Genomic DNA, 230686 nt, shown 5'->3' on the forward strand with positions numbered 1-230686 from the left:
GGAACCACCTGATCCCATCCCGAACTCAGTAGTGAAACGATGCATCGCCGATGGTAGTGTGGGGTTTCCCCATGTGAGAGTAGGTCATCGTCAAGCGCCTATACCAAAACCCCAGATCATGAAAATGATCTGGGGTTTTACTTTGTGCCAAAGAAAAGTTTAGACCGCCAAGGTGTTGAGCGTTCGCAGATAGTGGTGGGGGCTGATGGTGGCCGAAAAGAGCGTCGACCAACCTACCAGAGCGTCAGGCAGAGTGTGCTAAGGCCGGGTGTTATCGGTTGCAACGCTGGATGGGTGGAGCGGTTGCCACTCCACCGGATAGTTAGTCGCCGCGATATTCGCAGCCACTGGTGCAGGTCTCATGAATGCGAATGCGCGAGAGTTCGGGCAGTAAGGGTTTCAATTCCTGCCAGATCCACTTCGCCAGCACTTCACTGGTTGGATTTTCAAGCCCCGCAATATCATTGAGGTAGTTGTGGTCGAGTTGCTCATAGAGCGGCTTGAAAATAGCTTTAATCTCAGAGAAGTCGCGAATCCAACCGGTATGGGGATCAACGTCGCCCTCGATGTAAACCGCAACCTTGAAGGAGTGTCCATGCAGGCGTCCGCACTTATGGCCGTCAGGTACGTGAGGAAGGCGGTGCGCCGCTTCAAACATGAACTCTTTAAACAATTCCACTGATCTACTCTCTACAGGACTTCTTCTGCGGCGCATGTCTGCATACCGCGTAACTGCAGTTATCTTAACAGTTTGCTGTGGTTCAGGGGCTGTCGCTGGATCGATGACAGGGTCATGCATTGCCTTGCATGACCCTGCGGTGCCCGTTATACGCGGAACTGCCCCAGTAAAGTGCCAAGCTGTTTGGCTAATTGACCGACATGCTCACTGGCTTTATTTGATTGTTGCGCGGCCAATGCATTGTCATGGGCAAGGCCCGCAGCCTGTGTGACATTCTGGTTGATGTCTTCCACCACATGAGACTGTTGCAGCGTTGCACTGGCGATTGATGCGTTGAGCCCCGTTATGTTTTTCAAGGCGTGGGCGATCTGGTCAAGGCTGCCACCGGCCAGACTCGCTTGCTCAATCGTCAGTTGCGATGCCTGACTGCTTTCATTGATAACTTTCACGGCTGCTTGTGAGTTGGTTTGCAGGCGTTCGGTCATGGTCTGGATTTCAGCGGTTGATTTCTGTGTACGCTGAGCCAATAGCCGGACTTCGTCTGCAACCACGGCAAAGCCTCGACCCTGTTCGCCAGCGCGGGCCGCCTCAATTGCGGCGTTAAGCGCCAGCAGGTTGGTTTGCTCGGCAATGGAGCGGATCACTTCCAGTACGCTGCCAATCTGAGTGCTTTCTTCGGCAAGTGTGTTCATTACGGTGACTGCATTGTCGATCATGGCTGACAGCTGTTCGATCTGCTGAAGGCTTGATTGAATGTTGCTCTGGCCTTGCGCGGCTTGCTGTTCGGCCGCTAGCACCTCAGAAGAGGCGTGTTCAGCATTCTTGGCTACGTCCTGTACAGCGTAGGTTACCTGGTTAATTGCCGTCGCCACCAACTCCATTTGTTGTGATTGTTGCTGGCTATGGTTATGGGCATCTGTGGCAACGCCGTCCAAGGATTGTGCTGCCTGCGTCAGCTCTGAGGCCGAGCCAAGTGACTGGCTGATAACCTGACGTAGCTTACCGGTAAACGCATTGAAGTGGCTGGCCAAGGCGGTCAGTTCATCATTGCCCTGAGTGTCCAGGCTACGCGTCAGGTCACTTTCACCACTGGCAATATTGGCCATGGCACTGACTGCCTGATTAAGCGGTTTTGAGATGCTGCGGGCAATAAGTACGACCACAAGGGTCATCAGCAACATCAAGGTCAGGCTGATGATCACCACGCGGGTAGCTTGTGTCGCAAACTCTTTTTGCAGGTCATCAACATAGACGCCTGAACCGATAATCCAGCCCCACGGCTGGAAAAGCTGCACGTAGGAAATCTTGGGTACTGGGTCGCTTGCCCCCGGCTTAGGCCACCGGTAGTCGACCTGTCCAGCGCCCTTGGCTTTGGCAATTGTGACCATTTCATTGAACAAAGCCTTGCCGTCAGGGTCTTTGAAGGTCGATAGATTCTGGCCTTCAAGTTTTGGATTGGTCGGGTGCATGATCATGGTTGGGGTCAGATCATTAACCCAGAAGTATTCGCTGGTGTCGTAGCGCAGACCTCGAATTATTGCCAGCGCCTGCTGTTGCGCCTCTTCGCGGTTAAGCGTGCCGGCGGTTTCAAGGTTATGGAAGTAGCTCAGGACGCCAGTGGCACTTTGTACAACGTGCTCGGTTTTCTCTGCCTTGCCCGCATACAAGTCACTGTGGATTTGCTTGAGCAATACGCCGCCCAGGGTCAGTAGCATGACGATTGCGACAATAAGGATCAGCCACAGACGGCGGCTGATGGGTAGGCTACGCAAGCTGCTCATAGGGAAACTCCTGATTGTTATTATGGGAGCTGGACTCTGTGGTCTTGGGCATTTCCCTATGCCAAGCATTGATGTACATCTAACAGCCTGATTAAACCTCAAGTAAGCAGCTGTAAAATGCTAATTCTCTGTTAGCATTTCGGCCCGAAACGCAGAAACCTGAGGGCTAACGGATAATTTGTTCGCCTTGACGGGGCCTTACTGGTCATGTCCAGGCAATAGCGGCAAAAATGGTTCAATAATTTAGTTTTGTGCGGCTACTAAACCCGTGCACATTGGGAGATCGGATGGACGTGTGGTTGGCCGTACAGGCTTTGATTTTAGGTGTGGTTGAAGGGATTACCGAGTTCTTGCCTGTGTCCAGTACGGGGCACCAGATTATCGTTGCAGACCTGATTGGTTTCGGCGGTGAGCGAGCCATGGCGTTTAATATCATCATCCAGCTTGGTGCCATCCTCGCGGTAGTTTGGGAGTACCGCCAGAAAATTCTGGATGTGGTGGTCGGGTTGCCTAAGGAGCAGGAAGCCCAGTTGTTTACCCGCAACCTGTTGATTGCATTTTTTCCGGCTGTGATTCTTGGGGTGTGCTTTGCCGACCTGATCCATGAATACCTGTTTAACCCGATCACCGTCGCTGCGGCGCTGGTAATCGGCGGTGTGATCATGCTCTGGGCTGAGCGTCGTAAGCATACCGTGCATGCTGAAACCGTTGATGACATGACGTGGAAGGACGCGCTGAAAATTGGGTTTGCTCAGTGTTTGGCAATGATTCCCGGCACTTCACGCTCAGGTGCAACCATTATCGGTGGCTTGCTATTTGGTCTGTCACGCAAAGCAGCCACCGAATTTTCATTCTTTCTGGCGATGCCAACCATGGTCGGAGCTGCGGTGTACTCAGGCTATAAATACCGAGATTTGTTTCAACCGGCTGACCTGCCAGTGTTTGCCATCGGCTTCGTCACCTCGTTTATATTCGCGATGATTGCAGTCCGAGCCTTACTCAAATTCATTGGTAATCACAGCTATGCAGTATTTGCATGGTATCGAATTGGGTTTGGCTTGTTGATTTTGGCAACCTGGCAGCTGCATTTGATTGATTGGAGCACCGCCCAAGGCTAAGTGGCGGGCGCTGACGCTTTACCATCAGTGGTGAGTCGTTTGATGAGTTCTAAAGACGTGACCCACTCGGTAACCTGCATCACCAAAGCGGTGGTGCAGCATTATCATCAGGCTTGGAAGGACTGCGACCTTGATGCGGTCATGGCGTTGTATCACCCGCAAATCGAGTACAACGACTTTTTCCAGAACAAGGCCTTTGACTTCAAACAACTGCGAGACTATGTTCGCGGCTCGATGCCGCTTGAGCCTCAAGAAGTACTCGAACACACCGATCGAATTCGCTTTGACGGGGATACCGCGTTTATTCAATACCGAATTACGTTACGTGGGGGGCCCGGGTTGGTTTCGTTTCGTTCAAGCGAGGCAATTACCGTTCGGGATGGATTGATCTGGCGGATCAATGAATATGCATCGTTGATCCATGAGCAACGTAGCGATCAGGCTAAGGCGGATAGTCGTCCAGCCACCAGTCGGCTTGGTTTGTCGGCGCGTCAACTCGGTATGCTGGCCTCGGACCTGCAAGAGTATTTCGCCAATACGCAACCCTACCTTGATCCTGGACTCAGCCTGCAGCAGGTTGCGCTCGCCACAGGTTACAGCCGCAACCAGATTTCTTATCTGCTAAATCAGGTGTTAGGCCAGAGTTTCTACCGCTATGTGAATCATCAGCGGCTGAAACACTTACTGCTCGCCATCGAGCAGTTTGAGCAGACCGCTAAAGTTGATGACCTGGTCTTCGCTGCAGGATTCAACTCCCTGTCAGCCTTTTACACCTGCTTTCGCCTGCATCTCGGCATGACCCCCAAAGCGTATCTGAAGCTGCCGGTTGAGGCGCAGAATGCGCTGCGCACTCTTGGCTAAGCGCCACTGCACAGAGTGCCTGCATTCTTGTAGGCTTTGGGTTTACTCAGGATGGCTGGCTAATCATGGAAGTCCGCGGCTCGATCAAAAGCTGGAATGATGACAAGGGTTTCGGTTTTATTCGCCCCGATCAGGGCGGACCTGAGGTCTTCGCTCATATTTCCGCCATGCGCGGTGATCGCAGGCCTGTTGCGGGAGATCAGGTGATGTACATCGCCAGCAAAGATGGCCAAGGCCGCTTACGCGCGGAGCACCTGCGTCTTGCGGGTGAGTTGTCAATCGATCAGCCGAAAATCCGCCGTAAGCCCCCTGTGTTAATCACCAGTTCTGCCAAGCGCAGACCATCGGCCAAACCACCACGGCGTAAGCTCTCAGCCCCTATACAACACTTGGTTGTTAAAGCCCTGATCTTCGCCGGCTTATGCATTCTGCCGTTGGTTGGCGGCGTGCAGTTGCTGTTGAAGGCCGGAATTATCTGGGTGCTGCTGGTTTACACGGTAATGAGCGTCGCCAGCTTTATGCAGTACTGGAGCGATAAAGCCAAAGCGATGACGGGCGCTTGGCGGATACCGGAAACGACCTTGCACCTGTTTGAATTATTCGGCGGGTGGCCAGGTGCATTGATCGCTCAGCAATGTTTTCGGCACAAGACCCGCAAAGGCTCATACCAGTTTGTATTTTGGTTGATCATCCTTGCCCATCAGTTGTTTTGGCTGGATTGGTTCGTCTTGGAGGGGCAGTACTTTGGCCATTTTATTCGTGCCTATTCACCCGGCTCATGGGGCCTGTCAGTCGATTAACAGGCCCAGCTGTTTACGTTTTGAAAGTTTGCCTGCCACTAACTGATGCGAGCGAGTGATGAGTTCGCGCAATTCGCTGTCGCTGACAGGTAGCTTTGTGCAGCTCATGCTGATCCAGCCAGCGCGTGCAAGGTAGGGAGCAGGGCGGATTCCGGGGCGGTCGACAAAGCCGAGAAACAGGTCTTTATCGACCTTGAATGCGAGGTTTTCGCCGAGAAAATTGAGGATCGCAAACATCTTGTTTTCAGCGATGGAGAACACCTGATTTTCGCCCCATTTATAGTCTTCACGGGCACCGGGCAATTGCAGGCAAAAGGCCGCGACTTGTTCGCGAGTCATTCAATCTTCCCCTGTGATGGCCACGCGCTAAGCGGTTGAACGTTTTTCAATACGCTTCAGCAGCAACGTTAGCAGCATACCTGAGAAGGCCATTACTGCGGCAACCATAAAGATCGCGCCGAAGCCAAAGTGCCCGGCAATTGCGCCCATAAGCGGGCCGGCGATGCCCAGCGATAAATCAAAGAACACGGCGTAAGCCCCCAACGCCGAGCTGCGACTGGCAGGCGGGATACGCGAGATGATCTCAACCCCAAGTGCTGGGTAAACCAGGGATAAACCAAAGCCGGTGAGGGCCGCGCCACACAAGGTGATCCAAGGCGTTGCTGCCAGCCAGACGAGCAGCAAGCCAATGGTCTCAATGATTAAACACACGGTTGCAACGCGATAACCGCCACGCTTTTTGATCGTACTGGAAAATAACAAGCGGGCAACAATAAAGGCGCCGCCAAAGGCACTCAGGCAATACGCAGCGTTATCCCAGCCGCGGCTGTCGTAATAAAGAGTGATAAAGGTGGCAAGGGTACCGAAGCCGATTGAGCCCAGTGCTAACGCCACACCGTTTGGCGCAACCTTCATGAACACCCGGCGAAAAGCCAGGCGCGTGCCGTGAATAATCGGCGCAGGCGTTTTAATGCGCGCCAGAAAGAACGCCGCGCCAGCTAATACCAGGGTTGTGCCGCCAATGCTCCAGAGACCGATGCTGGATGCCATCAGCACGCCCATGGGGGCGCCTAACGCAACTGCACCGTAGGAGGCAATGCCATTCCATGAAATCACCCGTGCGGTGTTGTCCGGACCGACCCTGCCGATGCCCCAACTGATTGAACCCGTGCCCACCAAACCTTGAGATACGCCAAGTATCACCCGGCCGATCAACAGCAAAATCAAGCTGGCCAGCGGATAGGCAACCAGGTAGGTGGCGAGGAGGGTCACGGCACCGCTTACCGAACAGCCTATAAGGCCATAAAGCACGCCCTGTTTGGCGCCCAAGCGGTCGGCAATGGAGCCGGACATGGGCCGGGTGAGCAGGGTCGAGAAGTATTGGGTACCAATCACTACCCCGGCCAGTATCGAACTATAGCCGAGATCATAGAGCACGTAACCGGGTAGTACCGCAAGCGGCAGGCCAATGCACAGAAAGCTGATAAAGGTAAAAAATACAATGGTCAGTATCTGCAGGGTAGAGGTATCTGCAGATGTTGGCGCGGTCGGCATTAGGCGGCCCAATATTGAAAAATGGCGGCTGAATAATGACTCATCATACAACTGAAAACAAAGCGTGCTAACGAATATTTTAGGTCCAGTGCTAAAGGCGATGCGTTCATCATCCTTTGCGCGGATGCGATCGACATCGCACAACCTATGCCGCCAGTGTAATGTGCTCGATGTGTAGACCAATCTGCTTTTATTTATGGAGCAATATCCATGTCGTTGTCCATGTACCAAGCAAGTGTTCCGGTTTTTGTGCGTATGTTGAGCAATCTCGATGCGATTCTCGATAAGGCCATAACCCACGCAGAGGCTTCAGGTTTCGATTCGGTCATATTGGTCAATGCCCGCCTTGCGCCGGACATGTATGCGCTGTCTCGACAAATTCAAATTGCCACAGATGCCGCTAAAGGCTGCGTAGCGCGATTGGCCGGTGTTGATGTGCCCAGCTATGCCGACACCGAGGCCAGTATTGCCGAACTGAAAGAGCGCATTGCCAAGACTTCCGCTTTTGTTCAGTCATTCAAGGCGGAGCAGATTGATGGCAGCGAAGAGAAAACCATCAACATCAAGTTACCGTCGAGGGAGTTGAGCTTCAGCGGGCAGATGTTTTTGCTGCATTTTGCGTTGCCTAATTTCTACTTTCACATCAGCACCTGCTACGCAATCTTACGCCACAATGGGGTGAAAATCGGAAAAATGGACTACCTCGGCGCGGTCTGACGCTCACCGATAGGCTGCAGGCTGGCCAGGGTCTTGGCTAGCTTGCTAAGGAGGGCGAGGGTCCAATGAACCTGTTAAAAGCTCAACTGCTGGAGGCCATAGCTGCACTGCCGGGCATGGAAGTGGTGGTCTGGCAGGAGCGATCCGATGGTTTCACTACGCTGAACTATCGCAGCAAGGAAATCGCCCATTTTCATGGGGAAAATGAACTTGATCTGGCGCTGGGTAAATCGCGCATCAAAGAGCAGGGCTTGAAGCATTTTGCCGACTCAGTCAGGCACCCGAAACGAGGTCCTTCGTCGGCTCATATCGAGTTGCGTTTCAATAGCCCCGAGGATGTTGATGAGGTGGTGCGTCTGATCAAGGTGGCAATCAGCGACCGCAAGAAGTAACCGCTGCACAGGAGTGACTGAGCAGCGGTTGGAATGCCCGGTTAATCGCGACGATGAACTGACTGGCCCGCCGCGAAGGTTTCTTTGACGGCGCGGTCATCACCGAGAATGGTCAAGGCGAACAGCTTTTCTTCCAAAGATTTGGCTTGCTGCATGCGGTAATCAATCAGTGGCGTTGCCTTGTAGTCGAGCACGATGAAGTCGGCGTCTTTGCCGCTCTCAAAGTTACCGATCTTGTCGTCCAGATACAGTGCATTGGCGCTGCCCAGCGTTGCCAGATAAAGCGATTTGAATGGGTCCAGTTTTTTGCCTTGCAACTGCATGATCTTGTAAGCCTCATTCAGCGATTGCAGTTGCGAGAAGCTAGTGCCACCACCGACGTCTGTACCCAAGCCAACGCGAACGCCGTGTTGCTCAAGCTTTTTCAGGTCAAACAAACCGCTGCCGAGGAACAGGTTGGACGTGGGGCAGAAGGCAATTGCCGAGCCGGTTTCGCTTAGACGTTTGCACTCCTCGTCGCACAGGTGCACACCATGGGCAAAGACCGAACGTGCACCGATCAATTTGTAGTGATCGTAAACGTCCAGATAACCCTTGCGCTCAGGGAACAGGGCTTTGACCCATTCGATTTCCTTGAGGTTTTCCGACAGGTGCGTGTGCATATAGAGATCGGGAAACTCGTGGTAAAGCTTGCCTGCAAGCTCAAGCTGCTCTGGCGTGCTGGTCGGGGCAAAACGTGGGGTCACTGCATAATGCAGGCGGCCTTTACCGTGCCAGCGCTCAATCAGCTCTTTGCTGTCTGCGTAGCCTGATTCTGCGGTATCCGTGAGGTAGTCTGGCGCGTTGCGGTCCATCAGCACCTTGCCAGCGATCATGCGCAGGTTCAGCGCTTCACTGGCTTCAAACAAGGCATCAACCGATTGCTTGTGCACACTGGCGAACACCAGGGCTGTGGTCGTGCCGTTGCGTAGCAGTTCCTTGAGGAAGATACCGGCAACGTCCGCCGCGTGGGCTTTGTCTGCAAACTGCTTTTCAGTGGGGAAGGTGTAAGTGTTGAGCCAATCGAGCAACTGCTCGCCGTAGGAGGCGATCATGCCGGTTTGTGGGTAGTGAATATGAGTGTCGATAAAACCGGGAGTGATCAAGGCGTCGCGGTATTCTGTGACCTCGATCCCGTTAAGCGTGCCAAGCAAATCATCGGCATGGCCGACCTTAACGATGCGTCCGTCGTCAACGATTAGGATACCGTCCTCGAAATACTCATAAGATTGCTCGATACCCACCACTGCGGGGTCGGCAAGGCTGTGCAGTATGGAGGCGCGGTAAGCTTTTGCAGGGCTGGACATAATATTCTCGGCAGTCTGTTTGTCAGCCGCTATCCGCCGGCGTTGCGGGCAGATAGCGTTAGGATTAAGGGTGTTTCAAGCTTGGTTACGGCGTGAAGCCGGCAATAACTGGGCGATAGGCTCGGCTGATTTACGCTGTTTTTGCTCGCCAAAATGGGCGTTGTAAGTGGCGATGATTTCGCCCGCAATCGACACCGCGATTTCGATGGGTAATTTGCCTTTGACCTCGCCCAATCCCATAGGACAGCGCATGCGCTGAACCACTTCGGGCGTAAAGCCACGGTCGCGCAAGCGGTGTTCGAACTTGGCCCGCTTGGTTTTAGAGCCGATGAGACCGTAATAGGCAAAATCATCGCGCTTCAGAATCGCGGCGGTCAGCTCAAGGTCGAGCTGATGGTTGTGGGTCATGACGATGTAGTAACTGCCGGCGGGCATGTTATCAACTTCATCGACCACTTCATCATTGACGATTTTTTCAGCGCCAACTGGAATCTGTTCTGGAAATTCGGCTTCTCGCGAATCGACCCACCGCACCTTGCATGGCAAGCTGGCAAGCAAAGGCACCAGAGCACGGCCAACATGACCGGCCCCGAAGACTACTATTTGCGCCTGTGGGCGGCCCATTGGTTCAAATAACAGCACCGTTGCTCCGCCGCAACATTGGCCCAGGCTTGCGCCTAGATTGAACCGTTCCAAGCGGGTGGATTGGGTGCCGCTTTCGAGCATCTCGCGGGCCATTTCCATGGCTTTGTATTCAAGATGGCCGCCACCGATGGTCTGGTAGATTCGCTCAGCCGTGACCACCATTTTCGAACCCGAGTTGCGCGGTGTTGAACCACGCTCATCGATGATGGTGACCAACACGCAAGGCAAGCCTTGTTCTTGAAGTTCGGCGAGGGTGCTGATCCAGCTCATTTTCGCAGCCTCCAGCTGTGTAAAGGTTTGGCTGGGCGCGACAAGCACCAGTCAGCAACTTTAGGTTGCTCGACAACAGTGCTCAATGACTCCAGCACAAACAGCGGTGGCACCTGATGAGCAGGGGCCTTGGCTGTTTCAGTTAAATTGTCGGTGTTATTTGTCATTGTTGTTCACCATTGAGAAAACTGAACGGCGCAGCATCGCGCCGTTCATTGCGCCCGTTTAGACAGGCTCTACAGCCTCACGCACAAGGGACTCGGCCGGTTGCAGGTGTTTTTTCATCTGTTCAACCCCCCAGAGCACACGCTCCGGGGTAGCTGGCGCATCGATATCAGGCTGCATGCGATAGTCGGCCAGGCTGGCGACCGCATCTTTAATCGCGCACCACACCGCAATACCCAGCATAAACGGTGGCTCACCGACAGCTTTGGAGTGGAACACCGTGTCTTCCGGGTTCTTGCGGTTCTCGACCAGTTTTACCCGTAGGTCAAGCGGCATGTCGGCAATGGCTGGAATCTTGTAGCTCGCTGGACCATTGGTCATCAGCTTGCCTTTGCCATTCCAGACCAACTCTTCCATGGTGAGCCAGCCCAAGCCCTGAACGAATGCACCTTCAACCTGACCAATGTCGATTGCCGGGTTGAGTGATGCACCTACATCGTGAAGGATGTCGCTGCGCAGCATTTTGTATTCGCCGGTGAGGGTATCGACTATCACTTCCGAGCATGCAGCGCCGTAAGCGAAGTAGTAGAACGGACGGCCAGCGGCTTTGTCGCGATCGTAGAAAATCTTCGGTGTGCGATAAAAACCCGTGCTAGACAGTGAAACCTGGGCGAAGTAGGCCTGTTGGATCAGCTGGTCGAAGCCAATGAACTGATCGCGCACGCGCACCTGGCCGCTGCGGAATTCGATGTCTTCAGCGCTGACTTTATGCTCGCGAACCAGAAACTCGATCAAGCGTTGCTTGATGGTTTCAGCAGCATTCTGCGCGGCTTTACCGTTTAGGTCGGTGCCGCTGGAAGCCGCAGTAGGTGAAGTGTTGGGCACTTTGTCGGTATTGGTCGCGGTAATCTGGATACGCGAAATATCGACTTGGAACACCTCAGCCACAATCTGCGCGACTTTGGTGTTGAGGCCTTGGCCCATCTCGGTGCCGCCATGATTGAGATGGATACTGCCGTCGGTATAAATGTGGACCAGCGCGCCGGCCTGGTTGAGGAAGGTGGCGGTGAAGCTGATGCCAAACTTAACGGGCGTAAGTGCCAGGCCTTTTTTCAGCACAGGGCTCTTGGCATTGAACTGACGAATTTCTTCGCGACGTTTGCTGTAATCACTGCTGGCTTCAAGGTCGCTGGTCATCTCGGCCAGCATGTTGTGCTCGACCGTTTGGTAGTAATGGGTGATGTTGCGATCTTCTTTGCCGTAGTAATTAACCTTGCGCACTTCAAGCGGGTCTTTACCCAGTGCGCGGGCAATGTGATCCATCACCTGCTCGATCGCGACCATGCCTTGCGGGCCGCCAAAGCCCCGGTAAGCGGTGTTCGATGCGGTGTTGGTTTTGCAGCGGTGACCATTGATGGTCGCATTACCCAAGAAGTAGGCGTTGTCGGAGTGGAACATCGCGCGGTCGACAATAGAGCCCGACAAGTCGGGTGAATACCCACAGTTGCCAGCGAGTTCAAGCTGGATGCCGTGAAGCAAGCCGTTGTCGTCGTAACCGACATCATATTCAACATAGAACGGGTGGCGCTTGCCGGTCATCTGCATGTCTTCAACACGCGGTAAACGCATCTTGGTTGGACGGCCCGTGAGGTGTGCAACCACGGCGCACAAGCAGGCAGGGCCTGCGGCCTGGGTTTCCTTACCGCCGAAACCACCGCCCATGCGGCGCATATCGATAACGATTTTATGCATCGCAACCCCAAGCACTTCAGCCACCAGCTTTTGCACTTCAGTGGCGTTCTGCGTTGAGGTGTAGACAATCATCCCGCCGTCTTCAGTGGGCATCACTGAAGAGATCTGCGTTTCCAGGTAGAAGTGTTCCTGGCCGCCGATGTGCAGGCTGCCTTGCAAGCGATTAGGGGCGGTGGCCAATGCGCCCGCTGAGTCACCGATTTTGTGCTGATGGCTGTCGAGCACGAAATGCTTTTTACGTAGCGCCTCCACCACATCCAGCACCGGCTCAAGGTCTTCGTATTCGATAATCGCCGCCATTGCTGCTTTGCGTGCGGTTTCCAGGCTGTTGGCGGCAACAGCCAACACCACTTGACCGACGAACTCGACTTTTCCGTCGGCGAGCAATGGATCTCCCGCCACGACCGGGCCTATGTCCAGTTGACCGGGTACATCTTTGCTGGTGATAGCAATGGCTACACCGGGGATTTCATAGCAAGGCGCGGTATCGATCTTGATGATGCGTGCGTGGGCACGATCGCTCATACGCGCATAAATATGCAGCTGGTTGGGGAATTCCAAACGGTCATCGACGTAAGTGGCTTCGCCGGAAACGTGTTTGTCAGCGCTTTCGTGTTTAACGCTGCGGCCCACCCCGGTGGTGAGGTCGGCGCGGAATAGCTCAGCCAGTTCGGCCTGTGTTTTTGCAACGATGTGATTAGACATATGCAGTCACCCGCGTCTCAACTTCTGGAGCTTGCATTTCAAGGAAGAACTTACGCAACAGGTTCTGTGCAATAAGCAGTCGGTATTCCTTGCTGGCGCGGAAGTCGCTCAGTGGCGTGAAATCCTCAGCCAAAGCCGTGCAGGCTTGTTCGATAACGCCTGGGTACCAAGCAGCGCCGTTGAGTGCGGCTTCACAGGCTGCGGCACGCTTGGGAATCGCGGCCATGCCTCCGAAGGCAATACGCGCATTTTGCACCACACCGTCCGCCACTTCGATATTGAAGGCGGCGCAAACGGCTGAAATGTCATCGTCTAGTCGTTTAGACACTTTATAGGCGCGAAATGCTCGGTTGGCTTGGGCACGAGGCACGATTATCTTCTCGATAAACTCGGCTTCCTGGCGTGCAGTGACCTTGTAATCAATAAAATAGTCTTCGATCGGCAGCGTGCGCGACTCGTTGCCTTTGCGCAGGACAATCTGCGCACCCAGCGCAATAAGCAGCGGCGGGGCGTCGCCAATCGGCGAGGCGTTACCAATGTTGCCGCCCAAGGTGCCCTGGTTGCGAATTTGCAACGAGGCAAAGCGGTGCAGCAGTTCACCAAAGTCCGGGTAGTCCTTGGCCAGCGCTGAGTAGCAATCGCTCAGGGCTGTAGCTGCGCCAATCTCGATAGTGTCGTCGGTGACTTCAACGCGCTTCATTGACTCAATGTGGCCGACATAGATCATCACTGGCAGTTCACGGTGGAACTGGGTGACTTCCAGAGCCAAGTCAGTGCCACCGGCGAGCAAGCGGGCTTCCGGGTTGGCGGCATAGATATCAGCCAGGTCCGCTACGGTCAGCGGCAGCAGGCAGCGTTTATCGCCACTGTTGAGTTCAGCGGTATCGATCGGGGCGATGGTTTTCAGTTGGGCAATGGTTTGCGCTTCAGCCATGTCGAACTGGTCCGGCTGTTTCTGGCAGCAGGCTTGTTCAGCAGCATCAATAATCGGGCGGTAGCCGGTGCAGCGGCACAGATTGCCCGCCAGGGCTTCGAGGGTTTCGGCCTTGTTGTAGCCGCTGCTGTTTTTCTGCAGGGCAAATAACGACATGACAAAGCCTGGGGTGCAAAACCCACATTGCGAGCCGTGGCAATCAACCATGGCCTGTTGCACGCTGTGCAGTTGGCCTTGGTGCTTGAGGTCTTCAACGCTGATCAATTGTTTGCCATGCAGCGAGGAGACAAACGTCAGGCAGGAATTAAGGGTGCGATAGCGAACCCGCTCGCGCCCATCACGAATCTCCAGTTCGCCGACTACAACGGTGCATGCGCCACAGTCACCAGAGGCACAACCTTCTTTAGTACCGGGTTTGCCAAGGTGCTCACGCAAGTAATTAAGCACGGTGACGTTGGGGTCGAGTTGCTGCTCAGTACGCAGCTCCCGGTTGAGTAAAAACTGGATCAAGGAAGACCTCCAGGCATTTTATTGTTGTCTATGAGCGGCTGTTCACTGGATTCACGCTGGCTGATGAGAGGCAGGTGTATTCCAGACGTCGCGCTTTGTACTAAATCTAGAGATTTCTGACTTTTGGGTCAACTAATATTTGACCACTTAGTCAATCAATTTTCATGCCGTTCGGTTATTAGGGTTCGATGCAGCAGGCGGCGAACACCTGAGGCTCGAAGCACAGAGGATTAAGTGCTTTGAATTGGTGCATGTATAGTCCGATTTGAGCCGCAGCGGGTCGCGACTGGGCGCACAGTGCCTGTGTTACACTTTCACGACTTGCGGATTGATCTTGGTGACCCTCTCTGGTGGTTTCTATAGCGCCTTGTGAAGGCGTTGAGCGCGCTTGAGTCCGCATGACGATCGTCATCGAAAAATCGTTGCAAAGCACCCTTAGGTTTTAAGGAAAAACATGACCTTCAAGGCCCCGGATAGCCTCGCCGAACAGATTGCGCTGCATTTATCAGAACGTATTATTCGCGGCGAGTTGCGGGCGGGCGAGCGCATTCAAGAGCAAAAAGTTACTCAGCTTCTGAATGTCAGTCGGGGTTCAGTGCGTGAAGCCTTGCTCATACTGGAACGGCGCCACCTGATTATTATCCAGCCACGACGTGGCGCGCAGGTGACCGAACTCACGGCGCATAATGTTAAAAGTCTGTACGCTTTAGTGGTTGAGCTCTACGGCCTGCTGGCCTGCACGGTTGCACGGGGCTGGCGTACACAAGCTGAGTTAGCGCCTTTTTTGGCTATTCAGAAGCGCCTTGCCAGCAACTTCGAGCAGGATGACATTAATGCTTTTGTCGATAACAGCTTCGACATCATGCGCGCGGCCTATGGATTTTCGAATAACCCTTACCTACAAGACACGGTAGAAAACCTGTTGCCAGCCATTAGTCGCACCTATTATCTGGCATTTGAGCGGCGCCGTAGTGAAATGGGGCAGTTCATCAATACCTTCACACTGCTGTTGCAAGCGATCATAGAGCGCGATGAGAATCAGGCACGCGAAGTGCTTAAAGGCTACTGCGCACATAATTCTAAACTGGTGCTGGCAGCATTAGCTGAACGCTAAGGAACGCTTTGCATGCGTCTGAAGTCGATAAAACTCGCAGGTTTCAAATCATTCGTTGACCCTACCACCGTATCCTTTCCGAGCAATATGGCGGCGGTTGTTGGTCCGAATGGCTGTGGCAAATCGAATATTATCGATGCCGTTCGCTGGGTAATGGGCGAGAGTTCGGCGAAAAACCTTCGTGGCGAGTCGATGACCGATGTCATTTTCAACGGCTCCAATACGCGCAAGCCTGTGACACAGGCTTCTATTGAACTGATTTTCGATAATTCCGACTCGACCTTAGTGGGTGAATACGCGGGCTATGCGGAAATTTCGATTCGTCGCCGGGTGACTCGCGACAGCCAAAATACCTACTTCCTCAATGGCACCAAGTGCCGGCGTCGCGACATTACCGATATCTTTCTGGGCACAGGGTTGGGGCCGCGCAGCTACTCGATTATCGAGCAGGGCATGATCTCAAAGTTGATCGAGGCCAAGCCCGAAGACTTGCGCAACTTCATTGAAGAAGCAGCCGGTATTTCCAAGTACAAGGAGCGCCGCCGTGAGACTGAGAATCGGATCCGTCGCACCCATGAAAACCTTGCGCGCCTGACGGACCTGCGCGAAGAGCTTGAACGTCAACTTGAACGCCTGCACCGTCAGGCTCAAGCGGCCGAGAAGTATCAAGAATACAAGGCCGAAGAGCGTCAGCTTAAAGCCCAGCTAACGGCCTTGCGCTGGCAAGCCCTGAACGAGCAGGTGGGTCAGCGCGAATCCATTATCCGTGATCAGGAAGTGGGCTTTGAGGCGCTGGTTGCTGAGCAGCGCAATGCCGATGCCAGTATCGAGCGCTTCCGTGATGGTCACCATGAATTGTCTGAGCAGTTCAATCTGGTGCAAGGGCGTTTTTACTCAGTAGGCGGCGATATTGCCCGAGTCGAACAAAGTATCCAGCATGGCCAACAGCGTGTGCGGCAATTGCAGGATGACCTCAACGAGGCCGAGCGTTCACGTCTGGAAACTGAATCCCATTTAGGCCACGACAGCACCTTGGCTGCCACCCTCGGCGAGGAGTTGGCACAGCTTGAACCTGAGCAGGCGTTGACTGCCGCTGCGGCTGAAGAGTCGGCTGCTACGCTCGATCTGGCTGAAACCGCGATGCAGGGCTGGCAGGAGCAATGGGATGGATTTAACCAAAGCTCTGCCGAGCCACGTCGCCAAGCCGAAGTGCAACAGTCGCGAATACAACAGTTGGAGCAGAGCCTTGAGCGGTTGGGTGAGCGTCAGCGACGTCTTACTGATGAGTTGCAGCAGTTGGCCGCTGACCCTGAAGACGCGGCGATTCTGGATCTGGGCGAGCAGGTTGCGGTTAGCGAATTAAGCATTGATGAGTTGCAAGTCGCAGAGGCCGAGCAAGGTGAGCGTTTGCAACAGTTGCGCGGCGAGCTGGATCAAGCGGGGCAGGCGCAACAGCAGTCTCAAGGTGAGTTGCAACGGCTGCAGGGTCGACTGGCTTCATTGGAGGCATTGCAGCAGGCGGCGTTAGAGCCAGGGCAGGGCGCAGCCGAATGGCTGAGTCAGCAGCAACTGCTCAATCGCCCTCGCTTGGCTGAAGAACTGCGGGTTGAAAGTGGTTGGGAGCTGGCAGTCGAAACCGTGCTCGGGGCCGATCTCCAGGCGGTGCTGCTTGATGACGCCGTCAGCCTCGATCAGCTGGACTTTTCCGGGTTTGAACAAGGTAATCTGCACCTGCTGAGTCCTGGGGTCAATGGTCAGCGCGTTGCCGGTAGTTTGCTGGATAAAGTTGAGTCAGCCCTTGATTTATCGCCCTGGTTGGGCAGTGTTCGTCCGGTTGCAAGCCTTGATCAGGCGCTGGCCTTGCGCAGCAGTCTGGGCAGTGGTGAAAGCCTGATTAGTCGGGATGGTTATTGGGTCGGCAAACATTTTTTGCGTGTGCGTCGCGCCAGTGAGGCAGAAGGCAGCGTATTGGAGCGCGGGCAGGAGCTTGAACAACTTCGCCTCGAATGTGAAGAGCGTGAGGCGGCTTCAGGGGTGCTCGAAGAGCGCCTGCTGAGCTTGCGCGAGCAGCAGCGTGAATATGAAGACCACCGCGAGCAACAGCGGCGCCAGTTGCACGACCAGTCGCGGCGTTTGGGTGAGCTCAAGGCGCAGTTGTCCGCGAGCCAAGCCAAGGCTGAGCAACTGCTGCTGCGTCGCCAGCGGCTCGATACCGAATTGGCCGAGTTATCGGGCCAGCGCCAGTTGGAGCAAGAACAGCTCGGTGAGTCGCGACTGCAATTGCAGGAGGCGCTTGATGCTATGGAGCAGGACAACGAACAGCGCGAAACCTTGCTCGCCAGCCGTGATCAGTTGCGCGAACAGCTTGACAGAGTCCGCCATGATGCCCGTCAGCACAAGGATCATGCTCATCAGTTGGCCGTGCGCCTGGGCTCATTGCGCGCCCAACATGACTCCACGCGCCAGGCCCTTGAGCGCTTGCAGCAGCAGTCTGAACGTCTGCATGAGCGGCGCGAGCAGCTCAACCTCAATCTTGAAGAGGGGGCGGCGCCGCTCGAAGAGTTGCGCATAAAGCTCGAAGAATTACTCGACAGGCGAATGGGCGTCGAAGATGAGTTAAAGCTGGCGCGCTTGACCCTTGAAGACGCTGACCGGCAGTTGCGCGATGCTGAGAAGCGCCGAACTCAAGCCGAGCAGCAGTCCCAGCTGTTGCGTGGCCAGCTAGAGCAGCAGCGTATGGAATGGCAGTCGCTGACTGTTCGGCGCAAGGCCTTGCACGATCAACTCGTCGAAGACAATTACGATCTGCACGGCGTGCTGGCGACGTTGCCGAACGAATCCAGTGAAAAATCGTGGGAAGAAGAGTTGGAGCGCATGGCGGCGCGAATTCAGCGCCTCGGGCCGATCAACCTCGCCGCGATTGATGAGTATCAACAACAATCTGAGCGTAAGCGTTATCTAGATGCTCAGGATGCCGATTTGGTCGAAGCCTTGGATACCCTGGAAAACGTGATTCGCAAGATTGACCGCGAAACGCGCAATCGCTTCAAGGAAACCTTCGATCAAATAAATGGCGGTTTACAGGCGTTATTTCCAAAGGTTTTTGGTGGCGGCACAGCTTATTTGGAACTCACAGGCGAAGATCTACTCGATACTGGTGTAACAATCATGGCGAGGCCGCCTGGCAAGAAGAACAGCACCATCCATTTGCTCTCCGGTGGAGAGAAGGCATTGACTGCGTTAGCGCTGGTTTTTGCCATCTTTCAGCTCAATCCAGCACCTTTTTGTATGCTCGATGAAGTGGATGCGCCCTTGGATGATGCCAACGTTGGACGCTATGCACGCCTGGTTAAAGAAATGTCCGAGAAAGTGCAGTTTATTTACATCACCCACAACAAGATTGCCATGGAAATGGCCGATCAGTTGATGGGGGTGACGATGCATGAGCCGGGCTGCTCAAGATTGGTAACGGTGGATGTGGAAGAGGCTTTGGCGATGGTGGATGCTTAGTCGATGGGTCGGGTTTTAAGCGAAATGTTGCAGTTAAGTTGATTAATAGGTGTTTTTTTCACCTTTTCATCGTTTTAGCCTACTGTTGTAGTGACTCGTCAGCAGTGTAAAGTAACCATTCGTCGTGTTAACTTAATACCCACTTTTTTTACGCGTGGAAAATGCCAGTGAGAACAGGGAGTTGGCATCACGTTTTTGAGTTAACGGGCGCGTCTGAAGGCGTCCGCTGTGTATATTAATTGTCATTAGGGGTTAAGGTATTTCATGGAATTCGGTCTACGTGAGTGGCTGATTGTTATCGGCATTATTGTGATTACTGGCATCTTGTTCGATGGCTGGCGCCGAATGCGTGGCGGTAAAGGTAAGTTAAAGTTCAAACTTGATCGAAACCTGTCTAACTTGCCCGATGATGACGGCGATCCTGAGTTATTGAGCCCTGCACGTGTAATTGATAAACAGCATCAGGAGCCCTCTCTTGATGAGCATGACCTACCGTCCATGAGCGCCCGTGAGCCGAGCCGCCGGCGTAACAATGAGCCGCAGCAAGGTGACCTCAATCTGGACACAGACGAGCCCGTACCCACGCTGCTCAACCCAGTGGACGACGCGCCTAGGTCAGCCAAGTCGACGACGGCCACTGCCAGCGAGCAAGGCCCCGTTGATGAGGTGTTGGTCATTAACGTGATTTCCCGCGACGACAACGGCTTCAAAGGCCCTGCGTTGCTACAGAATATTCTTGAAAGCGGTTTGCGCTTCGGTGAGATGGATATCTTCCATCGGCACGAAAGCATGGCCGGTAATGGTGAAGTGTTGTTCTCGATGGCCAATGCCCTCAAGCCTGGCACCTTCGACCTGGATGATATTGAAGGCTTCAGCACTCGCGCTGTTAGCTTCTTCCTTGGCCTGCCGGGGCCGCGTCATCCTAAGCAAGCATTTGATGTAATGGTGGCCGCTGCACGCAAACTCGCCCATGAACTGAACGGTGAACTCAAAGATGATCAGCGCAGTGTAATGACCGCGCAGACTATCGAGCATTATCGTCAGCGTATTGTCGAGTTTGAGCGTCGTCAGCTGACCACCAAGCGTTAAGCCCACGATTATCAGAAAGCAGCTTACAGACTGCGTGAAAACGTCACGAGCGAAAGCAAGACAAGGCAAAAAAAGGCGAAAAAGCGGAGTTTAGTGGTCCTAAATGAGCATTTTTCGCTTTTTTTAACGCCGTATTGCCGAGCGCAGTAGTTTTCCCTCGGTCTGTTTGGCTGCTTTCTGCGTTTCAGAGAGACCTCCATGACAGACGCCGCCCAACGTATCCTGCAGCTCCGTGCCGAGCTGGATCAGCACAATTACCGTTATCACGTGCTCGATGAACCGAGCATCCCGGATGCTGAGTACGATCGCCTGTTTCATGAGCTTAAAGCCCTTGAGGCGCAGAATCCCCATTTAGTCACCCCGGACTCGCCCACTCAGCGAGTTGGTAGCTTGGCGCTGTCCGCCTTTGGCGAGGTTAAACATGAAGTGCCCATGCTCAGCTTGGGTAACGCCTTCGAAGCCACTGACCTCGAGGACTTTGATCGCAGGGTTCGTGAGGGGTTAGATCTGCCCGCCGATGATCTATTCGGTGCAGCACAAGACGTCGAATACAGCTGTGAGCCCAAACTCGACGGCCTCGCAGTGAGTCTTCTTTATCAAAACGGCATGCTGGTGCGCGGCGCTACCCGCGGTGATGGCAGTACCGGTGAAGACATCAGTATCAACGTGCGCACCATCCGCAATGTGCCGCTGAAGCTGCAAGGTAAAGGCTGGCCGCAGGTGCTTGAAGTGCGTGGCGAAGTGTTTATGTCCAAAGCTGGATTTGAGGCGCTTAACGCAAGGCAATTGGAGCAAGGCGCTAAGATTTTTGCCAACCCGCGCAATGCCGCTGCTGGCAGCCTGCGCCAACTGGACTCGAAAATTACTGCCAGTCGCCCGTTGGAGTTTTGCTGCTACGGTATTGGTCAGGTACAGGGCGATTTGCCGGAAACCCATATTGGCATTTTGCAGGCGCTGAAAGGCTGGGGGATGCCCATCAGTCGCGAGCTGAAGCTGGCCAAAGGCGTGCAAGCCTGTCTCGACTACTATCGCGACATTGGTGAGCGTCGCGCCGACTTGGCCTATGAAATTGACGGCGTCGTGTTCAAGGTCAATAGCCTCGCCCAGCAGCGCGAGCTGGGTTTCAGGGCGCGTGAGCCGCGGTGGGCAATCGCCCATAAGTTTCCTGCGTTGGAAGAACTTACCGAGCTGCTCGCAGTGGAGTTTCAGGTGGGGCGTACCGGTGCTGTCACACCTGTTGCCCGGTTGAAACCGGTGAAGGTAGCCGGGGTAACCGTGTCGAATGCGACGCTGCACAATATGGATGAAGTCGCCAGGCTTGGCTTGGTAATTGGCGACAGCGTGATCATCCGCCGCGCAGGCGATGTGATTCCGCAAGTGGTGCAAGTGGTGAGTGAACGACGACCCGATTGGAGCAGCGACGAGCTGGAGCAGCGCCGGGTCAAAGTGCCCGAACAGTGCCCGGTGTGCGGTTCTGCAGTCGAGCGTACGCAACTGGTCAAGCGCAGCAAAGGTAAGGAGTCCTTCGTTGATGGCTCCATCTACCGCTGCGTCGGTCGCCTGGCCTGTGGTGCTCAACTGAAGCAGGCGATCATCCACTTTGTCTCGCGCCGAGCGATGGATATTGAAGGCTTGGGTGAGAAGAGCGTTGAGCAACTGGTCGACGAGGGGCTGGTCAACTCCCCAGCAGACCTTTACACCCTGACCTTTGAGCAGGTGGTTGGGCTCGAGGGCTTTGCTGAGCTTTCGAGTAATAACCTGATTGAATCGATTAAGCAAAGCTGCAAGCCGACGCTAGCGCGCTTTATCTACGCGTTGGGTATTCCTGATGTGGGTGAGGAGACTGCCAAGCTGCTAGCGCGTGCTCTGGGCTCACTGACTCGCATCATGCAGGCATTGCCTGAGGTGCTGACCTACTTGCCTGATGTCGGGCTTGAAGTTGCCCATGAGATCCACAGCTTCTTTGCCGATGCGCACAATAAGACGGTCATCAGCCAACTGCTTGATCGGGGTATCGAGCTACAAGAGCAAGGTGATCTGCATCCAGAGTTTGCGGCCAGCACCACGTTGGCCGGTTTTATCGCCAAGTTGAATATCGCCTTTATTGCCGCCACAGGTTCTGAGCGGCTCGCCAGTAAATTTGGCTCTGTGCGGGGCATTATCGACGCGGACTGGCTGGATGTGCGCCAGGTTGAACGGCTCAACGAAAAGGCGGCGAAGTCCTTGCGCGAGTTCTTTGATAATCCGGAAAACGCACGACGTGCCCTGGATATCGAGGCCCAGTTGCGTGAGTTTGGCATGCACTGGGAGAGCGAGAGAAAACAGCTGGAAGGCTTGCCGCTAGCAGGTCAAACCTGGGTGCTAACCGGTAGTCTTGAGTTGATGAGTCGTGATGTCGCCAAAGATAAGCTTGAGGCGTTGGGCGCCAAAGTCGCCGGTTCTGTTTCAGCCAAAACCAGCTGTGTGGTTGCCGGGCCCGGTGCGGGCTCGAAGTTGGCAAAGGCTAACGACTTGGGTTTGAAAGTGCTGGATGAGGATGCTTTTGTGGCGGTGCTGGCCGGCTACGGCGTAGCGGGTCAGGCAGAGTAACCGCTCAAGTATTCAGGCGAATCGACTTGAGCGGTGCATCGCGCGGGCCAACTGCTTGGTGGGGCCTCGCCGACTCTCTGTGATGCCTAGTTGATAGCGTCTGTCAGTGCCTTGGCTGGCACATATTTGACGACTTTCTTGGCAGCAATTTCGATGGCCTTACCCGTTTGAGGGTTGCGCCCGGTACGTGCTGGACGTGCAGTCACTTTCAGCTTGCCAATGCCAGGAAGAGTGATTTCGTCACCATTTTCCAGGGCGTCGCTAACGATTTCGCTTAACTGGTCAAGCGCGGCGCGTACGGTGGTCTTAGGGGTGTCGATGGCTTCGGCGATATCACTGATCAATTGGTCTTTGGTCATAGCCATGTTGTAGCTCCTTGGTTAATTGAGGGCGCTTGTCGTGCCCACGCAGGTGAGTGCGTTTTGAGTCGCAGGTAGTATATATAGGCTGTTGCCTAAAGAGAGCGACCTGTTTCTGACTCGCGCTTCGACAAGAAATTCCGTTGAATATGCATTTGCATGATTAATAGTTGCAACGAAGGTGCGATGTGCCGGTTTGGCGTACGGCGGCTAGTCAGCGCCAACATTTCTGGTTAATGCACAATAGCTCGCTGACCCTTGGGGCCGGAGGCACGTGACTTAAATGCATTGTGCTGAGCATGCCGGGGCTAGCATCTGCTGTTTGCACCCTCCAGACCGTGATGTATATCAATTGATCAGCAATGGGGCCTGTGGCGCCTGTGGCGCCTGTGCAATTGCGAGGCGGTATATCTTGGTCTTAGGTTTTAAATGCCAGCTGATCCGGCTTGCCCTTGGTCAGGGGCTATTTTCATCGCTAAGTGCTTGAACCGGTTGTAACTTTAATTCATCCCGGTACAATGGCGCGGCTCGCTTCTGGCGAGCAGCGTGATGGTGGTCCTGCCGGTCCCCCCGCAACGATTACCCGTGAACCTGGTCAGATCCGGAAGGAAGCAGCCACAGCGGGAACATTGTGTGCCGGGGTGTGGCTGGTGGGACCGCCTCCAATCTCTAAGCCCTTAAATTCTCGGGGTTTTAGCCAGTCATACGCGCTCCCAGCGCTGCAGTGCTCCGCTGCAATCGATACTGTCCCACCCACCCAGCAAATACCCCAGATTGTGTTCTCTGTTCTCTGTTCTCTGTTCTCTGTTCTCTGTTCTCTGTTCTCTGTTCTCTGTTCTCGCATCCTCGCACTTCACGCTGTTTGTCTGCGCGTCGCGTATGCGGGCCGTACGTAAGTCAGGTGTCGGCATGACGCTATTCTGAGAGCCTCGACGCTACTTGGGGGAGGGCGAGGTTGCAGGGTTGCCTAAAGGAATAGCTGTGTAGCAAAGGGGTGTATGAACGACAAAACCATCAACTGGTTGGCGGGTCTATTTATTGGCCTAGGAAGCGGCTTTATGGTCACGGGCTTGGCAGCGCTAATACTAGGTGATCAAAGCAAGCCTTTGACATATACGACAGGCGCTGCAGTGTTAGCAGTGAGCTTCTTCTTAATAGTTGCTTCTTACGTTGCAGCAATGCAGGGGATAAACAGATGATTGTGCTAAGCATTGGACTCTGGGCAGCAGGCGTCATCGGGCTTGTGTGTATCGCTATTTACAGGGGGCGCAGCCGGGAAGCTGGCAGAGCTACTGATGGCGCCGTCGGCGTAAGCAGCCGGTTTACTGCTTCTACAGGCAGTCTGGTAACGAAGTTCAAGGGGGTCGACTCGATGGGCGTGCCTTACCGCGATCAAACAGGGCGCTTCAAAGTGATCAGGGCTCGCAAGCGCTCGCCACTCTCAGGCGCTGTTGCCACTCAATTCGGTGTATTGAAGCCGTTTGCAAGGGCGGAGAAAAACGCCTAGACCACGATATTTCTCTGGGGCATCGAGCATTACTGAGCGCCCAGTCACGAAACTCTTGTCATAAAAAAAGCCCCGCAATGAACGATTGCGGGGCTTTTCTATATCAGCGGGCACTAGGCAATGCGGTAGCTGAGGACGCTGTCCTGTTCTTTCAGGGCTTTGCGCATTTCCGCTGGGATCGAGCCGGAGCGCACGGCCAGTTCCAAGCGGATTTCTTCCAGACTTTGCGCAAAACTCTCGGTATCGTTGAGTTGATCTGCACTGAGCACGCGGCTGTAAACGGTGGTTTCAGTTTCATCAAGCAGTGCAAGAACAATGCTACCGTCAGGGCGGGGCGAGCTAAAAGTCGTGCGCAATGGGGCAAACAGGTTCTCGACGTTCGACTGAATAGTGTTATCCATTACTATATTCCATCCTAAGTGGTGATTCAGTTGGACGCGAGTTTACCGGCAAAGTTCGCACTTTGCCGGTTGAATTCCAGTAATTTTGCCGCAAGCATGCTTAAAAACGCTGCTCAAGCGTCGGGCTAGACGCTTTTTGTCTGTCCATCTGATTAGCGGTGCTAACGCCTTGTACGGTGCCTATGAGCTATGCGGCGAGTGACTCGCGGGCGCGTTCAATTACTTGCTGTAAACGCTCGCCATTGTATTGGCCTGGATACAGACGCTGGCTGTGCTTGGCAATGCCAGCCTGATTGACAATGGTAAAGCTGAAGCTGCCTTTGCGGGCTGCGAGAATGCGGCAATCAAACGGCGCAAATGCGCTTGATAGGGTGCGAATGGCATCCTGAATTTGAGTATGTGTATTCATTTTTCTGGGTGTTTCCTAAAACTACATGCGCATCATTGCGCGGATAAAGCTCCAACATCCGGCCCAGTTTAGGCTGGCGGTCTTAATGTAATCGGAGCGAAGTTGCGCGATTAAGTTCCACGCGCCAAAGGGCACGCGGTGGTTCAATCGGGTCTGTACTTCGGAGGCAGGCGAGCATCATCGCTTAAGCGTGGCAGCCTGATCAGTCAGCAGGGTGGGTCTTGGTTGAGAGCTTTATGGCACCGTTGATACGCGTGCGCTCTGAACCTGAATTCCAACGAGGGAGCCTTGGCGTCTTATTGACGTAGGGCCTATTTGACTTACAGCGTGGTACGAACAGTGTCAATCATATCTGTTTGATTAAAATTTAGCCAGCGGTTTTATGGGCTGGTGAGTGAGCGCACATTTATAGCACCGCAGAGCGGATGCAATTTGCCCGGTGCTCCGTTAGGATTAGCTCACTTTTGCTTCCTCACGCGACGGGTTTCGATGAGTTATCAGGTTCTTGCACGTAAATGGCGTCCGCGCACATTCAGCGAAATGGTGGGGCAAACTCACGTACTCAAAGCGCTGATCAATGCTCTGGACAGCCAGCGTTTGCACCATGCGTATCTGTTTACCGGCACACGTGGTGTGGGTAAAACCACGATCGCGCGGATTATTGCCAAGTGCCTGAACTGCGAAACCGGCATCAGCTCAACGCCTTGTGGCACCTGCTCAATCTGCAAAGAGATTGATGAGGGGCGCTTTGTTGATCTGATCGAGGTCGATGCCGCGAGCCGGACCAAGGTTGAAGACACCCGTGAGCTGCTTGACAATGTGCAGTATTCGCCCAGCCGTGGCCGCTTTAAGGTTTACCTGATCGACGAAGTGCACATGCTGTCTTCGCACTCGTTCAATGCCTTGCTGAAAACGCTGGAAGAGCCACCGCCGCACGTCAAATTTTTGCTGGCGACCACTGATCCACAAAAGCTGCCGGTCACTATTCTTTCGCGCTGCTTGCAGTTTTCCCTGAAAAACATGCCGCCTGAGCGGGTCGTAGAGCATTTGACCCACGTGCTCGGGGTTGAGCAGATTCCGTTTGAGGAGGATGCGCTGTGGCTCCTCGGTCGTGCGGCTGATGGCTCAATGCGTGATGCCATGAGCCTGACCGACCAAGCGATCTCATTCGGCGAAGGCAAGGTGTTGGCCGCTGATGTGCGTGCCATGCTCGGGACACTTGATCACGGCCAGGTCTACGGTGTGCTGCATGCTTTGCTGGAAGGCGATGCCCGCGGCGTAATTGATGCCGTGCGTCATCTTGCCGAGCAAGGCCCCGACTGGGCCGGCGTGCTGGCTGAGATATTGAATGTGTTGCACCGCGTCGCCATTGCTCAAGCGCTGCCAGATGCAGTGGATAATGGCCAAGGCGACCGCGACCGGGTCATGGCGCTGGCGCAAGCGCTGCCGGCTGAAGACATTCAGTTTTACTACCAGATGGGCTTGATCGGTCGCCGTGATCTACCGCTGGCGCCAGACCCCCGGAGCGGCTTTGAGATGGTGCTGTTGCGGATGCTGGCATTCAGGCCCGCCGATACTGACGATGCGCCGAGGGTGGCGCTAAAGCCGGTAGGGATTAGCCAAGCCACTGCTAATCCCCAACCCGATTCAGTGGCTGGTGCTGCACATGCGGCTCCGGCCGCTATTTCAACAGCGGTTGATGCCCCTGCTGCACCTCTTGAGACGCAGCCGGCAACGTCGCCTGAGCCTGAGCCTGAAACAGTTGCGGCAGCGGTGGCTAGCGAGCCGGTTAGAGATGCTGTGCCCGTGCCTGAACCGGTAAAACCAGTGCAGCCTGAGGCGCAACCTACGGCTTCAGCTGTAGTCGCGGAGCCGCCTGCGTCAGCCGAACAAACCGCTCCAGCGCGAGAGGCTGTTGCAGCGCCTGAGTCTGCCCCGGTCGCGGTGTCTGATCTTCCGTGGGAAGAACAGGCTGCAGAGCCGCTCGTTGGCGCAGAGGCTGCCGCTGAGTTGGTTAATCCGCCCGCTGAAATCATTGAAGCAATCGAGCAGGGCGCTCAGGTCATTGCCGTAGCGGAACCAGAAGCCGATGAAGCGGATGATGACGAACCGCCACTGGATTATGATTACGTAGAGATGGATGCTGACGCCATTGATTACGATTTCGACGCGGTCGAGCCTGCGGTGCCTGCCGAAGCTGAGCCACAGCCGGCCATGCAGCCTGCTACAGGATTAGCCGCTGATTGGCTGGCCTTGTTCCCCGAACTTGGTCTGTCAGGCATGACAGGGAGCATTGGCGCCAACTGCACACTGATATCGGTCGAGGGCGACAGCTGGTTGCTGCACCTTGATCCGGGCCATAGCGCATTGTTCAATGCCACTCAACAGCGTCGGCTGAATGATGCCCTGAATGCTCAGCAAGGTCGTAACATCGAGCTACGCATCGAGTTGATTACCCCTGAGCAGGAAACCCCTGCGCAGGCTGGCGCACGCAAGCGGGCGAATCGCCAGCGTGAAGCGGAAGAGTCAATTAACAGCGATCCTTATGTGCAGCAAATGATTGAGCAGTTCACCGCGGTAATCCGCGCTGAAAGCATTGAACCCATCGACACCCCAGTTAACCCCTGAATACCGAGGACAACACCATGATGAAAGGTGGCGGCATGGCCGGCTTGATGAAGCAGGCGCAGCAGATGCAAGAAAAAATGCAGAAAATGCAGGAAGAATTGGCCAACGCAGAAGTTACAGGTCAATCCGGTGCCGGTTTGGTCAGCGTAGTGATGACTGGTCGCCATGATGTCAAGCGTATCAGCCTGGATGACAGTCTGATGCAGGAAGATAAGGAAATTCTTGAAGACCTTATCGCTGCTGCAGTCAATGATGCTGTGCGTAAAATTGAGCAGAACAGCCAAAGCAAAATGTCGGGTATGACCGATGGCATGCAATTGCCGCCAGGCTTCAAAATGCCGTTCTAAGCCTTTTTGCAGTCAGATGGTATGACTGCCTCTACGTCTGGTCAGGCGATAATACTTGGCCAGATGTATTTCATCCTGCCCTGGGGATGAGCCATAACACCTTCGCCTTATCGCCCACACGAGTATCGCCATGAGCTTTAGCCCATTGATTCGCCAGTTAATCGACTCGCTGAGAGTTTTGCCGGGAGTCGGGCAGAAGACCGCTCAGCGCATGGCGCTGCAGATGCTTGAGCGTGATCGCAGTGGCGCTCTGCGTTTAGCCCAGAGCCTGACGCAGGCGATGGAAGGTGTGGGTCATTGTCAGCAGTGCCGGACGCTCAGCGAAGAAGACATTTGCCACATTTGCCAAGACCCGCGGCGCGACGACACCCTGTTGTGTGTAGTTGAAGGGCCGATGGATGTTTACGCCGTAGAGCAAACGGGTTTTCGTGGCCGCTATTTTGTTCTCAAGGGGCATTTGTCGCCACTTGACGGGCTGGGACCTGAAGCAATTGGCATCCCGCAGTTGCTCAGCCGCATCGAACAGCAAGGCACCTTTACCGAGGTGATTCTAGCAACCAACCCGACGGTGGAGGGCGAGGCAACTGCTCACTACATTGCCCAGCTACTGGACAACAAAGGCCTGATTGCATCGCGTATCGCCCACGGCATGCCACTGGGTGGCGAGCTGGAGTTGGTCGATGGCGGCACCTTGGCCCACGCCTTGGCTGGTCGCCGACCGATCACTGTCTGACTCCGTCGCGCCCGGCAAATGCACGGCTTCACGGCTGTTGCTTGCCACGTTTAAGCCACTGTGTGTGGCAAGTCACTGGATATTTGCTGTTGAGAAGCATTACCATTAGCGTCTTCCGATTCAAGATGCCAGTGAGTGCCCGCAATGTCGGTGGTGGAGTTGTCTTCCCAGCAGTATGTGCAACGTCTTTACAGCGACCACAATGGTTGGCTGAATCGCTGGCTGCACCAGCGTCTCGGCTGCGCCCATAACGCCGCGGATCTGGCACAAGACACCTTTGTCCGGCTGCTCAACACCCCAGACAACTTGGCGACGCTACGCCAGCCGCGCGCCTATCTGTCGACAATCGCCCATGGCCTGATGGTCAATTTCTGGCGACGTCAGTCTGTCGAGCGGGCCTATGTCGATGCCTTGGCAGCGCAGCCGGAAGCGCTGGCGCCTTCGCCCGAAGCGCGCGAAATGATTGTTGAAACCCTACTGGCTATTGACGCCATGCTCTTGCGCTTGCCGAGCAATGTGCGCCGTGCGTTTCTGCTGTCACAACTCGACGGTTTGACCTATGCCGTAATCGCTCAGCGCCTAGGCGTGTCCGAGCGCATGGTTAAAAAGTACATGGCCCAAGCGATGCTGCATTGCTTGATGCTGGCGCAAGAATAGGGTGGCGGAGCAACCCGACTTTCAAGTGCTGGAGCAAGCCGCCGAGTGGTTTGCGCTCTTGGCCAGCGAGCAGGTCAGCGATAACCAACGCAAAGCCTGGCAGCGCTGGCTGGTCAGCAGTCCGTTGCATCAGGCTGCCTGGCAGCGCGTCGAGCAGATCAGCGGTCAGTTTTTGGCGCTGCCCGTGGCTCAACGCGGGGCAGCACACACGGCTTTGCGAGCGGGTAGCCGCACTCGGCGTCAAGTCCTCGCCAGTTTGCTGGTGCTGGGTGGTGGCGCGGTCTTGGGCTTGGCTGTATCGCGTAAGCCGGCACAGGCTTGGCTGGCTGATCAGACCACCACGACGGGGCAGGTCAGGCAGATCCACTTGGCGGATGGCGGTCAATTATGGCTCAACAGCAACAGTTCTGTAGACATCGCCTACGACCGTCAACAACGCTTGGTGCGCCTGTGGCAGGGCGAACTTCTGCTCGAAAGCGCGCCTGATACTCAGCATCCACCTCGGCCGTTATGTGTTGAAACCAGTGATGGCAGCCTGCAAGCACTGGGCACCCGTTTCAGTGTGCGCAAGCAGCAGAACGGCACCTTGCTGAGCGTTTTTGCGGGCGCGGTGCGCGTTACTTGCGCAAGTGGTGCGAGCGAGGTTGTCGATGCGGGTCAGCAGGCGCTGTTTGATCCGCAGCGGATAGGTCAGCTGACTCGCGCTTCACCGGCGCGCAATGCCTGGCAGCGCGGCATGCTGCTGGCGGATGACCGCGCCCTGGGCGATTTCATACATGAACTGGCCCAGCATGTGCCCGGGCATTTGGCGGTGGATCCACGGATAGCGAATCTGCGCATCGTTGGCGCTTTTCCATTGCGCGATCCTGAGCGCATTTACGCTGCCCTTGAAGCCAGCTTGCCGATCCGGGTAAACCGGCGCTGGCCGTGGTGGGTGACTGTCGAGCCGCGGCCAACTTGAGTCGAAAAATACCGCTCAATGTTAGCGAATGAGAATTAATTTGCTTTTCAGGTTCCCTTTTTCCTGACTCGTTTGGCCTAGTCAATATAACCATCTGCCAAAGGGTCTTCCGATGCGCTTTACTGAATTTCATCCAACCCGTCTGCGACAGGCTGTTCGCTACGCCACACTGATGCTGCCGCTGGCTTTAGCGCCGCAGCTTTCGATTGCCGCCGGAGGCGAGGCCACAAGTCAGCAAGCCCGCCAATACACCATTGCGCCGGGTAGCTTGTCTTCTGCCTTGAGCCGTTTTGCGGGTGAGGCGGGGGTGATGCTGTCAGTCGATGCGCGTCTGACCGAAGGCAAGCACACCAAAGGGTTGAACGGTGAGTACGGGGTTAGCGAGGGGTTTAGCCGTCTACTTGAAGGCAGCGGCCTGCAGATCAATCAGGATGTTCAGGGCGGCTACACCCTGCAGAACCAGAGCAAAGACGGCGTCACCCAGTTGCCAGCCACAACGGTGAAAGGTTTTGCTTTGGGCAACGCGCTGGGCAATATCGACGGTTACAACGCGACCCATAGCAGCGTCGCCACCAAGACCAGCTTGCCGCTGCTGGAAACTTCGCAGTCAGTGTCGGTCGTTACCCGTGAGCAAATGGATGACCAAGGCTCGCAAACGGTCGCCGAAGCGATGCGTTATACCCCCGGTGTGATGACCAACCCATACGGCGCAACGCACCGTTATGACTACGTGGCAATGCGCGGTTTTAATGACGGCTCGGTGGACAACCTGTTCCTTGACGGGTTGAAGATGATGGGCGACAGCGGCACCTACAGCAGCTTGCAGATTGATCCGTATTTCCTTGAGCGTATCGATATTCTTAAAGGCCCATCCTCGGTGTTATACGGCCGTAGTCTGCCAGGTGGTTTGGCCGCGATGACCACCAAGAAGCCTGAGTTTCAATCTTCAGGGCAGATTCAGGCGACAGTGGGGAGCAACAACAAAAAGGGCATTGGCTTTGACTTCACCGGCCCACTGGATAACGAGCAGCGCATAGCCTATCGCCTGACCGGGTTGGTCGACAGCGCTGACACCCAGTTCGACTATGCCGATGAAGAGCGTTATGCATTGGCGCCAAGCGTGTCTATCGATTTCAGCGAAGATACAAACCTGACCCTGCAGGCTTACCTGCAGAAAGACCCGAACAGCGGCTACCACGGTGGTTTGCCGGCAGATGGCACGATCAATCGTCACGCCGGACGCTATATCTCTGAGCATTTTTTTGAAGGCGAGCCGGATCAAGACAGCTTCGAGCGTGAGCAGCAGATGGTTGGCTACCAGTTTGAGCACCGCTTCAATGATACGTGGTCGGCGCGGCAGAATTTCCGCTATCAAACTTCGGATGTTAGTGCTGAACAGGTGTATGCCGCTGGCTGGGCCAATGACTCTGAGCTCTATCGTGCCTATACCGGCGCCGACGAAAAACTGCATGCGTGGATCATCGACACTATGCTGCAGGCTGAATTTAACACCGGTGCGGCGCAGCACACGGTGGTCGGCGGTTTTGACTATCAGCGCCGCAAAACCCGGGTGGACTACACTGCCGGCAGCGCTAGCAATATTGATGCATTCAACCCGGTTTATGGAGGCACTGTGACAATCAACCCTGCTTGGGCGAGTAGCGCTACGCGTCGCCTTGAGCAAACCGGTGTGTATCTGCAGGATTTGATTGCGCTGGATAACTGGCGCTTCTCGCTGGGCGTACGTCAGGACTGGGTAAAAGTTGAGTCTGAAGACGAAATCTACGGCGGCACCAGTAAAGATGAGCCGAGCAAGTTCACCGGACGCGCGGGTGTACTCTACCTGTTCGATAACGGCATAGCGCCGTACATGAGCTATTCCGAGTCATTCAACCCCAATGCGTTTGCTGACCAGGACGGCAATCCGCTGGCCCCGACAGAAGGCAAGCAATGGGAGTTGGGTTTGAAGTTTCAGCCTAATGGCACCGATGACCTGTACACCGCTTCGCTGTTCCATATTGATCAGGACAATCTGGCCACCAAACAAGCGGATGAAGACTTCTATCGCCCAGTGGGCGCCGTGCGCTCGCAGGGCCTTGAACTTGAAGCACGTTTGCAACTGACCAATGCGGTGCGTTTGCTCAGCAGCTACACCTACACCGATATTGAATACTCCAAATCGATTATCAGCACCGTCGATCCAACGCTGGATAACAAGGGTAATTCGCCGACTCAAGCCGCTGAGCACATGGCATCAATGTGGCTCGATTACAGCTTCCTTGGCGGACGTCTGGATGGTTTGAAGGTCGGGACGGGCGTGCGTTATGTCGGTGACAGCTGGGCAGATGCCGAGAACACGCTTGAGGTGCCGTCGTACACCCTGGTTGATGCCTCCATTGGCTATGACCTCGGTAAAGTGGGCCTCAAGGGCGTGGATGTACGCTTGAACGCGAATAACCTGACCAACGAGAAGTATGTGGCCTCCTGCGGCAGCCTCGACTATTGCTACTTCGGTGAAGAGCGCAATGTCAGCGCGACGGTGAGTTATAACTTCTGATCTGGTTTAGCTCGCATCAGGGCAGCCTGTGAAGGTTGCAGCTGCCTGACAATAGCCCGGGGCTGAGCGCAGTTTTATTGTTGCTTTTGCTCCGGCAATTGCCAGGCTGTGCGCTGATTCATCGGCGAAAAACAGCCTGAGGCGGGCGATGAGCTCAGGCGCTACTGAGTCGGCGTTATGGCGGATATCTCACCTTGTATACCTAGCAAGCGCTTGGTATGGTCGGAAAAAACAGTGAGCGCCTTCAATGTCCACTATGCCCGACTACTTTGACGACTCCCATCGCCTGGTTCGAGACGCCGTACGCCGTTTTGTCGAGCGCGAAATCCTGCCCCATATCGATGAATGGGAGGAGGCCGGTGAGTTTCCCCGTGAGCTCTATCAAAAGGCAGGTGCTGCCGGTGTCCTTGGCATCGGCTATCCGGAACAATATGGCGGCAGTCATGAGGGGGATATATTTGCCAAGGTCGCTGCGAGCGAGGAGCTGATGCGTTCAGGCTCCGGTGGCTTGGTCGCCGGGTTAGGCTCGTTGGATATCGGCTTGCCGCCCCTGGTTAAGTGGGCCAAGCCGGCGGTGCGCGATCGCGTGGTGCCGCAAGTGCTGGCGGGGGAAAAAATCATGGCGTTGGCAATCACCGAACCTTCCGGTGGTTCTGATGTGGCCAATCTGCAGACTCGCGCCGTTCGCGAAGGTGATTTTTACCGCGTGACAGGAAGCAAGACCTTTATCACCAGCGGTGTTCGGGCTGATTACTATACGGTTGCGGTACGCACTGGCGGCGACGGCTTTGGCGGGGTCAGCTTGCTGCTAATTGAGAAGGGCGCACCCGGATTCAGCGTCGGCCGTAAATTGAAAAAAATGGGCTGGTGGGCTTCGGACACCGCCGAACTGTTTTTTGATGAGTGCAAGGTGCCGGTCGAGAACCTGATTGGTTCAGAAAACATGGGCTTCGCCTGCATCATGGCCAACTTTCAGAGTGAGCGTCTATCTCTAGCGATCATGGCCAATATGACTGCTCAGTTGGCGCTCGAAGAGTCGTTGCAATGGGCCCGCGAACGGCAAGCCTTTGGTAAGCCAATCGGTAAATTCCAGGTGCTTAAACACCGCTTGGCCGAGATGGCCACGCAGCTCGAAGTGTCCCGCGAGTTTACCTACCGCCAAGCGGCGCAGATGGCGGCAGGCAGGAGTGTGATCAAGGAGATATCCATGGCCAAGAACTTCGCCACCGATATTGCAGACAAGATCACCTACGACGCCGTGCAGATACTCGGCGGCATGGGTTATATGCGTGAAAGCCTGGTGGAGCGCCTGTACCGCGACAACCGAATTCTTTCGATTGGCGGCGGCTCACGTGAAATCATGAATGAAATCATCAGCAAGCAGATGGGCTTGTAATTGTTCAAGGCCATTCGCGTCTTAGGTTGCGACAACGCGAAGCGTGTCCATTAAGGCGCTGCATAAAACTGAGTCGTCGCAACCGTGAAAGGGCGCAAAAAACGTCCCGATTATTGCTTAGCTGGCGCTGCGTAAACGGGCAAGATCACGCAGAGGCGGCGCCCCAAACAACCGGCTGTATTCGCGACTGAACTGTGAAGGGCTCTCGTAACCCACTTTGTAACTCGCCGCTGCAGCTTCGATGCCCTCGCATAGCATCAGGCGTCTGGCTTCTTGCAGGCGCAGTTGCTTCTGATATTGCAGCGGGCTGAGAGCCGTCACAGCCTTGAAGCGGTGGTGCAGAGTCGATTGGCTGAGATTGACTTCTCGGGCCAGGTCTTCTATTCGCAGGGGTTCAGCGTAATTGCAATTGAGCCATTCAATGGCCCGGGCAATGCGCTGGCTTTGGCTGTCGTTAATCACAATCGCGTGTAGCTGATGGCCTTGCTCACTGTGCAGCAAGCGGTAGAAAATTTCGCGCAGTATCAGGGGTGCCAGAATATTGATGTCCCGTGGGGTTTCCAGCAGTTGTACCAAACGAATCACGGCATCAAGCAGCGGCAGGTCAACCCGATCGAGGTACAGGCCTCGCCGCGGCCCGCTGTTCGGTACCCCGATTGGGCCAGCGTCGGCAATCAAACCGCTGACCAACGCAGGGTCGATATCAAGGCGCAGGCACAGGTAGGGTTCTTCCGGCGTGGCTTGAGTGACATGACCGCTGACCGGCAGCGGGACTGAGGCGACCAGATAATTGAGCGGATCATACTGATAGACCTCATCGGCCAGGCGCACTTCTTTACGGCCTTGGGCGATGATGCACAGGCTTGGCTTGTAAAGTACCGGCATAGGTGTCGTTGGCTGGCTGGCCCGGGCCAGGAATACTCCCTTGATCGCTGTTTCAACAACGTCATCGGTCGACACCAATCCGCCGATCAGCGCAGCGAGCTGAGCTTGGCGCTGGGCGAGTATCTGGGGCGTTTGTTCTGGACTGATCATAGGGATATCTCTCAAGCAGTTAGCAGAGCTTAGCTCGGTAGATCAGGCAATTGGCGACTGACATTCAACTCATGCAGGAATAGGCAAAAATTGGCTTTGAACAGGCAACTGAGGCTGGTGTGGCTGCTGTTTAAACTGTCGTGCCTGAGATGGAGCGGGTCAAGAAAGCTTTAATAGTGCAGTTTTAGGCAATAACGCTCCAGTAATTGACTACCGAAAATCGCCATCAGATGAGTATTCTTGGTTACAGGGTAAAGAGCGCAGCGCAACGCTGATGCAACCCTTAAGCAGACCACTTTAATTAATACGCTGCTGACGTGCCATCACCCAAACCACTAAATAGCAGTTGGCGCCCACAAGCACCGCGGGTTTGCCGACAGCTATTGGATTGGCATAGGCCGTTCAGAGTCAGCCTGACTCATCCAGCGGTTATTTACAGTAACGGAGAGCGATATGACGACTTTTCAGCGCGCCCTGATTCGGGCAAACAATGGCTGTTATGAGGTGCTCGGGGCTTATTTGGACGAAGCCTTTGCCCAGGTTTCGGCCATTTCCGGTTGCATAAGCTTTGCGGTCGAAGTCGATCCAGAGTCCAGCGCTACTTGGCTACTCACGGCTAGCTGGGAATCCACAGAGGCCATGCAAGGTTTTATCGGCGGTGAGCAACTGGCTCAGGTTCTGAGTCACGCTCTACAGCAAGGCTGGGTACGGGAAATTAACTGCAACGCGGCGCAGGGCCGCACTGCAGCCTGACTTATGGAGCAACTGTGCCTTAGGCTTGCACTACCAACGCTTCAAGATGGTCGATGATATCGTCCGGTTTAAGCACCAAGACATCACTCTCCAGTGCGTCGAGAACCACCTCGGCCGTGTTGCCAATCAATGCACCCGAAATGCCTGTGCGTGCAACCGTACCAATCACCGTCACTGCAGCACCGAGGTTGTGGGCAGTCAGTGGGATCAGCGAGTCGGCAGGACCCTCCGCAATATGCAGACGATCTTCGCTGATATCGTATTCAGCCTGAAACTCCTTACAGGCTTCGCGGTAGCGCGCTTCAATAGTTTCCTTGAGCTGAAATGTAGGGTCAGGGGCTGACAGCATTGGGGTTGGGTGGGAGCTGATAACATGGAGCTTGGCATTGGCAAGGCCCGCGATGTCGAAGCCATGGCTGATGATCCCTGCGTGCAGGGCCTTATGTTCGTAATCAGCATTGCCAACATCAACTGCGGCCAATACCACGCCATTGGTCCAGGGCCGCTCGGTCTTGACCATCAGCACTGGACTTGGGCAGTAGCGGAGTAGTTTCCAGTCATCCGGGGTAAGCAGCGCGCGCTTGAGTGGGTTATCTGGCAGGTGCTGCTTGATTACCAAGCCACAGCCTTCAGCTTGCTGCTCGGCAATTATGGTGTTGTGCAGGTTATCGCGCCATGCCTGGTTGCTGCTTACGCTGAACCCCTCGTCGACCAACGCATCGCTGAGGCTGCCGAGTAAGTCCGAGTGGTCAGCTTTGTGGCTGCAGACCAGCAAGTGTAGATGGGAGCCGGTGACGCCTGCTATCAATTTGGCGCGCTTGAGAGCCAGACCTTCCGGCCGTTCAGGGTCGACCACAACGAGGATGCTTCGGATTGCTTGCATGGCTATCTCCCAGAGAGTTCGCACATCTTTATCAACTATAGATGCAAGCTGAGTACTCTGTAGTTGATTCACGTCAATCTACCGGGCTGGTTGTTCGCTGGCGCATTCGTATAATGTGCCGCGGTTTCGCCTTTGATTGTTGTGAGCTTATGCATCTGCTAGCCAATAGTGAGTTTTCATCGCGTCTTTGCACGCATTCAGTGCCAGCCAGCGTGCTGGCTTGGTCGTATCTGTCTAACGCTCTGGAGCGTGCCTGTGTTAACTGAAATCAACGCGTTTCTTGGCAGTGAAACGCCTCAGGGTTGGATTGATGCGGCGCTCGATCAGCAAGAGGTCATGCTGCTGGATCACAAAAATTGTGAGTTCAAGGCCGCTTCAACAGCGTTAAGTCTGATAGCCAAATACAACACCCATGCCGACTTGATCGTCTATATGTCGCGTTTGGCGCGCGAAGAGCTGGTGCATCATGAGCAAGTTCTGCGCATTATGAAAAAACGCAAAATAGAATTGAGGCCACTGTCGGCCGGGCGTTATGCATCGGCCTTACGCGCCGGCGTACGCAGCCATGAGCCGGTAAAGCTGGTGGATACCTTGGTGGTGGGGGCTTTTATCGAGGCGCGCAGTTGTGAGCGCTTTGCCAAGATCTACTCGCATCTGGATGAAGAACTCGGGAAGTTCTATTACGGCCTGCTCAAGTCGGAGGCACGGCATTATCAGCATTACCTGAAGTTCGCCTATCAGTTTGGTGAAGCAGCCGATGTGGAGAAGACCATCGTGCGGGTCAGAGCGATTGAGCAAGACCTTATTGCCAGCCCAGACACTGAGTTTCGTTTTCACAGTGGCGTGCCGTCGGGCTTCTAAAGCCCACTAAACCCTTCTAAACCGTATGTTTCAGCTGCAGGCGAATGCTTGCGGCTTGGTCGCACCTGAAAAAATGCTACAAAATGTTTTGAAATATAGCTGCCTAGGCAGTAATATCTCACGCATTCTCTGCCTAGGCAGCTTTTTAGGTGCGCAATGAGCAACCCAAACCAGCCATTATTTCCATTTTCTGTGATGGGCCTGTTGATCGGTCGTACGGCAATGTTGAAAGACCAGATACTGGACCGTCATTTGGAGCCCTATTCAGTCACGGCAGCGCAATTCAAAGTGCTGATCATGATTGCCCATTTTGGCGTCGATACCCCAGCTGAGCTGTGTCGCCAACTGTCCTTAGACAGCGGGGCAATGACCCGCATGCTCGATCGGTTGGAGCAGAAAGCACTGATTGTCCGTAGCCGTTGCGCGACTGACCGTCGCCAAGTGCGCCTGGCGCTGCCGGAGGAGGGTCAGGCGCTGGCCGATCTGCTACCGAAAATGGGTGCTGATGCGATGGATGAGTTGCTCGGCGTACTCACGCCAGAAGAGCATGCCTCGCTCGAGAGAATCCTCAAGAAAGTTCTTTTTAGTGCAGGAGACAGCATCACTATGCAACGTTTAGGTGACCAGCAATGAGTCGCGCAATCAAACAGCAATTTGCCATTGCACTGCTGGCACTCAACATCGCTGGCTGCGCCAGTTACTCGGGGCTTACCACGTCTGCGACGGGCATTGATGCCAATGAATTACAAGCGCAAAAGTCGTTCACGGATGTACAGGTGTCTGCTGTTGCCTGGCCTAAAAGTGACTGGTGGAAAAGTCTCGGTGATGCCCAGCTTAATGGCTTGATCGATGAGGCCCTGAAAGACAGCCCGGACCTGCAACTCGCCGAGGCCCGCGCCCATCAGGCCAGTGCAGCGGCCTATGCGGTTGACGCATCACGGATGCCGGAAATTAACGCCCAGGCCGGCGTAGAACGTGCGCGTTTGGCCCGGGATCAGGATCCATTGGGTGAAGGTGGGCGTTACAGCACCTTGCGCACCGCGGCTATCGACTTCAACTACAACTTCGATTTATGGGGCGGCCAGCGTGCAGCGTGGGAAGCCGCATTAGGTCAGGCACGCGCCGCCGAAGTTGATCAAAAAGCCGCGCAACTCACAGTTGCTGCCGATGTGGCGCGGGCTTACAACAACCTTGGTCAAGCTCATGCGGTACATGATCTGGCAGTTGAAGATCTTAAACGCACCTCGCAGATGGTCGACCTGAGCAAGCGGCGTATGGATGCAGGTATCGACAGTGTGTATCAGTACCAGCAATCCGAGAGTCTTGCCGCCAGCTCCAAAGAGCAACTGCTCGCCTCCGAAAAGGAGTTGCAAAGCGCCAAGATTGCCTTGGCTGTCTTGCTTGGCAAAGGTCCTGACCGCGGGCAGCAAATCGCCCGCCCAGCGATTTTGCAGGCCAGTGCGGTGGCGTTGCCAAGCCAACTGCCAGCTGAGTTATTAGGTCGACGGCCCGATATCGTTGCTGCACGCTGGAGAGTCGAAGCGGCCAGCAAAAACATTGATGCAAGCAAAACACGCTTTTATCCCAACCTTAACCTGAGTGCTTCAGGTGGGGTGCAATCGCTGCTGGGGGACGCCATGTTTGGCAACGCCAGCCGTTTTTTCTCCATAGCGCCAACGGTTTCCTTGCCGCTGTTTGATGGTGGCCGTCTGCGTGCTGACCTGGATGCACGCGATGCTGACTACGACCTTGCGGTCGCTCAGTACAACAAGAGCCTGGTACAGGCGCTGGGGCAGGTGAGTGACACAATCAATCAGCTGCGCTCGATTGATCAGCAGATCAGCGCGCAAACCCAGGCCGCACAGATTGCGCAGAACTCCTATGACACCGTCGCTGACCGTTATGGCTCGGGCATTGGTAATTATCTGGATGTATTGAGTATTGAGCAGCAATTGTTGGGCGCACAGCGCCAACTGGCCACGCTCAATGCCGAACAAATCAATTTGTCGATTCTGCTGATGGAGGCGCTCGGTGGTGGTTATCAGCCAGACACTGCAGCCCTCGACGCCGATTCGTCAAATGCGCACGCCACCGCGCCGCTCACTGAATAATTAAGGGTAATTTGTCATGGCCACAGACATTCATGCTGAATCTGCTGAAAACCAAAAAGTGACTGACGCGGGCAACAAGCGCAAGCGCAAAAAATGGCTGCTTATCGTCTTGCTTGCGGTTGTCCTCGGCGGCTTGGCGTTTTGGGGATGGTACGAGCTTTACGGGCGTTGGAATGAAAGCACTGACGATGCCTATGTAAACGGTAACGTTGTGGAGATTACTCCGCTGGTCACCGGCACTGTCGTTAGCATTGGTGCTGACGATGGCGACCTGGTACACGAAGGCCAAGTGCTGATCAACTTCGACCCAAGCGATACCTTGGTTGGGCTGCAAAGTGCTGAAGCCAACTTGGCCCGCACTGTGCGTCAGGTCCGTGGTTTGTACAGCAATGTTGATGCGATGCAGGCGCAGGTCCAAGCGCAGAAGGTAGCAGTGCAACAAGCCAAGAAAGATTTTCAGCGTCGGCAAAGCCTGGCTTCTGGTGGGGCGATTTCCCGCGAGGAGCTGTCACATTCGAATGATGCGCTGATATCCGCACAAAGTGCGCTGAATAACGCGCAACAACAGCTCAATAGCACCCGCGCGCTGGTCGATGACACCGTGATTGCGACACACCCGGATGTGCTCGCGGCCGCTGCTGATTTGCGTCAAGCCTATCTGAACAATGCACGCAGTGCCTTGATCGCACCCGTGACCGGTTACGTGGCCAAGCGCACGGTGCAACTAGGGCAGCGGGTTCAGCCGGGCACGCCGATGATGGCGGTAGTACCCCTGAATCAATTGTGGATTGACGCCAACTTCAAGGAAACCCAGTTAAACAAGATGCGTATTGGGCAAGCCGTAGAGATCAGCAGCGACCTATACGGTGACGATGTGACTTTTCACGGCACTGTAGACAGCCTCGGCGCCGGTACGGGTAGCGCCTTTGCATTGCTGCCTGCGCAAAATGCTACAGGCAACTGGATCAAGATCGTTCAGCGCGTGCCGGTGCGTATTCATATCAATCCTGATGAGTTGACTAAGCATCCACTGCGCATAGGTTTATCGACGGTAGTTGATGTCAATCTGCATGATCAAAGTGGCCCTGTACTGGCCCAGCAGCCGCCGGTTAAAGCGTCATACACCACCAATGTGTACAAGCAGCAATTGGCTGATGCCGAAGCCTTGATCAGCAAGTTGATTGAGGACAACAGCCCCAAAGACGCCAAGGCTACAGCAGCGCGTTAACTCTTTTGGCCCAGCGCCGTTATTTCGGGTTGGGCCAACCTTTGTCAAACCATCTGCGTATTAAGGAGTGGTGATGAGCTCTCAAGCTTCCTTCACGCCGCCCAGCTTGTTGCTTTGCACCATTGGTTTGTCGTTGGCGACCTTTATGCAGGTACTCGACACCACAATTGCTAACGTGGCGCTGCCGACCATCGCTGGCAACCTCGGGGTCAGTTCGGAGCAGGGCACTTGGGTCATTACCTCATTTGCCGTCAGTAACGCGATTGCCTTGCCGCTCACTGGCTGGTTAAGCCGCCGCTTCGGCGAGGTGAAATTATTTATCTGGGCCACGCTGCTGTTTGTGATTGCTTCATTTCTGTGTGGCATTTCCCGCTCGATGCCGGAGCTTATTGGTTTTCGGGTATTGCAGGGTTTGGTTGCCGGGCCTCTGTATCCAATGGCGCAAACCTTGTTGATTGCGGTGTATCCCCCCGCAAAACGGGGGTTGGCACTGGCATTGCTCGCGATGGTGACGGTGGTGGCGCCCATTGCCGGGCCAATTCTCGGTGGTTGGATCACCGACAGTTACAGTTGGCCATGGATCTTCTTTATCAACGTGCCGATTGGTTTGTTCGCCGCCTTTGTGGTCACTCAGCAAATGCGCAAGCGACCTGTTGTGATTAGCCATCAACCCATCGATTACATTGGTTTACTGACCCTGATTATTGGTGTCGCGGCGCTGCAGATCATTCTCGACAAAGGTAATGATCTGGACTGGTTTGAGTCGAGCTTTATCATCATTGGTGCGATTGTATCGGTGGTAGCGCTGACGGTATTTGTTATTTGGGAGCTAACCGACCGCCATCCGATCGTCAATTTACGCCTGTTTGCTCACCGCAACTTTACCTTCGGCACCATCGTTCTGGTCGGCGGTTATGCAGGGTTTTTCGGCATTAACCTGATTCTGCCGCAGTGGCTACAAACCCAGATGGGCTACACCGCAACCTGGGCTGGGTTGGCGGTAGCACCCATCGGTATTTTGCCGGTGCTGATGTCTCCGTTCGTAGGCACCTATGCGCACAAGTTTGACTTGCGGCTTCTTGCCGGCTTGGCGTTCCTGGCGATTGGTATGAGCTGCTTTATGCGGGCAGGCTTTAACTCTCAGGTTGATTTTCAGCATATCGCCTTGGTCCAGATGTTTATGGGCTTTGGTGTGGCGCTGTTCTTTATGCCAACGCTGAGTATCTTGTTGTCTGATTTGCCACCGGACCAGATCGCTGATGGCTCTGGCCTTGCCACGTTTTTACGGACGTTGGGCGGTAGTTTTGCTGCATCGCTGACGACGTGGATCTGGATACGGCGCTCGGAGGTGCACCACGCATATTTGAGTGAGCACATCAGCACTTATGACCCGATAACGCGTCAGGCGCTTGAACAGCTGGGTGGGGCGAACGTGGAGTCTTATGCTCAACTTGAGCGCACGCTCACCAGTCAAGCCTATATGATATCGACCGTAGACTATTTCACCCTGCTGGGCTGGATCTTTATGGGCTTGATATTACTGGTATGGCTGGCTAAGCCACCGTTTACAGCCAAGGCCGGACCAGAAGCGGCGGGGCACTGATCAAGGTCGCGAAATGACCGGGTGGGGACAAGGCTGGGCATGCGTCGTATTGTCCAGCCTTGTCTATGGGTAAACGCCATCCACTAATTCGTGAACATAAAAAAAGCCCCGAAGGGCTTTTTTATAAACGCGCTGGCTTAATTGCCGTCAATCGCGTCTTTGGTCTCGTCACCGGCTTCTTCTACCGCATCCGAGGCATTATCCATGGCGTTCTCGACTTTCTCGCCAGTTGTTGGCTCATTGCCAATCGCTTCGTTGGTTTTTTGCTTGATGGCAGAGCCAGCCTCTTCGGTGGCATCACCCATCGACTCGGCTGCTTCTGAAACAGACTCCTTGGCGGACTCCATCTTATCTTCCGGGGTTTTTTCGCAAGCAGACAAAGCAAGCATCGAGGCAAGAATCAGGGCATAGGTTAATGGCTTTTGCACAGTGAAGTACTCCTTGTAAGTATCGTTGTTGCCGGGTTTCCCCTAAGCATGACCCTTTGAACACGCAAATAAGACATTAGTTCAGTCCTGAAAAATATGACTGTGTATAAGTGATTGGTAAATGGTGCTTTTGTTGAAAAGCATCGCGCCAGCGTCTTGCGATACAACGTACTTAATGCAGTGCAGGCGTTATCATGCTGGCTTTTGCATTTGGGCTTGAGGCTGAGTAAATGAGTGATGGGGATATCATGCAGAGGGCGCAGCGCTTTTTAAGCGCATTGCGCCATTGCCAAGTGTTGGGCTTGTACGTGTATGAAGCCGCACCCGAAGGTTTGACCCTCTGCTTGCCTTATAGCGAGCAGATTGTCGGCAATCCCGAGACTGGAGTGATCCACGGTGGCGCTATTACTACGCTGATGGACACCACGTGCGGCATCTCTACTGTCTGTGTGCTGCCGGAGTTCGAGATTTGCCCGACCCTCGATCTACGTATCGACTATATGCATCCCGCTGAGCCGCATAAGGATGTATATGGTTATGCGGAGTGCTATCGGGTTACGCCGAATATTATTTTTACCCGCGGCTACGCCTATCAGGATGACCCCAAGGAGCCGATTGCCCATGTCGTTGGCACCTTTATGCGCATGGGTAAAGCGGCGCAGGGCGCTGCAAACCTGAAGAAAGACATTCAGGGTACGGCTATATGAATACGCTCGACCTCAATCAATGTGTGCGCGAGGCGCATCAGAGCAATGACTACGATACCCTGATCGGCTTGTTTCCTTACGCCAAATTGCTCGGCATAGAGTGCCTGCGGATGGGCGACGACCTGGTGTTTAGATTACCTGCGAATAAAGACAACATCGGCAATCCGGTATTACCTGCGATTCATGGTGGCGTGATCGCCGGGTTTATGGAGCATTCGGCGATGTTGCACTTGCTGATGTTCATGGAGATTCCACATTTACCCAAAATCATCGACTTCTCGATAGATTACCTGCGCGCAGGTCATTATCGTGACACCTTTGTTCGCTGCCAGGTTTGGCGTCAGGGGCGTCGCGTCGCCAATGTCGCCATTACTGCGTGGCAAACCAATCAGGCCGAGCCTATTGCGACTGCTCGGGCGCACTTTAAGGTGGACGAGCCGTAACCCTCGGTTCTCAGGCATTCTGTTTAAGGAAGTTGCATGGATTCGCTGTTGATCCTCGGTGGCCTACTGCTGATTTTGGCCGGGCTGGTCTGGTTAGTGATGCGTGCCTTTGGCACCAGTTTGTTGTGGGGTTGGGCCAGTTTGCTGCCGCCATTGACGCTGGGTTATCTGTTCCGTCACTGGAAATCAGCGAGGCAGCCAGTGGGTCTCTGTGCGCTGGGTGTGATCCCCTTGGTTGTGGGTCTTACTATGCTTGCCAGTCATGATGGACAACGCTTGGCAGATATCCTTAGCCTGAAATGGCTGAAACCAGAAATCTCAGCTCCTGCGGCGCTTAACTTTGCATTGAACGGTGAGCTCAACGGCCAGCCATTCAACCCGCAACAGGGTGAATTGATGGATGGCGTACTTACCTTGCGCGAAGGACAAGACTTCTTTGCCCGTCGCGAAGTGGTTATTCGCTTGCCTGAGCGCAGCACTGGCGCGGTCAATCTCGATGTGTTGCCAACCGATACCGGCCCCTTGCCGGAAATTGAAATCAGTTGGTTGCTGCCTGAGCAGGAGTTGCCTGAAGCCCGCCGTGTGCGCCATGGCTATACCTTGCACTTAGCGCTAACGCCCTTGGCGCCGAACAAATTAGTCGGTGACTTCCACTTGGTCCTACCGCCGCAGTTCAAGACAACCTTAAGTGGCAAGGTTGAACTGTTCAGCAATGGCTTAAGGTACGTTGATGGCAAGGTTGATCGGCGTATTGATTCGCGCGATACCCTGGAGTTTGTGATCGAGGATTACTTACAGCGTCGCTTTGCCACGCGTGAGGTGCAGTTAAGCCCCTTGCCAGTTATTGCAGTTTCCTCCAGTACACTTGATTTCAGTGTCGAGGCACTTATCAATGGCTTGCCGCAGCAGGTCCCTTTGCAACTGGTGAAGTCGCCCAGCGGCGGCTGGAGCGTCAAAGGTGATCGCTACGCCAGGCTGGCAAAACACACCCAGGCACCAGTGGTAGCCGCACCTGCCGAGCCGGCTAAAGCGTCGGTGGCAGAGGTCGCCACGCGGCAGGTTGATCGCCGCGCAGGTTTCTCGCTTCAGGCTTTGTTGGGTAACCCGCAGCGCTATCAGGGGTTGACCATGCACGCTGTAACCTTACGTGGCAGCCAGATAGAAGGGCGGTTCCGGCAGATCGATAATACCGGCAGGATTGTGTTGCGTCAGGTCAGAAACGGCGCAGGGGAGGCAAGCTTTACCCTTGATCCCGAACAGGTCAAAACCCTTGAGTTGCTTGAGCCATAAGCTAAAAAATGCCTTTGAATTGTACTAAGCACTTGAAATGTCAGTGTATGGCCCCATTTGATGACTACCGCCTATAAAAGGCTTAGCCAACAAATGTGGAGTTAAACGACCATGAGTGTGGAAACTCAAAAAGAAACCCTGGGCTTCCAGACAGAGGTGAAGCAGCTGCTTCACCTGATGATCCATTCGCTGTATTCGAACAAGGAAATCTTCCTCCGGGAATTGATCTCCAATGCCTCGGATGCTGTCGACAAGCTGCGCTTTGAAGCGCTGGCCAAGCCTGAGTTGCTGGAAGGTGGCGCAGAGCTGAAAATTCAGGTGAGCTTCGACAAGGAAGCTAAAACCGTCACTCTTGAAGATAACGGTATCGGCATGAGCCGCGATGAAGCCATCGCGCACCTCGGTACTATCGCCAAGTCGGGCACCTCAGATTTTCTTAAGAACATGACCGGCGACCAGAAAAAAGACTCGCATCTTATCGGTCAGTTCGGCGTTGGCTTCTACTCGGCATTTATCGTGGCCGACAAAGTCGAAGTATTTACCCGTCGTGCCGGCCTTGCTGCAAGCGAAGGCGTGCATTGGTCATCGAAGGGCGAGGGTGATTTCGAAGTCGCCACTGTCGACAAAGCCGAGCGTGGTACACGTATCGTTCTGCACCTTAAAGACGGTGAAGAAGAATTTGCCGATGGCTGGCGCTTGCGCAACATCATCAAGAAATATTCTGATCACATTGCTTTGCCCATCGAGCTTCCAAAAGAGGCCGCGAATGAGGCCCAAGAGCAGCCAGCTGAGCAAGAGTGGGAAACCGTCAACCGCGCCAGTGCGTTGTGGACCCGTCCACGCAGCGACGTGAAGGACGAGGAATACCAAGAGTTCTATAAACACGTCGGTCACGACTTCGAGAACCCGCTAAGTTGGAGCCACAACAAGGTCGAAGGCAAGCTGGAGTACACCTCGCTGTTGTATGTACCCGGTCGCGCTCCTTTTGATCTGTACCAGCGTGAAGCACCACGAGGCTTGAAGCTCTATGTGCAGCGCGTGTTCATCATGGATCAGGCAGATGAGTTCCTGCCGTTGTACCTGCGTTTCATTAAGGGTGTGGTGGATTCCAACGATCTGTCACTGAATATCTCCCGTGAGATCCTGCAGAAAGACCCGGTTATCGACTCAATGAAGTCGGCGCTGACCAAGCGCGTTCTGGACATGCTGGAGAAGCTGGCGAAGAACGATGCTGAGCAGTACAAAACCTTCTGGAAAAATTTTGGCCAAGTGCTAAAAGAAGGCCCGGCTGAAGATTTCGCCAATAAAGATAAAGTTGCAGGCTTGTTGCGTTTTGCCTCAACCACTGGCACTGAAGGCGAGCAAGAAGTTGGTTTGGCTGACTACATTGCGCGCATGAAGGAAGGTCAGGACAAGATCTACTATCTGTCTGGCGAATCTTATGCGCAGGTTAAGAACAGCCCGCACCTTGAAGTCTTCCGTAAGAAAGGCATTGAAGTGCTGTTGCTCACCGATCGTATCGATGAGTGGCTGATGAGCTACCTGACCGAGTTTGACGGTAAGTCGTTTGTTGACGTTGCCCGTGGCGATCTTGACCTTGGCAAGCTTGATTCTGATGAAGACAAGAAGGCTCAGGAAGAAGTCGCCAAGGCCAAAGAAGGCTTGGCTGAGCGTTTGAAGGCTGCTCTGGGCGAGCAGGTCGCGGAGGTGCGGGTGTCCCATCGCCTGACGGACTCTCCAGCGATTCTGGCGATTGGTGAGCAGGACCTGGGCATGCAAATGCGCCAGATTCTTGAAGCCAGCGGCCAGAAAGTGCCAGAGTCCAAGCCTATCTTTGAATTCAACCCAGCGCATCCGCTGATTGAACGCCTGGATGCAGAACAGGATGAGGACCGTTTCGGCGATCTGACGCACATCCTCTTCGATCAGGCCGCGCTTGCGGCGGGTGACAGCCTGAAGGATCCTGCCGCTTATGTGCAGCGTCTGAACAAGCTGCTGGTTGAGATGTCAGCTTAATACGTGCAACGAAAAAGCCCGCAAATTGCGGGCTTTTTTGTATCTTTCAGTCCTCAACGAGGGAGTGCAGACATGAGCAATATCAAGGTTCAACCTATCGCATACGAGATCGATGGCGTGCAGTTCGAAGGCCAGCTGGTGTTCAACAGCGCAATCAAGGCAGCACGTCCTGCATTGTTGATGGCGCCGAATTGGATGGGTGTGACAGAGGGTGCAGTTGAGATCGCGCGCAAAGTTGCCGGCGATGACTACGTGGTATTTGTGGCTGACCTTTATGGCAAAACCGTGCGCCCGACCAACGCCGATGAAGCAGGCGCTGCAATGATGCCGCTCAAGGATGATCGGGGCTTGCTGCGCAAGCGCATGCAGGGGTCGCTGAAAACCTTGTTGGCTCAGGGTGACAAGGTTGCACTGGATCAGTCCAAACAGGCGACTTTTGGTTTCTGTTTCGGCGGTTGTTGCGCGCTTGAGCTGGCGCGTGACGGTGCGCCGCTGCGCGCAGCAGTGTCATTTCACGGCACGCTGGACACACCAACCCCTGCTGATGCGAAAAACATCAAAGGCTCAGTATTGGTCCTTGATGGCGCCGCTGATCCGCTGGTGCCGCGTGAGCAACTGGCCGAATTTACCAAGGAAATGACCGCGGCCAAGGTCGATTGGCAGTTGGTGACCTACGGCGGCGCTGTGCATTCATTCACCGATCCGCACGCCAATATGCCCGGCACAGCACAGTACGACGAAAAAACTGCAGCCCGTGCATTTACCGCAATGCGCAACCTGCTTGACGAACGCTTTGCTGGCTAAGCGCGCCAACTGAGCACAAAAAAACGCAGCCGAATGGCTGCGTTTTTTGTTGTTCGGCGTTAATTGATTTAGGCGGCCTGTAGCGGCTTCGTTGCTGCTCGGTGAACCTTGGAGCCCCAGCCACCGTAGAAAACGATATACAGGTAGCAGACCATTGGCACCGCGAATGAGGTGAGCAAGCCAATGTTGTCGGCGAAGAAGCCCTGGATCAAGGGTACGATCGCGCCCCCGACTATCGCCATGCACAGCAGGCCGGAGCCTTTACTGGTTTGCTTGCCCAACCCCTCAAGTGCCAGTGAGAAGATGGTCGGGAACATAATGGAATTGAACAGGCCCATCATAATCAAGGCCCACATCGCAATATGACCGCCCATGCTAATGGCGCTGGCTATCAGCAAGGTGTTAACCACTGCATTGAAGGCCAGCATATGACCCGGCTTGATGCGTTGCATCAGCGCGCTGCCGATGAAGCGTCCGATCATTGCACCGCTCCAATAGATGGCCAGGTATTTACCGGCGACATGGCTGGAAAGCCCGGCAATATCAGGTTGCCCCATCAGGCTCACCAAGTAGCTGCCGATAGACACTTCAGCGCCAACGTAGGCGAAAATACCGATCACGCCCAATACCAAATGACGATGGGCAAATATCGAAGCGCTCCCGCCGGAGCCATCGTCTGCGGCTTGGTGAGTAATGGTTGGCAAGCGAAATAAGGCGATAACAACCGCAATGGCACCGAGCAACGCCGCCAAGACCAGATAAGGCACTTTCACCGAGTCAGCGGCTGAATTGCTGTCGCCAATCTGTGAGGCAGCGCCCACGCCGATTGCCAGAATGGTTACCGAGCCAACCAGTGGGCCAACAGTGGTGCCCAGGGCGTTGAACGCCTGGGTCAGATTAAGCCGACTGGCTGCTGTAGCAGGGTCGCCGAGCACGTTGACATAAGGGTTTGCCGCCACCTGCAACAGCGTTATCCCGGATGCCAGAATAAACAGTGCACCAAGGAAAAATGGGTAAGAGTGCGCAGACGCCGCCGGGTAGAACAGTGTGCAGCCGATCCCGGCGATCAATAAGCCAGCAATAATCCCGCTCTTGTAGCCGATGCGCTCAACCAGACGGCCCGCCGGAAATGACATGATGAAGTAAGCAGTAAAGAAGCTGAACTGAATCATCGAAGCTTGCACGTATGTCAGCGTGAACACAGCCTTCAGGTGCGGCACCAGGATATCGTTGAGCGAGGTAATAAGCCCCCACATAAAGAACAACGAGGTCAGGACGATCAGGGCACGGGTGTGCTTAACCGGCTTGTGATGCATAACGACTCCAATTAGAACGCCACATTCACGCGCGGCAGTGGGCGGCGATTCTACCTGTAGTTTCTATGATAGCGCTAACCATCAGCGGCATTTACTCGCGAATGGGGCGTCAGTGGGGCAGTTCTATGCGCTCGGTTTCGCCTGGCACACGCGGCCAGTCTTGCGCCATCCACGCCTGCCTCGCCTGGTCAATCAACTGCGAGTCAGTGGAAACGAAGTTCCAGTTGATGCGTCTTGGGCCAAGTGGCTCACCGCCAATAATCACCAAATGACATTCTGTGCACGCCAGCAATGTCAGTTCTTCGGCTTCCGGCAGTACTGTCAATGCGCGGGCGGTCAGGTCGTGGCAGCCAAGCTGGGCTTCACCTTCAAGCAGATAAATGGCTCGCTCGGGATGTTCACTGGGAATTGCCAGGCTGGCACCTGCGACCAGTCTGATTTCGGCATACAGGGTTGGCGATTTGACCGGAACCGGTGACTCCAGGCAGAAGCCAGTGCCGGCGATCATGCATATCTTCACGCCCATGCTGTCACTGCGCGGCAATGCCTGCGCAGGATGATGACGGTAAGACGGTTCATCGAGCTGATTGATTTCAGGCAGCGCCAGCCAGACTTGCAGGCCATGCAGGTTTGAACCTGACTTGAGCAAGGCCGCCGGGGTTCTTTCAACATGGGCAATTTGTTTGCCCGCGGTCATCCAGCTGACATCACCAGCAAGCACCAGTTGATCAGAGCCTATGCTGTCTTTATGTTGCAACTGACCCTCAAACAAGTACGTGAGTGTCGACAGGCCAATGTGCGGGTGCTGATTGATGTTCATCCCCTTGCCGGCAGGGTAGTTGTGCTCAAGCATGTGGTCGAAGAATACGAAAGGACCTACGCTGCGGCATTTGGCCGAGGGCAGGGGACGCAAGATGGGCTGGCCGGAAATATCTTCTTGGCGCGGCTTAATGATTTTCAGTTCACTCACAAACAGGTTCTCCTGATGTCATGCTCGACATCTGCTCAAGCGGGGCTGAAAAAGACCACAGCCAGACTGTGTTCTTGTAACAATGTAGTGAATCAGTCGGCTGAACTCATTACGGCTAAATCGACTCTATGTAAATCACGTTATCGGGAGTATTTGAGTTTGTCATTATTTCGTCTGGGTTTAGCTCTACTAGTCGCCGCGACCACTGCAAGCGCTGTGGAGGCGCGAGAATACCGCTACAGCGACGCGCACCTGCATTTTGTAGATTTCTTCCAGGAAAGCGCAGGCCTTGATGAACTGGTTGCCAACATGGCCAAAGCGAATATTGATCATGTGATGCTTTCAGGTATCCCGGTAGCGAAGAAATGGCACGAAAACGAACCCAAGCGGCCTCGTTACTATGCCGGTGACGATGCCAATGCCTATTGGTACAGCGCCACAGACACCTTGATCGCCCATGCCTATAACAAGCTACCCGCTGAACAACGCCGGCGTTTTCATCCGTTTCTCTCGGGCTTTAACCCGAATGATAAAAATGCCGATGCGTTAGTGCGCAAAACCCTCGAGCTAGACCCCGGTTTATGGCAAGGCATAGGCGAGATCTTTACCCGCCATGATGACCTCACTGCATTAATTGAAGGTGACACGCCGCGCGCCAATAACGAGGCGCTGGCGCGGATTTATCACTTGGCCGCCGAGTACGATCTACCGGTGATGCTGCACTCCAACATCACTTCCAAGCGTGAGCGTAATCCGCTGTACCTGCAGGAAGTCGAAGACCCATTGCGCAATCATCCAAGCGTGCGCTTTATCTGGGCGCATGCCGGGACCAGCATGGAGATTCACCGGCATCAGACCAAGCTGAAGTTTCTCTTGCCGACCCTTGAACGGATGCTGAAAACCTACCCCAATTTGTATATCGATCTGTCCTGGACGGTGTTACATCCTTATCTACTGGATAAAGATGGAAACCCGGACCCTGAGTGGGTCAAGTTGGTCAGCAGCTATCCCGCGCGTTTTATGTTGGGGTCCGATGTGGTCGGTCGCTTTGACAGCCTTGAAAGCTACATGAGCGACTTTGCGCCGTTTCTGGATGCCTTGCCCGAAGATGTTGCGCAAAAGGTCGCCCGCGACAACTTCCTCTCCGTGTTACCGCGCAAGGTCCAAGCTGAGCTGAAGGAGCAGGAGGCCAGTGCTGAGTAATTGACCGGTTTGAACCTTGTGTCTTTCAAGCCGGATAAAACTGTAGGGCTCGGCTTGTTTTGTCATTGTCCTGTCATGCTGGTGTCATACGCTCGCGCCATCGAAACGAAGGAGCGCGACATGTATTCCACCCGCATTGGTGCTGTTGTAGCACTCACAGTGATGGCAAGTTTGGTCCAGGCAGAGGTACGCGTTGAAGGGCCGGTTGAGTACGGCGTGTTTGCCACTCAATACAAGGACTTCAAGCCGGGCGAGCGCGTGCTGACACGCAGCAATCAGGAAATTGAAATAACTGACAGCGTACCCGCCAAGCTGGGTACCAAATTTGGCATGCGTTATAAGTTGGCGGGCAAAGCAGCAGAGAGCGAACCGTTGACGCTTCTGTATCTGACCCCTGGTGTGCAAAGCCCTGACGGCAAGCGTCACGACAAATTTGTGGTGACGCAAAAGATGGTGCCTGGCGCACCGATGGACACCATGGCCTTTGAGTTCACCGAACCCTATGAAATCGTTCCGGGTCAGTGGCAGTTTCTTGTCTTCCAAGGTGACCGCAAGCTCGCCGAGCAGACGTTCACCGTACGCTAAGTAAATCGCAGTCAGTAAAAAGGGAGCCCTTGGGCTCCCTTTTTATTTTTGCAGGCTATGCAAGCTACTGCTTACTTGCCCGTCCAGCGTTTCATCACCAGGGTTGCATTGGTGCCACCGAAACCGAAGCTGTTGCTCATCACAGTGTTGACCTGAGCGTTTTCTTGGGTCTTCAGCAGAATTGGCATATCTGCAACTTCAGGGTCCAGTTCATCAATATTCGCTGAGCCGGCGATGAAGTTACCCTCCATCATCAGCATGCAGTAGATGGCTTCTTGTACGCCAGCGGCGCCCAAGGAGTGACCCGAGAGGCTTTTGGTCGAGCTGATCGCCGGGGCTTTATCGGCAAAGACTTCACGCACACCACGCATTTCAGCAACGTCGCCAACAGGTGTCGAAGTGCCGTGGGTGTTGAGGTAGTCGATCGGGTCTTCAACCGTCGACAGCGCCAGCTTCATGCAGCGAATGGCACCTTCACCGCTGGGTGCGACCATGTCGTAGCCGTCAGACGTTGCGCCATAACCAATGACTTCAGCGTAGATTTTAGCGCCACGGGCGAGGGCGTGTTCCAGTTCTTCAACCACAACCATGCCACCACCACCTGCGATGACGAAGCCGTCACGTTTGGCGTCGTATGCACGGGAGGCCTTTTCCGGCGAGTCGTTGTATTGCGTCGACAGCGCGCCCATTGCATCAAACAGGCAGCTCTGGCTGTAGTGCTCTTCTTCACCACCGCCGGCAAAAACCACGTCTTGCTTGCCGAGTTGGATCTGCTCCATGGCTTGACCAATGCAGTGAGCACTGGTGGCGCATGCAGAGGAGATCGAGAAGTTAACGCCCTTGATCTTGAATGGGGTCGCCAGGCAAGCCGATACGGTACTGCCCATGGTACGGGTCACACGGTACGGCCCAATACGTTTGACGCCTTTTTCGCGCAGGGTGTCGATGGCTTCCATCTGGTTGACGGTAGAGGCGCCACCAGAGCCGGCGATCAGACCGGTGCGTGGGTTGGAAACCTGATCTTCAGTCAGGCCAGAGTCTTTGATCGCTTCCGCCATGGACAAGTAAGCGTAGGCCGCCGCATCACCCATAAAACGGATGAGTTTGCGGTCGATCAGTTCTTCAAGATTCAGATCAATCGAGCCGGAAACATGGCTGCGCAAGCCCATTTCAGCGTACTGCGGATTGAAGCGAATGCCAGAACGACCCGCGCGCAGGTTGGCGGAGACTGTTTCTTTGTCATTGCCTAGGCAAGAAACGATGCCGAGGCCGGTAATTACGACGCGACGCATGGAAAAATCCTTTAGAAACTGTCGGTGGAGGTGAACAGGCCAACGCGCAAGCCTTCGGCACTGTAAATCTCGCGGCCATCAACGCTAACCGTGCCATCTGCGATAGCCAGAATCAGCGAGCGAGTGATGGTGCGCTTAATATGGATGTTGTAAGTGACCTTTTTTGCAGTGGGTAATACTTGGCCGAAGAACTTAACTTCGCCAGAACCCAGTGCACGGCCGCGGCCAGGATTTCCTTGCCAGCCCAAGTAAAAGCCAACCAATTGCCACATGGCATCCAAGCCCAAGCAGCCAGGCATGACCGGGTCGCCTTCAAAGTGACACGCGAAGAACCACAGGTCCGGGTTGATATCGAGTTCTGCGACAATCTCGCCCTTGCCGTACTTACCGCCTACTTCACTGATATGAACGATGCGGTCCATCATTAGCATGTTAGGGGCGGGCAGTTGCGCATTACCCTCGCCGAACAGTTCGCCGCGGCTGCAGCTCAACAGGTCTTCGTAGGTAAAGGCGTTTTGTTTGGTCATGCGAGCTCCTCAATAATCCCATGCTACATGGCTGGGCAAGTCGTCAAGGCTGGTTGCGCGACAGGTCGCGGTCAGCTTTCATACACAAATAGACTGTTGCGTTGCCATGAAAGTCACAGCTTACAGTGTACAGTTGTACTCTGCATGTCAATTGTAGCGTAAAGCTGTGGCGTAAAGCTGTAACTTAAAAGCACATTTTAGTTGCTTGTGGCGGATTCGCCTCTAGCACTTTAGTCACTTCTAACCGTGCAATTCTGTATCCGTTAAACCCTTACTTGTTGGAAGCCTGTGGTGCTCAATCGTTCACTTGCAATCTGTGCGCCGTGTCGTCTGCAAATTCAAACTAGCAGATTTACCAGCGGTTTTATGCACCGCTTTTTAGTTAAGGTCGACAAACTGTCACGGCATACTGCTATATGTCACGGGTATTGCCCGGTGGGTGGCCCTTTGCAGGTTGAATTATGGGCTTTTGGCCAGCGCTTGCAGTATGACTCTAGCCTGTTTGGGCTAGCCGATGAGCCTTGGGCCCGTATAATGCGTTCAGAATGCCAGTATAAATGGCGCACAACGGATTTTTTATGACAGAGCAACAACCTATCGCCGTCCTGGGTGGCGGCAGCTTCGGCACCGCAATCGCCAACCTTCTGGCTGAAAATGGTCAGCGGGTTTTGCATTGGATGCGTGACGAGACTCAGGTCGAAGCAATAGTAGCGACACGGGAAAACCCGCGTTATCTCAAAGGCATAAAAATTCATCCTGGTGTTGAGCCGATCAGTGATTTGCCCGCCACGCTTGAGCGCTGTGAGTTGATTTTTGTCGCCTTGCCTTCAAGCGCCTTGCGTCAGGTACTGCAGCCGGTGGCTCAGATACTTGCCGGTAAAATGCTGGTCAGCACGACCAAGGGCATTGAAGCCAAGAGCTTCAAGCTGATGAGTCAGATCGTTGAAGAAATTGCCCCAAAAGCGCGCATTGGCGTTATTTCAGGGCCAAACCTGGCTAAAGAAATCGCAGCAGGCGCTTTAACTGCGACCGTGGTTGCCAGTGAAGACGACGCTTTGTGTCAGCGGGTACAAGAGGTGCTGCACGGTAAAACCTTTCGCGTTTATGCCAGTAACGACCGCTTCGGGGTTGAACTGGGTGGTGCTTTGAAGAACGTATACGCGATCATTGCCGGGATGGCGGCAGCAATGGACATGGGTGAAAACACCAAAAGCATGCTGATCACCCGTGCTTTGGCGGAGATGACCCGTTTTGCTGTGCAGCTGGGCGCAAATCCCATGACCTTTCTTGGCTTGGCTGGCGTTGGCGACTTGATCGTTACCTGTTCTTCACCGAAGAGCCGCAACTATCAGGTCGGTTTTGCATTAGGTGAAGGCCTCGGTTTGGAGGATGCCGTGGCACGCTTGGGCGAAGTCGCCGAAGGCGTCAATACGATTAAGGTACTCAAAGCGAAAGCGGATGAGATGGAGGTGTACATGCCTCTGGTTAACGGTTTATACGCGATATTGTTTGGCGGCCGAACCTTGGCTCAAGTGATTGACAAGTTGATGCAAGCCGAACCCAAAACTGACGTCGATTTTATTTCCACCACTGGCTTTTGAGGCAGGCTTTTTGCGCCTGCATTGATACGCTTCAGGGAGAGACACATGGCTGAAAAAGATACCCTCATCGAGCGCGAGTCATTGCTGCTTCGAGTCTTGTGGATGGTGCTGTTCAGTATCATCTGGCAAGCCGCTGTGCTGTTGTTGGGTGTGGCGGTCGTCGTGCAGTTGGTGTACCGCCTGGTTTACGATGCGCCGAACAAAACCTTGCTTTCATTCGGTGACAGCCTGAGCCAGTACCTGGCCCAAATCGGCCGCTTCGGTACGTTCAATACCGACGCCAAGCCTTGGCCATTCTCCGACTGGCCAACGCCACAAGCACCTCAAGGCGAGGCCCCTCATTCGGTACCACCGGCACCACACCCGGTGCGTGACGAAGAACCTAAACTATGAGCCTTGGCTGATGCGACTTTGGTTACTACGCCACGGCGAGGCGCAGCCAAATGCTGCCAGTGATGCTGTGCGGGCATTGACTTCGCGTGGGCAGGATCAGGTTCGCAAGGCCGCTTTGCAGCTTGAAGGGCGGCCAATTCATCAGATCATTGCCAGCCCTTACTTGCGTACGCAGCAGACCGCAGCGCTGGTCGCTGAAGTGCTTGGCTATCGCTCCCCGATCATCACGGCACCCTGGTTAACGCCTGACAGTCAGTCACGCAATGTGATTCGCCAGCTGGATAAGTTCGCAGATGATGAAGTCTTGTTGGTCACTCACCAACCGCTGGTGGGTGATTTGGCGGGGCTGCTGGTGCATGGCCATAGAGAACAGCCGCTGCCGATGATGCCGGCCAGTCTGGCGGAGCTTGAGGGGCTGATGGTGGCGGCCGGATCCATGGATTTACTGGCTGTGGTGCATGCCCATCACTAACTGAAATAACACTACACAACGAAACATTTCTTCTCTTGCGGGATGCCTTTGGGCATGAAATAGTCAAACCAAGCAATTGCTTGGTTTGGCCCCGAAAACAATAACAAGGGAAGAAACTTCATGGCTGATGCGATTCGTTTACCGCTCGACGCGTTCTACCACCGCGAAGCGCTGCACCCCGATAAGCGCTACCTGGTTCAGCCGCTGCCGGATGGCAGCATCGAGTCGTTAAGCTGGGCAGAGGCCGGCGAACAAGCGCGCCGGGCAGCGCATTGGCTACGCGCCCGAGAGTTGCCGCCCGGCAGTCATATCGCAATCATTTCAAAAAACTGTGCGCATTGGATAATCAGTGATCTGGCCATCTGGATGGCGGGTCATGTTTCTGTGCCGCTGTATCCCAATCTGACGGCTGAATCGATTGGCCATGTGCTTGAGCATTCTGAGTCGGTGCTGGCCTTTATTGGCAAGCTGGATAACTGGCCGGGTATGGCGCCGGGTATCCCAGAATCTGTGCCTACCGTGGCAATGCCGCTGCACCCTGAAGGGCGCTTTGATTTTAGCTGGAGTGACTTGCAAGGTTGCTCGCCGATACAGGACAGCCCGAGCCCAGCACCCAATCAGTTGGCCACCATCATTTACACCTCGGGCACCACCGGCTTGCCGAAAGGGGTGATGCATAACTTCAGTAATTTCGGATTTGCGGCGAGCAATGCCCGCGCCTTATTTAGCGTGACTGAGAATGATCGGCTGCTGTCGTATTTGCCGCTGTGCCATGTTGCCGAGCGTATGTTTATTGAGATGTCGTCTTTCTATGGCGGCCCGACGGTATTCTTCGCCGACAGTCTCGACACCTTTCTGGAGGATCTGAAGCGGGCGCGGCCCACGGTTTTCTTTGCCGTGCCACGTATCTGGACCAAGTTCCAGATGGGGGTATACAGCAAGATGCCAGCCGAGAAGCTCGACTTCTTGCTGAAGGTGCCGATTCTCGGTTCGATTGTCGGCAAGAAGGTGCTGGCGGGGCTTGGCCTGGATGCTATTCGTTTTGCCCTGTCGGGTGCGGCACCTGTGCCCGAAGCGCTGCTTAAGTGGTATCAGCGTATGGGCCTGGATGTGCTTGAGGTGTATGGCATGACGGAGAACTGCGGGTATTCCCACGTCTGTCGTCCGGGTAAGTTCAAAAAAGGTTGGATCGGTCAGAACAGCACCGGAGTCGAGGCACGCATTGCCGAAGATGGCGAGTTGCAGGTGCGCAGTGGCGCAACCATGCAAGGCTATTTCAAAGACCCGGCTAAAACCGCTGAAACCATTACGGCCGACGGCTTTTTGCGCACCGGTGATAAAGGTGAGCAGGATGCCGAGGGTAATTTGCGCCTTACGGGGCGGATCAAAGAAATTTTCAAGACCAGCAAAGGCAAGTATGTTGCCCCTTCGCCAATTGAAAACCGTTTGGCTGTGCATTCGCGTATCGAGCAAGTTTGCGTGGTTGGCGATGGCATGACCCAACCGCTGGCGCTCTGTGTATTGTCTGAAATTGGCCGTCAGGAAGCATCTAACAGCAACCGTGGCGAGCTTGAAAGCAGCTTGATAAAGCTGTTGGAGGAGGTCAATGCGCGGCTCGATCACCACGAGCGTCTGCAAGGCCTAGTGTTGGTAAAGGATGCATGGTCAATCGAAAATGGTTTTTTGACCCCGACCCTGAAAATCAAGCGCAACGTGGTCGAGGATGTGTACGCCAGTCGTTTTTCGGCCTGGAGCGACAGTCGCCAGCCATTGGTTTGGCACGATTAAAACCCTGAGAGCCACACTCGCTGAGTGAGGCAACCTGATTAAAAAGGAAGCTGTATGAGCCTGTGGCGCCAAACACCCGACCTCAATGCATTGAACGCATCGTTGAAAAACACCATCGGAGAACAGTTGGATATCCGCTTCGAGTCATTTGACGACGAGTCGATTACCGCGAGCATGGTTGTTGATTCGCGCACCCATCAGCCGTATGGACTGTTGCATGGTGGCGCTTCGGTGGTGCTCGCCGAAACACTGGGCTCAACCGCGAGTTACCAGTGTATCGACCCAGACAAATTTTACTGCGTAGGGCTGGAGGTCAATGCCAACCATCTGCGGGGTGTGCGCAGTGGGCGCGTGACTGCCGTGGCGCGCGCCGTGCACCTCGGCCGCACCACCCATGTCTGGGACATCCGTCTGAGCACTGAAGACGGCAAGACCAGTTGTATCTCACGCCTGACCGTGGCGGTTGTTGCCCATGGTGGAGACATGCCTAAGTTCTAAAACCTGCGGTTAATCGCAGGCTGTAGAGAAAAGTTTGATGCTGGGCGAGCGGGGCGGTCAGGTTCTCAGTTGAGCTATCCTGTGATGCCCGCTGCAATTTTGTCCAAGATTCGGCCGCTGCGAAGCGGTAGAGTAGTGGCCATGGAACAGACCCAGCACATCATCAGTGGCTTACCCGGCGTACGGTTGATCAACGCCGAGTACCACAACTTTGCCTTTCCCCGGCACTTTCATCTCGAATATCACATCGGTTTACTGTTGCGCGGGCAACACCGCTATGTGTGCCAAGGTGAGCGCCAACAGGCAACAGTGGGCGATGTATTGTTGATGGCACCCGAGCAAATTCATGATGGCGCAAGCCTGACTGGAGAAGGCTACCGTATACGGGTGCTGGCCCTTGACCCACAGCGTATTGAACAGACCAGTCGTAGTTTGACTGATGAGCGCCATGGCACGCCGCGTCTGACCAGTTCATCTGTGCGTAATGAGCAACTGCAGCGGCAGCTGGGCAGCCTGCATGCTTCGTTAGTCAATGGTGACTCTATCCTGGCGCAGGAAAGCTACCTGCTGACTATGTTAGCGACGCTGTTGGATGTGGGCTCCAGTTTGCGGATCAACGACACTGACCCAGGGTTCGACCTGCGCACTTGGGCGCATTTGCGGGAGTGGCTCGAATCGCGGCTTGATCAGCCACCGTCACTCGAAGAAGTGGCCGCTTTTTGTGAGCTGAGCCCGTGGCAAACCCTGCGCAGGTTCAGGCGTCAGTGTGGTTTGCCGCCCCACCAATGGCTGACTCAATTGCGTCTCGAGCGCGCCTTACCCCGGGTATTGGGTGGCGAGTCACTTAGTGAAATTGCCCTGCAACTGGGCTTTTACGATCAAGCGCATTTTTCCCGTCTGTTCCGGCGAACCTACGGTTTGCCCCCGGCAAAGCTGCGTTCAAGCCGCTGATTTAAACCCTTTCTAGCCTTTTATCTAATCTTGTGGAGATTGCCATGCAGGAGAGTTCTGTCTTGCTGTCGCTGACGGCTGTGTTTGTGATTGCACTTATCAGTCCTGGGCCCGATGTTGCGCTGGTGGTGCGAACCTCGATTCATCAGGGGCGACGTAACGGTTTGCTCAGCGCCTTGGGCCTTGCCTGCGGGATATTGCTACACGGCATATTGGTATTAACTGGCGTATCACTGCTACTCAGCCGCTCACCTGTGTTGTTTAACCTGATTCAGGTCGCAGGCGCGGGGTATTTGGCATGGTTAGGGGTGGGGGCTTTACGCGCACGCTTCAAGTCTGCCGGCGCCGCGCAAACAGGACAATTCACCCGCGTTTTAGAACCGTCGGTGATGGGCCCATGGTTGCGTGGTTTTGCCACCAACATTCTTAACCCCAAGGCGCTAGTGTTCTTCCTGGCGTTGTTAAGCAGCCTGATTCCTGCGCATATGTCAGTATCGGGCAAGCTGGCAGCCGCGAGTATTTTATTTGGCGTTGGCTTGCTCTGGTTCAGCCTGTTGAGCATTGGCTTGACCCATCGCAGCATGCAGGTGCGCTTGGTACGCATGGTGCCAACCATCGATATACTCTGTGGTGGGGTTTTTCTGCTGGTCGCGGCGGCGATCCTTGGTCGAGTGGCGGTGGCGACTGGGGTTTGGCAATAGACTGGCAGTTACAGTCATTGTGATAAACGCCGGGGTGCCGGACAATTCATTCAGTTTCGATTGATTGAGTTAACCCATGCCGCATCAACAAACTGTATTTTTCGCCCATGCCAACGGTTTTCCGGCAGCGACCTACGCGAAGTTGTTCGGCGCTTTGGCGCCACAATACCGAGTCGAGCACCTTGGTCAACATGGCCATAATCCAGATTTCCCGGTTAACGAAAACTGGGGCAATCTGGTCTGCGAGCTCATTCATCATCTTGAACAGCGTGAACAGCCAGTTTGGGGCGTGGGTCATTCGCTCGGTGGTGTGCTGCATTATCATGCCGCGCAGTTGCGGCCCGAGTTGTACCTAGGCGTAGCCATGCTCGATTCACCTTTGCTGACTCTGGCGGATCAAATGGTCATTCGCGCGGCCAAGCGCTTTGGTTTTATTGATCGCATCACCCCCGCAGGCCGTACCATTGGCCGTCGTGAAGCCTTTGCTGATGCCGCCGAAGCGCACCGTTATTTCGCTGCGAAAAGCTTGTTCCGTCGCTTCGATCCAGACTGCCTGAGCGCTTATATCGAGCATGGTTTGCAACCGGTTGACGCCGGGTTGCGATTGCGCTTCGATCCTGCAACAGAAATCAGTATCTATCGCAATGTTCCGCACACCAGTGCCGGTCGTCCGCAGCAGCTGAAAGTGCCCCTGGCCATGGTTCGGGGCATGGAGAGTCGCGTTGTTTTACCCCATCACACCCGGCACGTGCGCCATGTGCCTAAAGGCGAGTACCTGACCATGCCGGGCGGTCACATGTTTCCGCTGGAGCATCCGCTGCAAACGGCGGACCTGTTAAAGTCATTTTTTAGCCGCTGGAGCAGTGCCGGCAGCGACGACTCAAATAAGGACATTGCATGATTGAAGAGCTGCGTTTACGTCTGCCGCATATCGAACTCGCGGCTCAGGTGTATGGGCCTGCGGAAGGTAAGCCGGTTATTGCTTTGCACGGTTGGCTGGATAACGCTGCAACTTATGCCCGATTGGCGCCCAAGCTGGAAGGGCTGCGGATTGTTGCATTGGATTTGGCTGGACATGGTTTATCCGAACATCGCCCAGCGGGTGTCAGCTATGCGATTTGGGACTATGTCTACGATGTGGTCCAGGCCGCTGAGTTTCTGCAGTGGGAGCAATTCAGTGTTATTGGCCATTCGATGGGAGCCATAGTTGGCTTGCTGCTGGCCGGCGCATTGCCGGATCGTGTCGAACGCCTGGCACTGATTGATGGCGTTACTCCCCATACACTGGAAGCCGAAGGCGCACCTGAGCGCTTTGGCAATGCGCTGATTGCGCAGATGCTTTTGGCAAAAAAGCGCAAAACCGTTCACCCGGAATTCAAGCGTGCCGTTGAAATGCGCATGAATGGCATGACCTCAGTCAGTCTTGAGGCTGCACAGTTCCTGGCCGCGCGTGGTTTGTTTGAAGTGCCTGGCGGCTATTCATGGAGCACGGACAACCGCCTAACATTGCCGTCTAAGCTGTTACTTACCCACGGGCAGGCGATGGCATTTGCCAAGCGGGTGAGCTGTCCAGTCAGCTTGGTTGTGGCCGAACAGGGCATCTTGCTGGGTAAGGCTAAAGCGGGGTACGAAAAGGTCATCAGCGAGCTTGATTTCGCTGTGACGACCTTGCCGGGCGGTCATCACTTGCACTTGGACGATGAGCCCGGCGCACAGCTCGTAGCAGACTGTTTCAATCGCTTTATGCAGTCTTCTTGACTTGGTAAACCGAACTGGGGAATGGTGGGGCCATTGCAATGGAGAAGCACATGATCGATTTCTACACCGCGGCGACACCCAATGGACACAAAGTTGCGATTGCTCTCGAAGAGCTTGAGCTGCCATACCAGGTGCACGCGTTAAGTTTCGATAAGAAACAACAGAAAGCTCCAGCATTCCTCAAGGTCAACCCCAATGGCCGAATTCCCGCGATTGTCGATCGGGATAATGATGACTTTGCCGTATTTGAGTCAGGTGCAGTACTGGTTTACCTGGCAGAGAAAACCGGGCAACTCATGCCTCAAGATGTCAAAGGGCGTTCAGTGGTGATGCAGTGGTTGATGTTTCAAATGGGTGGTATTGGGCCGATGCAAGGGCAGGCCAATGTGTTTTACCGCTATCTGCCTGAGAAAATTCAAGTGGGAATTGACCGTTATCAACACGAAACCCGGCGCTTGTATGAAGTGCTCGACGCACGACTGGCTCAGGTTGAGTATCTGGCTGGGGAATACAGCATCGCAGATATAGCCACCTTTCCCTGGGTACGTTTGCATGAGTGGGCAGGCGTCTCGATTGATGGTCTCAACAACCTTCAGCGCTGGCTTGACGTCATTGCTTTGCGTCCAGCCGTGCAGCGAGGTTTAAGCATTCCACACCGCGAACAGGACGATGCCAAAGTCGTCAAATCCGCCCAGACAATGTTGGCTCGATAATGATTGGTCTACGAGGTTTTTCTATTATTGCGGGTCTGATGCTTAGCTCTGTAGTGTTTGCAGATGTGGCTGGGAGTCAGGACTTATCCGTAATGCCGCGTTTCACCGGCAGTGAAATTATCAGCTACAGCGACGAGCCGGATCAGGAGCGGATTTATCCGCAAGGCTCTATCCGCCGTATTAGTGGCCGTCTACGTTATGAAAATGAGATTCAGCTCAAGGGCCAACTCACGGCGATAACCTACCGCCTGCCAGATACGCACAGTTCCAATGATGTGTTCAACTCGACGCGTGAAGCACTCCTGGCCAACGACGCACAAATGCTTTACTGGTGTCAGAGCCGTGACTGCGGAGGCAGCAGCCTGTGGGCTAACTCAGTGTTTTTCAAGTCGATCCTTTATGGCCCAGATGAGCAGCAGTCCTTTGCTTTATTTCGCCTGGCAGAGCCACAGCAAAATAGCATTCTTGCGCTCTATAGCATTACTCGCGGCAATCGCCGGGCTTACTTGCACGCTGAACTTCTCGCCAGTGACACGGCGCTGCCGGCACTTTTGCCAACCCCAGCCACACTGTTAAAACAATTACGAACCACAGGGGTGCTGACCTTGTCCAACCAACAAGAGCCAACGCCTGAGTGGATTGAAGTACTGTCGCGGGCACTGAATTCGGACAGCACAATGCGTGTTAGCTTGGCGGGTGCCAAGGCTGAAAGCTGGCGCGAAGCGCTAGTGGAACAGCGCGTGCGCAGTGCACGACTCGAGTTGGGTGACGCGAATGTTGCAGGTTTGCAGGTGAATGTATTGCGTTAACCCGCAATGTAGTTGCCGCAACCTTATCCCCCGCTTGTGGTTGCGATATCGACTGAGGCAAGCTCCTTCGCCGTTTTACAAGGCTCTGCGTTAACCCGCAGGGCCTTTGTTGGTTTTATCCTTTTAGGAAGGTAGAAATGCTCAATAACGATCGCCTGCTGGTGCAAATATTGCTCCTGGCATTGCTGGGTGCAAGCTTGTGGGTGCTTGCACCGTTTTGGTCGGCACTCTTCTGGGCGTCTGTGCTGGCCTTTGCCAGCTGGCCAGTAATGCGCTTGTTAACGCGCCTGCTTAAAGGCCGTGCTTCGCTGGCCGCTGCAATATTGACGGTATGCTGGATATTCATAGTGGCGGGGCCGACCGTGCTACTCGGCTTTAACTTGGCGGATCACATTCGTGATGCCACTGGTTTGATCAAGAACCTTCAAGTGTCTGGCTTGCCAGCACCACCCCACTGGCTTGACAACGTACCCTTGATAGGTGACCGCTTAGTAGCGCTGTGGCTCACTATTGATCAGCAAGGCGCGGCCTTCTTTGAATCGCTGCGGCCGTATTTTGGTCAAGTCGGTAATTGGCTGCTCGAGCGCAGTGCGCAGATTGGCGGCAGTGTGCTTGAGCTGGTGTTGAGTCTTGTGCTGGTGTTCTTCTTTTACCGCGATGGTGAACGCCTTGCTGCATTTGCCCGCAGCCTGCTTGAGCGCTTGATCGAAGACCGTGCCGACCATTACGTGAACCTGATTGCAGGCACGGTGCAGCGTGTGGTCAACGGCGTGATTGGCACTGCGGCAGCACAGGCCGTGCTGGCTTACATTGGCTTTTTGATTGCCGGTGTGCCGGGAGCGTTACTTCTGGGACTGCTTACCTTTGGTGCCAGCTTGATCATGTTTCCACCTTTGGTTTGGGTGCCGGCAGTGGCTTGGCTGGTCTGGAATGGCGAGGTCGGCATGTCAATCTTCCTTGGCATATGGGGCGTGCTGATCATCAGCGGTGTGGACAATATTCTTAAGCCTTACTTGATCAGTCGTGGCGGTAATTTACCGCTGATTGTGGTTCTGCTTGGGGTGTTTGGCGGGATTCTGACCTTTGGTTTTATGGGCCTGTTTTTAGGCCCAACCTTGCTGGCGGTCGCCTACAACCTGGTCACCGATTGGGTCGCCCGCGGCCAACCCACGTTTGAGACACAGTCTGGTCAGGTGATACGCAGTACAGACAAGCCTATCGTCTAAAGCAAAACGACCGCCTGAAAGCGGTCGTTTTATTTGGGAAGGCCATTAGTGAGGCTTAATGGTCGCCGCGCTCATATTTGTCCAATGTATCTTTGGCAATCTGCCGGCCGAGCATGATTAGTTCGGGGGCTTTGTAGAATTCGAAGAATCGGCACACCCGCTTGGGCACGTTAATCAAAATGTCGGGCGGATACCCGGCAATTTTGTATTGCGCCAGTGACGCTTGCATCACTTCAAAGCTCTGGTTGACCAGTTCGAGTAAAGAGGCTGGGCCGCCAACGCTGGCGATGCGTGAGCCGGAAGCTGATTTCGGCGCCGCTTCTGCATCAGGTTCAGGCGCAGCTGGAGGCTGCTGGTCAGGCCGTTGATCGGCTTGCTGCTCAGGCTGCAGAATATACTCGTGCTCGATTGCAGCGTGGTCTTCAAGCAACAGGATTTGCTCTTCACCCTCAGCATTCTTGCGGCGCAGGGTGGGCAGGCGTGAACCCAGCGAGGCCATCATGTGATCAAAGCGGCCCTTGATCGCAGCGGGGCGCTCTATGACAGGCAATTGATAGTGCTGCTGGTTGTTGGCGTTGAGGTTGACGGCGATAATCAAATCACAATGGCTCGACACCACCGGCACGATAGGCAATGGGTTGAGCAGGCCGCCATCGACCAGCATGCGTGAGCCTTGAATCACTGGGGTGAACAGGCTTGGGATTGCGGCCGATGCGCGCATCGCCTGGTGCAGATTGCCTTCTTGAAACCAGATTTCCTGCTGATTGGTCAGGTCGGTCGCCACTGCCGTGAATGGAATTCGCAGGTCCTCGATGTTGACCTCGCCGACTATTTCACGAATTTGACCGAAGACCTTTTCTCCTCGAATGGCGCCAAGACGAAAGCTGACATCGAGCAGGCGCAGGACATCCAGATAATCTAAGCTCTGGGTCCATTCACTGTATTCTTTGAGTTTGCCGGCGGCGTAGATGCCGCCAACGACCGCGCCCATGGAACAACCCGCCACACAGGCAATATCGTAGCCGCGTGCTTCTAGTTCTTCGATAACCCCAATGTGCGCATAACCGCGTGCGCCTCCTGAACCCAAGACTAGTGCGACTCGTTTTTTCACCGTAAAACCCTCATAACGCATTGTTTTATCAACATACTCGCGAGAGACGTTAGCGCCAAGGCTGTATTTGCTAGAATGTGCCCGCCTGTCGACCTACCAGTGAGAAATCATGAGTGAGCCAATTCGTTTGACCCAATACAGCCACGGCGCCGGATGTGGCTGCAAAATTTCACCCAAGGTGCTGGAAGTCATTCTGGCAGGCAGCGGTGCGCAGAACCTCGACCCAAAATTATGGGTCGGCAACACCTCGCGCGATGATGCAGCAGTCTACGAGATTGATGCTGAGCGCGGTGTGGTTTCGACTACCGATTTCTTTATGCCGATTGTCGATGATCCCTACGACTTCGGGCGAATTGCCGCAACCAACGCCATCAGTGATATCTACGCAATGGGCGGTGATCCGCTGATGGCGATTGCGATTTTAGGCTGGCCCGTCAATGTGCTGGCCCCCGAAGTCGCTCGCGAAGTGATACGTGGTGGTCGCTCTATCTGTGACGAGGCAGGTATTGCCTTGGCTGGCGGCCACTCGATTGATGCCCCTGAGCCTATATTCGGGCTGGCGGTTACTGGTCTGGTGGAAAAGCGCCACATGAAACGCAATGACACCGCAACGGCAGGTTGCAAACTCTACCTGAGTAAACCCTTGGGGATTGGCATCCTGACTACTGCCGAGAAGAAAGCCAGGTTGCGCGACGAGGACATTGGCCTGGCGCGTGATTGGATGTGTACGCTGAATAAGCCGGGTAGTCGGTTTGCCAAGTTAGCTGGTGTGATGGCCATGACCGATGTAACCGGTTTCGGCCTGCTTGGGCACTTGGTCGAAATGGCTGATGGCAGCGGCCTGACTGCACAGGTTGAGTTTGCCAAAGTGCCGCGCCTACCCAGTGTTGAGTACTACTTGGAGCAAGGCTGCGTGCCTGGTGGCACCTTGCGTAACTTCGACAGCTATGGCGACAAGATTGCGCCATTGCCTGAACTGTGCAAGTTGCTCTTGTGCGACCCGCAAACCAGTGGCGGCCTGTTGGTTGCGGTCACCCCTGAAGGCGAAGCTGAGTTTCTTCAAGTCGCCAGTGAATGCGGTTTAAACCTTGAATCGATAGGCCAGATGTTCGAGCGACAGCGCTATGCGGTTGAGGTGGTGTAATGCGGCACGACACCCAGGATTACCGCCAGATTTTCTTGCAAGACGCACCCATGATGGATGCACGCGCACCGATTGAGTTCGACAAGGGTGCATTTCCAGGGGCGGTAAACCTGCCATTGATGAATGACATAGAACGGCAAAAGGTGGGCACCTGCTACAAGCAGCACGGTCAGCAAGCGGCTATTGAGTTGGGCCATCAATTGGTTAACGGCCAGATTAAAGCTGATCGCCTGGCGGCATGGGCGGCTTTTGCCGAGGCAAATCCTGGGGGTTACCTGTATTGCTTTCGCGGCGGCCTGCGTTCACAACTTGTGCAGCAGTGGATGAAAACCGAGTTGGGCATTGCTTACCCGCGGGTTATCGGTGGCTATAAAGCCATGCGCAGTTTCTTGATTGAGACCACAGAGCAAGCCCTTGAGCAAAGCCAGTTTGTGCTGGTGGGGGGTATGACGGGGACTGGCAAGACTGAAGTGGTCGCCCAACTGGACAATAGCCTGGATCTGGAAGGGCATGCCAATCACCGGGGTTCAAGTTTCGGTAAGCGTGCCACTGGCCAGCCGATGCAGATCGACTTTGAAAATGCCTTGGCCATCGACATCCTGAAAAAGCGCGACCGTGGCATCAATCAATTTGTGCTTGAAGATGAAGGCCGTATTATCGGCCGTTGCTCGCTGCCTTTACCGCTGCACAATGCGATGCAGCACTTACCACTGGTTTGGCTCGAAGACAGTGTGGCCGGGCGGGTTGAGCGAATTCTCAAAGACTACGTGATTGATCTGCGTGCGGAGTTTGTTGCGTTGCTGGGCGAGGAGGAGGGCTTTGTAGTGTTCGCCGAGCGACTGCAACAAAGCTTGGCTAATATTCTAAAACGCCTGGGTGGTGAACGGTATCAACGTCTGGCCGCGATCATGGATCAGGCTTTGATTGAACAGCAGAATAGCAATGATGTAAGTCTGCACCGTGGCTGGATTGAGACCTTGTTAATCGAGTATTACGACCCGATGTATGTGTTCCAGCACGAGAGCAAAGTAGGCCGTATTGAGTTCAGCGGTGAGCAAGCGGCAGTGGTGGAGTATTTACGTCAGCGCGCAAGACGCTGATCTAATTCGATTTAATGTTGTCCTATCTAGCAGCTCTAACCTTCGGGTGGTCGTCAATGCTGATGGTCATCGAATTAATCTGATAACTGAGAGGCACTATGAAAGCTTTAATCTGCTTACCTTTGGTTGTTTTGTTGCTTGCCGGTTGCTCGGGAAAAACCGTTAATCGTGATGCCTGTGGCAACCAATTGGACACGGCTTGGAAAGAACTTGATCTGGCCAAGGCAGAAGGTTTCGCTGGCACAGTAAGTTACTCCAAAGCGCTGTCGCTGCTGACTGCGGCTAAAACTCAGCAACAGTTCGAGGCTTACGAAGGTTGCAGCAGCAAAGCGCAAAAAGCGCGTTTCTATATTGGCGAGTCGCGCGCCGGCCGTTAACCCACCCACACTAGGAAATTGCAGATGCTCATCGATTTTAGTCAGCTTGCAGCACTTGATGCCTACCGTTGGCTGGCCTCGACGGTTACGCCGCGGCCTATTGCCTGGGTCTCAAGCCGTTCTGCAGCAGGGGTGAGTAATCTGGCACCTTTTAGCTTCTTTCAGGTGATTAGCGATGAGCCACCTACCTTGATGGTCAATGTTAATCATCACCCTGACGGCAGTCTTAAAGACACTTTGCGCAATGCTCAGGAAACCGGTGAGTTGGTCATTCAATTGGTTTCGTTTACGCATGCCGAGGCCATGAACGCCAGCTCGGCGATCCTGGCCAATGGCGTCAGTGAGTTTGAGCAGTGCGGTATCGCCAGTGTCGCCAGCGAGCGCGTCTCGGTGCCTCGTGTTGCCGGTGCTGCCGTCGCCTTTGAATGCAAGGTCTCGCAAATCCAGCCTTTCCCGCAACACAAGCCCAATTGCAACCTGATTTTCGCCGAGGTTCTGCTGGCTCACATTGATGATGCGGTGCTCAATGAAAAAGGCCGGGTTGATCCGCACAAACTGGATATTGTCGGGCGCCTGGGTGGTATGTCGTACACCCGTACACGCGATACTTTTGACATGATCCGGCCGAGCTGATCAGCCCGCAGCTCGACACCCATCGCTGGGCTCAGGTTAAGGTTGCTGAAATCGTCGACTAATCTCACAGTTTCGTGAGTAAAGATTACGTGGCCCTTTGCCGCAGCTGTGGCTGCCAGTAGCATCAAGGTAACTTGTCGTAGGAGTTCATGATGCGCACCCAATTAGATGCATGCTTAAGCGCGGTCAACCAAGTACTGCTGGGTAAAGAGCAGCAGGTCAGACTCGCGTTAGCCTGCTTGCTGGCGCGCGGTCACTTATTGATCGAAGATTTACCGGGCATGGGTAAAACTACCCTGAGTCAGGCTTTGGCGAAGGTGCTGGGCTTAAGCTTTCAACGAATTCAATTCACCTCTGATTTATTGCCGGGGGATATTCTCGGCACTTCGGTGTTCGATAAGGACACCGGGCAATTCGTCTTTCATCAGGGCCCGATCTTTGCTGAATTGGTGCTGGCGGATGAAATCAATCGGGCCACACCCAAAAGCCAAAGCGCATTGCTTGAGGCCATGGAGGAGGGCCAAGTCACCATTGAAGGCGCAACCCGCGCATTGCCTGATCCATTCTTTGTGATCGCCACGCAAAACCCAGTTAGCCAGGGCGGCACCTTTGCCTTGCCAGAATCACAACTCGACCGTTTCCTGATGCGCCTATCCTTGGGCTATCCGGCAAAGGCCGCCGAGAAAGCGTTGTTGATGGGCGATGCTCGACGCACACTGTTGCCCAAGTTGGCGCCTGTACTCGACCATGCACAACTGGCCTTGCTGCAAAACGAAGTGCCTAAAATCCGGGTCAGTGATGCGCTAGTTGACTATGTTCTGCGCTTAGTCGAGGCCACTCGTAGCCAGCCACAGTTCGCCTGGGGGCTGTCGCCCCGTGCAAGCCTCGCGCTCTTGGCTGCCTCGCGGGCATGGGCAATGCTGGAAGGGCGAGACTATGTGATTCCCGAAGATGTGCAGGCTGTCTTGCCCTCGGTGGTGGGGCACCGGTTACGCGAACGTGCAGATCCATCGGGTCATAGCGGCGGTACGTTGGTGCAGTGGTTATTGCGCGAGATTGCAGCAATTTGATCCGCAGGTTTAAGCCGCTCTGGAACCACTGGTTGTCTCGGCGCATCCCGCCGGGGAAAAACCTACGCCTGAGTCAGCGGCAAATATTTATCATCCCGTCGCGAGTTGGGGCGATGTTTATTTTGGCGCTGATGCTGATGCTGTTGGCTGCGATCAACTATCAAAACAGCCTGGCGTACGGCCTGACCTTTTTGCTTGGCTCGGTGTTTATCGTCGCCATTTTGCACACCTACCTCAATTTAAGCGGCTTAACCCTTAAATCAGGCTCAGCCGAGCCGGTGTTTGTCGGTGAGCATGGGCGTTTTACTGTCCGGCTTGAGAGTGACAGGCGAGCACATGAAGCGATTGCGCTGGGCTGGCCGCCAGAAGAACTGCTCCAGTTGGACGTTGCACCTCTGGCTGGTACCGATGCTGAGCTTGCCTTGCCGGCAAGCAGTCGAGGTTGGTTGCGACCGGGCAGACTGCGGGTTGAGAGCCGCTTCCCGTTGGGAATTCTGGTGGCGTGGAGCTGGGTTGATCTTGATCTCGAGCTGCTGGTTTACCCGCGCCCGATTGAGGGCGATTTACCCTTGGTCTCGGGTCATAGTGATGACCCGGACGATCAGGGTATGCATGCCCAAGGCACTGGCGCAGATGACTTTCAAGGGCTAAGAGCCTATCAGCCGACTGACTCCAAGCGGCGCCTGCACTGGAAGGCTTACTCAAGGGGGCAGGGCCTCTTGGTCAAAGACTTTAGTGCAGTGAGCGGCCGCGATGTTTGCCTCGATTTCAACACCCTGGGCAGCGATACTGAGGCCCGCTTGTCACTGCTGTGCTATTGGGTGTTACAGCTGAGCGAGCGCCAGCATCCGTTTTCATTGGATTTACCTGGTCGTCATATTGCCGTTAACAGTGGTGAGCAACATCGTCAGCAATGTTTGCGCGCACTAGCGCTACACGGTTTGTCCGCGCCTGCGCCGAGCCCTGTGCATGAATAACCAGCAGACAATACCGCGGGTAAGCCTTACATGGCTGCTGATCGCGCAATTGTTGGTGATTATTCCGCACCTTGGCCACTTGCCTTTGTGGGTGGTGGGCTTATGGCTTGGCTGCGCCGCTTGGCGGGTGCAGATATACCGCATGCGTGCGCGGTTTCCCAATGGCTGGCTTAAAGCTGGGTTGATTCTCGGTGCGGGCGCGGGTGTATTTTTATCGCGGGGCAGTGTGGTTGGGCTGGATGCCGGTGTGGTGTTGTTGATCGCCGCGTTTGTCTTGAAGCTGCTTGAAGTGCGCACACGCCGAGATGCGCTGGTGCTCATCTTCCTCGGCTTCTTTAGCGTGGTTACCGCCTATTTGTTTGATGACAGCATGCTCACCGCCGCGTTTAGTTTGTTACCTGTTTGTGCGCTGCTGGCGGCGATGATTGGCCTGCAACAAAGTGCGCTGGCGACACGCCCAGGGTCAACCGCCAAACTGGCCGCGGCGATGTTGCTGCAAGCGTTGCCCTTGATGTTGCTGCTGTTTATATTCTTCCCGCGTATGGGGCCGTTGTGGTCACTGCCTGGAGCCAATTCGAAAGGGGTCACTGGGCTTTCGGATACCATGGCGCCGGCGGATATTGCTGAGCTGAGTCAGTCCAGCGAGCTGGCGTTTCGCGCCAGTTTCGATGGCGCGGTGCCGGCCCGTAATCAACTGTATTGGCGCGCGCTGACACTTGATCGGTTTGACGGTCGACGCTGGTCGCAATCGGGCTTTGCCCAGTTGCCACTGCAACCGGTATGGCAAAAGCAAGGCGAACCCATCAATTACAGCATCGTCATGCAGCCCAGTGCGCGGCCATGGTTATTTGGCTTGGACGTGGCCGAAACCACTCTCGAAGACACGCGCATGATGAGCGACTTTCGTTTGCAGCGCAGTAGACCTGTGGATCGCTCGTTGCTTTACAACCTGACGTCGTGGCCTCGGGCCGTACGCGAGCCTGCGATCTCGCCACGCGCGCTGCAGCGGTTATTGCAGTTGCCGGATGATGGCGATCCGCGCAGTCGAGCCTGGGCGCAGCAACTCAAGCGCGAATACCCGCAAACCGAGCAACTGGTGCAAGCGGTCCTGCACAGATTCAATCGCCAGCCCTACCATTACACGCTGCGCCCGCAGGCGGTTGGAGTTAATAGCATTGATGACTTTTTGTTTGAAACCCGCAGCGGTTTTTGCGCTCACTATGCGGGTGCTATGACCTTTGTTCTGCGGGCTGCCGGCATTCCCGCACGGGTAGTTGCAGGGTATCAGGGCGGTGAATTCAATCCGTCTGGCAACTACGTGCAGGTCCGCCAGTTTGATGCACATGCCTGGGTTGAATACTGGCAAGCCGGCAAAGGCTGGACCCGTGCTGACCCGACGTTTGAAGTTGCCCCTGAACGTATTGAACAGGGTTTGGAGGAAGCGCTAGCAGGTGAAAATAGCTTCCTCGAAAAATCGCCGTTTTCACCGCTGCGCTACCGTAACCTGGCATGGCTCAATCAAATGAGGCTCGCTTGGGATCAGCTCAACTATGATTGGCAGCGATGGGTGCTTGGGTATCAGGGCACGCAACAACTGCAGCTGTTCCAGCGCTGGTTTGGCAAGGTTGATGGCCGTTGGCTGGCCCTGAGCTTGGTGGGTGGTGGCGCATTGGTGCTTGGGTTGATCGCACTCGTGCTATTCAAGCCTTGGCAGCAGCAACGAGATGCGCAGCAACGAATCTTTTTGCGCTTTGAGCGCTTACTGGCCCGGCACGCCTTGGTTCGGCGACCTGCAGAAGGCCCACGCGACTTTGCCCGGCGTGCGGCGCAAGCACTGCCAAAACAAGCCAGTCAAATCGAACAATTCGCGGTGGCTTTCGAGGCACAGCGATATGCAGGCCAGGCAGCGTCGGAACAGGTGCTTCGCAAACACCTGCGCAATCTGCGTAAAGCCTTGCCGTGGCGGTTAACCCGGGCATAGCCCTGCAGTCTGTTTCAACTTAATCTTTTGTGACTATTGGTTGCTTGTTTTGCAACATGAGCCCGTTACGCTTAAAGGACTTGTGAGGAGATTTAGAATGTCGGCATTTGCCAATCGCATCAGTGCTCAACTACTGCAAAGCCACATCAGTCTATTTGCATGCACAGCACGAATGCAGGCGCAGACTGATACTGAAGCCCTGCATGATTTGCGGATCAATTTGCGCCGTATGCGCAGCCTGCTTAAACCCCTGCGTGGCTTGCCTGCCTGCGATCAACTGCAAGCGCATGCCGCGCAAGTGGGCAAGTTGTCTGGCCCGGTGCGCGATCTCGAAGTCCTGGTCCTCGAATTGGAAGCGAAGCAGCAACCCCCTGAGTTTCGTGCCCGGCGCCAACAAGCAGTACAGCAGGGCTACCAGCAGATAGTGCACAGCGACCAACTGGCTGCGCTCTTGCAGGTGCTTGATCAGTGGCCCGAAGGCTGGAGAGCTGCGCAGCGGGATGGCTCGCTACGCAACGCACAGCGCAAGCTTGAACCACGCCTGCTTAAAGCCCAGCGCAAATTGGTTGATGCATTGGCTGACCCGTTACACGACTGGCATGACCTGCGCTTGCTGGTTAAACGTGTGCGTTATAACGCTCAGGCCTACCCGGATGTTGCCGTGCTCAATGCCACGACACAGAAGGCGCTGAAGCAAGTGCAGTCGGCCCTGGGTAATTGGCATGACTTAGTCCAATGGCTAGTGCTCAGCGAGACTGAAGCCGACCTGACGCAATGCGTAACCCAATGGCAAACTGAGCTGCAACGGGCCGAAGCGAAGTCAGCTGAAGCATTGGCGGGTTTGAGGTTGAAGCTGATTAATAACCCATCCTGATAAGGCTAAGCAGTCAAATTGGCGGATTATCTGGCCAGCCTATCTAGCCAATTGCTCGCTGAATCCATCTAAATTCGGGGCTTCTGGCCGCAAGTAGCAGCGCTGGCGGCTGATGCGGCTACTTTCATGCATAGCCTGTTTTGCCTAAGATCAACGTCATTCTGACTTAATCGAGATGCTTATGACCTTCTCCGCATTACTTAAAGCCGTTCGCAGTAATCCCGCTAATGTGGTGATCCCTGACGTTTGGGGGCAGGGCCGAGCGAGCTTCGGCGGTTTGGTTGCGGCATTGGTTTATGAGGCCATGAAAGCACAAGTCATAGCGGGACGTCCGGTGCGTTCGCTGGCGGTGACGTTTGTGGGGCCTGCTGCACCCGAAGTACCCATTAGTTTTGAGGCCGAGGTGCTGCGCGAAGGTAAGGCGGTCAGCCAGGTGCTGGGGCGTGCTGTGCAAAATGGTCAGGTGGTGACCTTGGTTCAGGGCAGCTTTGGCGCCTCGCGTGATTCAGTCATCAGTGTCGATGCCGAACCCGCCCCGCAGGTGCAACCGGCTGAAGCGTGCCAGGAGCTACCTTATATTCCGAAGGTCACCCCAGAGTTCACCCGTTTTTTAGCCATGCGTTGGGCTATCGGTGCCATGCCTTATTCGGGTAAACCCGAGCGGCAAATGGGCGGCTGGGTACAGCTCCGTGGCGAGGAAGCGCCACAGAACATTACTGAAGCTTACTTGTTGGCCTTGGTTGACGCCTGGCCACCCGCCGTATTGCCGCATCTGAAAACGCCAGCACCTGGCAGCACGCTGACTTGGACCATTGAGTTTGTACAGCCGCTGAAACAGATGAGCTCTGCCGATTGGTACCTGTATCGGGCGGATATTGAATACGCACGTGATGGCTACGGGCATGTAGCCGCTGCGTTATGGGATGCTCAAGGCGACCTCTTGGCCATAAGTCGGCAAACCACTACAGTTTTTGCCTGAAAACTGATTCCTCGGCCGTTTCCACCTGGTTACGGCCATTAGCCTTCGCGCGGTATAAGGCCTCATCCGCGCGAGCCAGCAAGTGGTCGAGACTCTCCTGCATATCGCTTATGGCCAAACCGATGCTGACGGTTGTGTTGAGCGTGGTTTGGTTGGGCAATTGAACCTGCATGGTCTGGACGTTCTCGCGCAAGCGCTCTGCTACCTGCAAGGCTTGATTGAGTGCTGTTTCAGGCAGCAGTATGGCGAATTCTTCGCCGCCTAAACGGCCCAGCACATCGACTTCACGTAAGCCTTTCACCAAGTTGTCAGCTACAGCGCGTAGCGCCATGTCACCAATTTGATGGCCATGTACGTCATTAATTTTTTTGAAGTGATCAATGTCGATCATCAACGCTGCACAGGGGTGCTTGTAGCGGTGATTCAGCTTGAGTAAATCGTCTGCCAACTGCATGAATGCATGGCGGTTGTTAATGCCGGTCAGGCTATCTGTATTCGCAAGAGTTAACAGTTCTTGCTCCATTTGCTTGCGTACACTGATGTCGTAACACCAGATCAGATAGGCGCTGTGACCTTTGTGCTCCAGCACACGGCCCGAAACGACACCCCAGTAGGGCTCCTTGGCCGCTAGAAGTGCTTCCCAGTCGTCGATTCGTCTCCGCGCTTCCAGTGCCTCCTGAAAGCGCTCACCTTCTTCGGGCTGGGCAAACAAGGCATTGATCGAGAAATGTTGCTGATCGTCTATGCCGCTGCGCCTAAGCAAGCGGTGATTAACAAAATGCACTTGAGTGTCACGTGTATTGAGCAGGGCAACATCGCTTGGGCTGGCTTCAAGTATATAACTGAGTAATGCCTGCTCTTCGGACAGCTCCTGAGTTCGTTCTTTAACTCGGGCCTCCAGATTCTGGTTGAGATCGCCCAAGCGCAAAGAGAGTCGCCGAACTGCAAGGTAGCTCGTGATTAATCGGGCGACTAACAGGGCACCGCCCATTAGCAAGCCGAGCAGCGACCAACCCAAATAGAGAAAGCGTGCGTGCAACTGTTGGCGGTCATCATCGAGTTCATTGGACAATGAAATATTCGCTGAAACCATGACCTCTGTCATAGGCTCCAGCAGTGGGGGTAGTTGTCGTAAGGCCTCGCTGGCAATAACCGCGGCGCTGATATTGTCGCCCCAGGCCGCGCGATCATCCCAGTCTTGGCTGAGTCGTGAAACTTCTCTGAGTGCGTCTACAGCTTCGGGTCGTGGTTCGGGTAAAAAACGAAATACATGCTGAGCATCAAAATGCCGGGTAACACTGCGTAAGACTTGCAGCTGAACGGTGAAGTCATCACTGCTGATATTGCCTTCGGAGTAGGCTTCTGCGCGCGCAAGCGTGCGGCGAATTTGTGCGTTAACTTGATAGGACCGCCACAACTCACTGTGCAGCGTGGGGGCCGCCAAGGTTTCAGCCTGCTTGATAACCATCCACAGTGAACTGCTCACGATAACGGCCATCACCAGCACCAACGCTAGCAAAACAGCCATCAGGCGATTTTGGTTGGCTTGGAAGCGTGCGATTTTACGGGTCGGCATCCATTACTACTCAGTCTTGAGACTTATCTTGCTCAATTGCCATATCGAGCGGTTGTAGTAGAGCTGCACGTTAAGCTCTGGGAATTCGTTGAAAGGATAGATCAAGTAAAGCGGTCCATATTCGGACACCGGCATGGATTTGCCATTGCGAAGATAAGCAATTATCGGCCTGAATTGCTGGATGTCCTGACGGGGAATAATCACTGAATAGCTGTTTAATGCCTCGAGGCGTAATGACGTGTAGCTTTCCGGGGAGATATTCAGCTGGGTCAACAGATAATTCAAGTCGACGCCCGTCCACTCTACAGCCTCCTGTTCATTAGGCTCTAAGGTGGTGAGCATTCGCTTGGGCATTGTTTCAAGTTCACTCAGGGTCAAACTCACTGAGTGACCATCGCCTAGCTCAACCGACAGTGCAGGACGGTTGGGTGGGTAGGCGGCAGACGCCACTGCACTGTCGGGCACTGTCAGGCAAAAGAGCATAAAGCTGCAGGTGATCAGCCACGCGGTGCGCACATCAAACTCCTCATGACGCGAAGGCACCTGAGGAATATAGCGCTAATGGCACGCATGCGTGGCTAATTTGCTGAGACTGCGGGCGGCTGGCTAAAAGTCGTAACCCTGCGAATAGTGTTTGCCGCTGCGTAAGGAGCAACAACTTAGGCTGGCGGCGAGGGCGATTGAAGCGCAAGTGCCAAACGCGGTTAGTTGCAAGCCAAATACGGACCAAGGTCGTGTTTGGCTTGGCGTTGTCAGGCGCATAGCACCAACCCCTGTGGTTAAAACTAGTGACGGGCGTCGGTGGCAGTGATCCTTGGCAACCTGAAAAAAGCCTGGGCAGTGGCGGTGGTGTGAGCAGCAACCTGTTCAATAGGCTCCGCGCGATGCTCTGCGACGGTTTTTAAGGTTTCAATCAAGTAGGCAGGCTCATTGCGGCCATTCTTCGGTTTGGGTCTTAGTGTGCGCGGTAGCAAGAAGGGTGCGTCACTTTCGAGCATGAGTCGGCCCTGCGGTATCTCGCGCACCAAGGGTTGCAAATGAGTCCCGCGGCGTTCATCGCAGATCCAGCCTGTGATACCGATGTGCAGATCCATATCCAGGTAGTTGAACAGGGCGCGCTTTTCACCGGTAAAACAATGAACCACTGCCGCCGGAAGCTTATCGCGGTAGTCCCGAAGTATTTCCAGCAGGCGTTGGTCGGCATCACGCTCATGTAAAAATACGGGTAACTGCAAGTCGACAGCCAAGGCCAGGTGCTCTTCGAGGACCTTTTCCTGCTGTGAACGTGGTGAGAAATCACGATTGAAATCCAGACCACATTCACCCACTGCGCGGACTCGCTCGTGACTGAGTATTGCCTTTAATTGCGCGGCGCTGTCAGCGCTCCAACTGCTGGCATCATGTGGATGAATACCTGCGGTACTGAACAGTCGTTGCTGACTTTCATCCTGGGTCTCACAGATCTGCAAGGCCTGTTCGCTTCCCTCCAGGCTGGTGCCGGTTAGCAGCAGTTGCATGACCCCAGCAGCGTATGCGCGATCGAGAACGGCTGCGCATTGTTCAGCCAAGCTGGGGTGGGTGAGATTGACGCCGATGTCAGTGAGTTGCATGGTGCTACCCAGTAAGTGTGATCGCTAAGCATATCAGAGCTTTTATTTTTAAAAACAAATCTATATATAACAGTAAGTTGCGACTAGTTGGTGATGTTGAGTGCTAAGTTTGACTGGCGAAACATCAACGACTGTGAGAGCCTCCGCGGCCGTTTACGCGGGCTATAGGGCTATTGATTTGTTTTTAGCTGACCAATGGCCATCAATTGGATGCGCCGTGGTCCGGAGTATTGATGTCACGACTGTTGCTTGTGCTGTGCATGCTACTGCTGCCCATTGTGGCGGTAGCGCGTGTGGCTGGGCCATTGGAAGTGGCAAAGCCATCAGTATCGAGGGACCTTGCCAGCATTCGTCGCGGGGCAGAGTTGCGGGTACTGGTTAATCAGAGCCGCAACAGTTCGGGTGAAGTCAAAGGGCAAAGTATCGGCGTTGAGTACCATCGTCTGCGTGCATTTGAACAGTACCTCAATCGCAATGCTCATGATGGTCGGGCGATCAAGTTAAAGATCGTTCCCATGGCCAAAGACCAACTACTGGGGGCGTTGCAGCGAGGCGAGGGTGATCTGGTTGCACCGGGCGAGTTACTGACCGTACGCACGGCCTCAGCCGTTACCGCCAGCGGCGCGATACGCACTAAGGTCAAACTGGTTGTGGTCGGGCGTCAGGGTGATCGCCGTTACAAATACCTTGAGCAGTTATCGGGTCGCAGTGTGGCATTGCCGGCTGGCAGTGTGGCCGGTGAAGCGATTGCAGAGGTTAACAAGCGCCTGATCCAGCGTAAAAAATCGCCAATTGTAATCGAGTGGGTTGATCCAACGCTTGCGGTCGAAGATGTGCTTGAAATGGTTCAGGCCGGTATTTTCAGCGTGACAGCGGTTGAATTGCCAATTGCAGAGCGCTGGAGCAAGGTCATGCCCAAGCTGCGGATTGAGCGGCACTTGGTGTTGTCCAATAATGGCGTGATGCGTTGGTACGTGCGACGTGATGCGCCCATGCTTGGCGCGGCTATCGATCGGTTTTTCAAGACCTACCGCCAGCCTGAAGATCAGGATGTTGCATTTCAGCGAATTTATCGACGTCTGTACAAGGTCCATTACCCCTTGGGTCGCGTTGAGCGTAAACGCCTGGAGCAGGTCCGTCCGGTGCTGCAGCGTTATGCCAAACAACTTGATTTCGACTGGTTGGCGCTGGCCGCATTGGCTTTTAAAGAGTCAACCCTGAACCCCAGAGCTCGCGGCGGTGGCGGTGCAACCGGATTGATGCAGATTACTCCCAGTGCCGCACGCGCAGTTGGTGTCGGCAATATCACCGCCTTGGATAACAATGTGCTGGCCAGTGCAAAGTACTTGGCAATGATTCGCAAATCTTATTTCAACAGTCCAAAACTTAACGAGCGTGAGCGCATGGCTTTTGTTTTGGCCGGTTACAACATGGGGCCTGGGCGTGTGCAAAGCATGCGGGCTGAAGCCAAGCGCCGTGGGCTCAATCCCAATCAATGGTTCTTTCAGGTTGAACGCATCGCCATGGAGCAGGTGGGAATGGGGGTTGTCAGCTATGTTAATAGTGTCAATAAGTACTACTTGGCTTATGACCGTGAACGCTATCTGCTCGAACCGCAGGGGCGTAAAGTCAGCACACGAAACTAATCGGTTTATTAGATTGGTTTAATGGCTTTTATCGGCTATTAACATCTAATTAATAGTTTATTATGCGCATCACTTACTTAACGCATGACTAGGACTAACACCATGAGCGCACTGATTAAATCCTTGACCACTACCCACGCAGGCTATGGCTTGACCATCCTGCGGATAATTGTCGGCCTGACATTTGCGGCCCACGGTTCACAAAAATTGTTTGGCTTGTTTGGTGGTCCGGGTCTTGAAGGCATGGGCCAGTGGATGGAAAGTTTAGGAATGACGCCCGGCTACTTGCTGGCGTTGTTGGCTGGCAGCGCTGAGTTCTTCGGCGGCTTGGCATTGGTGATCGGTTTGTTGGTCCGCCCGGCCGCACTGGCGCTCAGCGTGACTATGTTGGTTGCCATATTCAGCGTACACATTGGCAATGGTTTCTTTATCAGTGCCAACGGCTTTGAGTATGCACTGGCGCTGCTGGCCGTGAGCGTGGCGATATTGATTGAAGGGGCAGGCAAGCTGTCAATTGATCAAGCTATTTCTCGCTGAAGGCACTGCTGTGAGAAGCCCGCAAATGCGGGCTTTTTGCTGCTCGATAGTTTTGCTCTACGGGAAAGTCATGAATCATCAGCTTTTTGTATCGTTCGTCTTGACAGCAATAAGTCTGTTTCTCTAGGATGTTGATGCGCCGATTTAAACAGCTACTTGCGGGGCGCCGCGGGACTTGCCCTGTGCAATTCTCCGAGAAGACCTGATGCAGGCTTCGAAATACCGCTAAAGCGCTGGTTCGGTGTCGCCTCTCACCGCTGCCCAGCGGGATTTCTGAGGCGGAGACGCGAGCATGACTTGCCCCCAACCCAATATTCGCTTAGCCCCTATTACGACAGGGTTAATCAAACGCAACCCCAAAATTCTACTCGGTGGCCTGCATCAGCCCAGCTTACTGCGCTATCTGGATGGCTGGCCGCGCCGCAATGGTACGGCCCGTGCTTTTTCGGTCCAGTTTGTGGGGCCCCATGACAGCTTGGCCCGTTTTGCCCGCGACAGTTTTGATTTGGCGGTACTGCCGTCAATTACCGCCGTAAACCTTGAAGAGCGTGTGCGTCAGCTGGTTCGGGTGGCCCGCCAAGGGTTGATAACCCGACGTGTGTAACAGCGCGCTAGGGGTAATCGATGGCGACTACATACCAGGTCTTGTCCCCGGTGGGGGCCTGAACGGTAACCTCGGCTTCGAGGGCTTTGCCGATCAGGGCGCGGGCCAGTGGTGAGTCTATGCTGATCATATTCTGCTTAAGGTCCAGTTCGTCTGGGCCGACAATGCGGTAGCGCGATGCGTTGCCGTCGTCATCTTCAACCGTGACCCAGGCGCCAAAGTAGACTTTGTTCGGGTCGCTTGGCTGGGCGCTGATGACCTTAAGGTTTTCTAGACGCTTGGTCAGAAAGCGCACGCGGCTGTCGATCTCGCGCAGCATCTTTTTGCCATAGGTGTATTCGGCGTTTTCAGAACGATCACCCTGGGCGGCAGCTTCGCTGACTGACTGAGTCACTTGCGGGCGGCGGACGTGCCAAAGCTCGTGCAATTCGGCACGCATTCGGGCCTCGCCTTCAGGGGTGATCAGTGGCGTACCAGCTGAGCGTGGTGGGCGATAGCGGCTCATAAACACCTGTGGATGAGTGACTGCAAAATGCATCAATAGTCGAGCAGTTTATCAACCCTCACGCAGCACTGTCAGCGGGCTGGCGTTTAATGCTCTGCGGGTGCCAAGAACACCAGCGCTCGCAACCAATGCCGCGCCGATCACGGGCAGTATCAGGAGCCAAGGATGCGGATGCCAGGTCAGGTCAAATGCGTAGCGGTACAGGAGAAAGCTAATCAGCTCACAGCCGAGGGCTGCCAGCACCCCACTTGCTGCGCCGAGCAGGCCAAATTCGGTGCGTCGCGCTTTAACCAGCAGCTTGCGCTCAGCGCCCAGGGCTCGAAGCAATGCGCCTTGGCGGATACGTTCATCCAGGGTGGCTTGTAAGCCTGCAAAGAGCACCGCCAGGCCTGCTGCTAAAACAAACAGCAGGACAAACTCGATGGCCACTGTGACCTGAGCAACAATACCGCGTAGTTGGGCCAGCAGCGCATCAACCTGCAGCAGGGTGACGGCAGGGAACTGGCGGGACAATTCAACCAGTTGACGGTCTTGTTGGGGCGGCAGGTAAAAGCTGGTCAGGTAAGTGACGGGCAAATCCTGCAATGTGCCTGGCTCAAAGATCATATAGAAGTTTGGCTGGAAGCTATTCCAGTCGACTTTACGCAGACTTGTCACCCGTACGTCGCGAGTCAGCCCGCCCACAACAAAATTGAGCTGGTCCCCCAGCTTCAGTTGCAGGCTTTCAGCCAGCTCGGATTCGACAGATACGCCGGGCAGATCTTGCGGCTCGCCAGCGTGCCACCAGTTGCCTGCGACTAATTCATTGTCGGCGGGCAGTTTGGCTGTCCACGTCAGGCTTAAGTCGCGATTAACCGCACGGTCGCCGCGGCTGTCTTTGCTGACGATCTGCTTGACCGGTTGACCATTGATTTTGATCAAACGACCGGGGATGACGGGATATAACTGTGCGGGAGCGGGCGATAGCTCGGCAAGGCGTGCCTCGAATGCGGCTTTGTCATCGGGCAATACATTCAGGGCGAAGTGATTGGGTGCATCGTCCGGTAATTGATCTTGCCAGGTGTCGAGCAGTTCTCCGCGCAACAGTGCGATAAGGGCCATGGCCAAGATGATCAAGCCGAATGCCAGAGATTGTCCCGCTGCCGCTAATGGGTAACGCAACAGCTGACCCAAGCCCAGGCGCCACGGGAGGGATGCTTTGGCAAGTACCCGGCGCAAGCTTTTTAAGCCGATCAGCAGCAAGCCACCGAGCACCAGTGTGGTAATCAAGCCACCGCCGAGCAGGGCAAGGGTGAGCTGCAGATCGAGGCTCAACCGCCACATGATTAAACCCAGTGCAAGCAGGGCGGCGCCATACCCCAACCATGAACTCGCCGGGACGGGCAGCAGGTCGCGGCGCAGCACCCGCAATGGCGGCACGCGTCCCAGTGCTGCGAGCGGTGGCAAGGCAAACCCAGCCAAGGCAACCAACCCCGTGGCTAAACCGGCCAGTGCGGGCCCGAAACTGGCGGTTGGCAGATCGGGGGGTAACAATTCTCTGAGTAAATAAAACAGGCCATATTGGCTTAACCAGCCGAGAAGGGCGCCAAGGACGCTGGCACTAATTCCGAGCATGGCTAATTGCAGGCTGAACAGGCTTAACGCCTGGCCGCGTGACAGGCCCAGGCAGCGCATTAGTGCACTGGCATCAAAGCGTCGGGCAGCAAAGCGCGTAGCCGAAAGCGCTACGGCAACACCTGCGAGTAACACAGCGGCCAAGCTGGCGAGGTTTAAGTAACGCTCGGCACGGCCCAGGGCGCCGCCAATCTGTCGGTTGCTATCGCGGCTGCCTTCAATTTTCTGGTTGGCTTCTAACTGCGGCGCTATGTTTTGTTTGTAGGTGGCGAGTTGCTCCGGTGTTCCGCGCCATAGCTCACGGTAGCTGACCCGGCTACCCGGTTGAACCACGCCGGTGGCGGCCAAGTCGTTGAGATTGATCAGCACCCGTGGGGTAAGGCTGTAAAAATTGCCGGCCCGGTCGGGCTCATAGGTCAGCACATGACTGAGGGTCAGACGTTTGTTACCGACATCAATACTGTCGCCAACTTTAAGGTTCAGTGCGGCAAACAACCGTGCCTCCGCCCATGCGTTTCCCGGCGTTGGACCCTTGCTCGGTTGCTCAGGTCCGTAAAGCTGGTCCGCGCGCTTGAGTTGTCCACGCAACGGGTAGGCGTCGTCTACTGCCTTGACGCTGGCCAGTTGAATGCCTGTGTCGGTGGCGATGACGCTCGAGAACTCCACCGTTTGTGCGTGATCCAGCCCAACGCTCTGACCTTGGCTGATTTGTCGAGCTGTTGCCGGTGAGCTGCCGGAAAGCACCATGTCGGCCGCGAGAAACTCACTGGCACGCCTCTGCATGCCATCATTGAGCCGGGCGCTAAAGTAGCCGATCGCGGTACTCGCCGCGACGGCGACAATTAATGCGAAGAACAGGATGCGCAGTTCACCTGAACGTGATTCGCGCAGCAGTTGGCGCCAGGCCAAAGAAATGAGGCGAGCAAAGGGAAGACTGGTCATCACGGTTCTACTGCATCAATCAGGTGGCCGCCTTCGAGCCGAATCAAGCGCTGACAGCGATGAGCCAGGCGTTCGTCGTGGGTGACCAAGACTAACGTGGCCCCACGCTCCTGATTCAACTCGAACAGCAGGTCGCTGATGCGCTGGCTGGTATGGCTGTCGAGATTACCGGTGGGCTCGTCGGCAAATAGCACATCGGGTTCTGCGGCAAATGCCCGGGCAATGGCTACCCGTTGTTGTTCCCCGCCGGACAATTGGCGCGGGTAGTGGCTGAGGCGATGGCCTAAGCCAACTCGCTCAAGCAGGGCTCGCGCACGTTCACGTGCGTCACGATGTCCTTCAAGCTCGAGGGGTAGCATGACATTCTCCAACGCATTGAGGCTGTCGAGTAACTGAAAGGACTGAAACACAAACCCGGCGTGCTCTGCACGGACGCGGGCGCGTTGATCTTCATCCATTTGGCCAAGATTATTGCCGGCCAATTCGACCTCGCCACTGCTCGGCAGGTCGAGCCCTGCGAGTAAACCCAGCAAGGTCGACTTGCCCGAACCTGAGCTGCCGACTATTGCCAGGCTATCACCTGCATTGAGGTCGAGGCTGAGGGCGTGCAATATGCTTAACTCGCCTTCTGCGCTAGGCACTACTTTGCTAAGGTTTCGCGCGGTGAGAATACGTGAGCTCATGGAGAATCCAATGCGTGCAGGGTTTATCGGTGTTGTCCTGATACTGACAATGTGGGTCAGCAGTGCAACAGCAGGAACGATATTGGTAGTCGGGGATAGTATCAGTGCTGCTTTTGGCCTGGATACCCGCCAAGGCTGGGTGAATTTGTTGCAAAAACGCATCCGCGAGCAGGGTTATGACGCTGAAGTGGTCAATGCCTCCATTAGTGGTGACACGAGCTCAGGTGGCGCGGCCCGGTTGCCGGCGTTGCTTAAGGCACACAAACCCGAATGGGTCATTCTTGAGCTGGGCGGCAATGATGGCCTGCGGGGGCAAGCCCCCAGTCAATTGCAACAAAATCTTGCCGGGATGATTGACCAGTCGCGGGAGCAGGGAGCCAAGGTGCTGTTGTTAGGCATGCGCTTGCCGCCAAATTACGGCCAGCGCTATACCACCGCGTTCGCCCAAGTGTTTAGTGATCTGGCTGAGCAGAAACAAGTGCCCTTTGTACCGTTTTTCCTTGAAGGTGTGGGTGGTGTACCGCAGTTGATGCAGGCAGACGGCTTGCATCCAGCAATCGCGGCCCAGCCCAAACTGCTGGAAAACGTTTGGCCAGAACTGCAACCGCTGTTGAATAAGCCTCTATGATCGGATTGAGGCTTTTCTGAATCCTGTGTTTCGGATAATGTGGCGCCCCCTTCTGGAGCCCTAAATGCCGCGTATTGCTTGGTCTTTGCATGCCTATAAACTGATCGAACCAGACGAGCAGCTGGATTTGTTTGCCTGTCGTGAAGTGCGTGTGCATTTGGTTGAACGTCAACTCGAACTGGGCAACTCTGGCGACCGGACCTTATGCGGTGGATTCTTGCCATCGCAACCCCGTTGGCAACCTCTTGAAAAAGCGATGTTGCGCGACAAACGCTTGTGCCCGCTGTGCAGGCAAACCCTGGAGGCTCAGCGCCGAGGTGAGCGGGTTACGTTGCATATCATTTAAGTAGGCAACCCCTGGGTTCTTTTGTTGTCACAGCCAGATAGCCGCGCTCGCTGTACGGCACTCCCTGTGCTCTGCGCTGGGGTGTACAATTGAGCCACGCTACATGAGCAATACACCCTTATCAGCCATTTTCTCCAAGGAATTCTGGATGTTGTCGCGCCTACCTGCGGTTTCCCGCTGTCTTTCTGTTGCCGCATTGTTGGTGACGGGATCTGCCAGTGCCCTTGAGTTTCCACTACCGGCGCCGGGCGATGACATTGTTGGCCAGGTACAGGTGGTCAAGGCCAAGTATGAAGATACATTCGCTGATCTGGCGACCGCGAATGACTTGGGCTATTCAGAAATGGTTGCGGCCAACCCGGGCATTGATGCTTGGTTACCGGGCGAGGGTGCAGAGATTATTCTGCCGACTCGGTTTATTTTGCCGCCAGGCCCACGCGAAGGCATCGTGATCAACCTCGCCGAATACCGCCTCTATTATTTCCCCAAGGGCAAGGATGTGGTTTACACCTACCCATTGGGGATTGGCCGTGAAGGCTGGGGCTCACCTGTGGCTCACGCCCGGATCACGGCCAAGACACCCAATCCGGCTTGGTATCCTCCTCAATCCATTCGTGCCGAACACGCCGCCGATGGTGACCCGCTGCCATCGGTTGTGCCCCCAGGCCCGGATAATCCACTTGGCCCCTATAAAATGGCGCTTTCAGTACCGGGTTACTTGATTCACGGCTCAAACAAGAAGTTCGGCATCGGCATGCGTGTCAGCCACGGCTGCTTCCGGATGTTTAACCAGAATGTACTGGAACTGGCGGCCATGACCTCAGTGGGGACCTCGGTACGGATTATCAACCAACCCTATAAGTTTGGTCGTAGCAATGGTCGAGTTTACTTGGAAGCACACGAGCCATTGGATGATGAAGGTAAGGTGTCGGTAATTGATAAACACACCGCGGTAATCAATACCCTGCTCAAGCAAGATGAGTTTGCCAACTTCCGCTTGGACTGGGAGGTCGTACGTGAAGTTGTTGCGTCGCAGGACGGCTTGCCAATTGAAATTGCTGAAGAGCAGCAGGGGGCCGCCCTCAGCACCAACGATCAGATCAGTAACCCGTTCTGATTCGTAGCGCTAACATCCAACCCGTCGTGTGAAAACCGGCGGGTTTTTTATAGGTTTTTGTTTACACTTATAAAACAACCGGCCATAAAAAAGCCGGCCCATAATGGGCCGGCTTTCCTTAGCCTGAAGGCTATTACTTGCGGCTGGCTTTATCCAGCATACGCAGAGCGCGCTCATTAGCTTCGTCAGCAGTTTGCTGAGCTTTCTGAGCAGCAGCCATAGCTTCGTCAGCCTTACGGTAGGCTTCATCAGCACGGGCTTGCGAACGTGCAGCAGCGTCTTCGGTAGCAGTCAGACGTGCTTCGGTTTCTTTGGACATGCTGCTGCAACCAGTAGCCAGTACTGCGGCCAGAGCCAGAGCAGACAATTTCAGGACGTTGTTCATTGTGTTCCCCTAAATGTGGAGTTTTCCATAATACCAATTCCCCTGTTACGGGGGATTAGCCGGCGTACATACTACTCATAACTTGTAGTAAGTAAACTGAGCGAGTGCAAGTCTAGCCTGTTTTTTTCAGTTTATTTCGGTCCTGCATTCAGCACTTACACGGATTGTACGAAAAACATACACTCCACTGCTGGTGGGACCTCAACAGCACCCGACGTGATTAAACTGCAAGGCAGTCGACGGGCACTCTTTAACCGACCACCGTCGTGCTACTTTGGTTCACTGGGCTGTCATCTAAAATAAAAAAAGGCAGGGCATATGCTGGGTAATCTAGGCTTGTTGGTTGCATTGGGTGGGTTGATGTTCATGGCCTTACGTGGTGTGAATATATTTATTGCGACCCTTTTAAGTTCGTTACTAGTTGCCATCACCAATGGCTTAGTAGTGCCCCAGGCGTTGCTTGAGTATTTTCCCTTTGGGCCCCTAGGTGCGTTTACCTTTGCCGGCAAATTTTTTGTCTTGTTTTTGTGTGGCGCCATTTTCGGCAAGGCCATGGCCGCGAGTCAGGCGGCTAACAGCATCGCCCAAGCAATTACCCGTAGTCTTGGGGTTAAGCGCACCTTGTGGGTGGCAATGTTGGTTTGTGCGCTACTGACTTATGGCGGGGTCGTGGTGTTTGTGGTGATTTTTACCATGTACCCATTGGGCGTCAGCCTGATGCGGGAAGCGAACCTGCCAAAACGACTCTTTTGTGCGGCCACAGCCTTGGGGGCCGGCACGTTCACCATGACGGCGCTGCCGGGTACCCCATCGATTCACAACGTCATCGCTGCCAATGCCTTGGGAACCGATCTATTTGCCGGTGCCTGGATTGGAGTTTTTGCCTCGGTGATTATGGTCGTACTGGGTATGGCCTATGTACAGCGAGAGTGGCGCCTGGCGATCATAAAAGGTGAAGGTTTTGAATCCAATGCGCAGGATATACGCATGGAGCAAATCGCTGGTGCTCCGGGCGCTGGGCCTCATTGGGCTTTGGCGCTGGTGCCGATGGTGGTGGTACTCGGGGTGATCATACTTCCTCGGCTATTGCTGGTTGCAGGTTTTGGTACACGCTCAAACGGAACGCTTGGGAGCATTGTTCAATTTAGTCTGCAACAACCGATTCTCTGGCCCAGTCTGGCCTTGGTCATCGCTACGTTGATGGCTATTTTGCTGTTTCCCGGTTTGCGCCGTAACACCCTAGGCGTATTGGGGCAGGGCGCAGATGACGCAATCATGCCGTTGTTGAACACTGCAGCAGTGATTGGGTTTGGCGGCGTGGTCACTCATACGGCAGGTTTTGTGCAGTTCTCGCAGTGGGTCTTATCCCTCGATTTACCGCCACTGCTATCGGTGTTTGCCTCGGTCAGCGTAGTCTCGGCTATTGTCGGTTCATCGTCTGGCGGCTTGCAGATTTTCATGCAAACCCTGGCGCCAAAGTATCTGGCCATGGGGGTTGAACCTGAGGTGCTTCACCGAATTGCCAATATCGCAGCAGGGGGATTGGATTCGCTGCCGCATTGCGGCGCGGTCATCGCCATGCTGATGATAATGGGGCTTAACCACAAGCAGGCCTACAAGGATATTTTTGTTGTCACTGTCGTGGTTCCGGTGATCGCTGTGTTGGCCTGCATAGCCGTCATAACTGTGCTCTAAGTCCCTGATAGAAGCCGTTTGCCTGATAATATGCGGTGATATTGAATTGATGGCCAAGGGCTGGAATGGTTATGGGAAAACTGATCAAGTGGGGCGTGCTGTCAATATTGCTGGTCGCGGTAATAATCAAGCTATCGCTGTATCTGTCAGTACGTTCGATCATGAACGATGCCAAGGATCGATTGGCCCCGGTGGTTGATATCAGCTATGGCGGGATCACCTCATCGTTCGACGGCCGGGTCGGGCTCGATAATGTCAGCATCCGCATACCGGCCGTTGGCGATAAGGTGCAGATTGCTCACGCCGAACTGAAATTTAATGGTCTTTCTGAGTTGCTGCGTTTTAAGGAGCGCCTGGCCGAGCGCAAGCTTCCAGAGCAAATGGCGGTAAACATCGAGGGGCTATCGGTTGACGTGTTTGGTCCACTGGCCCAGGCATTTTATCAACCGCCCAAGCAGGCCGATATATACAGCGCGTTGAGTGCAGTAGCCTGTGGTGATGTCAAACACATTGGTTCTAATGAACTGCTTGATATGGGTTATAGAACCCTTGAAACCGATGGTGAGTTTTCGTATCTGTTTGAGCCCTCTGCGCAAAGGCTGACCTTTAACTTAGATTCAGACACGCGCGACATGGGCGCTACCAAGGTCAGTCTGGGATTGGTGAACATGTCCGACAACCCGGCTGATTTGCGCAGCAATCCACCGCGGATCAAACGCCTAAGCTTTGAACTCAGCGACAATCAATATCAACGTAAATTGCAAAGCTACTGCGCGGCGAAGATGGGCTTGACCGCCGAGGCCTATCGCAAGGTTGCGCTGGCTAAAATCGATAAGTCATTGCGCCATCAGCGGGTCGCGCTCAACCAGTCGGTGCTTGATGCCTATGCCCGGTATCTGGCCGATCCGCAAACACTGCGCATCGAGCTTGAGCCGACAGAAGGCATGGTCTGGGATGGCCTGCAATTTTTCGAGGCGCAAGACGCCCTGAGCATGATGCGTCCCACACTGATAGTGAACCAGGAGTTGGTTAAAGATATAGGTTTTGCCTGGGTTGACCCGGTCGCGTTGAAAATAGCTGCTGCCGACAAAGCCGCCAAGGCCATTGTGGTATCGTCGGACGCTAATCTAGTATCTTCAGGATTTGTCAATATCGACGCTTTGCCTGATTATGTTGGCAGACGTATGCGTTTCATCACGTATGATGGCATGTATTATCAAGGTGTATTGACCCGAGTCGAGAACGAAAAAGCTTTCCTGAGCGTCCAAGGAGGCAATGGCACAGCGCAAATGTCGCTGCGTCTTGGAAAGATTGATAAGGTTCGGGTTGAGTAGAAGCCCCACTGAGGAGTAGTAATGAGCGAGGCGTTGTCCATTCATCATGACCTGGCAGGTCACCAATTCGAAATCACAGTGGATGGTGATCGTGCTTACTTGGCCTACATGGACTTGGGCAAGCAGACATTGGATATCTACCGCACCTTTGTGCCCAACAACCTGCGGGGGCGCGGCATAGCAGCGCAGCTTACCGAGCATGCACTGCAGTATGCCGATCAAATGGGCTATACGGTGATTCCATCGTGCTCATACGTTGAGCGCTACATGGAACGCCAGCAGCGTTTGAGTAGCAACTGACAGGCGCGCTTAAAACAGCACGCACAAAAAAGCCGGGTTGCCCCGGCTTTTTTGCGTTTTGCCTGAGCGAAATAGTTAACCGCGCTGACGCTTAGGCAGTACATCCTTTAACTTGGCATGCATGCTGCGCAGGGTGTTCTCAGTGCTTTCCCAGTCGATACAGGCATCGGTAACCGATACGCCATATTGAAGCTGTGACAGGTCTTTAGGGATCGACTGGCTGCCCCAACCCAAGTGGCTTTCAACCATCAGGCCGACGATCGACTGGTTGCCTTCGAGAATTTGATTGGCAACGTTTTCCATCACCAGCGGCTGCAGGGCAGGGTCTTTGTTGGAGTTGGCGTGGCTGCAATCGACCATGATGTTTGGCGTGATTCCAGCTTTGCTAAGCGCTTGCTCACACACGGCAACGCTGACCGAGTCATAGTTGGGCTTGCCGTTACCACCGCGCAGCACGACGTGGCCGTATGCATTACCTTTGGTGGTGACAATGGAAACGCCACCTTCCTGGTTGATGCCGAGGAAGCGGTGGGGGCTTGAAACTGACTGCAAGGCGTTGATCGCAACGGTCAGACCGCCATCGGTACCATTTTTAAAGCCCACCGCTGAAGACAGGCCGGAAGCCATTTCCCGGTGTGTTTGCGATTCTGTGGTGCGCGCGCCAATGGCTGACCAGCTGATCAGATCCTGCAGATACTGCGGTGAAATTGGGTCCAGCGCCTCGGTCGCGGTTGGCAAGCCCATCTCGGCCAGATCACGCAACAAGGTACGGCCAATATGCAAGCCATCCTGAATTTTAAAGGAGTCATCCAGGTACGGGTCGTTAATCAGACCTTTCCAGCCAACAGTGGTACGCGGCTTTTCAAAATAAACGCGCATCACTAAATACAGGGTGTCAGAGACTTCAGCTGCCAGCACTTTCAGGCGCTCGGCATACTCATGGGCCGCTTTAATGTCATGGATCGAGCAAGGGCCAACGACGACAAACAAACGATGGTCTTTACCATCAAGAATGTTGCGTACGACTTCACGGCCATTGGCGACAGTGCGTAAGGCAGCGTCGGTCAGCGGAATTTCACGCTTGAGTTGCTCGGGGGTGATGAGGGTTTCGTTGGAAGCAACGTTAAGGTCATCAATCGGTAAATCAGCCATCGTGCTATTCATCAGTCAGATTCGTCAGGTCACGGGTGCCGGCCGCCAGCGTTCCCCGTGTGGCGGAGCACAGCAATAATGAGCACAGCGGGGAAATAGAACCTTATCGCGTAACAGGCGAGCTCGACAATGGTTGAAAGCGATTGTGCGGTGGATTAATCGTCGCGCAGGCCAATTAATCTGCAATTTGCGGGCTTGTCGGGGGAAATCAGCGGTTAGCAACGCCGCCGTGCGCTCTTCGGCTGTGCGCGAGGCTTGCTGGCAAGGCCTTGGTAAAACATGGCAATAGTCAGATACTCTAAGTCGATTGGCGGTGGCTGGACGGGGCTGAAATGGGGCAAGTTGACGCATCTGCAAACGGCGAGGCTGTGATTGAGTATGAACTGACAGATCTCGATGTTGATCGCAGCCTGCTGGATTTGTCTGGCAGAACACTCGTGATTTTTACCAGCGCCGGGTGCGCCAGTTGTCGTTGGGCACGTCATGCGTTACCTGAAATGGGGTTACCGGTTGAGCAGCTCGCCTGGATCGATGCGGCGAATAACCCCGGTGTGGTCCAGCGTTATGAGGTGTTTCACTTGCCCGCATTGTTTGCAGTTAAAGACGGCAGTTTTTATGATCAATTGAATTCTGGTTTAAACGCTCACGATCTATGTCTTGCTTTGGATGCAGCTTTTTCGCGTCCTTCTGAGGAGCTTCCTTGATGTCTGCAACACAACGTCCACGTATTGGCATTATTGGTACCGGCGCCATTGGCGGGTTTTACGGTCTGATGCTCGCAAGAGCAGGCTTTGATGTGCATTTTCTATTGCGCAGCGAGTACCCGGCAGTCGCTGCGAACGGGCTTCAGCTCAATAGCGCTGTACATGGGGCGGTGGCCCTTCACCCTGTTCAGGCGTATAGCAACGCCGCTGATATGCCGCGCTGTGACTGGTTGCTGGTGGGGGCAAAAACCACCAGCAATCCTTCGTTAGTCCCTGCGATTACTCAAGCGGCCGCTGACGGGGCCAAGGTACTGCTGCTGCAAAATGGTCTGGCGGTTGAAGATGAGCTCCGGCCTTTACTGCCCGATAACCTACATTTGCTCGGGGGCTTGTGTTTGATTTGTGTGCATCGCGCGCAGGCAGGTGTCATAGAGCATCAGGCATTGGGCACGGTCAATATTGGCTATCACTCAGGCCCAGCCGCAGCAGATGAGCGCGTTGCAATTACCGCTGCAGGAGCCGCGCTGTTCAATGCGGCAGGCATTGACTCCATGGCTTGTGCTGAGTTGGGGCAGGCTCGTTGGCAAAAGCTGGTATGGAATGTGCCGTATAACGGTTTGTCGGTACTGCTCAATTCGGGCACTACCGGTCTGATGGGCGACACGAACAGCCGGGCCCTGATCGCTGCCATCATGGGTGAAGTGGTTGCAGGCGCAGCGGCTTGTGGCTACCCGATAGCGCCTGACTTTGCCGCTAAAATGCTTAAGGCAACCGAGCGTATGCCCGATTATTTGCCGAGCATGTACCACGATTACGCCCACCAACGGCCGCTTGAGCTGCACGCTATTTACGCTGCACCACTTGCTGCCGCAAGCGCCGCTGGATGCTCAATGCCGCGGATTGAGGCGGTGTATCAGGCGCTGCAATTTTTGGATCAACGCAATAGTCAAGGCTGAGGTCAACATGAGCAAGGTTCTGGGCGACAAATTGGTTCTGGCGATTTCGTCCAGTGCCTTGTTCGATCTGCGTGAGAGTCACAAAATCTATGTCGGCGAAGGCGTTGCGGCTTATCGCCAGTATCAGATTGATCATGAGGATGAGATCCTCATGCCCGGTGATGCCTTTGCCTTGGTCGAAAAACTGCTCGCCCTGAATCTTACCCTGGGCCAACCGCGGGTCGAGGTGATCCTGGTGTCGCGCAACAGCGCCGATACGGGGCTGCGCGCGTTCAACTCCATTCAGCACTATGGACTGGGTATCTCCCGGGCTGCCTTTGTCGGTGGCCGCAGTCCGGATCCGTACCTATCCGCATTTGGCTGCCATTTGTTTTTATCGACCCACGCCGACGACGTTCGCAGCGCCCTGCGCTCCGGTTTCGGCGCGGCGACAATCCTTTCAGGCGGCAGCCGGCGCGAGTCGAGTACCGAACTGCGGATTGCCTTTGACGGAGATGCCGTACTGTTCTCGGATGAGTCGGAGCGGGTGTATCAATCCGCTGGCCTGGAGGCGTTTCAGAGTCATGAGAAGGAATCGGCTCGGCAGTTGCTCGGCGGCGGGCCATTCAAACCCTTTCTGGCTGCCCTGCATAAGCTGCAGCAAGAGTTTCCCGAAGAGTCCTGCCCAATACGCACCGCCTTGGTTACCGCCCGCTCTGCGCCCGCTCATGAACGTGTAATCCGCACCTTGCGCGAGTGGAACATCCGTCTGGATGAGTCGTTTTTTCTGGGGGGCTTGGATAAGTCGTCAATTCTCGACACCTTTGGCGCCGATGTATTTTTTGACGATCAAGCCAGCCACTGTGAAAAAGCCCGTGAAGTGGTCGCGACCGGCCATGTACCACACGGAGTCAGCAACGAGTTACTGCCATGATGGTTTTGCCTTTCAACAGCGAGGGCTGAGCTCAGCGAGCGGCTGCCTCTGTCGGCGGGGCTTTCCGCTGATCTTATTTAAGCGCGCTTTTAAATTGACATGCTAGCGGCACTGCTAAGCTCATATATGACCCGTCATGCGGGTACAAGGAGCCAGCATGATCCGAACCATTCTTTATGCCACCGACCTTGGGCTCTATGCACCGTATGTGCTGCAGCATGCGTTAGCGATGACCCGAGCATTCAACGCCAGCTTGTATGTGATTCATGCTGTGGAGCCTATGGGTTTATTCGCAGAATCAGTGCTTAAAACCTATCTCGATGAGGAGCATTTAAAGACGCTTCGCCATAAAGGCCTGGAGACAGTGATGGCCGATATTGAAGCGCGCGTGTTGCAGGGTTTCAAGGATGAAGTCGCCGATTCCCCCAATGAGCTCGCGCTAATTCGTGCTGTGCGCGTTGTCCAGGGCGATCCGCCGCAGGTGATATTGGCTCAAGCGCAGAAACTAGCAGTGGATTTGCTAGTCATAGGCAGTCACAGCCACGGTACAGATCTGGAGATCCCAATGGGGCGAACCGCTGCACGAATAATTCAGCTAGCCGAAGTGCCGGTGTATTTAGTGCCGATGCTGCAGCACCGCAGCCGTGGTGATGCAGGAATTATTTTTTGAGCACCACGGGTAACGGCTGAAACGGTTGATTCAGTGGCGAGGTAACGATTAAACCTGCACTTTTTAAAAAATCGTCTAAATTGAACGATTGAACCGTTCTTATGGTTATATAAAGCAGCCGAAAATTAGCACGGCGCTTATCTGCTTTGAGGGATTGTTATGAAGCTCCAGCAATTGCGCTACATCTGGGAAGTTGCGCACCACGATCTCAACGTGTCTGCTACTGCACAGAGTCTTTACACCTCACAACCGGGCATCAGTAAGCAGATTCGTCTACTGGAGGATGAGTTGGGCGTTGAAGTCTTCGCCCGTAGCGGTAAACACCTGACACGGGTCACCCCAGCGGGTGAGCGAATCATCACCACTGCCGGTGAAATTCTGCGCAAGGTCGAGAGTATCAAGCAGATCGCACAAGAGTTTTCCAATGAAAAGAAGGGCACGTTGTCCATTGCCACCACCCATACTCAGGCACGTTATGCATTGCCCAAGGTGATCAGTGGGTTTATCAAGCAATACCCGGACGTGTCTTTGCATATGCATCAAGGTACGCCATTGCAGATTGCCGAAATGGCTGCGGATGGGACAGTTGATTTTGCCATCGCCACAGAAGGCCTTGAACTCTTCAACGACTTGGTGATGATGCCGTGCTACCGCTGGAATCGCTGTGTGATTGTGCCTCAGGGCCATCCGCTGACCAAACTGCCTAAGCTTACGTTGGAAGCGCTTGCTGAGCATTCAATCGTCACCTATGTATTTGGATTTACAGGCCGCTCCAAGCTTGATGAAGCCTTCAGCCATCGCGGCCTGACGCCTAAAGTGGTGTTCACTGCGGCCGATGCCGACGTGATTAAAACCTATGTGCGGCTTGGCTTGGGTGTGGGTATCGTCGCTGAAATGGCGGTTGATGCCGTGCTTGACCCTGATCTGGTGGTGCTCGATGCCAGTGAACTGTTTGAGCCAAGCGTGACTAAGATCGGTTTCCGTCGAGGTACATTCCTTCGGGGGTTTATGTGCGATTTTATCGAGAAATTTGCCCCGCACTTGACCCGGGAAGTCTTGGCCAAAGCTGTTCAGTGCCATAACAAGTCTGAGCTTGAGGAGTTGTTTGAGGGTGTTGAATTGCCGACGTATTGATTCGGCTCATTAAAAAAAACCGGCAAAAAATGCCGGTTTTTTTGTTTCTGGGTTATCTATCAGGCCTTACTGATGATGTTCCCTGCATGCAAGCCACACTCTTTTTGCGTGGCTTCTTCCCACCACCAGCGACCTTCGCGCTCGTGCTGGTTGGGAAGAACAGGGCGGGTGCAAGGTTCACAGCCGATGCTGATAAAGCCGCGTTCGTGCAGGGCGTTGTAAGGCAGCTCAAGGGCGCGAATATAGTTCCACACCTCTTCGCTGGACATTTGCGCCAGCGGGTTGAATTTGTAGAGCGGGCGGTCAGGCAGGGAAAAGGCGCTATCTACCTCAAGCACTGCAACTTCGCTACGGGTACTTGGGCTTTGATCGCGGCGTTGCCCGGTGGCCCAAGCTTTAACCGTTGAGAGCTTGCGTCGCAGGGGCGCCGTTTTACGAATCCCACAGCATTCTGAATGGCCATCTCTGTAGAAGCTGAACAGGCCTTTCTCTTTGACCATCGGCTCCAGTGCGGCCGGGTCAGGCGAAAGAATGTCGATGCTGATGCCGTAGTGTTCACGTACTTGGTCAATAAAGCGGTAGGTCTCAGGGTGTAGGCGACCCGTGTCGAGGCTAAAGACTTTAACCGCTTTATTGATCTTCCAGGCCATATCCACCAGCACAACATCTTCGGCGCCACTGAACGAAATCCACAACTCGTCGCCAAAATGCTCAAAGGCCAGTTTAAGGATCTCTTGCGGCGATTTTGTGGCGTAGATTGCCGCTGTTTCAGCTACATCAAATGGGTGACTCATCAGGGGTTATTCCTAATTATCATGGCGCTCAGCGCTTTGTGGGCATGATGTTATCAAATCGGGGATATGCCGCTAAATAACCAACTGCCATTGCAACTGATGCTTTTGTGCATATAGAGGCTCGTTGCGTAGCGTTTACCCAGCCGTTAGAGTGCCGTCTTCAATAAAAATACAGCTAGGAGTGTCCCGTGGAAATCGCTTGTCTCGACTTGGAAGGCGTACTGGTACCAGAAATATGGATCGCTTTTGCGGAAAAAACCGGTATCGAGTCGCTTAAAGCGACCACCCGCGATATCCCTGACTACGACGTATTAATGCAGCAACGTCTGCGTATTCTGGATGAGCACGGACTGAAGCTGGCCGATATTCAGGAAGTAATCGCGACGCTGAAGCCGCTTGATGGCGCCGTTGAATTTGTCGACTGGCTGCGCGAGCGCTTTCAGGTGGTGATTTTGTCCGACACCTTCTACGAATTTTCCCAACCGCTGATGCGCCAACTGGGCTTTCCAACGCTGCTTTGCCACAAGCTTGTGACCGATGAAAATGACCGCGTGGTTAGCTACCAGCTTCGCCAAAAGGACCCTAAGCGCCAGTCGGTTATCGCACTTAAAAGTCTCTACTATCGCATTATTGCGGCGGGTGACTCGTACAATGACACCACCATGCTCAGCGAGGCGCATGCCGGCATCTTGTTTCATGCCCCTGACAATGTGATCCGCGAGTTTCCGCAGTTCCCGGCAGTGCATACCTTTGACGAGTTGAAGCGTGAGTTTCTCAAGGCCTCAAATCGTCAATTGAGTTTGTAAGCCGGCGTCAGTCAAGCAAACGATCCGCTTTATGCGGGTCTTTTGCGTCTGCCTGGTGCAGATTACTGACTGAGCTGCTCAAGGGTGCGCAACAGCACATCAACCTTGGTCAGCGACTCTTGGTATTCAGCTTGCCACTGTGAATCAGCAACGATCCCGCCACCCCCCCAGCAGGTGATGGTGCCGTCTTTGGCGAGCAGGCTGCGGATGGTAATTGAGCTGTCCATCTCGCCGCGTATATCCAGATAAAACAACGACCCGCAATACAGGTTTCTGCGGGTGTCTTCCAGTTCATCGATAATTTGCATGGCGCGAATTTTCGGTGCGCCTGTGATAGAACCGCCGGGGAAACTGCAGGCCAGCAGGTCTAGGGGGTCTTTACCCTCTGCCAACTGGCCTGTGACAGCACTGACCAGATGATGAACATTGGGATAGCTTTCGAGGGCGAATAGTTCGGGAACTTTAACCGAGCCAACCTTGCAGCAGCGACCCAGGTCGTTGCGCAGCAAGTCAACGATCATCAGGTTTTCAGCACGGTCTTTTGCGCTGCTCAGTAACTCGGCTGCTTGCGCTGCATCTTTGTTCGGGTCGATATCCCGGGGGCGAGTACCTTTGATAGGTCGAGTCTCGACCTGGCCATTGTGAACCCGCATAAACCGCTCGGGCGACAAGCTGATAATTGCAGCACCCTCAGCTAAAGCCTGGAAGCCAGAAAAGGGTGTCGGGCAGGCCGCTCTAAGCGCTTGATAGGCAAGCCAGGGATCGCCCTTGTAGCGGGCCTGAAAGCGTTGGGCGAAGTTTACTTGATAACAATCGCCCGCCTGAATATAGGCTTGGATCTTTTCTATCGCGTGCTGGTACCTGTCGCGGCTCATATCAGCTTGAAAGCTGCCGTCGAGCTGGAAGCGTGTCCAGCTGGCGGACTCCTTCGCTTCGAATAGCTCAATCAGCCTGCCTCGGTCAGCGAGGCTCACCTGCGGGTGAAACACTAGCTGGGTCGTCAACAACTGGTGATCGCTGATAAGGGCCCATGCATACAAACCTACGCGCGCATCAGGTAATTCAAGGTCGTCGATGGCATGGCCGGTAATCGTTTCGAGGCGCCGGCCGAAGTCATAGCCAAAGTAACCGATTAACCCGCCGACGAAGGGTAGAGCAACATTTTCGGGCAGGTCTTCGCTGCTCAAGGTGCTGTTGGCAGTGCGCAGTCTTTGCAGAAAGTCTTTGGCTGACTCCATTGGCTGCGGCGACAGTTCAGCCAATGGCCAAGCGCTAATAAGGTCATAGCGTCCATGTTCCGCCACAGGCCGTCCTGCATCGAGCAAAACTGCACCGGGGGCATTTCTCAGGCGACTGAAATTTGAGCCCGGATTGGCTTGGTAGGGTAGGGCATAAACCTGAAAAGTTGGCATACGTGGCGTTCAAGCAGGTGTGGATGCGCATTGTAGAGTGCTAGCGCGGCTGGGCCTATAGCCTTTGCGTGGTTTGCGCACAGGCACATTGCTGATTAGTATTGAAGGAGTTCAAGGGAAGTGAACGTTTGTAACAATGTATGAATCACAGGGATCAGGTCATGGATGACATGAATGAAGTGCTGGATCAGCCTGCGGACTACAATCTGCCACCAGAGGCAGCTTCGACACAGGTATCAGAGCGTTACCTCGCAAGACCAACCATTCAATCAGCCCTCTCTACGCCGCCCATTGCGCGCTTGTTGGTGCTTGCCGCACCTGCAGGTTTCGGCAAGACTGTGCAGCTGGAAATTCTTGCAAAAAAGCGGGCTGAAGAGGGTCATTGTGTCGCGTGCTTGACCCTGACCGAAGGCTCGAACACGCCTCTGGTTTTCTTTCAAAAACTGGCCCATAGCCTGAATGATATTCAAGCTGGGCTAGGCGATATGGGCGAAACGCCAGCCCGAAACACCGGCTGTTTTGACCCCGTTCAGGCGATGGAATTTGTTTTAGGAAATATCCTACAGCTGAACAGGTCATTGTTGTTGGTGCTGGACAATTTCCAGCTGGTTACACATCCCGACTTGCTGAGTGCTATCAATCGTCTCGTCAGCTATGCCCCTCCTGGATTTTGCCTGGCCATTGGTTCCCGGGTTAAGCCAAGACTCAACGTGGCAACATGGCGCACAAAAGGCTATCTGATTGAGATCGGTGAACGCGAACTGCGCCTCAGTGAGGACGAAACGCGGCTTTACTTGCAGTGCTGTGGGCACAATCTCGATCGCCTCCCTTTGAAGAAAATCCATAGCTACACCGAAGGCTGGATTACGGGTCTAAAACTGTTGAGTGAGTGGCTCAAACTTAATCCACAACGGATTGAGCAATTGCTTGAATTTCAAACGGATCAAGCCTCGATCGGTAGTTACCTGGCAGAGGCTGCGTTCGATTTGATACCCCCTGATCGCCAGAGCGCACTGCTTAGTTTAAGTGTGGTTCAGCGCTTTAATGGCAATTTGGCGGAGGCATTGACCGGATGTGGTGATGGTCAGGCATTGCTTGAGGACCTTGAAAGCCTGCAGCTGTTCTTGATACCCCTTGACCGCGATCGTCTGTGGTTTCGATTTCACCGTTTCTTCGCTGAATTTCTCCGTGCGCTTTTGTACAAGCAGGATGTCGAGCGATTTAAACAGACCCATTTCAATGCCAGCTTGTGGTTTACCAATAACCACATGCAAAACTTCGCGATTGAGCATGCTTATCACGCACAAGACCTTGAACTGTTAGCCGCGCTAATTGATGGCTGCGGCTTGAGTTTGATTAATCGTGGACAGTTGAAGTTGGTGCATAAGTGGCGCCGGCATGTTCCCGATGAAATCGCGGTGAAATACCCCGTCTTGGTCTTGAGTGACCTATGGGCAAGCGTGGTTGATCTTGGGCTGGATGAGGCAAATCGGGCACTGGATGATCTACTTCTGCGTTGGCGGGAGGGTGACACCAACGCGCCCCTGACCGACAGCATGTTAGCGGCCTTGGCAATCAAGTCATTGATGGCCCTGCAAAAAGATGACCTGCGCACGTGCGTCAAGCTAGCGCGTCGGGTTGAGTTTCAACTGGGTGCGCGAACGGCCTTTCTCGAGGTGGCGATGTTGGCCATAGGGGCTTTGGCGAACGTGATGATGGGGTGGCACGAAGCGGCGCGTAAGCTGCTGACTCTGGCAAATCAAAGAAACCATTTTTTGGCGGGTAATTACCTGCACATGCAGCTCATCAATGTTGAGGTGTTGCTGTTGCTTGAACAGGGCAAGATCAAACAGGCAGAGCTGCTTTTCCAAACGCTGCGCGAGCGAGCAACCTCATGGTTTAACGAAAAATCCAAAGCCATCGTATTGCCAAAAATCACCCAAGGTCTGATTGCCTATCAACAGGGGCGGTACGAGGGGGTGGCTGAGACCCTAAAGCGCATGCTGTCAATTGTTGATGCTATTAGCCCGGTTGATATTTATGCCCAAGGGACGCTGTGCTTAGCGCACCTGCAGTACATGCAAGGCAACGCCAAAGAAGCCACTTCGACGCTGGTGTATATGCAGAACCTGGCGGCACGCAACAAGGCGTGGCGCTACTACGCGCAAGCAGTCGGTTATGAAATTTCGCGAATTTTGCAAGAAACCGGTGATGACCGCATAAAGCGGGCAGAACAGCGCTTGAAGAGCCTCAACTGGACCGATCTGGCGAGCAACTATGTACACATGCGTTTAAACCCCGTGCTCTGGGTTCAGGGCCTGACGCGCACACGGTTGCAGCAGGCACGTGGACACTACAGTGAAGCGTTGCATGAGATCACCCAGCTGCGCGGTATGCTGCTGGATGACTGGGAAGGGCTCGAGCGCATTCGCTTGGATCTTCTAGCGGCGCTTAGTTATCAGCAGTTGGGCTATCAAGAGCGCTCGCAGAGCTTGCTTGTTCAATGCTTGATCGCGGCCGAACGCGAAGATGTTCGCAGCCTGTTTCTGGAAGAAGGCGAGGCCATTCGCGGCATGCTTGATCAGCTTGAAACAGCTGAACGACAGCCTGCACTGCAGGATTTTATTCGCGGCCTGCTGGCACTCTGGCCCGGAGAGTCGGCCCAGCGCCTGCTTGAGACGGTTGAGGAAGCATTGACTGATCGCGAGCAGGAGGTGATCAGGCATGCGGCGCAAGGCATGTCGAATGAAGAGATCGGTCAGCAATTGACACTCGCCCTGGGTACCGTGAAATGGCACCTGCATAACATTTACGAGAAGCTCAAAGTACGCAATCGCACTCAAGCGATCAGGCGTGCCCGTGAGTTAGGGATGTTAGGATCATGAGTATTGAAACCGAGTTGAAGTCTACCCAAATTCGCCTGCTGTCGAGCAAGCTCGTGCCGGAACATCTTGGCACTGACCGACTGATGCCGCGCACGGTTCTGATCGACAAGATGTTCCGTTTGCGTGATAAACGTTTGATGGTGTTAAGCGCACCCGCAGGCTATGGGAAAAGCGCAGTCTTAAGCGAATACTATCAGCGCCTACTGGCCGAAGGTGTAAAGGTGGCCTGGCTGTCTTGTGATGCCTTGGACGCCGACCTCAGGCGCCTGCTGAGTTACTTGAGTGAAACGATAGCAGTTCAGATTCCAGGTTTCGCTGAGCCTGTCAGGCGGGGACTGGCAAGTGATAAGGCGTTGTCCGATCAGCAACTGCTGGCATTGTTTTTTAGTCAGCTGCAGTATGTTGAAGCTGAACTCTATGTGATGTTGGACGATTTCCATTGTATTCGTGACAGCAGTTTTGCCGAGCAGATCGAGCAAGCGCTGGAGCAACTGCCCGGTCACCTTCACTTCGTCATCAGCACGCGTTTTAAAGCAGGCATGTTTTCCAATGACGCAACAGTATGCTGGTTTGACGTGGACGACTTACGCTTTAACCACGATGAAGTGCATCAATACTACCGTGATATAAAATCGATTCAGGCCAGCGATCTCGATATTGCCAAGGTCTACGCGCAAACCGAAGGCTGGGTCACGGCTCTTCATCTTGCGTCGCTCATAAGTCCAATGCTGAGCCGGCGATTCACTCCAACGGTGAATATGCCCGGAACAGAACGTAATCTAGCTGACTATTTCAGCGAGGATGCGCTGGTTGATCTGCCCGCTCAATTGCAGCGCTTTCTGAATTACACCTCACTGCTGGATGAGTTCAATGCTGAGCTCTGTAATGCATTGACCGGCCGAGACGATGGCCAACAAACCTTGGCTTACTTGTGCAATGAGCAATTGTTTATTGTCGAGGCTGAACGTCGGGGTGGTTGGTATCGCTACCATCCATTGTTCGCAGAATATCTGCAGCGTCGCTTGGTAAAAACAGAAGACCCCACGCACCTGCTGCATGCAGCCGCGCATTGGTGTGAGTCACGGGACCTGCCTGAAAAAGCGATCAAATATGCGATCCGCTCCCGCGATTATGGCTTTGCCGCGCATCTGTTGGAGGCCTATGGCTGGAAATTGATAGCGGATGAAAAAGTCTATCAAGTGCTCGGTTGCCTACAGGATGTCCCGATTGAGGTCATTCAAGAATACTGCGTATTTCAGATTTTCTTCGCCTGGCAATTAGCCTTCGAGCAAAAGTACGCCGAGTCAGAGTCACTGATTGAGGAAATCAGCGCGCAACTGCAGGACGGAAGCACCGAGGAGATGAAACCAGGTTTCGTTGAGTTGTTTGCTGCTACACAAATCATCAAGGCCCTGGTACTGCTTTACCAAGACAAACTCGACAGCTGCCTGAAAGTGACCGCTCACTGGATAAAATTGGTGTCGGGTTCGCAGCCGTTGTTTTCAGCCTGCTTATCCTGTTTGCAGGCCGCTTGCTATTCATTGCAAGGCGCCTATGCAGAAGCGTCAAAGGCCATTTTTGCAGCGCGCTCGAAGCTCAGTGAAACCCAGAGCGATTACCTGAGCGTCGTCACGAGCATGATAGAGGTGTGCGTGTGCAAGCAACTTGGCGAGTTGCACAAGGGGGCCGAGATTGCTGAGCGTGCGCGTGAATTAGCCAGCTGTTTCCTGGGTGAGCAAAGCCGCGTGGGTGGGCCTCTGTGGTTGGCCTGTGCCGACATCCTCTATGAGCAGGGTGTTGACCAAGATGCTTTGAATGGCGTCGCGCAAGCGGCGGCATGGCGTGATGTAGTCACACCTGTCGAGCTGTTGAACCGTGGTCAGTTAGTCATCGTTCGTAAGCGTTTTTATGAAGGGCACACAGAGCAGGCATTGTATGAGCTTGACGAGTGGATTCTAAGCTTGCATGCCCCGGGTTATGAGCGTGTGTATGCGCAGGCAATGAGCTGTAAAGTGCAGTTCTTACTGTGGTTGCGCAGGCCCAATGAGGCTGAGCGCATCTGCCTGCAACTGAAGCAGCATCTCGCAGTGTTGCCCGCCCAGCGTCACGCAAACGCCAACATTAGTTTGGTTATGGCCGAGGCACGTCTGTCTCTTTCAGAACGGCGGGCGGATAAAGCGCTGACGGCGCTTGAGACCTGTTTAGGGGCTGACAACAGCCTGCCGATGACGGATCAAAACCTAAGACTATCGCTGTTACTTTCAGTGGCTTACTGGAGAAAAGGTAACACTGAACGCTCTTTTGAATTGCTAAAAAAAGTAGTTGAAAGTGGTGTAAGTCGTGGTTATCAGCGCTTATTTATCGACGATGCACTCTGGCTACTGCCGGTCATGGAGGCCTGGTTTTGTGTCGATAAGCCGGCGCAACAAAAGTGGCAATTATTGGGTGAAATGCTTCGCGCCCAATGCGAGGCATTTTCCATTGATTATCAACAGCTTGATGACAATCAGGATGTAAGCAACAGAGAGCGGGAGATTTTACGCTTCGTCGGGGCGGGCCTATCTAACCGCGATATCGCCCAAGCCGTACACCTGTCTGAAGCGACGATTAAGTGGCACCTGCATAATCTGTTTTCAAAAATGGGCGTAAAAAGCCGAACCCAAGCGGTGCTTAAAGGCAAGAGCCTAGGGCTGTTGAGCGAGGCATAGGTAGCCGTTAATAATTTCTGGATTTGATCCTCCATTCATTGGTTAGGGAGGCAGCAGCGGATTGCCACAGTAGGTTTAAGGCAGGACTTGATGCAACAGCATTAAGTGTTCGAGGCGGTATGACTAGGGAAGCAATATCACTTCGAATAGCGACACAGGTTGTCGTTCCCGCTGCTAGCGACAGGAGTCCATGGCAGCATCCTTCGGGATACTAAAACCGAGAACTGTGGAGATCACAACAATGAAAATTATTAACAAGTTTGCATTAGCAGCAACTGTCCTCGTCGCGCCGCTCATGGCGCAGGCTGAGTTGAAAGCCATGGATGATTCCGCGCTGGCAACAGTGACCGGTCAAGACGGTATCAGTATTTCGGGTGAGTTCAACGGCAGTATCGGCAGCGTTGTATACACCGACAATGATCCTGCAGGCGGCTCACTGCGCCTCGAAACCATCGCCTTTGATGGTTTCAACATCTCAGACGACGCCCCCATTCTGGTTGACGTAGTCACAACCAGTATTGGTGGTACCGACACAGAGCAACTGCAAATCGGTCTACCAGCTGTAACCGGCCAGTTGTCAGTGGGTGCTATCAAGGTGGGTAGCACAACAGCCGCGAGCATTGGTTCGCTTGCCGTGAGCGACATCAACTTGGCCGGCACTACTGTAAAAGTCTGGGGCCACTAGGCCAATAGCCTTTCTTAGCTATGACTCCCTGCCGGTGCCACTGGCAGGGTCTTTATCCTAAGACAGGACAAACTCCGATGATTGAAATATTACTCGGTAGTCTAATCGGTATCTTCGGTGTTACCGAAACGGTGGAGATCAAACCGCAACCGAAGGGACGCATTAATCTTTCGTCGGCGGTGCTTAACAGCCATCCGCTTAGAGAGTCCATTGAATTAGAACCCCTTAATCAATTGCAATTTAAGCGGGTTATTCGCCAAGCCTATGATTACAGCTGCGGTTCAGCCGCACTTACAACATTGCTTGATTACTTCTTGGGGAATAACTTAGAAGAACGCCAGGTTATGGAGGGGCTACTTAAATTCGGCGAGGCAGATAAAATTGTCGCACGGCGGGGTTTTTCGCTACTGGATATGAAACGATTCGTATCTGCGCTGGGCTATAAAAGTGGTGGGTTTCGAGCAACTTTTGCAGATTTGGAAGGATTGGAACATCCCGTTATTGTGCCAATAGAGTACGCAGGTTTTAAACATTTTGTGGTCGTGCGTGATGTGTTTGACGAGCATGTGTTTGTGGCGGACCCTGCAATTGGCAATATAAGTTTTACCCGCGTTCGCTTTGAGGCTGTTTGGGATAAGAATGTGTTGTTCGTTATCTATCCTAGCGAGGATGTCATAAATAATGCGCTTGCTTTAGATGACCACGATATGCGAGTGATTGATGATCGTACTATTTCACTGTTAGCGTTCCGGACATTTCCGGAAATTAATAAGTTTACTGAAAATCAAGCAACCGACCTGGGTTCCAATGGGGCGATCCAACATATTCGCCGCAAATGACTGTTGGTTGTTGTGTCGTGCTGTTCAAACAATAATAACGGAGTATTTTGTATGAGACTTGCATGCGCCATCGTTATATGCGCGCTATGCCTGTTTCCGGGTGTTAGCGTACGTGCAGAAGATGAGCCTGTTGATAGCGCTAGGGATGCTTTAGGGAAGCAGGATGGTGACGCAGACAGCGCAACCGCGCTGGCTGAAGTTTTCCAAGCCGCTGAAAAAAGCTACACGCTGCTTAAGAAAGGCGAGCGAACCCTTACCTATGGTGTTGATTATAGTTTGGTCAGGGACACCGTCATCGAAACGGTAAGAACAGGTGATAATTCATTTAGTGTAATCGGTCAGTCTGAAGCACAACATACCTTCACCACTTCGTTCACTTTCGACTATGGGGTATGGGACAACCTTACATTTAGTATTCGTCTACCATTTGTGGCGAAGTATGATACAGAGCGTGATTTGAATGCCTACAGCTTGGGCGATATTTCTGCGAGCTTACGCTGGCAGCCATGGAATGCGCAGCGTGGAGCGCCTGTTACCACTCTATATGCCTCTTTAGGGTTGCCAACCGGCGATAGCCCCTACGACATACAAGTCGATGATGACCTGTCGACAGGGAATGGCAGTTACAGTCTTAGCGCTGGCGCTAACCTGTCGTATGTTATTGATCCTGTCGTTCTCTTTGGTTCGCTAGGTTATACCTACAACTTTCCTATAAAGGATATTAATCAAGTTCGCGGCGGGCGCCTGTTAAAAAAGGTTGATCCGGGGTCTGCTTTTTCTTTCAATATGGGCTTCGCTTATGCCTTGTCCTATGACGTTTCTTTGGCCGCCTCTTACCAAATGGCCTATAACCTTGCACCGAAGTTCAAGTTTGAAGACGTTAACTTGAAAGGTCGTGAACAAACCAGTGCGGTCATGAATTTCTCATTGGGTTTGAGGACGTCGCCCGACTACATTGTCAATGTTAATGCTGGCTTTGGTTTAACAGAAGACTCTCCCGACGTCTTGTTGGGGCTGTCAATGCCACTCGATATCACTGGCCTTAAACCAGAATAAGGGGGCGCTTATGAAGTTTTTTAAATATCTGTTTTCCTTCGCTGGTACATTATGGGTGAGTGCAGCGCAGGCACAACTCTCGCAAAACCTAACGATTGGTAATCCTAAAGCCATGGCGCTGGGCAATGCGATAACCGCCGATTCCTCAGGTATAGATGCAGTCCACTACAATCCCGCAGCATTGACCAAGTTAAAAGGGCGCCAAGTGGCGATAAAGTTTGTGACAGGCGTACTGGATATTCGCTCAGACTTTAAGGCCCCTGAGAATTACGGCGACAGTTTCTTTGGCCTATCGGATGATCCAGTGGCTAATTCATCCAGCCGTACCACCACGTCGACTATGTATTTTCCTGGGCTGGGGGGGGCAACCGATGTTCCGCTGCTTTTTGCGCCGCTGGCAGGTATTTCAATAACGCCTCCAGGTTCAAAGTTTACATTTGCCAATAATGTGTATGCGCCTCAGGTGCTGGGTTACTCACGCGGTAACAATGACCCTGCACGTTATCAAGGCAAACAAGTTGCTATTCAAAGAATTACTTACCTGTCACCCTCAGTTGCCTACCAAGTAAATGATCAACTTTCGGTGGGCCTTTCTGTTGGTTTTTCACACCAGGCACTGGCACTAAATGAAGACTTTCGTGCGCCCGGCGTATTAACAGGTTTTACGGGGGCGGCTCAAGATGCGCTCTGTACCATTGATGGCAATCCTTTTGAGGTATTGCTGAATATTTGTGGCGGAGATCTAGGTCCGTTCACGGATATCGCAAACATCGATCTCGACTTGCAGCAATCACTTTCACCCACCTGGAACATCGGTTTTCTCTGGGAGCCGGTTGATTGGTTTGCGCTGGGTGCCGTTTACCAAAGCGAAGCGAAGACCAAGCTCAAGGGTGATTACAACATTTCTTACAGTGATGACTGGCAGGGCTTTTGGCAGGGCTTGGACAGCTCGCTGGTGGGTGCAATATTCAGTAGCATCACCCCGGATGGTGTTTTTGATAACGAGCAGGGCAAGGCATCGCTCAAGTTGACCTATCCGGCTCACTTCGCGGCGGGTATCAAGCTCAATCCAACCCCCAAATGGCAAATTAATTTTGATGTGAAGTGGACCGATTATGCCGCCTGGAATGAGTTTGAAATAAAGTTTGATCGCGAGCTGGATATTCTGCGCATAGCCAGTCTGCTGTCGCCTGACAATGCGACCTCAACCAGCCTGATTCTCGATCGCGGGTACAAGTCGGTTTGGAGTTGGGCTTTAGGTCTGCAGTATCACTACAACGACCGCCTGACCTTGCGCGTGGGCTATGAGCCGCGGCCTTCAGCTATCCCGGGGAATAAAGCGGATGTCCTCGCGCCGATCGGTGATGCGACCCTATACGGCCTTGGCGCTGGTTATCAGTGGGATAAAGATACGGTTATTGACCTTGGCTTTAACTACTTGGTCAGCAAGCAAAGTATTCCTGCAGGTTCGAGTTGCAATATTAACTGCTCGAGTATCGATGGCCTTGTCTACAACCCCTATGCAGACCTTGACGTGAAAACGACCGTGAAAGCCTACGTATTTGCCTTAACGTACCGAACCTCATTTTGAGAGGTGTTTGGCTATGCCTATATTTAATGTGCTGCTGACAATTCTTGCTATTTCGTGGGCTGCAGTAGGGTTCGCTGATAGCCGTTACCTGACGTGGATTGATGTACAGGGAAGGTTGCACAATACGCCTTTGCATAACGCATTTGATCAGCAGCAACGGCTGATGCGTGAAAAGGCACGGCCCAGCTCTGTTGAAAGTCTTGGACTGCCTCAAGCGCCCAGTGAAAGTAAACGGCGTTACTTTACCTGGGTCGATGCTAATGGAATCTTGCAAAACAGCTTTTATGCCGACCGCTCGTTGCTGTCCAGCGGCTCAGAGGTTTTATTGTCCACGGGTCAGTTGTCATCAGCCTATATCGATGCAGATGAACTTGAAGGGCGTAAATATCGACGCGAAGGCGATGATGGCCAATATTTCACTTGGGTTGACGAGCAGGGGCGCATGCAAAACTCTCGTCTTAATCCGCGCGTCAGTTCGGGTTCCGGCTCTGAATCAGGTGCAATTGAATTTACTGAAGGCCGGCAGATTAAATTTGCCAAGAAGCCTGTACGGTTACCGCATCTTGACGGTCAACGTACAGCTGCTATGACTGCACTGCTCGCCGGGAGTGGTCAAGCTGAAGGACTTTATGCTGAGTTGGCTGATCGTTGCTGCAGCCAACTACCGGACGCTGATTTTACCGAGCTATTCGCTGAGGAACCACGCTTTGAGGTGCTCAATCGGTTTTCCCCGCGTTTAGATTTTCCTATGGGTCGTAGTTACTACGCTGCGGTAAAGTTACCCAAAACGCGAACTCGTTACGGCTTACGGGTACGCAGCTTCGCTAACAAGCAGGTGGTCTACCCCTCTTTGTTGTTTCTTGATGCGCAGAAACGGCCCACTCGCTTGGTCAGTGACGCGGTCTATCAGCTGCATGCTGAAACCTGGTCTCACTATGCGTTTATCGAGGGGGTGGTACAAATTGCGCCTGCAGCCCGCGAGCGTTATGTATTGGTGCTGACCACTGATGAAGATAGGCGTTTAACCACCTTGGATAACAAGCCTTTTAAGCGACCATTACAAAAGGCTGTTGTTGATGAGGATGGCATGCAGGTTCATGCCCATGCTGAAGTTGGCTCTTTTGAGCTGGCGGTGATTCATTAGTCCGATTAGATAAAGAAAAGGCCGCTAATAGCGGCCTTTTCTGGTCTGACTTGGGTCAGACTTCGCGGACAAACTTATGCGCAAACAAGCTTTGCGCGAAGCGTACCCGTTCTTGCGGCGTTTCCTGGATATCGTCTTTCGCAAGCTCGGCAATGCGCGCTTCAACAGCATGGGCGCGCAGGGTCAGGCCAGTGTCGTTGGCGATTTGAATATTCAGTCCAGGGCGTGCATTGAGCTCGAGAATTAACGGGCCTTTTTCTTGGTCAAGTACCATGTCGACACCAATGTAGCCCAAGCCGCAGAGCTCATAACAATTAGCGGCGAGGGTCATAAAACCGTCCCAGTCCGGTAGTTGAACGCCATCTACTGCGTTTGTTGTGTCGGGGTGCTTGGTGATTTTGTTGTTCAGCCATGTGCCATTCAGGGTGAGGCCCGTTGCAAGGTCTACACCCACACCAATGGCGCCCTGGTGAAGGTTTGCCTTGCCGCCAGACTGGCGGGTTGGCAGGCGTAACATCGCCATCACCGGATAGCCTTTAAGAACGATGATGCGAATATCCGGCACACCCTCGTAACTGATGCTTTTAAAGATTTGATCCGGAATGACCCGGTACTCAATCAGTGCGCGGTCGCGGTGACCGCCAAGGGAGTAGAGGCCTGTGAGAATACTTGAGATCTGAAACTCAATGTCTTCGTGAGTAATGATCTTGCCGGACACCGTGCGGTAGCGATCCTCAAAGCGGTCGGCAACTACCAAAATACCGTCGCCACCAGCACCCTGTGCAGGCTTTACGACGAAGTCGGTGCGGTTGCCGATGATGTCATTGAGGTTGTCAATTTCCTTTTCCGTAGAGATCACGCCATACATCTCAGGCACATTTATGCCCGCAGCGATCGCGCGCTCTTTGGTCAGAATTTTATCGTCCACAAGCGGATACAGGTGCCGTTTGTTGTATTTCAGCACGTAATCCGCATTGCGTCGGTTGATGCCCATGATGCCTTTGGCTTCGAGGGCCTTCCAGGTTTTCCATAGACCTAGCATGGCTTAATCCTTAAGGAAGGCTTTGAAACGGAAAAGCTCAGTCAGGCGATAGCCGCGGTAACGACCCATAGCGAGCATGAAACCTACCAAAATGAGCAGTACGGCCGGGAAGGTAAACATGAAGTAAACCAACTCGGGAACGGACATCAGCAGATATGCCATCGAGGCGGCGAAGAGCGTGCCGACGCCAACTTTAAATGCGTGCGAGGCACCACGTTCTTCCCAGGTAATCGACAGACGCTCAATGGTCATGGTCAAAATTACCATTGGGAACAGGGCAACCGACAAACCGTGCTCAAGACCCAGTTTATGACTGAACAGGCTAATTACTGCAATCAGGATCACGACGAAAGTCAGCACAACCGACAGTCTTGGCAGCATCTGTAGCTTGAGGTGTTCAAGATACGAGCGCAGTGACAGGCCGAGCGTGGTGATCAGGGTGAACAGCACAATACCGAAACCCAGCTGTGTTTCGCGGAAGGCCAAGGCAATCAGCACAGGGGTAAAGGTGCCGAGTGTCTGCAGGCCGCCCAGGTTTCGCAGGATCAGAATCAGCAATACGCCGATAGGGATCATGATCATGATCTGGAAGTTGTTCTGCGTCTGCAACGGCAAACCGTAGAGAGAGTAGGACAGGAAGTCAGCGTCAGTGCTTTCGTCAGTCAGCTTGGCTAGGCGAATTGCATTCATTTCGCTGTTATTCAATGCGAAAGAAACCTGCGCCTGTTTGCCACCATCAAGCTTGATCAGATCATCGTCACCCACCCACCAAACCAGACGGTCTGCAGGCAAGCCTTGCTCGCCGGTTTCGGGGTTGAAGTACAGCCACTTGTCACCGTTGAAGCTGCGCAACCACAGTTCCGGCACCTGCTGAATTTCAGCTGCCAGACGCACTGTGTGAACACGCTCCATTGGCACATGGGCAATCGACAAAAGCAGTTCAACCGCTTTGGCTTTATTGGATGTTGACGCATCGCCACTGAGTAGTAGTTTGGCGTTGTCATCATTGGCGTTGTTCACGCGCTTGATGGTTTCACTGATAAAGGTTTCAACGTCAGCCGAATGCTGACGAATCGGCGCGAGGAGGGCGTCCGCAGCAATTTTTTCCGGGCCTTCGACGGGCAGGCTGTCACGGAAAATAGGGCCTTTAGCTTTGGCTTGCTCACCGCTATAACGCTTAGTCAGTACCAAACGGTAGTAGATGGTTTGCTTGCCGCTGGCACGCCGCGCAGACCAAGTGACCTTGCGGTTACCGTCGGCGCGGTTAACGCTTACGCCGTAGTTATTAGAGATAAAGCTTTCATTGAGACTGACGTAGTCTTGGTTCAATGGCGGAACAAACATTTGCAGTTTGACCGGCTCTTTTGAACTGGCTTGGAATTCAATCTTGGCATCGATGTTCCAGAGGTCATCAGTTTCATCTGATGTCAGTGGGATACCAAGGATAAAAATTTGGTATGCCGTTATCAGAATACCCAAGCTCACCAAAATAGTGATCAGGATTTTCAGATGCAGGGTAAGAGAGCGCATGGACATTACTCGCCAAGGGTTGCGTCAGTGGTACATGCAGGTTTCCCTGATGCGTATTTAAGGCTTGGATCAATCAGTGCATTGAAGCGTTTTATGGCCTCAGATCCAATCAGCAGCGGGTATTGGAAAGCACTTCGGTCGGTCAAGTTCACTTCAATTGTACGTTGGGCCTTGCCCATGCACAGTTTGAGTTCGATTACAGGCCGAGCGGTGTAGGTTTTTTGCTCTTCAGGATCAAAGTCGCCGGAGCGCCTTTTGATCTTGCTGACACGTGCCAAGGGGCGTTCAATTGGGTTGTTATGGGCGTCATCTATCGCCAGATAAAAGCGTACCCATGTCTCACCATCGCGCTTGAAACGCTCAATGTCCCGTGCACTCAGTGATGCTGTTTTTGCACCTGTATCTAGTTTAGCCGCGACTTCAACGTCGATGCCCGCTAGCTTGACGTATTCATTCAAGCCATAAACGGTCTTGTCCGCAGCAACACTTAAGCTGGGAGAGAGAAGCAGGCAAAGAATCAGTGCAGAGGGCTTCAGTCTCATAAGTCCTATTCGGTGGCTCGGGGGTAAAGGCGATAAGGCTTCGTTGTCCTTGCGCCTAGGGTGGAGAGTAGCAGTTAGTGCATTTTAGCGGATCTGCTTGAAAAGTATTCTAACATGCCCGTTTTGTGCAGTAACAGGCTCTAACCGGCTTTCTTCGATACTAACCCAAACCCCAAGGAAAAATATCGCGGCGATGGATTGTCGACAATGCATGCAGATTAATTGACTGAAGCGTTGCTTGGGGGTATTTTTCCAGCAATTATTTCGTCAGGTGTCGACAATATGCTGAATGCCACCGTGAGTACTGTCAGCGCGGAAGATGAAAGCGAAACGCGCTCCGAGCACGTTTTTCGGCGGATTCAAGCGGCTATCGTTAAAGGCGAAATCGCCCCGGGCAGCAAGATCTCCGAGCCGGAGCTCGCACGAACCTATGGCATTAGCCGTGGGCCGCTACGTGAGGCAATCCACAGGTTGGAGGGGCAGCGCTTGCTGGTCCGCATACCTCATGTCGGCGCCCGCGTGGTGTCCCTTAATCACGAAGAATTGATTGAGCTTTACGAAATTCGTGAGTCGCTCGAAGGCATGGCCTGCAAGCTCGCCGCGCAGCGTATGACCCAGCAGGAAATAGACGAACTGCGTCGGGTGCTTGAAACCCATGAACGCGACGAGGCGTTTCAGGCGGGCCGTGGCTATTACCAACAGGAAGGCGACTTTGACTTCCACTACCGGATTATTCAGGGCAGCGGCAATCGCACCCTGAGCCAGCTGCTTTGCGGTGAACTGTATCAACTGGTGCGTATGTATCGGATTCAGTTTTCCTCCACGCCAAACCGGCCGCATCAAGCTTTTGCCGAACACCACCGAATTCTTGATGCTATCTCGGACCGCGATGGTGAGCTCGCTGAGTTGCTCATGCGCCGCCATATTGCCGCTTCGAAACGCAATATTGAGCGCCATTATCTGGGCGAGCAAAAACAGCCCGAACCTACACAGTCATCTACTTCACGAGGTCAGTCATGAGCTTGAAAACTCCTGGTCAGCGGTTCCGCGACGCCGTTGCTGAAGAACATCCGTTGCAAGTTATTGGTGCGATTAACGCCAACCACGCTTTACTCGCTAAGCGTGCAGGTTTCAAAGCCATCTATTTGTCAGGTGGTGGTGTTGCTGCGGGTTCGCTGGGCTTGCCTGACCTGGGTATCACAGGCCTGGACGATGTGTTAACCGATGTTCGACGCATTACCGACGTCTGCGATCTGCCCCTCTTGGTTGACGTTGACACTGGCTTTGGCGCCTCGGCGTTCAATGTCGCCCGTACGGTCAAGTCGATGATCAAATTCGGCGCGGCAGCGATCCATATTGAAGACCAGGTCGGTGCCAAGCGCTGCGGGCATCGCCCCAATAAAGAAATCGTTTCCCAGCAAGAGATGGTCGACCGCATCAAGGCGGCGGTTGATGCGCGTACGGATGACAGTTTTGTGATCATGGCGCGTACTGATGCACTGGCAGTTGAAGGCCTTGAGTCGGCCCTTGATCGCGCCGCCGCTTGTGTCGAGGCAGGTGCCGACATGGTCTTCCCTGAGGCCATCACTGAGCTTGAGATGTACAAGCTATTTGCCGACAAGGTGAAGGCGCCGATTCTGGCCAATATCACCGAGTTTGGCTCGACCCCGCTGTTTACCACCGACGAATTGAAATCTGCGGATGTTTCTCTGGTGCTGTACCCGCTCTCAGCGTTCCGGGCGATGAACAAAGCCGCCGAGAATGTTTACAACGCGGTACGCCGTGATGGCACGCAGAAGAATGTGATCGACACCATGCAAACGCGCATGGAGCTTTACGATCGCATCAATTATCACGCTTTTGAGCAGAGTCTTGATGCCTTGTTTGCGGGCAAGAAAGCCTGAGATTGAGCCGCTCGCGTCCAGCGCATGAGCGATGTTGCAGTATCCATAAAAAATTCAAGAGGAGAGAGCAATGGCTGAAGCTAAAGTATTGAGTGGTGCGGGCCTGCGCGGCCAGGTTGCCGGTCAAACAGCCCTGTCGACAGTTGGCCAAGAAGGTGCAGGCCTGACCTATCGTGGTTATGACGTGCGTGATCTTGCGGCGAATGTAGGCTTTGAAGAAGTTGCCTATTTACTGCTTTACGGCGAACTGCCGAACGCCGCGGAACTGGCTGCTTATAAAACCAAACTCAAAACTCAGCGCGACCTGCCGCAAGCGTTGAAAGAAGTTTTGGAGCGCATTCCGGCCAATACCCATCCGATGGACGTAATGCGTACGGGCGCTTCGGTGCTCGGCACCCTCGAGCAAGAGTTAAGCTTCGATCAGCAGCAGGACAAGGCCGATCGTTTGCTGGCCATTTTTCCGGCCATCATGTGCTACTGGTATCGCTTCAGTCACGACGGTGTGCGTATTGAATGCATGACCGATGAAGACTCACTCGGAGGACACTTCTTGCGTTTGCTGCACGGTAAAAAGCCGAGCGAGCTGCATGTTCAGGTCATGAATGTTTCACTGATTCTGTATGCGGAGCACGAGTTCAATGCCTCTACCTTTACGGCGCGGGTGTGCGCCTCGACCTTGAGTGATTTGTTCTCCTGTGTCACGGCGGCGATTGGCACCTTGCGCGGGCCGTTGCACGGTGGTGCTAACGAAGCGGCGATGGAGATGATTGAAAAATTCTCCTCCGCCGAGGAAGCGGCAGCCGGAACGCTGGCGATGCTTGAGCGTAAAGACAAGATCATGGGCTTCGGTCATGCGATCTACAAAGACTGCGACCCACGCAATGACGTGATCAAAGAATGGTCGAAAAAGCTCGCGGACGAAGTGGGTGACACCGTGCTTTATCCGGTCTCCGAGGCGATAGATAAAACCATGTGGGAGCAAAAGAAGCTGTTTCCCAATGCGGACTTCTATCATGCATCGGCTTATCACTTCATGGGCATCCCAACCAAATTGTTTACGCCCATTTTCGTCTGCTCGCGCCTGACCGGCTGGGCCGCGCATGTGTTCGAACAGCGGGCCAATAACCGGATTATTCGCCCAAGTGCCGAGTACACCGGCGTAGAACAACGCCCAGTACCGCCACTCGACCAGCGCTAATCGCGCGCGAAACGCCTCGCAACCTAGCCGTGCGAGGCGTTCCGATAACAGACCTGATGAGTTCTGACTGATGAATACCGATTATCGCAAACCATTGCCCGGCACTCAGCTGGATTATTTCGATACCCGCGCTGCGGTTGATGAAATTCAGCCCGGCGCTTATGACAAACTGCCATACACCTCGCGGGTTCTGGCAGAGAATCTGGTTCGCCGTTGCGAGCCTTGGATGCTGACTGCAGCGCTGACGCAGATCATTGAGCGTAAGCGCGACTTGGATTTTCCGTGGTTTCCGGCGCGAGTTGTTTGCCATGACATTCTGGGTCAAACCGCCTTGGTAGACCTTGCCGGTTTGCGTGACGCCATCGCCGAGAAGGGCGGTGATCCGTCAAAAGTTAACCCTGTAGTGCCGACACAGTTAATTGTCGATCACTCGTTAGCGGTTGAGCATGGGGGGTTCGAAACGGATGCCTTCGAGAAGAACCGGGCGATTGAAGACCGTCGCAACGAAGACCGTTTTCACTTTATTAACTGGACCAAGAAAGCCTTTAAAAACGTTGATGTGATTCCGCCGGGCAACGGCATCATGCACCAGATCAATCTGGAGCGGATGTCCCCGGTGGTTCACGCCCGTGACGGTGTTGCATTCCCCGATACCTTGGTTGGCACCGACAGCCACACCCCGCACGTTGATGCGCTGGGCGTGATTGCCATTGGTGTCGGCGGTCTTGAGGCTGAAAGCGTAATGCTTGGCCGTGCTTCGTATATGCGTCTCCCAGACATCATCGGGGTTGAGCTGACAGGCAAGCGTCAGCCTGGCATTACGGCTACAGATATCGTGTTGGCGATTACTGAATTCTTACGCAAGGAGAAGGTGGTTTCTTCCTACCTTGAGTTTTACGGTGAGGGAGCCAATGCTCTGACGCTAGGCGACCGTGCAACCATTTCCAATATGACGCCTGAGTTTGGCGCGACAGCGGCGATGTTCTATATCGATGGGCAAACCATCGATTATCTGACCCTGACCGGCCGCGACAGCGAGCAAGTCAAGTTGGTGGAAAATTATGCCAAGACTACAGGTTTGTGGGCTGACACACTGACCAACGCCGAATACGAACGCGTGCTGACATTCGACTTATCAACTGTGGTGCGTAATATCGCAGGTCCGTCCAACCCGCATCGTCGGGTGCCGACTTCAGAGTTGGCGGCGCAAGGCATCAGTGGCGTCGTCGAGAACGAAGAAGGCTTGATGCCAGATGGCGCCGTGATTATCGCGGCGATCACCAGTTGCACCAATACCAGTAACCCACGCAACGTGATTGCCGCCGGCTTGATCGCGCGAAATGCAAACGCGCGCGGCCTGACCCGCAAGCCTTGGGTGAAAACCTCGTTGGCACCCGGCTCGAAAGCCGTTCAGCTGTATCTTGAAGAAGGCAAACTGTTGCCTGAGCTGGAGAAGCTAGGCTTTGGCATTGTTGGTTTTGCCTGTACCACCTGTAATGGTATGAGCGGTGCGCTCGATCCGGCGATTCAAAAAGAAGTGATTGACCGCGACCTCTACGCCACGGCTGTGTTGTCTGGCAACCGTAACTTCGACGGGCGAATTCATCCCTATGCCAAGCAAGCCTTTCTGGCGTCGCCGCCCTTGGTAGTGGCCTACGCGATTGCCGGCACCATTCGTTTTGATATCGAAAAAGATGTGCTTGGTATCGATAATGATGGGCAACCGGTCACCTTGAAAGATATCTGGCCGTCGGATGAAGAGATTGACGCCGTGGTCAAGGCCAGCGTCAAGCCTGAGCAGTTTAATCAGGTTTACATCCCGATGTTTGCGATCGAAGAAGATACCGGACCTAAAGTCAGCCCGCTGTATGACTGGCGTCCGCAGAGCACCTATATTCGTCGTCCGCCTTATTGGGAAGGGGCATTGGCAGGGGAGCGAACGCTGAGCGGAATGCGCCCTTTGGCAGTGCTGCCAGACAACATCACCACCGACCACCTTTCGCCATCCAACGCCATTATGCTCGACAGCGCGGCGGGTGAATATCTGGCAAAAATGGGCTTGCCTGACGAGGATTTCAACTCCTACGCCACGCACCGCGGTGACCACCTGACCGCGCAGCGTGCAACTTTCGCCAATCCCAAACTGATCAATGAAATGGCTATTGAGAATGGCGTGGTCAAGCAGGGCTCACTGGCGCGCATTGAACCAGAAGGCACCGTTACACGGATGTGGGAAGCAATTGAAACCTACATGCAGCGCAAGCAGCCACTGATCATCATCGCCGGCGCCGATTATGGTCAGGGCTCGTCCCGTGACTGGGCTGCCAAAGGCGTGCGTCTGGCCGGTGTTGAGGCCATTGTCGCCGAAGGTTTTGAGCGGATTCACCGCACCAATCTGGTCGGCATGGGTGTATTGCCACTGGAGTTCAAGCCCGGCGTTACCCGCCACACGCTTGGTATAGACGGCACCGAAACCTATGACGTGAGAGGTGAGCGAACGCCACGTGCGACCTTAACCTTGGTGATCAACCGTAAAGATGGCGAGCGCCTTGAAGTGCCAGTGATTTGCCGTCTGGATACCGCTGAAGAAGTTTCGATTTATGAGGCAGGCGGTGTATTGCAGCGTTTTGCTCAAGACTTTCTTGAGTCGAGTGGCGCGCTGTAACATTTAAAATACCTTCGGTTGCACGCCTGAAGGGTTCAGATCGTGCCGCCGAGGTTATTCGGGAATTATGCAAATGGCTCAGGCTCCGCAAGTAAAAATTGCCGCGACCTACTATCGCGGTGGAACCAGCAAAGGCGTGTTCTTTGCTCTCAATGATCTTCCCGTTGAGGCGCAAGCCCCCGGCGCCGTGCGCGATGAGTTATTGCTCAGGGTAATCGGCAGTCCAGATCCCTATGGCAAGCAAATCGACGGCATGGGAGGCGCGACTTCAAGTACCAGCAAGACGGTGATCGTGGCTAAAAGTGAACAGCCTGATCACGATGTCGACTATCTGTTCGGGCAGGTGTCAATCGATAAGCCTTTTGTTGACTGGAGCGGTAACTGCGGCAACTTGTCGGCCGCAGTCGGTCCCTTCGCCATTCGCAGCGGCATGCTTGACCCGCAGCGGGTGCCGCAGAACGGCATCGCCGTGGTGCGAATCTGGCAGGCCAACATAGGTAAAAGCATTATTGCCCATGTTCCGATGACCAATGGCGAAGTTCAGGAAACCGGTAATTTCGAGCTCGACGGTGTGACATTTCCCGCCGCGGAAGTGAAGCTGGAGTTCGTTGACCCGGCGGCGGAGGAAGAGGGCGCGGGCGGTTCGATGTTCCCAACCGGTAATCTGGTTGATGATTTGGAGGTGCCGGGTGTGGGCGTGCTACAGGCGACCATGATCAATGCTGGTATTCCAACAATTTTCATCAATGCGCAGGACATTGGTTTTACCGGCACTGAGTTGCAAGACGCAATCAACAGCGACGGCAAGATATTGGCCATGTTCGAAACCATTCGCGCCCACGGGGCACTGCGCATGGGGCTGATCAAGCACCTTGAAGAAGCTGCAAAACGCCAACATACGCCGAAAGTGGCCATTGTGGCGGCATCGGCTGATTACACCAGTTCGAGCGGTAAAATGGTTGCGGCGGGAGATATCGACTTATTGGTCAGGGCCATGTCCATGGGTAAGTTGCACCACGCCATGATGGGCACGGCTGCAGTCGCCATTGGTACCGCCGCGGCAATCCCCGGCACCTTGGTCAATCTTGCTGCCGGTGGTGGTGAGCGCGTTAGTGTGCGCTTTGGTCATCCATCCGGGACCTTGGCCGTGGGTGCCGAGGCCAGGCAAGTTGATGGCCAGTGGACTGTCGCCAAGGCGATTATGAGCCGCAGTGCACGGGTCTTGATGGAAGGCTGGGTCCGCGTGCCAGGTTAAAGTCTGAGGCCCGCACGAAACAAATGCTCTCAGCGTTGCGAACCGATCACTTCGCAATGCTTAGATTGACGTTTCAGGGGCTTACTTGAGGCGCCGCTCCACGCCTTTTTCAACCAGGATTTTTGCCGAAATCTCTTCAACCGAAAAATGTGTGGAATTGATGTAATTGATGTTGTCACGACGGAACAGGTTCTCGACCTCGCGTACTTCGAATTCACATTGAGCGAAGCTGGCGTACCGGCTATTGGGTTTGCGTTCGTTGCGAATGGCGGTGAGGCGGTCAGGATCAATAGTCAGGCCAAATAACTTGTCTTTGTATTTTTTCAAAGCATTGGGCAGTTGCAGGCTTTCCATGTCGTCTTCAGTCAACGGATAGTTGGCTGCGCGGATGCCATATTGCATGGCCATGTACAGGCAAGTCGGGGTTTTACCGCAGCGTGACACGCCGACCAGAATCAAATCGGCCTTGTCATAATAATGTGTGCGAGCACCGTCATCATTGTCGAGGGCGAAGTTAACCGCCTCAATACGCTCCATATAGTTCGAATTATGGCCAATGGAGTGCGATTTACCGACGGAATAGGACGAGTGTGAGCTCAGTTCCTGCTCCAGTGGCGCCAGGAACGACGAGAAGATGTCGATCATGAAACCTTCAGATTCAGCAAGAATGTCGCGGATATCGCCGTTGACAATGGTGTCGAAGATAATTGGCCGAACACCGTCTTTTTCCGCAGCAAGATTGATTTGTAGTACCATTGCGCGCGCTTTTTCTGCGTTATCAATGTACGGTCGCGTTAGTTTGGTGAAGGTGATAGTTTCAAACTGCGCCAACAAACTTTGACCCAGGGTTTCGGCCGTAATGCCGGTGCCGTCAGAGATAAAAAATGCTGTCCGTTTCATTTGCGCTGGGGGCCTTAAGCTGAGAACATTTTTTGGCTATTATAGGCCCCGAATTGCGGGCCTTCAGTGGTTCGCATTGTTACTTATTTTCCAGGGCCAGGCCACAGTCACGCGGATAACCCCGTGAACTTCCCCAGCCCCTTGAGCTTTTCCAACACCAGAACTGGAGAGATCACCTTGGTAGAGTACGTAGTTTCCCTCGATAAGCTCGGCGTACACGATGTTGAGCACGTAGGGGGCAAGAACGCCTCCCTTGGCGAGATGATCAGCAACCTTGCCGGCGCTGGCGTTTCGGTTCCCGGTGGTTTTGCCACAACCGCCCAAGCCTATCGCGACTTCCTGGAGCTCAGCGGCTTGAATGCGCAGATTCATGAGGCGCTTGACGCCCTTGATGTCGATAATATTGCCGAGCTGACCAAGACCGGTGCGCAAATTCGCCAGTGGATCATGGAAGCTGAGTTCCCAGAGCAACTCAACAGCGAAATTCGCACCGCTTTCACAGCAATGGCCAATGGCAATGACAACATGGCGGTTGCCGTGCGTTCGTCTGCCACCGCCGAAGACCTGCCAGATGCCTCCTTTGCTGGTCAGCAAGAAACCTTCTTGAACATCCGTGGTGTCGAGAACGTGATCCGCGCGGCCAAGGAAGTATTTGCCTCGCTGTTCAACGACCGCGCCATTGCCTACCGTGTGCATCAGGGCTTTGACCACAAGTTGGTCGCCTTGTCTGCCGGTGTGCAGCGTATGGTTCGCTCTGAAACCGGTACTGCCGGTGTTATGTTCACTCTGGATACCGAATCGGGTTTCCGAGACGTTGTATTTATCACCGGCGCTTATGGTCTCGGTGAGACCGTGGTGCAGGGCGCAGTGAACCCGGATGAGTTCTACGTTCACAAGAACACGCTTGATGCAGGCCGTCCGGCAATCCTGCGCCGCAACTTGGGCAGCAAAGCCATAAAAATGATTTATGGCGACGAAGCCAAAGCGGGTAAGTCGGTCAAGGTTGTCGATGTTGATCGCGCAGAGCGTGCACGTTTCTGTCTGACTGACGCCGAAGTGACTGAGTTGGCCAAGCAGGCGATGATCATCGAGAAGCACTACCAGCGTCCGATGGACATTGAGTGGGCTAAAGACGGTGATGATGGCCAGTTGTATATCGTTCAGGCACGTCCAGAGACCGTTAAAAGCCGCTCCAGCGGCAACGTGATGGAGCGTTACTTGCTCAAAGAAACGGGCACAGTATTGGTTGAAGGCCGGGCAATCGGTCAGAAAATCGGTGCCGGGCGAGTTCGTATCATCAAAGACGTCAGTGAAATGGACAAAGTTCAGCCTGGCGACGTGCTGGTATCTGACATGACCGACCCGGATTGGGAGCCGGTCATGAAGCGTGCAAGTGCTATTGTGACCAACCGTGGTGGTCGCACTTGTCACGCCGCGATTATCGCCCGTGAGTTGGGTATTCCAGCGGTTGTGGGTTGTGGCAATGCCACCGAATTGTTGCAAGATGGCCAAGGCGTAACGGTTTCTTGCGCTGAAGGCGATACCGGCTTCATCTTTGAAGGCGAACTGGGCTTCGACGTACGTAAAAACTCGGTCGACGCGATGCCGGATTTGCCGTTCAAAATCATGATGAACGTGGGTAACCCGGACCGTGCATTTGATTTTGCTCAGCTACCTAACGCCGGTATTGGTTTGGCGCGCCTTGAGTTCATCATCAACCGCATGATCGGTGTTCACCCCAAGGCGCTGCTCAACTTCGACGGCCTGCCAGCTGATATCAAAGACAGCGTTGAAAAGCGTATTGCCGGTTACGACGATCCTGTTGGCTTTTATGTCGAGAAACTGGTTGAAGGCATCAGCACCCTGGCGGCGGCTTTCTGGCCTAAGAAAGTCATCGTGCGCTTGTCTGACTTCAAGTCGAACGAATACGCCAACCTGATCGGCGGCAAGCTTTACGAGCCAGAAGAAGAAAACCCAATGCTGGGCTTTCGCGGCGCCTCGCGTTACATCAGCGAAAATTTCCGTGATTGCTTCGAGCTTGAGTGTCGCGCGCTTAAGAAAGTCCGTAATGAGATGGGGCTGACCAACGTCGAAATCATGGTGCCATTCGTGCGCACCTTGGGCGAAGCGAGTCAGGTGGTCGATTTGCTGGCACAGAATGGCCTGAAGCGTGGCGAAGATGGCTTGAAAGTCATTATGATGTGCGAGCTGCCTTCCAACGCGATACTGGCTGAGGAGTTCCTCGAGTTCTTCGATGGTTTCTCAATCGGTTCAAATGACCTGACTCAGCTGACACTGGGCCTTGATCGCGACTCGGGTATCGTCGCCCACCTGTTTGATGAGCGTAACCCCGCGGTTAAAAAGCTGCTGTCGAACGCGATTCAAGCCTGCAACAAGGCTGGCAAGTACATTGGTATCTGTGGCCAGGGGCCGTCGGATCACCCGGACTTGGCACGTTGGTTGATGGAGCAAGGGATTGAAAGTGTTTCATTGAATCCGGATTCGGTGCTTGAGACCTGGTTCTTCCTCGCTGAAGGCCAGCAAGGCTGATTCATCGCTAACCCTTCAAAAATCAGGGTGGGACAAGGTCCCACCCTTTTTTGTGTCAGAGATAAAATGCAAAGCAGCAGCAAGTTATTCCCCGTTGCCTTGATCAGTGCCGAATATCGCGGTGACTTGACTGAGGACCTGTATCGCCTCAAGCCCGGTAACAGCCCCGATTCCAGTGTTGAGTTGGTCGTGACCCGGCTCGGACGAGCAGGCCATGAGGAGCATCGCGGTGAGCCGGTGATTCTGTTGCATGGCAGTTTTTCCAATCGCCGCTTTTGGTATTCGCCCAAGGGCATTGGTCTTGGGCCCTATTTGGCGCGGGCTGGCTTTGATGTGTGGATCGTTGAAATGCGCGGTCATGGGCTTTCACCGCGCAACCAAGGTTATAGGTTAAACCGGGTCAGCGATTACGCGCGCTACGATTTGCCGGCGATTACCCAGTTTGTTTTTGAGCAAAATCCGCAGCCTGTTCACTGGCTGGGACATTCCCTGGGCGGAACGACACTGGCTGCAGCGCTGGGCGGGCATTATCTTGATGAGTCTCTGGTCGCCTCAGTCGCACTGTTTGGCAGTCAGATCAGTCGTAACTACTGGCCCCTGAAGATTCCGCCATTAGTATGGGGGGCAAGGGCGTTGTTAAAACGTTTTAATGTGCTGTCTGGCACACGACTAAAGCGTGGCCCTGAAGATGAACCAATGGGTGTTGTCCTGGAAGCGTTACGCTGGCACGGCTTGTTTGGCCGTTTCGGCGATGGGAAGGACGATTGGTGGGCTGGTTTGGCGCAGGTCAAACTTCCTGTGTTTGCGCTCAGTGCACAAGGTGATGAGCAAGATCCTGCTTGGGCGTGTCAGAAATTGTTTGATCAATTTGGCTCACGCATTAAATCCTTTCTCTGCTTGAGCAAGCAGAAAGGCTTTAGCAGCGATTTTGGCCACGTCGAGATGCTGGTTAGCAAGGCAGCGCAAGTTGAGGTCTGGCCACTGATCGAGCAATGGTTGCACCGTGGGCATAGCACTGTAATTGATTCGGCGTCTGCAACTGAGTGCTACACAGTCCCATCAGTAACCTCTCCCTAGAGGCTCGACTTTTTAAGCTGTAACAAGCGCGCTAGAGGGTTGTTCTTGTGTATGCACGCGCGGCTGACTGCGCTAGGCTGGGCATTGAGTCGTCAATCTGAAACGCGGCTGAATATTGAGTGAATGGCCTGCTGGACGTATTCAGGGGCTGTTTATCACAGTTTTTTGATGGGTAGAGGAGCTTTCTCATGCATTACATCACTCCAGATTTGTGTGACGCATACCCCGAGGTTCAGGTCGTAGAGCCGATGTTCAGTAATTTTGGCGGCCACGATTCCTTTGGCGGTGAGATCGTCACGGTTAAGTGTTTCGAAGATAACTCGGTGGTCAAAGAGCAGGTCGATCTGCCCGGCAAAGGCAAGGTCATGGTTGTTGATGGTGGCGCTTCAATGCGTCGTGCCTTGCTCGGTGACATGCTGGCTGAAAAAGCCGCTAAAAATGGCTGGGAAGGCTTGATCATTTATGGATGCGTGCGCGATGTTGATGTACTGGCGCAAACCGCAGTAGGGGTTCAGGCGCTGGCCAGCCACCCAATGAAGACTGACAAGCGTGGCATCGGCGATCTCAATGTGGCAGTGACTTTTGGCGGAGTGACCTTCCGCCCGGGTGAATTTGTTTATGCCGACAACAACGGAATCATTGTTTCACCCACTGCCCTGAAAATGCCGGAGTAAACTCAGGTGCTAAGCCTGTCGCTGATGGCGACAGGTGATAAATGGATTTTGGTTTTGGAGTTGTGAATGTCTGAGCTAGACAATCAGCAGTGGGGTTTAGTCCATGCCTATGTGCTGGACGGCACCGGCGGTGGACGGCCTATCAGCTACGACCAGTTGGCTGACTTGGTCCTGGCTGAGCATGAAAACCTATGGCTGCACTGGGATCGGACTCATCCTCAGGCGCAGAAATGGTTGCGCAGTGAAAGTGGGCTCAATGACTTTATCTGCGGCTTATTGCTGGAGGAAAACACCCGACCGCGCTTCCTGCAATTACCCGAAAACAAGATCTTGCTGTTCCTGCGTGGGGTTAATCTGAACCCGGGGGCAGAGCCAGAGGACATGGTTTCGCTGCGTATTTATGTTTCGGCCAAGCGTGCTATCAGCTTGCGCATGCGCCACTTGCGTGCCGTTGAGGATTTGCTGGTCGATCTTCGCTCTGGCAAGGGACCTAAAACCTCCTCAGAGCTTGTTCTGGCGCTTGCCGACCATATGACCGACAAGATTGAATCGCTGGTCAGTGACTTTGCCCAAGGCATTGACGATCAGGAAGATCAGATCGACAACGACCCCAACTTTGAGCCGGATCACGACACCTTGCTGCAGATGCGTCGGCGTGCTGCTGGCTTGCGCCGCTTTTTGGCTCCGCAGCGTGAGGTTTATGCACAACTTACACGCAATCAACAGCCTTGGTTTGTGGATGACGATGCTGACTATTGGAACGAGCTCAACAACCGCTTGACCCGCTACATCGAAGAGCTGGACCTGACCCGTGAGCGAATTGGCTTGGTGTTGGAGGCTGAAGATCGCCGGCTCGATGTCAAAATGAACCGCACCATGTACCGTTTCGGCATTATCACTGCGGTGTTTTTGCCGATGAGTTTCCTTACCGGTTTACTGGGGATCAACGTAGGCGGGATGCCTGGCGCTGATGCCCCCTACGGTTTCGCCGTCGCCTGCTCACTAATGGTGGCGCTGGGGGTGTTCCAGTGGTGGGTGTTCCGCCGTTTACGTTGGGTCTGATGTGACTTGCGTATCGCGCTCTGCGTCAAAACCAGCACATCAATAGAGGTGCGTGAATGCACGATCCATTTGAACAATCATTGCGCGATATGCTGAATTCGCAGTCATCACCCGATCACGATGATGACGCGGCGCTGACGCGCGTTTTGAAAACGGCTAATCGGCAAGTGGGCGCGGGGGATATGTTCTCGCTCATGGGGCATTGGGTTGAGGCGTTGATGATTGCCCTGAATAAGGGGTCGGCACACGTATCTCCGGTTTCACGCCGTAAACCAACTGCACGAACTACTCATAAGGCTGACTAAATGGAACTCGATCCCTGGACTCAGAGCCTCGTCGCGGCGATGACCGCGCTGTGGACTAAAGTCGCTGGTTTTATTCCAAACCTGTTTGTCGCACTCATTTTAGTGCTGATTGGCTTTGTATTGGCCAAGTTGCTCGATACCCTGATATCTAAACTGCTCGGTAAAGTCGGCCTGGATCGTTTGATGGCGGGCACTGGCTTGACCAAACTGCTCAGCCGTGCCGGCTTCCAAGTGCCGGTTTCGACGCTGATCGGGCGGATCGTCTACTGGTTTATTTTGCTGATCTTTATGGTCTCAGCGGCCGAGTCCTTGGGTTTGGAGCGGGTATCAGCCACCCTTGATGTGCTGGCCTTGTACCTGCCGAAAGTATTTGGTGCAGCCTTGGTGCTGGTAATTGGCGTACTGCTGGCCCATCTGGTTAGCGGTATTGTGCGCGGTGCGGCAGAGGGTGTGGGCCTTGAATATGCTCATGGCGTTGCGCGTATTGCCCAAGGCCTGGTCATTATCATCAGTATTTCTGTGGCCATAGGTCAGCTTGAGGTGAAAACCGAGCTGCTTAACTACGTCATTGCCATTGTATTGATCACTATCGGTTTGGCTGCGGCGTTAGCGCTGGGATTGGGCAGTCGCGAGATCGCAGGGCAGATCCTCGCTGGAATATATGTGCGTGAGTTGTACCAAGTCGGGCAACAGGTGCAGGTGGGTGATGTAGAAGGGCAGATTGAGGAAATCGGCACGGTGAAAACGATTGTCTTGACTGATGCCGGAGACCTCGTCTCAGTGGCCAATCGTATCTTGCTTGAACAGCGGGTGAGCAGTCGCTAAACCTAAATTCTGCTAATCTATGCCGCCCTCCAATACGCTGTTCGCAGCTGATGGCGGCTCTTGACCTGACTGTCGGCCCGACTCGATTTGAATAAAGCCCAATCGTTGCCTATGCGTTATGACCCCCTCGCACTCTCCGATGAGGAGCTGGTAGTGCGTGCGCATAGTGAGTTGTTCCACATCACGCGCGCTTATGAAGAGCTCATGCGCCGGTATCAGCGCACATTATTTAACGTCTGTGCGCGTTATTTAGGGAACGAACGGGATGCGGATGATGTCTGTCAAGAAGTGATGCTTAAAGTGCTTTACGGTTTAAAGAACTTTGAGGGCAAGTCTAAGTTTAAGACATGGCTCTACAGCATTACTTATAACGAGTGTATTACCCAGTATCGTAAAGAACGACGTAAACGGCGTTTGCTGGACGCGCTAAGTCTTGATCCGCTGGAGGAGGCGTCTGAAGAAAAGACGCCAACAGTAGAAGAGCGCGGTGGATTGGACCGATGGCTGGTACATGCCAATCCGATTGACCGCGAAATTTTAGTGCTACGCTTTGTCGCAGAGCTAGAGTTTCAAGAAATAGCGGATATTATGCATATGGGGCTTAGTGCTACAAAAATGCGTTACAAAAGGGCCCTTGACAAATTGCGTGAGAAATTTGCGGGCGACACCGAAAGTTAGTTCGGATGCAAATATTCTTTGGCATAAAGGCAAGTTCTGATAAACTTGTCAAAGTTCTGCGTGTCTACCTGTGCGTAGTGCAATCAATCACCAAGATGGGGATTTACGGATGAAACTTAAAAACACCTTAGGCGCAGTCATTGGCTCCTTTGTCGCTGCTTCTTCCATGGGCGTGATGGCTCAAGGTCAAGGCGCAGTCGAGGTGGAAGGCTTTGTTAACGAGTACTTCACCGACTCGAGCCGCAACTTTGCTCACGATGAAGGCAGCCAATATGGCGGCTCCATTGGTTACTTCCTGACCAAGGACGTCGAACTGGCTCTGGCTTATGGCGAATACCATAGCCTGAACGGTGACAAAGCGCTGGGTAACAAAGACATTAAGGGCAACATGACTGACCTTAAAGCTTTGTACCACTTTGGTGAGCCAGGCCCAGGTCTGCGCCCATATGTATCTGGTGGCTTCGCTCACCAGAGCATCAGCAACGTAGCCTCTAGCGGCCGCGACCACTCCACCTACGCTACTGCTGGCGCTGGTGCGAAATACTACTTCACCGAGATGCTTTATGCCCGTGCTGGCGTAGACGCTCTGTACAACATCGACCAGGGCGACACTGAGTGGCAGGCTGGTCTGGGTGTTGGTCTGAACTTCGGTGGTTCGAAGCCAGTTGTGGCTGCAGCTGTAGTTGAGCCAGAGCCGGCTCCAGTTGTTGAAGAGCCTGCTGAAATTGTTCGCGTTGAACTGGACGTTAAGTTCGATTTCGACAAGACCAAGGTTAAAGAAGAAAGCTACGGCGATATCAAAAACCTGGCTGACTTCATGAACCAATACCCACAGACCACTACTACTGTAGAAGGTCACACTGACTCCGTTGGTACTGACGCTTACAACCAGACTCTGTCTGAGAAGCGTGCTGACGCAGTTCGTGAAGTACTGGTTAATCAGTACGGTGTTGGCAGCGAGCGTGTAAACGCTGCTGGCTACGGCGAGTCGCAGCCAGTTGCTGATAACGCAACTGCTGAAGGCCGTGCAATCAACCGTCGCGTTGAAGCATCGGTAGAAGCTGAAGCCAAGTAATTGGTGTAAAGCTGAATGAAAAACCCGGCCTCGGCCGGGTTTTTCTTTGCCTGAAATTAGTGGATCATTCAAGCGCTCAATTGCTTGAGCTGCACTGTGCTCTGGCTGACAACTTCGCCAATGACCATTATCGCCGGGCTCTTCAGTCTGAAATCATGAGCATCATCGAGTAGCCGTCTAAGCGTGCTGCGGCATTCACGCTGCTCTGGTAGTGAGGCGTTCTCAATCATTGCAATTGGCATATCTACGCGCATACCTGCATTGAGCAATTGCTGGCGGATATCTGCCAGTTTAGCGACCCCCATATACACCAGCAATGTTGTGCCTGAGTCAGCCAGTGCTTGCCAATTCAAGTCACTGCCATCTTCAGTGTGAGCGGTTATCAGGCTTACTCCACGGGCGATACCGCGCAGGGTCAACGGGATTGCACAGTTGGTCGCTCCGGCCAATCCAGCGGTGATTCCATTGACTATTTCAGCCTCTACGCCATGTGCATTTAACCAGTCATACTCCTCGGTACCACGGCCAAAGATGCAAGGATCTCCACCTTTAAGCCGGACCACACATTTTCCCTGCCGTGCGTAGCGCAGCATCAAACGCTGGATGAAATCTTGCGGCGTTGAGCGACAGCCGCCACGTTTGCCAACCTTAATCACTCGAGCCTGTGGGCAGTGCTTAAGGACTGCCGGGTTAACCAGATCATCAATCATCACCACATCCGCTTCGCTCAGGGCTCGCACCGCTTTAAGTGTCAGAAGCTCTGGGTCACCCGGACCCGCACCGACCAGCCAGACTTTATTGCTCATATGAACCTCGGAGTAGGGTTGATCAGTTAGCTCACGGCCGCAACGGCATGGGCTTGCAGCAAGCGCTTAATTTCCGGAACACAAGAGCCGCAACTGGTGCCGCAGCCTAAGTTTTGCTTGAGCTGGCCCAGCTCCATACCTTGTTTAATCGCGTCACAGATCGCTTGTTGACTGACATTCATGCAGTTACACAGGGTTTTAATGCCTAGGTTATTGCTTGGGCGAGGGGCTGCCGACAGCGGCGCAAGCAACCAGCGACGCAGTAGATCGTCTGTTTTTGCATCGCGCCACAGGCTTTTCAGCCAGTCTTGAGCCGAGGTTTCACCGGCAAGGCGAATCGCAATTATTCGGCCATTATCGAGGCGTACACGCTTGCCAATCGCACGATTCGGGTCGTCGTAGGCCATAACCATTCCCGAGTCGATACTGAGTCGCTTATCGATGCTGCTTAGTATTTCGTTCGTCGGTGCAACGGTATGCGCTGCACGGATTTGCAGGGCAGGGGGCTCGGTTCCGGTGAGGGTCAAGCTGGCGTAGGCAAACGGCTCAAACAGGGGGCGCAGTTGGGTAAAGCGTTGCTGGATGTCGCCTTCAACCAAGGCGAAAAATTTCCAGGGTAAATCGACCTTATCAACAGAGATCGCGGCATGTTTAAGCTCGGGCTGCTTCGACAGCGGGTCGTATTCAGGCTGGGTCAACACGTTGGTGCCCAAGCCTTTAAGGAATCGGTTGCCCCAATGCATCGGCAGATACGCTTGCCCTGGCCGGATGTCATCATCAGTTTGCACTGGAACGATCAATTCACCGCGACGGCTGCTCAGTTTTATTAGCTCACCGTCACTCAGTTGTCTGCGGCGCATCTCGTCTGAGTGAATGCTCAATATGGCTTCTTCTACGTGGCCAAACAGCCGCGCAGCGGTACCGGTGCGGCTCATGCCATGCCAGTGATCACGTAAGCGGCCTGTATTGAGAATCAGTGGATAGTGTGCGTCGGGCTTTTCAACAGGTGCGCAGTAGGCCTCTGCGTGAAACTGTGCCCGACCGTTTGCGGTGGCAAATATGCCATCTTCGTACAAGCGTGCAGTACCCTGCTGCGCTCCGTGGCGGAATGGCCACTGCTGCGGCCCTAACTGGTCGATTAGCGCGTAACTCAGGCCACTGAGGTCAAGATCCCGTCCTGTGGTCAGTGCTTTGTATTCATCGAATAGCTGTTCTGGCTTGTCGAAGTCGAACAAGCTGGGGAGTCCGGGACGGATTCTTGCTTCCAGTTTGCGGGCAAAGTCGCAGGTTATTTGCCAGTCTGCTTTTGCGTCTGCTGGCGGGGCTATTGCACGGCGCACGTGGCTGACTCTGCGTTCTGAATTGGTTACACAGCCCTCTTTCTCGCCCCAGCTGGCTGCCGGTAAAAGCAGGTCGGCATAAGCGCAGGTTTCGGTGGTGAAGAATGCTTCTTGCACCACAACAAAAGGGCAGTTCGCCAACGCTTGATGAATCCGAGTCTGATTGGGTAGCGATTGTGCAGGGTTGGTACAGGCGATCCACAGCGCTTTGATCTGGCCGCTGTGCACCTGGTCGAACAGCTCAACGGCACTAAGTCCAGGCGTTTCGGGCAGTCCATCCACGCCCCAATACTGCGCCACCTGATCGCGATGTTCAGCATTGGCTGTCTCGCGGTGACCGGGCAGTAAGTTGGCCAAACTGCCGGTTTCACGGCCACCCATTGCATTGGGCTGGCCGGTAAGGGAGAAGGGGCCTGCACCTGCTTTGCCGATCTGTCCCGTGGCTAAATGAAGGTTAATCAAGGCGCTGTTTTTTGCAGTCCCAGCGGTCGACTGATTAAGGCCCATGCACCACAGTGAAAGTAAACGTGGCGTTTGGCCGATCCATTTTGCGCACGTGCGCAACTGCTCTTGGGAAATTCCGCAAATGTCCGTCACTGCTGCAGGATTGAAATCGCCTACCCGTTGTCTCAGTGTTTCAAACCCATCCGTGTGCTGGGCAATAAAGGTGTGGTCGATCCAGCCTTCCGCCATCAGGATATGCAAAATACCGTGGAACAACGCGACGTCAGTACCGGGTAAAATGGCTAGATGCAAGTCCGCAACATCACAGGTATCGGTGCGCCGCGGATCAACCACAATGACCTTCATCTCTGGCCGTTTTGCTTTGGCCTCTTCAAGGCGGCGAAACAGCACCGGGTGGGCATAGGCCATGTTGCTGCCGGCAATCAAGATACAGTCGCTCAGTTCTATATCTTCATAGCTGCAAGGTGGGGCGTCAGCGCCAAGGCTGCGCTTGTATCCGACCACAGCCGATGACATGCACAGCCGCGAGTTGCTATCGATATTGTTGGTGCCGACCAAGGCGCGCGCGAGTTTATTGAACGCGTAATAATCTTCAGTAAGCAACTGACCCGAAATATAAAACGCCACGCTTTGCGGACCATGCTCGCGAAGGGTTTGAGCAAATACGTCGGCGGCATGATCGAGCGCGCTGTTCCAATGGGTGCGGCTGCGGGGCTGCGATTTATCAAGGCGTAACTCCGGGTATAAGCCGCGAGCATCCAAATCGCCAGTGAGGTGCAAGGATGCCCCTTTGCTGCACAGTTTGCCGTAGTTTGCCGGGTGGGCAGGATCGCCGGATACCGCAATGATTTGGTCATTGTCGTGTTCGATCAGGACCCCGCAGCCGACTCCGCAATAGCAGCAGGTTGAGGCCGTGATAACTGTTGGTTTTGTGCTATTCATCGCTGTAATCCCGATGCCAGCACCTTATTGAACGGGCGCTCAGGATTGTTAGGGGCCAGCAATACCGGGTCTGCCTCGATCTTCAACAAAGGGATATGCGCGCTATCCTGATGGCCAGTGACCGCTTCGCCAAACATAAGGTGGTCACGGGTCTGGCTGACATTGTGCTGCTCTCGGATTTGTCGAAAGTACCAACCGCCATCCGTTGTATCGCCATACAGGCAGGCACCCACTAGCACGTCATCGCGGATCACCAGTTTTTTGTAGATGCCGCCAATGGGGTCTGACAAGGTGATGGTTTCAGTGCCTTCAGCGCCGAGAAACTCACCGGCTGAAAACAGGTCGATACCGGTAACTTTTAACTTGGTTGAAGTCACTGAACCTTGGTAGCGCGAGTAACCCAGTTGGGCAAGGTGATTGGCGCAGACTTTGGCTTGTTCGAATAAGGGCGCAACCAGGCCATACGCAGTTCCTCGATGGTTGGCGCACTCACCAATTGCGTAGATTCTTGGGTCAAAGGTTTGCAGCGTGTCATTCACCAGAATCCCACGGTCACAGGCGATTCCGCTCGCTTCTGCCAGTTGGGTATTGGGGCGGATACCGGCTGCCATAACCACTAAATCGGCGGCAATCACATCGCCGCCAGCGAATTTAACAGCGCAAACACGACCGTCACCGTTATCCAATAATTCGGCGGTCTGTTTGGACAGCATAAATTTCAGGCCGCGCGCTTCGAGGGATTTTTGCAGCAGTTTGCCCGCAGTGCTATCGAGTTGGCGTTCCAGCAGGGTGTCGCCATTGTGCACAACAGTGACATCCATTCCCCGCAGCTTTAAACCATTCGCCGCCTCCAGTCCCAGCAGGCCGCCACCGATTACCACGGCGTGGCTGTGGGTTTTGGCGGTGTTCATCATCACCTGGGTGTCGGCAATATCCCGATAACCAATGACACCTTTCAGCTTATTGCCAGGAATCGGCAAGATAAATGGATTGGAGCCGGTGGCGATGAGTAACCGATCGTATTCTGCCTCGGTGCCATCATCGGCTGTTATCAGGCGCCGCTTGCGGTTGATCTGGGTGACTTTACGTCCGAGCAGCAGTTTGATCTTGTTGTCGGTGTACCAGTTAAGGTCGTTGAGTACGATTTCTTCAAAGCCCTGCTCGCCGGCAAGCACGGGTGACAGCAGGATGCGGTTGTAGTTGGGGTGGGGCTCTGCGCCGAATACCGTAATGTCATACAGGTCGGGACTAAGTTTGATCAGCTCTTCCAGGGTGCGAACGCCCGCCATGCCATTGCCGATCATCACTAACTTGAGTTTTTTCATCCCGGCTTACTCCTGGATAAAATCACGGAAAACAAAAAAGGCGTCCCGCTAGTTGCCTAGCGAGGACGCCTTTGTCCAAGTCCCGTTCAATCGGGAAGTGCAGTCTTCTTCGTTGAAGAGCGCGCTTTATTTAAATTGTAAGAACGCTAATGCAGGCAGTGTGCCAAGTTCCATACCTGAGGCATTCAGCTGGTTTTACTCGACTAAGCTATTTTCAATCGGCGCTATATGCACCGCTTTGAAGCGCCTCGCTCGGTTGCAGTGCGTCGGTAGATGCGCTTTTACAGGGGGAGGGGATTCACGCCGCTGAGCGGGCCGCTGAGCAGTTGTTGATTGCAGCCTGATGCTGCTTAGAGGTGTCGCGCAGGTGTCTGCTGCGCAGGCATGGTCATGGTGTGAGTCTGTGACCCGGGAACCGACTTAGTGATTGCGGCTTCGGCATGGGTTGGTATGGGCAGTGTGAGAAGGGCAATGGCGAGAATGTTGCTCATGAAGCCGGCGAGGCGGGTGTGGTGCGGTGTGATTGGCATTACAGTTCCCCCTGCTTTTATGTTGGAGCACCTGAAGCATCGAAGGCATAAAGGCGCAGCAGAGGGGTAGAGCCAAGTGTCACTTTCTGCAACGCCTTTTTACGTTGCATGGTGTTCATGCATTGAATGTGCCGTTATATCCAATTAACCCGGGGAAATTTATTGCTGAAGGCAGGCGGCATTGGCGCCACCTGACCGGTTTTATAGTTAAAGAAGACAAAGCCTGATTTGGCCATGGCGATTAAGCTTTGATCGGCGGGACGAGTAATGCGGAAGGTAATGTCGCCGCCGTACTTATTGAAGTCCATGATCCCGACTTCAAATAGCAATTGATCGCGGGCATGGGCCTCTGCGCGGTAGGTGGTCGCCAAGTCGGTGACGATGATTCCAACACCTTCATCGCTGGCTTCCTCAATGCCAAAGTCAAATAAGAAGCGCGCACGGGCTTCAGAAATCATTGAGATCATTGAGTCGTTGCCGAGGTGATTGGCCGCATTGATATCGGTCACCCGCACGGTGAGGTGGGTACTGAAGCAGAACTGATCTTCAGGAAAACTGAGGGTCAAGCGGGCCATATGATTTCTCGTCTGCAGCAGGGGCGATGGAAGGCCGATTGTACGGCTATGACGAGGCCATGGGCAGTGTCATCTCGACTGCCCATGAGGGGCAACGCTAGTTGCGGTGCAAGGTATTAAGTGAGTAGAAGGTCACCCGTCCACCTTCAATTGAATAGCCTTGGTTATCCTGTATATAGGCACCGGCTTTGTAATACAGCAACTGTCGACTCCAACTGCTGCTCAGCTGTTTATAGAACGAGCCATTGTCGCCACTGGTTTTCACCGTAATGCCCAAACGGCCAGTGGAGGTAATTCGTAATTGGTAGCTGAAGCGCTCATTGAGATCAACGTTCTCTGCCAACAGAATGTTCTTTACTGTCGAGCTGCCCGGTTGCGAGCGGTAGAGTAGCTCGAGTCGTCCAGTCCCGTTTTTATAATGATATTGCAGCTTTACCAAGGGGTCGTTTTGACTGCCGGGCTGATCCTTGCTGTGGATTTGACCGACAACAACCTTGTTCTTGCTTGGTACCACATTGACCGAGAGCACGGCGTTTAAATAATTGTCGGCATCTTTGTAGTACCAGTTGTGGAGGGTGCCGTCGGCATAGGTTTCACGCAACTCGCTGCGTGGGTAACTGGCATCTTCGGTGCGTGAGCCGGTCACCGGCACCCAAAATACAACAGTCTTTTTAGCGTCATGGCGGAAGTATTGGCTGGAGTAACCGCTTTGAATGCGCGCAGCGCTAATTTCGGTCGGTGTAGGGGGCGTTGGTACAGATAAATTCCAGGTGGTCAGATCAAACACATTAGATCCTTAAAGGGTCGCCGTTCAGTGAACAATTGCTTTGCCACTGTTCGGCGATCCTGGCTGTGCTAGGTTCAACGCATCTGACCAACGGGCCCTAACTGCAGTCTTAGAGGGCTTATGGCCATCTCTTTAACATTAGTCCCTAATACAAAACGTGTGTTTTTAAGCCGCCGGGCGATGTTGTTTCTGATAGAGAAACTCGAGCACAGCGGCGCGATACTCGTGATAGCGCGAATCATGGGCCAAGGCCATGCGCTCGCGGGGGCGGGGCAATTCAACCTCAAGGATCTCGCCGACCGTAGCGCAAGGGCCATTACTCATCATCACAATGCGGTCAGACAGCAACACCGCTTCATCAACGTCATGGGTGATCATGATCACGGTGTTGCCCAGCTCGGCATGAATCTCCATCAAGGAGTCCTGCAGGTGGGCGCGGGTGAGGGCGTCGAGTGCGCCAAAGGGCTCATCCATCAACAGCACCTTAGGTTGCATTGCCAGCGCGCGGGCAATGCCGATGCGTTGTTTCATGCCGCCGGATATCTCGCTGGGGCGTTTATCGCGGGCATGGCTCATATGCACCAACTCCAGGTTATGCTCGATCCAGCTGCGCATTTCGCTTTTGCTTTTAGTGCCCTTGAACACTTGGCGTACAGCCAGCTCAATGTTTTGATAGCAACTTAGCCAGGGCAACAGGCTGTGGTTTTGAAACACCACGGCGCGTTCTGGACCGGGAGCGTTGACCTCCCGGTTGTCGAGAATCACCCCACCCGTTGTGGCCTGATACAGACCAGCGACAATGTTCAACACGGTTGACTTGCCGCAGCCCGAGTGACCAATCAGGGATACAAATTCGCCCTTGGCAACTTTCAGATCAACGTCTTTGAGTGCGCAAAACAGGCCTTTTTCAGTCGGGAAGCTAATGCCAACGCCAGAGAGTTCGAGGTGTGCAGTTTTCATCGGAGATCCTTAATGATTAACGCAGGTCGGCGGTTTTGTCCCAGCTCACATATTTTTGCAGAGCCAGCATTAGTCGATCCAAGGCGAAGCCGATCAGGCCAATTACGATTACTGCAACCATGATTCGGCCCAAGGAGTTGGAGCTGCCATTTTGGAACTCATCCCAGATAAATTTTCCCAAACCAGGGTTTTGCGCGAGCATCTCTGCGGCGATCAACACCATCCAGCCGGTGGCCAATGACAAGCGCAAGCCGGTGAAAATCATGGGAATAGCGGCGGGTAGAACGATTCGCCGAATATGGCTGAGTGGGGACAAGCTGAGCACACGGCTGACGTTTTGCAGGTCTTTATCCAGATTTGCGACGCCGACAATGGTGTTGATTACCGTTGGCCACAGGCAGCAAAGCGCGACCGTCACCGCAGAGGTAATAAATGACTTGGCGAGCACTGGGTCGCTGCTGGTGTAAACCGCGCTGACCACCATGGTCACCAGCGGCAGCCAAGCCAGGGGTGAGATGGGTTTGAATATCTGGATCAAGGGGTTGATTGCGTTGTACAGCGACTTGCTCAGGCCGCAGACAATCCCCAGCGGGATGGCGATCACTGAAGCAATGACAAAGCCGGTCATAACCGTATACAGGCTGGTAAGGATTTGCCTGAAGAAGGTGGGTTTTCCGGTGTAAGGGCGAATCTTGACTTCGGCACTCGGATTTTTGCTGAGCAGGGCATCATTGCGTACTTCCTGACGCTGATAGAAGGCTGCTTCACGCCTGGCCTCGCGCTGATGTTCAGCTATCAGGTTGCCGAACTGTGTGGTCACTTGAGCGGGACCCGGAAAAGTGCCCAAACTGGTGTGGATACTACCGGCGACCATTTGCCAGAACAGCAGGAAGGCTGCCAGACCAATAATCGGCATCAACAGATTGGGCAACCAGCGTTTAAAGGCTGCGCTGCGTGCAGTCTTCACGGTCTGGACAATTTGCCCGGAGATGGCAGGGTTACTCATCATAGAATCCTCGGTTTACAGGCATCAGCCTTGTTGCGCGCGTTTGCGGCGCTCGCTTAAACGGGCATCGGTTTACAGCACTGAGTCATGCTTCAAGCCGATTTTCATCTGCTCGATATAGGCATTGGGCTTGCTGCCGTCATAGGTCAAACCGTCAATGAACTCGTTGCTTGGGGCGCGAAAGCCACTTTCATTCGCAGCAGGAAAATCGCTGGCTTTCGCCATGCCTTCGCTAATCAACTCGACGGCGGCCTGGCGATATACAGCCGGCTGATAAACTTGCTTGGCGATGTCGAAATACCAGCTATCGGGTTTGGACTCGGCGATCTGGCCCCAGCGACGCATTTGCGTGAGGTACCAGATAGCGTCTGAATAGAAGGGGTAGGTCGCGTTGTAGCGAAAGAACACATTGAAGTCCGGTACGCTACGCTTGTCGCCTTTCTCATACTCGAAAGAGCCGGTCATTGAATTGGCGATCACCTTGGCGTCGGCGCCTACGTACTCAGGTCGCGACAGTATCTCCACGGCTTCTTGGCGATTGGCGTTGTTGTTTTCGTCAAGCCACATGGCGGCGCGGATCAGGGCTTTGACCAAGTGTTTGTGGGTCTCTGGGTTGGCATCCGCCCATTGCTTGGACACGCCGAGGACTTTCTCCGGATTGTTTTTCCATATTTCATAGTCAGTGATCACCGGTACACCAATGCCTTTAAACACTGCTTGCTGGTTCCATGGCTCACCCACGCAGTAGCCGTTGATGGTGCCGGCCTCCATGGTTGAAGGCATTTGCGGTGGCGGCGTGACCGAGAGCAGGGCGTCAGCGCTCAGGGTCCCCGAGATGTCGCCTTTGGCAGGCGCGTAGTAACCAGGGTTGATGCCGCCAGCGGCGAGCCAATAGCGCAGCTCGTAATTGTGCGTGGACACGGGGAACACCATGCCCATATTGAATGGCTTGCCCTCAGCCTTGTAACGCTCAATCACCGGTTTGAGTGCGTCCGCCTTGATCGGGTGGACGGGTTTGCCGTCCGCCATGGGCACGTTTTGTTTCATCTCATCCCATACGGCATTCGACAGGGTAATTGCGTTGCCGTTTAGGTCCATGGAGAAAGCGGTGACGATCTGCGCCTTGGTCCCAAAGCCGATTGTTGCGCCCAGTGGTTGGCCGGCGAGCATCTGTGCGCCGTCGAGTTCACCAGTGATTACCCGGTCGAGCAGCACCTTCCAATTGGCTTGTGCCTCAAGCGTGACGTACAGGCCTTCGTCTTCGAAGTAGCCTTTTTCATAGGCAATGGCCAACGGCGCCATGTCGGTTAGCTTGATAAAGCCGAGTTTGAGTTCTGCTTTCTCAGGTTCAGCCGCGCTGGCAGAAACTGCACCGATCAGGAGGAGTGCTGCGGCCAGGGTCTTTTTGAGTAATAAGCAAGGTGGAGTGGAATAGCGCATTGAAATTCCTCTGCTATCAGAAACGAAAAAAGACGTCGAAACCTACCTGCAATCACAATGCAGGCAGCTTTGACGTCTTTGTCTATTTCGTCCCGATCACCGCCGTTGGCGACCCGAAGACGGATGTAATGAGGTTCTTGCAAGGCCCTTGCCATACTGAGGCTGGGTACTTAATAAACACGGTTAAATAAGAGTTTTAGTGATTTAAAACATAGAGATAAAGATATTATCTAATGTGAAACATTAATTATTGTTTTGACCAAAATGCAGCGTGGCGCAACAGACTAGCTGTGCCACGCTGGTGCGCGGTTATTTGGCAAACCCGCCAATGTGCTCAATAACGGCGCAGGTCGCCAGGCGCGTTTTGTGCGTGTGCGTACGCTGACTGCTTGCGCCAAGGGCGTTAGCTGGCAGGGCGTTTGCGCGGCTCCTCGACGAAGTCTTTAAGCCAACGAAGAACCTCAACCGCCTCCCAGCGCGTGGGGTCGAACATTGCATAGACCAAGCCTTGATACCCGACGACATCCAATGGACGGTGATATCCGGCGCGCTGGAAAAGCGCCTCGATCTCAGCAAAGCAGGTGTTGAAGTGGAGTCTGTTAAAGGGCGTTTTGCCTTCGGTAACGATGCCTTCAAGGTGAAGTTCGTCAACGGTGGCGCGCACCTTTTCCAGAGGCATTCGGTTAACTGATTGTTTTAATTGCATTACGTCCAGCATCGTTGCGCTCCTAATCAAGCCTGTGCGGTATCCGACGCAACTTCGTCAGATGGCGTGAATAAGTTTAATATGAAAACACTGTACAAATAAACAGTATTCGGCGATAGTCAGGCCATCGCGCTGCAAATTTCACTCATTTGCAATGGCCTGACGGCAACAACGCCCCAGTCCATTGGCTCCATAAAGGGGTATCTAGCAATGCAACAGATGCTGATGACAGTTTTGGTATTGGTCATGCTCACTGGCTGTGCGCAACCTTCCCTTGAGCAACCCAAGGCCAATGGCACTTACTTGGTAATCGATAACAACGACGCCTGGGCCGTTGTCATTACAGACGGCCAGCGTGTGGAAGAGCATGGGTTGGTTGTTGATGTAATCGGTATGCCAAAGCAGGGTGTAGCCGTAGCCAATAGCTATGTGATCGACACACCTAATTGCGGGCGGGTGCAATGGATGGCGCAACATGAGGGTGTTGCCGAAGGCGCAACCAGCCTGATGGCGTTGAGTTACAACAAGGAACTGATGCAGTCGAGTTGTGTGATCGGAGAGGCGTTGAGTAGTGTCTGGACCGTGCTCGACTATTCGAGTTGAAACGCCACGACTGCTCAGTTGGCTCCACTATTGAGCAGTCGTGACGAGCAGCAGGCGCTAAGGTTTCGCTGCCGCGCCCGGCAGTAGCCCGTCTGATCTGAACATGTGTTTTATACCGCGCAAGGCCTGACGAATACGGTCCTGGTTCTCAATCAAGGCAAAGCGCACGTGGTCATCCCCGTAGTCGCCAAAACCGATGCCGGGTGATACGCAGACCTTGGCTTCAGACAGCAGCTTTTTAGCGAACTCCAACGAGCCCAATGCGGCGTAGGCCTGCGGGATTTTGGCCCAGACGTACATCGAGGCTTTGGGGTTCTCAACCATCCAGCCCAGTTCGTGCAGCCCTTTAACCATCAGGTTACGGCGTTGGCGGTATTGCTCGGCGATGTCGCGGACACACTGTTGATCTCCCTCAAGGGCGGCAATGGCGGCCACCTGTAATGGGGTAAATGTGCCGTAATCGTGATAACTCTTGATTCGCGCCAGAGCATTGACCAACTCTTTGTTGCCAACCATAAAGCCAATCCGCCAGCCCGCCATGTTGTAACTCTTCGACAGGGTGAAAAACTCTACGGCAACGTCTTTGGCACCCGGCACCTGCATGATCGATGGCGCCTTCCAGCCGTCATAGACGATATCGGCGTAGGCCAGGTCATGCACCACCAATACATCGTATTGTTTGGCCAGGGCTACCACGCGCTCAAAGAAGTCCAGCTCCACACATTGTGCAGTCGGGTTAGAGGGGAAGCCCAGAATCATCATTTTCGGCTTGGGGATGGACTCGCGAATTGCCCGCTCCAACTCGGCGAAAAAGTCGACACCGGGCACCAGCGGTACCGAACGCACTTGGGCACCCGCCAGCACAGCACCATAAATATGAATGGGGTAGCTGGGGTTCGGCACCAGCACCGTATCCCCATGATCCAGGGTCGCCAGCATCAGGTGAGCGAGACCCTCTTTCGAGCCAATGGTGACGATGGCCTCATCTTCTGGGTCGATATCGACTTGGTAGCGGTCGGCATACCAACGTGAAATCGCGCGGCGCAGGCGCGGAATGCCACGTGAGGTCGAATAGCCATGGGTGTCTTCGCGTTGAGCAACGGTACATAGTTTCTCAACGATATGCGGCGGGGTTGGGCCGTCCGGGTTACCCATGCTGAAGTCAATGATGTCTTCGCCGCGACGGCGAGCCGCCATCTTCAGTTCAGCAGTAATGTTGAAAACATAAGGGGGGAGACGATCAATGCGCGCAAAGCGGCGCTTAGCTGGATCAGCCATAAAAACCTCGGAATACGTAAGCGCCCGGAACCGTCCGAGCGACGCTGGCCACTGCGGTGGCCAGCGGCAAAGATAAACCCGACACACCAGGCTTGTCGAGTGGCTTGCGCTGCGATTAAAGATTCAAGGGCTGATGTCTTGCTTGAGTGCAATCAACAACTCGGCAAGCAGGTCGATATCGGCATCAGTGGTGCGCCAGGATGAAATGCTCAGGCGAAAGGCAGGCCGTTCTTGCCAGACGGTGGGTCCGAACCAGACCTGACCGGACGCTTGGGCGGCAAGCCGGATGGCAATGGTTTGTTGATCGTTATCGGCCCGCACGAGGACCTGATTGAGCACCACACGGTTAAGCACTTGATACCCAGCCGCACGCAAGCGCTTGGCCAAATGGCGGGCTTGGCGGATGTGTTGGTCAATCATATTGCGTAAACCTTCACGGCCAAGTGAGGCAAGCGCCGCCCAAATCGGAACGCCGCGAGCCCGGCGTGAGAACTCCAGATTGAGGTTCTTCTGTGCATCCTTTGATGCCGTGGCATAGGCGGCATCGCTATTCATGGCTTGAGCCAAGGCATCCGCATCACGGCAGATGGCCATGGCGCCATCGTACGGCGTGTTTAGCCATTTGTGACCATCGGTGGTCCAGCTATCCGCCTGCTCGACACCTTGCGCAAGCTGGGCTGAAGATGACGCACGCGCCCAGAGGCCAAAAGCGCCATCAACATGTACCCAAGCGCCCGCTGCTTTGGCGCTTGGGATCAGGGTCGCAAAGGGGTCAAACTCTCCGGTATTAACTTCTCCGGCTTGCAGGCACAGGATGCACAGGTCATCAAGTGGTGGCAGGTGTTGCGGGTCAATCCTGCCATGCTCATCGACCGCTGCGATAATGAGTCGGTTGGTGCCGAAGCCAAGCACACGCAGGGCCTTTTTGACTGTGATATGCACGCTGGCCGACACCACAACGCGTACCTCTGGTGCGCCCATCAGCCCATCGCCGTCAAAGTCCCAGCCTTTGCGCTGCAATAACGAGCGCCGCGCAGCGGCGATGCAAGCCAGTGTGCAGGCGGTAGCGCTGGTGCCAAAACCCACAGCGCTGCTTGCCGGCAGCCCGAGGGCATCGAGTACCCAGTGGCCGGCAATGCGCTCAATGACATCCGCTGCCGGCGAGTTGTCATAGGAAGACGCACATTGATCCCACGCCAGGACCAAGCGCTCGGCTGCGGCGGCGGCAGGAAGCGTTGCGCCGATCACAAAGCCGAAATAGCGCGAACTGTTGGAGCTGACAGTGGCTGGCGAGGCAATCTCATCCAAACGCCGTAACACTTCACTTGCCGCTTCGCCTTGTTCGGCAAAGGGTTGGTCGAGACTGTTGAGCGTTGTGAGCGCTGCGCTGTTTGGGAACACTGGGCGAGTCGGCAAACTGTCGAAATAGTTCAAACCACGCTGGTCAGCCTCGCTAAGCAGTTGACGTTCTTCGGTGTGGGTGGTCATGGTGGGCTCCAGGCCGGCAGTATGCACAAGGCTGTATCTTAATCAGCCTGTGCTGGCTAACGCAGATACAACCGGCCGTGGAGACAGGGCTACAGTTTGCGGGTGAGTCGTCCTGTGAGCACAACAGTGAAGGTATGACCGGTACAGTTGCCCTTATCTTGAGACCGGGTGTGCGGCGCTAGTTACCCAGCAGATCGTGCATGGCAATAATCTGCTCGGCGACCTGCGCCAACTTCTGCTGACGGCTCATGGCTTGGCGACGCATCAAAGTGTAGGCGGCTTCCTCATCGCAGCTCTTCATTTTCATCAGCAATCCTTTTGCCAGTTCAATGCGCTTGCGTTCAGCCAACTGCGCATCGCGAGCCTGTAGCTGTGCCCGCAGCGCTTGATCGCTTTCAAAGCGCGCCATTGCCACATCGAGGATAGGCTGCAGGCGCTGGGCGTGGATGCCTTCGACTATGTAGGCGCTAACCCCCGATTGAATCGCCTGGCGCATTACGCTCGGGTTGTGCTCGTCAGTGAACATAACGATTGGGCGCGGCTGGTCACGACTGACCAATACAACCTGCTCCATGACATCACGGCCGGGCGACTCACTGTCAATCAGAATCACGTCAGGGCGTACGGCCTCGACGCGGGCGGGCAGGTCGATAGTCAAGCCGGATTCATCAATAACCTCGAAGCCGGCTTCGGTTAGCGCAGCCTTGAGACGGCCGACTTTTTTCGGTGTGTCGTTAATAAGCAGTATGCGCAGCATGTTTCAGCCTCCTGCTGGTTATTGAGCGGTCATAGAGCTATCGCTCAATGCGTGAAGCGCAAAACTTCGTGCATAGTCTGCTGGGTTGCTGCCATCCCAGCATTTTCCATCGAGCAGGGTGCTGCTGCGCATGGCGGAGGGCACGGCAATATTCAGCGCATCAGCCGCCTGACGGTAAATATCGAGTTGCTGGATACGCTGCGCCACCGCCAAATAATCAGGGTCTTCGCGTAGCAGGCCCCAGCGGCGGAATTGGGTCATAAACCACATGCCATCGGATAAGTAGGGCATGTTTACCAAGCCATCGGCATGAAAACGCAGCGGATGGGGATCGGTCCAAGCATTGCCAAGCCCGTCTTGATAATGGCCAAGAAAGCGCGGCTCAACAGATGACAGCGGTGCATCAACGTAGTCAGGGCTGCTAATCAGTTTGGCTGTGCTGCGCTTGTTTTCCGGATTTTCGTCAATAAAGCGGCTGGCTTCGAGCACTGCCATGGTCAGTGCGCGTGCGGTATTAGGGTAGAGTTCTACGAACTCCCGGGTCACACCCAGTACTTTTTCTGGATGGTCCGGCCAAATCATTTGAGTTGTCGCAACCGTAAAGCCTTGGCCCTGATCGACCGCCAAGGCACCCCATGGGCCGCCAGCACAGAAACCGTCGATGCGCTGCGCATTGAGGTGCGCAACCATCTGCGCCGGTGGCACCACTACCGTATTGACGTCGTTAATGGGGTGGATGCCCTGGCTTGCGAGCCAGTAAGACAGCCACATGGCATGGGTGCCAGTGGGAAAGGTTTGGGCGAAGGTGAGTTTTGCACTGCTTTGATGCGCCTGGGTTTTCAGTGCTTCACCATTGGTCACGCCGCTGCGTTTAAGCTGTTCGGATAGGTTGATCGCCTGACCGTTGTGATTAAGCCCCATGAGGATTGCCATCTCAGTCGCAGTGCCGCCGATGCCAAGATGGGTGCCGTAAACCTGGCCGTACAGCGAGTGCGCGGCATCCAGTTCGCGGTTGAGTAATTTGTCGCGCAGGGTTGCCCACGATGACTGACGTTGCAGGTTGAGGGTCAGGCCATAAGGCTGGGCAAAGCCCTGAGTGGCCGCCACAATCAATGACGCTGCGTCCGTCAGGGCCATAATACCTAGATTAAGCGTGCTCTTTTCCGGTGCGTCAGAGCCGTTAACCCAATCCAGTACATCGCTGCGGCCAGTTGTTTGATCAGCCATTGAACATTCCCTTTACTACAAAAAAAACGCCGATCCAGTGGCTGCGCAGGGGCAGTACCGAAACGACGCCATTGTCGATAAGCAAGCTCCTTCGCTGGGCTGCTTGTTGTGCTTTTACTTGTTAAGTCTTTAGCAATCCATGTGCCAGTGATCTGGTGTTCGCGGCTAAATTGCGCGCAAAAAGAAGCCCCGCAGAGGGCGAGGCTTCTTTTATTGCTAGTGACGCTTAAGCTTGAACGACCGGGATATTGGCGTTCGCTGCGGCTTCACGGAACTCGGCAATCTGGTCGAAGCTCAGGTAGCGATAAACGTCGGCAGCCATGCTGTCGATGTTTTTCGCATAGCCCATGTACTCTTCAACCGTCGGCAGTTTGCCGGTGATTGCAGCGACCGCAGCCAGTTCGGCAGAGGCCAGGTACACGTTAGCGCCATCGCCCAAACGGTTGGGGAAGTTACGCGTCGAGGTCGAAACCACGGTCGAGTTCGCTTCCACGCGCGCCTGGTTACCCATGCACAGCGAGCAGCCCGGCATTTCCATGCGCGCGCCAGCCTTGCCGAAGATGCCGTAGTAGCCCTCTTCAGTCAGTTGGTGAGCGTCCATCTTGGTCGGCGGCGAAAGCCACAGACGAGTTGGCAGCGAACCTTTGACTTGTTCGAGCAGCTTGCCGGCAGCGCGGAAGTGACCAATGTTGGTCATGCACGAGCCGATAAACACTTCGTCGATCTTCTCGCCCTGAACGCTCGACAGCAGACGTGCATCGTCTGGGTCGTTGGGTGCGCACAGCACCGGTTCTTTCAGTTCTGACAGGTCGATTTCGATGATTTCAGCGTATTCCGCGTCAGCATCGGCACTCATCAGTTCCTGGTTGGCTAACCAGGCTTCCATTGCTTGAGCACGACGTTCCATGGTGCGCGCATCGCCATAGCCTTCACTGATCATCCAGCGCAGCAGGGTGATGTTCGACTGCAGGTATTCGGCAATTGCCTTTTCCGGCATCTTGATCGTGCAACCAGCAGCAGAGCGCTCGGCAGAGGCGTCAGACAGTTCGAACGCTTGTTCAACGGTCAGCTCATCAAGACCTTCGATCTCAAGGATGCGGCCGGAGAAAGCGTTGATCTTGCCTTTCTTCTCAACCGTCAGCAGGCCTTTCTGGATGGCGTAGTAAGGGATGGCATGAACCAGGTCACGCAAGGTGATGCCAGGCTGCATTTTGCCCTTGAAGCGAACCAAGATGGATTCCGGCATGTCCAGCGGCATAACGCCAGTGGCGGCAGCGAACGCAACCAGGCCCGAACCGGCTGGGAACGAGATACCCATCGGGAAGCGGGTGTGCGAGTCACCACCAGTACCGACGGTGTCTGGCAGCAGCATGCGGTTCAGCCAGCTGTGGATGATGCCGTCACCAGGACGCAGCGAAACGCCACCGCGGGTGCGGATGAAGTCAGGCAGGGTGTGGTGAGTGGTCACATCAATCGGCTTTGGATAGGCCGCAGTGTGGCAGAACGATTGCAATACCAGGTCAGCAGAGAAGCCCAGGCACGCCAGGTCTTTCAGTTCATCACGGGTCATAGGACCTGTGGTGTCTTGAGAACCTACGGTGGTCATCTTCGGTTCGCAGTAAGTGCCAGGACGCACACCTTCTACGCCGCAGGCTTTACCGACCATCTTCTGCGCCAGGGTGAAGCCTTTGTCGCTATCGGCTGGCTGCTCAGGTTTTTTGAACAGGTCAGCTGGGCCAAGGCCCAGTTCAGCGCGGGCTTTGTCTGTCAGGCCGCGGCCTACGATCAACGGAATACGACCGCCAGCACGCACTTCGTCGAGCAGAACAGGGGTCTTCAGGCCGAAGGTGGTGATGACTTCGTCAGTGCCGTGCTTGCACACTTTACCGGCGTATGGGTAAACGTCGATGACGTCGCCCATGGCAATGTCGGTGACGTCGAATTCGATAGGCAGAGCGCCGGCATCTTCCATGGTGTTGTAGAAGATTGGGGCAATTTTGTTACCGAAGCAGAAACCGCCAGCGCGCTTGTTCGGCACGTAGGGGATGTCGTCGCCGAAGAACCAGAGTACCGAGTTGGTGGCTGATTTACGCGAAGAACCGGTACCTACCACGTCACCAACATAGGCAACTGGGAAGCCAGCAGCGCGAATCTCTTCGATCTGCTTCAGCGGGCCAGTCACACCTTGTTGCTCAGGCACAATGCCGTCGCGAGCCATTTTCAACATGGCCAAAGCGTGCAGCGGGATATCTGGGCGCGACCAAGCATCTGGAGCAGGTGACAGGTCGTCGGTGTTGGTTTCGCCAGTGACCTTGAATACGCTCAGGCTGTATTTTTCTGCGATCGGCGCACGCTTGGTGAACCATTCACCGTCAGCCCAGGACTGCAATACAGCTTTGGCGTTGGCATTGCCCGCTTTGGCTTTTTCTGCAACGTCGTGGAAGGCATCGAACATCAGCAGGGTGTGCTTCAGTTGCTCAGCAGCAACGGTACCCAGGGTGGCGTCTTCAAGCAGTTCAACCATAGTGGCGATGTTATAACCGCCTTGCATGGTGCCCAGCAGTTCAACCGCGCGCTTTTTGTCGATCAATGGGGAAGTGGCTTCACCCTTGGCGACAGCAGAGAGGAAGCCAGCCTTAACATAGGCAGCTTCGTCCACACCGGGTGGTACGCGATTGGTGAGTAGGTCGACGAGGAATTCTTCTTCGCCAGCAGGCGGGTTTTTCAGCAGTTCAACCAGACCTGCAGTTTGTTCGGCGTTCAGCGGCTGGGGCACGATACCCTGAGCGGCACGCTCTGCTACGTGTTTGCGATAGGCTTCAAGCACAGTTATTACCCTCATCAGTGGTCCCAAATTTCTGTCCGGGACGCATATCCAGAAAGCACCGAACCAAGCGCTGCAAAGGCTTTATGGGCCAGTCAGCCGAGATTTCAGGGATTTCTTCCAGAAGCTGCTTTCAAAGTTTTACGCCGGCAGGACGAGAGCGATGAGGGCTGGCACTACTAATTGGGGTAACCAAGTAGTAGTGCCAACATCGTACCTGCAGGATTAACTGTGCTCGTGACGCTTTGAAAACAGCTTCCAACGGACTTTGGCGCCTATAAAAGGCCCGACGATTCTACTGGAAAGCGCGGCTAAAGTTAAGTCAAAGGCATGATTACGCGTGTTTGCACAAAAAATAGGCAAACAGGGCTGAAAAAGCCTCTACATGGGTCATGAAGTGGTTTGCAGGTACTGAAAATGGCTGTTTTGCCATGGTTTGCCTTAAACACCTTTTTCAGCAAAACATCGGTGTAGCGGATGAACTGGCTTAGACAAAGGGCTAATATGCCCGCCTGTTAGTCATGTGAATCTTGTTCTTGCTATGTCCAGTCAGCCGATTAAAACGCCCTGTGTTGGCCTGTGTTCTACGGTCTATGGTGACCTTGTATGCCGCGGCTGCAAGCGTTTTCACCATGAGGTGATTGCGTGGAATGGCTACGACGAGCAGGCGAAGCAGGCGGTATGGCAGCGCCTTGAGGTGTTGTTGGTACAGGTGATGGAAGGCAAGGTTGAAGTATTTGATGCATCGCGCTTGCGTGAGCAATTGGTTCAGCGGCAAATCCGCTTTGTGCCCAATCAATCACCTTACTGCTGGGCGTATCAATTGATCGCCCGAGGCGCGCGGGTGATCAACCAGCTCGAAGCCTACGGCATGGTGCTGCTGCCAGAGTTTCGCAACTGGTCGTTGCCTGAGCTGCGTGATGCCATTGATCGTGAGTTTTTCATACTCTCCGAGGCCCACTATGAGCGCTATATCGCCCCAAGCTTCCTCAGTGACGCTTTGAAGGTCGAAACTAAGCCCTAAATTCAGCCGAAAAAAAGCCCGGTGCATTGCTGCACCGGGCTTTTCCGTTGTAGCGTCAGGCGCGCAATTATGCGCGGCGGCGGAACAGCGGTAATGGCTGGTCACTCGACGCTTGATAAACCTCTGAGTATTCAGCAAAGGCTTTTAACGCATCTTCTGGGTCTTTGTCTTCACGCAGGGCGAAGGCATCAAATCCACAACGCAGCAGGGCGAATAATTGATCACGCAATATGTCGCCGATAGCGCGAATTTCGCCTTTGTAGCCGTAACGGGTACGCAGCATATAAGCCGTCGATGAATGACGGCCGTCGGTAAAGGCTGGGAAGTTAAGGGCGATCACCTGAAAGTTATCAAGTTGATCGGCAATCTCTTCGATTTCTTCACCGGCTTCAAGCCAAACACCCAAGCCGCCATCACGCGCTTTGAGGGCATGGGCGTGTTCAGTCCATAATTCCAGCGGCACGATCAAGTCGTCACAGTTGGACAGTCCTTCAAGGGTCGCGTCTTTTGGCAGCAGGTGCCAGGTTTCGTCGATAATCTGGCCGTTCTTAATTATTCGCTGCATAAACGCGCTCCTTAAACGGTTCCACACCCACACGGCGGAAGGTGTCGAGGAAGCTTTCTTCATCGTCACGTTTTTCAACGTAAACATTGATGATTTTCTCGATCACAGTTGCCACGTCGTCTTGAGCAAAGGCTGGACCGAGAATCTTCGCCAAGCTCGCATCGCGACCTGAGCTGCCGCCCAGTGAGATCTGATAGAACTCTTCACCTTTCTTGTCGACACCCAGGATGCCGATGTGGCCAACGTGGTGGTGACCGCAGGCGTTCATGCAGCCTGAGATGTTGAGCTCTATCTCGCCAATGTCAAACAGGTAGTCAAGATCATCAAAGCTACGCTGAATCGCTTCGGCAATCGGAATCGACTTGGCGTTGGCCAGCGAGCAGAAGTCGCCACCCGGGCAGCAGATGATATCGGTCAGCAGACCAACGTTGGGTGTGGCAAAACCGTGTTCGCGCAATTCGCCCCACAGGGTGAAAAGCTGGGCTTGTTCGATGTCGGCGAGAATAATGTTCTGGTTATGACTGTTGCGCACTTCACTGAAACTGTAGCGATCAGCAAGGTCGGCAACGGCATCGAGCTGCTTGTCAGTCAAATCACCTGGCGCCACAGCCGTCGGCTTGAGTGACAGGGTGACGGCAACATAACCGGGCTTCTTGTGAGCAAAGGTGTTGCGCTGACGCCAGCGGGCAAAGCCTGGGTGCTCGGCATCAAGAGCGGCCAGTTCGGCGTCTTGGTCGGACAGGGCTTTGTAGGCTGGGTCGATAAAGTGTGCAGCTACGCGTTGAACTTCAGCGTCGGTCAGGGTGGTGGGGCCATCCTTAAGATGAGCCCACTCAGCGTTAACGCGCTCAGCAAAGACTTCCGGGGTCAGCGCCTTGACTAGAATCTTGATCCGCGCTTTGTACTTGTTATCACGGCGGCCATAACGGTTGTAAACCCGCAGAATGGCGTCCAGATAGCTGATCAGGTGCTGCCAGGGCAGGAACTCGTTAATAAAGCTGCCGACGATAGGTGTGCGACCCAAGCCGCCACCGACCGAGACCCGAAAGCCCAGTTCGCCCGCTTCATTGTTAACGGCTTCAAGGCCAATGTCGTGCACTTCAATGGCTGCACGGTCGCTGACAGCGCCGTTAACCGCAATTTTGAATTTGCGCGGCAAGTGGGCAAATTCCGGGTGGAATGTCGACCACTGACGGATGATTTCGCACCATGGGCGTGGGTCAATCAGCTCGTCTTTAGCTACACCGGCGAATTGGTCTGTGGTGGTGTTGCGAATGCAGTTGCCGCTGGTCTGAATCGCGTGCATTTGCACGGTCGACAGCTCAGCCAGGATTTCTGGGATATCTTCCAGCTCGCACCAGTTGAACTGTACGTTTTGCCGGGTACTGATATGGGCATAGCCTTTATCGTAATCACGGGCAATGTCAGCCAGCTTGCGGACCTGCTTGGAAGAGAGCAGGCCATAGGGCACGGCGATGCGCAGCATAGGCGCATAACGCTGGATATACAGGCCGTTTTGCAGGCGCAGCGGGCGGAACTCAGCCTCGCTCAGTTCGCCAGCCAGGTAACGGCTTGTTTGATCACGGAACTGCTTAACGCGGTCCTCGATGATGGTTTGATCGTACTGGTCGTAAACGTACATGACGGGTCCTGTTATCAGGCTGCATAGCTTCTATTTATGATTTGCCGCCGACAATTATGGCGACAGTCAATCGATCCAGCGCATTTAGCGAAAAGCATAAATAGCTATTTACAGCAAAACTGCGCGCACGGCCGCGCACTCCCTACGGAGGCGTTGGAAGATACCAGTTCAGGGTTATGCGCAAAAGTGATGTTTCAGTATATGGAAAGAACTTTAAGCACTAAGCGATGCAAATTGCATAACCACAGCGCTTGAGCAAGTCGGTTTGCTGGTCTTAACTCAAAGCTGAATCAAGCATAATCATAATAACCGCGGGGGTTGTCCATGAATGATCAAACCGAGCCAGATCCGGCCGACAGTGCTATCGACGCCAAGGCTATCTTTGCCTTGATTCTCATTGCTGTGGCGACCGCTGTGTATTGGGTCAGCCATCAGTAACGCAAGTTAAAACGCGAGGGCGGGGCTGCAAACCGTACATATGTACGGTTTGCTTTTTTATGGGCGACCTCTTTTTACCTGTGTTTTAGCGGCTTATCGGCAGTATGCGCATCCTGTGCGATTGATCCTTTTGCCGTTAGACACCCGCAAGGTACAGCGCCAGCTGCACGATACCTGCGAGCAGCAATACAAAAAGCGCCGTGCAAATGAGCCCCAACACTATGAACTGTCGAGGCTTTCCTCGGCTGAAGTCACGGCTCCGGTTTTTGCCACTTTGCACGCCGAATGCAGCGGCCAAAATGCTGTGCAGCATTTCCCAAGTGGTTAATGGCTTGTCATCTTGATCGTCACCCATATTGGCTCCTTGCGCATGAGTTGCGTTGTCCATTGAGTCTAGCTGCTTCAGGCACAGTGGCGATGGTTGCCCGTCGCTTGAAAAGCGGGGCTACCCGAAGCTCAGGTCTTTATAACGGGTCAATCGATGACAGGTTGGCAATCTATTGTGGTCAGTACTGAATTGGCAATAAAGCATTGATCATGGGCGCTGTGGTGCAGCGCCTTGAGTTGCTCATTGGTCGGGCAATGGCCCACGCTAAAGGTTACGCGTGGGTAAAGAGTAACCTGAGTCATGGCCATTCGGCCTTGAGCATTGTTAGTCATCACGCCGACAGCGTTGTCTTCATACTCATCGACTGCAAAACCCTGCTTGGCTGCAATGCCTAAAAACCAGAGCATATGACAGCTTGAGAGTGAGGCGACAAAGGCCTCTTCTGGATCGACCGCGGCAGGGTCAGAGTAGGGCAGCGGTACTACCTGCGGGGATGAGGACGCAGGCACTTGGGTGCCGCCATCAAACAGCCAGTTATGGGCACGGCTATAGCGATTGTTTAGAAAGCTTTGTGTCCCGCGCTGCCACATAACTTTAGCTGTGTAATGACTCATTTGAATGCCTCAATCTTGAGAATAAAGGGAGAGTAGTGAAGTTTAGTGTAATGACGAGAGGCATAGTGACACTATATAGAGCTGCAGCCATTGGCATGCAGTGAGTGGCGGGCTTCAGACACTGTTCAACACCCGTTGTTCGTCAGTCCGGCAGGGAAGCAACGTCATGCAGGAGGCATGCGCTTGACATCGAGTACCCCATCACTGGCACAAACCTGCGCCTTGGATTCGGTTGTCCAGATCCCGCTTTCCAGGGCGCTCGCCCAAGCATTCAGTGCGTTGGTGGCAGAACTCAAAGACAGCGCTCTGCAAGCATTCTCAAACCAGGATGCCCACGCCTTTGAAGAGGCCGTGAAATTTTGCGATCGATTTGGCCAGCAGTTGGTCAGTGACTGCCTGAATACGATCCATCGAGGATTGTCGCTCAAATCGGGTCTGGCCCAGCAACTGCTTGCAGGCTTGGAAAAGCAGGCATTGGTCGCCTGTTCACAAGCTGAAGAGCAGCTGCTGGTTGACGCGCACGGCCAGGCGCTGCAGCTGATTTCACGCAGTGTGGACACAGGCCTGTATGCATTGGTCGACGGTAAAGGTGCTGAGCTCGCTCATGTAAGTATCGATGAGCTGAGTGAGTTGGTAGCGGAAGGACTGCTTCATGTTGCGCAAGCGGCTAGCGGCGACCAGGGGATTATCCAGCGAACGCTGCAAAGCATTGTCGGGCACCTGTACCGCGAGGTCGCCCATGCACGAAGCCATGACGATCTCACCGGTTTGCTCAATCGCCGTAGCTTTGAAGACGCGGTCGAGCAAAGCCTGATGGGCACTCGTAGCGTGGCTTATATGATTGTGCAGATAGACCAATTCAGCCTGCTTAATAGCCATGTGGGCGTTCTGGCAGGAGATGCCTGCCTCAAGCATGTCGCACAGCTATTACAACAGACGCTGCCTGAGTATTGCGTTGTGGCCCGTCTTGGCGGGGTTGAATTCGCGGCAATGATTCCGCAATGCGATGAGGCGGGTGCCGGTGAGTTGGCCGAGAACCTCCGCGCCTGCGTCGAGGCACACAGCTTTGAGTGGCAGGGACAAAGCCATAGTGTCACCTTGAGCATAGGTGTGGTTGAAAGGGCGGGAGGCAATGATGCGGCCAAGGTATTTAGCAGGTTATACACCGCGTCCAATCTGGCGAAAGAATCGGGCCGCAACCGGGTTAATCGTTATAGCGCCTCTGCCGATGACCCCCGTGTGGGGTTATTGACGATTGCCGCTCGGGTGGACGACATCATCCAGCGCGAAGAAATCTCTTTGCGCGTACAGCAAATTGCCAGAGCCGATAGCCATTCGTTTGAACTCCCACATTATGAGTTGTTGCTGGTGATGGATAACGATTTACCCCTTTGCGACTTTATCGCGGCCGCCGAGCGTTATACCCGCATGTCAAGGGTTGACCGCTGGGTCCTGACCACTGCATTCAGTCAGCTCGAAAAGGCCCCTAACGTCTGGCAACGCTGCGCCTCTGTCTCGATTAATTTGTCGGGAAACAGCTTGAATGATGAAGGCTTGCTCGGATTCATCGAAGGCTTGTTCCAGCGCTATGAAATTGACCCCAAGCGCATATGTTTTGAGATTACTGAAACCACAGCGGTAGCCAATCTGGCCCAGGTTGCAGCATTGATACACCGGTTGCAGGCGCTTGGTTGCAAGTTTGCGCTGGATGACTTCGGCGTGGGTTTTTCATCCTTCCACTACCTCAAGCATTTGCCTGTCGATATCGTGAAAATTGATGGCAGCTTCGTCCGGGAAATACTTCATTCGGCTAACGACCTCGCCATGGTTCGCTCGATTAATGATGTTGCCCATGCATTGGGGCGCCTGACAGTGGCTGAATACGTAGAAAACCCAGAGATTTGGCAGCTGCTAAGTGATGTCGGGGTCGACTTTGTTCAGGGGTACGGGGTGCAAATGCCGCAGAGTTTTCGCGGTTGGCTGGCAGCCGCCTAGAGGGCGGGCTTGTGCTCGAAACGGAGCCCTCAAGGGTTGCCCGTGCTCAGCTTAATATGATTAGGCTATCGCCAGCATAGAGGCGTATCCCTTGTGTCCTGAGTCCGGCCGATAGATAGTAGCGCTTCAATTTTGGGGTATTGATCGCTATGCATTCGACGCAAGCCGACTACGCAAATTTTCGCGCTGCCTGGGTTGCCCAGGCTCAGGCAAATCCATGGGTCACAGCAGGGTTTATTGGCGCGTTGTTGGCGATTCTCTATCTGGTGATTGCTACGGTTGTTAATGCGGCAGGTGGCGAGCATGCTGAGCGCTTGCGGTACGCATTCTATGCCGGCGGCGCAGGATTTCTGGCCACAGGTTTTGGCGCGATACTGGCGCTGGCGCTTAAGAAAATCAGCAGTCGCACCCAAGACAGTATGCTGGGTTTCGCAGCCGGGATGATGCTGGCTGCAAGCTCGTTCTCATTGATCTTGCCGGGGCTCGATGCGGCAAAAAATATCACTGGCAGTAGCGTCTACTCGGCAGCGACTGTGGTCCTGGGGTTGGGCCTGGGTACATTGCTGATGCTGGGGCTCGACTACTTTACCCCGCACGAACACGAGAGTACCGGGCCTTGCGGGCCAAACTCCGAGCGTATTAATCGGGTCTGGTTGTTCGTGTTTGCCATTACCTTGCACAATTTGCCGGAAGGCATGGCCATGGGCGTGGGTTTTGCTGGCGGTGACTTTAGCGTAGGCATTCCATTGGCCAGTGCGATTTCGATTCAGGATATACCCGAGGGGTTGGCGGTCGCCTTGGCTTTGCGTACCACTGGCCTGTCGACGCTTAGCGCAGCCCTAATTGCTATTGCCACAGGTCTGATGGAGCCCGTTGGCGCATTGATCGGTGTGGGGATCTCAAGCGGTTATGCATTGGCCTATCCGCTAAGTCTGAGCTTGGCCGCAGGGGCGATGTTGTTTGTTGTCTCCCATGAAATCATCCCTGAAACTCACCGTAATGGTCATCAAACCAGTGCGACGCTGGGATTGATGGGTGGTTTCGCGATGATGATGTTTCTCGACACAGCCCTGGGTTAATAGTTTGTCGGCAGCAGCGGCTGAGGCAATCAGCCAATCAGGCAGCTCATATGCAGTTTGCTGATGTAGTGATCGTCGAGGGCTATGGCCATTGGCTCAAGACCAAACTGCTCAAAGCCGCAGCGTCGATACAGTGCAATCGCCGCTGGATTGGTTTCACTGACGGTCAGCTGCATCAGCCTTATGCCGCCGCGCTGGCTGGCCAGACGTTGCGCCTGCTCCACTAATTGGCGGGCGAGCCCTTGATTGCGATAAGCATCCGCCACATATAGGCCAAAAAGTGTGGATTTATGCCGGGTTTTAGCTTGGCTTTTGAAGGCGACGCCGACCACCGCGCAAAGTGCTCCCTGGTCATCATATGCGCCGAGTACCACCGTGCGTGGCAGTGCTGCATCGCTCAGCCGGGTTTGCCACCAGACCAAGGATTTTTGCTCGCGCTCATGGTGGCTTGAGGTAAATACATCAGGATGCGCGCTGTAGGCCGCAAGCATCAATGCTCGGTAGGTGGGGGCGTCAGCGGGTGTAAGTTGGCGAATCAGCATTGGGCGGTCTGTTGGCATGAGGAGTTGCAATTAACCCACTTGCGGCGCTGCGATTCAAGCCGTTAACAGGGTAGAGCCGCCTGGCTACTTGAGCCGTTTTACCCGTTGCGCAAGTTCGTGCGCCTTCGCGTCCAGCTGCCCATCGGTCAATTGACTGTTGTTGGCAACGGCTTGCAGTTGCCGCAGGATTTCAGCTTGCTCTTGCTCTTTTTTGCGCAGTGCCTCAGTGCGTTGCGCGATACGCCGAAGCACGCAGTAGAACACCACCAAGGCACCGATGCAGACCAGTAACAGCAGCAGGTAGACAGTATTGAGCGACAAAACCAGGCCCTTGTGCGCGAAGTGGCTGGATAGTTTAGCGATTGCCAAGCTGTTTTGGCGCGACCTGTGACGCAATTAGGTTGCCAGAGTTTATTTTTCCTTATGCGCGCAATCGGACATTCCCAGCATATAATAGCCATTGGTTTGCTAATAGCTGCGTGGAGCGGTCGATGAAATTCATACATCAGCGTGAACATCTCAATGAAGACGACCTCGTCGTTATCGAGTGCTCACAAACCTGCAATATCCGCCTGATGAACGACGCGAATTTCCGCAGTTTCAAAAACGGTGGCCGTCATACCTATCATGGCGGCGCGTTTGATAAGTTTCCGGTGCGTATCACGGTGCCAAGCAGCGGTTTCTGGAATATCACCATTGATACCGTTTCGCGCAAGGCCATCAGCGTCACCCGTAAGCCAACACTCAAGCATTCGATCAAGTTGGTGCGCCGTTCCGAGTCCAAGTTCAGCTGAGTTCAGCTAAGTATTATGGCTGCAGCTGCTTCTCAGAAGGCCGCAGCCTTTGGTGGGCCGCGCAACGCTGACCACCAAGAGGCGGCTAGCTTTCGGCGGCCAGTAAGGCTTTAGCCACACGCGAACCATTGGTTTTGCCGAGTAGGGTGCAGATGCGCTGGCCTGCTGCTACCAGTTTAGTCAGCTCGATTCCGGTTTCGATGCCAAGCCCGTTAAGCAGATACAGCACATCTTCAGTGGCGATATTGCCGGTGGCGCCCTTGGCGTAAGGGCAACCGCCTAAACCTGCCACCGAGCTGTCAAATACGCTGATGCCTTCCAGCAGGCTTGCGTAGATATTGCTTAAACCCTGTCCGTATGTGTCGTGAAAGTGCCCGGCCAGTTGGTCGCGGGGGACTTCTCTGGCAACGGTTTCCAGAAGGTGTCGGGTAGCGCCGGCAGTGCCTTTGCCGATGGTGTCACCCAATGAAATCTCGTAGCAGCCCATTTCAAACAACGCCTTGCTGACCCAGGCCACTTGCTCAGGGGCGATTTCACCTTCGTAGGGGCATCCCAGCACACAGGAAACGTAACCGCGCACGCGAATGCCATGCTGTGCTGCGGTATGCATCACCGGCTCGAAGCGTTCAAGGCTGTCTTTGATCGAACAGTTGATGTTCTTCTGCGAAAATGACTCAGAAGCGGCTGCAAAAACGGCGACTTCTTTAACGCCAGCGGCGAGCGCACCTTCCAGACCGCGCAAATTCGGGGTCAGGGCCGCATAGGTAACGCCAGCCCGTTGCTGAATCTGCGCGAAGACTTCCTCACTGCCGGCCATTTGCGGCACCCACTTGGCTGAGACAAAACTGCCGACTTCAATATAGCCAAGACCTGCATCAGTCAGATCGTCCACCAGCCGAACTTTGTCGGCAACGCTGATGGGTTGCTTCTCGTTCTGTAAGCCGTCGCGAGGGCCGACTTCGACCAGTCGTACATGTTGGGGCAGGGCCATTGCAGTGCTCCGTCATTACTTTATAAAAAATAAAAACTTCATTTAAAATCAGCAGATTAAGATTAATAGTTAATCTTTTTTAGAGGTTCCATCAAGCGCCTATTTCAGCGCTGTTATCTTCATTGGGGGCAATCTCTACCAGCACAGTGCCTTCGCTGACCATTTCACCCTCAGCGCAAAATAAGGCGCTTACAGTACCGGCCTGTGATGCGCGGATGCTGTGTTCCATCTTCATGGCCTCGAGCACCACCAGTGCAGTTCCAGCCTCTATCGTGGCGCCGGGTTCAACCAGTACACGCACAATGCTGCCGTTCATAGGCGCGGTAAGGCCGCCATGGTGCTGATGATTACGTTGCGCGGCTGCAATAGGGTCGACCCTGTCAACTTGATGCAACTCGCCGTCCCATTCGATAAACAGGCTGTTACCCCGTTGGAACACCGCATGGACGGTGCGTATCCCATTGCGCTCAACCTGTATTTGCTCACCGCACAAGGTCAGCAGTGGCGGGGCGCTGCTGCGCAGTTTTACGTGTTGCTGATGATCGCCAGACGCCAGGTGCAGGTCGACTTCACTGGCAAATCCTGCGCGCCAGCCGGTGCGCTGAGCCCATGGTGAGTGCGGGTCTTCAGCCGTTGTGAGTTGAGCTTGGTTCTGCACAACGGCTTCGGCCGCGAGTTGCCAGAACTCATCGGGCAACGCGCTGGAGGCTGGCAAGAGAACGTCTTGATAGCGCGGAATAAAACCGGTATCCAACTCAGCCGCGGCAAATGCCGGGTGGCCAAGTACACGCTGCAAAAAGGCGATATTGGTGCGCACCCCGGCGATATGGGTCTGCTTTAGCATTGCCAGTAAACGCAAACGTGCTTCTTCACGGTTGGCGCCCCAGGCAATCAGCTTGCCAAGCATCGGGTCGTAGAACGGTGAGACTTCATCGCCTTCGGCAACACCTGAATCTATACGCCGACCTTCACCCGCTTCGGCTTGCCGGTAGATGCTGAGGTTGCCGGTAGAGGGTAGAAAATCGTTTGCTGGGTCTTCAGCGTAAAGCCGTACTTCAATTGCGTGACCGTTGAGCGCCACTTGCTCTTGGCTAATGGGCAGCGGTTCACCCCGCGCCACGCGGATCTGCCAGGCCACGAGATCGAGCCCGGTAATGGCTTCGGTGACAGGGTGCTCAACCTGCAGGCGGGTGTTCATCTCCATAAAGAAGAACTCCCCGCGCGCATCAAGCAGGAACTCAACCGTACCAGCGCCCACATAGCCAATGGCTTGTGCGGCTTTTACCGCCGCTTTACCCATGTCTTGGCGTTGCGCAGGTGACAGGCCCGGAGCGGGCGCTTCTTCCACCACCTTCTGATGGCGTCGTTGAATAGAGCAGTCGCGCTCATTGAGGTACAGGCAGTTGCCGTGCTGGTCGGCGAATACCTGAATCTCGACGTGGCGTGGCTTGAGCACATATTTCTCGATCAGCATGCGCGAGTCACCAAAGGATGACTGCGCCTCACGCTGGGCGGAGGCTAATGCCTCGGCCATTTCCGAGGCGTGCTCAACCACCTTCATGCCCTTGCCACCGCCGCCAGCCGTAGCTTTAAGCAGCACGGGATAGCCAATCACTTCAGCCGTGTTCAAGAAGGTATCGACATCTTGCGCAGCGCCGTGATAACCCGGCACCAACGGCACGCCCGCTTGCTCCATCAGGGCTTTGGCTGCAGATTTACTGCCCATGGCATCAATAGCCGAGGCGGGTGGGCCCAGGAAAATAAGCCCAGCATTTTCAATGGCCCGTGCAAATTCTGCATTTTCCGAGAGAAAACCGTAGCCCGGATGAATGGCTTGGGCGCCGCTGGTAATGGCGGCATCGATTATGGCGTCAATGCGCAGGTAGCTGTCGGCAGGTTTTGCACCCCCTAAATCGACCGCCACGTCGGCTTCGCGCACATGACGAGCAGTGCGATCAATGGCGCTGTGAACCGCGACCGTGCGAAGGCCCAGCAGTTTGGCGGTTTGCATCACTCGGCAGGCAATTTCGCCACGGTTGGCGATCAAAATAGTGTCGATGTGGTTCATGCTTGTGGCTCCTGCCAGGCGGGTGCGCGTTTTTCGAGAAAGGCATTCAGGCCTTCTTGACCTTCGGCGCTGACCCGAATGCGGGCAATTGCGTTTTCGCTGTAACGGCGCAGAGCGGGAGTGAGAGCGCCGCTGCCGACTTCTTTGAGTAAGTCTTTACTGGCACGCATGGCCTGTGGGCTGTTGAGCAGCAGGTTGGCACTCCAGGCATCGGCTTGAGCATCCAGTTGATCAGCGCTGTAGCATTCAGCAAACAGGCCTAGCTGTTGCGCCTTAAGCCCGCTGAAACGCTCGGCAGTCAGGGCAAAACGGCGTGCGGCGCGTTCACCAATGGCTTGCACCACGAACGGGCTGATTACAGCTGGAGCCAGGCCTATGCGCACTTCGCTGAGGCTAAGCAGAGCATCTTCAGCACCGATGGCCATGTCACAGCAACTGATCAAGCCAACTGCACCGCCAAATGCAGCGCCTTGCACCACCGCCAGCGTCGGGATCTTCAACTGATACAGGTTATGCATCAGTTCAGCCAACTCACGGGCATCATTAAGGTTGGCGGTGTAATCGAGTTGGGCGCTGGCTTGCATCCAGGCCAAATCGGCACCCGCACTGAAGTGCTTGCCACGGCCACGCACAATCAGAAAACGCAGGGACTTGTCGGCCTGAACCGCATCCAGGGCCAGAATCAGTTCGCGAATCATCTCAGCATTAAAGGCGTTGTTCTTTTCTGGACGGTTAAGCCAGAGCGTGGCGCTGCCATTGGTGGCTTTAATCAGTTCGATGGTGCTGAAGTCAGTCATACGATCAACTCTTGAAATAGAAGGAGCAGGGCGCTTGCGGCAGCGGCCGATTTACATGCGAAAGATGCCAAATGTGCTCGGCTCAATGGCGGCATTGAGGCTGGCTGACAATGCCAAGCTCAGCACTTCACGGGTTTGCGCCGGATCGATAACGCCGTCATCCCAGAGTCGCGCGCTGGAGTAATACGGATGCCCTTGGGCTTCGTACTGATCGAGGATCGGCTGCTTCAGTTGCTGTTCTTGCTCGGCACTGAATTGTTCACCGGCCCGCTGGGCTTGCTCGCGCTTGACCTGGACCAGTACGCCAGCTGCTTGCTCGGCACCCATCACGCCGATACGTGCGTTGGGCCACATCCATAGAAAGCGCGGATCATAAGCGCGACCGCACATGCCGTAGTTACCGGCGCCGAAGCTGCCGCCGATGATAACCGTGAATTTCGGCACCTTGGCGCAGGCCACTGCGTTGACCAGTTTGGCACCGTGCTTGGCGATACCGCCCGCTTCATATTTTTGCCCAACCATAAAACCGGTGATGTTTTGCAGGAACACCAATGGAATTCCGCGCTGGCAGGCAAGTTCGATAAAGTTGGCACCTTTTTGCGCGGATTCTGCGAACAAGATCCCGTTATTGGCGAGTATCGCCAGCGGATAGCCGTTGATATGCGCAAAACCACAGACCAGCGTAGTGCCAAACAGGGCTTTGTACTCATCGAAGACCGAACCATCGACCAAGCGTGAAATGACCTCGCGGACATCAAAGGGATGCTTGGCATCGACCGGGATTACGCCATACAACTCGTCGGCGCTGTAAAGCGGCTGGATTGGTTTGCGGCTGTTGATCTGCCCGAGTTTGCGCCAGTTGAGGTTCGCGATGCTGCGCCGGCAAAGGGCAAGGGCGTGAGCATCATCCTCGGCATAGTGGTCGGCAACGCCCGAGGTTTTGCAGTGCACGTCGGCGCCACCCAAATCCTCGGCGCTGACCACTTCACCGGTTGCCGCCTTGACCAAAGGCGGCCCAGCGAGAAAGATTGTCGCCTGATTGCGCACCATGATTGCTTCATCAGCCATCGCCGGCACATAGGCTCCGCCTGCAGTACAGGAGCCCATTACCACGGCTATCTGGGGAATCCCCATGGCGCTCATATTGGCCTGGTTGAAGAAGATTCGCCCAAAATGCTCACGATCTGGAAAGACCTCATCCTGCCGGGGCAGGTTGGCCCCGCCCGAATCAACCAAGTAAATGCAGGGCAGCCGGTTTTGCTGGGCGATGGTCTGCGCGCGCAGGTGCTTTTTTACCGTCAGCGGGTAATAACTGCCGCCTTTTACCGTGGCGTCGTTGGCGACAATCATGCACTCGATGCCTTCTACCCGGCCAATGCCCGCCACTACGCCGGCGGCGGGTACGCTTTCACCGTATACCTCATGGGCCGCCAACTGACTGATTTCCAGAAAGGGTGAGCCGATGTCGAGCAGTTGATTGATCCGCTCGCGAGGCAACAGTTTGCCCCGTGAGGTGTGCCGCTCTTGGGCCTTGGCGCCTCCACCTTGATGGATCTGAGCCAACAGCGCGTGCAGGGCATCGACTTGTTCAGCCATGGCGCTGCGATTGGCAGCAAATTCTGGCGAACGAGTATTGATCTGAGTGGGTAAAACAGCCATCAGCTTGACTCCGTAAAAATTGATCGATGTGCTGGCTTATTTGGTTTCGTTAAACAGTTCACGACCGATCAGCATGCGCCGGATTTCGCTGGTACCTGCGCCGATTTCATACAGCTTGGCGTCACGCAACAGGCGGCCTGCCGGGAATTCGTTGATATAGCCATTGCCGCCGAGAATCTGGATCGCATCCAAGGCCATTTGCGTTGCCCGCTCGGCGCTGTAGAGAATCACGCCAGCGGCATCTTTGCGGGTGGTTTCGCCACGATCACAGGCCTGGGCGACGGCATACAGATAGGCACGGCTCGCATTGAGTTGGGTGTACATGTCGGCGACTTTGCCTTGAATCAACTGGAATTCACCGATGCTTTTGCCAAACTGCTTGCGGTCATGGATGTAGGGCACCACTACATCCATGCAGGCCTGCATGATGCCAATCGGGCCGCCAGCCAAGACCACGCGCTCGTAGTCGAGGCCGCTCATCAACACTTTGACGCCGCCGTTTTCGACGCCGAGGATGTTTTCGGCAGGCACTTCAACGTCATCGAAAAACAGTTCGCAGGTGTTTGAGCCGCGCATGCCGAGCTTGTCGAACTTGCTGCCACGGCTGAAGCCTTTCCAGTCGCGCTCAACAATAAAGGCGGTGATGCCGTGGGCGCCTTTTTCAATATCGGTTTTCGCGTAGATCACATAAGTGTTGGCGTCTGGGCCGTTGGTTATCCAGGTTTTGCTGCCATTGAGCACGTAGTGATCACCGCGCTTCTCGGCGCGCAACTTCATTGAAACCACATCCGAACCGGCATTGGGCTCGCTCATGGCCAGTGCGCCAACCTGTTCGCCAGAAATTAATTTCGGCAGGTACTTGGCTTTTTGCGCAGGGGTGCCATTACGGTTGATCTGATTTACACACAGGTTGGAATGCGCACCGTATGACAGGCCGACCGAGGCAGAGCCGCGGCTGATTTCTTCGATGGCGATAACATGCGCCAGGTAACCAAGACCCGCGCCACCGTATTCTTCGCTTACGGTTACGCCGAGCAAGCCCATGTCACCGAACTTCTTCCACATGTCGGCCGGGAACAGGTTTTCGCTGTCGATGGCGGCGGCGCGTGGTGTCAGTTCAGCGGCAACAAAGGCTTGGACTTGATCGCGCAGCATGTCGATGGTTTCGCCAAGCGCGAAGTTCAGTGACGGATAGCTCATGGTTTCACCTGTAATTATTGTCTTTAGATTTAAAAGTTAACTGTTTGTTTTTTATCAATATCTGCCATAGCGCTGAGGCAGCGTTCTTCAGCAGTATCGAGTTCCAGTTGCATCTGCTGGATGTCCAACAATTGTTGTTCGAGTTGGTTGCGACGCTCGGCGATCTTCTGCATAAAGCTTGCAAGTTGCTTGCGATTACCCTGAACCGGGTCATACAACTCGATAAGCTCTTTGCATTCGGCCAGCGAAAAACCGATACGCTTGCCACGCAAAATGAGTTTGAGGGTGACCTTGTCTTTAGCGCTGTAGATGCGTTCTTGACCCCGGCGCTCAGGACTGAGCATTGACTGCTCTTCGTAAAAGCGAATTGCGCGGGTGGTGATATCCAGCTCGCGAGCAAGTTCTGAAATGGAATAGGTAGTGGGCATAACGGGCAACTCGCATTAACCTTTACGTAAACGTAAAGCTGGCTGGTCAAGCTGTCAAGCGGTTACGATAATCAGCGCAGCCACTTTTTGTCGCAAATAAGCCTTACGACTTTTGCCGTAGGGTGCGAAATACTCAGCTCGATCAGAATGCGCGGCGAATAGTGGGTTTCGCCTTGCTGGCAGGGAATTATGCAGACGGACAAGGGCACCATATCGATACGGCTGGTCACTGAAGCCATCTACGAGTTGCAGCGTGGAGGTGCAGATGCGAGTCAGTTACTTGAGCAATCAGGTATCGCTCCTGCGTTGCTGGCAAAGCCTTATGCGCGGGTCACCTGCGAACAGTATGCCCAGCTGTGGTTAGGGCTAGCGCAGCATATGGATGATGAATTTTTTGGCCTCAATGCACGGCGGATGAAGGTCGGTAGCTTTGCCTTTATGGCGCGTACCGCCAGCAAGGAGCCAAGCCTGGAACACGCCTTGCGGGGTGCATTGCGCTTTCTTGGTCTGGTGTTCGAAGACCTTTCGCCACGCTTGGTGCGCACAGGCGGCATGGCGGAGATTGTCATCGAGCAGGGGGCGGGCTCCGTCAGCACGCGCGCCCGTGCTTTTGCTGATTTCACCCTGTGGATGATGGTTCATGGCCTGGCCTGTTGGCTGGTGGGGCGGCGCATTCCGATTATTGCGATTGATGTGTTGAGGCCTCAACCTGACTACATTGAAGATTATCGGGTGATGTTCAGTGACAATTTGCGCTTCAATCGCCCACACTCAAGGTTGCTGTTCAATGCGCAATGGCTCGAACTGCCGATAAGGCGCAGTGCCGACGAGTTGAAAGAATTCCTCAGAGCTGCGCCACAAGGGATTTTGGTCAAGTACCGTGACTCGCAAAGTCATGCCGCCCGCATCAAAACCTACCTGCGCGGGATCAAGCCTGAGCGCTGGCCGGACATCGAGGCCATTTCCGCGCATTTCTATATGGCGCCCTCCACGCTGCGGCGCAAATTATCCCAGCAAGGCCAATCCTACCAAAGCCTTAAGGATCACGTGCGCCGCGACATGGCGATCAGTCGTTTGGATCAGGGTGAAATTAATTTCAATGAGCTTGCCTTTGAATTGGGCTTCGCTGACGCCAGTGCCTTTTACAAGGCCTTTAAGAAATGGACCGGCTCAACCCCGGGGCAATACCACGCCATGATGTACCGCCCCTGAATAAGCCACAGGTGCGCGACTGTCAAAACTGCTCAATCAGGTTGACCCCATAAGACATTGCCCAGATTGCATCTGAGCGCGACTATCAGAGCCACTCCTCAAACAAAAAAAGCTTGGAGTTGACTGATGCGTGACTACTTTACTGCTGCCCGAGAGTTTGACTTTGACCAGGCCATGCGGGCTACGCTGGCAGGTTCTAACGAGGCGCTCAATGCCTGTGTTGAGTGTTGTGATCGCCATGCGCAGCCGGGGCGGGTTGCCTTGTTTTGGGAAGGTGCAGATGGCTCCAGCGCGACCTACACCTTTGCTCAGCTAAAACAGCAGTCTGCCCGTTTTGCCAACTTCCTGCGCAGCCAGGGCGTGATGCCCGGTGATTGCGTGTCTGGCATGCTGGGGCGCAATGTCGAACTGCTGATCACTATTCTCGGGACGTGGCGCGCTGGCGCGGTTTACCAGCCCTTGTTTACGGCCTTTGGCCCCAAAGCCATTGAGCATCGGGTCAATACCTCGGGCGCTAAAGTCATAGTGACCGACGCCACTAATCGGGCCAAGCTTGATGAGGTGGCCAGCGAGGCTATACGCGTCACCGTCTCTGGCCCCAAGGGGCAGGGCATTGCGCGGGGCGACTTCAGCTTCTGGGCGGAGCTCGAGCGCAGCGATGATCACTTCGAGCCGGTGATGCGCAGTGGTGAAGACCCGTTTCTGATGATGTTTACCTCGGGCACCACAGGCGCGGCGAAACCGGTGCCCGTACCGTTGAAAGCGATTTTGGCGTTTGTCAGCTACATGCGTGACGCGGTGGACTTGCGCCCTGAAGATGCGTTTTGGAATGTCGCCGACCCCGGCTGGGCCTACGGCTTGTATTACGCGGTGACCGGCCCATTGGCGATGGGCCATCCGACGACGTTTTATGAAGGTGCGTTCAGCGTTGAAAGCACCTGCCGGGTGATTCGCAAATACGCCATCACCAATCTGGCTGGCTCGCCGACGGCATACCGGTTATTGCTCGCGGCTAAAAAGCAGGTCGAGCCCCTGCTAAAAAGTCAGTTACGTGCCGTCAGCAGTGCCGGTGAGCCGTTGACCCCAGAGGTGATCCGTTGGTTTTCCGATGGGCTTGGCGCCACCATTCATGACCACTACGGCCAAACAGAGCTGGGCATGGTCTTGTGTAATCACCACGCCTACCAGCATCCGGTGCGTATTGGCGCGGCGGGCTATGCGGTGCCCGGACATCGCGTGGTGGTGGTCGATGGCGCCTGTAATGAGCTTGCGGTCGGCCAGCCCGGAAATCTGGCGCTGGATATGAGTCAGTCCCCGCTGTTCTGGTTTCCCGGCTACAAAGGCATGCCGACCAAGGCGTTCAGTGGTCGCTACTACCTGAGCGGCGACACCGTTGAACTCAATGATGACGGCAGCATCAGCTTTGTCGGTCGTGCCGATGATGTGATCACCACTTCAGGCTATCGCATCGGCCCCTTCGACGTGGAAAGCGCCTTGATTGAGCATGACGCTGTCGTTGAGGCGGCCGTAATTGGTAAGCCAGACCCGGAGCGAACTGAGCTGGTCAAAGCCTTTGTGGTACTGCAGCCTCAGTTTGCCGCCAATCAAGCATTGGCTGAAGAGCTGCAGCAGCATGTGCGCAAACGCCTGTCGGCCCATGCCTACCCCCGTGAAATCGAATTTGTCGACGCGCTGCCAAAGACCCCCAGCGGCAAGATCCAGCGGTTTTTATTACGCAATCAGGAAATCGCCAAGCAGGCGAGCTCCGGCTCTGCGAGCTGAGTGCGAAGCGACTACAGAGGACTACCTATATGCAGCTTGAACAACGGGTCATTTTAATCACGGGTGCCAGCTCCGGGCTGGGGTTGGCCACTGCGCGCAAGTTGATCAAAGCCGGCGCCAAGGTGGTACTGGCGGACATCAATGTCGAAGCGGGCCAGGCACGTGCCGCTGAACTGGGCGAGAACGCCTTTTTCGTTGCGGTTGATATCACTCAAGACGCCGATGCCAGTCGGGCCATTGCGCAAACCCTGGAGCACTTTGGAGCGCTGCACGGTTTGGTCAATTGTGCCGGTGTTGCGCCAGCTGAAAAGCTATTGGGGCGTCATTGCGTGCATGGGCTGGAGAGTTTCCGCAAGGTGGTCGATGTCAACCTGATTGGTACCTTCAATATGTTGCGCCTGGCAGCCGAAGCAATCGCCAGAAGTGAACCCCAAGCCGATGGTGAGCGTGGCGTTTTGATAAACACGGCGTCTGCTGCCGCCTTTGACGGCCAGATCGGCCAAGCGGCCTACGCGGCCTCAAAAAGCGCGGTGGTCGGCCTGACTTTACCCTTGGCCCGGGAACTGGCGCGCTCAGGTATTCGGGTCATGTGCATCGCCCCCGGAATTTTCGAGACGCCGATGATGGCCGGTATGCCGCAAGAGGTGCGTGATGGCTTGGCCGCAACCGTGCCGTTTCCACCGCGGTTGGGTAAGCCCGATGAGTATGCCGCTCTGGTGCTGCATATCATCGAAAACAGCATGCTTAACGGCGAGGTCATTCGTTTGGATGGTGCTTTGCGTATGGCAGCCAGGTAGCCACCAACGCATACACATCAGGAGGTTGTGAAGATGAATACTAAAGCCGATCCCGTAGTTATTGTCAGTGCTGCACGCACGCCAATGGGTGGATTTATGGGGGATTTGAGCGGTATCAGTTGTGCTGATCTGGGTGCCGCAGCAATTCGCGCGGCAGCCAAGCGTGCTGGGCTGGCAAATGATGGCATTGATGAAGTGATCATGGGCTGCGTGCTGCAGGCCGGGCAAGGTCAGGCGCCGGCGCGTCAAGCGGCGCTCGGCGCAGGGCTGGATCAAGGCACTGTCTGCTCGACGCTGAACAAAATGTGCGGGTCGGGGATGAAGTCGGTGATGCTGGCCCATGACTTGTTACTGGCGGGTAGCGCCGAGGTGGTCGTGGCGGGCGGCATGGAAAGTATGTCCAATGCGCCTTATCTGCTGGATAAAGCCCGGTCTGGCTACCGCATGGGGCATGGCCGGGTGCTCGATCATATGTTCCTTGATGGCCTTGAAGATGCTTACGACAAAGGCCGTTTGATGGGCACCTTTGCCGAGGATTGCGCACAGGCTTATGGCTTTACCCGTGAGCAACAGGATCAGTATGCGATTACCTCACTGAAGCGCGCTCAGGACGCAATGACCCAAGGCCACTTTGAGGCTGAAATCACTGCAGTTGAGCTTAAAGTGAAGGGCGAAACCATTAGTGTGAAAAGTGACGAACAGCCGCCCAAGGCCAAGCTGGAAAAAATCCCCGGATTAAAGCCTGCATTTCGTGAAGGCGGCACCGTCACCGCCGCCAATGCAAGCTCTATATCCGATGGAGCGGCTGCCTTGATCCTGATGCGTCGCTCCCAAGCTGAAAAACGCGGATTAAAGGCTTTGGCAACCCTTGTAGGACACAGCTCATATGCGCAAGCGCCGGCTTTGTTTGCCACAGCGCCAGTGGGCGCTATCAAGACGTTAATGACGCGTACAGGTTGGCAGCTTGATCAGGTTGACTTGTTCGAGATCAATGAAGCCTTTGCCGTGGTGCCAATGGCTGCCATGCGTGACCTCAACATCACCCATGACAAGGTCAATGTACATGGCGGTGCGTGCGCATTGGGCCATCCGATTGGCGCCTCTGGCGCGCGGGTCATCGTCACCCTGCTTTATGCATTGCAGCAGCGTGGCCTGACTCGCGGAGTGGCGTCAGTTTGCATTGGCGGTGGCGAGGCGACGGCGGTTGCCATTGAGCTAGAGCCGGTTGGCCAGGGAGCCGAATAATGATTCCTACAGATGAAGAACTGCAGATCCGTGATGTAGCGCGTCAGTTCGCTCAAGAACGGCTGAAACCTTTTGCCGCAGACTGGGATCGTGAACACCGCTTTCCGGCAGAGGCGCTTCGGGAAATGGCTGAGCTGGGCTTTCTCGGTATGTTGGTGCCTGAGCAGTGGGGCGGGGCCGATACCGGCCATGTGGCCTACGCCATGGCCCTGGAAGAAATTGCGGCCGGCGATGGCGCATGCTCTACCATCATGAGCGTACACAATTCCGTTGGCTGCATGCCGATATTGAAATACGGCACCGAGGCGCAAAAGCGCAGCTACCTGCAACCCTTGGCCGAAGGTTCAATGATTGGCGCATTTGCCTTGACTGAGCCGCAAGCAGGTTCAGACGCAAGCTTTCTGCGCACCAAGGCGCAGCGCGATGGCGACCATTACGTGCTCAATGGCAGCAAGCAGTTCATCACCTCAGGCAAACAGGCTGGCATGGTCATTGTGTTTGCAGTGACGGATGCAAGTCTGGGCAAGCGCGGTATCTCGGCATTTATCGTGCCGACCGATACACCGGGCTTCAGCGTCAGCCGGGTGGAAGAGAAGCTCGGCCAACATGCCTCTGATACCTGCCAGTTGCAGTTCGATGACCTGCGTATCCCCGCCAATCTGCGTTTGGGTGAGGAGGGCGAAGGCTACAAGATTGCCCTGAGTAACCTCGAAGGCGGGCGCATTGGTATTGCCTCTCAAGCAGTCGGCATGGCCCGTGCCGCATTCGAGGCGGCGCGTGACTACGCCCATGAGCGAGAGACCTTCGGCAAACCGATTATCGAGCATCAAGCCGTAGCTTTTCGCCTGGCGGACATGGCCACCGAGATAGCCGTGGCCCGGCAAATGGTTATGCATGCGGCATCGCTGCGCCAAGCAGGGTTGCCTTGCCTGACTGAAGCCTCGATGGCCAAACTGTTCGCCTCGGAAATGGCGGAGCGGGTCTGCTCAGCAGCGATTCAAACCCATGGTGGTTATGGCTATTTGAAAGACTTCCCGGTTGAGCGAATTTACCGTGATGTGCGGGTTTGCCAGATCTACGAAGGCACCAGCGATGTGCAGCGGATGGTTATCGCGCGCAGCTTTTGAGTGGGCAAGCGTTCCGGGCGGCCGAGGTTCTTTCGACCGCCATTAACCGCGACTAGAGTCGAGATTGTGCAACGCCATGTAGGGCACGCTTCACCTTGGCCTCCCGACGCGTCATAAACAATTATAAAAAGGTAATCAATGACCACGCCCAGCTATTCCCAAGGACCGCAAGACAAAACCCTGCTGGCCATGACCATTGGCGAAGCATTTGATACCACCGTGGCGCGTTTCCCTGAGCGCGATGCCTTGGTCGTGGTGCATCAACGCTTGCGTTACAGCTGGGCGCAGTTGGCGGAGGAGGTGAATCGCACGGCGCAAGCGTTAATGGCACTGGGGCTGAAAACCGGTGACCGAATTGGCGTCTGGGCACCGAACTGTGCGCAGTGGTGCATCAGCCAGTTTGCCAGCGCCAAGATCGGGGCCGTGTTGGTCAATATCAATCCAGCCTACCGCGGTAGCGAGGTTGAGTATGCGCTCAAGCAATCAGGCTGTAGTTGGCTGATCTGCGCTGAAGCATTTAAAACCTCGGACTATCAAGCGATTCTGACGGATTTGTTACCAGAGTTGGCATCCAGCGCGACAGGCCAGTTGGCGAGCGAGCGCTTGCAGGACCTACGCGGCGTTATCAGCTTGGCTGATCAGCCGCCTGCTGGCTTTTTAGCATGGCGTGCGTTGGCCGAGCATGCTCAAGCGGTGACCGCCGAGCAGCTTGCTGCGCGCCAGGCCGGGTTGCAGTTTGATCAAGCCATAAATATTCAATACACCTCGGGCACCACTGGCGCGCCCAAAGGTGCGACGTTGAGCCATTACAACATCCTCAACAATGGCTATATGGTTGGAGAAAGTCTGGGCCTGAACGAGCACGACCGGATGGTGATTCCGGTGCCGCTTTATCATTGCTTTGGCATGGTAATGGGTAATCTGGGTTGCGTGACCCATGGTGCAGCGATGATTTACCCGTCAGCCGGTTTTGAGCCTGAGGCGGCTTTGCAAGCAGTCGCTCAAGAGCAGGCCACTGTGCTGTACGGGGTGCCGACCATGTTTATTGCTGAGTTGGACCATCCCCGGCTCAAGGAATTTGACCTCAGTTCGCTGCGCACCGGGATTATGGCAGGCGCGACCTGTCCGATTGAGGTGATGCGCCGTGTAATCAGCCAGATGCATATGTCTGAAGTGCAGATTGCATACGGCATGACAGAGACCAGCCCGGTGTCGCTGCAAACCGCCGCGGACGATGACCTCGAAGTTCGGGTTACCAGTGTTGGCCGCACTCAGCCGCAGCTTGAAAGCAAAATTATCGACGAGCAGGGCAAAATCGTCCCGCGGGGGCAAACCGGCGAGCTGTGTACGCGCGGATACAGCGTAATGCTCGGTTATTGGAATAATCCGCAAGCCACTGCCGATTCAATTGACGCCGGGCGCTGGATGCACACTGGTGATTTGGCGGTGATGGATGAGAAGGGCTATGTGCGCATTGTAGGGCGCAGTAAAGACATGATCATTCGGGGCGGCGAGAACATCTATCCGCGCGAGATAGAAGAGTTTCTGTTTACCCATGCTGCTGTGGCCGATGTGCAAGTGATTGGTGTGCCGGACAGCAAATACGGTGAGGAAATTGCGGTCTGGATCAAACTGCACCCGGATTCAGGCTGCGACGAAAGCGAGCTTCGGGCGTTCTGCAAAGCCAATATTGCCCACTATAAAGTGCCGCGCTACTACAAGTTTGTAGACGAATTCCCGATGACGGTGACCGGAAAAATCCAAAAGTTTCGCATGCGCGAAGTGACTGTTCTCGAGTTGGGCTTGCACAGCGACCATTGAAACAGTCCGCTGCATAACGGGCTTCTGCGTGCGACGCAGCGCAGCGCGAGTCAGCCCGTTGTGTGCACGCTAGAAAATACATTAACTAATTTTATCTAATATATATCAATGGTTTGAGGTATTTAATTAATCTTGATTGTTAGGTTACGGCTGAATGATCACAGGTTAACCCGCTGCTTTATCGAACCCACTGTCCGCGAATAAGCCATTTTTGCCGTCTGAATATTTATACTTGCCTGATGGATTTGGTAGCGCTAACATCGTTGAAAACAAAATGGCGCTACAGCGATAGCGCTTCGGAGACAAACATGAAAACCAGCCTTACTGCCCAAGGCACCGAACTTGCTATGCGTGCGCTCGTGGTTATGGGTGTTAGCGGTTCAGGCAAAAGCGATATCAGTCGCGCTGTGGCTGAAGCACTTGGCTTGCAACATATAGAAGCTGATCTATTTCACCCCGAAGAAAATGTGCAGAGCATGCGTGCCGGTATCCCACTTAGTGATGACAACCGCCGCGTGTGGCTGGATGCGCTCATTGCCGAAATGCTCGCTGTGCAAGTAACCGGGCAGGGTTTCGTTCTGGCGTGCTCGGCGCTGAAGAACACTTACCGCGAACAACTGCGAGCGGCCATCAAAGACCTGCACTTTGCTCACCTGGATATTGATCACGCCACCGCGCTGGTGCGTGTGGGATCCAGGCCCGGACATTTTATGCCGACCTCATTGGTCGACAGCCAATTTGCCACCCTTGAATCTCCCGCTAATGAAGCGCGGGTTTTGGTTGTGGATGCCAGTCAGAGTCGCGAACGGGTAGTCGTCGAAATCGTCAGTTGGGCGCAATCCGCTGCACAAACTCAGGCTTTGCTGGCTGATGCTGTGGATAGCAGCGCTGAGTTTGATAGCGCTAACAAAGCCGCTGATGATCACTCAGATGAAGAGGGCGCTCGTCTCACGGGTGCGCCGATTTATACCGGCAACGTCGCGCTTATGTTCGACAAAATCACCGATATGATGATGGCTGCGCTGATGGCGTTTATGGTCATCGCGGTATTCAGCAACGTGGTGCTGCGTTATGCCTTTGGCACGGGGTGGGGGGGGGCCGAAGAGCTGTCACGACTGGCCTTCGTTTGGCTGGTCTTCGTCGGTGTCGCGTCAAGTATGCGTCGTGGTGAGCTCATGAGTTTCACCCTGATTCGCGATCGCTTCCCACAGATGATGCGCAAAGTGGTCGACTCACTAAGCTGGCTGCTGGTTGCTGGAGCCAGCGCGCTGACGGTAAAAGGCGCGTGGGAGCAGATGCAATACGGCTGGAGCAACAGCAGTCCAGTGGTGGGTTATCCCCTTGCCGTAGCCATGTTGCCAGTGCTGGCGAGCATGGCTGTGCTGGTGCTGCTGGCGATTTTGCAGTTGGTCAATGTCTGGCGCAGAGACCAGCAACTGGCCAATGCAACAGCCAATGTCACCATTGATTAAGCGGGTCTTCGCGCCTTACTACAGCCATAAGAATAACGGGCAACGCCCACCGAGGACACGCACATGACGGTTGCTGTATTCCTTTCTTCACTGCTTGGCTTCATGGCCTTTGGCATGCCAATCGCATTTGCGCTGATACTCACGGGCGCCGTGCTGATGTGGTACCTAGACTTCTGGGACGTGCAACTGCTGGCGCAAAATCTGCTAGCTGGCGCTGATAGCTTTCCGCTGCTGGCGGTGCCTTTTTTTATCCTCGCTGGCGAGTTGATGAATTCGGGCGGTATTTCGCGGCGGATTATCACCATGGCGCAAGCCTATGTCGGTCACAAACGTGGCGGTCTGGGGTTTGTGGCAATCGCTGCCGCTGTGCTTCTGGCCAGTATGTCAGGCTCAGCCCTGGCCGACACGGCGGCACTGGCAACGCTGCTGCTGCCAATGATGCGCCAGCGCGGTTACCCGCTGCATTCATCGGCGGGTCTGGTGGCGGCCGGCGGCATTATCGCGCCAATCATTCCGCCTTCAATGCCATTCGTGATCTACGGCGTGGTAACCAACACTTCAATCAGCCAACTGTTTATGGCCGGCTTGGTGCCTGGCTTGATCATGGGCGCCGGTTTAATTTTTGCCTGGACCCTGATCGCTCGCGGCTTTACTGAGCCTTCACCGCCTAAAGCGAGTAAAGCGGTGCGCCGCGCCGCATTGATCGATGGTGCCTCGGCCTTGATGCTGCCGGTGATTATCGTCGGTGGCCTGCGTTTCGGTATCTTCACCCCAACTGAAGCCGCGGTGGTTGCTGCAACCTATGCGTTGGCGGTGTCGACGCTGCTTTACCGTGAGCTGGATTGGAAAACCCTGATCGAGGCTATGACCCGTGCTAGCCGCACGACGGCCTCGGTGATGTTCTTGTGCGCCGCTGCAACGGTGTCTGCTTACATGGTGACCTTGGCGCAACTACCTGCCGAGATTGCTTCAATGCTGGGTCCATTGGCTGATCATCCGCGTTTACTGGTGGCAGCCATCATGGTGCTGATGATTGCAGTGGGCATGGTGCTTGACCTCACGCCGACTATTTTGATTCTTGCCCCGGTGTTGGCGCCTATTGCCGCTAAGGCCGGTGTCAATCCGGTGTATTTCGGGGTGATGTTCGTGCTGATTGGCTCCATCGGCCTGATAACGCCGCCGGTGGGCACCGTACTCAACGTGGTGGGCGGCATTGGTAAATTGCGCATGGAAATACTGGTGCGCGGAGTTATGCCGTTCTTCTTGATTTATCTGGCAATTGTACTGCTGCTGATCGCCTTTCCGGCGATCGTCACAGTGCCTTTGGCTTGGTTGCGCTGATGTTGGCTGGGCACCTGGTTGCAGGTACTCAGCCTCCCGCTCTGAATGATTTTGGCTCGACTCAATCAACAACAAAAAAGGTGAAACCATGAGACGTACACTGATTGCAGGCCTAACCGCCGCCGTTCTGTTCAGCCCGCTGGCAACCTTTGCTGCCCATGCAGACGATATTCGTCCCCGCATGATTCGTTTTGGCTACGGCCTGAACGAAGAAAGCAACCAAGGTCGTGCTGCCAAGCTGCTTTCTGAGGAAGTCGCCAAGGCCTCCGATGGTAAGCTGAAAGTGCGTACTTTCGGTGCCGCCAGCCTCGGCCCGGATGACCAAATGCAGAATGCGTTGATTGGCGGCGCACAGGAAATGATGGTGGGTTCGACTGCAACCTTGGTGGGTATTACCAAGGAAATGGCTGTTTGGGATACGCCGTTTCTGTTCAGCAGTGCCGAGCAAGCTGATAAAGTCCTTGATGGCCCCGTTGGCCGAGAAATCATGGACAAGCTGGAAGAGAAGGGCTTGGTGGGCTTGGTCTACTGGGAGAATGGCTTCCGCAACATGACCAACAACGTGCGTCCTATCGAGAAAATGGAAGACTTCGACGGCATCAAGCTGCGCGTAATGCCGAACCCGGTTTTTCTTGAAACCTTTAAGTTAATGGGCGCTAACGCTGTGCCGCTGCCTTTCTCTGAGCTGTTTACTGCTCTGGAAACCAAAGCTGTAGACGGTCAAGAAAACCCATTCAACACCATTTTGTCTTCGAAGTTCTTTGAAGTGCAGAAGTACCTGACTATCACCAACCACGTATACAGCCCATGGATCGTACTTGCATCCAAGCGCTGGTGGGATGGCCTGTCCAAGACCGAGCAAGACATTATCATGCAAGCGGCTGTTAAAGCCCGTGACTCTGAGCGTCAGGACACCCGCGCGGAAGCCGCTAAGGCCTTGGCTCAGTTGAAAGAAAACGGCATGCAAATCAACGAAATCAGTCCGGCTGAAGTCGAGCGTATGCGTGAAAAAGCCAAACCGGCAATTCAGCAAGTGACCGATACCGTTGGCCAGCAGTTGTTTGATCAAGTTCAGACCGAAGTTAAAAAAGCAGCCCAATAAGCATTCACTGCCAACCGTTGCATGCTGAATCATCTGGCGTGCAGCGCTTGGCGGGGGTGTCTTGCTAGTATTGCCAGCTGTCTGAATTTGAGTCCTTTCCTATGAGTCAACGTCGTCGCCGCACTGCGGAGCGCGTCACCTTGAATGATGTAGCCAAGGCTGCTGGTTGTTCATTGATGTCGGCCTCGCGGGCATTGTCACAACCGGAGCGGGTATCTGATGCCTTGCGTGAGCAAGTCATGCAGGCCGTGAAAAAACTGGGCTATGTGCCGCATTCCGCTGCACGGGCGCTGGCCAGTTCACGTTCAAATCTGGTTGCAGCGATCCTGCCTTCATTGTCCAACTCGGTTTTTGTCGACACGGCCGAAGCCATTCAGCGGGTACTGATGCCGGCGGGTTTCGAGATGATGATAGGAGTCAGCCACTACAGCGAAGATGAAGATCAACGGCTTTTGCGTTCGTTCCTTGCCCACCAGCCTGCCGGTCTGTTGTTGACCGGTTTTGAGCGCAGCGACATCGCCCGCGACGTGCTGGCCAATTACCGTGGCCCGATCGTGACGATGATGGAGCTGAGCGAATCTGCAGACGATTACTGCGTCGGTTTTTCCCAGTTTGATGCGGGTGCAGCCATGACTCGCGCACTAATTGAACGGGGGTATCAGCACATTGCATTTGCCGCTGCGCAGCTTGATCCGCGCACGCTGCAACGTGCCGAAGGTTACCGCCACGCGATGCGCGAGGTAGGGCGCTACAACCCGGCGTTGGAAATGCTTACGCCAGAGGTTTCATCGATTGGTTTGGGGGCAAATTTGCTGGATCGTCTGCTTGAGCAACATCCGCAGACCGATGCGGTGTTCTTCAACAATGACGACTTGGCATTCGGGGCATTATTCCGCGCCCGACAACTGGCGCTTGCGGTGCCGCAACGGTTGGCTATCGCCGGTTTCAATGATCTTCCCGCCGCTGCATGGGTGCATCCGGCGCTGACCACTGTACGTACTACCCGCGGCAAGGTTGGCGAGTTGGCAGCTGACATGCTGTTGAGCCTGATGCGGGGCGAACAGCCCAAGCAGTCACGGATAGATGTAGGGTATGAAATTGTTATGCGTGACAGTGCGTAAATAAACGCCAGTGCGTCTGGTGTGGGCAACGGGAAGCTTGCCCACTGTAACGTCGCGCTTCCCGTGTGCAAAGAGCCCGCGTCTGCCGTCGTTATTCGGCTTTTTCAGCCTGCTTTTCACGCAGGGTCACTTGCTGGCAAATCTCAATTATCTGCTCACGCATCCAGCGATTTGCAGGGTCTTGGTCTGTGCTTTCGTGCCAATACAGATGGGTCTCTAGTGTCGGCATTTCTTTCACGGGAAGCTGCATGTAGTGCAAGTCGTTACTGCGTGCGAAACGCTCTGGAACCGTCATCGCCATATCGGTGTTGTGTAAGACCGTATTGGCCATCAAGTAATGCTGCGAGCGCAGCGCGATTTTGCGTTGAATCCCCATTTTACCGAGCGCCAGATCGATATAGCCCAAGCCACTGCGGCGGCTGGAAATATGGATGTGGCTGAGTGACAGGTATTCATCAAGGCTGATTTTGTCTTTAGACAGTGGATGGTTTTTACGCAGCGCACAGACGTAACGGTCTTCCAGCAGCTTGACATGACGCACCTGCGGATCGGTGTTGAGCGGCGCATCAATGGCAAAGTCCAGACGCCCGGCAGCGAGCTCTTTGGTCGTGTCGCGGCGTCGCGCCAACATGCTTTCAATGCAGACCTTTGGTGCAAGGCGGCGCAGGCGCTGGAAAAGCGCCGGAAAAACCATGGCTTCACTCAAGTCAGTCATGCTGATGCGGTAGGTTTTATTGGCTTCAGCGGGGTTGAACGTGCGGCTTTCTTGAACTGATATACGCAGTTGCTGCAAGGCATTGCGTACCGGGCCGATGATATTTTGCGACATCGGCGTCGGCACCATACCTTGGGCGGTGCGTACAAATAACGGGTCATTGAAGGTTTCGCGCAAGCGGGCCAGTGCGTTGGAAACCGCCGGCTGGGTGATGCCGACAATTTGGCCCGCGCGCGTCAGGTTAGCCTCGGTATAGATGGCATCGAAGACGACAAAGAGGTTCAGATCGACCTTGTTGAGATTCATTCCGTAGTTGCTCCGAGGTGTGCCAGCATCAGCCAATCATATATCGGTGATGAATGTTTATACACGGTGAAAATAGCTTAGGTAAATTTTCATCTGTGATCTAGCATAATTTTCAGTCAATTAATTTATCGCCAATCGTCAAAAGGTAGCGCCCATGGATTTCGCCTATTCGCCAAAAGTTCAGGAACTGCGTGAGCGCGTCACAGCGTTTATGGAAGCTAATGTCTATCCAGCTGAAGCTGTGTTTGAACAGCAAGTCAGTGAAGGTGACCGCTGGCAGCCGACAGCCATCATGGAAGAGCTCAAAGCCAAAGCTAAGGCCGAAGGATTATGGAACCTGTTTCTGCCGGATTCTGAATTGGGGGCGGGGCTGACCAATGCCGAATATGCGCCATTGGCTGAAATCATGGGCAGCTCTTTGATTGGTCCGGAGCCGTTTAACTGCGCTGCGCCGGACACTGGCAATATGGAAGTACTGGTGCGCTACGCCAACGATGCGCAGAAGAAGCAATGGCTTGAGCCCTTGCTCAGCGGCGAGATTCGTTCTGCCTTTGCCATGACCGAGCCACAAGTGGCTTCTTCCGATGCCACCAACATGCAAGCAACGGCTGTGCGTGATGGCGATGAATGGGTGATCAATGGCCGCAAGTGGTGGACATCGGGCGCCTGTGATCCGCGCTGCAAAATTCTGATATTCATGGGCTTGACCAATCCCGATGGTCCACGTCATCAGCAGCACTCAATGATTCTGGTACCGATGAACGTTCCGGGGGTCAAGGTTATTCGTCCATTGCCGGTGTTCGGTTATGACGACGCACCGCACGGCCACGCTGAGATGGTGTTTGAGAACGTTCGCGTTCCCTATGAAAACGTATTGCTGGGTGAAGGGCGTGGCTTTGAGATAGCACAGGGTCGCCTTGGCCCAGGTCGGATCCACCACTGCATGCGCTCTATCGGCATGGCCGAGCGCGCGCTGAAACTGATGTGTGAACGCTCGATTGAGCGTTCTGCTTTCGGCAAGCCACTGGCGCGTCTGGGCGGCAACATTGACCTGATTGCTGACTCGCGTATGGAAATCAATATGGCGCGTTTTCTAACCCTTAACGCCGCTTATATGATGGACACCGTGGGCAACAAAGTGGCGCGCAGTGAAATCGCCCAGATCAAAGTGGTTGCGCCCAATGTGGCATTGAAAGTGATCGACCGGGCGATTCAAATGCACGGCGGTGGCGGCGTCTCCAACGACTTCCCATTGGCGTATTGGTATGCGATGCAACGTACGTTGCGCCTGGCCGACGGCCCTGATGAAGTCCACCGCGCTGCCATCGGCAAGTTCGAAATCGGCAAATACATCTCCCGCGAAGCAATGAACGCCAGTCGTTAATGGGTTGGTGAGAGACTAAGAAGGCCCTTGCGGGCCTTTTTATTTCGGCGACAGAACTGCGTAATTGCATGGACTTGACCATTCATTTGCATTGCCAATGACCAGTTGACGACAGGCAGCGAACGGCCCAGAGTGTGTAAAAACAGCGAGGAGGATTATTGGCTGGCAGGACGAGGGGGGAATGCGGCAAAGAGCAGCTCAGTGGCCTCCCAGGTCGAGTGCGGCGACTCAGGCACTTCCTAGCTGATTCGGTACAAGAAGCCTGCTGTATAGGCCTCTGACGCACTAAAAAGGCATCAAGCCTTAGGCGGTTATTGCCTCCATCAACGCTGCGCTACCCAATATCTTAATGACTCGTTTCATGTTGTAGGCGAGCACATGCAAGCTCATTTCAGTGCTGACCCTAGGCAAGGTTTTGGTCAGGAAATGAGTGGCGCCCATCCAGGTTTTTGAGCGTTCCAAAAGGATGCTCAACTGTCTGTCTACGGATACGCATCATCTCGGAATATTGATCCAAGCGACTTTGCATCGTATCCAGTATTGATTCGTGCTCCCAGCGCTTCACTCGTCGCTGTACGCTGGGTGTGCATTGCTTTTTGAGAGAGCAGCTCTGGCAATTAGAACTCCAGTAGCAATCCATCTTCAGGCCTTTCTCAATGCTGGAAAATCGCCAGATCAAACGATCCCCGGCAGGGCATTGATACTCGTTATTAGAACTGTCGTAGATGAAGTCTTCCCGACCAAAGCGACCCGCAGCTGTGGAACCGGAGGTGACAACCTTTGGTACGAACACAGTAATTCCAGCTTCGTGGCACGCATGGATTTCTTCGCTTTTGAAATAGCCCCTGTCCGCTACCGCAGAAAGCTCTTTTACGCCCATAGCTTCTCGCGCCAGCTTGGCCATTGGGCTTAGCTGGCTTCGGTCAGAACCATCATTTGTCACTTCGTGTGCGACGATCAAATGGTGCTTCGTTTCAACCGCAGTCTGGACGTTGTAGCCCACGATACCCGTACCGCGTGTTTTCATCGAGCGAGCATCAGGGTCGGTCAACGATATCTGTTTATCCGGCGTTTCATTGAGCTGGGTCTCGATTTCTATCAGTTCCTGCATCTTTACTTTCAGTGCAGCAATCTTGCCGTGTAGTCGCTCGGTCTTCGGTTGCGAAACGATAGGCTCTTGACGATCCGCAGTATCGAGCGCACTCAGGTATCTGTTGATACTCGACTCAATTTCTTCCATACGCCGCTGGAGCTTGGCGCTAGTAAAGTTACGATCCCGATTGTTGACCGCCTTGAATTTGCTTCCGTCGATGGCGATGAGTGCTTCCGAGAACAACCCCACCTGTTGGCACAGCACAACAAATTGACGACAAACAGCGCGGATTGCTTTGCCATTATCTTTGCGAAAATTAGCGATGGTTTTGAAGTCCGGCATCAAGCGCCCAGTCAGCCACATTAGCTCGACGTTACGTTGTGCTTCTCGCTCAAGGCGCCGGCTGGATTGGATGCGGTTGAGGTAACCGTAGATATAAATCTTTAGCAGGTCAGCAGGATGGTAAGCGGGCCGACCTGTTTCCGCTGGTACGACACCTTCAAAACCCAGCTTGCCTAAGTCCAGCTCAGCGACGAACACATCGACTACCCGCACTGGGTTAGTGTCCGTCACATAGTCATCCAAACTCTCTGGGAGCAAGGTAACTTGAGTCCGATTTTCACCTTGAATGAATCGCCGCACACGCATCTCCTGCTGAGACGAAGTCTGGTCAAATCATATCAAGATTGCTGCCTACGTTTTTACACACTCTGGGCCAGAAGCGGACTGCCTGTCCTATAAATAAATCCGTCCCCTTTTCGTAATCAGCAGTTCGCCGACGAACAAGTGTTCTATTAGCTTCTCGCGGTACGTTGAGTTCTCTGTGTGCTTGCTCATAGCGTCCTTGGGCTCAAAGTCTCCAGCAATCAGCTTTGTGTTGAATTTGGCTGGACGTAACAGAGTGCGTCGAGCATTGAAGCTCTTCCCATCTAAATCTGTTGTTCGCTTGTTTCACTGGGCATATCCGCCTGCCACCATGGCATCAGCTGCATAGGAGCGATGATGCGACCCCAGTAGTTCACCAACGTTATTGTTGTACGTGACGTACCGAAAATGTCCGCAAGCTGCCCTCGATTGGGTCCGCAAACACAAATGAAATAGTGCGGGCTCTTAATTGCCAGCAGTCGGGTACCCAAGCCAAGCCAAGTATTGGTCGCATTAGGAACTCGGAGAAACTCTTTTAGGTAAGCATCGTAGTGGTGGCGATTAACCGGCCCGATCAATGGGATCCTATCAAGGGCTGATGACAAAATACCGGCATGGAGCATGATCACGCGATGGAAACTTCCATGTGCTTTTATTCTCCCGAAGTGTCCCCACTCCAACTCACCTGGCTCGGCGACTTGTTGACCACTACAATCAGCTTCAGCGCGGACGGTGTCACTCCTTAGCCTAAAACCTCCGTCCACCCATGACCTCTGGAGAGAGGGCTGGGTTGGTCTGGACGGAGGTCAAATCAAGGCGGCGATCAGTAGTCCCAGAACGCTGCTACCCAGCGGAACGCATCGCCATCGACTGCCACGCGGCCAACAGAGGGGAAGGGCAAGTGTGTTGCAACGAGTAGCTCGCCGCTAGCCGCTGCCTCTTGCATAAGGCGAACGCGAACGCGAACAGACTCCTCAGGGTCATGCTCAAAACCGTTGTGCCAGTCAGGGTGTTCGAAGGCGACCGGGAACAGGGCGTCGCCTGCAAAAGTTAATCTTTCGCCGCCCGAAGATACATAAACCACGCTATGTCCAGGAGTGTGGCCGCCGGTGAGTTTGACGACCACCCCCGGCGCCACTACATACTCATCTTCAAATGTGCGCACGTTACTGCGGTAATCATTGATGAACTGATTGGCGGTGGCCCGCAGGACGCTCGGTACCGGCTCAGGCATGTCGGTGTGGGTAAAATCTGGCGACTCCCAGAATGCGACTTCGAAAGCTGCAACGTGGATGCGCACGTCTGGACTCAGCCGATTTTTCACCTCATCGACGAGCAAGCCGCCAACATGGTCCATGTGCATGTGGGTAATGATGATGTCAGTCACTGATCCCAGATCGATTCCTGCCGCTTCTAAACGCTTAGGAAACCGGCCCGCTCGTGGAAACCCGGGGAATTGGCCGCCGAGCCCAGCATCAACCAATATGGTTTGCTCGCCGCTGCGCACCACCAGTACATTCAGTGCCCAGTCGAATGCGTCCGGGCCGAGAAACATGTCCTTGAACCAGGCGGCGCGGGTGGCTGGGTCGGCATTGGTGGACATCGTCGTGGTTGGCAGCGGTAGCACACCATCGCTGACCACCAGCACATCAATATCGCCAACCCGTAGGGCATAACGCGAAGGAACCAGTTCTTCGAAGCCTGCTTGGCCTGAGTGGATGCTTGAGTTTGATTGTTGCAGAGCCTGTGTTTTATTGACTGCGCGGGTTTGGTTTTGATGCAGGGTCATGGTCGTTCTCCGTTACTTGGGTAAAGCCATTGGGATGAAAGTCGCGACGTGGCTCGCCAGTGGCAGATAGGCCACATCAGCCACGAATAAATTTCAGTAGCTCAAGGTTGATTGCTTCAGCGTGCGAGGTGCACATGCCGTGGGGGTATTTTTCAAAGACTTTTAGGGTGGCGTTTTTCAGCAGCTTGCTCGACAGCAAAGCTGAGTCAGCAATAGGCACTATCTGGTCGTCGTCACCGTGCATCACCAGGGTAGGCACGCTGATCATCCGTAGGTCGTCGGTGAAATCTGTCTCGGAGAACGCTTTGATCCCGTCATAGTGCGCTTTGGCTGAACCGTTCATGCCTTGTCGCCACCAGTTCTGAATCATGCCCTGCGAAACTTCAGCACCTGACCGGTTGAATCCGTAGAAAGGACCGCTGGCAACCTCCAGATAGAACTGCGAACGGTTAGCTGCGAGTTGTTGACGAAATCCGTCGAACACTTCAATGCCTAGACCCGCTGGGTTGGCGGCAGTTTTCAGCATCAGCGGCGGCACTGCGCCAATCAGAATCAGCTTGGCCACGCGTTTTTGCACCTGACCATATCTGGCAACATAGCGGGCGGCTTCTCCGCCACCGGTGGAGTGGCCGATGTGCACTGCGTTGCGCAGGTCCAGATGCTGCACGACGGCGGCAACGTCGGCTGCGTAATGATCCATGTCATGACCATCACTGACCTGAGTGGAGCGGCCATGGCCGCGTCGGTCGTGGGCAATAACCCGATAGCCGAGGTTTACAAAGAACAACGCTTGGTTATCCCAATCGTCACTGCTTAGCGGCCAGCCATGGTGAAACATGATTGGCTGAGCGTGTTTTGGTCCCCAGTCTTTGTAGAAAATTTCAACGCCATCTTGGGTGGTCACTGTGTTCATGGTCATGACTCCTTGGTTGAGGTTTGAAGCGTGGGTGGTGGCCATTGCCGCGAAAGGTGCCGAGGAAAAGGCAGCTAAAGCAGCAGCACTTAGACCGAGCAAGAGAAAATCTCGACGCTCTGGATTGTTGGGTTCGAACCCCTTGTAATGGCTCATGGGTTACTCCTCGCCAAGGTGCTACGGCGCCGCAAACGTAGCGTTAAGCGGTAATGTGCTTGCAGGCGCAACACGTAGCCGAGCTTGAGCAATGCCGGGCCCAAGAGAGTCATGAGGTGAGCCATCACCAGAACGGTTATTGATAGGTAGGCACTCAATCCGTAAGCCAGCAAAACCCCGGTCAGCAGCATCGCCATGCCGCATACCAGTATGTGTGTGGACAACTTGAGGGCACGCCGAGGTGACTTAACGAAAGCGAACATAGCCAATGCCCCTCGAAAGGTTGCAGTGTTGCTCGGTGGGCGACCGTTACGCTGCGGCGGACGCCCAGTTGAGGGTGTCTTCAGGCAACAGGAATCATCGGGTCTGCGGCCGCCAATGCAGTAGTGCGATCGGCTGCGGGCGGGTAGATCCAGATGCTGTTGATTTGGCTCTTCAGCACCTTGGCTTCGTCCTTGACCAACTTGAGCTGACGGTCCCAGCCCTCGGTGTACACCGCACCCCAAGCGCCCAGATCAAGACAGGTCACGTACTTGGGTTGCTGATAACGGGTGGGGGCCACGCCGAGCAAGTCCGCTGCAACGTTATTGCCTGCATGACGGCCCAGCGAGATGGCGTGCTGGCAAGACATGACGGTGAAGTTGCCTATGTCGTCGGTGGCGGCATAGGCGACGTCACCTGCGGCGTAGATATGGTTCTGGCCCATCACCTTAAGGTTTTCATCGACATGCAGGCGACCTTGGCCATCGCGCACGCTAGTCATCTGTTCGGTCAGCTTGTTGGCACGGAAACCAACGGTCCATATCGCGGTATTGCTTTCGATGTGACGCCCATCAGCAAGGGTTACCCCGTTGGCGTCTACGGCTGCAACAGTGGCATTAAGTACCCATTCGATGCCGAGGTGATCGGATGCCTCTATTATCGACGGGCTGATTTCATCGCCCATGACCGCAGCAATCCGCGGTCCACGGTCGACGATGATTACGCGAATCGCCGCATCGGCGCCGAGAATAGCGCGCAAGCGTGCTGGCATTTCTGTTGCGGTTTCGATTCCTGTAAAACCACCCCCGGCTATTACCACTGTGTTGCGGGCAATACTGTCGGGCTGATCTTTTAGGGACTTTAGGTGTGCCTCTAAACGTGCGGCCGATTCTATTTCATCCACATCGAAGGCATGCGCCTCAAGACCCGGCACCGGCGGGCGAGATAACTGGCTGCCAGCAGCCAGCACTAAGCGGTCGAAGCTCAGCGCACCTTGGCGGCCATTCTCGTCGCGATAAGCCACAGTTTTGCTCTGTTCATCGATCTGTTCGGCGGTGCCTTTGATGAAGCGCACGCCGACTGAGTCGAACAGCGCATCTAGCGGGGCGAACATCTTGTGAACATCAGTTTCGTAGAAGCGGGGACGAATTCGCAGCTCTGCCTGAGGCGCTAGCAGGGTGATTTCCACGTCGTTACGGTCGTGTATGTCCAGCAGTCGAGCTGCGCTCAAAGCACTCCATACACCACCAAATCCCGCACCTATGACCAAAATTTGCTGTTTCATGTTCATGATTTGTTCCTCAGAAGAAGTGGTCAATAACCCTGAAGTTTTCTTCAAGGGTGGCAGGCCGACTTGTGGGCGCCGAAATACAGGAGTTAATGCTCGCTACGGCGAATCGTCTGCTGTGAGTTGATGTTATTGATCGGGTCTTCTGAGCACACTTCTACATCGGGGTAGTAGCGTTATGCGTGAGTGGCAGATAACTATACAAAGGTATCTATCGGGCGCTTAGCAGGGCAGCTCAGCGTTTTGTTTGGAGGGTGGTTTCGATATGGCTCAGCAGTTTGTCGGCAGCAAAAGGCTTTGGCAAGCAGGCCACAAATTGAGGGGTGTCGGCTGCGATACAGGCAGCACCTGGATACCCGGTAATGAAAATCACCGGAATGGTGAAGCCTTGGGCGTTGAGATACTCAAGCATTTCGACACCACTCATGCCAGGCATCTGAATGTCGGAAATTAGACACTGGGTTTGTGCAGGGCCATTGGAGTTTATAAAGGCCAATGCACTGCAGTAACTTTTCACCTGATAGCCGCTGGAGCGCAACAAGCTTTGTAGCGCTATGCGGATGGGCTCGTCATCGTCGACAACCGCAATGACAGCTGTTTTATGAAGTTGAATGTTTTGCATTATGTGGGTCGCTCGTGACGGCGCCTATTGATACTGCAAGATACGCCGTCTCATAAGGCGGAGAAATATACCTAGGTATATCGCGCACAGATCAAGGTCTAGGGTTGTCAGCGCAAACCACCATCGATTGCCGCTTGTACGGGTAACGCCAACTCTCTGACCTTGCAGGGCTGCCCCGGTTTTTTAAACAGTACATCGCTGCTTTTGCCTTTGCCAGCCATACCCAAGTACAGGCTCGCGCTCTAAATGGATACTCCAGTTGAACCCAAGTACAACAGACGCCCCGGCTTTGTCTGGGTAGGCTTGGGTTGCATCGCTGACCTGAACATGGGTCTGTTGCGATCTGGTTGTTAAATCCACTTACCCGGGCGATCAGCGCCCAGGCGGCGAACATAATGAACAGAAATGATCTGCGACGTGCCGACATCAATTTGCTGGTTGTCTTCGAAACGCTGATGCATGAGCGCAACGTTACCCGTGTAGGCGAGAAGCTTTTCCTGTGCCAAGGCACTATTAGCAGCTCTTTAGGGCGGCTGCGCTTGATGTTCAATGATCCGCTGTTTATCCGTACTGGTCGGGTGATGGAGCCAACGGCCCGGGCCGAAGAGATTCATGCGCGTTTGGCCCCGGCCCTGGACGGCATTGCCGTTGCATTGAGTTGTGCGCAAGCATTTGATCCGCTGACCAGTTGCGAGGAGTTCCATATCGGGCTTTCAGATGATGTCGAATACGCGCTACTGCCTGGATTGATGAAGCACCTGCGCTTTGAAGCGCCCAATATCACTCTGGTCGTGCGCCGGGTCGATCACCGGCAATTGCCGCAACTGCTAACCTCCGGCGAAATATCGGTGGGCACCAGTTTTGTTCAAGACTTGCCCGCCAGCGCTCATTGTAAAAGATTGCGGCCAATGCAGCCGATGGTGCTCCGCGCGGGCTCCAGCGCCAAGCCCCTGACACTGGATGACTTCTGTAAGCGGCCCCATGTGGTGGTGTCATCAATGGGCAGCGTGACCGATGATGTCGATCACGCGCTGAGCCTGGTCGGGCGTCAGCGTAAGGTGGTATTGGCTGTGCCGCAGTTCAGCGCATTGCCCGCGCTGCTGGCAGATAGCGACATGCTGGCTATTGTGCCGGATTATGTTGCCGAGGCTATGGTCCGCCTAGACGGAATAACTGCCGAATATGCTCCGATGAAATTACCAACGCCGGACCTGTCCATGGCTTGGCGCGGCGCAACCCATAATGACCCGCGTGAAACCTGGTTGCGTGCGTGCTTCCATCGTTACTTCGGTCAGCAGCAAGCGTCCTCTGTCGCCTTGGCCGTGGCCTGAGTGGGCAGTCGCTAGCGTTCAGTGTTTTGGTCCAGACTGGGCAAGGAGAAACAAAAGGTTGAGCCTTGCGTGGCGAACTCCTCGACCCAGATACTTCCCCCGTGTTTTTCGATTATGGCTCGGCAGATGGCCAGCCCCATCCCCATACCCTGTGCTTTTGTGGTGAAGAAAGGATCAAAAATTTTCGGTAGCATTAAGGTATCAATACCCGGGCCGCTATCGACAACCGCCAGCATGGGATCACCCTGCGCTGAGCGTCGTAACTGTACACCCAGGCGGCGTTTTTTCTCTGGTACAGCGACCATCGCCTGTATCCCGTTCATGACTAAGTTGATGATTACTTGCTGCAACTGAACCCGGTCCCCCTGAACCATGAAACAGGTGGACGGCAGCACCGCAGATAGGCGTACCTGATTGTGTTTGGCTTGGGGACGCATTAGCGCCAGCGATTCTTCTGCCACTTCACGCAAGTCTAGGTTGCTGCATTGCGGATCGTCTTTCTTCGCCAGCGCACGAATCCTTAGGATTACTTCACTGGCGCGACGGGCTTCAGTCAGCATGCGCTTGATGCAAATACTCGCTTCTTCAAGGTCAGGTTGTTCGTGCCCCAGCCAGCGTAGGCTCGCTTCACCATTGGCAGTCATGGCGGCGAGCGGCTGGTTGACTTCGTGAGCGATGGAAGCAACTAACTCACCGAGGGTGGTGATCCGGGTGATGTGCGCCAACTCAATCTGAGAGCGATGCAGTGCCTCTTCGGCAAGCTTGCTGGTCGTCACGTCCATCAACGCTCCGACGTATTCAGGGTTGCCGCCACAGTCGTGCATGAGGTGAGTCAGCATGTGGACGTATTTAATGCGCCCATCAGCCATTTGCAGGCGGTACTCAAGGTCGATTTTAGGTTCGCCCCTGCGCACATCGCCAATAGCTTGCTCAATGATGGATCTGTCTTCGGCGTGAGTTTTATCCAGCAGCGTCCGTAAAGAGGGGCGCTTTCCCTGCGCAAACTCAAGGATACGCCGGGCTTCTTCTGAACCGTAGATTTCACCGCTCGGGATTTTGATGCCGATACTGCTGGTGCGGCTAATACGTTGCGCACCTGCAAGAAATGCTTCGCTGCGACTCAAGGCTTTCACTGCCTTGTTGCGCTCGCTGACATCGTTGTGCGTGGCCAGTATGCCAACGGGCTTGCCTCGTTTATCGCGTAGCAAGGTGCAGCGACTGGCCACGGTAATTCGTTCCCCATTGCGCCTATAGGTATCGGGCTCACCCTCCCAACTGCCGGTTCGCATAATAATGGCGATTATTTCCTCCACGGTTCGCGGCGGCTGCAGTCTCACCAGTTCTATCAGGTTCTTGCCCAAGGCTTCCTCGCGGCTCCAACCATAAAGGCTTTCTGCGCCACGATTCCAGTGAGTTACGGCGCCTTCAAGCGTGCGGATCATGATTGCGTCATGCGTATGCGAAAGCTGGCTGAGCTGAACGTGTAGCTCATCGTTGGCTGCTTTGTTTTTGAGTGCAAACAATGCCGTCACGCTAATAGCCACTAAACTGACCATACAGCGGGTGAAGGCTTGGCTGTTGGGTGAAAGTGGGTGGCTTACCCAGAAGGACGCTACGGTGAGAAACATGCATGCCAAGGTGATGCTCAACACCCCCCGGTAGCTGAACGCTGCTACCGACATCAGAATCACCGTGACATAGAGAACTGCAACAGCGATGTTCAGCGATGTCGCCGTATCAATGATAAATATGGCGCCTGCCAGGATGATCGAGCCCCAGCGCAAAAAATGTTCTCGTTTTGTCTGCATGACCTACTTCAACGGCATTGCACTGTGATTTGCTGCGTAGGACGTCATCACGCGCGGGATAAGTTTCCGAATTGAGGCTGCAGCATAGGTTTTGGCAAGCATCAGCGAAACTATACCAAGGTGTGCTTAAGTCATACCTTGGTAGCAGGCATAGTTACTTGTGCGCGCAGTCCTGCGATCATCTTCAGCTAAGGTTCTATTCTTGAGGTTTACCGCAGGAAAAATGCGCTGCCGAGGCTTAAGACAACCTCAGTGTTGCGCGCTAGATCATAGGGTAAGTTTGCGGGCATTCGCGCCCTGTGTATTGCTGGCCGAGAGACAGGAGGCAAGATGAGTTCGTGGTCACATTCAAAGTCGCCCCAAGGTTCTGCTGAGCAAAAAGGACCGGTGGTTTACGTGGTCGACGACGACGCCTCGATACGCATGGCCCTCGATGGGCTGTTGCGCTCAGTCGGCCTGCATGTTGAAACCTTCGAGACGTCGGAGGCTTTTTTGGCCTATGCCAAGAACAACGTCCCAAGTTGTCTGGTTCTCGATGTAAGGCTACGCGGTGAAAGTGGCCTTACTTTTCAGGAACAGATCGAGAAAAATGGCGTGCAGATGCCAATAGTGTTTATGACCGGGCATGGTGATATCGCGATGACGGTCAAGGCGATGAAGGCAGGCGCCGTCGATTTCTTGGCTAAACCGTTCCGAGATCAGGACATGCTCGATGCCGTTTCTGCTGCGCTGGCCAAAGATGGTGAGCGGCTAGTCGCCGAGCAGTCGACAGCCTCATTACAGGCAGCCTATGCTTCGCTGACATCGCGCGAGAGAGAGGTTATGAGCTACGTTGTCGCGGGGCTGATGAATAAACAGATTGCCTATGAACTCAACCTCAGCGAGGTCACGGTGAAGGTTCATCGCGGGCAAGTGATGAGAAAGCTGGAAGCGCGATCCGTTGCCGATCTGGTGAGAAAGGCTGAGTCTTTAGGCATCAAGCCGCAGTCCAAGGCATCCCCATGACATGGCGCCGAGGCGTTTGTCTTGCCGGACCATTGACGAAGCCTCGAGCTGAATCGGAGTTTGCGCCAAATTCGGCATTTTCTTGCGGTTGGCCAGCACGCAAGTGCGCTGTTCTCAGTTGTTTTGCAACCTTTTGTATTCAGGATGATGCAGGCGAATGATGAGCAACTGGTGATCCGCTTGCGGCAAATAAACATCTTCACATGGCCCGATGCCGATGGTTAACAGACAGCAGCAATTGTGCAACGACGGTGAGCGAGTTCTCTATCGGGAGTGGCGCACGTCTCAGCACAGCGTTCTGATTACCCGGCCTGTCGCCGAGCAACCCACCCCCGGCTGCCTTGATCGTCTGCTGCACGAATTCAACCTTAAAGATGAACTCGACAGTGCGTGGGCTGTACGACCTATTGAGTTGGTTCGCGAGGCCGGAAAGAGCTTTCTGCATTTGGATGATCCTGGTGGAGAGCCGCTGTCTCGACTGCTGGTTGCGCCAATGGAAACCAGCGACTTCCTGAGTGTTGCCATTGACGTTGCCGTCGCGCTGGGTCGGTTGCACCAGTGCGCCCTGGTGCATAAAGACCTCAAACCCGCTCATATTCTGGTGAATTGCAACGACGGCCATGCTCGCCTCACAGGGTTTGGCCTTACTTCTCGGCTGCCCCGTGAAAGGCAGGCGCCTAAGCCACTGGAGACCATCGCCGGTACGCTTGCCTACATGGCGCCCGAGCAAACCGGACGGATGAATCGCTCAATCGACTCACGCAGCGACCTGTATTCGTTCGGTGTTGTGCTCTATCAGATGCTCACTGGCTCACTGCCGTTCACCGCCACAGATGCAATGGAGTGGGTGCATTGCCATATAGCTAAAAGACCGGTGCCGCCAAGCGTTCGAGTGGAAACTGTGCCCGCAGTACTTTCCCAGATCGTCATGAAATTGCTGGCGAAGACTGCCGAGGATCGCTATCAGACGGCAGGCGGTATCGAGCAGGACCTGCGCCATTGCCAAGCCGATTGGCTGGCGCATCAACGCATTAATGATTTCGCTCTGGATACGCAAGGAAGTTCTGGCCGATTGCTGATTCCCGAGAAGCTGTACGGGCGTGAACTGGTGGTGGAAAGTTTGGTTAATGCCTTTAACCGGGTTGTCAGCCAGGGAGTTCCAGAACTGGTTCTGGTTTCTGGTTACTCCGGAATCGGCAAGTCTTCGGTGGTCAATGAGTTGCATAAGGTGCTGGTGCCACCTCGTGGGCTCTTTGCTTCCGGTAAGTTCGATCAGTACAAACGTGATATTCCCTATTCAACCCTGGTGCAGGCCTTTCAGAGTCTGGTGCACGCACTGCTGGGTAAGAGCGAAGCAGACTTGGCCAGTTGGCGTGACAAGTTGCTTGGGGCGCTTGAGCCCAATGCGCGTCTTATGACGGATTTGATTCCAGAGCTTAAGCTGATTATTGGTGAGCCGCAGGCTGTTCCGGAGCTTGAGCCACAACAGGCGCAGCGCCGGTTTATGCTGGTCTTTCAGCGTTTCATTGGGGTGTTTGCCCAACCCGAACATCCACTTGCCTTATTTCTTGATGATCTTCAGTGGCTGGACATAGCGACACTCGACCTGCTTGAAAGCCTGCTGGTGCAATCGGATCTGCGCCAACTGATGCTGATCGGTGCCTACCGAGACAACGAAGTTGATGCCACCCATCCACTGACCGCCAAGCTTCAGGCCATTGGTCATGCAGGTGTCAGTATTGAGCAGGTTATGCTGTTGCCGCTGACGGCTACGCACATTGAGCAGTTAATCTCTGAGTCCTTGCATTGCCCGTCTGGTCAGATCACTACCTTGGCCCAGCTGGTGTTTGAGAAAACGGCCGGCAACCCATTCTTTGTGATCCAGTTTTTACAGGCGCTGGTTGAAGGCAATTTACTCTGTTTTGATCATCGTCAGAGCAACTGGATATGGGATCCCAGACGCATCCACGCCATGGGCTACACCGACAATGTTGTCGACCTGATGGTTAATAAGCTGACGCGTTTACCCATGGAAACGCAGCAGGCCCTGCAACAACTGGCCTGTCTCGGTAATGTGGCTGAAATTGCAACGCTGGCGACTGTTCTCGGCATCTCGCAGGTACAGGTCCACCGGGTGTTATGGCAGGCCGTGCGGCAAGAGTTGGTTGAGCGATCAGGGGAAGGCTATGGATTTGTCCATGACAGAATTCACGAGGCTGCTTACTCGCTGACCCCCGTGGAATCGCGCGCCGAGGCTCACTTGCGAATCGGCAGGTTGCTTGCGGCGCAAACGTTGCCAGGTCAGCAGGAAGAGGCAATCTTTGAGATCGTTGGCCAGCTCAATCGCGGCGCCACACTTATCAGCGGGCAACAAGAGCGCGAACAACTGGCGAGTTTAAATCTGCTCGCAGGTCTGCGTGCCAAGGCATCGACGGCCTATGCTTCAGCGCTTACATATTTGTGTGCCGGCATCGATTTACTGGGCGCTGACTGCTGGGCACACCAGCATGAGTTGAGTTACGGGCTTGAGTTGAACCGGGCCGAATGTGAGTTTCTTACCGGGCAACTGGTGGCGGCAGATACCTATTTGCAGACGCTTATGAACCACGCTGCAACCACGGTTGAGCGGGGCCAGGTTACCTGCTTACAAATGGATGTCTACCTGCTTCTTGATCGCAGTGACAGGGCCGTTGCTGTCTGTCTTGATTACCTGCGTTACGTTGATATTGACTGGTCTGCGCACCCAAACGATAAAGAGGTGCGCCGCGAGTACGACCATATATGGCTGCGCTTGGGGGATCGCGCTATCGAGGATCTAATCGACCTGCCTTTGATGGAGGACGCCGCTTCCTTGGTAACCCTCGATGCCTTAAGCAAACTGTTTGCGCCCGCCTTGCAGAGTGATGCTAACTTGGCCAGCCTGACCATCTGCAAGGCGGTTAGCCTCAGCCTTGAAAGGGGTAACTGCGATGCCTCATGCGTCCTCTACGCCAATGTCGGCAGGGTCGCGGGGCGGCGATTTGGTGATTATAAGGCCGGGTTACGCTTCGGCCAGCTGGGTTGCGATCTGGTCGAACGACGTGGTCTGAAACGCTTTGAAGCGAGCACCTACCTGTGCTTTTCGATTTTTATTGCGCGCTGGATGAAGCCGGTTCGTGAGTGTCGCGACTTGCTACGACAGGCATTTGTTGCTGCCAATCGAGTTGGTGATTTGGCTTATGGCGCCTACGCAGGCAACGCGCTTAATTCCGACCTGATTTTCTCGGGCGAACGCTTGTTCGACGTACAAAGCGAAGCCGAGCGTGGCCTCGCTTATGCCAAGAAAGTAAAGTTTGGGCTGGTCACTGACTTTATCAGCACCCAGCTTGCGCTGGTACGCATGCTTCGCGGCCTGACCCCGAGCTTTGGCTGTTTCGACAGTGACCAGTTCAATGAGCGTAATACCGAAGAACATCTGTGTGCCAGCCCGGACCTAGCGCTGGCGACGTGTTGGTACTGGATACGCAAACTACAGTCGCACTATCTGGCCGAAGACAATGTGGCTGCTCTATCTGCAGCTGCAAAAGCGCAGCCGCTGCTCTGGGTTGCCTCCTCGTTTTATGAGGAGGCCGAATACTTTTTCTATGCAGCGCTGGCGATGGCTGCAGTGTATGACGATGCGTCCCGTAGTGAGCGTTTGCAATTTTTGCGTAGCATGGCCGAGTACCATTTGCAGTTGCAGACATGGGCGCAGCAATGCCCCGAGAACTTCGCTGCTCAGGTGAGCCTGGTCGCCGCCGAGTTGGCCCGCTGCGAGGGGCGGATAGTTGATGCTGAACTGCTGTATGAGCAAACCATTGGGTTCGCTCAGCAAAATGCTTTCGTCCACATCGAGGCCCTGGCCAATGAGCTTGCGGCTCGTTTCTACGCTGGGCGTGGGCTACAGAAAGTCGCCCGTGTGTATATGCAGGACGCCCGTTACGCTTATCTGCGCTGGGGTGCAGACGGTAAAGTGCGTCAGCTCGACGAGAAATACCCTTATCTGCGAACAGAGACGCCAAGACTTGGTCCAACCACCACTATTGCTGCGCCGGTTGAACACCTCGATTTAGCCACCGTACTCAAGGTTGCGCAGGCGGCTTCGAGTGAGCTTGTTCTGGAAAAACTGATCGATAGAGTCATGCGCACGGCCATCGAGCAAGCAGGAGCCGAGCGCGGCTTGCTGATTCTGTCGAGCGATGATGATCTGCGGATTGCGGCGGAAGCGACGGCCAGCGATGAGACAACTCAAATGCTGCTGCGTGATGCACCGGTCAGTGCTGCGCTTCTTTCTGGCTCGATCCTCAATCAGGTACTGCGTACTCGCCAACACCTGTGTCTCGACGATGCTGTCACCGAGTTGCAGTTCGCCGGTGATGCCTATATCCGCGAGTACCGTGCACGTTCAATTCTTTGCTTGCCGTTGATGAATCAAGCCAAGCTGATTGGTGCGCTCTATCTGGAAAATAATCTGGCAGCCAATGTGTTTAGCCCCGCGCGCATTGCTGTACTCACGCTGCTAGCCTCGCAAGCTGCCATCTCGCTGGATAATGCCCGGCTGTATCGTGATGTCGAACAGCGTGAAGCGAAGATTCGGCGGCTGGTCGACGCCAATATCATCGGTATTATTGTGTGGAATACCAATGGTGAAATCATTGAAGCTAATGACGCATTTCTGCGCATGGTGGGCTATGAGCGCGAAGAGTTAGTTTCGGGCCGTGTCGGCTGGAGAGATTTAACCACCCCGGAGTCACAGGTAGAGAGTGAGCTCGCTCTGGCGCTCGCCATACAAACCGGGCACGTCCAACCTTTCGAGAAGCAATACATCAAAAAGGACGGGAGTGTGTTGTCGGTCATCTTGGGGTTGGCTTCGTTTGAAGCCAGCCGCAACGAAGGTGTGGCCTTCGTACTCGACCTGACTGAGCGCAAGCTGGCAGAGCAAAAAGCCCGCGAGGGCGAGCGCCGCTATCGCGAAGTTCAGGCTGAATTGGCACACGCTAACCGTGTTGCGACCATGGGTCAGCTCGCGGCCTCGATTGCTCATGAGGTTAATCAGCCAATTGCCGCAACAGTGACCAATGCAGAAACAGCGTTGCGCTGGCTGCACTTCAATCCCCCTGAACTGGGTGAGGTTGAACAGGTGCTTGGACGCATCGTCAATGATGCCAACCGAGCAGCAGAGGTGCTCAGTCGTATACGCGGTTTGATTAAGAAAGCCCCGCCGCAAAAAACCTTGGTTGACATCAATATCGCGGTCTCCGAGATGATCGATTTTACCCGGGGCCAAGCCAGCAAAAGTGGGGCTTTAGTTCAGGCGCAACTCACCGACGGATTACCCCTGATCACGGGCGATCGGGTTGAATTACAACAAGTACTGCTCAACCTGATTATCAATGCGCTTGAGGCGATGAGTGCGGTTATCGACGGTGTACGCGTGCTACAGGTGATTAGCGGACGGGATGACTCGGGTTGCCTGCTGGTTACCGTGCGAGACTCAGGCCCCGGCTTTGCTGAAAAAAATGCCGAGCATGCTTTTGCACCGTTCTACACCACTAAGAGCACCGGGCTGGGAATGGGGTTGTCGATCTGTCGCTCGATTATCGATGCCCATGGTGGACGCCTGTGGGCGAGTGCCAACCTGCCGCGTGGGGCCGTTGTTCAATTCACCTTGCCCATTGCGTCAAACGCGCCTGCGCTTTAGGTGCCCGAAGGCCGAATCGGATAGTTGGGGGCGATGACCTGCTCTGAACTTAGCGCTTGACCCTGACACTAGTGTCAGGGTTTTAGAGTTCCTTGGTGGAGGACATTATGCGAATTGGACAACTGGCAATCCGGACCGGCGTGAGTCATCGGGCCTTGCGTCATTATGAGGCGCAAGAGCTGATCGAATCGACCCTGCAAGACAACGGCTACCGTGAGTATGGCCAAGGGGTTGTGCAGCGGGTGTTGTGGGTTCGGGAGCTGCTCGACTGCGGTTTTAGTACGCGGCAAATACATGGATTGCTCGCTTATCTAGCGGATAGCGAGCCGGGCACCGAGCATTTTCGTCAGTGCCTGCAACAGCACATGGAAAAGCTCGGTGCTCTGGACAGTCTGCTGGCGCAACTTACCGAACGGCGCCAACGTTTATTTGACCGGCTTGAACGTTATACCGATTCGGATGCCACCACGCACACCGCTGAACAAGCCAATGATGCGCTTGATCAGCAAAAACAAGGCATAGGACGGAGTTAGCGATGAGCAGGTTGAACGACAAGGTAGCAGTGATCACCGGCGGCGGCAGCGGTATTGGTTTGGCAATTGCCCTACGGTTTGTGCAGGAAGGGGCGAGGGTGGTGATCACCGGGCGCCGACAGGAAGCACTGGATGACGCGCTGGCGGTGATCGGTACACAGGCCACGGCCTTTTGCGGCGATGTCAGTCGCAAAGATGATGTTGCGCGTCTCTATGAGCAAGTGGGAAAGCTGCATGGCCGCATTGATGTACTGGTGGCAAACGCCGGGGTTATCCATCCCGCACCCTTTGAGGCCGTCACCGACGAGCAATACGACAGCCAGTTCGAAATCAACGTCCGAGGCGTTTTTCAGACCACACAAAAAGCCTTGTCTCTGCTGCGTGACGGTGGCTCGATTGTGCTGGTGTCTTCTATTGCGCACTTCAAGGCGCTTGAAGGCCATTGCGTCTATGCCGCGACCAAGGCCGCAGTGCGTTCGTTTGCGCGCAGTTGGGCGTATGACCTCAAACACCGGGGTATCCGGGTGAATTGCCTGAGCCCAGGACCGGTCAAGACGCCCATTATCGGAAAAATGGGCATCGCCGAAGAACACCTGGAGGCTTTCGAGAAGGGCGTCGGGGAAAAGATTCCTCTGGGCCGTTTGGGGCGGCCTGAGGAACTGGCTGCTGCGGCGTTATTTCTGGCCAGCGATGAAAGCAGCTTCGTCACCGGCATTGATCTGTGTGCGGATGGTGGCCTAGGCCAAATCTAGACGCTTGGGGCATACAATGAGAAGCGCCCACCGGCGAGTAGGCGCTTTTACTGGTTGCGTTAATGCATGTTAACCATGTGAACAGGCATAGGCTGCGTTGACCAGTTCACCTTTGGTTTGCCAGGCATCTGCCTGGTAAACACTGAACAGCATGCTGTCTTCACGCTCGCTGACTTTTACGATTCCACTCGCCTGCTGCGGATCGCTGCTACCGATGAGTAACTCCCCTGAAGACTGGTCAAACTGAATAACACTGGTATCTGAACTCACCTGTTTGTTGACGCAATCCAGGTAGGCAAAGCGATTCAGGTCCTGCAAGGTATTACGCCGCTCCCAACTGAGCCGAGCATCGGTGTTTTGCGCACAACCTGTCAGGCTTGCAATTGCAGCCAGCACCAAGGCTGCAGTGCTGCGCATAATGTGGTTTTTTGCTACAGAGTTTAGCTTTGTCATTTTATCTATCCTCGTACCCTGTTTAATTGACGGAGGGGCGTTAATGCCTTGGGACAGATGGTCAGCGCTGGCAAACACTCAGACCAGGCAATTGCATCAATAGCAGTTATTGATCCAAATGCTGGTTTATTAATGCGCAAGGAGTGGGCGCTAAAAGCAAAAGCTGTTGGCGTTTTAGATTTCAGACTTTTCAGTTTTTGCACCTGCATTCCGGGGGCTTGATTGACTTCTAACTCATGCCGCACCCGGTTAAATCTCGCTAACTCTGTCAGCAGGTTCGGGTTTGATACCTAGGTATAGGGAAGTCATATTCATTAAGTATTCGATTTAAGCGCTTGTACAAAGGAACCCTCTCAACCCAGGCGATAGATTAAAGGCCAAGGGTTGCGGAGGGTGTCATCGTGAACAAATTCAGTGCCCAGGCGATAGAGAGTATTTTAGCGCTACGCTCGACAATGCTTGTCTGCATATCGCTTCTGACTACCAGTCTCGTGAGTTACATCAATTGCTTGAAGCCAGAAGTCCGGGTACTACCTGGACATGGCATACCGAGCCGATTGGCAAGTGATTCACTGGGATTTGTGAGCGTCGGTCTGGAGCCAGGCAGCGTATTGGTAGGCGCACACTTGATAACACCGCGTAGTTTCTACATGCATCATGGGATATACCTTGGCGGTGGTGAAGTTGCTCATTACTCCGGCTTAAGCTCTTCTCTCAAGTCGGGGCCCGTCGAAGTGACTGACCTTGAACACTTTGCAAACGGCAAGCCGGTGTGGGTGTTTCAAGAACCGTATGAATTTTCCAACCACGAAGTTGCTAATCGCGCACGCTCACGAGTCGGTGAGCGTCAATACAAGTTGCTGTCCAACAATTGCGAGCATTTTTGCAACTGGTGTATAAGCGGGAAAAGTTACAGCACGCAATTAAGTGCTTATGTGCGCTGCCCGGGTAAATTACTGTCGTTGGTTTCGGCGTTGGACCCATGTTTTATCGCTTAGCGGTCGACTGATTGGCCGTGCACGATCACTGAATCGCCCAGCGTTTTGTAGGCTCATCGAATGGCTGCTTTTGGCCGAAAGTCGCCGGTCGCAACAGATAGATGTCGGCTAGGAGGCGATTAGTGTGTCTAGTCCTGAAATAGGTTTACACCTATTTCAGGACTAGACAAAGAATTGAGCTTCAGACACTTAAGCGATGAGTCAAAGGCTACCCATTGCGCGTCAGGTTGTACGATTAGAAGGCAGGGAGAATGAATATCTGAAGGCGGTTGAGGAGGTGCCATTCACATCTTTGCGCCTTATTCCTTTCAGGTTGGTCCTACACCTTGGGCGGAAACGTCCGATCCACGCCCCTCGTGCAGCTCGGCAGAATAGGCCGATTTCCGCACCGGGGCGCACTGCATGCGCAATCTTCGTGTTGCCGCTACAGCTTTAAGTCTCTCCTTGATTCTGCCACTGTCATTCGCTCATGCCGACACAAGCGCTAACATTCGCTCAAGCGTACTCGATGTAGAACGCTACTTATTGCTCTACAGCGACAACGGTGATGAGCGATTTTGGGCTCAGATGAGCAAAGCAGAAAATCAACTGAGCGAACAGATCAAAACAGCGAAGAGCGCTGTCACCTTAGAAGCTATTCTCTATACCTATCAAGAGCATGCAGGCGATGTCCGAGCAGTGTATTCGAAAAAAACACACAACCTAGGTACAGCGCTTAATCAGGCATTCGAGATATTAGAACTGTTGGATACGTTTTTACCGGCCGACCATTCCGGTTCTCCACCAGGCATTTCGGACAATTTGCGCACGCTTGCTGTGCTCGATATCCGCCAAGACACGCCGCTTGCAACAGCGAGTGATCGAGAGACCATTGATTCGTTAACCCGTTTCATTAGTTCGCAGATTGACTCACTGGCAAGCGATCATCCGAAGATTTACCCACAAGTACTGCAACGCTGGAAGTACCTGCAAACTGCCCAGCGTGATGGAAAGACGCTGCTCTATCCGTTCAATGCACAAATCGAATACATACTGACAAAACTTGAAAATTGCTTTGGGCCGGCGAGTGGTTGCAGAAAAGTCTTGAAGGCCGAAGCGGACCCACCATTGTGATCAACCTGTGGCCTGTCCTAACAGCAAAAAGCTGCATAAAGCAGGCTTTTAAATGCTTTGTATCAGCAAGACATGCTCTATGCGCTGCCCGTCCCAGCAATAGCGGTAGTGTGGGCCCTGCACCGGGATTGTTACTGCCGTAGGCCGGAAAATGGCCGCACATTCTTCACCAGGCATTCGCACGCTGTTGTACGCCAGACCATAAGAGCGGGTTTCACGCAGCTCACGTGCGAAGCTGTTGCAGAGCGCATAACAGCTCGTATCTTGATCATGCAGCGACTCAAAGCCTGCCCGAATGTCATGCAGCGGTTCGACCAATGAATTGACGTAACAGCGCATCGTCAGTTCCAGGCAGGGCTCTTGGGTAGCGGCCAGGAACCGCTCACGGTGAAATTTCGTTTCAGCAATCGCCGCTTCTATCGAGCTGGCGCAGTAGTAGACACCATAAGCGCCATCCGTGAACCGGCTGCTTGTGCCTATGTGAGTGAATGCAGCCATTAAAGGCGTTGAACCTGGGCCGCTCACACGATCCTCTTGCGCCACCCGCGAGAGCACGCCTGCTTCATCGAGCAATCGGTCATTGGTCATGCTTTCAATGGCGAATGCTGCTTCCAGCTGGCCAGGGTCAAGAATGTCTTCAAAAACCGATACGGGTGGAAACGCGCTACTCACGAGCCGGTAGGCTCTGTCCCATTCTGGTAGGGCGATGCCCGGGGCTTCACTCACCCCCGAACACCATCTAGGTACCGGCGAACGTCCGACAGTTCGGTCATGCGCCCAGACAACATGAATTGCAAAGCACTCTGCCCGTTGAATGGTGCGGCACTGTTAGGCTTGTTGACCCATTGATACGCCGATTCGGCATTGTTGCTGAAGATAATGCGTAGTGCCTTGTGTATGCCCATCAAATACGAAATACGCTCCAGAAGATCATGGCTTAAGCGGATTTCAGGCAGGCTTTTGTACTTGTGGTAGGTGGTATTGGCCACTGAGCCTAGCAGCACTTTTTGCTCTGAAGCAGAGCACCCCCACTTACTCATTAACCCAAAGAAAAAAGTAAGGGCCACCTGACCCGCCTTTGGCGTGTCGGTGAGTGACTGGGTGACCTTTGCTTGACTGTTCATAACCGGTTCCTCGGCAAGCTTGCTAAGCCAGAAGCTATACGTATGCGTATAAATCTACATCAATCATACATATACGTAAATAAGGTTGTTGCAGGGTATTAGGGGGCAGGCCAGGGTCTGCAGCTCTTGAATATCCAGCGTATGTTCATCATGCAAACTGCACGGCAGGGCGATGTGATCATGCATATTGCATTAAATGCAGTTGAGCGAGACATGCATAACCTATTGATTAGTAGACATATTATTCAATGTCTTGATATGGCACAGGCTTTGCTCTTCAGGAGAATGTAAGTAAATGTAATTCGTCTGATTAACGAATGCACAGAACTTCATTGGAGGAACTGCCATGGATAACTTGAGAGATATGAGCGTGTCGACGGCAACCGTCTACATGATTGATCTGAAGCGTTTCAGCACACCCACCAGTTTATGCCTAAGCCTTGCGCGCTCTCATACCTAGATGCGAATTAGCGCGTATTTCCGTGCGCGTTAATGCTGCCATATAGGGTCAAGGTTAGCTTTCGGTTTACTGCAATCTCGCACGCTGTCAAAGAGAGAACATTATGAAAACAACAATTGAGCAGAACCCGCTATACGACACTGTCGGACCCGACGTGGCCGCTCCGCAGCTTTCCGCCAGCGCGGTTTCCTGGGGCGCTATATTTGCGGGTGCCGCAGCGGCGGCGGCACTCTCCCTCATACTGTTGATCCTAGGCACTGGCCTGGGCTTTTCATCGGTATCGCCTTGGTCAAACGAGGGTGTCAGTGCTGGCACTTTTGGTGTGTCGACCATTGTGTGGATCACCATCACTCAATTACTCGCTGCCGGAATGGGCGGTTATCTGGCGGGTCGGCTTAGAGCCAAGTGGATCGACGTACACACGGATGAAGTTTATTTCCGCGATACCGCACACGGCTTTCTAGCCTGGTCTGTCGCGACCTTGGTAACCGCTGTGCTGCTCAGTTCCGTGGTGGGTGCAATCGTCACGGGTGGCGTTAAAGCAGGTGCTTCAGTTGCACAAGGTGTCGCCAGTTCAGCGGTAGTGGCCACTGCAGGCGCAGCCGCCGCGAGTGCAGGCACGAACGATGGAAAAGGCGAAGAGGGCTCCATGGGGTACGCCCTTGACTCACTGTTTCGTCCTAACACCAATACCTATGCGGGTGAGCAAGGCGCACTGACTCAAAGTCAAAGCGCTGTACCAATGGCTGAAATCACGCGCATCTTCATGAACGCCGTTCGCACTGGAACCATGCCCGCAGAGGACACCCAGTATGTCGGCCAGTTGGTCGCTCAGCGCACAGGTCTTACTCAGCAAGAGGCTGAAAAGCGTGTAGCCGATACCTTCACCCAGGTAAAAACCGCGCTTGATAAAGCAGAAACTACAGCCCGCCAAGCTGCAGATGATGCGCGCAAAGCCTCTGCCTATGCGGCGATCTGGCTGTTTATCTCGCTGTTGATAGGGGCCTTCATTGCTAGTTTTGCCGCCACCTTCGGTGGTCGTCAACGCGACGTTTGATCACCACACTCATTGAGTTTTAGGAGACTGATATGCGCTCGATACTATTGTTTTTCCTTGGTGTGCCAATCCCGATAATCATTCTGCTGGCTATCTTTGTATTTTAGACAGCTCCAACCAAAGGCCGCTTGATTATCAAGCGGCCTTTGTCATGAGCCCTGCGAAAGGTGTCAATTAGTAGACCCAGACCTCAACCCGACGATTCTTGATCCGTCCTTCCTCACCCGTATTGGCGGCGACTGGCAGCACATCGCCAAGGCCAATAATGTCTTTGAACATCACACCCTGTTTTGCGAGTTCACGGCGTACCGCCATGGCCCGAAGTTTAGATAGCAACTCGGCTCGCGCGGGATCAGATTTTGGATCGCCGAACCCCACCAACACTACGTTTTGATGCAGCTTATTTTGTGAACTCAAGAAGTCAAATACTCGGCTTAGGTCGCGCAACGCCTTATTATCGAGATTGGCACTGCCTTCAGCGAAGCGGAAATTGACAGACAACCGTTGGGCATTATTGGCCAGGTGTTGATAGGCCGGCGGCATATCGGGCGTTGCTGAAACCTTGATGGCGCTGACTGTCTGCGAAATAAAGCCGTTTTGCGCAACGATGGCTTGGCCGCGAGGGCTGTGAGCGAAGTTAACCAGTGTCTTCACCCAAGGCTTATTGCCCTGAGCGGGAGAGTTATAGAGAAATAATCGCCGCGATAACGGGTAGTCCTCTGTGGCAATAGTGGCTTGCGTCGGCAGCATGGGCTGGGATTCGCCGCTGGCGATGGCCAGTGCTTTGGCCTGGCGGATTGAGGGCAGACCGGTAAATCCGATGCCTTGCGGGTCACTGCTGACTGTGTCCGAGAGCTTATCGTTGGATTCAAAACGCTTCGCAGTTACCGACAAAGCCTTGCCGTTGGCACTGAGCACCAGCTCTTTGAAGGTGTCGTAGGTGCCTGAGTTGTCATCGCGGGCGTACAGGTGAATCTCACCGGCCTTGCCTCCAACCTGGGACCAGTTGCTGATTTCGCCGGAAAACACCTGCGCCAGTTGGTCGGTACGCAGTGAGGTGATTGGGTTGCTCGGGTGCAAAATAATTGCCAGCCCGTCAATCGCGATGACTTGTTCTGCGTCGCGACTTTTCATGTCGCCTAAGCCCGCAAGGCTTGCGACTTCTGCATCCTTTATCGGTCTTGAGGCGGCTGCGATGTCTGCGCTGCCTTCTTGCAAACCAACAAAGCCGGTGCTTGAACCATGGGCCGCGATATCAATTCTGACGTTCTGGCCTTTGGCCGATGTGGCGGTAACTCTTTGCTCGTTTTCGACGCCGCTGGGCTGAATATTGATTGCGCGATAACCTTGCGCTTCAAGCATGCCTTTAACCAATGCAGGCCCTAGCTTGGCACCAATGGTATTCGAGCCTTGCATGCGCAGCAGTGGGGCACTTGATGAAGGCGGGCTTACGGCTGGTTGCTGCGCCGCGAATACAGACCAGGGCAGGGCGTAACACATAAAACCGAGAAGGATAAGTGTGGAGGCACGGCTCCAAGTATCACGATCATTATCGAGCAAGACGCACGACATGCGGCAAACACCTTGTATGGGTGAGAAGTGCCGCGACGATAAGACACTATTGTGACATCGATGTGACGATGTCGTTGTGCCACAGTAAATAGTGTGAAGATGCTCGCGATGTCGCGCGTCAAATTAACGTTTTGACGCGCGACCTGAAGCTTTATTCAAGCTCTAACCAGATAGGTGCATGGTCAGAGGGTTTCTCCATGCCGCGCAGTGCGTAATCAATGCCGGTTGCCTTGATTCTTTCTTTTAGTGGCGCGCTAACCAAAATCACATCAATACGCAGGCCGCGCTTGGGCTCGTCTTCAAACCCGCGGCTGCGGTAATCAAACCAACTGAATTGATCATCCACCTGTGGGTTTTGCAGGCGAAAACTGTCAACCAGTCCCCAGCTTTTGAGGGTGGCGAGCCACTCCCGTTCCTCTGGCAGAAAACTGCATTTACCGGTTTTCAGCCAGCGCTTGCGGTTCACCTCGCCAATGCCAATGTCACAGTCTTCAGGCGAGATGTTGATATCGCCCATCACCACCAGCGACTGGCTGGGCTGAAACTGGGTCGTCAGCAAGTGTTGCAGGTCAGCATAAAATCGCTGTTTTGCTGGAAATTTTGTCGGGTGGTCACGGCTTTCACCTTGGGGGAAATAGCCATTCATCACCGTTACCGGGTTGCCGTTTTTATCGGCAAAGGTGCCATAGATGAAGCGCCGCTGGGCATCTTCGTCGTCACCGGCAAAGCCCTTGTGCAACTCCAGCGGCGCTTCACGCGACAGCAGGGCTACACCGTAGTGGCCTTTTTGCCCGTGATAATGCACGTGATAACCCAGGGCGCGAATGTCTGCTTCCGGGAATTGCTCGTCGGACACTTTGGTCTCTTGCAGGCCAATGACATCCGGCTGGTACTTCTCGATTAAAGCCGCCAATTGATGCGGGCGTGCACGCAGGCCGTTGATATTGAAGGAAACAATCTTCATGGCGGCAGATCCTGAATTTATTACGTATGAGGCCACAGATGCTAGCCGATTGAGGCGTGTGACGGCCAGCGATCTAGCAGCCAAGGTTCAGCGGTGCTAGTGTGGGTATAGGCCCTTTACCGAAAATACAAAAGGTCTTCACTGATGCCAAATAGCCCTGCTGAAGTCAGAATGCTCGACGCCGGTTACTCTCACGAGGCGCGCTCGTTGCTCTATCACGCCTACCGGCATGACCCCACATTTGCGTATTTGTTTGAGGCCGAACGCCCCGGTTTTGATCAGCGTGTGCGGGCTACTGTGCGCGAGCTTGTGCAGCAACATTTCAGTGAGGACCAGCCGGCAATCGGCTTATTGATTGATGATCGGCTAATCGGTATTGCCCTGATTGCACCCCCGCAGCGCAGGCTTGATATCACTGAAAGCTGGGCGTGGCGGATGCGCATGTTGTTGACCACAGGGTTTCGCTGCACCAAGCGCTACCTTGAATACCATGCCGCGCTGATGTCTTGCCTGCCAATTGGCGCCTACCATGTATTACCACTGATTGGTATTCATCCTGAATACCAAGGCCAGCACCGTGGCGAGCAGTTGCTTGAAGCGCTGCACAACTGGTGCGCCGAGGACCCAAATTCACAAGGTATTGTGGTCGATACAGGCAATTCCCATTACCTGAATTTCTACAAGCGTCAAGGCTATGAGGAAGTTGGCGAGATAGCGGTCGGGCCGGTGATTGAGCATGTGTTTTTGCATCCCAATCCCCAGCAGGTCGAGCAGGTAAGCGCCTAGTAACGCCAGCCGGACCAAAAGCGCTGAATGCAAGCCGAAACGATTTAGCAAGTGGTACTGACGTGCCCCATCTTGCAATCTTTAGCTGTATTAAGTGCTCTAGGTCAAAGCGTGCGTCGTGCTAGCATCGACCTTATGACAGTGGTGAAAAAGCTTTGCGCCGGAGTGGCGCTCATATTGTTCTGCGCCGATACATTGGCTGAATCGCGCTTAAGCGTTTCCGTTAAACCGGCTAACAAAGAACTCAAGGCCAACGTGGAAGGTTATATCGGTTCGCTGGGTGAGCGCGACGCCGATGCACTGCAACGTTTTAGCCTGGTGGCCCAAGGCCAGGCCGAGAAAGCCGCTCAGGCCCTTGGCTATTATCAAGCGCAGATCAACACGGAGGTGGTCGAGTCAACGCCGCCGCAACTCAAGGTTTCTATCAATCCGGGTGAGCCTGTCCATCTGCGCAATGTCGTAGTGCGTGTCGAGGGGCCAGCAGCCCAACTCAGCCAATTTAAAATACCCAAGACCGCACGCCTCAAGTCCGGTGATGTGCTCAACCATGGCACGTATGAGGCGGCTAAGCGCTTTATTCTCAACCAAGGCTCACGTTATGGATTTTTCGCGGGCAAGTTCACCAGCCAGCAACTCGATATAGACCCGCGTGCGGGTATTGCCGATGTGTCGCTGATTTATGAGAGTGGTCCGCGATACACCTTTGGCGACGTCGCTTTTTCGGGCGATTACGACCTCGACAATGAACTGCTGCAACGGATGGTGCCATTCGAAGCGGATACACCCTATAACGCAGACAAAATTGCCGAGCTTTATCAAGCGCTGCGTTCCAGCGACTACTTTGACAATGTGCAGGTCGATGCCAACCCGTCCAATGCCGTGGGCGAAACGATCCCGGTTATGGTCCAGCTTGCCCCACGCAAACCGCGGAGCATGGGTGTCGGGCTGGGGTTTTCAACTGACGTAGGGCCGCGTGGGCGAGCCAACTGGACGCGCCATTATGCCAATCCACAAGGCCATAGCTATGGCACGGAGATGGAACTGTCAGCGCCTCGGCAAAACGTCAGCTTGTTTTATGACATCCCCCTGGACCCACCGCTAACCGACAAGCTCCGGTTTGTGGGTGGTTATCAGTACGAAGACCTGCCCGATACCGACACCCTGAGCAAGCTGATCACAGTGGGCCCGGAATGGCACAGCCAGTTGGACAACGGCTGGCAACGGGTGATTTCACTGAAGTGGCAACGGGAGGAGTACGAACTGGGTAACGACTCTGGCTTGAGCACTTTGCTGCTACCGGGTATCAGCTATGCCTATTTGCAGAGTGACAGTCAGATCGATCCAAGCCAGGGCTATCGTTTGCAGGTCGACCTGGCCGCAGGCAAAGAGGGCCTGGGGTCCGACTCCGACGTGGTGCACTCCAATGCCTTGGCCAAAGGCCTCTATACCGTAGCCAAGAAACACCGGTTCCTTGCGCGCGCACAGGTGGGTGGCACTGAGTCGAATGGGTTCAGTAATGTACCGCCGTCGCTGCGTTTTTTTGCTGGCGGTGACCAAAGCGTGCGCGGCTACGATTACGACAGTCTGTCGCCTGAGAACTCAGATGGCGACAAGATTGGTGGCCGCTATCTGGTAGCGGGCTCGGTTGAATATCAATACAGCGTCGCTGATAAATGGCGCGTGGCGACCTTCTTCGATCAAGGTAACTCATTCAACGACCTGGAGTTTCCTTCGCTTAAAAAATCATTTGGTTTCGGTGTGCGCTGGATTTCGCCTTTGGGCCCATTGCGTCTGGATCTCGCCAAGCCAATTAACCCGGGCAAGGATGACGACGACGGCATCCATATTCACTTCTCTATGGGGCCGGAGCTTTGAACCGTCTGCTAAAGCGCAGCCTGCTGGCTGTATTGGCGTTAATCCTGGTCCTGCTTATCGCACTTGCCGGCCTGCTTGGGACGCAATCGGGAAGTCGCTGGCTGCTTGGTCGTGTGCCCGGACTGCAAGTGGAGAACTACAGCGGCCGGTTAGCGGGGCGTTGGCAGGCTGATGCTCTGCGCTGGCAGCAAGACTCGACGATTGTTGACATTAAAAACCCACAGTTTGAATGGTCGCCGGGTTGTCTGTTGCGCATGACCTTGTGCATTGATCAGCTCAAAGCGCAAGCCATCACCCTACAATTGCCCGCCAGCACCGACGAGCCAAGTAGCGGGCCTATTACCTTGCCTGAGTTGAATCTGCCACTTGCCGTTGAGTTGGGTGAAATCGAGATTGGCAGCCTGCAGCTCAATGGAGTAGAGCAGCTGCAGGGTCTGCAGCTGGCAGCGCATTGGACTGCAGAAGGCTTGAAGATCGATAAGTTGGCTGTTCAGCGTGAGGATCTAAACGTTGCCCTAACCGGCTTGCTCAAGCCAACCGGCGACTGGCCACTTACGGTTGCCGGCGATATTAACCTGCCGTCACCGGACGGTGGCCCATGGAAACTGGCGCTAACTATCAACGGCGATCTGCAAAATACCCTGAATATTGACGCACAAAGCAGTGGCTATTTGCCGGGCCATTTAACGGGCGAATTGCAGGCCCTGGCTGAAAATCTACCGGCGAAAGTGCAGCTCACTGCCGACGGTTTCAAAGGCAGCGAGGCATTGCCCGAAACCCTGCGCTTGAATCAGGTTTTACTCACCGCCGAGGGCGACCTAAAACAGGGGTATACCCTCAATGGCAACGCGCAGTTGCCAGGTGAGGGGGGCGACATCACCCTGCTGTTAAAGGGGTTGGTAACAGGAGAGGGGGCGGATATTTCGCAGCTGCAACTCAGTGCAGATGAGCAGCGCAAGCTCGACCTCAATGCCAAGATGAGCTGGACTGACGGCTTTAGCGTTGATGCCAGTTACGACTGGCACGACTTCCCTTGGTTAATGCTCTATCCGTTGGAAAGCCCGCCGCCGGTGAGTGTCAAAACCCTGAAGGGCGACATCAGCTTTGCTAACGGCAATTACCTTGGGAATATCGATGCCAGCCTGTCAGGGCCCGCCGGAGCCTTTACTGTTAAAACGCCCGTAAGTGGCGACCTGACCCAGGTACACCTCCCCGACTTACAGGTCGTGGCCGGGCAGGGTAAGGCACAGGGTCGGGTTCAGGTTGGCTTTGCCGATGGCATTAGTTGGGACACGCAGCTGCAACTCACCGACCTCGATCCAGCCTATTGGGTGGCGGAAATGCCGGGCACCTTGGCAGGCCCGCTCGCCAGCAAAGGCCAGTTGAAGAATGAAATACTCAGCCTTAATGCTGCGCTGGATATCAACGGCAAGCTGCGGGGGCAGACCGCACAACTTAAAGTGGATGCTGCCGGTGCTGGGCAGTCATGGACCCTAAGTGCCCTGAATATCAAACTTGGCGAAAACAGCATCAGTGGTGACGGCACACTGGATAAAACATTGGCAGGGCAATTACGCTTGAACTTGCCACGCCTTGGCCAGCTTTGGCCAGAGCTGCAGGGGCGGGTGACGGGTCGAGTCGACTTAACCGGCAGTCTCAATGCGCCGCAGGGCAAGCTGACGCTCAAGGGTCAGCAAATCGCCTATATCGACCAGCGGATCAACAGCCTTGATCTGAATGCGGACCTGAACAGTGCTCAACAGGCCGATATCAAGTTAATGGCCGAGGGAATTGCCCTTGGCGATACTCAACTCGGACGCCTGGATGCTGCGGCGCAAGGTAATCGGCAACGGCAAAGCCTGAAGCTTGACCTCAAAGGTCCGTTGCTTGAAACATCAACGGCCCTGCAGGGTGTGCTTAACGATAAAGGTACGTGGCGCGGTACGCTCGACCAAGGCCAAATTAAAAGTGGCGGGCAAGACTGGCGCTTGCAACAGCCTGCAACCCTGGAGCGGCTGGCGAGCGGACAGATCACCTTGGGCAAACATTGCTGGCGTTCAGGCAGCGCATCGTTATGTGGTGAAGACCAGCGTTTGCTGCCTGATCCGCGAATTCGTTATCAACTTAAGGGCTTTCCGCTCGAGAGTTTGGCCAAATGGTTCCCGAAAGACTTCGCCTGGCAAGGCAAACTGGATGCGGCGATCAAGCTCGATATCCCCAGCGCCGGCCCGAGCGGGCAGATCACCGTCGATGCTGGGCGCGGTTCATGGCGGGTGCGCAACGCTGGTGAGTGGAATGATTTCAATTATGACAACCTGCGCTTGGTCAGCGACCTTAAGCCGACGCAGATCGTCAGCACTTTGCAGTTAAGTGGGCCGAAACTCGGCCAGATCAACGTTCAGGCCAAGCTTGACCCGCGACCCGGCAAGCGACCGATCTCCGGCACCTACAATTTGCAGGGTGTCGATATTTCCATCGCCCGGCCTTTTGTGCGCATGGTGGATACCCTAACCGGACGCCTCAGCGGTAACGGCACCTTGTCAGGCACATTGCTAGCGCCACTGGTGAATGGTCGGGTGCAACTGGCAGACACCGAGATTTCGGGCGGACAGTTACCGACCAACTTTGAACGTTTGCAAGTGCTGGCGTTAATCAATGGGCAGAATCTGCAGTTGACTGGCGACTGGCGCAGCGGCGAGAAGGGCACAGGCCAACTAAAGGGCAATCTGGCTTGGGGCGACGGCCTTGCCGGCCAATTGAATATCAGCGCCAAGCAGATGTCAGTCAATGTGGAGCCTTACGCCGCACTGGAAGTCGAGCCGGATATAACGATCGTCGTCGCCAATGAACAAATGTCCGTGCGCGGCAAGGTGCTGGTGCCTCGCGGCAGCATTGAGGTGCGTGAGCTACCACCATCCACGGTACAGGTGTCCAGCGATGCGCGAATCGTCGGCAGTCAGGCGCCTGACGACAAGCCAGTGGCAATTGCGATGGATGTCGATGTGATTGTCGGCGACGACCTGCTCAAGTTCAGCGGCTTTGGGCTTAAGGCAGAAATTGCCGGCAACGTGCATATAGGCAATGACCTTGATACCCGAGGCGTGCTCAACCTCAATAATGGCAAATTCGCCGCCTATGGCCAGAAACTCACGATCCGCAGGGCGCGCTTGCTATTCGCTGGCCCAATTGATCAGCCGTATCTAGACGTTGAAGCCATACGCACGGTAGGCGATGTTGTGGCTGGACTGCGCTTGACTGGCAACGCGGCCGAGCCAAAAAGTGAGGTGTTCTCCGAACCCGCCATGAGCCAGAACCAAGCCTTGAGCTATCTGATATTGGGCCGGCCAATCGGCGACAGCGGTGACAGCAACTTGATCGGTCAGGCCGTGGTTGCCCTGAGCCTCAAGGGCGGAACCCCATTTGCTGGCAACGTTGCGCAAACCCTGGGTATCAAGGATTTCCAGCTCGACAGCGAAGGCAGCGGTGACAGCACCAGCGTGGTTGCCAGTGGCAAGCTGTCTGAACGCCTCAGTTTACGTTACGGCGTCGGGGTGTTTGAACCGGTCAATACCGTGGCTTTACGCTATGAATTGACCAAGCGCTTGTACCTTGAAGCCGCCAGCGGTTTAGCCAGTTCGCTGGATATTTTCTTCAAACGTGATTTCTGATCGTCATACTTGTAAAAAACTCTTCAAAATCAACGCTCCATTCTGAAAAGAGGCGTGGTAGCATCCAAAGCCATCAAAGTGCTGTAGCACTTTGACACAACTAGGTTGCTGCAACGTTTGTCGGCTTTACGTGACCCGTAGCGCTGACGTGTTGTCAGCATAGACAGTGGCGCTTATCGGCGGCATGTCCTGACTATCGGCCCCGGTAACAGCTGGCGCTGAACAACAAGAAAAAGGAGCTAGCGATGGAGTTCATCAACAATCTGGTCAACCAGGTTAACGGCCTCGTCTGGGGGCCGCCGATGTTGGTGTTGATCCTCGGCACAGGTCTTTTCCTGATGCTGCGGTTGAAGTTTATGCCGCTGACGCACATCGCCACAGGCTTCCGCCTGATGTGGCAAGGCCGCGCCAAAGGTGACAACGAAAGCGGTGAGATCACCCCGTTTCAAGCATTAATGACCACCCTTGCCGCCACAGTCGGTACCGGTAACATTGCCGGTGTTGCAACGGCGATTTTCCTTGGCGGCCCAGGTGCGCTGTTCTGGATGTGGTGTACGGCGCTGGTGGGTATGGCGACCAAGTACTGCGAAGTTGTATTGGCTGTTCACTACCGTGAAAAAGATCCGCGTGGCGAGCACGTCGGTGGGCCAATGTATGCAATCAAGAACGGCCTCGGCAAAAAGTGGGCGTGGATGGGCGCTGCGTTTGCCATCTTTGGTGGCTTTGCTGGTTTTGGTATCGGCAACATGGTTCAGGTCAACAGTATGGCCAGTGCCATGCAAGAGACCTTCAATGTACCGCCGCTGGTCACCGGCATCGTCAGCATGGTGCTGGTCGGCTTGGTGATTTTGGGTGGCATCCGCCGTATTGGTAAGGTTGCCGCTTCTTTAGTGCCATTTATGTGCGTGGCCTACATCATCGCGGCAATCGTGGTGTTGGTGGTTAATGCTTCGGCCATTCCGGCTGCATTCGACTTGATCATTACTCACGCCTTCACCCCAATTGCTGCGACCGGTGGTTTTGCAGGCGCTGCGGTAATGGCGGCGATTCGCTTCGGTGTGGCGCGTGGTATTTTCTCCAACGAAGCAGGCCTTGGTACTGCAGGTATTGCTCAGGCCGCTGGCACCACTGACAGCCCGATTCGTTCAGGCATGATCGGCATGCTCGGGACCTTCATTGATACGCTGGTTATTTGCACCCTGACGGGTCTGGCAATCATCTGCTCGGGCGTTTGGAGCAGCGGCGCCAGTGGCGCAGCATTGTCGGCAGCCGCATTTGAGTCTGCTATGCCAGGCTTCGGCGGCGCAATCCTGACCATCGCGTTGGTGATCTTTGCATTCACCACGATCTTGGGCTGGAGCTACTACGGCGAGCGTTGCTGGGAATACTTGATGGGGACCAAAACCATCCTGCCATTTCGTTTGATCTGGGTGTTGGCTGTCCCGTTCGGCGCAATCGCCCAACTGGATTTTGCTTGGCTGGTCGCGGACACCCTCAACGGCTTGATGGCACTGCCTAACCTGGTGGCCCTGTTGCTGCTTAGCCCGGTTGTGGTGAAGCTGACTAAAGAGCACTTCAACAAACAGGCTTGACGGAATTTCAACTGCTAATCCCATAATATTTATGGGGCCAGCAGTTGAGTGAAATAGCCCCGTAAATCGGGGCTATTTTGTGTCTGGCATGTTTTACTGGTGGACAACCATTCGACCATCCAAAACCGAGAGGATCATTGCAATGACTCAAGTAAACTTGCGCGGTAACCCGGTAGATGTAGCAGGTAAATTACCAGAGGTGGGCCAACAGGCTCCAGCCTTCACGTTGGTCGGTGCCGGTTTGGCTGACGTAAGCCTGAGCAGCCTGGCAGGCAAGCGTAAAGTGCTGAACATTTTTCCAAGCGTTGATACGCCGACCTGCGCCATGTCGGTACGCAAATTCAACACCGAGGCCAGCGGCCTGGCCAATACAGTAGTGGCCTGTATCTCGGCGGACCTGCCGTTTGCTCAGGCGCGTTTCTGCGGCGCAGAAGGCCTGGAAAACGTCGTCAACCTGTCGACCATGCGCGGTGCAGAATTCCTTAAAGACTATGGCGTTGCGCTGACTTCTGGCCCATTGGCCGGTGTTGCCGCCCGTGCTGTCGTGGTTCTAGATGAAAACGACAAGGTTCTGCACAGCGAACTGGTTGCTGAAATTGGTACCGAACCCAACTACGACGCAGCAATTGCTGTGCTCAAGTAAGGCCGCCAGGTAGCTAAACAGCACGCCTATAAAAGCCCGCATTCCATTGGATTGCGGGCTTTTTGTCGAGCGCTCGCTTACAGGGTCAACATGGCCATTGACTCGGCGCTATAGCGATCACCGGCAGCCGCTTGCGCGGGGAATATAGCGTTCAGATCTGCAAGCTCTGCCGGGCTGAGGTTGACCTCCAAGGCCGCAATATTTTCTTCCAGATAACGGCGGCGTTTGGTTCCAGGGATCGGCACTATATCGTCACCCTGCGCCAACACCCACGCCAAGGCCAGTTGCGAAGCCTTGACCCCTTTATCACGGGCTAGCTGCTCGACCTGAGCAACCAGCTGCAGGTTCTTAGCGAAATTGTCACCCTGAAAGCGCGGGCTAAAACGCCGGTAATCATCTTCGGCGAAATCATCAGGGCTTTTCAGTGCGCCAGTCAGAAACCCCCGACCCAGCGGACTGTAAGGCACAAACGCGATGCCAAGTTCGCGGCAGGTGGCGAGTACCTGATTCTGCTCAGGGTCGCGCGTCCACAATGAGTATTCACTTTGAACGGCACTGATCGGGTGAACCTTGTTGGCCCGCTGCAAAGTTTGTGGGGCCACTTCACTCAGGCCCAAATAGCGAACTTTACCTTCCCTCACGAGTTCAGCCATTGCGCCGACGGTATCCTCAATCGGCACATTCGGGTCAATTCTGTGCTGGTAATACAGGTCGATATAGTCAGTCTGTAAACGCTTGAGGCTGCCTTCAACCGATGCGCGCACATAATCTGGATGGCCGCTGACACCCCGAACATGTGGGTTGCTTGGGTCACGCAGCAAGCCGAACTTAGTGGCAATAAAGGCCTGTTGGCGTTTGCCTGCCAATGCCTGACCGAGCAACACCTCGTTGCTGTGGGGGCCATAGGCATCTGCCGTATCGAACAGGTTCAACCCTAGTTCCAATGCGCGGTGCAGGGTGGCGACTGATTCTTGGTCGTCCTGATTGGTGACATAGAAATCGCTCATGCCCATGCAACCTAAACCGATCGCTGAAACCTGTGGGCCGTTATGACCGAGTTGGCGAGTTTTCATCGGTTAAACCTCTGGCTAAAAAATGTGAGACCAGTTTGGCTGTTATCGGTTGGTAGATAAACCGGCTAAACTACTATGCACTATTTCGATTTTATAAATAATGAGACGGCAGGCATGGATCGGATATTGGCAATGCAGGTCTTCGGCCGGATTGTAGAACTGGGTGCATTTGGCAAGGCCGCCGATAGTCTTGGATTGCAGCGCGCATCCGTGACGCAGTTGATCAAACAGCTGGAGAGTCATCTGGGCGTGCAATTGCTTCAGCGCACCACCCGTCAGGTGCGCGCGACGCTGGATGGGCAGGCGTATTACCAGCGCTGTGTGCATTTACTGGCTGACATTGAAGACGCTGAGTCGTTCTTCTCGCAAACGCGCAACAATCCACAAGGGCGACTGCATGTTGACCTGCCAGCCTCCCTTGGGCACCGAGTTATTATTCCAGCTCTGGCTCAGTTCTGTGCTCGATACCCCAAGATTGAGTTAATTGTTGGCTCAAGTGACAGGCCGGTTGATTTGGTCCGCGAAGGCGTAGATTGCGTGGTTAGGGCAGGGCACATTCATGATTTAAGCTTGGTCGCCAGGCCCCTCACGCAATTGCCGCAGATCACCTGCGCAAGCGCTGAATACGTTAAACGCTTTGGCATGCCGATGAGCCTTGACGAGTTGCCTGCTCACCGTGCGGTGAATTTTGCTTCAGCGCTGAATGGTCGGGTGTTTCCTTTCGAGTTTCAGGTAGACGGCAAGATGATTGAGGTCGCACAGCCGGGCATAATTACCGTGACCAATGCAGAAGGCTACGTGGCTGCCTGTGAAGCCGGCCTAGGGATTATTCAGGCGCCGCACTACCACCTTCAAGAACAGCTCGAAAATGGCAGTCTGATCGAGATTCTAAGCCTGCACCGCCCGCCAACCATGCCGCTTACTGCGCTATATCCGCAGCACCGGCAGTTATCACGACGGGTGCGAGTGTTTGTCGACTGGCTGGTTGAATTGTTCGCCGACGATCAATGGCTACAGACGCTGAATAAATAAGCGGTGGCGGTTCCTGTGCTTCAAGTCAGGCCGTACAGATGTTCAAGCCGCTAACTTATCTGTACAGACCCAGGCTGGCGATGGCATTTGCGCTGCTATGTGCGCCTTTTTGGCTACTTGCCTGGGTACTTGCTCAAGTCTGACCCGCAGCGGATCAAGCAATAATGTCGCCGTTCAATAAGCATTCTTGAGGCTTCAAATCAGGCTGATTTGAAGCACATTGGCACAAACTGCAACAGACCATAAGTAAATAGCGGGTAAAGAGCCTTTGCTTAGGCCTTAAGAGTGCTTATCGTTCAGCTTCCCCAAGGAAGTGATCTGAGATATGCCTGATTCAAACAACACCTTAATCCCCGCAAAAGCCTCGCGCCAATGGCTGATTGGCTTGGTTTTATTGGCTGTACTGGCTGCATTGGTATGGGGTTTTTGGCCCGCAGCACCGAAGAAAGTAAGCAACCAACGGTTCGGCGATATGGGGCCAGTTCCGGTGCGGGTGGCTGAAGTCACTGCCGCCGACTTCCCAATAGAATTAAAAGCCCTTGGCACCGTAACTGCCTACAACACGGTGAATGTACGGGGGCGGGTCGATGGTGAGTTGATGAAACTGCTGTTTACCGATGGGCAGCAGGTAAAGGCAGGGGATTTGTTGGCCGTGATAGACCCACGCCCCTATCAGGTGGCATTGCAGCAAGCGCAAGGCGCGGTGCTGGAAAATCAGGCGCAGTTAAAAAACGCTGAAATCGATTTGGCGCGCTACAAAGGCCTTTACGCCGAAGATTCGATTGCCAAGCAGACCTTGGACACCCAATCGGCTTTGGTTAATCAATATCAGGGCACGGTTAAATCCAATCAAGCCTCTGTGGCTGAAGCCAAGCTCAACCTTGAATTCACCCAAGTGCGCGCGCCGATCAGTGGCCGTTTGGGGTTGCGTCAGGTTGATATTGGTAACTTGGTAACCTCAGGGGATGAGCTGCCGCTGGTGGTGATCACCGAAACCACACCTATTGCCGTGATGTTCACCTTGCCAGAGGCTGAACTGCCTGCGGTATTGAAGCATTATCGCGCCGGCGAAACACTTGCCGTTGAGGCCTGGGACCGTAGCGAGAAAAACCGTTTGGCTGTTGGCCAGTTAGAGACGCTGGATAACCTGATCGATACTGCCACGGGCACCGTCAAGCTCAAGGCACGTTTCGACAATGCTGACGAAATGCTCTATCCCAATCAATTTGTCAATGTTCGCCTGCGCGTCGAAACCCGTAAAGGGGTTGATGTGATACCCGCCGCTGCACTGCAGTTCGGTTCCAAAGGGCCCTTCGTCTATATCGTCGACAATGAAGACAAGATCCGGATTCGCCAGGTCGAAGTTGGCCCAAGTAACGGCGAAACAACCTTGATCGAGAAGGGCGTCAAGGTCGGCGACCGCGTTGTGCTTGAAGGAACAGACCGCTTGCGTGACGGCAATAAAGTCGAGGTATTGGGGACAGGTTTTACACCTGAGCCTGAGGCGGCACCTGTTCCTGTCGCCGCAGAGGCCAATGGTCAGTCGAAGCCTAAAGCATGAATGTTTCTCGCCTGTTTATCCTGCGTCCGGTGGCAACCACGCTGATTATGGTGGCGATCTTTCTTAGCGGGATCATCGCTTACCGCTTGCTGCCGGTATCGGCATTGCCTGAGGTGGATTACCCGACTATCCGGGTCATGACGCTTTACCCGGGTGCCAGCCCTGATGTGATGACCAGCGCCGTTACTGCGCCGCTTGAGCGTCAGTTCGGGCAAATGGCGGGCTTGAAACAGATGTCATCGACCAGTTCCGGCGGCGCCTCGGTTATCACCTTGCGGTTTAACCTTGAAATTGAGTTGGATGTCGCCGAGCAAGAGGTGCAAGCCGCCATTAACGGAGCAACGAACCTGTTGCCCGGTGATCTGCCAGCTCCGCCGGTGTACAGCAAGGTAAACCCAGCAGATACGCCGGTAATGACCTTGGCAATCAGTTCGAAAACCTTGCGCCTGCCTGAAATTAACGATTTGGTGGATACCCGCCTGGCGCAGAAACTGGCGCAAACCAGCGGTGTTGGCTTGGTCTCTTTGGCCGGTGGCCAACGTCCGGCTGTGCGCATCCGGGTGAACCCTGATGCATTGGCGTCTTATGGTTTGAACTTGGCGGACATTCGCACGCTGATAACCGCCAGCAACGTCAACCAGCCCAAAGGTAACTTTGACGGCCCGACCCGGGTCTCGCAGTTGGATGCCAACGATCAACTGATATCAGTGGATCAATACCGTCAGTTGATTATCAACTACAGCGACGGCGCGACCTTGCGCCTTAAAGATGTCGCAACCATAGTCGATGGCGCCGAGAACCAGCGGCTGGCGGCCTGGGCCAACCTGAACAAAACCATTCTGGTCAATGTGCAGCGCCAGCCGGGCGCTAACGTGATTGATGTGGTCGATCGCATTCAAACCCTGCTGCCTAATTTGACCGAAGGTTTGCCTGCCAGCGTGGATGTTACGGTGCTGACCGATCGCACCCAAACCATTCGCGCTGCAGTGAGTGATGTACAACACGAGATGCTGATGGCCATCGCTCTCGTGGTCTTGGTGACATTTCTGTTTTTGCGCCGGTTATCGGCGACCATTATTCCCTCGATTGTGGTGCCGCTGTCGCTGATCGGCAGCTTCGGCATCATGTACCTCGCCGGGTTTACCATCAACAACCTGACCTTGATGGCGCTTACCATCGCCACCGGCTTTGTGGTCGATGATGCAATCGTCATGCTGGAGAATATCGCCCGCCATATTGAAGAGGGCGAAACCCCGTTCAATGCCGCACTCAAGGGGGCCAGGCAAATTGGCTTTACCTTGGTGTCGTTGACCATCTCGCTGATCGCGGTGTTGATCCCGCTGTTATTTATGGCGGATGTGGTGGGGCGCTTGTTTCGCGAATTTGCCATCACCCTGGCCGTGGCGATCCTGATCTCGCTGGTGATTTCCCTGACTTTGACGCCGATGATGTGCGCGCGCTTGCTTAAGCGCGAGCCTGAGCCCGAAGAGCAGTCGGGGTTTTATAAAGCCAGCGGCGAGTGGATTGATCGTCTGATTCACCATTATGGCATCTGGTTGCAATGGGTACTCAAGCGTCAGCCCCTGACCTTGTTTGTGGCAATAGCGACCATGGCGCTCACCGTGGTGTTGTACATGGCGGTGCCCAAGGGCTTTTTCCCGGTGCAGGACACCGGCGTAATTCAAGGCATCTCGGAAGCGCCGCAGTCGATTTCCTTTACGGCCATGAGTGAACGTCAGCAGCGGCTTGCCGAAGTGGTGTTGAAAGACCCGGCCGTGAGCAGCCTGTCGTCCTATATTGGGGTTGATGGCGATAACCCCACGCTGAACAGCGGGCGCATGCTGATCAACCTCAAGCCCCACAGCGAGCGGGATCTGACCGCCAGCGAAGTGATTGACCGCCTACGCCCTGAACTGGCCAAGCTCAGTGGTATTCAGCTGTATTTGCAGCCGGTGCAAGATTTGTCGATTGAAGACCGTGTCAGTCGCACCCAGTTTCAGTTCAGCATGGAATCCCCCGATCTGGCGTTACTGGAAGAGTGGGTGCCAAAGCTGGTGAGCAAGCTGCAACAACAACCCGAACTGAGCGACGTCACCAGTGACCTGCAAAACCGCGGCTTGCAGGTTTATCTGGATATAGACCGCGACATAGCCGGGCGTCTGGGGGTCAAGGTATCGGACATCGACGACGCACTGTATGACGCTTTTGGCCAGCGCCAGATCTCGACCATTTATACCCAGGCCAACCAGTACCGCGTTGTTCTGGAAAGTGAGAATGCGGGCAGTATTGGCCCGGCCGCCTTGCGTCAAATTCACGTTGCAACTGCGGATGGAGCGCAGGTGCCGCTGTCAGACTTGGCCCATATCGAGCAGCGCGCAGCAAGCTTGCTGATTAACCACATTGGGCAATTTCCAGCCGCGACCTTGTCGTTCAATCTGGCGCCCGGTATAGCGCTGGGTGATGCGGTCAAGGTGATCGAGCAGGCGCAGCAGGACATCGGTTTGCCGGCGGGTATTCAGACCGAGTTTCAGGGCGCGGCCCAAGCGTTTCGCGCATCGCTGTCGAGTACATTGCTGCTGATTCTGGCAGCCGTGGTGACCATGTACATTGTGCTCGGCGTGCTTTACGAGAGCTATATTCACCCGATCACCATCCTTTCGACATTGCCGTCGGCTGGGGTCGGCGCACTGCTGGCCTTGCTGCTGACCGGCAACGACCTGGGCCTGATCGCAATCATCGGCATCATCTTGTTGATTGGTATCGTTAAGAAGAACGCGATCATGATGATCGACTTCGCCCTCGACGCCGAACGCAACCAGGGCATGGAACCGCAAGCGGCTATCTATCAGGCTGCGTTATTGCGTTTCCGACCCATTCTGATGACGACCCTGGCTGCACTGTTTGGTGCCGTGCCACTGATGCTGGCGTCTGGCTCGGGTGCTGAGTTGCGTCAACCCTTGGGCCTAGTGATGGTCGGTGGGTTGCTGGTCAGCCAGGTGCTGACGCTGTTTACCACGCCAGTGATTTACCTCTACTTCGACCGCTTGGCGCGTCATGTGACCGGGCGCAGCGCTTCTGGGATTGTGGTTAAACCATGAACCTTTCCGCGCCATTTATTCGTCGTCCTGTGGCGACGCTGTTATTGAGTCTGGCCATTATATTGGTCGGCGCTGTCAGTTACGGCTTGCTCGCAGTTGCGCCGCTGCCAGATATGGATTTTCCGGTGATCACGGTGGATGCTTCATTGCCGGGTGCCAGCCCGCAGATCATGGCATCCAGCGTGGCAACGCCGCTGGAGCGTTCGCTGGGGACCATTGCCGGCATCAGCCAGATGAACAGCCGCAGCAGCCAGGGCAGCACGCGGATCATGATCCAGTTTGAACTGGACCGTGATATCAATGCCGCTGCCCGTGAAGTTCAGGCGGCAATCAATGCTTCCCGAGACCTGCTGCCGAGTGGCATGCGCAGCATGCCAACTTACCGCAAGATCAATCCATCGCAAGCGCCGATCATGGTGCTGGCGCTGTCATCCGATGTGCTCAGTAAAGGCCAGTTGTATGATGTAGCCTCATCGGTGATTGCACAAAAGTTGTCGCAAGTAACCGGTGTGGGCGAAGTGCAGATTGGTGGTAGTTCGTTGCCGGCTGTGCGTGTATCGCTGCAGCCGCGCATGCTTGATCATTACGGGATTGCCTTGGACGACGTGCGCCAGGCGATCAGTGATGCCAACGCCAAGCGGCCTAAGGGGGCGGTCGAAGATGCCAGCAATCATTGGCAGATTCAGGCCAGTGACCAGCTTGAAAAAGCCGCTGACTACAAGCCCATGATCATCCGTTACCAAGATGGCTCGGTGGTGCGCCTAAGTGATGTCGCCAAGGTGACTGATGGGGTTGAGGATCGCTACAACAGCGGTTTTTATAACGACCAAAGTTCGGTGTTGCTGGTTATCAACCGCCAAACTGGCGCCAATATCATCGAAACCATTGCCAGTATCCGCGAGCAATTACCGGCGCTGCGAGCGGTGATTCCCGCCAGTGTTGACCTGCAAATCGCGATGGATCGATCACCGGTGATTCGGGCCACTTTGCACGAAGCCGAACGCACCTTGCTGATCGCGGTCGCTTTGGTCATTTTAGTGGTCTACGGTTTTCTTGGCCGTTGGCGCGCATCGATGATTCCTGCTTTGGCCGTACCGGTGTCATTGGTGGGCACCTTTGCCGCCATGTATTTACTCGGGTTTTCGCTGAACAACCTGTCGCTGATGGCATTGATTCTGGCAACGGGGTTGGTCGTTGACGATGCCATTGTGGTGCTTGAGAACATTTCCCGGCATATCGAAAACGGCGAAACGCCCATGGCCGCCTCGTTCAAAGGGGCAAAAGAGGTCGGCTTTACTTTGCTGGCGATGAATCTGTCACTGGTGGCGGTTTTTGTCTCCATTCTGTTTATGGGCGGCTTGGTCGAGAGCTTGTTCCGCGAGTTCTCGATCACCTTGGCCGTTTCGATCATTATTTCCTTGTTGGTTTCGCTCACGCTTACGCCGATGCTCTGCGCGCGCTGGCTAAAAGCCGAAGATCACCAGCAGCCACCTGGGCGTCTGCAACAGTATTTGGAGCGTTTCGGCGCGGTGGTTTTAAATGGCTATCGGCGCAGTCTGGATTGGGCGTTGCGCCACTCGTTACTGATGTTGATGAGCTTGTTCGCAACCATCGCCTTGAACGTCGTGCTGTTTATCATTGTGCCGAAAACCTTTTTGCCGCAACAGGACACGGGCCAGCTAATCGGCTTTGTCCGCGGCGACGACGGGTTGTCGTTCCAAGTCATGCAACCGAAGATGGAAACCTACCGCCGGGCCATTCTCAAAGATCCAGCGGTGGATAGCGTGGCCGGTTTCGTCGGGGGTGCCGGTGGTATCAATAACGCCTTTATTATCGTGCGTCTGAAGGAAGTCTCCGAGCGCAAGATTTCCTCGCAAGAAGTGATCAATCGCCTGCGTAGAGATGTGCCCAAAGTGGCGGGCGGGCGGTTGTTTTTGATGCCTGACCAAGACCTGCAAATCGGTGGCCGGCAAGGGCGCAGTTCGGAAAATGAATACATGTTGTTGTCGGGTGATCTTGACCAACTGCGCCAGTGGCTACCGAAAGTCCGTGAGGCCCTGCGCGCGTTGCCTGAGTTGACTGATATTGACGCCAAAGAGAACGAAGGCGCGCAGCAGATCAGCCTGGTGGTTGACCGCGACATGGCCAAGCGTTTTGGGGTAGACATGGCAATGGTCACCAGTGTGCTGAATAACGCTTACAGTCAGCGGCAGGTATCAACCATCTATGACACGCTCAACCAATACAGCGTGGTTATGGAAGTGGATAAGAAATATGCCGAGCACCCTGAATCCTTGGATCAGATCAAGCTTATTACGGCTGACGGTAACCGGGTACCGCTGTCCACATTTGCCCATTGGGAGCGCAGCCTAGAGGAAGACCGGGTTAACCACCAAGGTCAGTTTGCCTCAGAGAATATCGGCTTCTCCCTGGCTGAAGGTGTCAGTCTTGATCAGGCAACAGCAGCCATCGACAAGGCGGTAGCCAAGGTTAATTTGCCCACTGAAGTGCAGGGCATGATGAGCGGCACGGGGGCGGCATTTCAGCAAACCCAGGACAACCAACCGCTGATGATCTTGCTGGCTTTGGGCGTGGTCTATATCGTCCTGGGCGTGCTTTACGAGAGTTACGTGCACCCCTTGACCATTCTTTCAACCTTGCCTTCAGCCGGGGTTGGCGCATTACTCGCGCTGGAATTATTAAATACCGAGTTCAGCCTGATTTCATTATTGGGGTTGTTCTTGCTGATCGGGGTGGTCAAGAAAAATGCGATCCTGATGATCGACTTGGCGCTGCAGTTTGAGCGTCAGCAAAACATGAGTCCATTCGAATCGATCCGCCACGCCTGCCTGCTGCGTTTTCGACCGATTATGATGACCACCCTTGCAGCGATTCTTGGAGCATTGCCCTTGGTGTTGAGCAGCGCTGAAGGCTCGGAAATGCGCAAGCCACTGGGGATTACCATTGTTGGTGGGCTTATCCTCAGCCAACTGCTGACCCTGTACACCACCCCAGTTATTTACCTTTATTTCGACCGCCTGCGCCACCGGGTCAACCGCTGGCGCGGCGTGCGTACCGATGCAGCCTTGGACACACCTTTATGATTACCGTCACCCATGCTAACGCTCGCAATACGCGCCTCTTAAGTCTTCTGGCAATCAGCCTGACCTTGAGTGCGTGCGCGATTGGTCCAGACTATGAGCGTCCTGAACTCAATACCCCCGCACAATTCAAGCAGGTGGCCGGCTGGAAATCCGCAGCGCCCAGCGATGCACTTGAGCGTGGCGCATGGTGGGAACTGTACGGAGACGCAGAACTGAATGCCTTGGTCGCGCGGTTAAACGTCTCCAACCAGAATCTGGCTGCAGCTGAAGCCCAGTATCGTCAAGCGCGGGCCCTCGTACGTGGCGCCCGTGCGGGCTTTTACCCAACGCTTTCAGGCAGCACGGGCGTGAGCCGGACCGGCCAGGGTGGCGGCAGCAATGTGGTCTCGACTTCGGATGTGATTAATTCTGGCAGTAGCAGCACATCAAGTATCACTAAAAACTACGACGCCACACTCAATGCGGCATGGGAATTGGACATTTGGGGCAAATTGCGCCGTTCACTGGAATCAAGCAAAGCCGGGTTTGAAGCCAGTGCGGGCGATCTGGCCGCTGCCAAGCTGAGCTATCAGTCGGAGATGGTGCAGAACTACCTGCAGTTGCGCGTGCTGGATGATCAAAAGCGCCTTCTGGATGCCACCACCGCCGCCTATGCGCGCTCGCTCAAGCTGACAGAAAACCAATACAAAGCCGGCATTGTGCCCAAGTCTGATGTCAGTCAGGCTTACACCCAGCTTAAAAGCACCGAAGCGCAAGCGATTGACCTCAATTGGCAGCGTGCACAGCTTGAACATGCGATTGCCGTGCTGGTGGGCGTATCGCCTGCTGAGTTGAGCATTGCTTCGCGTGAGGTGCTGCCTAATTTACCGCAAATCCCGGTGGCGTTACCTTCTCAACTCCTTGAGCGCAGGCCAGATGTGGCTGCAGCTGAACGCCGGGTTATTGCGGCTAACGCCGATATAGGGGTAGCCGAAGCAGCCTGGTATCCAGACTTATCGATTTCGGCATCGGGCGGTTATCGTGGCAGTAGTTTTCATGACTGGATTGACCTGCCAAACCGATTTTGGTCGATCGGCCCAAACCTGGCCATGACCCTGTTCGATGGCGGCGCGCGCAGTGCCGAGGTTGAGCGTACCGAAGCGGTCTACGACCAGACGGTAGCGCAGTATCGTCAGTCCGTGCTCGACAGCTTTCGCGAGGTTGAAGATTATCTGGTGCAGTTGAGGGTCATGGAGCAAGAGGCGCTCGTCCAGCAGCAAGCGGTGGATTCGGCGCGTGAGTCGCTGCGCTTGATCCAGAACCAGTACAAGGCTGGTACCGTTGACTTCAACAGCGTGGTCACCGTGCAGGCCACTGCATTGAGCAATGAGCGCACGGCGCTTACCCTGCTCGGCAGCCGGTTAACCGCGAGTGTGCAACTGATTGCTGCGCTGGGTGGTGGCTGGACAACCGCACAGCTGGTGCCGCCGGCCGATCAGTCCGATAAGCTTGATGACTAAGCAGATCGCCTAACCCGCGCGGGTTTTGTCGCGGGCTAGGCACAGGTGGTACTAATTCCGCGATTTGCGGTTTACGATCTGCGCCGCTTTCATCACATCTGCCCCAATCTGTTGTTCAAACTGGGCCCAAACCGGTTTCATCGCTTCGCGCCAGGCTTGGCGTTGCTGGTCATCGAGGGCGATGATCTGGCTACTGCCTGAGGCTTGAATACGGCTTCGGTCTGCTTGGTTCGCATCTTCCGCCTGGCGATTCACCGCATAGGTAACCTCATCAATAATCCCTTCAAGCACCACGCGTGTAGCGTGTGGAATGCTGTACCAGAATGTCGGATTGCTCACCAGCATATAGTCGAGCACCCCGTGGTTGGTTTCAGTTATATACGGCTGAACGGTATTGAGTTTTTTGCTGTAGATATTCGACCACGGATTTTCCGCGCCTTGTACCGTACCGGCTTGGAGGGCTTTGAACACCTCGGAAAATGGCAGCACCTCTGGGGTTGCGGCGAGTTGATTGAATTGTGCGCTGAGTACATCGGAAGGTTGGATGCGAAACTTCAGTCCAGCAGCATCAGCGGGCGTGTACAGGGCCTTGTTCGCCGACAACTGCTTCATGCCGTTATGCCAATAGGCCAGGCCCACAATGCCTTTGGCTTCCATGCTGCGCAGCAGTTGACGGCCTTTGGCGCGTTTTTGAAAGCGATTTACCGCTTCCAGGTCATCGAACAGGAAAGGCAAGTCAAAGATTTGCAATTGCTTGGTGTAGTCGCCGAATTTAGCCAGTGAGGGTGCCAGCATCTGCACCTTGCCATCTTTCAAGGCTTGCAGTTCATCGGCATCGCCATAGAGTGAAGAGTTGGCATACACCTCAACCGCAACTTTTCCTTCCAGGCGTTCTTCGACCAGCTTTTTAAACAGCAGTGCACCTTGTCCCTTGGGTGTGTCATCGGTCACCACGTGGGAAAACTTTATCACTATCGGGCCATTTTGCTGGGCGCTCATGGCCGGTGTCGAGGTGATCGCCATGGCACAGGCCGCCACGGCAAACAGTTGCTTAAACATGCAGGAATCCTTTTGTTTTTTTTATCAGTGTTGGCGCTTTGTGCGTCTGTACCTATCGCAATGCCTGTGCCAATTACGCGGATTGTGCCGAGGGTAATGTTTTCCTAAAAACCTAGGTGAACCAGTTCGCAGTGAGTGGCGATATATCGCCATCTATGGCGACCTTATCAGCGGAATATCGCCGGTTGGGACAGCGAACCCCCACTGTGTTTCCTGTTAAAACTGGTCATTAGATTGCCCAACTCCAGATGACTGGTCGCTCAGGGTGCTTAATTCAGAGCTATACAAAGGTAAGTCACAGTTTTTGCATAGTGTCATTTTGCCGTTATCTCAGCCTGTGCTGATGCAAGCCCCATAAGAGAGTGTTTTTATGTCTAAAGTTGCCATAGTCACAGGTGCCTCCCGAGGCATTGGTGCTGCCATTGCCAAACGCTTGGCCAAAGAAGGCATAAGCGTGGTGGTTAATTACGCGTCAAACCCTGCGGATGCTGAAAATGTTGTGCGCGAAATAATGGCTTCAGGCGGCAAAGCCTATGCCGTGCTGGCCGATATCGCGGATCCGGTTGCAGTCGAAGCGTTGTTCGATCAAACCGAAGTGGCGTTCGGAGGTATCGACATATTGGTCAACAATGCGGGGGTTATCCAGCCGGGCTTGGTGCCGCTCAAAGATACTGATGATGAGCTGTATCAGCGGATTTTCTCGATCAATACCCAAGGCACCTTCAACACCTTGCGCCTCGCGGCCATACGCCTGCGCGACGGCGGTCGCATTGTCAATTTTTCAACCAGCGTGATTGGCATGGCGTTGCCAGGTTATTCGGTTTATGCCGCATCCAAAGCGGCAGTTGAAGTGTTTACGCAGATTTTTTCCAAGGAGCTTCGTGGTCGGCGTATCAGTGTTAACGCGATTGCCCCTGGGCCAACAGCAACTGACTTATTCTTTAACGGCAAGTCCGAAGAGTTGATCGAAAAACTGACCCTGCAACCTCCACTTGAACGATTGGGCGCCCCTGAAGATATCGCCAGTGCTGTGGCCTTTCTGGTCAGCGAGGAGGGTGCTTGGGTCAACGGCCAGACCATAAGGGTTAACGGCGGCATCGTCTGAGGTTCTGCACCTTAGACTTTAGCCCTGAGTCGCCGGCTCACAAATTTCTTGATCAGGATGCTCAGCACTATCCCACTGCAAATCGCCAGCAGCGGCAGTGTGGTTGTCAGGTGCAGGGTCGGGAATACCAGCAGGATTTGTGAGTCGTTGCCGCCGAGCATCATGGACGCGCCACCGCCCATCAGGGTTCCGGCAAACAGGTAGCGGCCTGAGTCGCGCCAGTTGACTGCTCGATAGTCGAATGTGTTGCGGGCAATGGTGAAGCTGAACATGCCTAGCAGCAGCAAGCCGAATACCCCAAGCCGGGCAGCGCTAATGTGCCACTCACCAGGGATCCATACGGCCTTAGCCAAGTCGTAAAACAGTAGGCTAGGAGTCCAGAGCGGCTCGAAGGTATACAGCGCACTGGTCAGCAGACCGAGCAAAATACTGTAGCCAACAAAGTGCTTTTCCCGTTGAAAACGAATAAGCAAGAGCAGGCAGCCAATAACCAAGCCAATCGCCATAAGGTAGTTGAAGCTTGAGGGCGATGGCGCAAGCCGCAGCTTTTCAGTTACATCCATGTTCAAGTGATGCCAGAGCACAATCCCGACAACCCAGCCAATAATGGTAAAGGCTTTGCTGATATCACCGCGTGCCAGCTTGGTCAGTGTGCCGACGCTGCAGCCGTCATTGATCACTGAGCTGATGCCAAAGAGTAATCCACCCAGAATGATGTGATGGAAAGGAGCCATTGGCTGATAAAACGGTTGTGACACGCCAAGAGCGTGGTAAAGCGGCGTCAGCAACAGTCCAAACAGGCCGCATGACACCAGCGCTATGAACAGAGTGGGCCGTTTATACAGCGCCATGGTGATGGCTGCCACTAGACACAACCCCATGCGCTGCGAGACCCAACCGATCAGAAATGCCAATGTAAGGGTGATAAGCACCATAACCTCGTTGCCTTAACACAACTCCCGTTGCGCATTTTTGTCTCACCAGCGCCGCGATCAATTTCACACAGCCACTCGCCTGTCCGCGCCTCGGCGGATTAGCTCTAGAGTAGGGTGATGCCTGATTTGTTACGCATGCAGGTAAATAATGCTTCATACGCCAAGCTTGGCCACCGTGGGACAGGCAGCGCAAGGCTTGAGGTTGAGTCACGCTCGCGGGTTTTGCGGCGGGTAATAGTGATCAGAGCGCTAACCAAAAAGCCCCGCAACGGAGACCGGGCGGGGCTTGGGTTAGAGCAGCACGTACAACTCAGCTATTGGGTTGCCAGCCGCCGCCCAGGGTTTTGTAGATCGCGACGATCCCGCTGTACAACTGCACCTCAGCCAGGGCTTGGGTGTCTTCTGCGGCAAGTCGTTCACGCTCAGCATCGAGCAAGACTAAAAAATCGACCGTGCCCTCGCGATAGCGCACGGCTGCTTGTTCGGCTGCCGCACGGCTGGCTTCTGATTGGCGAATCAGCGCAAGCAGTCGTTGTTGGCGTTTGGCGTAGTCACTAAAGGCGTTTTCTGACTCTTCCAATGCTAACAACACTTGCTGCTCGTACTGCGCCAGGGCGCCTTCGGCATCGGCGTCGGCACCGCGAATCCGTGCTTTAACGCTGCCCAAGTCGAATGCTGCCCAGCTTATGCTTGGCGAAACGGCCCAAGCACGGGCTGCCGACGAACCAATCTGCGAACCACGTCCAGCAGTGAATCCGAGAAAACCACTGAGGCTGACGCGGGGAAACAAGTCAGCAGTGACCACGCCAATATTCGCTGTGGCCGCTGCCAGGTTTTGCTCGGCAGCGCGAATATCCGGACGTCGGCGCAGCAATTCCGCGGGGTCGCCAATGGGCAATGCTTTTGCAATCGCCGGGATCGGCTTGGGCGACAGATCTATGCTCATTTGATCCGCGCGCTGACCAAGCAAGGTCGCAATGCGATTGCGCGCCCGTACTTGCTCTGCCTGCAATTGTGGAACGCTGGCTTCAACGGCGGCCAGCCGTGCGTCGGCGCGCAATACATCCAACTCACTGCCGACACCGGCATCACGCAGTTGCTCAGTGATACCCCGTGACTCTTCCTGGTTATGCAGGTTTTCACGGGCGATCTGCTCACGCAACTGGGCGCCGCGCAAGCTGCCATAGGCATCAACCAGCTCAGCAATCAAACTGACTTGCAGCTGATAGTAATCAGCCTCAGCGACTTCTATTTGAGCATCGCTGGCTTCCAATTGCCGCTGGATTCGGCCAAACAGGTCAAGCTCCCAGACCATATCCAGGCCCAGATCATAGCGCTCGGTTTTAACCCGGTCGTCGGTGATATCTGGCTGCTGCGCCTTGCCGATTTCGCTACTGGCATG

General features: G+C 54.5%; 196 protein-coding genes, 1 rRNA gene, 1 other RNA gene and 3 pseudogenes (1 of these 201 cut by a window edge). 123 read left to right on the forward strand and 78 right to left on the reverse strand.

Features of this window, described 5'->3' with window-relative positions; translation table 11 throughout:
* A 5S ribosomal RNA gene (gene rrf, locus AACY09_RS19875) occupies positions 1–96 on the forward strand; the annotation flags it as partial.
* Positions 97–322: 226 nt separating this feature from the next.
* On the opposite strand, the gene queD is transcribed toward rrf, so the two are convergent.
* From queD to AACY09_RS22105, 3 genes and pseudogenes are all read right to left on the reverse strand, one after another.
* Positions 323–679: a 6-carboxytetrahydropterin synthase QueD gene (gene queD, locus AACY09_RS19880; RefSeq protein ID WP_339490518.1), complete on the reverse strand. Its 357-nt coding sequence runs from the start codon at positions 677–679 to the stop codon at positions 323–325.
* A 146-nt stretch (positions 680–825) separates the two neighbouring features.
* A complete protein-coding gene (locus tag AACY09_RS22100) occupies positions 826–1560 on the reverse strand; it encodes a methyl-accepting chemotaxis protein (protein WP_445323901.1) in 735 nt (244 codons plus the stop codon).
* 120 nt (positions 1561–1680) lie between these two features.
* A pseudogene (locus AACY09_RS22105) lies at positions 1681–2529 on the reverse strand (cache domain-containing protein); the annotation flags it as partial.
* A 218-nt stretch (positions 2530–2747) separates the two neighbouring features.
* Here AACY09_RS22105 and AACY09_RS19890 point away from each other — a divergent pair.
* From AACY09_RS19890 to AACY09_RS19900, 3 genes are all read left to right on the forward strand, one after another.
* Positions 2748–3578: an undecaprenyl-diphosphate phosphatase gene (locus AACY09_RS19890; RefSeq protein ID WP_339490521.1), complete on the forward strand. Its 831-nt coding sequence runs from the start codon at positions 2748–2750 to the stop codon at positions 3576–3578.
* 42 nt (positions 3579–3620) lie between these two features.
* Complete coding sequence (locus tag AACY09_RS19895; RefSeq protein ID WP_339490522.1) at positions 3621–4439, forward strand: AraC family transcriptional regulator; 819 nt, start codon at positions 3621–3623, stop codon at positions 4437–4439.
* Between the two features lie 65 nt (positions 4440–4504).
* Positions 4505–5239, forward strand: a complete 735-nt coding sequence (locus AACY09_RS19900; protein WP_339490524.1) for a DUF1294 domain-containing protein — start codon at positions 4505–4507, stop codon at positions 5237–5239.
* Here the strand turns inward: AACY09_RS19900 and AACY09_RS19905 are convergent.
* Together AACY09_RS19905 and AACY09_RS19910 are read right to left on the reverse strand one after the other, a co-directional pair.
* A complete protein-coding gene (locus AACY09_RS19905) occupies positions 5228–5578 on the reverse strand; it encodes an MmcQ/YjbR family DNA-binding protein (RefSeq protein WP_339490526.1) in 351 nt (116 codons plus the stop codon). The two genes, AACY09_RS19900 and AACY09_RS19905, sit on opposite strands and share 12 nt — an antisense overlap.
* Positions 5579–5605: 27 nt before the next feature.
* The gene (locus AACY09_RS19910; protein ID WP_339490528.1) at positions 5606–6793 is read right to left on the reverse strand and encodes an MFS transporter; all 1188 of its coding nucleotides are present in this window, start codon (positions 6791–6793) and stop codon (positions 5606–5608) included.
* A 210-nt stretch (positions 6794–7003) separates the two neighbouring features.
* Here AACY09_RS19910 and AACY09_RS19915 point away from each other — a divergent pair, with 210 nt between their 5' ends.
* Positions 7004–7510, forward strand: coding sequence for a DUF1993 domain-containing protein (locus tag AACY09_RS19915; RefSeq protein ID WP_339490529.1), 507 nt, complete (start codon positions 7004–7006; stop codon positions 7508–7510).
* A gap of 65 nt (positions 7511–7575) precedes the next feature.
* Positions 7576–7902, forward strand: coding sequence for a luciferase domain-containing protein (locus AACY09_RS19920; RefSeq protein ID WP_339490531.1), 327 nt, complete (start codon positions 7576–7578; stop codon positions 7900–7902).
* A 41-nt stretch (positions 7903–7943) separates the two neighbouring features.
* Here the strand turns inward: AACY09_RS19920 and guaD are convergent, their stop codons facing one another.
* From guaD to xdhA, 4 genes are all read right to left on the reverse strand, one after another.
* The gene (gene guaD / locus AACY09_RS19925; RefSeq protein ID WP_339490532.1) at positions 7944–9248 is read right to left on the reverse strand and encodes a guanine deaminase; all 1305 of its coding nucleotides are present in this window, start codon (positions 9246–9248) and stop codon (positions 7944–7946) included.
* A gap of 75 nt (positions 9249–9323) precedes the next feature.
* Positions 9324–10163, reverse strand: a complete 840-nt coding sequence (xdhC, locus tag AACY09_RS19930; RefSeq protein ID WP_339490533.1) for a xanthine dehydrogenase accessory protein XdhC — start codon at positions 10161–10163, stop codon at positions 9324–9326.
* A gap of 225 nt (positions 10164–10388) precedes the next feature.
* Positions 10389–12785, reverse strand: a complete 2397-nt coding sequence (xdhB, locus tag AACY09_RS19935) for a xanthine dehydrogenase molybdopterin binding subunit (protein WP_339490534.1) — start codon at positions 12783–12785, stop codon at positions 10389–10391.
* Complete coding sequence (gene xdhA / locus AACY09_RS19940) at positions 12778–14229, reverse strand: xanthine dehydrogenase small subunit (RefSeq protein WP_339490535.1); 1452 nt, start codon at positions 14227–14229, stop codon at positions 12778–12780. The genes xdhB and xdhA overlap by 8 nt, the downstream gene beginning before the upstream one ends.
* A 454-nt stretch (positions 14230–14683) precedes the next feature.
* Between xdhA and AACY09_RS19945 the strand changes: the two genes are divergently transcribed.
* The 4 genes from AACY09_RS19945 to ligA all read left to right on the forward strand — a co-directional run bounded on the left by AACY09_RS19945 (position 14684) and on the right by ligA (position 22531).
* Entirely contained in the window at positions 14684–15343 is a 660-nt protein-coding gene (locus AACY09_RS19945) for a GntR family transcriptional regulator (RefSeq protein WP_339490536.1), read from the forward strand.
* 12 nt (positions 15344–15355) lie between these two features.
* Complete coding sequence (gene smc, locus AACY09_RS19950; RefSeq protein WP_339490537.1) at positions 15356–18853, forward strand: chromosome segregation protein SMC; 3498 nt, start codon at positions 15356–15358, stop codon at positions 18851–18853.
* A 264-nt stretch (positions 18854–19117) separates the two neighbouring features.
* Positions 19118–19942: a cell division protein ZipA gene (gene zipA, locus AACY09_RS19955; protein WP_339490540.1), complete on the forward strand. Its 825-nt coding sequence runs from the start codon at positions 19118–19120 to the stop codon at positions 19940–19942.
* Between the two features lie 198 nt (positions 19943–20140).
* The gene (gene ligA, locus AACY09_RS19960; protein ID WP_339490542.1) at positions 20141–22531 is read left to right on the forward strand and encodes an NAD-dependent DNA ligase LigA; all 2391 of its coding nucleotides are present in this window, start codon (positions 20141–20143) and stop codon (positions 22529–22531) included.
* A gap of 86 nt (positions 22532–22617) precedes the next feature.
* Here ligA and AACY09_RS19965 read toward each other — a convergent pair whose 3' ends face one another.
* Positions 22618–22896: an HU family DNA-binding protein gene (locus AACY09_RS19965; protein WP_010490267.1), complete on the reverse strand. Its 279-nt coding sequence runs from the start codon at positions 22894–22896 to the stop codon at positions 22618–22620.
* A 553-nt stretch (positions 22897–23449) separates the two neighbouring features.
* On the opposite strand from AACY09_RS19965, the gene ffs reads away from it, so the two are divergent.
* Both ffs and AACY09_RS19975 read left to right on the forward strand, forming a co-directional pair.
* Positions 23450–23546, forward strand: an RNA gene (ffs, locus tag AACY09_RS19970) — signal recognition particle sRNA small type.
* Between the two features lie 342 nt (positions 23547–23888).
* Entirely contained in the window at positions 23889–24089 is a 201-nt protein-coding gene (locus AACY09_RS19975; RefSeq protein ID WP_339490544.1) for a hypothetical protein, read from the forward strand.
* Positions 24090–24510: 421 nt separating this feature from the next.
* On the opposite strand, the gene AACY09_RS19980 is transcribed toward AACY09_RS19975, so the two are convergent.
* On the reverse strand, positions 24511–24798 hold the full coding sequence (locus AACY09_RS19980; protein WP_339490545.1) for a DUF3509 domain-containing protein: 288 nt from the start codon (positions 24796–24798) through the stop codon (positions 24511–24513).
* A 187-nt stretch (positions 24799–24985) separates the two neighbouring features.
* Positions 24986–25207 carry a hypothetical protein gene (locus tag AACY09_RS19985; RefSeq protein ID WP_339490547.1) on the reverse strand — a complete coding sequence of 74 codons (222 nt, stop codon included), beginning with the start codon at positions 25205–25207 and terminating at the stop codon, positions 24986–24988.
* A gap of 489 nt (positions 25208–25696) precedes the next feature.
* Between AACY09_RS19985 and dnaX the strand changes: the two genes are divergently transcribed.
* The 7 genes from dnaX to AACY09_RS20020 all read left to right on the forward strand — a co-directional run bounded on the left by dnaX (position 25697) and on the right by AACY09_RS20020 (position 34486).
* The gene (gene dnaX, locus AACY09_RS19990) at positions 25697–27835 is read left to right on the forward strand and encodes a DNA polymerase III subunit gamma/tau (RefSeq protein WP_339490548.1); all 2139 of its coding nucleotides are present in this window, start codon (positions 25697–25699) and stop codon (positions 27833–27835) included.
* A gap of 20 nt (positions 27836–27855) precedes the next feature.
* The gene (locus AACY09_RS19995) at positions 27856–28182 is read left to right on the forward strand and encodes a YbaB/EbfC family nucleoid-associated protein (protein WP_397504265.1); all 327 of its coding nucleotides are present in this window, start codon (positions 27856–27858) and stop codon (positions 28180–28182) included.
* Between the two features lie 130 nt (positions 28183–28312).
* Positions 28313–28915, forward strand: a complete 603-nt coding sequence (gene recR, locus AACY09_RS20000; RefSeq protein ID WP_339490551.1) for a recombination mediator RecR — start codon at positions 28313–28315, stop codon at positions 28913–28915.
* A 144-nt stretch (positions 28916–29059) separates the two neighbouring features.
* Positions 29060–29572 carry a sigma-70 family RNA polymerase sigma factor gene (locus tag AACY09_RS20005; protein ID WP_339490552.1) on the forward strand — a complete coding sequence of 171 codons (513 nt, stop codon included), beginning with the start codon at positions 29060–29062 and terminating at the stop codon, positions 29570–29572.
* A gap of 1 nt (position 29573) precedes the next feature.
* Entirely contained in the window at positions 29574–30533 is a 960-nt protein-coding gene (locus AACY09_RS20010; RefSeq protein WP_339490553.1) for a FecR domain-containing protein, read from the forward strand.
* A gap of 112 nt (positions 30534–30645) precedes the next feature.
* Positions 30646–33090, forward strand: a complete 2445-nt coding sequence (locus AACY09_RS20015) for a TonB-dependent siderophore receptor (RefSeq protein WP_339490555.1) — start codon at positions 30646–30648, stop codon at positions 33088–33090.
* Between the two features lie 247 nt (positions 33091–33337).
* Positions 33338–34486, forward strand: a complete 1149-nt coding sequence (locus AACY09_RS20020) for an acyl-CoA dehydrogenase family protein (protein ID WP_339490557.1) — start codon at positions 33338–33340, stop codon at positions 34484–34486.
* Between the two features lie 117 nt (positions 34487–34603).
* Here AACY09_RS20020 and AACY09_RS20025 read toward each other — a convergent pair whose 3' ends face one another.
* Positions 34604–35521 carry an AraC family transcriptional regulator gene (locus AACY09_RS20025; protein WP_339490559.1) on the reverse strand — a complete coding sequence of 306 codons (918 nt, stop codon included), beginning with the start codon at positions 35519–35521 and terminating at the stop codon, positions 34604–34606.
* Between the two features lie 453 nt (positions 35522–35974).
* Between AACY09_RS20025 and AACY09_RS20030 the strand changes: the two genes are divergently transcribed.
* On the forward strand, positions 35975–36274 hold the full coding sequence (locus tag AACY09_RS20030; RefSeq protein WP_339490561.1) for an antibiotic biosynthesis monooxygenase: 300 nt from the start codon (positions 35975–35977) through the stop codon (positions 36272–36274).
* A gap of 19 nt (positions 36275–36293) precedes the next feature.
* On the opposite strand, the gene AACY09_RS20035 is transcribed toward AACY09_RS20030, so the two are convergent.
* Complete coding sequence (locus AACY09_RS20035) at positions 36294–37157, reverse strand: universal stress protein (RefSeq protein WP_339490563.1); 864 nt, start codon at positions 37155–37157, stop codon at positions 36294–36296.
* A gap of 255 nt (positions 37158–37412) precedes the next feature.
* Between AACY09_RS20035 and AACY09_RS20040 the strand changes: the two genes are divergently transcribed.
* The 5 genes from AACY09_RS20040 (at position 37413) to AACY09_RS20060 (ending at position 42960) form a co-directional block, all read left to right on the forward strand.
* Positions 37413–38018, forward strand: a complete 606-nt coding sequence (locus AACY09_RS20040; RefSeq protein WP_339490564.1) for a tRNA-(ms[2]io[6]A)-hydroxylase — start codon at positions 37413–37415, stop codon at positions 38016–38018.
* Positions 38019–38174: 156 nt separating this feature from the next.
* Positions 38175–38651 carry a MarR family winged helix-turn-helix transcriptional regulator gene (locus AACY09_RS20045; protein ID WP_339490565.1) on the forward strand — a complete coding sequence of 159 codons (477 nt, stop codon included), beginning with the start codon at positions 38175–38177 and terminating at the stop codon, positions 38649–38651.
* The gene (locus AACY09_RS20050; protein WP_339490566.1) at positions 38648–40129 is read left to right on the forward strand and encodes an efflux transporter outer membrane subunit; all 1482 of its coding nucleotides are present in this window, start codon (positions 38648–38650) and stop codon (positions 40127–40129) included. Before AACY09_RS20045 ends, AACY09_RS20050 begins: the two co-directional genes overlap by 4 nt.
* 16 nt (positions 40130–40145) lie before the next feature.
* A complete protein-coding gene (locus AACY09_RS20055) occupies positions 40146–41357 on the forward strand; it encodes an HlyD family secretion protein (RefSeq protein WP_339490568.1) in 1212 nt (403 codons plus the stop codon).
* Between the two features lie 73 nt (positions 41358–41430).
* Positions 41431–42960 (forward strand): DHA2 family efflux MFS transporter permease subunit, encoded by a 1530-nt coding sequence (locus AACY09_RS20060; RefSeq protein ID WP_339490570.1) that lies wholly within the window; start codon positions 41431–41433, stop codon positions 42958–42960.
* A gap of 137 nt (positions 42961–43097) precedes the next feature.
* Here the strand turns inward: AACY09_RS20060 and AACY09_RS20065 are convergent, their stop codons facing one another.
* On the reverse strand, positions 43098–43388 hold the full coding sequence (locus AACY09_RS20065) for a hypothetical protein (protein WP_339490572.1): 291 nt from the start codon (positions 43386–43388) through the stop codon (positions 43098–43100).
* A gap of 230 nt (positions 43389–43618) precedes the next feature.
* Between AACY09_RS20065 and AACY09_RS20070 the strand changes: the two genes are divergently transcribed.
* The 5 genes from AACY09_RS20070 to AACY09_RS20090 all read left to right on the forward strand — a co-directional run bounded on the left by AACY09_RS20070 (position 43619) and on the right by AACY09_RS20090 (position 48648).
* The gene (locus tag AACY09_RS20070; RefSeq protein WP_339490574.1) at positions 43619–44095 is read left to right on the forward strand and encodes a PaaI family thioesterase; all 477 of its coding nucleotides are present in this window, start codon (positions 43619–43621) and stop codon (positions 44093–44095) included.
* A complete protein-coding gene (locus AACY09_RS20075; protein WP_339490575.1) occupies positions 44092–44538 on the forward strand; it encodes a PaaI family thioesterase in 447 nt (148 codons plus the stop codon). The genes AACY09_RS20070 and AACY09_RS20075 overlap by 4 nt, the downstream gene beginning before the upstream one ends.
* 36 nt (positions 44539–44574) lie before the next feature.
* Positions 44575–45828, forward strand: a complete 1254-nt coding sequence (locus AACY09_RS20080; RefSeq protein ID WP_339490577.1) for an MFS transporter — start codon at positions 44575–44577, stop codon at positions 45826–45828.
* A 111-nt stretch (positions 45829–45939) separates the two neighbouring features.
* Positions 45940–47844, forward strand: a complete 1905-nt coding sequence (gene htpG, locus AACY09_RS20085; protein ID WP_339490578.1) for a molecular chaperone HtpG — start codon at positions 45940–45942, stop codon at positions 47842–47844.
* Between the two features lie 72 nt (positions 47845–47916).
* Positions 47917–48648, forward strand: a complete 732-nt coding sequence (locus tag AACY09_RS20090; protein WP_339490580.1) for a dienelactone hydrolase family protein — start codon at positions 47917–47919, stop codon at positions 48646–48648.
* 68 nt (positions 48649–48716) lie between these two features.
* On the opposite strand, the gene AACY09_RS20095 is transcribed toward AACY09_RS20090, so the two are convergent.
* A complete protein-coding gene (locus AACY09_RS20095; RefSeq protein WP_339490581.1) occupies positions 48717–49964 on the reverse strand; it encodes a sugar MFS transporter in 1248 nt (415 codons plus the stop codon).
* Between the two features lie 109 nt (positions 49965–50073).
* Positions 50074–50934, reverse strand: a complete 861-nt coding sequence (locus AACY09_RS20100; RefSeq protein ID WP_339490582.1) for a pirin family protein — start codon at positions 50932–50934, stop codon at positions 50074–50076.
* Positions 50935–51093: 159 nt separating this feature from the next.
* On the opposite strand from AACY09_RS20100, the gene AACY09_RS20105 reads away from it, so the two are divergent.
* On the forward strand, positions 51094–52137 hold the full coding sequence (locus AACY09_RS20105; protein ID WP_339490806.1) for an amidohydrolase family protein: 1044 nt from the start codon (positions 51094–51096) through the stop codon (positions 52135–52137).
* A gap of 120 nt (positions 52138–52257) precedes the next feature.
* On the forward strand, positions 52258–52722 hold the full coding sequence (locus AACY09_RS20110) for a DUF3859 domain-containing protein (protein ID WP_339490583.1): 465 nt from the start codon (positions 52258–52260) through the stop codon (positions 52720–52722).
* A gap of 71 nt (positions 52723–52793) precedes the next feature.
* On the opposite strand, the gene fabB is transcribed toward AACY09_RS20110, so the two are convergent.
* Both fabB and fabA read right to left on the reverse strand, forming a co-directional pair.
* On the reverse strand, positions 52794–54014 hold the full coding sequence (fabB, locus tag AACY09_RS20115; RefSeq protein ID WP_339490584.1) for a beta-ketoacyl-ACP synthase I: 1221 nt from the start codon (positions 54012–54014) through the stop codon (positions 52794–52796).
* Positions 54015–54025: 11 nt separating this feature from the next.
* The gene (gene fabA / locus AACY09_RS20120; protein WP_339490586.1) at positions 54026–54541 is read right to left on the reverse strand and encodes a 3-hydroxyacyl-[acyl-carrier-protein] dehydratase FabA; all 516 of its coding nucleotides are present in this window, start codon (positions 54539–54541) and stop codon (positions 54026–54028) included.
* Positions 54542–55119: 578 nt separating this feature from the next.
* On the opposite strand from fabA, the gene AACY09_RS20125 reads away from it, so the two are divergent.
* From AACY09_RS20125 to AACY09_RS20180, 12 genes are all read left to right on the forward strand, one after another.
* Complete coding sequence (locus AACY09_RS20125; RefSeq protein WP_339490588.1) at positions 55120–56142, forward strand: NAD(P)H-dependent glycerol-3-phosphate dehydrogenase; 1023 nt, start codon at positions 55120–55122, stop codon at positions 56140–56142.
* Positions 56143–56187: 45 nt separating this feature from the next.
* Positions 56188–56535, forward strand: a complete 348-nt coding sequence (locus AACY09_RS20130) for a DUF4389 domain-containing protein (RefSeq protein ID WP_339490590.1) — start codon at positions 56188–56190, stop codon at positions 56533–56535.
* 10 nt (positions 56536–56545) lie between these two features.
* Positions 56546–57007: a phosphohistidine phosphatase SixA gene (gene sixA / locus AACY09_RS20135; protein ID WP_339490592.1), complete on the forward strand. Its 462-nt coding sequence runs from the start codon at positions 56546–56548 to the stop codon at positions 57005–57007.
* Between the two features lie 120 nt (positions 57008–57127).
* Positions 57128–58795 (forward strand): AMP-binding protein, encoded by a 1668-nt coding sequence (locus AACY09_RS20140; RefSeq protein ID WP_339490594.1) that lies wholly within the window; start codon positions 57128–57130, stop codon positions 58793–58795.
* 54 nt (positions 58796–58849) lie between these two features.
* Complete coding sequence (locus AACY09_RS20145) at positions 58850–59293, forward strand: hotdog fold thioesterase (protein ID WP_339490596.1); 444 nt, start codon at positions 58850–58852, stop codon at positions 59291–59293.
* A gap of 141 nt (positions 59294–59434) precedes the next feature.
* Complete coding sequence (locus AACY09_RS20150; RefSeq protein WP_339490598.1) at positions 59435–60244, forward strand: AraC family transcriptional regulator; 810 nt, start codon at positions 59435–59437, stop codon at positions 60242–60244.
* Positions 60245–60288: 44 nt separating this feature from the next.
* Positions 60289–60945, forward strand: a complete 657-nt coding sequence (locus AACY09_RS20155) for a LysE family translocator (RefSeq protein ID WP_339490600.1) — start codon at positions 60289–60291, stop codon at positions 60943–60945.
* Between the two features lie 76 nt (positions 60946–61021).
* Entirely contained in the window at positions 61022–61846 is an 825-nt protein-coding gene (locus AACY09_RS20160) for an alpha/beta fold hydrolase (protein ID WP_339490603.1), read from the forward strand.
* Positions 61843–62703 (forward strand): alpha/beta hydrolase, encoded by an 861-nt coding sequence (locus tag AACY09_RS20165; RefSeq protein WP_339490605.1) that lies wholly within the window; start codon positions 61843–61845, stop codon positions 62701–62703. The genes AACY09_RS20160 and AACY09_RS20165 overlap by 4 nt, the downstream gene beginning before the upstream one ends.
* Before the next feature lie 50 nt (positions 62704–62753).
* Complete coding sequence (locus AACY09_RS20170; RefSeq protein ID WP_339490607.1) at positions 62754–63416, forward strand: glutathione S-transferase family protein; 663 nt, start codon at positions 62754–62756, stop codon at positions 63414–63416.
* A 38-nt stretch (positions 63417–63454) separates the two neighbouring features.
* On the forward strand, positions 63455–64225 hold the full coding sequence (locus tag AACY09_RS20175) for a DUF4892 domain-containing protein (RefSeq protein ID WP_339490609.1): 771 nt from the start codon (positions 63455–63457) through the stop codon (positions 64223–64225).
* A gap of 137 nt (positions 64226–64362) precedes the next feature.
* A complete protein-coding gene (locus AACY09_RS20180; RefSeq protein ID WP_339490611.1) occupies positions 64363–65451 on the forward strand; it encodes an AI-2E family transporter in 1089 nt (362 codons plus the stop codon).
* 55 nt (positions 65452–65506) lie between these two features.
* Here the strand turns inward: AACY09_RS20180 and AACY09_RS20185 are convergent, their stop codons facing one another.
* Positions 65507–66562 carry a patatin-like phospholipase family protein gene (locus AACY09_RS20185; RefSeq protein ID WP_339490614.1) on the reverse strand — a complete coding sequence of 352 codons (1056 nt, stop codon included), beginning with the start codon at positions 66560–66562 and terminating at the stop codon, positions 65507–65509.
* Positions 66563–66671: 109 nt separating this feature from the next.
* Here AACY09_RS20185 and selD point away from each other — a divergent pair, with 109 nt between their 5' ends.
* The 9 genes from selD (at position 66672) to AACY09_RS20230 (ending at position 75697) form a co-directional block, all read left to right on the forward strand.
* Positions 66672–67706 carry a selenide, water dikinase SelD gene (selD, locus tag AACY09_RS20190; RefSeq protein WP_339490616.1) on the forward strand — a complete coding sequence of 345 codons (1035 nt, stop codon included), beginning with the start codon at positions 66672–66674 and terminating at the stop codon, positions 67704–67706.
* Positions 67706–68806: a tRNA 2-selenouridine(34) synthase MnmH gene (gene mnmH / locus AACY09_RS20195; RefSeq protein WP_339490618.1), complete on the forward strand. Its 1101-nt coding sequence runs from the start codon at positions 67706–67708 to the stop codon at positions 68804–68806. Before selD ends, mnmH begins: the two co-directional genes overlap by 1 nt.
* Before the next feature lie 98 nt (positions 68807–68904).
* The gene (locus tag AACY09_RS20200) at positions 68905–69183 is read left to right on the forward strand and encodes a hypothetical protein (RefSeq protein ID WP_339490620.1); all 279 of its coding nucleotides are present in this window, start codon (positions 68905–68907) and stop codon (positions 69181–69183) included.
* Positions 69184–69207: 24 nt separating this feature from the next.
* Positions 69208–69816 (forward strand): flavin reductase family protein, encoded by a 609-nt coding sequence (locus AACY09_RS20205; protein WP_339490623.1) that lies wholly within the window; start codon positions 69208–69210, stop codon positions 69814–69816.
* Positions 69817–69968: 152 nt separating this feature from the next.
* Complete coding sequence (locus AACY09_RS20210) at positions 69969–70886, forward strand: AAA family ATPase (RefSeq protein ID WP_339490625.1); 918 nt, start codon at positions 69969–69971, stop codon at positions 70884–70886.
* Positions 70883–71863, forward strand: coding sequence for a DUF58 domain-containing protein (locus AACY09_RS20215; protein WP_339490626.1), 981 nt, complete (start codon positions 70883–70885; stop codon positions 71861–71863). The genes AACY09_RS20210 and AACY09_RS20215 overlap by 4 nt, the downstream gene beginning before the upstream one ends.
* Positions 71856–73844 (forward strand): transglutaminase TgpA family protein, encoded by a 1989-nt coding sequence (locus AACY09_RS20220; RefSeq protein ID WP_339490627.1) that lies wholly within the window; start codon positions 71856–71858, stop codon positions 73842–73844. The genes AACY09_RS20215 and AACY09_RS20220 overlap by 8 nt, the downstream gene beginning before the upstream one ends.
* Positions 73845–73941: 97 nt before the next feature.
* Complete coding sequence (locus AACY09_RS20225) at positions 73942–74718, forward strand: CHAD domain-containing protein (protein WP_339490628.1); 777 nt, start codon at positions 73942–73944, stop codon at positions 74716–74718.
* A gap of 181 nt (positions 74719–74899) precedes the next feature.
* Positions 74900–75697, forward strand: a complete 798-nt coding sequence (locus AACY09_RS20230) for an acyl-CoA thioesterase (RefSeq protein WP_339490630.1) — start codon at positions 74900–74902, stop codon at positions 75695–75697.
* On the opposite strand, the gene AACY09_RS20235 is transcribed toward AACY09_RS20230, so the two are convergent.
* From AACY09_RS20235 to AACY09_RS20245, 3 genes are all read right to left on the reverse strand, one after another.
* Positions 75681–77273: a GGDEF domain-containing protein gene (locus AACY09_RS20235; protein WP_339490632.1), complete on the reverse strand. Its 1593-nt coding sequence runs from the start codon at positions 77271–77273 to the stop codon at positions 75681–75683. The two genes, AACY09_RS20230 and AACY09_RS20235, sit on opposite strands and share 17 nt — an antisense overlap.
* A gap of 6 nt (positions 77274–77279) precedes the next feature.
* Positions 77280–77789, reverse strand: coding sequence for an oxidoreductase (locus AACY09_RS20240; protein WP_339490634.1), 510 nt, complete (start codon positions 77787–77789; stop codon positions 77280–77282).
* A gap of 269 nt (positions 77790–78058) precedes the next feature.
* The gene (locus tag AACY09_RS20245; protein ID WP_339490636.1) at positions 78059–78883 is read right to left on the reverse strand and encodes a TatD family hydrolase; all 825 of its coding nucleotides are present in this window, start codon (positions 78881–78883) and stop codon (positions 78059–78061) included.
* Positions 78884–79116: 233 nt separating this feature from the next.
* Here AACY09_RS20245 and AACY09_RS20250 point away from each other — a divergent pair, with 233 nt between their 5' ends.
* The 3 genes from AACY09_RS20250 to AACY09_RS20260 all read left to right on the forward strand — a co-directional run bounded on the left by AACY09_RS20250 (position 79117) and on the right by AACY09_RS20260 (position 81670).
* Entirely contained in the window at positions 79117–80529 is a 1413-nt protein-coding gene (locus AACY09_RS20250) for an MltF family protein (protein WP_339490638.1), read from the forward strand.
* Positions 80530–80631: 102 nt separating this feature from the next.
* Complete coding sequence (locus AACY09_RS20255; RefSeq protein ID WP_339490639.1) at positions 80632–81066, forward strand: DoxX family protein; 435 nt, start codon at positions 80632–80634, stop codon at positions 81064–81066.
* Between the two features lie 292 nt (positions 81067–81358).
* Positions 81359–81670: a class I SAM-dependent methyltransferase gene (locus tag AACY09_RS20260; RefSeq protein ID WP_339490640.1), complete on the forward strand. Its 312-nt coding sequence runs from the start codon at positions 81359–81361 to the stop codon at positions 81668–81670.
* 7 nt (positions 81671–81677) lie between these two features.
* Here AACY09_RS20260 and greB read toward each other — a convergent pair whose 3' ends face one another.
* The 3 genes from greB to AACY09_RS20275 are packed head-to-tail and all read right to left on the reverse strand — an operon-like array spanning position 81678 to position 85414.
* A complete protein-coding gene (gene greB / locus AACY09_RS20265) occupies positions 81678–82175 on the reverse strand; it encodes a transcription elongation factor GreB (protein ID WP_339490807.1) in 498 nt (165 codons plus the stop codon).
* A gap of 51 nt (positions 82176–82226) precedes the next feature.
* Positions 82227–84731, reverse strand: a complete 2505-nt coding sequence (locus AACY09_RS20270) for an ABC transporter permease (protein ID WP_339490643.1) — start codon at positions 84729–84731, stop codon at positions 82227–82229.
* A complete protein-coding gene (locus AACY09_RS20275; protein WP_339490644.1) occupies positions 84731–85414 on the reverse strand; it encodes an ABC transporter ATP-binding protein in 684 nt (227 codons plus the stop codon). Before AACY09_RS20275 ends, AACY09_RS20270 begins: the two co-directional genes overlap by 1 nt.
* A gap of 10 nt (positions 85415–85424) precedes the next feature.
* On the opposite strand from AACY09_RS20275, the gene AACY09_RS20280 reads away from it, so the two are divergent.
* From AACY09_RS20280 to AACY09_RS20290, 3 genes are all read left to right on the forward strand, one after another.
* Complete coding sequence (locus AACY09_RS20280; RefSeq protein ID WP_339490646.1) at positions 85425–86042, forward strand: arylesterase; 618 nt, start codon at positions 85425–85427, stop codon at positions 86040–86042.
* A gap of 64 nt (positions 86043–86106) precedes the next feature.
* The gene (locus AACY09_RS20285) at positions 86107–86388 is read left to right on the forward strand and encodes a hypothetical protein (RefSeq protein WP_339490649.1); all 282 of its coding nucleotides are present in this window, start codon (positions 86107–86109) and stop codon (positions 86386–86388) included.
* A 148-nt stretch (positions 86389–86536) separates the two neighbouring features.
* Entirely contained in the window at positions 86537–87505 is a 969-nt protein-coding gene (locus tag AACY09_RS20290; RefSeq protein WP_339490809.1) for a L,D-transpeptidase family protein, read from the forward strand.
* Between the two features lie 133 nt (positions 87506–87638).
* Here the strand turns inward: AACY09_RS20290 and AACY09_RS20295 are convergent, their stop codons facing one another.
* Positions 87639–87890 carry an Lpp/OprI family alanine-zipper lipoprotein gene (locus AACY09_RS20295; RefSeq protein WP_010483743.1) on the reverse strand — a complete coding sequence of 84 codons (252 nt, stop codon included), beginning with the start codon at positions 87888–87890 and terminating at the stop codon, positions 87639–87641.
* Positions 87891–88208: 318 nt separating this feature from the next.
* Here AACY09_RS20295 and AACY09_RS20300 point away from each other — a divergent pair, with 318 nt between their 5' ends.
* The 3 genes from AACY09_RS20300 (at position 88209) to AACY09_RS20310 (ending at position 91219) form a co-directional block, all read left to right on the forward strand.
* Complete coding sequence (locus AACY09_RS20300) at positions 88209–89585, forward strand: GntP family permease (RefSeq protein WP_339490653.1); 1377 nt, start codon at positions 88209–88211, stop codon at positions 89583–89585.
* Between the two features lie 71 nt (positions 89586–89656).
* Positions 89657–90919, forward strand: a complete 1263-nt coding sequence (locus tag AACY09_RS20305) for a hypothetical protein (protein ID WP_339490654.1) — start codon at positions 89657–89659, stop codon at positions 90917–90919.
* 21 nt (positions 90920–90940) lie between these two features.
* Complete coding sequence (locus AACY09_RS20310; protein WP_339490655.1) at positions 90941–91219, forward strand: GNAT family N-acetyltransferase; 279 nt, start codon at positions 90941–90943, stop codon at positions 91217–91219.
* A 75-nt stretch (positions 91220–91294) separates the two neighbouring features.
* Here AACY09_RS20310 and AACY09_RS20315 read toward each other — a convergent pair whose 3' ends face one another.
* Entirely contained in the window at positions 91295–92371 is a 1077-nt protein-coding gene (locus AACY09_RS20315) for a 3-deoxy-7-phosphoheptulonate synthase (protein WP_339490810.1), read from the reverse strand.
* A 332-nt stretch (positions 92372–92703) separates the two neighbouring features.
* Here AACY09_RS20315 and AACY09_RS20320 point away from each other — a divergent pair, with 332 nt between their 5' ends.
* The 5 genes from AACY09_RS20320 (at position 92704) to cysB (ending at position 96748) form a co-directional block, all read left to right on the forward strand.
* The gene (locus AACY09_RS20320) at positions 92704–93075 is read left to right on the forward strand and encodes a thioredoxin family protein (RefSeq protein ID WP_339490656.1); all 372 of its coding nucleotides are present in this window, start codon (positions 92704–92706) and stop codon (positions 93073–93075) included.
* The gene (locus tag AACY09_RS20325; protein ID WP_339490658.1) at positions 93075–94031 is read left to right on the forward strand and encodes a putative 2-dehydropantoate 2-reductase; all 957 of its coding nucleotides are present in this window, start codon (positions 93075–93077) and stop codon (positions 94029–94031) included. Before AACY09_RS20320 ends, AACY09_RS20325 begins: the two co-directional genes overlap by 1 nt.
* 7 nt (positions 94032–94038) lie before the next feature.
* Positions 94039–94944 (forward strand): 5'-nucleotidase, encoded by a 906-nt coding sequence (locus AACY09_RS20330; protein WP_339490659.1) that lies wholly within the window; start codon positions 94039–94041, stop codon positions 94942–94944.
* 157 nt (positions 94945–95101) lie between these two features.
* On the forward strand, positions 95102–95614 hold the full coding sequence (locus AACY09_RS20335) for a universal stress protein (protein ID WP_339490660.1): 513 nt from the start codon (positions 95102–95104) through the stop codon (positions 95612–95614).
* 159 nt (positions 95615–95773) lie between these two features.
* Entirely contained in the window at positions 95774–96748 is a 975-nt protein-coding gene (gene cysB, locus AACY09_RS20340; RefSeq protein ID WP_339490662.1) for an HTH-type transcriptional regulator CysB, read from the forward strand.
* A 59-nt stretch (positions 96749–96807) separates the two neighbouring features.
* Here the strand turns inward: cysB and AACY09_RS20345 are convergent, their stop codons facing one another.
* Positions 96808–97542 carry a phosphoadenylyl-sulfate reductase gene (locus AACY09_RS20345; RefSeq protein WP_339490664.1) on the reverse strand — a complete coding sequence of 245 codons (735 nt, stop codon included), beginning with the start codon at positions 97540–97542 and terminating at the stop codon, positions 96808–96810.
* A 188-nt stretch (positions 97543–97730) separates the two neighbouring features.
* On the opposite strand from AACY09_RS20345, the gene thrH reads away from it, so the two are divergent.
* Positions 97731–98348: a bifunctional phosphoserine phosphatase/homoserine phosphotransferase ThrH gene (thrH, locus tag AACY09_RS20350; RefSeq protein ID WP_339490666.1), complete on the forward strand. Its 618-nt coding sequence runs from the start codon at positions 97731–97733 to the stop codon at positions 98346–98348.
* A gap of 62 nt (positions 98349–98410) precedes the next feature.
* Here thrH and pabB read toward each other — a convergent pair whose 3' ends face one another.
* Entirely contained in the window at positions 98411–99760 is a 1350-nt protein-coding gene (gene pabB, locus AACY09_RS20355) for an aminodeoxychorismate synthase component I (RefSeq protein WP_339490667.1), read from the reverse strand.
* A 170-nt stretch (positions 99761–99930) separates the two neighbouring features.
* Here pabB and AACY09_RS20360 point away from each other — a divergent pair, with 170 nt between their 5' ends.
* From AACY09_RS20360 to AACY09_RS20390, 7 genes are all read left to right on the forward strand, one after another.
* On the forward strand, positions 99931–102645 hold the full coding sequence (locus AACY09_RS20360; protein WP_445323902.1) for a LuxR C-terminal-related transcriptional regulator: 2715 nt from the start codon (positions 99931–99933) through the stop codon (positions 102643–102645).
* On the forward strand, positions 102642–105353 hold the full coding sequence (locus AACY09_RS20365) for a LuxR C-terminal-related transcriptional regulator (protein ID WP_339490669.1): 2712 nt from the start codon (positions 102642–102644) through the stop codon (positions 105351–105353). The genes AACY09_RS20360 and AACY09_RS20365 overlap by 4 nt, the downstream gene beginning before the upstream one ends.
* Positions 105354–105594: 241 nt before the next feature.
* The gene (locus AACY09_RS20370) at positions 105595–106038 is read left to right on the forward strand and encodes a DUF6160 family protein (RefSeq protein WP_339490671.1); all 444 of its coding nucleotides are present in this window, start codon (positions 105595–105597) and stop codon (positions 106036–106038) included.
* A 77-nt stretch (positions 106039–106115) separates the two neighbouring features.
* Positions 106116–106877 (forward strand): C39 family peptidase, encoded by a 762-nt coding sequence (locus AACY09_RS20375; RefSeq protein ID WP_339490673.1) that lies wholly within the window; start codon positions 106116–106118, stop codon positions 106875–106877.
* Between the two features lie 51 nt (positions 106878–106928).
* Positions 106929–107933, forward strand: a complete 1005-nt coding sequence (locus tag AACY09_RS20380) for a transporter (protein ID WP_339490675.1) — start codon at positions 106929–106931, stop codon at positions 107931–107933.
* Positions 107934–107943: 10 nt separating this feature from the next.
* On the forward strand, positions 107944–109524 hold the full coding sequence (locus AACY09_RS20385) for an outer membrane protein transport protein (RefSeq protein WP_339490677.1): 1581 nt from the start codon (positions 107944–107946) through the stop codon (positions 109522–109524).
* A 13-nt stretch (positions 109525–109537) separates the two neighbouring features.
* Positions 109538–110668 (forward strand): MalM family protein, encoded by a 1131-nt coding sequence (locus AACY09_RS20390; RefSeq protein ID WP_339490678.1) that lies wholly within the window; start codon positions 109538–109540, stop codon positions 110666–110668.
* Positions 110669–110723: 55 nt separating this feature from the next.
* Here AACY09_RS20390 and AACY09_RS20395 read toward each other — a convergent pair whose 3' ends face one another.
* From AACY09_RS20395 to rloA, 3 genes are read right to left on the reverse strand one after another with little or no spacing between them, the layout of a single operon-like run.
* Positions 110724–111710, reverse strand: coding sequence for an alpha-L-glutamate ligase-like protein (locus AACY09_RS20395; protein WP_339490679.1), 987 nt, complete (start codon positions 111708–111710; stop codon positions 110724–110726).
* A 3-nt stretch (positions 111711–111713) separates the two neighbouring features.
* Complete coding sequence (gene rloB, locus AACY09_RS20400; RefSeq protein WP_339490680.1) at positions 111714–113240, reverse strand: osmotic stress tolerance membrane protein RloB; 1527 nt, start codon at positions 113238–113240, stop codon at positions 111714–111716.
* Between the two features lie 5 nt (positions 113241–113245).
* Positions 113246–113782 (reverse strand): retropepsin-like aspartic peptidase RloA, encoded by a 537-nt coding sequence (gene rloA / locus AACY09_RS20405; protein ID WP_339490681.1) that lies wholly within the window; start codon positions 113780–113782, stop codon positions 113246–113248.
* A gap of 282 nt (positions 113783–114064) precedes the next feature.
* Here rloA and AACY09_RS20410 point away from each other — a divergent pair, with 282 nt between their 5' ends.
* The 5 genes from AACY09_RS20410 to prpF all read left to right on the forward strand — a co-directional run bounded on the left by AACY09_RS20410 (position 114065) and on the right by prpF (position 120804).
* A complete protein-coding gene (locus AACY09_RS20410; protein ID WP_339490683.1) occupies positions 114065–114802 on the forward strand; it encodes a GntR family transcriptional regulator in 738 nt (245 codons plus the stop codon).
* Entirely contained in the window at positions 114799–115686 is an 888-nt protein-coding gene (gene prpB / locus AACY09_RS20415; protein ID WP_339490685.1) for a methylisocitrate lyase, read from the forward strand. Before AACY09_RS20410 ends, prpB begins: the two co-directional genes overlap by 4 nt.
* Positions 115687–115756: 70 nt before the next feature.
* Positions 115757–116884 (forward strand): bifunctional 2-methylcitrate synthase/citrate synthase, encoded by a 1128-nt coding sequence (prpC, locus tag AACY09_RS20420; RefSeq protein ID WP_339490686.1) that lies wholly within the window; start codon positions 115757–115759, stop codon positions 116882–116884.
* Between the two features lie 70 nt (positions 116885–116954).
* Positions 116955–119549 carry a Fe/S-dependent 2-methylisocitrate dehydratase AcnD gene (gene acnD / locus AACY09_RS20425; RefSeq protein WP_339490687.1) on the forward strand — a complete coding sequence of 865 codons (2595 nt, stop codon included), beginning with the start codon at positions 116955–116957 and terminating at the stop codon, positions 119547–119549.
* Between the two features lie 73 nt (positions 119550–119622).
* Positions 119623–120804: a 2-methylaconitate cis-trans isomerase PrpF gene (gene prpF / locus AACY09_RS20430; RefSeq protein ID WP_339490688.1), complete on the forward strand. Its 1182-nt coding sequence runs from the start codon at positions 119623–119625 to the stop codon at positions 120802–120804.
* Positions 120805–120885: 81 nt separating this feature from the next.
* Here prpF and ppsR read toward each other — a convergent pair whose 3' ends face one another.
* The gene (gene ppsR, locus AACY09_RS20435) at positions 120886–121704 is read right to left on the reverse strand and encodes a posphoenolpyruvate synthetase regulatory kinase/phosphorylase PpsR (RefSeq protein WP_339490689.1); all 819 of its coding nucleotides are present in this window, start codon (positions 121702–121704) and stop codon (positions 120886–120888) included.
* A 177-nt stretch (positions 121705–121881) separates the two neighbouring features.
* Between ppsR and ppsA the strand changes: the two genes are divergently transcribed.
* From ppsA to AACY09_RS20475, 8 genes are all read left to right on the forward strand, one after another.
* Positions 121882–124254 (forward strand): phosphoenolpyruvate synthase, encoded by a 2373-nt coding sequence (ppsA, locus tag AACY09_RS20440; RefSeq protein WP_339490690.1) that lies wholly within the window; start codon positions 121882–121884, stop codon positions 124252–124254.
* A gap of 66 nt (positions 124255–124320) precedes the next feature.
* Complete coding sequence (locus AACY09_RS20445) at positions 124321–125331, forward strand: alpha/beta fold hydrolase (protein ID WP_339490691.1); 1011 nt, start codon at positions 124321–124323, stop codon at positions 125329–125331.
* A gap of 188 nt (positions 125332–125519) precedes the next feature.
* Positions 125520–126005 (forward strand): ribonuclease E activity regulator RraA, encoded by a 486-nt coding sequence (rraA, locus tag AACY09_RS20450; protein WP_339490692.1) that lies wholly within the window; start codon positions 125520–125522, stop codon positions 126003–126005.
* 66 nt (positions 126006–126071) lie between these two features.
* A complete protein-coding gene (locus tag AACY09_RS20455) occupies positions 126072–127067 on the forward strand; it encodes a zinc transporter ZntB (protein WP_339490693.1) in 996 nt (331 codons plus the stop codon).
* A gap of 56 nt (positions 127068–127123) precedes the next feature.
* Positions 127124–127372: a CrfX protein gene (locus AACY09_RS20460; RefSeq protein WP_339490694.1), complete on the forward strand. Its 249-nt coding sequence runs from the start codon at positions 127124–127126 to the stop codon at positions 127370–127372.
* Positions 127373–128197, forward strand: a complete 825-nt coding sequence (locus tag AACY09_RS20465) for a mechanosensitive ion channel family protein (protein ID WP_339490695.1) — start codon at positions 127373–127375, stop codon at positions 128195–128197.
* Between the two features lie 87 nt (positions 128198–128284).
* On the forward strand, positions 128285–128875 hold the full coding sequence (gene sigX / locus AACY09_RS20470) for an RNA polymerase sigma factor SigX (protein WP_339490696.1): 591 nt from the start codon (positions 128285–128287) through the stop codon (positions 128873–128875).
* A gap of 109 nt (positions 128876–128984) precedes the next feature.
* Positions 128985–129950: an OmpA family protein gene (locus tag AACY09_RS20475; RefSeq protein ID WP_339490697.1), complete on the forward strand. Its 966-nt coding sequence runs from the start codon at positions 128985–128987 to the stop codon at positions 129948–129950.
* Positions 129951–130018: 68 nt separating this feature from the next.
* On the opposite strand, the gene cobA is transcribed toward AACY09_RS20475, so the two are convergent.
* The 10 genes and pseudogenes from cobA to AACY09_RS20525 all read right to left on the reverse strand — a co-directional run bounded on the left by cobA (position 130019) and on the right by AACY09_RS20525 (position 140844).
* Positions 130019–130756, reverse strand: a complete 738-nt coding sequence (gene cobA / locus AACY09_RS20480; RefSeq protein ID WP_339490698.1) for a uroporphyrinogen-III C-methyltransferase — start codon at positions 130754–130756, stop codon at positions 130019–130021.
* A gap of 26 nt (positions 130757–130782) precedes the next feature.
* Positions 130783–133503: a nitrate reductase gene (locus AACY09_RS20485; protein WP_339490700.1), complete on the reverse strand. Its 2721-nt coding sequence runs from the start codon at positions 133501–133503 to the stop codon at positions 130783–130785.
* A gap of 113 nt (positions 133504–133616) precedes the next feature.
* Positions 133617–134828: pseudogene (locus AACY09_RS20490) on the reverse strand (NAD(P)/FAD-dependent oxidoreductase); the annotation flags it as partial.
* Between the two features lie 350 nt (positions 134829–135178).
* Positions 135179–135358, reverse strand: coding sequence for a hypothetical protein (locus AACY09_RS20495; RefSeq protein ID WP_339490701.1), 180 nt, complete (start codon positions 135356–135358; stop codon positions 135179–135181).
* Positions 135359–135492: 134 nt separating this feature from the next.
* Positions 135493–135933 (reverse strand): thioesterase family protein, encoded by a 441-nt coding sequence (locus AACY09_RS20500; RefSeq protein ID WP_339490702.1) that lies wholly within the window; start codon positions 135931–135933, stop codon positions 135493–135495.
* A gap of 97 nt (positions 135934–136030) precedes the next feature.
* A complete protein-coding gene (locus AACY09_RS20505) occupies positions 136031–136720 on the reverse strand; it encodes a polysaccharide lyase family 7 protein (protein WP_339490703.1) in 690 nt (229 codons plus the stop codon).
* A 165-nt stretch (positions 136721–136885) separates the two neighbouring features.
* Positions 136886–137680 (reverse strand): ABC transporter ATP-binding protein, encoded by a 795-nt coding sequence (locus AACY09_RS20510; protein WP_339490704.1) that lies wholly within the window; start codon positions 137678–137680, stop codon positions 136886–136888.
* A gap of 16 nt (positions 137681–137696) precedes the next feature.
* Complete coding sequence (locus AACY09_RS20515; RefSeq protein WP_339490705.1) at positions 137697–138686, reverse strand: ABC transporter permease; 990 nt, start codon at positions 138684–138686, stop codon at positions 137697–137699.
* Between the two features lie 72 nt (positions 138687–138758).
* A complete protein-coding gene (locus AACY09_RS20520) occupies positions 138759–140126 on the reverse strand; it encodes a CmpA/NrtA family ABC transporter substrate-binding protein (RefSeq protein WP_339490706.1) in 1368 nt (455 codons plus the stop codon).
* A 403-nt stretch (positions 140127–140529) separates the two neighbouring features.
* Positions 140530–140844 (reverse strand): transcriptional regulator, encoded by a 315-nt coding sequence (locus AACY09_RS20525; protein ID WP_339490707.1) that lies wholly within the window; start codon positions 140842–140844, stop codon positions 140530–140532.
* Between the two features lie 198 nt (positions 140845–141042).
* Between AACY09_RS20525 and AACY09_RS20530 the strand changes: the two genes are divergently transcribed.
* Complete coding sequence (locus AACY09_RS20530; RefSeq protein WP_339490708.1) at positions 141043–141435, forward strand: hypothetical protein; 393 nt, start codon at positions 141043–141045, stop codon at positions 141433–141435.
* 57 nt (positions 141436–141492) lie between these two features.
* Here the strand turns inward: AACY09_RS20530 and alaC are convergent, their stop codons facing one another.
* The 5 genes from alaC to acnB all read right to left on the reverse strand — a co-directional run bounded on the left by alaC (position 141493) and on the right by acnB (position 149012).
* Positions 141493–142713 carry an alanine transaminase gene (gene alaC / locus AACY09_RS20535; RefSeq protein WP_339490709.1) on the reverse strand — a complete coding sequence of 407 codons (1221 nt, stop codon included), beginning with the start codon at positions 142711–142713 and terminating at the stop codon, positions 141493–141495.
* 123 nt (positions 142714–142836) lie between these two features.
* Complete coding sequence (locus AACY09_RS20540; protein ID WP_339490710.1) at positions 142837–144201, reverse strand: pyridoxal phosphate-dependent decarboxylase family protein; 1365 nt, start codon at positions 144199–144201, stop codon at positions 142837–142839.
* 178 nt (positions 144202–144379) lie between these two features.
* Positions 144380–144958, reverse strand: coding sequence for an ANTAR domain-containing response regulator (locus tag AACY09_RS20545; RefSeq protein WP_339490711.1), 579 nt, complete (start codon positions 144956–144958; stop codon positions 144380–144382).
* Positions 144959–144976: 18 nt separating this feature from the next.
* Positions 144977–146185 carry a CmpA/NrtA family ABC transporter substrate-binding protein gene (locus AACY09_RS20550; protein WP_339490712.1) on the reverse strand — a complete coding sequence of 403 codons (1209 nt, stop codon included), beginning with the start codon at positions 146183–146185 and terminating at the stop codon, positions 144977–144979.
* Between the two features lie 226 nt (positions 146186–146411).
* Positions 146412–149012: a bifunctional aconitate hydratase 2/2-methylisocitrate dehydratase gene (acnB, locus tag AACY09_RS20555; protein ID WP_339490811.1), complete on the reverse strand. Its 2601-nt coding sequence runs from the start codon at positions 149010–149012 to the stop codon at positions 146412–146414.
* 538 nt (positions 149013–149550) lie between these two features.
* On the opposite strand from acnB, the gene AACY09_RS20560 reads away from it, so the two are divergent.
* On the forward strand, positions 149551–150033 hold the full coding sequence (locus AACY09_RS20560; protein ID WP_339490713.1) for a DUF1289 domain-containing protein: 483 nt from the start codon (positions 149551–149553) through the stop codon (positions 150031–150033).
* 67 nt (positions 150034–150100) lie between these two features.
* Here AACY09_RS20560 and AACY09_RS20565 read toward each other — a convergent pair whose 3' ends face one another.
* The 4 genes from AACY09_RS20565 to AACY09_RS20580 form a co-directional block, all read right to left on the reverse strand.
* Complete coding sequence (locus AACY09_RS20565; protein WP_339490714.1) at positions 150101–150598, reverse strand: DUF934 domain-containing protein; 498 nt, start codon at positions 150596–150598, stop codon at positions 150101–150103.
* On the reverse strand, positions 150582–152240 hold the full coding sequence (locus tag AACY09_RS20570) for a nitrite/sulfite reductase (RefSeq protein ID WP_339490715.1): 1659 nt from the start codon (positions 152238–152240) through the stop codon (positions 150582–150584). Before AACY09_RS20570 ends, AACY09_RS20565 begins: the two co-directional genes overlap by 17 nt.
* Positions 152241–152814: 574 nt before the next feature.
* Complete coding sequence (locus tag AACY09_RS20575; RefSeq protein WP_339490716.1) at positions 152815–153033, reverse strand: DUF2970 domain-containing protein; 219 nt, start codon at positions 153031–153033, stop codon at positions 152815–152817.
* Positions 153034–153152: 119 nt separating this feature from the next.
* Positions 153153–153620: an OsmC family protein gene (locus AACY09_RS20580; protein WP_339490717.1), complete on the reverse strand. Its 468-nt coding sequence runs from the start codon at positions 153618–153620 to the stop codon at positions 153153–153155.
* Positions 153621–153797: 177 nt separating this feature from the next.
* On the opposite strand from AACY09_RS20580, the gene AACY09_RS20585 reads away from it, so the two are divergent.
* Both AACY09_RS20585 and AACY09_RS20590 read left to right on the forward strand, forming a co-directional pair.
* On the forward strand, positions 153798–155615 hold the full coding sequence (locus AACY09_RS20585) for a putative bifunctional diguanylate cyclase/phosphodiesterase (RefSeq protein WP_339490718.1): 1818 nt from the start codon (positions 153798–153800) through the stop codon (positions 155613–155615).
* Between the two features lie 149 nt (positions 155616–155764).
* Positions 155765–156694, forward strand: a complete 930-nt coding sequence (locus AACY09_RS20590; protein WP_339490719.1) for a ZIP family metal transporter — start codon at positions 155765–155767, stop codon at positions 156692–156694.
* Between the two features lie 29 nt (positions 156695–156723).
* On the opposite strand, the gene AACY09_RS20595 is transcribed toward AACY09_RS20590, so the two are convergent.
* Positions 156724–157236 carry a GNAT family N-acetyltransferase gene (locus tag AACY09_RS20595; RefSeq protein WP_339490812.1) on the reverse strand — a complete coding sequence of 171 codons (513 nt, stop codon included), beginning with the start codon at positions 157234–157236 and terminating at the stop codon, positions 156724–156726.
* Positions 157237–157320: 84 nt separating this feature from the next.
* Positions 157321–157557 (reverse strand): hypothetical protein, encoded by a 237-nt coding sequence (locus AACY09_RS20600; protein ID WP_339490720.1) that lies wholly within the window; start codon positions 157555–157557, stop codon positions 157321–157323.
* Between the two features lie 170 nt (positions 157558–157727).
* Here AACY09_RS20600 and AACY09_RS20605 point away from each other — a divergent pair, with 170 nt between their 5' ends.
* Positions 157728–158030 carry a DUF1883 domain-containing protein gene (locus AACY09_RS20605; RefSeq protein WP_087516764.1) on the forward strand — a complete coding sequence of 101 codons (303 nt, stop codon included), beginning with the start codon at positions 157728–157730 and terminating at the stop codon, positions 158028–158030.
* Between the two features lie 85 nt (positions 158031–158115).
* Here the strand turns inward: AACY09_RS20605 and AACY09_RS20610 are convergent, their stop codons facing one another.
* The 6 genes from AACY09_RS20610 to AACY09_RS20635 form a co-directional block, all read right to left on the reverse strand.
* A complete protein-coding gene (locus tag AACY09_RS20610; RefSeq protein WP_339490721.1) occupies positions 158116–159021 on the reverse strand; it encodes a hydroxymethylglutaryl-CoA lyase in 906 nt (301 codons plus the stop codon).
* Between the two features lie 91 nt (positions 159022–159112).
* Positions 159113–161089 (reverse strand): acetyl/propionyl/methylcrotonyl-CoA carboxylase subunit alpha, encoded by a 1977-nt coding sequence (locus AACY09_RS20615; RefSeq protein ID WP_339490723.1) that lies wholly within the window; start codon positions 161087–161089, stop codon positions 159113–159115.
* A complete protein-coding gene (locus AACY09_RS20620; RefSeq protein WP_339490724.1) occupies positions 161086–161886 on the reverse strand; it encodes a gamma-carboxygeranoyl-CoA hydratase in 801 nt (266 codons plus the stop codon). The genes AACY09_RS20615 and AACY09_RS20620 overlap by 4 nt, the downstream gene beginning before the upstream one ends.
* A gap of 51 nt (positions 161887–161937) precedes the next feature.
* On the reverse strand, positions 161938–163545 hold the full coding sequence (locus tag AACY09_RS20625) for a carboxyl transferase domain-containing protein (RefSeq protein ID WP_339490726.1): 1608 nt from the start codon (positions 163543–163545) through the stop codon (positions 161938–161940).
* A gap of 36 nt (positions 163546–163581) precedes the next feature.
* Entirely contained in the window at positions 163582–164745 is a 1164-nt protein-coding gene (locus AACY09_RS20630; RefSeq protein WP_339490727.1) for an isovaleryl-CoA dehydrogenase, read from the reverse strand.
* 29 nt (positions 164746–164774) lie between these two features.
* Positions 164775–165173, reverse strand: coding sequence for a MerR family transcriptional regulator (locus tag AACY09_RS20635; protein WP_339490728.1), 399 nt, complete (start codon positions 165171–165173; stop codon positions 164775–164777).
* Positions 165174–165362: 189 nt separating this feature from the next.
* On the opposite strand from AACY09_RS20635, the gene AACY09_RS20640 reads away from it, so the two are divergent.
* The 10 genes from AACY09_RS20640 (at position 165363) to AACY09_RS20685 (ending at position 178193) form a co-directional block, all read left to right on the forward strand.
* Positions 165363–166385: an AraC family transcriptional regulator gene (locus AACY09_RS20640; RefSeq protein ID WP_339490729.1), complete on the forward strand. Its 1023-nt coding sequence runs from the start codon at positions 165363–165365 to the stop codon at positions 166383–166385.
* Between the two features lie 126 nt (positions 166386–166511).
* Complete coding sequence (locus AACY09_RS20645; protein ID WP_339490730.1) at positions 166512–168167, forward strand: acyl-CoA synthetase; 1656 nt, start codon at positions 166512–166514, stop codon at positions 168165–168167.
* A gap of 29 nt (positions 168168–168196) precedes the next feature.
* Entirely contained in the window at positions 168197–168964 is a 768-nt protein-coding gene (locus AACY09_RS20650) for a 3-hydroxyacyl-CoA dehydrogenase (protein WP_339490731.1), read from the forward strand.
* A 33-nt stretch (positions 168965–168997) separates the two neighbouring features.
* Positions 168998–170209 carry an acetyl-CoA C-acyltransferase gene (locus AACY09_RS20655; RefSeq protein WP_339490732.1) on the forward strand — a complete coding sequence of 404 codons (1212 nt, stop codon included), beginning with the start codon at positions 168998–169000 and terminating at the stop codon, positions 170207–170209.
* Positions 170209–171336 carry an acyl-CoA dehydrogenase family protein gene (locus AACY09_RS20660; protein ID WP_339490733.1) on the forward strand — a complete coding sequence of 376 codons (1128 nt, stop codon included), beginning with the start codon at positions 170209–170211 and terminating at the stop codon, positions 171334–171336. The genes AACY09_RS20655 and AACY09_RS20660 overlap by 1 nt, the downstream gene beginning before the upstream one ends.
* A 138-nt stretch (positions 171337–171474) precedes the next feature.
* On the forward strand, positions 171475–173157 hold the full coding sequence (locus tag AACY09_RS20665) for an AMP-binding protein (protein WP_339490734.1): 1683 nt from the start codon (positions 171475–171477) through the stop codon (positions 173155–173157).
* A 308-nt stretch (positions 173158–173465) separates the two neighbouring features.
* On the forward strand, positions 173466–174629 hold the full coding sequence (locus AACY09_RS20670) for a gluconokinase, GntK/IdnK-type (protein ID WP_339490735.1): 1164 nt from the start codon (positions 173466–173468) through the stop codon (positions 174627–174629).
* Between the two features lie 63 nt (positions 174630–174692).
* Positions 174693–175970, forward strand: a complete 1278-nt coding sequence (locus AACY09_RS20675) for a TRAP transporter large permease (RefSeq protein WP_339490736.1) — start codon at positions 174693–174695, stop codon at positions 175968–175970.
* Between the two features lie 88 nt (positions 175971–176058).
* The gene (locus AACY09_RS20680; protein ID WP_339490737.1) at positions 176059–177072 is read left to right on the forward strand and encodes a TRAP transporter substrate-binding protein; all 1014 of its coding nucleotides are present in this window, start codon (positions 176059–176061) and stop codon (positions 177070–177072) included.
* Between the two features lie 101 nt (positions 177073–177173).
* Positions 177174–178193 carry a LacI family DNA-binding transcriptional regulator gene (locus tag AACY09_RS20685; RefSeq protein ID WP_339490738.1) on the forward strand — a complete coding sequence of 340 codons (1020 nt, stop codon included), beginning with the start codon at positions 177174–177176 and terminating at the stop codon, positions 178191–178193.
* Between the two features lie 91 nt (positions 178194–178284).
* Here the strand turns inward: AACY09_RS20685 and AACY09_RS20690 are convergent, their stop codons facing one another.
* Positions 178285–179214, reverse strand: a complete 930-nt coding sequence (locus tag AACY09_RS20690) for a LysR family transcriptional regulator (protein ID WP_339490739.1) — start codon at positions 179212–179214, stop codon at positions 178285–178287.
* Positions 179215–179368: 154 nt separating this feature from the next.
* Between AACY09_RS20690 and AACY09_RS20695 the strand changes: the two genes are divergently transcribed.
* Positions 179369–180598, forward strand: coding sequence for an acyl-CoA dehydrogenase (locus AACY09_RS20695; protein ID WP_339490740.1), 1230 nt, complete (start codon positions 179369–179371; stop codon positions 180596–180598).
* 303 nt (positions 180599–180901) lie between these two features.
* On the opposite strand, the pseudogene AACY09_RS20700 reads toward AACY09_RS20695, so the two are convergent.
* From AACY09_RS20700 to AACY09_RS20725, 6 genes and pseudogenes are all read right to left on the reverse strand, one after another.
* Positions 180902–182333, reverse strand: a pseudogene (locus AACY09_RS20700) (IS1182 family transposase).
* A gap of 826 nt (positions 182334–183159) precedes the next feature.
* Complete coding sequence (locus tag AACY09_RS20705; RefSeq protein ID WP_339490741.1) at positions 183160–184125, reverse strand: MBL fold metallo-hydrolase; 966 nt, start codon at positions 184123–184125, stop codon at positions 183160–183162.
* A gap of 76 nt (positions 184126–184201) precedes the next feature.
* Entirely contained in the window at positions 184202–185038 is an 837-nt protein-coding gene (locus AACY09_RS20710) for an alpha/beta fold hydrolase (RefSeq protein ID WP_339490813.1), read from the reverse strand.
* 152 nt (positions 185039–185190) lie between these two features.
* Positions 185191–185457: a transmembrane sensor/regulator PpyR gene (locus AACY09_RS20715; protein WP_339490742.1), complete on the reverse strand. Its 267-nt coding sequence runs from the start codon at positions 185455–185457 to the stop codon at positions 185191–185193.
* Between the two features lie 80 nt (positions 185458–185537).
* Positions 185538–186740, reverse strand: coding sequence for an NAD(P)/FAD-dependent oxidoreductase (locus AACY09_RS20720; protein ID WP_339490814.1), 1203 nt, complete (start codon positions 186738–186740; stop codon positions 185538–185540).
* A 238-nt stretch (positions 186741–186978) separates the two neighbouring features.
* Positions 186979–187365 carry a response regulator transcription factor gene (locus AACY09_RS20725; protein ID WP_339490743.1) on the reverse strand — a complete coding sequence of 129 codons (387 nt, stop codon included), beginning with the start codon at positions 187363–187365 and terminating at the stop codon, positions 186979–186981.
* Between the two features lie 395 nt (positions 187366–187760).
* On the opposite strand from AACY09_RS20725, the gene AACY09_RS20730 reads away from it, so the two are divergent.
* The gene (locus AACY09_RS20730; RefSeq protein ID WP_339490744.1) at positions 187761–188696 is read left to right on the forward strand and encodes a LysR family transcriptional regulator; all 936 of its coding nucleotides are present in this window, start codon (positions 187761–187763) and stop codon (positions 188694–188696) included.
* A gap of 11 nt (positions 188697–188707) precedes the next feature.
* Here AACY09_RS20730 and AACY09_RS20735 read toward each other — a convergent pair whose 3' ends face one another.
* Positions 188708–190504, reverse strand: coding sequence for a sensor histidine kinase (locus tag AACY09_RS20735; protein WP_339490745.1), 1797 nt, complete (start codon positions 190502–190504; stop codon positions 188708–188710).
* A 330-nt stretch (positions 190505–190834) separates the two neighbouring features.
* Between AACY09_RS20735 and AACY09_RS20740 the strand changes: the two genes are divergently transcribed.
* From AACY09_RS20740 to AACY09_RS20755, 4 genes are all read left to right on the forward strand, one after another.
* On the forward strand, positions 190835–191509 hold the full coding sequence (locus AACY09_RS20740; RefSeq protein ID WP_339490746.1) for a response regulator transcription factor: 675 nt from the start codon (positions 190835–190837) through the stop codon (positions 191507–191509).
* A gap of 211 nt (positions 191510–191720) precedes the next feature.
* Positions 191721–197228 carry a trifunctional serine/threonine-protein kinase/ATP-binding protein/sensor histidine kinase gene (locus AACY09_RS20745; RefSeq protein WP_339490747.1) on the forward strand — a complete coding sequence of 1836 codons (5508 nt, stop codon included), beginning with the start codon at positions 191721–191723 and terminating at the stop codon, positions 197226–197228.
* A 107-nt stretch (positions 197229–197335) separates the two neighbouring features.
* Positions 197336–197761 (forward strand): MerR family transcriptional regulator, encoded by a 426-nt coding sequence (locus AACY09_RS20750; RefSeq protein WP_339490748.1) that lies wholly within the window; start codon positions 197336–197338, stop codon positions 197759–197761.
* Positions 197762–197763: 2 nt separating this feature from the next.
* The gene (locus AACY09_RS20755; protein ID WP_339490749.1) at positions 197764–198513 is read left to right on the forward strand and encodes an SDR family NAD(P)-dependent oxidoreductase; all 750 of its coding nucleotides are present in this window, start codon (positions 197764–197766) and stop codon (positions 198511–198513) included.
* Between the two features lie 69 nt (positions 198514–198582).
* Here AACY09_RS20755 and AACY09_RS20760 read toward each other — a convergent pair whose 3' ends face one another.
* Entirely contained in the window at positions 198583–198966 is a 384-nt protein-coding gene (locus AACY09_RS20760) for a hypothetical protein (RefSeq protein WP_339490751.1), read from the reverse strand.
* Between the two features lie 401 nt (positions 198967–199367).
* Here AACY09_RS20760 and AACY09_RS20765 point away from each other — a divergent pair, with 401 nt between their 5' ends.
* Entirely contained in the window at positions 199368–199964 is a 597-nt protein-coding gene (locus AACY09_RS20765) for a lecithin retinol acyltransferase family protein (RefSeq protein WP_339490752.1), read from the forward strand.
* 402 nt (positions 199965–200366) lie between these two features.
* Positions 200367–201077, forward strand: a complete 711-nt coding sequence (locus AACY09_RS20770; RefSeq protein ID WP_339490753.1) for a hypothetical protein — start codon at positions 200367–200369, stop codon at positions 201075–201077.
* A gap of 48 nt (positions 201078–201125) precedes the next feature.
* Here AACY09_RS20770 and AACY09_RS20775 read toward each other — a convergent pair whose 3' ends face one another.
* Positions 201126–201803: an RES family NAD+ phosphorylase gene (locus tag AACY09_RS20775; RefSeq protein ID WP_339490754.1), complete on the reverse strand. Its 678-nt coding sequence runs from the start codon at positions 201801–201803 to the stop codon at positions 201126–201128.
* Positions 201800–202201: an MbcA/ParS/Xre antitoxin family protein gene (locus AACY09_RS20780; RefSeq protein WP_339490755.1), complete on the reverse strand. Its 402-nt coding sequence runs from the start codon at positions 202199–202201 to the stop codon at positions 201800–201802. Before AACY09_RS20780 ends, AACY09_RS20775 begins: the two co-directional genes overlap by 4 nt.
* Positions 202202–202764: 563 nt before the next feature.
* Here AACY09_RS20780 and AACY09_RS20785 point away from each other — a divergent pair.
* Positions 202765–203718, forward strand: a complete 954-nt coding sequence (locus AACY09_RS20785) for a hypothetical protein (protein WP_339490756.1) — start codon at positions 202765–202767, stop codon at positions 203716–203718.
* 174 nt (positions 203719–203892) lie between these two features.
* Here AACY09_RS20785 and AACY09_RS20790 read toward each other — a convergent pair whose 3' ends face one another.
* Positions 203893–205290 carry a phosphate ABC transporter substrate-binding/OmpA family protein gene (locus AACY09_RS20790; protein ID WP_339490757.1) on the reverse strand — a complete coding sequence of 466 codons (1398 nt, stop codon included), beginning with the start codon at positions 205288–205290 and terminating at the stop codon, positions 203893–203895.
* A 151-nt stretch (positions 205291–205441) separates the two neighbouring features.
* On the reverse strand, positions 205442–206254 hold the full coding sequence (gene xthA, locus AACY09_RS20795; protein WP_339490758.1) for an exodeoxyribonuclease III: 813 nt from the start codon (positions 206252–206254) through the stop codon (positions 205442–205444).
* A 144-nt stretch (positions 206255–206398) separates the two neighbouring features.
* Between xthA and AACY09_RS20800 the strand changes: the two genes are divergently transcribed.
* From AACY09_RS20800 to tpx, 5 genes are all read left to right on the forward strand, one after another.
* Complete coding sequence (locus AACY09_RS20800; RefSeq protein ID WP_339490759.1) at positions 206399–207040, forward strand: GNAT family N-acetyltransferase; 642 nt, start codon at positions 206399–206401, stop codon at positions 207038–207040.
* Between the two features lie 135 nt (positions 207041–207175).
* Complete coding sequence (locus AACY09_RS20805; RefSeq protein WP_339490815.1) at positions 207176–208915, forward strand: autotransporter assembly complex protein TamA; 1740 nt, start codon at positions 207176–207178, stop codon at positions 208913–208915.
* Positions 208912–212583 carry a translocation/assembly module TamB domain-containing protein gene (locus AACY09_RS20810; RefSeq protein ID WP_339490760.1) on the forward strand — a complete coding sequence of 1224 codons (3672 nt, stop codon included), beginning with the start codon at positions 208912–208914 and terminating at the stop codon, positions 212581–212583. The genes AACY09_RS20805 and AACY09_RS20810 overlap by 4 nt, the downstream gene beginning before the upstream one ends.
* A 245-nt stretch (positions 212584–212828) precedes the next feature.
* Entirely contained in the window at positions 212829–214175 is a 1347-nt protein-coding gene (locus AACY09_RS20815; RefSeq protein WP_339490761.1) for an alanine/glycine:cation symporter family protein, read from the forward strand.
* A gap of 142 nt (positions 214176–214317) precedes the next feature.
* Positions 214318–214818, forward strand: a complete 501-nt coding sequence (tpx, locus tag AACY09_RS20820) for a thiol peroxidase (RefSeq protein WP_339490762.1) — start codon at positions 214318–214320, stop codon at positions 214816–214818.
* Positions 214819–214895: 77 nt separating this feature from the next.
* Here the strand turns inward: tpx and AACY09_RS20825 are convergent, their stop codons facing one another.
* Positions 214896–215891, reverse strand: coding sequence for an aldo/keto reductase (locus tag AACY09_RS20825; RefSeq protein ID WP_339490764.1), 996 nt, complete (start codon positions 215889–215891; stop codon positions 214896–214898).
* Between the two features lie 114 nt (positions 215892–216005).
* Here AACY09_RS20825 and AACY09_RS20830 point away from each other — a divergent pair, with 114 nt between their 5' ends.
* The 5 genes from AACY09_RS20830 to AACY09_RS20850 all read left to right on the forward strand — a co-directional run bounded on the left by AACY09_RS20830 (position 216006) and on the right by AACY09_RS20850 (position 226185).
* The gene (locus AACY09_RS20830; RefSeq protein WP_339490765.1) at positions 216006–216923 is read left to right on the forward strand and encodes a LysR family transcriptional regulator; all 918 of its coding nucleotides are present in this window, start codon (positions 216006–216008) and stop codon (positions 216921–216923) included.
* A 325-nt stretch (positions 216924–217248) separates the two neighbouring features.
* Positions 217249–218484: an MdtA/MuxA family multidrug efflux RND transporter periplasmic adaptor subunit gene (locus AACY09_RS20835; protein WP_339490766.1), complete on the forward strand. Its 1236-nt coding sequence runs from the start codon at positions 217249–217251 to the stop codon at positions 218482–218484.
* Complete coding sequence (locus AACY09_RS20840; RefSeq protein WP_339490767.1) at positions 218481–221582, forward strand: MdtB/MuxB family multidrug efflux RND transporter permease subunit; 3102 nt, start codon at positions 218481–218483, stop codon at positions 221580–221582. The genes AACY09_RS20835 and AACY09_RS20840 overlap by 4 nt, the downstream gene beginning before the upstream one ends.
* The gene (locus AACY09_RS20845) at positions 221579–224686 is read left to right on the forward strand and encodes an efflux RND transporter permease subunit (protein ID WP_339490769.1); all 3108 of its coding nucleotides are present in this window, start codon (positions 221579–221581) and stop codon (positions 224684–224686) included. Before AACY09_RS20840 ends, AACY09_RS20845 begins: the two co-directional genes overlap by 4 nt.
* The gene (locus AACY09_RS20850; RefSeq protein WP_339490770.1) at positions 224683–226185 is read left to right on the forward strand and encodes an efflux transporter outer membrane subunit; all 1503 of its coding nucleotides are present in this window, start codon (positions 224683–224685) and stop codon (positions 226183–226185) included. The genes AACY09_RS20845 and AACY09_RS20850 overlap by 4 nt, the downstream gene beginning before the upstream one ends.
* Positions 226186–226236: 51 nt before the next feature.
* On the opposite strand, the gene AACY09_RS20855 is transcribed toward AACY09_RS20850, so the two are convergent.
* The gene (locus tag AACY09_RS20855) at positions 226237–227244 is read right to left on the reverse strand and encodes a TRAP transporter substrate-binding protein (protein ID WP_339490771.1); all 1008 of its coding nucleotides are present in this window, start codon (positions 227242–227244) and stop codon (positions 226237–226239) included.
* Positions 227245–227614: 370 nt separating this feature from the next.
* On the opposite strand from AACY09_RS20855, the gene AACY09_RS20860 reads away from it, so the two are divergent.
* Positions 227615–228349, forward strand: coding sequence for an SDR family oxidoreductase (locus tag AACY09_RS20860; protein ID WP_339490773.1), 735 nt, complete (start codon positions 227615–227617; stop codon positions 228347–228349).
* Between the two features lie 11 nt (positions 228350–228360).
* Here AACY09_RS20860 and AACY09_RS20865 read toward each other — a convergent pair whose 3' ends face one another.
* Positions 228361–229284 (reverse strand): YeeE/YedE thiosulfate transporter family protein, encoded by a 924-nt coding sequence (locus tag AACY09_RS20865; protein WP_339490776.1) that lies wholly within the window; start codon positions 229282–229284, stop codon positions 228361–228363.
* A gap of 310 nt (positions 229285–229594) precedes the next feature.
* A protein-coding gene (locus tag AACY09_RS20870) for a TolC family protein (RefSeq protein WP_339490778.1) crosses the window boundary here: on the reverse strand, positions 229595–230686 show its 3' portion. The gene runs 303 nt beyond the window's last position; 1092 of the gene's 1395 nt are visible here — the last part of the coding sequence; its start codon lies beyond the right edge, outside the window — the gene reads right to left on this strand; the stop codon is at positions 229595–229597.

It is taken from the genome of Pseudomonas sp. EL_65y_Pfl2_R95 (genome assembly GCF_963971045.1).
GTDB lineage: Bacteria > Pseudomonadota > Gammaproteobacteria > Pseudomonadales > Pseudomonadaceae > Aquipseudomonas.

Coding starts and splice junctions, on each gene's coding strand:
- AACY09_RS20650 (WP_339490731.1), top strand. CDS start 168,197: ATGCAGCTTGAACAACGGGTCATTTTAATCACGGGTGCCAGCTCCGGG.
- AACY09_RS20315 (WP_339490810.1), bottom strand. CDS start 92,371: ATGGCTGATTTACCGATTGATGACCTTAACGTTGCTTCCAACGAAACC.
- AACY09_RS20605 (WP_087516764.1), top strand. CDS start 157,728: ATGAAATTCATACATCAGCGTGAACATCTCAATGAAGACGACCTCGTC.
- AACY09_RS20655 (WP_339490732.1), top strand. CDS start 168,998: ATGAATACTAAAGCCGATCCCGTAGTTATTGTCAGTGCTGCACGCACG.
- AACY09_RS20310 (WP_339490655.1), top strand. CDS start 90,941: ATGAGCGAGGCGTTGTCCATTCATCATGACCTGGCAGGTCACCAATTC.
- AACY09_RS20590 (WP_339490719.1), top strand. CDS start 155,765: ATGCATTCGACGCAAGCCGACTACGCAAATTTTCGCGCTGCCTGGGTT.
- AACY09_RS20645 (WP_339490730.1), top strand. CDS start 166,512: ATGCGTGACTACTTTACTGCTGCCCGAGAGTTTGACTTTGACCAGGCC.
- AACY09_RS20205 (WP_339490623.1), top strand. CDS start 69,208: ATGCTCATCGATTTTAGTCAGCTTGCAGCACTTGATGCCTACCGTTGG.
- AACY09_RS20070 (WP_339490574.1), top strand. CDS start 43,619: ATGAGTGATGGGGATATCATGCAGAGGGCGCAGCGCTTTTTAAGCGCA.
- prpF (WP_339490688.1), top strand. CDS start 119,623: ATGGCTCAGGCTCCGCAAGTAAAAATTGCCGCGACCTACTATCGCGGT.
- ligA (WP_339490542.1), top strand. CDS start 20,141: ATGACAGACGCCGCCCAACGTATCCTGCAGCTCCGTGCCGAGCTGGAT.
- AACY09_RS20735 (WP_339490745.1), bottom strand. CDS start 190,504: ATGCAGACAAAACGAGAACATTTTTTGCGCTGGGGCTCGATCATCCTG.
- AACY09_RS20845 (WP_339490769.1), top strand. CDS start 221,579: ATGAACCTTTCCGCGCCATTTATTCGTCGTCCTGTGGCGACGCTGTTA.
- AACY09_RS20660 (WP_339490733.1), top strand. CDS start 170,209: ATGATTCCTACAGATGAAGAACTGCAGATCCGTGATGTAGCGCGTCAG.
- greB (WP_339490807.1), bottom strand. CDS start 82,175: ATGAGCCGCTATCGCCCACCACGCTCAGCTGGTACGCCACTGATCACC.
- AACY09_RS19980 (WP_339490545.1), bottom strand. CDS start 24,798: ATGGATAACACTATTCAGTCGAACGTCGAGAACCTGTTTGCCCCATTG.
- AACY09_RS20785 (WP_339490756.1), top strand. CDS start 202,765: ATGAAAACAACAATTGAGCAGAACCCGCTATACGACACTGTCGGACCC.
- AACY09_RS19945 (WP_339490536.1), top strand. CDS start 14,684: ATGACCTTCAAGGCCCCGGATAGCCTCGCCGAACAGATTGCGCTGCAT.
- AACY09_RS20255 (WP_339490639.1), top strand. CDS start 80,632: ATGAGCGCACTGATTAAATCCTTGACCACTACCCACGCAGGCTATGGC.
- cysB (WP_339490662.1), top strand. CDS start 95,774: ATGAAGCTCCAGCAATTGCGCTACATCTGGGAAGTTGCGCACCACGAT.
- AACY09_RS20230 (WP_339490630.1), top strand. CDS start 74,900: ATGACCTTCTCCGCATTACTTAAAGCCGTTCGCAGTAATCCCGCTAAT.
- rraA (WP_339490692.1), top strand. CDS start 125,520: ATGCATTACATCACTCCAGATTTGTGTGACGCATACCCCGAGGTTCAG.
- AACY09_RS20270 (WP_339490643.1), bottom strand. CDS start 84,731: ATGACCAGTCTTCCCTTTGCTCGCCTCATTTCTTTGGCCTGGCGCCAA.
- xdhC (WP_339490533.1), bottom strand. CDS start 10,163: ATGAGCTGGATCAGCACCCTCGCCGAACTTCAAGAACAAGGCTTGCCT.
- AACY09_RS20090 (WP_339490580.1), top strand. CDS start 47,917: ATGAGCAATATCAAGGTTCAACCTATCGCATACGAGATCGATGGCGTG.
- AACY09_RS20690 (WP_339490739.1), bottom strand. CDS start 179,214: ATGAATCTCAACAAGGTCGATCTGAACCTCTTTGTCGTCTTCGATGCC.
- recR (WP_339490551.1), top strand. CDS start 28,313: ATGAGCTTTAGCCCATTGATTCGCCAGTTAATCGACTCGCTGAGAGTT.
- AACY09_RS22100 (WP_445323901.1), bottom strand. CDS start 1,560: ATGGAGTTGGTGGCGACGGCAATTAACCAGGTAACCTACGCTGTACAG.
- AACY09_RS20595 (WP_339490812.1), bottom strand. CDS start 157,236: ATGCTGATTCGCCAACTTACACCCGCTGACGCCCCCACCTACCGAGCA.
- AACY09_RS20110 (WP_339490583.1), top strand. CDS start 52,258: ATGTATTCCACCCGCATTGGTGCTGTTGTAGCACTCACAGTGATGGCA.
- AACY09_RS20095 (WP_339490581.1), bottom strand. CDS start 49,964: ATGCATCACAAGCCGGTTAAGCACACCCGTGCCCTGATCGTCCTGACC.
- AACY09_RS20360 (WP_445323902.1), top strand. CDS start 99,931: ATGAATGAAGTGCTGGATCAGCCTGCGGACTACAATCTGCCACCAGAG.
- AACY09_RS20525 (WP_339490707.1), bottom strand. CDS start 140,844: ATGCTGGACGTAATGCAATTAAAACAATCAGTTAACCGAATGCCTCTG.
- AACY09_RS20780 (WP_339490755.1), bottom strand. CDS start 202,201: ATGAACAGTCAAGCAAAGGTCACCCAGTCACTCACCGACACGCCAAAG.
- AACY09_RS20250 (WP_339490638.1), top strand. CDS start 79,117: ATGTCACGACTGTTGCTTGTGCTGTGCATGCTACTGCTGCCCATTGTG.
- AACY09_RS20050 (WP_339490566.1), top strand. CDS start 38,648: ATGAGTCGCGCAATCAAACAGCAATTTGCCATTGCACTGCTGGCACTC.
- AACY09_RS20260 (WP_339490640.1), top strand. CDS start 81,359: ATGACTTGCCCCCAACCCAATATTCGCTTAGCCCCTATTACGACAGGG.
- AACY09_RS20155 (WP_339490600.1), top strand. CDS start 60,289: ATGCAGGAGAGTTCTGTCTTGCTGTCGCTGACGGCTGTGTTTGTGATT.
- AACY09_RS20380 (WP_339490675.1), top strand. CDS start 106,929: ATGAGACTTGCATGCGCCATCGTTATATGCGCGCTATGCCTGTTTCCG.
- AACY09_RS20290 (WP_339490809.1), top strand. CDS start 86,537: ATGTTGTCGCGCCTACCTGCGGTTTCCCGCTGTCTTTCTGTTGCCGCA.
- AACY09_RS20300 (WP_339490653.1), top strand. CDS start 88,209: ATGCTGGGTAATCTAGGCTTGTTGGTTGCATTGGGTGGGTTGATGTTC.
- AACY09_RS20475 (WP_339490697.1), top strand. CDS start 128,985: ATGAAACTTAAAAACACCTTAGGCGCAGTCATTGGCTCCTTTGTCGCT.
- AACY09_RS20410 (WP_339490683.1), top strand. CDS start 114,065: ATGCTGAATGCCACCGTGAGTACTGTCAGCGCGGAAGATGAAAGCGAA.
- AACY09_RS20170 (WP_339490607.1), top strand. CDS start 62,754: ATGATCGATTTCTACACCGCGGCGACACCCAATGGACACAAAGTTGCG.
- ppsR (WP_339490689.1), bottom strand. CDS start 121,704: ATGAAACGGACAGCATTTTTTATCTCTGACGGCACCGGCATTACGGCC.
- AACY09_RS20615 (WP_339490723.1), bottom strand. CDS start 161,089: ATGAACCACATCGACACTATTTTGATCGCCAACCGTGGCGAAATTGCC.
- AACY09_RS20745 (WP_339490747.1), top strand. CDS start 191,721: ATGCCGATGGTTAACAGACAGCAGCAATTGTGCAACGACGGTGAGCGA.
- AACY09_RS20805 (WP_339490815.1), top strand. CDS start 207,176: ATGACAGTGGTGAAAAAGCTTTGCGCCGGAGTGGCGCTCATATTGTTC.
- AACY09_RS20225 (WP_339490628.1), top strand. CDS start 73,942: ATGTCGGCATTTGCCAATCGCATCAGTGCTCAACTACTGCAAAGCCAC.
- AACY09_RS20610 (WP_339490721.1), bottom strand. CDS start 159,021: ATGGCCCTGCCCCAACATGTACGACTGGTCGAAGTCGGCCCTCGCGAC.
- AACY09_RS20800 (WP_339490759.1), top strand. CDS start 206,399: ATGCCAAATAGCCCTGCTGAAGTCAGAATGCTCGACGCCGGTTACTCT.
- AACY09_RS20210 (WP_339490625.1), top strand. CDS start 69,969: ATGCGCACCCAATTAGATGCATGCTTAAGCGCGGTCAACCAAGTACTG.
- AACY09_RS20665 (WP_339490734.1), top strand. CDS start 171,475: ATGACCACGCCCAGCTATTCCCAAGGACCGCAAGACAAAACCCTGCTG.
- AACY09_RS20635 (WP_339490728.1), bottom strand. CDS start 165,173: ATGCCCACTACCTATTCCATTTCAGAACTTGCTCGCGAGCTGGATATC.
- pabB (WP_339490667.1), bottom strand. CDS start 99,760: ATGCCAACTTTTCAGGTTTATGCCCTACCCTACCAAGCCAATCCGGGC.
- fabB (WP_339490584.1), bottom strand. CDS start 54,014: ATGCGTCGCGTCGTAATTACCGGCCTCGGCATCGTTTCTTGCCTAGGC.
- AACY09_RS20220 (WP_339490627.1), top strand. CDS start 71,856: ATGAATAACCAGCAGACAATACCGCGGGTAAGCCTTACATGGCTGCTG.
- dnaX (WP_339490548.1), top strand. CDS start 25,697: ATGAGTTATCAGGTTCTTGCACGTAAATGGCGTCCGCGCACATTCAGC.
- AACY09_RS20540 (WP_339490710.1), bottom strand. CDS start 144,201: ATGACCACCCACACCGAAGAACGTCAACTGCTTAGCGAGGCTGACCAG.
- AACY09_RS20815 (WP_339490761.1), top strand. CDS start 212,829: ATGGAGTTCATCAACAATCTGGTCAACCAGGTTAACGGCCTCGTCTGG.
- AACY09_RS19915 (WP_339490529.1), top strand. CDS start 7,004: ATGTCGTTGTCCATGTACCAAGCAAGTGTTCCGGTTTTTGTGCGTATG.
- AACY09_RS20860 (WP_339490773.1), top strand. CDS start 227,615: ATGTCTAAAGTTGCCATAGTCACAGGTGCCTCCCGAGGCATTGGTGCT.
- AACY09_RS20825 (WP_339490764.1), bottom strand. CDS start 215,891: ATGAAAACTCGCCAACTCGGTCATAACGGCCCACAGGTTTCAGCGATC.
- AACY09_RS20005 (WP_339490552.1), top strand. CDS start 29,060: ATGTCGGTGGTGGAGTTGTCTTCCCAGCAGTATGTGCAACGTCTTTAC.
- AACY09_RS20835 (WP_339490766.1), top strand. CDS start 217,249: ATGCCTGATTCAAACAACACCTTAATCCCCGCAAAAGCCTCGCGCCAA.
- AACY09_RS20575 (WP_339490716.1), bottom strand. CDS start 153,033: ATGGGTGACGATCAAGATGACAAGCCATTAACCACTTGGGAAATGCTG.
- AACY09_RS19965 (WP_010490267.1), bottom strand. CDS start 22,896: ATGGCTATGACCAAAGACCAATTGATCAGTGATATCGCCGAAGCCATC.
- AACY09_RS20245 (WP_339490636.1), bottom strand. CDS start 78,883: ATGCAACTCACTGACATCGGCGTCAATCTCACCCACCCCAGCTTGGCT.
- AACY09_RS20390 (WP_339490678.1), top strand. CDS start 109,538: ATGCCTATATTTAATGTGCTGCTGACAATTCTTGCTATTTCGTGGGCT.
- AACY09_RS19900 (WP_339490524.1), top strand. CDS start 4,505: ATGGAAGTCCGCGGCTCGATCAAAAGCTGGAATGATGACAAGGGTTTC.
- AACY09_RS20675 (WP_339490736.1), top strand. CDS start 174,693: ATGACGGTTGCTGTATTCCTTTCTTCACTGCTTGGCTTCATGGCCTTT.
- AACY09_RS20280 (WP_339490646.1), top strand. CDS start 85,425: ATGCGTGCAGGGTTTATCGGTGTTGTCCTGATACTGACAATGTGGGTC.
- AACY09_RS20740 (WP_339490746.1), top strand. CDS start 190,835: ATGAGTTCGTGGTCACATTCAAAGTCGCCCCAAGGTTCTGCTGAGCAA.
- AACY09_RS20330 (WP_339490659.1), top strand. CDS start 94,039: ATGAGCAAGGTTCTGGGCGACAAATTGGTTCTGGCGATTTCGTCCAGT.
- AACY09_RS20630 (WP_339490727.1), bottom strand. CDS start 164,745: ATGAGCTATCCGTCACTGAACTTCGCGCTTGGCGAAACCATCGACATG.
- AACY09_RS20855 (WP_339490771.1), bottom strand. CDS start 227,244: ATGTTTAAGCAACTGTTTGCCGTGGCGGCCTGTGCCATGGCGATCACC.
- AACY09_RS20080 (WP_339490577.1), top strand. CDS start 44,575: ATGGATTCGCTGTTGATCCTCGGTGGCCTACTGCTGATTTTGGCCGGG.
- AACY09_RS20705 (WP_339490741.1), bottom strand. CDS start 184,125: ATGACCCTGCATCAAAACCAAACCCGCGCAGTCAATAAAACACAGGCT.
- AACY09_RS20200 (WP_339490620.1), top strand. CDS start 68,905: ATGAAAGCTTTAATCTGCTTACCTTTGGTTGTTTTGTTGCTTGCCGGT.
- xdhB (WP_339490534.1), bottom strand. CDS start 12,785: ATGTCTAATCACATCGTTGCAAAAACACAGGCCGAACTGGCTGAGCTA.
- AACY09_RS20175 (WP_339490609.1), top strand. CDS start 63,455: ATGCTTAGCTCTGTAGTGTTTGCAGATGTGGCTGGGAGTCAGGACTTA.
- AACY09_RS20130 (WP_339490590.1), top strand. CDS start 56,188: ATGGCTGAAAAAGATACCCTCATCGAGCGCGAGTCATTGCTGCTTCGA.
- AACY09_RS20545 (WP_339490711.1), bottom strand. CDS start 144,958: ATGCTGCGCATACTGCTTATTAACGACACACCGAAAAAAGTCGGCCGT.
- AACY09_RS20015 (WP_339490555.1), top strand. CDS start 30,646: ATGCGCTTTACTGAATTTCATCCAACCCGTCTGCGACAGGCTGTTCGC.
- htpG (WP_339490578.1), top strand. CDS start 45,940: ATGAGTGTGGAAACTCAAAAAGAAACCCTGGGCTTCCAGACAGAGGTG.
- AACY09_RS20515 (WP_339490705.1), bottom strand. CDS start 138,686: ATGAGTAACCCTGCCATCTCCGGGCAAATTGTCCAGACCGTGAAGACT.
- AACY09_RS20850 (WP_339490770.1), top strand. CDS start 224,683: ATGATTACCGTCACCCATGCTAACGCTCGCAATACGCGCCTCTTAAGT.
- AACY09_RS20465 (WP_339490695.1), top strand. CDS start 127,373: ATGGAACTCGATCCCTGGACTCAGAGCCTCGTCGCGGCGATGACCGCG.
- AACY09_RS20385 (WP_339490677.1), top strand. CDS start 107,944: ATGAAGTTTTTTAAATATCTGTTTTCCTTCGCTGGTACATTATGGGTG.
- AACY09_RS19905 (WP_339490526.1), bottom strand. CDS start 5,578: ATGACTCGCGAACAAGTCGCGGCCTTTTGCCTGCAATTGCCCGGTGCC.
- sixA (WP_339490592.1), top strand. CDS start 56,546: ATGCGACTTTGGTTACTACGCCACGGCGAGGCGCAGCCAAATGCTGCC.
- AACY09_RS20285 (WP_339490649.1), top strand. CDS start 86,107: ATGCCGCGTATTGCTTGGTCTTTGCATGCCTATAAACTGATCGAACCA.
- mnmH (WP_339490618.1), top strand. CDS start 67,706: ATGCGGCACGACACCCAGGATTACCGCCAGATTTTCTTGCAAGACGCA.
- AACY09_RS20640 (WP_339490729.1), top strand. CDS start 165,363: ATGCAGACGGACAAGGGCACCATATCGATACGGCTGGTCACTGAAGCC.
- AACY09_RS20460 (WP_339490694.1), top strand. CDS start 127,124: ATGCACGATCCATTTGAACAATCATTGCGCGATATGCTGAATTCGCAG.
- fabA (WP_339490586.1), bottom strand. CDS start 54,541: ATGACCAAACAAAACGCCTTTACCTACGAAGACCTGTTGAGCTGCAGC.
- AACY09_RS20125 (WP_339490588.1), top strand. CDS start 55,120: ATGACAGAGCAACAACCTATCGCCGTCCTGGGTGGCGGCAGCTTCGGC.
- AACY09_RS20025 (WP_339490559.1), bottom strand. CDS start 35,521: ATGATCAGTCCAGAACAAACGCCCCAGATACTCGCCCAGCGCCAAGCT.
- smc (WP_339490537.1), top strand. CDS start 15,356: ATGCGTCTGAAGTCGATAAAACTCGCAGGTTTCAAATCATTCGTTGAC.
- AACY09_RS20325 (WP_339490658.1), top strand. CDS start 93,075: ATGTCTGCAACACAACGTCCACGTATTGGCATTATTGGTACCGGCGCC.
- AACY09_RS20335 (WP_339490660.1), top strand. CDS start 95,102: ATGATCCGAACCATTCTTTATGCCACCGACCTTGGGCTCTATGCACCG.
- AACY09_RS20730 (WP_339490744.1), top strand. CDS start 187,761: ATGAACAGAAATGATCTGCGACGTGCCGACATCAATTTGCTGGTTGTC.
- AACY09_RS20565 (WP_339490714.1), bottom strand. CDS start 150,598: ATGCAGCGAATAATTAAGAACGGCCAGATTATCGACGAAACCTGGCAC.
- AACY09_RS19890 (WP_339490521.1), top strand. CDS start 2,748: ATGGACGTGTGGTTGGCCGTACAGGCTTTGATTTTAGGTGTGGTTGAA.
- AACY09_RS20580 (WP_339490717.1), bottom strand. CDS start 153,620: ATGAGTCATTACACAGCTAAAGTTATGTGGCAGCGCGGGACACAAAGC.
- AACY09_RS20030 (WP_339490561.1), top strand. CDS start 35,975: ATGACGACTTTTCAGCGCGCCCTGATTCGGGCAAACAATGGCTGTTAT.
- AACY09_RS20035 (WP_339490563.1), bottom strand. CDS start 37,157: ATGCAAGCAATCCGAAGCATCCTCGTTGTGGTCGACCCTGAACGGCCG.
- AACY09_RS20560 (WP_339490713.1), top strand. CDS start 149,551: ATGTCCAGTCAGCCGATTAAAACGCCCTGTGTTGGCCTGTGTTCTACG.
- AACY09_RS20445 (WP_339490691.1), top strand. CDS start 124,321: ATGCAAAGCAGCAGCAAGTTATTCCCCGTTGCCTTGATCAGTGCCGAA.
- AACY09_RS20720 (WP_339490814.1), bottom strand. CDS start 186,740: ATGAAACAGCAAATTTTGGTCATAGGTGCGGGATTTGGTGGTGTATGG.
- AACY09_RS20840 (WP_339490767.1), top strand. CDS start 218,481: ATGAATGTTTCTCGCCTGTTTATCCTGCGTCCGGTGGCAACCACGCTG.
- AACY09_RS20725 (WP_339490743.1), bottom strand. CDS start 187,365: ATGCAAAACATTCAACTTCATAAAACAGCTGTCATTGCGGTTGTCGAC.
- AACY09_RS20790 (WP_339490757.1), bottom strand. CDS start 205,290: ATGTCGTGCGTCTTGCTCGATAATGATCGTGATACTTGGAGCCGTGCC.
- rloB (WP_339490680.1), bottom strand. CDS start 113,240: ATGCGCTCTCTTACCCTGCATCTGAAAATCCTGATCACTATTTTGGTG.
- AACY09_RS20530 (WP_339490708.1), top strand. CDS start 141,043: ATGCAACAGATGCTGATGACAGTTTTGGTATTGGTCATGCTCACTGGC.
- AACY09_RS20365 (WP_339490669.1), top strand. CDS start 102,642: ATGAGTATTGAAACCGAGTTGAAGTCTACCCAAATTCGCCTGCTGTCG.
- AACY09_RS20075 (WP_339490575.1), top strand. CDS start 44,092: ATGAATACGCTCGACCTCAATCAATGTGTGCGCGAGGCGCATCAGAGC.
- AACY09_RS20550 (WP_339490712.1), bottom strand. CDS start 146,185: ATGGCTGATCAAACAACTGGCCGCAGCGATGTACTGGATTGGGTTAAC.
- AACY09_RS19920 (WP_339490531.1), top strand. CDS start 7,576: ATGAACCTGTTAAAAGCTCAACTGCTGGAGGCCATAGCTGCACTGCCG.
- xthA (WP_339490758.1), bottom strand. CDS start 206,254: ATGAAGATTGTTTCCTTCAATATCAACGGCCTGCGTGCACGCCCGCAT.
- AACY09_RS20055 (WP_339490568.1), top strand. CDS start 40,146: ATGGCCACAGACATTCATGCTGAATCTGCTGAAAACCAAAAAGTGACT.
- AACY09_RS20305 (WP_339490654.1), top strand. CDS start 89,657: ATGGGAAAACTGATCAAGTGGGGCGTGCTGTCAATATTGCTGGTCGCG.
- AACY09_RS20500 (WP_339490702.1), bottom strand. CDS start 135,933: ATGGCCCGCTTGACCCTCAGTTTTCCTGAAGATCAGTTCTGCTTCAGT.
- AACY09_RS20770 (WP_339490753.1), top strand. CDS start 200,367: ATGCGCAATCTTCGTGTTGCCGCTACAGCTTTAAGTCTCTCCTTGATT.
- AACY09_RS20370 (WP_339490671.1), top strand. CDS start 105,595: ATGAAAATTATTAACAAGTTTGCATTAGCAGCAACTGTCCTCGTCGCG.
- AACY09_RS20375 (WP_339490673.1), top strand. CDS start 106,116: ATGATTGAAATATTACTCGGTAGTCTAATCGGTATCTTCGGTGTTACC.
- prpB (WP_339490685.1), top strand. CDS start 114,799: ATGAGCTTGAAAACTCCTGGTCAGCGGTTCCGCGACGCCGTTGCTGAA.
- guaD (WP_339490532.1), bottom strand. CDS start 9,248: ATGTCCAGCCCTGCAAAAGCTTACCGCGCCTCCATACTGCACAGCCTT.
- AACY09_RS20180 (WP_339490611.1), top strand. CDS start 64,363: ATGCTCAATAACGATCGCCTGCTGGTGCAAATATTGCTCCTGGCATTG.
- selD (WP_339490616.1), top strand. CDS start 66,672: ATGAGTGAGCCAATTCGTTTGACCCAATACAGCCACGGCGCCGGATGT.
- AACY09_RS20625 (WP_339490726.1), bottom strand. CDS start 163,545: ATGGCTGTTTTACCCACTCAGATCAATACTCGTTCGCCAGAATTTGCT.
- AACY09_RS20680 (WP_339490737.1), top strand. CDS start 176,059: ATGAGACGTACACTGATTGCAGGCCTAACCGCCGCCGTTCTGTTCAGC.
- AACY09_RS20670 (WP_339490735.1), top strand. CDS start 173,466: ATGAAAACCAGCCTTACTGCCCAAGGCACCGAACTTGCTATGCGTGCG.
- AACY09_RS20620 (WP_339490724.1), bottom strand. CDS start 161,886: ATGACTGACTTCAGCACCATCGAACTGATTAAAGCCACCAATGGCAGC.
- AACY09_RS20160 (WP_339490603.1), top strand. CDS start 61,022: ATGCCGCATCAACAAACTGTATTTTTCGCCCATGCCAACGGTTTTCCG.
- AACY09_RS20510 (WP_339490704.1), bottom strand. CDS start 137,680: ATGAAAACTGCACACCTCGAACTCTCTGGCGTTGGCATTAGCTTCCCG.
- zipA (WP_339490540.1), top strand. CDS start 19,118: ATGGAATTCGGTCTACGTGAGTGGCTGATTGTTATCGGCATTATTGTG.
- AACY09_RS20750 (WP_339490748.1), top strand. CDS start 197,336: ATGCGAATTGGACAACTGGCAATCCGGACCGGCGTGAGTCATCGGGCC.
- prpC (WP_339490686.1), top strand. CDS start 115,757: ATGGCTGAAGCTAAAGTATTGAGTGGTGCGGGCCTGCGCGGCCAGGTT.
- AACY09_RS19895 (WP_339490522.1), top strand. CDS start 3,621: ATGAGTTCTAAAGACGTGACCCACTCGGTAACCTGCATCACCAAAGCG.
- AACY09_RS20695 (WP_339490740.1), top strand. CDS start 179,369: ATGGATTTCGCCTATTCGCCAAAAGTTCAGGAACTGCGTGAGCGCGTC.
- AACY09_RS20020 (WP_339490557.1), top strand. CDS start 33,338: ATGTCCACTATGCCCGACTACTTTGACGACTCCCATCGCCTGGTTCGA.
- AACY09_RS20715 (WP_339490742.1), bottom strand. CDS start 185,457: ATGTTCGCTTTCGTTAAGTCACCTCGGCGTGCCCTCAAGTTGTCCACA.
- AACY09_RS20520 (WP_339490706.1), bottom strand. CDS start 140,126: ATGCGCTATTCCACTCCACCTTGCTTATTACTCAAAAAGACCCTGGCC.
- AACY09_RS20060 (WP_339490570.1), top strand. CDS start 41,431: ATGAGCTCTCAAGCTTCCTTCACGCCGCCCAGCTTGTTGCTTTGCACC.
- AACY09_RS20045 (WP_339490565.1), top strand. CDS start 38,175: ATGAGCAACCCAAACCAGCCATTATTTCCATTTTCTGTGATGGGCCTG.
- tpx (WP_339490762.1), top strand. CDS start 214,318: ATGACTCAAGTAAACTTGCGCGGTAACCCGGTAGATGTAGCAGGTAAA.
- AACY09_RS20865 (WP_339490776.1), bottom strand. CDS start 229,284: ATGGTGCTTATCACCCTTACATTGGCATTTCTGATCGGTTGGGTCTCG.
- AACY09_RS20570 (WP_339490715.1), bottom strand. CDS start 152,240: ATGTACGTTTACGACCAGTACGATCAAACCATCATCGAGGACCGCGTT.
- AACY09_RS20345 (WP_339490664.1), bottom strand. CDS start 97,542: ATGAGTCACCCATTTGATGTAGCTGAAACAGCGGCAATCTACGCCACA.
- AACY09_RS20585 (WP_339490718.1), top strand. CDS start 153,798: ATGCGCTTGACATCGAGTACCCCATCACTGGCACAAACCTGCGCCTTG.
- AACY09_RS20275 (WP_339490644.1), bottom strand. CDS start 85,414: ATGAGCTCACGTATTCTCACCGCGCGAAACCTTAGCAAAGTAGTGCCT.
- AACY09_RS19910 (WP_339490528.1), bottom strand. CDS start 6,793: ATGCCGACCGCGCCAACATCTGCAGATACCTCTACCCTGCAGATACTG.
- AACY09_RS20685 (WP_339490738.1), top strand. CDS start 177,174: ATGAGTCAACGTCGTCGCCGCACTGCGGAGCGCGTCACCTTGAATGAT.
- AACY09_RS20395 (WP_339490679.1), bottom strand. CDS start 111,710: ATGCTAGGTCTATGGAAAACCTGGAAGGCCCTCGAAGCCAAAGGCATC.
- AACY09_RS20830 (WP_339490765.1), top strand. CDS start 216,006: ATGGATCGGATATTGGCAATGCAGGTCTTCGGCCGGATTGTAGAACTG.
- AACY09_RS20455 (WP_339490693.1), top strand. CDS start 126,072: ATGTCTGAGCTAGACAATCAGCAGTGGGGTTTAGTCCATGCCTATGTG.
- AACY09_RS19985 (WP_339490547.1), bottom strand. CDS start 25,207: ATGAATACACATACTCAAATTCAGGATGCCATTCGCACCCTATCAAGC.
- AACY09_RS20145 (WP_339490596.1), top strand. CDS start 58,850: ATGAGCCTGTGGCGCCAAACACCCGACCTCAATGCATTGAACGCATCG.
- AACY09_RS20485 (WP_339490700.1), bottom strand. CDS start 133,503: ATGAATAGCACAAAACCAACAGTTATCACGGCCTCAACCTGCTGCTAT.
- AACY09_RS20165 (WP_339490605.1), top strand. CDS start 61,843: ATGATTGAAGAGCTGCGTTTACGTCTGCCGCATATCGAACTCGCGGCT.
- AACY09_RS20760 (WP_339490751.1), bottom strand. CDS start 198,966: ATGACAAAGCTAAACTCTGTAGCAAAAAACCACATTATGCGCAGCACT.
- AACY09_RS20295 (WP_010483743.1), bottom strand. CDS start 87,890: ATGAACAACGTCCTGAAATTGTCTGCTCTGGCTCTGGCCGCAGTACTG.
- alaC (WP_339490709.1), bottom strand. CDS start 142,713: ATGGCTGATCCAGCTAAGCGCCGCTTTGCGCGCATTGATCGTCTCCCC.
- AACY09_RS20150 (WP_339490598.1), top strand. CDS start 59,435: ATGGAACAGACCCAGCACATCATCAGTGGCTTACCCGGCGTACGGTTG.
- AACY09_RS20320 (WP_339490656.1), top strand. CDS start 92,704: ATGGGGCAAGTTGACGCATCTGCAAACGGCGAGGCTGTGATTGAGTAT.
- AACY09_RS20140 (WP_339490594.1), top strand. CDS start 57,128: ATGGCTGATGCGATTCGTTTACCGCTCGACGCGTTCTACCACCGCGAA.
- AACY09_RS19995 (WP_397504265.1), top strand. CDS start 27,856: ATGAAAGGTGGCGGCATGGCCGGCTTGATGAAGCAGGCGCAGCAGATG.
- cobA (WP_339490698.1), bottom strand. CDS start 130,756: ATGAGCAATAAAGTCTGGCTGGTCGGTGCGGGTCCGGGTGACCCAGAG.
- acnD (WP_339490687.1), top strand. CDS start 116,955: ATGAATACCGATTATCGCAAACCATTGCCCGGCACTCAGCTGGATTAT.
- AACY09_RS20755 (WP_339490749.1), top strand. CDS start 197,764: ATGAGCAGGTTGAACGACAAGGTAGCAGTGATCACCGGCGGCGGCAGC.
- AACY09_RS20235 (WP_339490632.1), bottom strand. CDS start 77,273: ATGCCGACCCGTAAAATCGCACGCTTCCAAGCCAACCAAAATCGCCTG.
- rloA (WP_339490681.1), bottom strand. CDS start 113,782: ATGAGACTGAAGCCCTCTGCACTGATTCTTTGCCTGCTTCTCTCTCCC.
- AACY09_RS20495 (WP_339490701.1), bottom strand. CDS start 135,358: ATGCCAATCACACCGCACCACACCCGCCTCGCCGGCTTCATGAGCAAC.
- AACY09_RS19975 (WP_339490544.1), top strand. CDS start 23,889: ATGAACGACAAAACCATCAACTGGTTGGCGGGTCTATTTATTGGCCTA.
- AACY09_RS20710 (WP_339490813.1), bottom strand. CDS start 185,038: ATGAACACAGTGACCACCCAAGATGGCGTTGAAATTTTCTACAAAGAC.